Source organism: Kitasatospora sp. NPDC092948, assembly GCF_044754805.1.
In the GTDB taxonomy this organism is placed as follows: domain Bacteria; phylum Actinomycetota; class Actinomycetes; order Streptomycetales; family Streptomycetaceae; genus Kitasatospora.
Genome location: NZ_JBIVPU010000003.1, coordinates 448,652 through 676,702, shown reverse-complemented (window position 1 = coordinate 676,702; position 228,051 = coordinate 448,652). Strand labels below are relative to the sequence as shown.

The following is a 228,051-nucleotide window of genomic DNA, read 5'->3' as shown; positions in this document are numbered from 1 at the left end:
CGCCGAGCATCCGGGCGGCTTCCAGGCCGAGTTGCAGGGCCCGCTCCCAGGCGCCCCAGCGCAGTGACAGGGCGAGCGCGGGCGCGGCGGCCCGGGCCAGCAGCAGCACCTGCTCGGGGCGGTCGGCGTTCCGCTCGGCGAGCAGCACCGCGAGGATCACCTCGGCCTCGGCCGCCACCTGGCGGGTGGTCACCGACGCGTGCCCGACCCACCAGGACAGGTGCTCGGCCGCCCCGTGCGCGACCCCGCCCGGGGCGAACGGGGCGGGCTGCCCCTGTCCGTCGGACTCCAGTTCGGGCAGCAGCGCGGCGAGCACGCCCTCGGTGAGCCGGTGGTGGCCGCCCACCGACACCGCCAGGCCGTGGTCCACCAGCTCCTGCAGCGCGCTCTCGCCGAGGCCGACGTCGATCAGCGCGGGCAGGTGCGGCGCGGTCGGGCACTCCCCGTTCAGCGCCAGCGCCAGCCGCAGCACCCGCCGGGCCGGTTCGCTCAGCCCCTGCACCAGCATTCGGGCCGGCGCAGCGCTCTCGCCGACCGACGGCAGCGGCACCCCGGCCCGCAGCTCGGCCTCCAACTCGGCCGGGTCGCCGGGGAGTTCGTACTCCTGCGCGAAGCCGAAGACGGACCGCCGGTCCTCCTGCGCGGCGACCAGCGCGTCCACCGCGACGTCCCGCTGGCGCAGCAGCGCCGCCGCCCGGACGAAGCGCAGCGGCAGGCCCTCGGACTCGAACCACAGGTCCACCGCCCAGGCCCGCTCGACCTCGTCCAGCTGACGGCCCGCCAGTCGCGCCGCGAGCGTGAGGCACGCCGGCCGGGACAGGCCTGCCACCAGGTGCTCCCGCAGCCGCGAACCGGGCTGGCCCGGCGGCGCGTCCGGCGCGGTGCTGATCAGGAACGCGCACTCGGGGGCCGTCGCCAGCAGCTCCTCCAGCGCCTCGCCGGACGGCTCCACGTCGTCGATCACCACCACCGCGGCCACCCCGCCCAGCAGTTCGACCACCTGCTCCCGGTCGGGCCGGAAGTCCGGCGCGTGGTGGGTCGCCGCGAACAGCTCCTGCAGCAGATCGGCGGACGTCCGGCGGTAGCCGCTCAGCCGCACCACGCCGTCCGGCGCCAACTCCCCCGCCGCCTCGGCGACCGCGGCGAGCAGCGCGGAGCGGCCCGAACCGGCCTGTCCGACCAGCCGCACCGAACGGCCCTCGCGGAGCTGCCCGAGCACCAGCGCGATGTCGCCGTCACGGTCCAGCAGCGGCAGGTCCCCCGGTCCGGCCCCCAGTGCGAGCGGCCCGACCGCGACCGTCGTCCCCAACTCCGGCCGCGCCTGCACCAGCCCGCGGATCCGCCGCGGCTGCGGCAGCCACTCGTCCGGGCAGTGCCGCGCCTCCGACCCTTCCGGACCGCCGACCACCACCAGCCGCTCACCGCTGACCAGCTCACCACTCCGGGGGCGTATCCCACTCGGCTGTCCCACGTCACTGCTCCCCGCCACTCGGACACCTGACCGGAGACTTTCCCACATGACCGAACCGGGTCAACACACCGGGTAGTTCAGGGAGAAGGCCGCGGACACGACGTGCGCCGGTCCCGCGGATCTCCCCCGGCCCCGACGGGCCGGGAGGTGCCCCCACGCGCCCCTGGCGGTGCTCAGCCGAGCGCCGGGAGCGTCGTCCCCACCGGGTCCTGGACCGCCCCCTCGACCGCCAGGATCCGGTGCAGGCGGGTCGCCACCAGCAGCCGCTGGAGCTGCACCGGCACGTCCCGCAGGACCAGTCGCCGCCCGACCCGTCCGGCGCGGCGGTGGGTGCCCATGATGACGCCGAGTCCGGTCGCGTCCCAGGATTCGAGCCGGCCGAGGTCCAGGACGAGGTCGCCCTCGCCGCCGTCGACCGCGGCGTGCAGCAGCGCCCTGGCGTCGGCGGCGCTGCGCACATCGAGCCGCCCTTCGATGGCCAGTCCGGTGTGGTCGCCGGTGATGCGCACGTTGTCCTCCTCCTCGGCCGTGTGCCGTTGTCCGTCCGCCGCGCTGCGCCTGCCGCCCGTCCCGTACCCCAGGGACCGACCGCGCCATGTTCGGGGCCGGTTGTGCACCGACCCTTTCCTGAATCTGACGGTCAACCAGTTCCGCAGGTTGCTGTCACCCGGCGGACTGTCCCTCAACTTCACCCGTCCGAGGGAATATACGCAGGTACGCCTGGTACCTACGCTCGATTACCGCCCAAATCACCCGTCTGCGGGGTGCTCCGTGAGCAAACTCACCCGGAGGGTGCGCGGGCTTCATCGTGCGGTCATCTGGTCCTCCCGGGGGCACGCCGACGGCCCGCCCGTACCGGGGCAGCACCGACCGCCCGACGGGGAGCCACATCGCTCTGCGCCGGACTCTAGTAGGAGCACGCGCTCCGTGGTGCGTTCCGGCAGTGTGATCTGCACCGGAACGGGTGTGATCTGCGCCCCTCCCCGACGGGTGCCTCACCGCTCCCCCGAAAGGCGCTGTCGTCCCTCCCCCGTCGAACGGACCCTCACCGCTCGCCGGGAACGGCCACTCCCCACTCCTGCGCGAGGATCGCCGCCTGCACCCGGCTGCGCAGCCCGAGCTTCGCGAGGATCCGGGTGACGTGCGTCTTGGTGGTGGCCTCCGCCGTCCCGAGCCGCTGTGCGATCTCCGCGTTGGACAGGCCCGCCCCGAGACAGCCGAACACCTCGCGCTCCTTGGGCGTCAGCCCGTTCAGCGCGGCCGGCTCCACCGCCGGCGCCGCGGGCCGGGCGAACGAGGCGATCAGCCGCCGGGTGACGGACGGCGCGAGCATGCCGTCGCCGCGGGCGACCGTGCGGATGCCCTCGACCAGGGTGTCCGCCTCCAGGTCCTTGAGCAGGAAGCCGGCGGCGCCGGCCCGCAGCGCGCCCCACACGTACTCGTCCAGGTCGAAGGTGGTGAGCACCAGCACCTGCGCCGCCCCGGCCTCCACCACCCGGCGGGTCGCGGCGACGCCGTCGAGCCGGGGCATCTGGACGTCCATCAGGACGACGTCGGGCCGCAGTTCCAGGGCCATCCGCACGGCCTGTTCGCCGTCGGCGGCCTCGCCGACCACCTGCAGGTCGTCCTCGGCCCGCAGGATCATCACCAGCGCGGCCCGGACGGCCGCCTGGTCCTCCGCCACCAGTACCCGGATCATTCCCGCTCCCCGCTCGCCGTCCGCGGCAGCACCGCCCGGACCCGCCACGTCTGCCCGCGCGGCCCGGCCCCGAACTCGCCGCCGAGCAGCTGGGCCCGCTCCCCCATGCCGACCAGCCCGGCCTTCGCCCCAGGCACCGCCCGGCCCTCGCCCTCCCGGTAGGGGGACTCCACGGTGATCTCCAACTCCCGCTCCCCGTAACGGATGCACAGCCGCACCGGGCCCGGCGCGGCATGCTTCACGGCGTTGGTCAGCGACTCCTGGACGATCCGGTACGCGGCCAGCTCGACCGGCGCGGGCAGCTCGCCCGGCTCGCCCTGCTGCTCCGCCTCGAACCGCAGCCCGGCCGCCCGCCCGGCCGCCCCGGCCTGCTCCAGCAGCACGTCCACCGCCGCCAACCGCGGTGCGGCGTAAGGCTCTTCGGGGACGACCTCGCGCAGCAGGCCGATCATCCGACGCATCTCGGCGAGGCCCTGCACGCTGTTCTCCCGGATCACCGCGAGCGCCTCCACCAACGGCTCGTCCGCCGCCCGCTCCTGACGGCGCGCCACCGCCTGCGCGCCGGTGGCGTGGATGGCGATCGCCGACAGGTGGTTGGCGATCACGTCGTGCAGTTCGCGGGCCATCCGGGACCGTTCGGCGACCACCGCGCCGCGCCGGTCCAGCTCGGCGAGCAGCGCGGTCTGCCCGGCGCGCAGCCGCTCCGTCTCGGCGACGTCCCGGTGCCGGCGCAGCAGGTCGGCCGTCCACACCGGGGAGAGGAAGACCAGCCCGCAGAACACGGCGACCAGCAGCGCCTCGGAGAGCGACAGGTAGCGCCAGGACAGGCCGGACAGCACCAGGGTGGTCGCCACGCCCGTCAGCGACAGCACCTTGCTCATCCGCGGCGGGCCGTACAGCACGGCCGCGTACAGCAGGTCGGTGTACAGCAGCGGCGTCGCCAGCACCGAGCCGAGGTACAGGCCGGCGCCGAGCACCACCCCGCCGACGCTGACCGTCAGCACGGTGCGCCGGCGCCGCAGCAGCGTCAGCCCGGCCATCGCCGCCAGCGGCAGCACCGACACCCATGCCGACAGCTCGGGCCGCCGGTCGTACGCGCCGACCGCGATCAGCAGCAGGCCGCCGAGCAGCCCGGCCACCGCGATGGCCAGGTCCTGCATGCGCTCGGAGAGTCTCACCCGACCCATCCCAGCACTCCTCCCACCCCGCCGGAACGACCGATCGGACGACCCGCCGTCCGACGAACGTCTGACCCGCCGGTCCACTGGCCGGACGATGACGACGCGCCGGTGCGCGAGGAGGATCGAAGCATGGTTTCCCTGATCGTGGCCGGCGAGGTCGGCTTCTGGGTGGTGCTGGCGGCGGGGCTGCTGGCCCGCTACGTGCTGCACCGGCGCCGGGCCGGCCTGGTGCTGCTGGCGCTGCTTCCGGTGATCGATCTGGTGATCCTCGGCGCGACCGTCGCCGACCTGCGCGGCGGCGCCACCGCCGACTGGACGCACGGCCTGGCCGCCGCCTACGTCGGCTTCTCGGCCGCCTACGGCCACCGCCTGGTCCGCTGGGCCGACGCCCACGCCGCGCACCGGCTGGCCGGCGGCCCCAAGCCCCCCGGCGCGCCCAAGTACGGCGCGCCGCGGGCCCGTTACGAGTGGGGCATATTCCTGCTGACGCTGCTGGCCTCGGCCGTCACGGTGGCGCTGGTCGCCGCCGTCCAGTGGCTGGTCGGCGACGCCGCGCGCACCGCGGCGCTGGATTCCTGGTACCCGCGGATGGCGCTGGTGGTCGGTGTCAACCTGGTCGTCGCCGCCAGCTACACGGTCTTCCCCAAGCGGGAGAAGCCGTAGGGCGTCAGCGGTCCCCGCCGGGCACCCAGAGCACGTCGCCGCGCTCCTTGTTCGCGGTGCGGGCCAGGATGAACAGCAGGTCGGACAGCCGGTTCAGGTACTTCGCGGTCAGCGGGTTGACGCTGTCCCCGTGCACGTCGATCGCCGCCCAGGTGGCCCGCTCGGCCCGCCGCACCACGGTGCACGCCAGGTGCAGGTACGCGGCGCCCGGGGTGCCACCGGGCAGGATGAAGCTGCGCAGCTTCTCCAGCTCCTCCAGGAACCGGTCGCAGTCGCCCTCCAGCCGGTCGATGTAGGACTGCTCGACCCGCAGCGGCGGGTACTTGGGGTCCTCGACGATCGGCGTCGCCAGGTCCGCGCCCACGTCGAACAGGTCGTTCTGGATCCGGGTCAGCACCGTCACCAGTTCGCCGTCCAGCGCCCCGGCGGCCAGCGCCACGCCGATCGCCGCGTTGGCCTCGTTGGTGTCGGCGTACGCGATCAGCCGCGGGTCGGTCTTGGTGGTCCGGCTCATGTCGCCGAGGGCGGTCGTGCCGTCGTCCCCGGTGCGGGTGTAGATACGCGTCAGGTTCACCATGCCCGCAGCCTAGCGCGCACGTCCCGAACGGTGGACGCGAGCCGCGTCACGCTCCCTGACGACGGCTCAGGATCCCGTCGCTACGCGACGTTGACCCTCTGCCCGGGCGGGGCGGCCTCCAGCCAGGCCAGGAAACCGGTCAGCGCGTCGTCGCTCATCGCGAGCTCCAGCGGCGAGCCCCGGTGCAGGCAGCGCAGCACCACCGAGCCGGAGAGCAGGGCGAGTTCCTCCTGCCCCTGCGGGTAGCGGCGGCCCAGCACCTCGATCTCGGTGCGCGGCAGGACCCGTCGCGGCCGGGGCGCGTAGGAGAACACCCGGAACCATTCGATGGAGTCGCCGCTGTACCGGCCGATACCAAAAACCCACCCCTTGCCGTCGGTCTGTGGGACCGGGGCCGAGGTGGGTTGGCCGTTCTCGTCGAGATCCGGCTGCGTGGAGGCGTCCGCCGGCATTTTCAAACGGTAGGAGCAGTCGAAGGTGCCGCCCACCCGCTGAATGAGGCGGCGGCGTACCGCGAAGCCGACCAGGCCCGCGATGGCGAGGACCACTACCGACGCGCACACCACAAGGGCGAGGACCACGCTCACCTACCTCCTCGCTGCCTTCATCCCCGTTGGCGGCCGACACGGCCGCCCATTCCTACCAACTGATGCGACAGTCCCGAGGACACGCTCCAGGCGTCCCCGGGACCGTCGCCGAGACCAGGCTCAGTGGTGCGTCTTCAGGCCGCCGGCGGCAACCAGTCGGACCTCGGCGCGACGCTCGGCGTGCGAGTCGGCGTCGGCCTTGGCGTTCTCCAGCGCGCGCTCGGCACGGGCGACATCGATCTCGTCGGCCAGCTCGGCGATCTCGGCGAGGATCGACAGCTTGTTGTCGGCGAACGAGATGAAGCCACCGTGCACCGCGGCGACGATGGTGCCCTCGGAGACGGTGCGGATGGTGACCGGGCCGGTCTCCAGCACGCTCAGCACCGGGGTGTGACCCGGCATGATGCCGGTGTCGCCGGAGGCCGTACGGGCAACAACGATGGTGGCCGCACCGGACCACACCTTGCGGTCGGCTGCGACCAGCTCGACGTGCAGCTCAGCCAACGTGGGCTCCTTGGCTCTTGCCGGGCCTCGGCCACCCGGGCGAACGGGCGGCTGAGATCTCGGCAGTTTCGGTAAGAATAACGGTCACGCGCCCCCGGAACGAAACCAAGGGCGGGTAAATGACCGGGATCACAGCAGGATCCAGCGTTGAGGGGTGGCCCCCGACGAGAGCCGGGAACCACCCCTCAACGGTTGGGTCTGCTGTGCGACCGGTCTGCGATTACTTCTTCAGCAGCTCGGCGGCGTTGCGCTCGAGGTCGTCGATGCCACCGCACATGAAGAAGGCCTGCTCCGGGACGTGGTCGTACTTGCCGTCCGCGATCGCGTTGAAGGCCTCAATGGTCTCCGACAGCGGAACGGTCGAGCCCTCGACACCGGTGAACTGCTTCGCCACGTAGGTGTTCTGCGAGAGGAAGCGCTCGATGCGGCGGGCACGCTGCACCGTGATCTTGTCTTCCTCGGACAGCTCGTCGATACCGAGGATCGCGATGATGTCCTGCAGGTCCTTGTACTTCTGCAGGATCCCCTTGATACGGATGGCCGTGTCGTAGTGGGTCTGCGCGATGTACCGCGGGTCGAGGATGCGGGACGTGGAGTCCAGCGGGTCGACGGCCGGGTAGATGCCCTTCTCCGAGATCGGGCGCGACAGAACGGTGGTCGCGTCCAGGTGGGCGAAGGTGGTGGCCGGCGCCGGGTCGGTCAGGTCGTCCGCGGGGACGTAGATCGCCTGCATCGAGGTGATCGAGTGACCGCGGGTCGAGGTGATGCGCTCCTGCAGGAGGCCCATCTCGTCGGCCAGGTTCGGCTGGTAGCCCACCGCGGAGGGCATACGGCCGAGCAGGGTCGACACCTCGGAACCGGCCTGGGTGAACCGGAAGATGTTGTCGATGAAGAGGAGCACGTCCTGCTTCTCGACGTCACGGAAGTACTCCGCCATGGTCAGCGCGGAGAGCGCGACGCGCAGGCGGGTGCCCGGCGGCTCGTCCATCTGGCCGAAGACCAGCGCGGTCTTGTCCAGAACGCCCGAGTCGACCATCTCGTCGATGAGGTCGTTGCCCTCACGGGTGCGCTCACCGACACCGGCGAACACCGACACACCACCGAAGTTCTCGGCGACGCGGTAGATCATCTCCTGGATCAGAACGGTCTTGCCGACACCGGCACCACCGAACAGACCGATCTTGCCACCCTGGACGTACGGGGTGAGCAGGTCGATGACCTTGATGCCGGTCTCGAACATCTCGGTCTTCGACTCGAGCTCGGAGAAGTTCGGCGCCTTGCGGTGGATCGGCCACTTGACCTCGACGGAGGCCTCGAACTCGGCCTTGTCGACGTTCAGCACCTCACCGAGGGCGTTGAAGACCTTGCCCTTGGTGATCTGGCCGACCGGGACGGAGATCGCCGCACCGGTGTCGGTGACCTGCGAACCACGGACCAGGCCGTCGGTCGGCTGCATCGAGATGCCGCGGACCAGGCCGTCGCCGAGGTGCTGGGCGACCTCGAGGGTCAGGGTCTTCTTGCCCGAGCCGTCGGGGTTGTCCACCTCGACGTGCAGGGCGTTGAACATGTCCGGAATGGCGTCGACGGGGAACTCCACGTCGACGACCGGGCCGATGACCCGCGCGACGCGGCCCGTCGCCGTGGTCGGCTCAACAGTGGTGGTCATACTCATTCGCTCCCGCGGCTAGCGTCGGCGAGGGCGTTGGCACCGCCGACGATCTCGCTGATTTCCTGGGTGATCTCGGCCTGACGGGCCGAGTTGGCAAGCCGCGTGAGCGACTTGATGAGCTCGCCGGCGTTGTCCGTCGCGCTCTTCATCGCGCGGCGGCGGGCGGCGTGCTCGGAGGCGGCCGACTGAAGCAGCGCGTTGTAGATCCGGCTCTCGACGTACCGCGGCAGCAGTGCGTCGAGGACGCCTTCCGCCGACGGCTCGAAGTCGTACAGCGGGAAGATCTCGTTCTTCGCCGGCGACTTGTCGCTGAGCTCGACCTCGTCGAGCTTCAGCGGCAGCAGTCGGGCGTCCACGGCGGTCTGCGTCAGCATCGACACGAACTCGGTCGACACCAGGTGCAGCTCGTCCACGCCACCGGTCTCCGCGGTGAAGGCCTCGATGAGGTCCGCCGCGACGACCTTCGCGTCCCCGTAGGTCGGCTTGTCCGAGAAGCCCGTCCACGAGTTCGCAACCTCCAGGTTGCGGAACCCGTAGTACCCGACGCCCTTGCGGCCGACGATGTACGTGACCACTTCCTTGCCCTCTTCGCGGAGGCGGGCGGCGAGCGCCAGCGACTGCTTGATGGCGTTGGTCGAGTAGCCGCCCGCCAGACCGCGGTCTGCCGTGATCAGCAGCACCGCGGCGCGCGAGGCGTTCGGGTTCTCGGTGGTCAGCGGGTGCTTCGCGTTGGACCGGGTGGCCACCGCGGTCACCGCACGGGTGAGCTCATCGGCGTACGGAGTGGAGGCGGCCACCGCGCGCTGCGCCTTGACGATGCGCGACGCGGAGATCATCTCCATCGCCTTGGTGATCTTCTTCGTCGCGGTGACGGAGCGGATGCGGCGCTTGTAGACCCGAAGCTGTGCTCCCATGGGTCGTTACGTCCTTTCCCTCGCTACCGGACTCAGGCCTGCTCGGAGAGCAGCTTGCCGTCCGCCGTGGTGTAACCCTGCTTGAACGAGGTGATCGCCGCAGTCAGCGCGTCGATGGTGCCGTCCTCGAGCTTCTGGGTCTCGGCGATGCCGGTCAGGATGCCCTTGTGCTCCAGGCGCAGGTGGTCCAGGAACTCACGCTCGAAGCGGCGGATCTCGGCGACCGGGACGTCGTCCAGCTTGCCGGTGGTGCCGGCCCAGATCGAGACGACCTGGTCCTCGACCGCGAACGGCTGGTACTGGCCCTGCTTCAGCAGCTCGACCATGCGCGCACCGCGCTCCAGCTGGGCCTTGGAGGCCGCGTCCAGGTCGGAACCGAAGGCGGCGAACGCCTCCAGCTCGCGGTACTGGGCCAGGTCCAGGCGCAGGCGGCCGGCGACCGACTTCATGGCCTTGATCTGGGCGGAGCCACCGACGCGGGAGACCGAGATACCGACGTTCACGGCCGGGCGGATGCCGGCGTTGAACAGGTCGGACTCCAGGAAGCACTGGCCGTCGGTGATCGAGATGACGTTGGTCGGGATGTACGCCGAGACGTCGTTGGCCTTGGTCTCGATGATCGGCAGACCGGTCATCGAGCCGCCGCCGAGGGCGTCGTTCAGCTTGGCGCAGCGCTCCAGCAGGCGGGAGTGCAGGTAGAAGACGTCACCCGGGTACGCCTCGCGGCCCGGCGGGCGGCGCAGCAGCAGGGAGACGGAGCGGTAGGCCTCGGCCTGCTTCGACAGGTCGTCGAAGACGATGAGGACGTGCTTGCCGTCGTACATCCACTCCTGGCCGATGGCCGAACCGGTGTACGGGGCGAGGTACTTGAAGCCGGCCGGGTCGGAGGCGGGAGCAGCCACGATGGTGGTGTACTCCAGCGCGCCGGCCTCCTCCAGGGCGCCGCGGACGGACGCGATGGTGGAGCCCTTCTGGCCCACGGCGACGTAGATGCAGCGGACCTGCTTCTCCGGGTCGCCCGAACGCCAGTTGTCACGCTGGTTGATGATGGTGTCGACGGCGACGGCGGTCTTGCCGGTCTGGCGGTCACCAATGATCAGCTGGCGCTGGCCGCGGCCGATCGGGGTCATCGCGTCGATGGCCTTGATGCCGGTCTGCAGCGGCTGCTTGACCGACTTGCGGGCCATGACGCCGGGGGCCTGCAGCTCCAGGGCACGACGGCCGGTGGAGGCGATGTCGCCCAGGCCGTCGATCGGGTTGCCCAGCGGGTCCACGACACGGCCGAGGTAGCCGTCGCCGACCGGAACCGAGAGGACCTCGCCGGTGCGGCGCACGGTCTGACCCTCTTCGATGCCGCCGAACTCACCGAGGACGACGACACCGATCTCGCGGGTGTCGAGGTTCAGCGCGAGGCCGAGCGTGCCGTCCTCGAACTTCAGCAGCTCGTTCGCCATGACCGAGGGCAGACCCTCGACATGCGCGATGCCGTCCGCCGCGTCAGTGACCTTGCCGACCTCTTCCACAGAAGCGGCGTCCGGCTGGTACGACTGGACAAAGTCGGCCAGCGCGTCCCGGATCTCCTCCGGACGGATCGTAAGCTCCGCCATCAGGCTTCCCTGCTCTCCTAGTTTGCGATCCTCGGCCCGCCATTGAGGGCCGCAAGTGCTCGACTCTCGGCCGGGTCGGGTGAACCGGCCGTACGTTTTGCCGGCCCACCTGGTGTGGACCGACGCCCGACCGAGGGTCGGATAGTGCTGGTGCTCAGCCTTCGAGGCCCTGACGAGCGCCTTCGAGGCGGCTCGCGACCGTGCCGTCGATGACCTCGTCGCCGATCTGCACCCGGACACCGCCCTGGACCTCGGGGTCCACGTCGATGTTCAGGTGGACCGGGCGGCCGTGCAGGCCGGCCAGGGCAGCGGCGAGCCGCTCCTTCTGGCGGTCCGACAGCGGCACGGCGCTGGTGACCTGGGCCACCACGCGGCCACGCCGGGAGGCGGCGAGCTTGGAGTAGGACTCCAGGCCACCCTCCAAGCTACGACCCCGGGGGGCGGTGACCAGGCTGGTGACCAGGCGGACGGTGCCCGCGTTGGCCTTGCCGCCGAGGAGCTTGCGGATCAGCTCCTTCTTGGCGGCCGTGTCGGCCTTGGGCTCGGTCAGCGCGGCGCGCAGCTCGTGCGAGCCCGCCACCACCCGGCCGAACCGGAACAGCTCGTCCTCGACGTCGTCCAGCGCGCCCGCCTTGTCGGCGGCGATGACCTCGGCGTACGCGGTCAGCTGCTCGGCCGCGTCGGCCAGGTCACGCGAACCGGACCAGCGCGAGCGGACCAGGCCGGAGACCAGGTCGACGGTCTCGCCGGAGACCTGACCGGCCAGCAGCGAGGTGACCAGCTGGGCCTTGTCCTGGCCGGACCGCGAGGGGTCGGTCAGCACGCGGCGCAGCGAGACCTCTCGGTCCAGCAGCACGGTGACGGCGGCGAGTTCCTCGGCGAGCTTGGCCGCGTCCACCGAAGTGTTGTCGGTCAGGCTCTCGAGGTTCGCGCGACCGGCGGCGAGTGCCTCGCGGCTCGCGCCGATCACTTGGACGCACCCTGGGCAGCGGCGGCCTTGGACTCCAGCTCGTCCAGGAAGCGGTCGATGACACCGCTCTGGCGGGCGTGGTCCTCCAGGGACTCACCGACGATGCGGGAGGCCAGCTGGGAGGCCAGCGAGCCCACGTCCTGGCGCAGGGCGGCGGTCGCCTGCTTCTTGTCGGCCTCGATCTGCGCGTGGCCGGCGGCGACGATGGCCTCGCGCTGACGCTGGCCCTCCTCGCGCATCTCGGCGATCAGGACAGCGCCCTGCTCACGCGAGTGCTCGGTGATCCGAGCTGCCTCGTGACGCGCCTCGGCCAGCTCGGCGCGGTACTGCTCGAGCAGGGCCTGGGCCTCGGCCTGAGCGGTCTCCGCGCGCTTCATGCCGCCTTCGATGGCGTCACGGCGCTCCTCCAGCACCTTCTCGATGCTGGGGAGGAGCTTCTTGCCGAGAAGACCGAAGACGATGAAGAAGCAGAGCAGGCCGATGATGACCTCGGGCCACGCGGGGAGAAGAGGGTTCATCTTCTCTTCAGCCGCGAGGAGAACCTCGGGGGTCATATCAGAACCTTTCGTCGGAATTGACTACCGGTGCGCCTGGCTCACTGGCCGTAGACGAACGGCATGACGATGCCGATCAGGGCGAGGGCCTCGGTCAGGGCGAAGCCGATGAACATGTTGGAGCGGATCAGGCCGGCAGCCTCGGGCTGACGGGCCATCGCCTGCACGCCGTTACCGAAGATCAGACCGACACCGATGCCGGGGCCGATCGCAGCGAGGCCGTAGCCGATGGAAGCAACGGAACCGGACACACCAGCGGCGAGAGCGGACATCTCAGCTAATCCTTTGCGGGGATGGGATACCGGTGGGTGTTGGCCACCGGGAGTTCAGGGGCGCGGCCGGGGCCGCGGGGCTCAGTGCGCCTCTTCCAGGGCACCGGCGATGTAGCTGCTGGCGAGCATCACGAAGATGTACGCCTGCAGGAACTGCACCAGCAGCTCGAAGGCGGTCAGACCCACGGCCACCACGAAGGACACGGAGCCGTACAGGGCGCCGATGGTGGGGCTCAGCAGGTACCACGAGGCCACCGAGAAGACGACGATCAGCAGGTGACCGGCGAACATGTTCGCGAAGGCTCGGACCGCGAGGGTGAAGGGGCGCACGAAGATGTTCGAGAAGAACTCGATCGGCACCAGGATGAACATGACCCAGCCGGGGATGCCCGACGGCCAGCAGAGGTTCTTCATACCGCCGACGAAGCCGTGCTTCTTGAACGTCAGCGTCATGTAGGTGATCCACACCACGATCGCGAGTCCGGCCGGGAACGCGATGCGCGACATCACCGGGAACTGCGCGAACGGGATGATGGACATGATGTTCATGATCCACACGAAGAAGAACATCGAGACCAGCATCGGGACGTACTTCTCGCCCTTTTTGCCGATCGTCTCGAGCACGATGCTCCGCTTGACGAAGTCGTACCCGATCTCACCGACCAGCTGGAGCTTGCCCGGGAGCAGCTTCGGCTTGGCGAACGCGGCCCAGAAGAAGCCCACCACCAGCAGCGCACAGATGATCGACAGCAGCATCGGCTTGGTGAAGTCGACGCCGGCGACCGTGAAGATCGGCTTGAAGTCGAACTCGCCCAGGCCGGGGGCGGGGAAGCCGCAGCCGGAATCCGAGCCGAAGTGGCAATTGGCCTCGGAGGCAAGCTGGACGACGTCAGCACCCACCACAGACTCCTTCGTTCTGACGCATGGTTACGGCAACCTCGGTGTGTCGGCGTGGCCTGCGGCCACGGTGCGGCACTGGGACTAGTTGGATTTCTCGCTGACCCGACGCGGCGCATATCCCCGCCGCGGGATCTTCGAAAGCTTCGTGGAGCTGGGGGGCGATCCGTCCGATTCTCGGAGAGACCTGGCCGCATCCCGTACTCCGCCGTTGGGACGGACGATAGCAGCCCGTCAGGAGGGCATAAACACCGCCCCCCTCGCGAGGGGGACAGTGAGCCCCACTCACGGTTGACGCCCGGATTTCGGCTTGCCGTCGGGTTCCACGTAGAAGGTCTTCGCCCGGAGCCAGCCGCGGACCTGGAACGCCGTCCAGATGATCGCGAGCCCCAGCAGCGAGAAACCGAAGACCTTGTGGTCGAAGAACGAGAGGTGCTTGGCGACTGCCAGCAGAATGCCGATCAGCAGGATCTGCGTGGTGTAGACCATCAGCGCGGCCGGCATCAGCATCTGCGGATTGTTCCGGGTCAGCCGGTCGAGTGCGACCTGGCCGAAGCCGAAGAAACCGATCACCACCACGATCGCCAGCAGGGCGCCGAGCAGGCCCTTCCCCTGGGCGACGGCGAAGGAGATCGCCATGGCGATCACTCCGGCGGCCGCAGTGGGGATTGCGGCGCCACGGAGGATCCGGGCGTCGTGGGACGGCATGTCGGCAGCTCCGGGCGGCATGTCGGTGACAAGGGGCAGAGGTACAAGGGCGAGAGCCACGCCGCGGACCACCGTTGAGGGCAAGCCCGTCGAGGGAGACCGACCAGGGACGGAAGTCCTCCATGTCAGGTCTTTCGGCGTGTTCTCGGTACTCGTGAACGGTATCACAAACTATTTGATGAGAGCTTTACCATGAACGTGTGGCACCTGTCACACCGGCAGCCGATGGATGCCGCCGGACGGGTGCCACCGAACGGGTGAGCGAGAGTTGACGACGCGTCAGGCTTCCCGGTCGCCCCGCCGGCCGGACGCCGTCGCGCCCGTGCCGATCCGCCCCAGCAGCGCCTTGTCCTCGGCCGACAGCTCGGCCATCGCGGCCGCCTCGACACCGTCCTCGACATCCTCGACGCCGGCCTCCGCCGCGTCCTGCCCGGCGGCCCGCTCGCCGTTGCGGTAGCGGGGCGGCACGAACGGCTGGACGGCTTTCGGGGCGCGCGGCCGGAAGCGCGGCATCAGCAGCACCGCGAGGCCCACCAGGCACAGGCCCGCGACGGTGAGGACCACCGTGCGACCGGTGTTGGTGACCGAGACCGCCACGGTGCCGAAGGCGATCAGCGCGGCCCAGAAGTACATGATCAGCACGGCCCGGCTGTGCGAGTGCCCGACCTCCAGCAGCCGGTGGTGCAGGTGCTGCTTGTCCGCCGCGAACGGCGACTTGCCCGCCCAGGTACGGCGCACCACGGCCAGCAGCAGGTCGGCCAGCGGCAGCGCGATCACCGTCAGCGGCAGGATCAGCGGGATGTAGATCGGCACCATGGCGTGCACGGCGAGGGTCTGCGAGCCGGTCTGGGCGGAGATCAGGTCGGGGTCGACGCGGCCGGTGATGGAGATCGCGGCGACCGCCAGCATCAGGCCCAGCATCATCGAGCCGGAGTCGCCCATGAAGATCCGCGCGGGGTGCAGGTTGTGCGGCAGGAAGCCCAGGCACATGCCGATCAGCACGGCGGTGAACAGCGCGGCCGGCGCGGCGTCGTTGACCCCGTAGCCGAGCCAGAGCCGGTACGAGTACAGGAAGAAGGCGATCGCGGCGATGCACACCATGCCCGCCGCCAGGCCGTCCAGGCCGTCGATGAAGTTCACCGCGTTGACCATGACGACCACCAGGGTGACCGAGATCAGCATGCCCTGGGTGGGGGTCACCGCGACCGGGCCGTAGCCGGGCACCGGGATGGAGATCACCGTGACGCCCTGCCACACCATCACACCGGCGGCGATCATCTGACCGCCGAGCTTCACCAGCGCGTCCACGCCCCACTTGTCGTCCAGGACGCCCAGCACGAACATGATGCCGGCCCCGGACAGCAGCGCCTTGACGTCCGCGCTCTGCACGAACAGCCGCCCCAGGTTGGTGAGTTGGGACGCCGCCAGCAGACCCGCCAGCAGACCGCCGAACATCGCGATGCCGCCGAGCCGCGGGGTCGGTTCGCGGTGCACGTCACGCGCCCGCACCGCGGGCATCGCGCCGGCGGCGATCGCGAACTTCCGCACCGGGGCCACCAGCAGGTAGGTCACCGCCGCGGAGACGAACAGGACCAGCAGATACTCACGCACCACTGGCCTCCAGGGTCGCGGTCCGACGGACGAGTACGCAGGGTACTCCCGCGCAGGTTCGGGGTTCGAGGTGCGTCGCCACGTTGCACACCTTATTGACTCCGACGCCCGGGCCCCGCATCGCGGTTCGCCTCCGCGGTCGGCGGATGCTCAGCACCGCCCGGCGAAGGCCTGCGCCAGCTCCCGGACCCGGGCCCGCACCGAGGCCGGATCGGCCCCGGCCAGCACCCGTCCGAGCAGCTCGCCGACCTCGCCGAGCTCGGACTCCCCCATCCCCTGGGCGGCGCACGTCCCGGTGCCCAGCCGGATCCCGGAGGTCTCGGTGGGCGGCGCCGGGTCGTACGGGACGGCGCACCGTCCGAGCATCAACCCGGCTGCGGCGCACCGGCGTTCGGCCTCCACGCCGGTCAGGCCGAGACCACCGACCTCGGCGGTCACCAGGTGGGTGTCGGTGCCGCCGGTGAGCGGCGCGGCCCCGGCGACGGCCAGCGCGGCGGCCAGCGCCCGCGCCCCGTCCACCGCCCGGCGGGCGTAGTCGGCGAAGCCGGGGGTGGCGGCCTGGGCCAGCGCCACCGCCTTGGCGGCCACCTCGTTCATCGCCGCCCCGCCCTGGCAGAACGGGAACACCGCCCGGTCGATCCGGTCGGCCAGGTCGCGGGTGCACAGCAGCAGGCCGCCGCGCGGGCCGCGCAGCAGCTTGTGGGTGGCCACCACCGTGACGTCCGCGTACGGCACCGGGGAGGGCGCCAGGCCGGCCGCGACCAGGCCGGCGCTCTGCCCGGCGGTGGCGATCAGGTAGGCGTCCACCTCGTCGGCGATCTCCCGGAAGGCCGCCCAGTCGAGGTGCCGGGGGTAGGAGATGCCGCCCGCGACGATCGCCTTGGGGCGGTGCTCGTGGGCCAGCCGGCGGACCTGCTCCAGGTCGATCAGGCCGTCGTCCTCGCGCACCCCGTAGCCGTGGAACTGGAACCAGCGGCCGGAGAAGTTGGCCCGCGAGCCGGCGCTCAGGTGGCCGCCGTGCTCCAGCGACATCGCCAGCACCGCGTCGCCCGGCCGCAGCAGCGCCGCGTAGGCCGCCAGGACGGCCGAAGTCGCGGACCGGGGCTGGACGTTGACGTGCGGGGCGGCGAACAGTTCGCGGGCCCGGTCGATCGCCAGCAGTTCGACGGTGTCGGCGGGCGCGCAGCCGGTGTGGTGGCGGCGGCCGGGGTAGCCCTCGGCGTACTTGTCGACCAGTGGGCCGGCCAGCGCGGCCAGCACGGCGGGGGTGGCCAGGTTCTCGCCGGCCAGCAGTTGCAGGGAGTCGGCCCGACGCTCGTCCTCGGCGGTGAGCAGGTCGGCGATCAGCGGGTCCGCCGCGCGCAGGGCCTCGGTGGCCTGCCAGTGGACCTGTCGGGCATCGGCGACCGTCATGCTGCGGCTCCCGGGCTGCGGTGCGGGCGGAGATTTCTCCAGCCTAGGTCGGCCCCAGTCGCCGGGCCCGCCCCCACGCGCGGGACTGGGCCTTTCGGCCGCGCCCGGTCACCTTCATCACCCGAGCACGCGGCCTTCACAAATCCTCCACCGAAACTTTAGTGGAGGGCGCTCAACTCACCGGTCCACACCGGTCAGTGCGGTCACCACCGGGTCCAGCGCGTCGAATATCTCCTCGCCGCAGTTGCGGAACATGCCGATCGGCGCCCCGTACGGGTCCCTCAGCTCGTCCGATTCCGGTGAGGCGGCCAGCAGCCAGCCGCGCAGGGCGGCGGCCGAGCGGACCAGTGCGCGGGCGCGTTCGGTCAGTCGCGCGCCGTCCCTGGGGTCCGGCAGGGTCCGCGGATCGACCCTTTGCACCAACCGGGTGAACTCCTTCAGCGTGAAGGTGCGCAGACCCGCCGCGTGGCCCATGGAGATCACCTGCGCGCGGTGGTCCAGGGTCGCGGTCAGCACCAGGTCGGCGTCGATCACGTGCTCGTCGAGCAGCTCCCGCCCGGCGAAACCACCGCTGTCCGCGCCGTACTCGCCGAGCACGGTGGCCGCGTGCGCCTCCATCGGGGCGCCCTCGTGGCCCCAGGTGCCGGCGCTCTCCACCACGATCCGGCGGCCCACCGGGGTGCCCAGTCGGGAGTCCAGCTCGAGTCGGGCCAGCCGCTCGGCGATCGGCGAGCGGCAGATGTTGCCGGTGCAGACGAAGAGGATCTTGAAGGTGTCCAGCGGGAGCGGCCCGGACGCCGGGAACGGCGCCAGGGCACTCCCCGCTCCGTACAACGGGGCGGCGGTCAACTGCCGGCCTCGACGTCCGGAGCGACCTCCCTCAGCTGCTCGACGCTGATCGCGCCCGCCCGCAGCACCACCGGCACCTTGCCGGTGACGTCGACGATGGTGGAGGCCGTCGCATGGTCGGCCGTCCCGCCGTCGAGGTAGATCGACACCGCGTCGCCGAGCTGCGCCTCGGCCGCGTCGCAGGTGGACGGCGACGGGCCGCCGGTCTTGTTCGCGGAGGACACCGCGAGCGGGCCGGTGGCGTTCAGCAGCTCCAGCGCGACCGGGTGCAGCGGCATCCGGACCGCGACGGTGCCCCGGGTCTCGCCCAGGTCCCAGCGCAGCGACGGTTGGTGCCGGGCCACCAGGGTCAGGCCACCGGGCCAGAACGCGTCCACCAGCTCCCAGGCCTGCTCGGAGAAGTCGGTGACCAGCCCGTGCAGGGTGGTCGGCGAGCCGACCAGCACCGGCGAGGGCATGTTCCGCCCGCGCCCCTTGGCCGCCAGCAGCGCACCCACCGCCTCCGGCGAGAACGCGTCCGCCGCGATCCCGTACAGCGTGTCGGTCGGTACCACCACCAGCTCCCCGCGGCGGATCGCCGTGGCGGCCTCACGCAGCCCGCTGGCACGATCCTGGGCGTCGGAGCAGTCGTATCGGCGGCTCATCGGAGCAATCCCCTTCCGGTGATTTCAGTGGTGGTCTACAACGAGACGGTCGCCGCGGTCGGCGACAGCCTCTGGGCCGGCGGGCCCGCACGGTACCGCGCGCCCGGCACGCGCCTTCACAGCGCGGCCCCTTCGGGCCGCCGGGCCACGTCGGGCGTGCCCAACGCCGCCCTCCGGGCCGCAGCCCGGCGCGCGCGTGCTCGTGGCGGAGCCGTTCCGGTCGCCGTCGGGCGCCCAGGCGTTCACGACGAAGCCCTTCGGACCGTCGCACCGTGCCCGATGTTCACGACGAAGCCCTCCGGGCCGTCGTACTGTGCCCGCGTATTCACAGCGAGGCCCTCCGGGCCGTGGTGAAGCGCGGCCGGTTGTTCAGGTCCCGGTGGTCGGCGGCGTCCGTCCAGCCGCCCTCCTCGCGGAAGATCCACGGGACCTGGCCGCCCTGGGTGTCCGCGTGTTCGATCACCACCGCGCCGCCGGGCCGCAGCAGCCGGGCGGCGACCCGCTCGATGCCGCGGATGGTGTCCAGGCCGTCCTCGCCGGAGAACAGCGACATCTGCGGGTCGTGGTCGCGGGCCTCGGGGGCGACGTACTCCCACTCGGTGAGCGGGATGTACGGCGGGTTGCTGATCACCAGGTCGAACCGGCCGTCCCAGGCCCGGTCGTCGGCGAACGCCTTGGTGGCGTCGCCCTGGTGCAGGTGGACCCGGGCCCGGTCGGGGCTGGCCTCGACGTTGCGGCGGGTGTACGCGATCGCGCCCTCGTCGAGCTCGAACGCGTGCACGGTCGAACGCGGCAGCTCCTGCGCGAGCGCCAGCGCGATCGCCCCGGAGCCGGTGCACAGGTCGACCACCAGCGGCTCGGCGACGTCCATCGCGCGGACCGCTTCTATCGCCCACTCGACCACCGTCTCGGTCTCCGGCCGGGGCACGAACACCCCGGGGCCGACCTCCAGTTCGAGGTAGCGGAAGAACGCCCGCCCGGTGATGTGCTGCAACGGCTCGCGCTGCTCGCGGCGGGAGATCGCCTCCCAGTAGCGGACGTCGAAGTCCCCGTCCGGCACGGTGTGCAGCTGGCTGCGCTTCACCCCGTGGATGTGCGCGGCCAGCTCCTCCGCGTCGAAGCGCGGCGAGGGCACGCCGGCCGCGGCCAGGCGCTGGGTGGCCTGGGCCACCTCGGCGAGCAGCAGGTTCATCCCTCGGGCCCCTTAGGCTCAGTTCTCCTGGGCGGCGGCCAGCTTGGCCGCGGCGTCGGCGTCCACACAGGACTGGATCACCGCGTTCAGCTCCCCGTCCAGCACCTGGTCCAGGTTGTACGACTTGAAGCCGGTGCGGTGGTCGGAGATGCGGTTCTCCGGGAAGTTGTACGTCCGGATCCGTTCGGAGCGGTCGACCGTGCGGACCTGGCTGCGGCGGGCGTCGGACGCCTCCCGCTCGGCCTCCTCCTGCGCGGCGGCCAGCAGCCGCGAACGCAGGATGCGCATCGCCTGCTCCTTGTTCTGGAGCTGGCTCTTCTCGTTCTGGCAGGACGCCACGATACCGGTCGGCAGGTGGGTGATCCGGACCGCGGAGTCGGTGGTGTTGACCGACTGTCCGCCCGGGCCGGAGGACCGGTAGACGTCGATCCGCAGGTCGTTGGCGTGGATCTCCACCTCGACCTCCTCGGCCTCCGGGGTGACCAGCACGCCCGCGGCGGAGGTGTGGATGCGGCCCTGCGACTCGGTCGCCGGCACCCGCTGCACCCGGTGCACGCCGCCCTCGTACTTCAGCTGCGCCCAGACGCCGTGGCCGGGCTCCGCGTTCCCCTTGGTCTTCACGGCCACCGAGACGTCCTTGTAGCCGCCGAGGTCGGACTCGTTGGCGTCGATGATCTCGGTCTTCCAGCCGACCCGCTCCGCGTACCGCAGGTACATCCGCAGCAGGTCGCCGGCGAACAGCGCGGACTCCTCGCCGCCCTCGCCCGCCTTGACCTCCAGGATGACGTCCTTGTCGTCGTTCGGGTCGCGCGGCACCAGCAGCAGCCGCAGCTCCTCGGTGAGCTCCGCCTGGTGCGCCTCGGACGCCTTCGCCTCGGCGATGAAGTCGGGGTCCTCGGCGGCGAGTTCGCGCGCGGCGACGATGTCCTCGCCGGCCTGCTTCCAGGCCAGGTAGGTCCGGGTGATCGGGGTCAGCTCGGCGTACCGCTTGGCCAGCTTGCGCGCGTTCGCCTGGTCCGCGTGCACAGACGGGTCGGCCAGCCTCTTTTCGAGGTCGGCGTGCTCGACGAGGAGCTCTTCGACTGCCTCGAACATCGGGTGGTCCTACTTCCGTGAGTGCCGAACAGGGGGTGCCCGCCATGGGTGAGGGGCAGGAGAGACGCGAACGGCGCCGGCCCGGACGCCCCCGTGAGTACACGAGGACGCCCGAGACCGGCGCCGTGGAAGCGCTAGGCCGACTTGTTGCCGGAGAGCTTCTTGCCGAAGCGCGCCTCGAAGCGGGCCACGCGGCCACCGGTGTCCAGAATCTTCTGCTTGCCGGTGTAGAACGGGTGGCAGTTCGAGCAGACCTCGGCGCGGATCTCGCCGCTGGTCTCGGTCGAGCGAGTGGTGAACTCGTTGCCGCAGGTGCAGGTCACCTTGGTGACCACGTACTCCGGGTGAACGTTGGACTTCAACGGATTCTCCTAGCTGATCGGGAGGGCACCGGGTCGGCGGACTTGGACATCCGCACGTGAACCGGGACCGACGGACCAGTGTGCCAGCACTGCCCGCTTCTTCCCAAACCGGGAGGCGGATCGTACTATTCCGTGCCGCCGAACAGGGCCGCCTCGCCCGCGTTCACCGAGGCCGTGGGCGACGGGGAGCTGTCCGCCGGGTTGCTGGGCTGAGCGGTGACCACCGCCTCCGGCACCGGCCGGTCGGCCCGCAGCGCCGCCCAGAGCTGCTGGGCGTCCGGGTTCTTCGGAACCACCCGGTTCGGGTCGCTCAGGGCGTACCCGACCGGCAGCGTGACCATGGTCAGCTGGTCGGGGCCGATGTGCTTCAGTGTCTGCGCCAGGCCCACCAGCGAGTTCACCGAGGCCAGGTCGGAGTCGGTGGTGAGCGACTTGGTGAGCTTGTCGCCGAGGGTCCACATCGCCACCGGGTCGGTGGCCAGGCCCAGCGTGCCGATCCGGCCGAGTATGGCCTTCACCATCTGCTTCTGGAGCTCTATCCGGCCCAGGTCGCTGCCGTCCCCGACGCCGTGCCGGGTGCGGACGAACGCCAGCGCCTGCTGCCCGCCCAGGTGGTGGGTGCCGGCCGGCAGCTGCAGTCCGCTGTCCTGGTCGCTTATCGGCACGGTGGTGGTGACGTCCACCCCGCCGATCGCGTCGATCAGCGAGGCGAAGCCGGCGAAGTCGAGCTCGACGAAGTGGTCCATCCGCATCCCGGTGAGCTGCTCGGTGGTCTTCACCGCGCAGGCCGGGCCGCCGACCTCGAACGCCGAGTTGTACATCGCGCTGCGGACCGCCGGCACGGGCTTGCCGTCGAGGCCGGTGCAGGCGGGCCGGGCGACCAGGGTGTCGCGCGGTATGGAGACCACCGAGGCGGCCGTGTGCGTCTGGTTGACGTGCACCACCATGGCGGTGTCGGAGCGGGCGGTGCCCCCGGTGTCGCCGCCGGCCAGGCTCGCGTTGGCGCCCGCCCGCGAGTCGGAGCCGAGCACCAGCAGGTTGAACGAGCCGTCGGTGGCGGCGGGCGGACGGGCGCTGCCGAGCTGCCCGGAGATGTCGACGCCGTGCAGGTTCCGGTTCAGCTTCCAGTAGGCGAGCCCGCCCAGCCCTGCGGCCACCAGGACCACGGCGGCCAGCACGAACAGCGTGATCCGCAGCCCGCGGCGACCCGTGGGGCGTTCCTTCCGGTGTTCGGCCATATCGCCTCATTTCGGATGGAGTGCGACCTTTCGAGCATAAGTGACGCGCCGGTAGTGCGACCCGGTTCTGGACCCGGCCTGAGAAAAGCCTGAGACCCCGCACCGCGGGAGCGGTACGGGGTCTCGGTGGGCCTTGCTGCGATCAGTCGCCGGAACCGGGGGTGTTCTTGGCGATCTGCATCAGGAACTCGGCGTTCGTCTTGGTCTGCTTCATCTTGTCCAGCAGCAGCTCGATCGCCTGCTGCGAGTCCAGGGCGTGCAGCACCCGGCGGAGCTTCCAGACGATGGAGAGCTCCTCGTGGCCGAGCAGGATCTCCTCCTTGCGGGTGCCGGAGGCATCCACGTCGACGGAGGGGAAGATGCGCTTGTCGGAGAGCTTCCGGTCGAGCTTGAGCTCCATGTTGCCGGTGCCCTTGAACTCCTCGAAGATCACCTCGTCCATCCGCGAGCCGGTCTCGACCAGCGCGGTGGCCAGGATGGTCAGCGAGCCGCCGTTCTCGATGTTGCGCGCGGCGCCGAAGAACTTCTTCGGCGGGTACAGCGCGGTCGAGTCGACACCGCCGGACAGGATGCGGCCGGAGGCGGGCGCGGCCAGGTTGTAGGCGCGGCCCAGGCGGGTGATGGAGTCCAGCAGGATCACCACGTCGTGGCCCAGCTCCACCAGGCGCTTGGCACGCTCGATGGCGAGCTCGGCGACGGTGGTGTGGTCCTCGGCCGGGCGGTCGAAGGTCGAGGAGATGACCTCGCCCTTCACCGACCGCTGCATGTCGGTGACCTCTTCCGGACGCTCGTCGACCAGGACGACCATCAGGTGGCACTCGGGGTTGTTGTGGGTGATCGCGTTGGCGATCGCCTGCATGATCATGGTCTTACCGGTCTTCGGCGGGGCCACGATCAGACCGCGCTGGCCCTTGCCGATCGGCGACACCAGGTCGATGATCCGGGTGGTCAGCACGCCCGGGTCGGTCTCCAGGCGCAGCCGCTCCTGCGGGTACAGCGGGGTCAGCTTGCCGAACTCGGGGCGGCCGCGGCCGCTGTCCGGGTCCATGCCGTTGACGGAGTCCAGGCGGACCAGCGCGTTGAACTTCTCGCGGCGCTCGCCGTCCTTCGGCTGCCGGACGGCGCCGGTGATGGCGTCGCCCTTGCGCAGGCCGTGCTTGCGGACCTGGGCCAGCGAGACGTAGACGTCGTTCTGGCCGGGCAGGTAGCCGGAGGTCCGGACGAAGGCGTAGTTGTCGAGGATGTCCAGGATGCCCGCGACCGGGATCAGGACGTCGTCGTCGCTCAGCGGGACCTCGGGGCCGCCGGCGCCCTCGAAGCCGTCGCGACGACGGCCCCGGCGGTCGCGGTAGCGGCCGCGGCGGCCGCGCCGGCCGTCGCCGAACTCGTCGTCGTCGTAGCCGCCCTGCTGCTGGGCGCCGCCGGCCTGCTGCTGGCCGCCGCCCTGCTGCTGGCTCTGCTGCTGGCGTTGCTGGCCGCCGTCCTGCTGCTGGCTGCCGCCCTGCTGGCGGTCGGCGCGGTCGCGCTCGCGGCGGTTGCGGCGGTCCCGGCGGGACTCCCGGATCTCGCTGTCGCCCTCGGCCGCGGCGGCCTCGGTGCGCTCGGCACGCTCGGTGCGCTCGCCGCCCTCGCGGCGGTCGCGGCGGTCCCGGCGCTCGCGGCGCTCGGTGCGGCCCTCGCCGTCGGCGGCCTGGCGCTGGCCCTCGGCCTTGGCCTCGGCGGCCGGCCGGTCCTGCTCGGCGGTGGCGGCGGCCGCGGCTTCGGCGGTCGGCGCACCGGCGGCGGCGGTGGCGCGGCGGCGCGGGCGCTCGGTCCGGGTGGTGGCGGCCGCGCTGTCGGCGGCGGCCTGCACCGGGATCTCGATCTGCGCCTGCGGCTGCGGCTCGGTGGCGGCGGCGGTGCGGGCACGGCGGGCCGCCCGCGGCGGAGCCGCCGATTCGCCCTGCTCCTCGGCGGCCGGAGCGGCCTCGGCGGGAGCAGCGGACTTGGCGGCCTTCTTGGCGGCCGGAGCGGCGGGGGCGGAGCCGCCCGCGAGCAGCGGGTCTCCGCCGCTCTTCTCCTTGATGGCCTCGATCAGCTGGCTCTTGCGCATCCGCCCGGTACCGCTGATCCCGAGGGTCGAGGCGAGCTTCTGCAGCTCGGCCAGGACCAGGCCGTCCAGGCCGGCGGCAGCGGTACGACGGCGTCGCGCCGGAGCCGCGGGGGCGGCGGCAGCGTCCGACGCCTCGGCGTCCGGGCGCGCGCCCATCAGATCGGTGGTGTCGCTCACTAAGGGTCCTTCCCTGGAGCGGACGTCGGCCTGTCTGGCACGGCGACCGGTTGTGCTGTCCTGTCCAGCGGCTCTGTGTGCTGGTCAGGGGCTGGATTCCCGTGGAAGGCTGGTCCTTCCGGGGAGCTGCGAAGTGCGGTGCACTGTGGTGCGAAGGTGGCGCGGACGGCCGGTGACGACCTCGCTGCGCCTGTTTGTTGATGCCCGGGCCCCCGTCGCGCGGCGGCAGTTCGGGCCCCGCCCGGCCAGGCCTCAGTGCAGAGGCTGCGGGTGGGAGTCTGGTGCCGTCACGGCTTCGGGATGGGCCGCAGTCGCGGAGGCAGGCTGCGTACGCGGTGTGGCGGGCTCCCGGAGAATCGTGCTCCCGAGCTTCCGGCCCCCGTGCGGACGGGGGAACGGGATCGGGATGCGTCGCACCCGGCCCCGGAGGGCATCTGGTGCAGCAATGAGGTTAACACTACCGACCCCCTGACACATTCCCCAGCCCTTTGTTTGTCAATCGTGTCCGTCTCACATGTCGAGCGGCAGCACGGTCGCGCCGGCGCGGTCGAGCTCCAGCCGGTGCGCCGCGAACTGCGGTCCGGCGAAGTTGAGGAGTTTCTGCGCGCCGGACTCGTCGGTGAGCGCGAGCACCGTCGGTCCGGCACCCGAGATGACGGCGGGTACGCCCTCGGCGCGCAGGGCGGCGACCAGGGCGGCGCTGTCGGGCATGGCGGAGGCCCGGTAGTCCTGGTGCAGGCGGTCCTCGGTGGCGGTGAGCAGCAGTTCGGGGCGGCGGGTGAGCGCCTCGACCAGGAGCGCGGCGCGGCCGGCGTTGACCGCGGCGTCGGCGAGCGGGACGGTCTTGGGGAGGAGACCGCGGGCCGTCTCGGTGAGCACCTCGGTGGAGGGCACGAACACCACCGGAACCACCCGGTCGGAGGGGTCGAGCGCGATGGTGCGGGCGGTGCCGTCCTCGGTCCAGGCCACGGTGAAGTTGCCGCGCAGGCAGGCCGCGACGTTGTCGGGGTGGCCCTCCAGCTCGGAGGCGAGGGCGAGCAGCGCGTCGTCGTCGAGGGCGGAGGCGCCGCCGATGGTGACGGCGCGGGCGGCGACGATGCCGGCGCAGATCGCGGCGGACGAGGAGCCCAGGCCGCGGCCGTGCGGTATGCGGTTGGCGCAGACCACTTCGAGGCCGCGGGGCTGCCCGCCGAGCCGGTCGAAGGCGGCGCGCAGCGAGCGGACCAGCAGGTGGCGCTCGTCGCGGGGCAGGGTCTCGGCGCCCTCGCCGGCGATGTCCACGCTCAGACCGGAGTCGGCGACCCGGACCACCACGTCGTCGTAGAGCCCCAGGGCGAGGCCGAATGCGTCGAAGCCGGGGCCGAGGTTGGCGCTGGTCGCGGGAACGCGGACCCGGACGGCGGCGGCGCGGAACGCGGGACCGGCCATGCGGTGGACACTCCTGAAAAGTGGGGGAGGCCCGGACGACGGGGCCTGCGGTGGTACGACGGCGGGAGGTCGAAGGGAGCGCGCAGCATGGCGCGGCCCGCCGGGGTCAAGCGTATCGAAGAGAGGTTCCAGAGCGGTACACCCTGCTCGGCTCGGATCTTCCGTGTTGCCGCAAGAAGCGGAAAAGTGCCGGTCGGATGACCTGAAAGCGGCGTAAAAGCCGTTGAGCGGCGAGCCTGGTCGGGCTTGCCGCTCAACGGGGTTGAGGCCGGATCAGTCCAGCAGGCCGAGGCTGCGGGCCGCGGTCTCGGGGTCGATCGGGACGATCTGCGGCTGGGGGGCGCCGGCCACGGCCCAGTCCGGGTCCTTGAGGCCGTTGCCGGTGACGGTGCAGACGATCCGCTGGCCGGGGTCGACCAGTCCGGCCTCGGCCTTGGCCAGCAGGCCGGCCACCGAGGCGGCCGAGGCGGGCTCCACGAAGACGCCCTCCTGCGCGGCCAACAGGCGGTAGGCGGACAGGATCTGGCGGTCCGTCACCTTGTCGATCAGGCCGCCGGACTCGTCCCGGGCGGCCAGCGCGTAGTCCCAGGAGGCCGGGTTGCCGATCCGGATCGCGGTGGCGATGGTCTGCGGCTTGAGCACCGGGGCGCCGTCCACGATGGGCGCGGAGCCGGACGCCTGGAAGCCCCACATCCGGGGGGTCTTGGAGGAGAGGCCGTCCGCCGCGTACTCGCGGTAGCCCTTCCAGTAGGCGGTGATGTTGCCGGCGTTGCCGACCGGGAGGACGTGGATGTCGGGGGCGTCGCCGAGCATGTCGACGATCTCGAAGGCGGCGGTCTTCTGGCCCTCGATGCGCACCGGGTTGACCGAGTTGACCAGGGCGACCGGGTACTTCTCGGAGAGTTCGCGGGCGAGCGTGAGGCAGTCGTCGAAGTTGCCGTCCACCTGGAGGATCTTCGCGCCGTGCACCAGCGCCTGGCCCATCTTGCCGAGGGCGATCTTGCCCTGCGGGACGAGCACGGCGGACACCATGCCGGCCCGCACCGCGTAGGCGGCGGCGGAGGCGGAGGTGTTGCCGGTGGAGGCGCAGATGACGGCCTGGGCGCCGTCCTCCTTGGCCTTGGAGATGGCCATGGTCATCCCGCGGTCCTTGAAGGAGCCGGTCGGGTTGGCGCCTTCGACCTTGAGGTAGACCTCGCAGCCGGTGCGCTCGGAGAGCACCTGGGCGGGGACGAGGGGCGTGCCGCCTTCGAGCAGGGTGACCACGGGGGTGGAGTCGGTGACCGGGAGGCGGTCGCGGTACTCCTCGATGAGGCCGCGCCACTGGTGGGTGTGGGCGCCTCGGGAAGCGTTTCCGGCAAGGGCGTTCATGGTTCTTCCTACTCCCCTTCGACCCGCATGATGCTGGCCACGTCGCGCACGCTGTCCAGCGCGCGGAGCTTGTCGACCGTCGCCGACAGGGCGGCGTCGGTGGCGCGGTGGGTGACCACGACGAGCGCGGCGTCGCCGTCGCGGCCCTGCTGGCGCACGGTGTCGATGGAGACGCCGTGCTCGGCGAAGACCGAGGCGACCTGGGCCAGCACGCCGGCCCGGTCGTCCACGTCGAGGCTGACGTGGTAGCGGGTGACCACCTCGTCCATCGGCTTGGCGGGCAGCTGGGCGTAGACCGAGTCGCCGGGGCCGGTGGTGCCGTTGACCTTGTTGCGGCAGACCGCGACCAGGTCGCCGAGGACCGCGGAGGCGGTCGGCGAGCCGCCCGCGCCGGGGCCGTAGAACATCAGCCGGCCGGCCGCCTCGGCCTCGACGAACACCGCGTTGTAGGCCTCGCGGACGGAGGCCAGCGGGTGGCTGAGCGGGATCATCGCCGGGTGCACCCGGGCGGTGACCGAGCTGCCGTCGGCGGAGCGCTCGCAGATCGCCAGCAGCTTGACCACGCAGCCCATCTGCTTGGCGGAGGCGATGTCGGCGGCGGTGACCTCGGTGATGCCCTCGCGGTAGACGTCGGCGGCGGTCACCTTGGTGTGGAAGGCGATCCCGGCCAGGATGGCGGCCTTCGCGGCGGCGTCGAAGCCCTCCACGTCGGCGGTCGGGTCGGCCTCGGCGTAGCCCAGCGCGGTGGCCTCCTCCAGCGCCTCGGAGTACCCGGCGCCGGTGGAGTCCATCTTGTCGAGGATGAAGTTGGTGGTGCCGTTGACGATGCCCAGCACCCGGTTCACCTTGTCGCCGGCCAGCGACTCGCGCAGCGGGCGCAGCAGCGGGATGGCGCCGGCCACGGCGGCCTCGTAGTAGAGGTCGGCGCCGGCCGCGGCGGCCGCGGCGTGCAGTTCGGCGCCGTCCTTGGCGAGCAGCGCCTTGTTGGCGGAGACCACCGAGGCGCCGCCCTCGAAGGCTTTGAGGATCAGCGATTTGGACGGCTCGATGCCGCCCACGACCTCGATCACCACGTCGATGTCGTCGCGGCCGACCAGGGCCTCGGCATCGGTGGTGAGCAGGTGCTCGGGCACCCCGGGGCGGGGGCGGCCGGCCCGCCGGACCGCGATGCCCGCGAGCTCGACCGGGGCGCCGATGCGCGCGGCGAGGTCGTCGGCTGTCGTCGTCATGATGCGCGCCACCTCGGAGCCCACCACACCACAGCCCAGCAACGCCACCTTCAGCGGGCGCGTACGCATCATCCGACTCCGCTCTGCCTTCTTCGTCCCCGCCGGGGTGATTCGGTGTCCCCCGGGGGCTTTCCTGTCCGTACCAGTCTCCGGGACTTTCCGCACGGATCTACGGCCGGTCCACGTAATGAGACGAAAATTTCGTCAGCCGATATCGAGACGCAGGAGATCCTCTTCCGTCTCCCGGCGGACGATCACCCGGGCCGCACCGTCGGCGACGGCCAGCACGGGGGGCTTGAGGGCGTGGTTGTAGTTGCTCGCCATCGACCGGCAGTAGGCGCCGGTGGCGGGCACCGCGATCAGGTCGCCGGGGGCCAGGTCGGCGGGCAGGAAGGCGTCCCGGACGACGATGTCGCCGGACTCGCAGTGCTTGCCGACCACCCGGACCAGCATCGGTTCGGCCTCGCTGGTGCGGGAGACCAGCGCCACCGAGTACTCGGCGTCGTACAGCGCGGTGCGGATGTTGTCGGACATGCCGCCGTCCACGCTGACGTAGGTGCGCAGGCCCTCCAGCGGCTTGACGGTGCCGACCTCGTACAGCGTGAACGCGGTCGGGCCGACGATCGCCCGGCCGGGCTCCACCGAGATCCGAGGGGCCGTCAACTGTGCCGCGGCGCACTCGCGTCGGACGATCTCGCCGAGCGAGGCGGCGATCTCGGCGGGCTCGCGCGGGTCGTCGTCGGGGGTGTAGGCGATGCCGAGGCCGCCGCCCAGGTCGATCTCCGGCAGTTCGACGCCGTGCTCGTCGCGGACCTCGGCGAGCAGGCCGACCACCCGGCGGGCGGCCACCTCGAAGCCGGCGAAGTCGAAGATCTGCGAGCCGATGTGCGAGTGGATGCCGCGCAGCTCCAGGGAGGGCTTGGCCAGCACCCGGCGGACCGCCTCGGCGGCCAGGCCGCCGGAGAGCGACAGGCCGAACTTCTGGTCCTCGTGCGCGGTGGCGATGAACTCGTGGGTGTGCGCCTCGACGCCGACGGTGATCCGGATCAGCACCGGCTGCCGGACGCCCTGCGCCTCGGCGATCTCCGCGAGGCGGTCGATCTCCTGGAAGGAGTCGACCACGATGTGTCCGACGCCGGCCTTCACGGCCTGCTCCAGCTCGCGCACCGACTTGTTGTTGCCGTGCAGCGCGATCCGCTCCCCCGGCATGCCGGCCGCCAGCGCCACCTGCAGCTCGCCGGAGGAGCACACGTCGACGTTGAGGCCCTCCTCGTGCAGCCAGCGCACCACGGCCTTGGACAGGAACGCCTTGCCCGCGTAGTACACGTCCGCCTCGGTGCCGAACGCGTCCCGCCAGGCCCGGGCGCGGGCCCGGAAGTCGGCCTCGTCCAGCACGTACGCGGGGGTGCCGAACTCGGCGGCCAGGGTGCGGACGTCGACGCCGCCGACGGTGGCGACGCCGTCCGCGTCACGGGTGACGGTGCGCGACCAGACCTTCGGGTCGAGGGCGTTCAGGTCGGCGGGCGGGGCCTGGTAGTGGCCCTCGGGCAGCACGTCGCCGTGCCGGGGGCCTGCGGGGTGTGCGGAGCGAGACATGTGAGAACTTCCTCGACCTATGGCAAGGGGCGGCGACCGGTCTCCGTCGACCGGTCGGCCGCCCCATCGCTGTGCTGCGCTTGGGGGTTGTGCTGCGTTACATCCGCTCGGGCGCGGATACGCCCAGCAGACCGAGGCCGTTGGCGAGCGTCGTTCGCGTGGCGTCGGCGAGCCAGAGGCGGGCGTGCGTGAGGTCGGTGACCTCCTCGTCGCCCTTCGGCAGGATCTGGCAGTTGTCGTAGAACCGGTGGTAGGCCCGGGCCAGCTTCTCCAGGTACGTGGCGACGTGGTGCGGCTCGCGCAGCTCGCCGGCCTTGGCCAGGACGCGCGGGAACTCGCCGAGCTGGCCGAGCAGGTCGTTCTCCCACTCGGTGTTCAGCAGCTCCGGTTTGAAGTCCGCGCTGCGGGTGATGCCCTTCTCCACGGCGTTGCGCTGCACGGAGCACATCCGGGCGTGCGCGTACTGCACGTAGAAGACCGGGTTCTCGGCGGTCTGGCTGGTGACCACGTCGATGTCGATGGTGATGGTGGAGTCGGTGGACTGGCGGACCAGCATGTAGCGGGCCGCGTCGACGCCGATCCAGTCGACCACGTCGTCGATCGTGATGATGTTGCCCGCGCGCTTGGAGAGCCGGACCTCCTGGCCGTCGCGCAGCATCTTCACGAACTGACCGATCATCACCTCGATGTTGCGGTCCATGTCGTCGCCCGCGCAGGCCGCGATGGCCTTGAGGCGGTTGACGTAGCCGTGGTGGTCGGCGCCGAGCATGTAGACCGAGACCTCCGCGCCGCGGTCCCGCTTGCTCAGGTAGTAGGCGGCGTCGGCGGCGAAGTAGGTGGTCTCGCCGTCGGCCTTGATCAGGACGCGGTCCTTGTCGTCGCCGAAGTCGGTGGTGCGCAGCCAGATCGCGCCGTCCCGGTCGAAGACGTGGCCCTGCTCGCGCAGCCGCTCGATGGCCTGGCCGACGGCGCCCGAGTCGTGCAGCGTCTGCTCGGAGAACCAGGTGTCGAAGTGCACCCCGAACTCGTTCATGGAGCGCTGGATCTCGGCGACCATCAGCTTCAGGCCCTCGGCCCGGAAGGCCGCCAGCTGCTCGTCCTCGGACAGGTCCAGGATGCCGGGCACACCGTCGGTGACGGCCTTGGCGATGTCGGTGATGTACTCGCCGACGTAGCCGTCCTCGGGGGCGGGCTGCCCGTTGGCGGCGGCCTTCAGCGACTTGGCGAACTTGGTGATCTGCACGCCGGCGTCGTTGAGGTAGTACTCGGTGGACACCTCGGCGCCGGAGGCCTTCAGGACGCGGGCCAGCGAGTCGCCGACGGCGGCCCAGCGGACGCCGCCGATGTGGATCGGGCCGGTCGGGTTCGCCGAGACGAACTCCAGGTTGATCTTCAGGCCGCCGAGCGCGTCGTTGCGGCCGTACGCCTCGCCCGCCTCGACGATGGTGCGCGCCAGCTCGCCCTGGGTGGCGGCGTCCAGCGTGATGTTCAGGAAGCCCGGACCGGCGATGTCGACCTTCGCGACGCCGGTGATCTCTCGCAGGCGCGCGGCCAGGATCTCCGCGACGGCTCGCGGCGGCTTGCCGGCCGGCTTCGCGAGCTGGAGGGCCACGTTGGTGGCGTAGTCGCCGTGGTCCCTGTTCTTGGGCCGCTCGACCGTCACGTGCGCGGGCACGTCGACGGTCAGCTCGCCCGCCTCGATGGCGGTGCTGACGGCGGCCTGGACTGCCTGGGAGAGTTCTGCGGGTGTCACGGCCCCAAGCCTAGGCGAGAGGGGGTGGTCGCCCGCCACTCGGTTTGCCCAACGGGGCGCGCGTCGCGCCGCAGGGTGTGCTTCGTCTCGTCGGAGAGCGCCGCGGACCGGCACATCTCACGGGCGTGACTCGTCCGGCGGAACAAGTTCCTGCGCCTGTTCGCCCAGGGCGAAATCCTGCAGGTTTCGATCGGGCGGCCAGGATATGGCGGACATCGCGCCGCCGAAGTCGTACGCGAAACGGCGTCCGGCCCCCGGCGCGGCCGGACGGTCCATCGCCCGCAGCCGCAGCACCAGCTCGATCAGGTCCGCGGGGTCGAAGGGCTTCGCCAGATAGCCGTCCACCCCCACCGACTCGCCGCGCTCCAGATCCGCCGGGGTGCAGGCGCTCACGATCGCGATCGGCAGGTGCGCGGTCTCCCGGGCGGCGCGCAGCCGGGCCGCCGTGCGCAGGCCGTCCAGCCGGGGCATCACCACGTCCAGCGTCACCACGTCCGGCGCGACCCGGCGGACCACCTCCAGGCACTCGGCACCGTCGGCGGCGGTCACCACCTCGAAGCCCTCCAGCTCCAGGTTGACCCTGATCAGTCGACGGATCGCCTCGCTGTCGTCCACCACGAGAACCCGCCCCGACGTCGCCGCCACCTCACCGAGGGTAGCCGCGCCCCGCCCCGCCCGTCCGGCCTTTCCCGCACTTGCCGATCCACCCCCTGACGGCCCGTCCGGCCCCGCCGCCGGAAACCCGTGCACGGAGCACGGAGTTTCCCTGGTAGTGTTTTCCCCGCAAGGCCGGGTGATCGCAGATCATCCTGGCCCCCGTAGCTCAGGGGATAGAGCACCGCCCTCCGGAGGCGGGTGCGTAGGTTCGAATCCTACCGGGGGCACTTCGCAGCAAGTGCGTGAACGAGGCTCAAGTCCAAGGGACTTGGGCCTTTTTCGTCTGCCGGTGCGATGATCGTCGCATGAGGAGCCGACGCTGCTACGCCCTGATCGCCCTGGCCTGCCTGGTCCTCGCGATCGGCTCCGCGACGGTCGGCGCGGCCACCGCGGAACGGAACATCGGCTGGCTGCACACCGTCTGCGTGCTCGGCTGCGGCGGCGGTCTCGGCATCGGCCTGGTGATGTTCGCCCGGGCCGTGCTCCCGGACCGCCTGCGACGGCACGCCTTCCCGCAGGGGCGACTCCCGGACGACCGCGACTGACCTGCCGGTGTGCCCGGCGAAGTCCCGGCCCACTTCGCGGTGGAGGTCGAACGGCGGGTGGCCGAGCGTCGCCGGCGTCGTTGGCGGGGTGTCAGTGCGGCGGGTGCCGGTGGTGGTCGCCGCGCAGGACGCGGGCCGGGGTGGCGGGGTCGTAGGCGCCGCAGGCGGTGGTGGACCAGGGGGACCACTGGCGGGGGACGGCGAAGTACGGGACCAGGACGGGGCCCTTGCGGCCGGGGGCGGCCTTGGCGGGGAGCAGTGCGGGCAGCACGTCGGGGGTCTGGCCGGCCAGGATCGCGGTGCGGCAGGCGCGGCAGGCGGGCCGCCGGTCGGCGGCGGCCTCCCGGGTGGTGGTGCGCGCCCGTTGGCGGGTCCTGCGGTTCTTCGGTTCTTCGGCGGCGGTCTCGGCCGGGCCGTGCAGCGGGTTGTAGTAGCAGCGGACGGCGAGCGGGCCGGGCCGCTGCCCGGCGTGCAACAGGTGTGCGGCGGCGAGGCGTTCGACGGCCTGTTCGGCGAGCACCACGGCGGCGGCCAGGTCGGGCAGGTCGGTGTCGCGGTGGTCGGCGCGGTCGAGCAGCCGGCCGGCCGCCTCGTACGCCTCCAGCGCCCACTGGTAGGCCCGGCGGGCGGCGGACTCCTCGGTGGGGAGCCGGAGTTCGGCCGCCCGGAAGACCGCGCCGGCGGCGGTGACCCGTTCGGCGGCGAGCTCGCGCAGCCTCTCCCGGAGGGCTTCCCACTCCCCCAGCACCAGGGCGTTGTGCTCGCGGACCTCGCGGCGGCTCGGATGGTGGTCGGTTGTCGGGGCGGGCCCCGCGGCCTTCAGGAACCACCAGCGGCGGAACACCGCGCCTCCCCCTCGTGTGCGACGCCCCGGTACGACGTCGCCACCATTGTGGGTGACGCGGGGCGCGGCGCGGGAGGGGATTTCGGACGGTGCGTCAGCTCGCGCGGGCGACCAGGTCGGCCACGGTGTGGTCGAAGTAGGCGCTGTAGGAGGTGTCGTCGGTGTCGCCGCCCTGCTGGTAGCCGCCGATGACGCCGATCACCTCGCCGGTGGCGGAGTCGATGAACGGGCCGCCGCTGGTGCCGTTGGGGAAGGACGGGCAGTCGATGCGCCGCTGGTAGGTGTCCTGGCGGCTGGTGACGTTGGTGCACAGGATGGGCTTCTCGGCGGCGTCCGGCGAGCCGTACAGGCGGGCCTGCGCGGTCCAGGCGGCGTTGATGCCGAGCGGGTTGCCGCCGACCAGGTCCTCGATCTTCACGCCGTTGTTGGGGGCGACGGACAGTACGGCGAAGTCCTCGTCGGGGTCGTTGCCGTTCTGCCAGCCGTCGGCGGTGTACACCTTGGTGACCTGCCAACTGCCGAACGGGGCCTGGCCGTCGCGGTAGCCGGGGACGAAGGTGACGCCGCCGCCGGACACGCAGTGGGCGGCGGTGAGGATCAGGTTCCGCCCGGGGCTGTCGATGACGCTGGCGGTGCAGAAGTGGTTGCCCGGTCCGACGTCGCCGGTGAACAGGGCGCCGATCCGCACCGACTCGGTGTTGAGCGGGGCGTTGCCGGTGACGCCGAGCTTGACGTCCGGCGGTGCGAACGGCGGGACCTGCCGGAGGCCGGCGGTCGGGTCGTTGGACTGGGTGACGGCGACGGTGCCGGGCGGCTCGGCCGCGCCCGCACTGGCGCTCGGACTCGGGCTCGCGCTCGGACTCGGGCTCGCGCTCGGGGTGGCGCCGGTGACGGGGGCCGAACCGATCGCTGCGACGGTGTCGGCGCTGGTCCGCTGCTGCAGGTCGCGCAGGTGGACGGAGAACACCCCCGCGGCAGCTATCGCGCCGACCACGCCGACGGCGAGGACCGAGCTGAGGACGACCGGCCGCAGCGAGCGGCGCCTGCGCTGCTTGGAGTGCCGTCCCATGGTGCCCCGTTCCTCCCGACCGGAGGGTCGCGCCGGTGTCCACGCCGTTGCGGACGTGGACACCGGTCGACCCGAGCTTTCTCGAATATGCGTGGCCGAGCTGGAAATGCCGTGATTCCTGGCTGGGAGACTCGTGAGATTTCCGGTGGCGGACAGCAGGTTCTCATGCCGGGGGCCGGAGGCGGGGACGGCGGCACCGCGCCGATCGGGTCACGCCACGGCGCCCGCTTCGGACCGGGCGGTTCTGCCCTCGGCCTCGCCCGGGGCGGGACGGTGGGTGATCATCACGAACGCGACCACGGCGGCCAGCAGCAGGATGCCCATCGCGAAGGCGGTGGCGACCGCGTAGCCGTGCACCGCGCCCTGGGCCTGGACCAGTGGATCGGTCGGGTTGCGGGTGGCCAGGTAGGTGGCGGTGACGCTGGCGGCGATGGTGTTGAGCAGCGCGGTGCCGATCGAACCGCCGACCTGCTGGGCGCTGTTGATGATGGCGGAGGCCGCGCCGGTCTCCTTCGTGGCGACGCCGAGGGTGGACAGGTTGATGGCCGGCATGAAGACCAGGCCGAGGCCGATGCCGAGCATGAGCTCCGCGGGCAGCACCAGGCCGACGTACGAGCTGTCCACCTTCAGCTGGGTGAGCCAGGCCATGCCGCCCGCGCCGATCAGCAGGCCGGGGACCATCAGGGCGCGGGTGGGGATGCGGGTCATCAGCCGGGAGGCGATGCCGGCCGAGCTGACGATGATCGCGGCGGTCATCGGCAGGAAGGAGACGCCCGCCCGGATCGGCGAGTACCCCTTGACCACCTGCATGTAGTACGTGAGGAACAGGAAGAGGCCGTACATGGCGATCACGGCCAGGCCGACCGAGAGCGCGCTGCCGGCCCGGTTGCGGCTGCGGATCAGATGCATCGGCAGCAGGGCGTGCGGGGTGCGCCGCTCGACCAGGGCGAACACGACGAGCAGGGCGACGCCGGTGCACAGCGCGGTGAGCACCAGCCAGTCGCCCCAGCCGCGGTCGACGGCCTCGGAGGTGCCGTAGACGATCAGCAGCAGGCCGCCGCAGCCGAGCACCGCGCCGGGCAGGTCGAGCCGGACCCGGTGCGAGCGGTCGATGTGGTCGCGGTGCAGCAGGTAGAAGGCGCCGAGCGCGGTGACGGCGGCGATCGGGCCGTTGACGTACAGGCACCAGCGCCAGCTGAGGTACTCGGTGAGCAGGCCGCCGGTGATCAGGCCGATCGCCGCGCCGCCGCCGGCCAGTGCGCCGAAGACGCCGAACGCGGTGGCCCGTTCACGCGGGTCGCGGAAGGTGATCGACAGCAGCGACAGCGCGGACGGGGCGAGCAGCGCGCCGAAGCTGCCCTGGAGCGCGCGGGCGGCGAACAGCATGCCTCCGCTGACGGCGAAGCCGCCCAGGCAGGACGCCGCGGCGAAGCCGAGCAGGCCCACGATGAAGGTGCGCTTGCGCCCGAAGAGGTCGCCGATCCGGCCGCCGAGCAGCAGCAGGCCGCCGAAGGCCAGCGTGTAGGCGGTGATCACCCACTGCCGGTTGGCGTTGGAGATGCCCAGGTCGTGCTGGGCGGACGGCAGGGCGATGTTCACGATCGTCGCGTCCAGGACGATCATCAGCTGGGCGATGGCGATGACCGCCAGGGCCCACCAGCGGCGCGGATCGGCCGGCTGGGTGTCGGGGGCGTGCTGGGAGGTCACCGGAGGACCGCCTTCCGCCGAATCGGGAATGGGCCTGGGCGCGCGCACGGCGCTCTCTCCAGCCAAACGCCCGATCCGGTCACCAGCAAGGCGGCTTGTCCGATTTTGTCAGCATTTGGGACGAGGTACCCGGGTGCCCGGCCGCTCGGCCACCCGGGACACTCCTGCGACTACAGCGAGCTGAGCTCCGTCACCAGGTCGTCCAGGCCCAGCGAGCCCTGCGACAGCGCCGCCATGTGCCAGGCCTTGAGGTCGAACTCCTCGCCGCGCGCCGCGGCCGCCGCCCGGGCCGCCGCCCGGCCGCTCAGCCAGGCCCGCTCGCCGAGCTTGTAGCCGATCGCCTGGCCGGGCAGGCCGAGGTAGCGGACCAGCTCGCTGTCCAGGAACTCGGCGGACAGGCCGCAGTACGCGCCGAAGAACTCCCGCGCGCGCTCCGGCAGCATCGGCTCGCCGGCGGCGAACGGCGAGTCCGCCGGGAACTCCAGCTCGGCGTGCATGCCGATGTCCACGATCACCCGCAGCGCCCGCATCATCTGCGCGTTCAGGTAGCCGAGGCGGTGGCCCGGGTCGGTGAGGTAGCCCAGTTCGTCCATCAGGCGCTCGGCGTACAGCGCCCAGCCCTCCATGTTGGCGCTGACGCCGCCCAGGGTGACCTGGTAGGTGGACAGCCGGTCCGCCATGTACGTCCACTGCGCGAGCTGCAGGTGGTGGCCGGGGACGCCCTCGTGGTACCAGGTGGAGACCAGGTCCCACTCCGGGAACGCCTCCCGGCCCAGGGTGGGCAGCCAGGTCCGGCCGGGACGGGAGAAGTCCAGCGACGGCTGGGTGTAGTAGGGGGCGGCGGCGCTGCCGGGCGGGGCGATCCGCGACTCCACCTTCAGCAGCGGGTCGGCCAGGTCGAAGTGCACGCCCTGCAGGTCGTTGATCGCCCGGTCCATCAGGCCCTGCAGGTACTCCTGCACCTCCTGCTCGCCGCGGATCGCCGGGCCCTCGGTCTCCAGCCACTTCATCGCCTGCATCGGGGTGGCGCCGGGCCGCACCTTCTCCGCCTCGACGCGCATCTGCGCGTCCAGGTCGTGGAACTGCTCCCACGCCCAGCGGTACGCCTCGTCCAGGTCCAGGTCGGCGCCCGTCCAGTACCGCACCCAGCGGGCGTAGCGCTCGCGGCCGACCGCGTCGGGGGTGCCCTGGGCGGCCGGGCCGTAGACGTCGCGCAGCCAGTCGCGCAGTTCGGCGAGGGACGCGGTGGCCGCGACCGCGGTGGCGGTCAGCTGCTCCCGCAGGTGCTCGGGCGCGGGGGAGACCAGGTCGCCGAACCAGCCGCCGGGCCGCTCGGACTCGATCCACTCGCCCAACTGGCCGACCACGGTGTCCACCTGGCGCGGCGCCGAGAACAGGCCGCGGCGGACGCCCTCCTCCAGGGTCTGCCGGTACTGCGCCATCGCCTCGGGGAAGCGGGCCAGCCGGCGGTCCAGCCGCTGCCAGTCCTGGTCGGTGTCGGTGGGCAGCAGGGTGAACATCTCACGGGTGTTGTGCACCGGCGAGCCCAGGTTGCGGACCGTGCGGAACTCCTCGTCCGCGTCGTGCACCGCGAGTTCGGCGGTCAGCCGCTCGCGCAGCAGTCGGGCGCAGCGGCGCTCCGCCTCGTCCTCGATCGGGCCGGACGCCTCCAGCGCGTCCAGTTCGGCGAGGGTGCGACGGGCCAGCTCGTCGAGGGCGGCGAGGCCGGCCGGAGACAGGTCGGTCAGCCGGTCGTCCTCCGGGTTGAGGCCGAGATAGACCGCGGTCAGCGGGTCCAGGTCGGCGAGGGCGTGGACATAGGAGTCGGCGATGCGGCGCGGGGTGGGGCCGCCCGTGTGACGATCGTTCAGTTCATGAGCCATCCGGCCATCCTGTCGCAGCGCCGGGCGAATTCAACCCCCATCCGGGAGTGAGCGCGTCAACTGCGTCCCGCCCGAAGCCGTTTCACCGCCTGCCACGGATCCCGGACCGGCCGGCCGCGGGTGATCGGACGGAACGCCAGTCCGATCAGGGCCGCACAGAAGTGCCCCAGATCGGTGAAGGTGCGGGAGGTCAGCAGCGGGACCAGGTAGAACACCACCAGCCCGCACCCGTACACCCACCGCCAGACGCCCGCGAGCCCCCAGGTCAGCACGCCCTCCACGCCGGCCAGCGCGTACGACACCCCGACGTCGACGGTGCGCGCCATCCGCATCGGCAGCACCTGGTGGTGGACGCCCCAGGCCACCACGCCCTGGCTGATGTACGTGGCCAGCACGTGCGCGGTCAGCGCCACCGTCAGCCAGCGCCCGGTGCCGAGCCAGCGTTCGGCGGGGACGTGGAAGAGGTGGAACATCACGAAGTAGAACAGGAAGTTCGCCTGCTCGGTCCAGATCAGGCTGGCCAGCAGCGCGTGCACCGGGTGCGCGTTCAGCTGGTCGATGTTGGTGGAGCGCTTCTGCAGGAAGAAGTGCAGCGCGGCCGGGTCCTTCTGCGCCACCACGAAACTGGTGATCGCGAGCAGCAGCAGCCACACGTACGTTCCCGGCGCCCTGCCGATCCACTGCCCGACCGCCCGCAACCACCGCACCGGCCGCTCCTCGTCACGCTCCGCCCATCCGTGATCACAGTCTGCGGCCGACGGCGGTGGACGCCCGGCAAGGACCCGCCGGTCCCGGCCGCACGGTGCGGGCCCGCCCGGCGATTACCCTGGCACCCATGGCAGCGACCCCCTCCCCCGTCGAGGCAGCCGTCGACGACCCCGCCCCCCGGCGCACCGGCTACCGCCGACTGCCCGTCCAGCAGCGGCGCGAGCAGCTGATCGCCGTCGCCCTCGAACTGTTCGCCGCCCGCCCGCCCGAGGACGTCTCGCTCGACGACGTCGCGGAGGCCGCCGGCGCGTCCCGCCCGCTCGTCTACCGCTACTTCGCCGGCGGCAAGCAGCAGTTGTACGAGGCCGCGCTGCGCAGCGCCGCCTCCGAGCTCACCTCCCGCTTCACCGTCGCCGCCTTCACCGGCACCCCCACCGAGCAGCTCGGCGCCGTCCTGCACCGCTACTTCGCCTTCGTCGACGAGCACGCCGCCGGCTACGGCGCGCTGCTGCGCGGCGGCTCGGTGGTGGAGACCGCCCGCACCTCGGCGATCGTCGACGACGTCCGCCGCGCGGCGATTCGGCGCACCCTGCGCCACCTGGGCGTACGGGAGGCCGGACCGCGGCTCACCCTGCTGGTGCGCTCCTGGATCTCCGTGGTGGAGGCCTCCGCGATCAGCTGGCTGGACGAAGGCCGCCAGATCCCGGTCGACTCCCTCTGCGCCTGGCTGGTCGACCAGTTCGTGGTGATGGCCGCCGCGACGGCCGTCCACGACGGGCAGACGGCCGAAGTCATGGGCCAGTGGCTCCGGTTGGAGACGGAGGACAGCCCGGCGGGGGTGTTGCTGGCCCGCCTCCGGGACATAGGCAGGGGATGAGCGGACCGGGGCGCGTGGGGGCGCCTCAGGTCTCCCGCTGGGGGCGGTACTCCTTCTCCTCGACGCCGAACGTCCAGGCCACGCCCGCTCGCGCGGTGCGGATGTGCGGGGGGACGCGGAGGTAGTAGGTGCGGAAGGTGCCGTCGGGTTCGGCGGTGGAGTTGACCACCTCGACCATCACCACCGGTTCGTCGTCCGGGAGTTGGATCCGCCAGAGGATGCCCGTCCCGTCCCGGTGCAGCGGCTGGGCGCCGCTCTCCGCGAGGTACCGGTCGTAGCCGAAGTGCTCAAGCATGACGCGTCGCAGTTCGGCGTTCTCCTCGGTGCGGATGCGCTCCACGGTGAGGCCGGTGAGCTGCTCCAGGAAGTCCGCGGGGACGGGCATGCCGCGCCACGCGTACAGCGCGAAGCCGTCGGCGTAGGCGAGGGCCGGGCCGTCGGCGCGGTCGAGTCGGCCGGCCTCGTCGCGGTGCAGGGCGACGGGGCGTTCGCTGAGCAGCACGGTGTTCGCGAACGGCCACCACCAGCCGGTCTGGCGGGCCACGCCGGCCAGCGCGGCGAGGGCGTCGTCGCCGGTGCCGGCGGTGTCGAAGGCGGCGAACCAGGCGGCGTCGTGCTGGCCGGCCACCGCGTCCAGCACGGCGAGGCGGACCTTGGCGCGGGTCTCGCCGGCCACCCGGCGGAGTTCCTTGTTCTGCGGCAGGCGGGACTCCTCCCAGCCGAACGGCCCGGGCTCGGGGGCGAAGTGGTCGAGCAGCGCGGCCCGGACCCGCTCGGCGGGCAGCGCGGTGGTGGCGGCGAGCTCGGCGCCGGTCAGGCCCCACAGCTCGGACCAGCCGGCCGGGCCGAGCGCGGCGAACGCGGCGGCGCGGGCCCGTTCCCAGGCGGCGGTGCGCACCCGTTCGCGCACGTTGGCACCGAACTCCTCGCGGTGGTCGAGCAGTTCGGTGACGGCGGCGAGCGGCGAGGGGTACCAGCGGAACTCGGTCGGTTCGGCCAGCCCGGCGGCCCGGTAGGCGGCCCGGACGGCCTGTTCGGCGGTGGCCCGGTCGGCGGGGCCGGTGGCGGCGGCGACCGCCCGCCAGTGCGCCACCGAGGCGTCGGCCGGACGGCCGGTCAGCTGCGTGGTCATCGGTTCTGTCCTCGATCTCGTAGGGGCGGGTTCAGTCGGCGACCATGCGGACCGCGCCGGGCGCGTACTCGCGCTGCCGGACCACCCGGAACCAGCCGGTGGGCAGCGGGATCACCGCGTGCTCCTCGTGCACGACCCGGCCGCCCTCCGGCAGGTGCAGCCAGGCGCGGCCGAACGGGCCGGACTCGCGCCGCAGTTCGCCCGGTCCGACCACCGCGTGGGCGTGGCCGGTGACTTCGCCGAGGGCCAGCACCAGCCGGCCTCGGCCGTCCCGCGGCTGGCGCGGCAGGCGGGCCACCGCGGCCGGGACCGCGCTCTGTTCGACCGGCACGATCAGTACGTCACCCTGGCGGTACACGGCGGTCCTCCCGCGGTCGGGTCCGGCCGGGCGCCGGACGTCCCGGGCAGAAAACTAGGCGGCCCCACCGACAACACCACGCCCGAAGAATTCCCCGTGCGGGTGAACGTCACGGGCGGCTGGTAGACAGGGTCAGGCCCCACGACGAGCAGCGAGGAGCGGCGCATGACCATCAATCAGCACATCGAGGAGTTCCACGGCCTTCCGGTCACCGACTTCCTCGAAGCCTCCAAGGACGGCACGTTGCCCGCGGCGGCGGCCACCGCCTGGAAGATCTGGGTGGACTGGGACGACGAGGCCACCTTCGCCGAGCACTGGGCGAAGTTCCTGGAGACCGTCGCGGTGGAGGAGGTCACCGCGGTGGTGATCGGCCGCTGGTTCTCCGAGGAGCCGGAGTCGCTGTCCGAGGCGCTGCCGGTGGTGCTCGCCTCCGCCGCCCGCTTCCCGGCGCTGCGGGCGCTGTTCATCGGCGACATCACCTTCGAGGAGTGCGAGATCTCCTGGATCCAGACCTGCGACATCACGCCGGTCCTGGAGACCTTCCCGCAGTTGGAGGAGCTGGTGATGCGCGGCGCCGGCGAGGACTACGACGGCAACGACCGGCTCGACCTGAAGCCGGTGCGGCACGAGAAGCTCAAGGCGCTGCGCTTCGAGGCCGGCGGTCTGCCGGGCACGGTGGTCCGCTCGATCGCCGCCTGCGACTTCCCGGCGCTGGAGAAGCTGGAGCTGTGGCTCGGCGTCGACAACTACGGCGGCGACTGGACGACGAGGGACCTCGGCCCGTTCCTGTCCGGCGCCGAACTGCCCTCGCTGAAGCACCTCGGCCTGCAGAACGCCGAACAGCAGGACCGGATCGCCGCGCTGGTCGCCCAGGCCCCGGTGGTCCCCCGGCTCACCGGGCTGGCGCTGTCCATGGGCGCGCTCACCAACGAGGGCGCGGCGGCGCTGCTGGAGGGCCAGCCGCTCACCCACCTGAAGACGCTCGACCTGCACCACCACTACCTCACCGAGGGCATGCAGAAGCGCCTGCGGGACGCCCTGCCCGGCGTCGAGATCGACCTCTCCGGGGCCGAGGACCCGAACGACAACTGGCGCTACGTCGCCGTCTCCGAGTAGGCGGGGTCCTGCGTTGACGCCGCCACAGCTGGTCGTCCTGGGCTGCCCGGGGCACCGCCGAGTCACCCTGTTCGCCGCCGCGGCCCGCGCCGCGGGGCTGCCGGAGCCCACCGTGCTGCCGTGGTCCGCGGTCCTGCGCGGACGGTACGAGCTGCCGCCCGGCGCGGTGGTCCGGATCGACTCGCCCGGTGAGGACCCGGAGGCCGACCGGCTGCTGCGCGGCGCCGCACTGGGCGCCGGCTACGCCGCCACCCGGGTCGAGGGCGGCCCGGCCTGGTACGCGGGCGTCACCGCCGCCCTGCGCGAGCTGGCCTCCCGGCCCGGGGTGCGGCTGCTCGGCGATCCGGAGGAGATCGCGGTGATGTTCGACAAGCGCCGCACCCACGCCGCGCTGGCCGCCGCCGGGGTGCCGGTGCCTCCCGCGCTGCCCGGCGAACTCCCGCTCTCCTTCGAGGACTTGCGCTCACGCATGGCCTCCGCCGGGATGCGCCGGGTGTTCCTCAAGCCCGTCCACGGCTCCTCCGCGTCGGGCGTGGTGGCCCTGGAGTTCGGCCCGCGCGGCCGGGTCCAGGCCACCACCTCGGTGGAGGTCGCCCCGGACGGGCTGCACAACTCGCTCACCGTCCGCCGCTACCGCGAACCGGCCGAGGTCGCCGCCCTGGTCGACCGCCTCGCCCCGGAAGGCCTGCACGTCGAACAGTGGATCCCCAAGTCCGGCCAGGCCGGCCGCACCGCGGACCTGCGGGTCCTGGTGGTCGACGGCCGAGCCACCCACCTGGTGGTCCGCACCAGCCGCCACCCCATGACCAACCTCCACCTCGGCGGCGCCCGCGGCGAATCGGCGGCCGTCCGGGCCGCCGCCGGCGACACCTGGCCCACCCTCCTCGCCACCGCCGAAGCCGCCGCGAGGTGCTTCCCGCACGCCCCCATGGTCGGCGTCGATCTCCTCCCCACCTCCCACTGGCGCCGCACCCTGGTCGGCGAACTCAACGCCTTCGGCGACCTCCTCCCGGGCCTCCCGGGCCTCCCCGACGGCCCGGCCCCGGGCCTCGACACCTACGCAGCCCAACTGGCTTCGCCGAGGTACCGAACCGAAGAAACGCAGGCGGGTGCGAAATCAGGGGCGCGGGGAACTGCGCGAGACGGAAGAGCAGGCGTGGCCAGATCCGCTCGCACCACGGCCAGTTGACGCCCCGACGGCCAACACCCGTGCGTCCCGCCACCCCTGCGGAAGCGCCCACATCCAGCTGCCGTCACGGCGGCCGACCCCGAGGAAAGACGTTGCACCACGACATACCCGACATGAACGAGATCGTCGGCACCCACGACCTCCTCCTCGTCACCCTCGACACCCTCCGCTTCGACGTCGCCGAGGAGCTCCTCACCGCCGGCCGCCTCCCCCACCTCGCCCGGGTGATCCCGAACGGCGAGTGGGAGCGCCGCCACTCCCCCGGCAGTTTCACGTACGCCTCGCACCAGGCGATCCTGGCCGGTTTCCTCCCGACCCCCGCGTCCCCGAACGGGCCGCACCCCCGTCTCTTCGCGGCGCGGTTCGCCGGTTCGGAGTCGACCGAGTCCCGGACGTGGGTGTTCGACGCGCCGGATCTGCCGACGGCTCTCGCCGCGGCCGGTTACCGCACGGTCTGTATCGGTGGCGTCGGGTTCTTCAACAAGCAGGGCCCGCTCGGTTCCGTCCTCCCGGGGCTGTTCCAGGAGAGCCACTGGGCACCGGAGTTGGGCGTCCCGTCCCCGACGTCGTTCGAGTCGCAGGTGGCGGTGGCCGAACGAGTGGCGGCCGAGCAGCCCGCCGAGCAGCCGCTGTTCCTGTTCATCAACGTCTCCGCGCTGCATCAGCCGAACTGGTTCCACCTGCCGGGCGCGACCCGCGAGGACGGCGACTCCCGGGCCAGTCACGCCGCCGCGCTGGAGTACGTGGACGCGCATCTCGGGCGGCTGTTCGCCGCCATGTCGGCGCGCCGGCCGTGCTTCGCGATCGTCTGTTCGGACCACGGCACGGCGTACGGCGAGGACGGCTACACCGGGCACCGGATCGGCCACGAGGTGGTCTGGACGGTGCCGTACGCGCATTTCACCCTCCCGGCCACCCCTCAGGAATCCGCATGACGCCCGACTCCCCGTACCAGTCCTACGTGTACGCGTACCCGCACAAGACGGCGTACCGCCCGCTGCCGGACCGCCCGGCGCTGGCCGAGCTGTGGCGGGGTGAGAAGCAGGACGCCCTCTCCCTCTACTTGCACATCCCGTTCTGCGAGGTGCGCTGCGGCTTCTGCAACCTGTTCACCCGGATCGGCAGCCCGCAGGGCCTGACCACGGCGTACCTGGACGCGCTGGAGCGGCAGGCCGTCCAGGTCCGGGACGCGCTCGCCGACACCGCCGGGTTCGCACTCGCGGCGTTCGGCGGCGGCACCCCCACCTACCTGACCGCGGCCGAACTGGAGCGCCTCTGCGACATCGCCGAGCACCGGATGGGCGCGGATCTCCGGGCCGTTCCGCTCTCCGTCGAGGCGTCCCCCGACACCGCCACCGCTGACCGGCTGAAGGTGCTGGCGGAGCGCGGCACCACCCGGTTGAGCCTGGGCGTGCAGTCGTTCCTGGACGAGGAGGCGAAGTCCGCGGTCCGGCCGCAGAAGCGGGCGGCGGTGGAGGCCGCACTCGGCCGGGTCCGGGACGCCGGCTTCCCGGTGCTGAACATCGACCTGATCTACGGCATCGACGGCCAGACCCCGGCCAGCTGGATCAAGTCCCTGGACGCGGCGCTGAGTTGGCAGCCCGAGGAGCTGTACCTGTACCCGCTGTACGTCCGCCCGCTGACCGGTCTCGGCCGGCACGCCGCCCCGGTGGGCACCGCGGAGTGGGACGCGCAGCGCCTGTCGCTGTACCGGGCCGGCCGGGACCACCTGCTGGCGCACGGGTACGAGCAGGTGTCGATGCGGATGTTCCGCCGGGCCGGCGCGGCGAGCGCGAGCCCCGGCGAGTACGCCTGCCAGACCGACGGCATGGTGGGCCTGGGCTGCGGGGCGCGCTCCTACACGTCGAAGCTGCACTACTCCTTCGACTACGCGGTGGACGCCCGCGAGGTGCGCCGGATCATCGACGACTACGTCGCCGCCCCGGACTTCTCGCGCGCCGAGCTGGGCTGGGAGATGACGGACGAGGAGACCCGGCGACGCCACCTGGTGCAGTCGCTGCTCCAGGGCGAGGGCGTCGACCAGGCGGCCTACCGGGAGCGGTTCGGCAGCACCCCGGAGCGGGACTTCCCGGCCGAGCTGGCCGAGTTCGCCGCCCGCGGCTGGCTGGCCGGCGCCGAGGATCGGCTGCTGCTCAGCCCGGAGGGGCTGGCCTGGTCGGACGCCGTCGGCCCGCGGCTGTTCTCCGCCGGGGTGCGCGCGCGGATGACGGAGTACTCGCCGAAGTGAGCGCGCTGACGATCCTCTACCGGGGCCCGCTGTCCTCCTGCGACTACGACTGCCCGTACTGCCCGTTCGCCAAGCGGCGGGACAGCCCGGAGCTGCTGCGAACCGACCGGGCCGCGCTGGAGCGGTTCACCGCCTGGGCGTCCGGATACGAGCACGGCCGCCTCTCGGTCCTGTTCACGCCGTGGGGCGAGGGCCTGGTGCGGTCCTGGTACCGGCGGGCGATGGTGGAGCTGAGCCGGCTGCCGCACCTGGAGCGGGTGGCGATCCAGACCAACGCGAGCTGCCGGACCGACTGGCTGGCCGAGGCGGACCTGTCGAAGCTGGCGCTCTGGGTGACGTACCACCCGGGCCAGGTGACGGAGCAGCGCTTCCTCGCCAAGTGCGCCGAACTGGCCGCGCTGGGCGTGCGGTTCAGCGTCGGCGTGGTCGGACAGCCGGAGCACCTGGCGGCCGCCCGCCGCCTCCGGGCCGCCCTGCCGCCGTCCGTCTACCTGTGGGTGAACGCGGCGGACGGACACACCTACACCGACGCGGAGGCGGCCGAGTGGACTGAGCTGGACCCGCTGTTCGGCTACAGCCGCCACCCGCACCGCAGCGCGGGCCTGCCGTGCCGCACCGGGGAGAGCGTGGTGTCGGTGGACGGCGACGGCACGGTGCGCCGCTGCCACTTCGTCCGGCCGCCGCTGGGCAACCTGTACGACGACTCCTACCTGGCCCAACTGCGGCCGCGCGCATGCCCGTTGGGCGAGTGCGACTGCCACATCGGCTATGTGCACCTGGAGTCGCTGCCGCTGTACGACGTGTTCGCGGGCGGGGTGCTGGAACGCATTCCGCACGGCTGGTGAGGCCCGCGGGCGGTGCTGCCTGCGCCGGTGCGGCCTGCGGAGGTCGGAGGCGCAGCACCCCGCCGTCCGGTCAGTCGGTCTTCGGCAGGCCGGGCGGGTTGATCTCCGAGCTCTGCACGGCCTCGTTGTCCAGCCCCCAGCGCTTCAGCACCTCGGTGTAGCTGCCGTCCCTGATCAGCTCGTCGATGGCCGCGCCGAGTGCCTTGACCAGGCCGTTGTCCTTCTTGGTGGTGGCGGCGATCTTGCCGAGGACCTGGTCGCCGGCGCCGGAGTAGGTGCCGATGATCTCGGTCTCGCCGGTCTGCGCGGCGTGGAACGCGCCGGACGGGTTGGGGCCGAGCCAGGCGTCGATCCGGCCGGAGCCGAGGGCCAGGTAGTAGTCGGAGGCGTTCTGGTAGTACTTCACGTCCACCGGCTTGAGCCCGGCCTTGAGGTTCTGCTCGTTCCAGGCGAGCAGCAGCTTCTCCTGGTTGGTGCCGGAGGCGACGCCGATGGTGTGCCCGGCGACGTCGGCCGCGCCCTTGACCTTCCAGCTGCCGCCCTTCTTGGCCTCGAAGCCGAGGATGTCGAGCCGGTAGGTGGCGAAGTCGTACTTCTCCTTGCGGGCCTCGGTGACGGTGATGTTGGTGATGCCGACGTCGTACTTGCCGCTGTCCAGGCCGACGAAGACGTTCTCCCAGGAGACCGGCGTGAGTTCGACCTTCAGGCCCAGGACGTTGCCGATCAGGTAGGCCAGGTCGGGTTCGGCGCCGATGATGGTCCGGTCGTCGGTGGCGTGGAAGTCCAGCGGTGGGACGGTGCCCAGGTTGTCCACCACCTGGAGGGTGCCTCTTCGGCGGATCTCGTCGGGCACCAGCGCGGCGATCGCCTCGACCTTGGCCGCAGTGACGCGGTTCTGGTCGGGCGTCAGGTTGACCTTGACGCCGTTGGGCGCGATGCCCGCGTTCGCCCCGCCCAGGTCGGCTGCGGCGTTCCCGCCGGAGCCGCAGCCGGTGAGCAGCAGCGCGGCGGCGAGCGCCAGGGCGGCCGGGGCGGCGGCGCGACGGAGGACACTGGACATGGGGCAACTCCCTTACGAAGAAACGGTTTTCGGAGGATTCGACTCGAATCGCCTCGGCTCGGAGCGCCTCGGCTCAGAGCACCTTGGCGAGGAAGGCGCGGGTGCGCTCGTGCTGCGGGTCGTCCAGCACCTGTGCGGGCGGGCCCTGTTCGACGACCACGCCGCCGTCCATGAACACCACCGTGTCCGCGACCTCGCGGGCGAAGCCGATCTCGTGGGTGACCACGATCATCGTGGTGCCGGTGCGGGCCAGGTCCTTGATGACGTCGAGGACCTCGCCGACGAGTTCGGGGTCGAGCGCCGAGGTCGGTTCGTCGAACAGCAGCACCTTGGGTTCCAGGGCGAGCGCCCGGGCGATGGCCACCCGCTGCTGCTGGCCGCCGGAGAGCCGGCGCGGGTACTCGTCCGCCTTCTCGGCGAGGCCGACCCGGGCGAGCAGCTCGCGGGCCCGGGCCCGGGCCTGTTCGCGGGGGACGCCGAGGGCGCCGACGGGTGCCTCGACCAGGTTCTCCAGCACGGTCAGGTGCGGGAACAGGTGGAAGTTCTGGAACACGAAGCCGAGCCGGGTGCGCTGCTTGAGCACCTCCCGTTCGGGCAGTTCGCGCAGCTTGTCGCCGACCTGCCGGTAGCCGATCAGTTCGCCGTCGACCCGGACGTACCCCCGGTCCAGCTTCTCCAGGTGGTTGACCGCCCGCAGCAGGGTGGACTTCCCGGAGCCGGACGGGCCGAGCACCACCGTGACGGTGCCGGGCCGGACGTCGAGGTCGATGCCGCGCAGCACCTCCAGCCGTCCGAACCGCTTGTGGACGCCGCGCACTTCCACCATCGCCGTGCCGCTGCTCATGCCTGCTTCTCCCGGATCTCGGTGGCGGCGGCGCGCAGGCGCTGCCAGGGGGTGGGGGGCGGGGTGCGTTCGCTGCCGCGGGCGAAGTAGCGCTCGACCCGGTACTGGACGAGGGACAGCACGGTGGTCAGCAGCACGTACCAGACGGTGGCGACCATCAGCAGCGGCACCACCCGGCCGGTGCGGCCGTAGATCACCTGCGCCTGGTAGAAGAGTTCGCCGATCGCCATCACGTAGACGATCGAGGTGCCCTTGAACAGCGAGATCACCTCGTTGGCGGCGTTCGGCAGGATGCCGCGCATGGCCTGCGGCAGCACGATCCGCCAGGCCTGCCGGAACCGCGGGATGCCGAGCGCGGCTGCCGCTTCGAGCTGCCCGGCGTCCACCGCCAGCACCCCGCCGCGGATGATCTCGGCGGCGTACGCGGCCTGGTGCAGGGCGAGGCCGAGGACGGACGCGCCGAGTGCGCCGAGCAGGTCCATGGTGCCGAAGGAGACGAAGCTCGGGCCGAACGGGATGCCGAAGCCGATCCGCTTGTACAGGTAGGCGAGGTTGAACCAGAACACCAGCTGGACGATCAGCGGGATCGAGCGGAACGCCCACACGTACGTCCAGGCGATGGTGCGCAGGATCGGGCTGCCGGACAGCCGCAGCGCGGCGATCACCGCGCCCAGGGCGAAGCCCAGCACCGTTCCGTAGGCGGTGAGTTGGAGGGTGACGCCGACGGCGCGCAGGATGCTGTCGGAGAAGAAGAAGGTGCGGAAGGTCGGCCAGTCCCAGCCGGGGTTGACGGCCAGCCCGTGCAGGAACTGGGCGACCAGCACCAGCGCGGCCAGGCCGGCCACCAGCCGCCACGGGCGGCGGTGCGGGACGATGGTCAACTCCGGTCTGTCGTCGGCCTGTTGTCGCAGCGTTTCCAGAGTGGTCGTGGTCATCGCGGGGGCTCCGTGGTCAGGGGTGCTCGGGCGGGTTGATCAGGGACTCGGTGATCGCCGAGTCGGCGGTGCCCCACTTGTCGAGGATCTTCCGGTAACTGCCGTCCTGGATCAGCCGGTTGACGGCGGCCTGGAAGGCGGGGGCGAGCGGCGAGCCCTTCTTGAACGCGAAGCCCACGTCGAGGCGGTGGTACTCGCCGAGGAAGCGGATGTGCGAGGTGGGCTGGGCGGCCTGGTAGCGCAGGCCGTTGATGGTGGACATCGCCACGTCGAGCCGGCCCTGCTGGAGGCCGGTGGTGACGGCGCCGTTCTCGGAGAACGCCTTCACCTCGTAGGGCTTCTTGCCGGCCTGCGCGCAGACGTCCTTCTTGGCGTTCAGGGTGGCCTCGAAGGTGGTGCCCGCGCCGGTGCCGACGGTCAGTCCGCACAGCTGGGTCAGGTCGCTGACGCCGGTCAGCGCGGTGTTGTCGGCGCGCACCGCGAAGCCCTGGCCGTCGTCGATGTAGGTGACGAAGTCGACGGTCTTCAGCCGGGCCTCGGTGACGCCGAAGTTGCCGGTGCCGACGTCGTACTTGCCGCTGCCGAGCGCCGGCAGGATGGTCTCGAACGCGGCGTCCTCGCGCTGCACCGTCAGCCCGAGCACCTTGGCCACGCCGTCGACGATGTCCACGTCCAGCCCGACCGGCCGGTGCTGCGCCGGGTCGGGGTAGTACGCGCCGGGCGGGGTGCCGATCGCCCCGCCGAGCTTGATGGCGCCGGCGGCGCGCACCTCGGCGGGCAGCAGGGCGGCGGCCGCCTCGTCCTTCTGCACCTGCCCCAGCACGTCCTGATCGGGCCTGACGCCGACCGGCGCGGCCGCCGGGCCGGACGTCGGGTCGGCGCCGCAGCCGGACAGCACCAGGACGGCGACGACGGCGGGCACCAGGGCGAGTGGGCGGCTCGGGCTGTTCGGGCGGCTCGGGCGGTTCGGGCGGTTCATCGGAGCGGGGCCTTTCCGGCCGCCGGGGCGGCCAGGTGTTTCTCGAACGGCAGCGGGCGGAACTCCGCCGGCTGCTCGGTGACGTCGAACAGGGGTGTGTAGCCGGTCGCCAGGTAGAGGCCCTTGGCCTCGGGCTGGAGCGGACCGGTGGTGAGGAAGATCCGCCGGTAGCCGGCCTCCCGGGCGGCGGACTCCAGTTCGGCCAGCACCCGGCGGCCGAGGCCCTGGCGGCGGTGCCCGGCGGCGGTCCACATCCGCTTCAGCTCGGCGGTGTGCGCGTCGTAGCGGCGGTAGGCGCCGCCTGCGACGGGCTCGCCGTCGCGCAGCAGCAGCAGGAGCAGGCCGTGCGGCGGGGCGAACTCCTCGGCCGGGTGGCGGGCCATCTCCTCGTGGCCGCCCGGGCCGTAGCGGGTGACGTACTCGTGGGTGAGCTCGCGGATCAGCGGCTCGGTGAGGGGGTCGCCGAGGGCGGCCTGCTCGACGGTCAGCGCGCTCATTCGGCCAGGGCCGCCTTGGCGGCGTCGCGCTTGGCGACCTCCTCGCGGACCAGCGGGATGACGTACCGGCCGAAGTCGATGGCGTCGTCGATGTGGTCGTAGCCGCGGGCCGAGAGGATCTCCACGCCGAGGTCGTAGTAGTCGAGCAGCGCCTGGGCGACCGTCTCGGGGGTGCCGACCAGCGCGTTGGAGTTGCCCGCACCGCCGGTGGCGGCCGCGGTCGGCGTCCACAGCGCGCGGTCGTAGCGCTCGCCGGCCTCGGCGATCTCCAGCAGCCGCTGCGAGCCGGTGTTCTCGGGCTGCCGATCGCCCGTCAGCCGGCGGCGCACCAGGTCGTTGCTCTCCCGCCGGGCCCTGATCGCGCCGACCGTGCGGTGCGCCTTCTCCCAGGCGAGTTCCTCGGTGGGCGCGATGATCGGCCGGAACGCCGCCTGGATGCGCGGGACGTCGGTGCGCCCGGCGGCCCTCGCGGCGGCCTTCACCAGCTCGATCTGCTCGGCGGTGCGGGCCAGCGGCTCGCCCCACAGGCAGTAGATGTCGGCCTCGGCGCCGCCGGCGGCGTAGGCGGCGGGCGAGGAGCCGCCGAAGGAGACGTTCGGGCGGGGCAGCTGGACCGGGAAGACGTCCGAGACGAAGTCGTTGAAGCGGTAGAACTCGCCGTCGTGGTCGAAGGGTTCGCGGCTGGTCCAGGCCTGCTTGACGATCCGGATGTACTCCCGGGTGCGGTCGTAGCGGCGGTCCTTGGGCAGGAAGTCGCCTTCGCGCTGCTGCTCGTGGTCGTTGCCGCCGGTGATGAAGTGCACGGTCAGCCGGCCGTCGCTGATCCGGTCCAGGGTGGCGAAGGTCTTGGCGGCGAAGGTCGGGTAGGAGACGTTCGGACGGTGCGCCAGCAGGATCTGCAGGGTGTCCAGCTTGGCGGCCAGGTACGCGGCGGAGGCGGCGGGCTCCGGGGAGCCGGCGCCGTAGGCGAACAGCACCCGGTCCCAGCCGTGGTCCTCGTGGGCGCGGGCCAGCCGCAGCGTGTAGTCGCGGTCGAAGGCGTGGGTGGTGCGGGCGGTGGTCTCCGAACCGTCGCCGGTGGCGGCGATTCCGAGGAACTCGACGGGCATGGCAGGCCTCTTCGGGTCGGCGCGGCTCCGCGTCCGGGCATGCCGGGGGTACGCCTCGGCGGGCGGGACGGGGAACGGCGGAAGTCAGCGGGACGTCGGCAGGACGGGGAACGGCGGAAGTCAGCGGGGCATCAGCAGGACGTCGGCGGGAGGTCGGGATCGACGGACGGGGCGGCGCGTGACGGGGCGCCGGCGGCTCTCGGAGCGAGCGGGAACGCGAAAAGGGCGGCAGCGTACGCCTGTTGATCCGTCCGGACGGACGGCTTCCCGGCCCGCGACGGGGCGACCGAGGGAGGACTCCCGGAGGAGAGAAGGGCCGGTCAGGCGGCCCGCTGCCGGGTCAGCCGCAACACGCCGCGGACCACACCCGACCGAAGTCGATGTGGCCTCGCGTCACCAGGTTGGGCTGCTCGGCTGTCATGTCGAACAGTTGACCAGCGTCGCCGATGGTCCGTCAACCATCGTTCACGGGGCGAAACCTGTCCGCCCTTGACACCGCCGCGCCGTCCGCCCGTACCATCGGGGCGGAGCGAGTACTGCCCGGGCCCGGCCGAACTGCCGCCAGGCCCAGCCGCGTTGAGGGACGCGGCGCGCGTGAGTGACGGCATGCGGAGACCGCCTGCCCCCGCCGCCCGATGGAGCCCTCATGGCCTCGCCCGCCGCCCCACCCCTGATACCGGCCTCGACCACCCCGCCCGCCCCGCCCGCCGAGCTGCCGATCGCGCCCCGCCGCCGCCCCTGGCGGTACGTCAGCGGCGGTCTGGCACTGCTCGCCGCCGTGCTGCTGGTGCGGTCGATGGCCGGCAATCCGGCCTTCGAGTGGCCGGTGGTGGGCTCCTACCTGACCTCGGCCGCGATCCTGCGCGGCCTGTGGCTGACGCTCTGGCTGACCGCCGTCGTGATGGTCCTCGGCTTCGCCCTCGGCACCGGCCTGGCGGTGGCCCGGCTGTCCGGCAACCCGGTGCTGCAGACCCTGAGTTGGGGATTCGTCTGGATCTTCCGGGCCACTCCGCTGCTGGTCCAGCTGCTGTTCTGGTTCAACATCGGCGCGCTGTACCCGAGGCTCGCGCTGAGCGTCCCGTTCGGCGGCGAGCTGTTCGCGGTACGGACCGTCGACCTGCTCGGCCCGGTGCTCACCGCCGCGATCGGACTCACCCTGCACGAGGCCGCGTTCGCCGCCGAGGTGGTGCGTTCCGGCGTCCTCTCGGTCGACCAGGGCCAGCTGGAGGCCGCCGCCTCGCTCGGCCTCGGGCGCGGCCGGGTGCTGCGCCGGATCGTGCTGCCGCAGGCGATGCGGGCGATCCTGCCGCCCGCCGGGAACATGCTGATCGGCACCCTCAAGGGCACCTCGGTGATCTCCGTGCTGGCCGTCCACGACCTGCTGTTCTCCGCCCAGTTGATCTACAACCGGACGTACCAGGTGATCCCGCTGCTGGTGGTCGCGACGCTCTGGTACGTGGCGGTGACCAGCCTGCTCTCGGTCGGCCAGTACTACCTGGAGCGGCGCTTCGCCCGCGGCTCCACCCGCGCCGAGCTGCCGCCCACCCCGTGGCAGCGGGCCCGGGCGGCGCTGCGCCGGGCCGGCGGGCGGTGAGCCGGGTGCCCGTCCTGGTCGTCGTCGGCGCCGGCCCGCGGGGCACCGGCCTGCTGGAGCGGATCGCCGCCAACGCTCCCGAACTGCTGTCCCCCGACACCGCGTTGCACATCCACCTGGTCGACCCGCACCCGCCCGGCGGCGGCCGGATCTGGCGGCACGCCCAGTCGCCGCTGCTGCGGATGAACTCGATGGCCGAGGACGTCACCATGTTCACCGACGAGCGCTCCACGCTGATCGGCCCGGTCCGTCCCGGCCCGTCGCTCGCCGAGTGGGCCGCCGAGCCCGCCGCCCACCGGCCCTACCGTCCGGTCACGGACCCGGACGTGGCCGACGAACTGCGCAGTCTCGCCCCGACCGACTTCCCCACCCGGCGCGCCCAGAGCGCCTACCTGGACTGGGTGCTGCGCCGGGCCACCGCCGAACTCCCGGAGAACATCCGGCTGTTCCTCCACCGGGACACCGCCTGGCGGCTCACCGGCGACGCGGAGGGACCGCAGCGCGTCCACCTCACCCGCACCGTGCTGCCCGCCGACCGGGTGGTGCTCGCGCTCGGCCACCTCGACTCCGCGCCCGGCCCGGAGACCGCCGCCGCCCGCGCCTTCGCCGCCCGCCACGGCCGCAGCTACCTGCCGCCCGCGTTCACCGCCGACGCCGACCTGGACGGCCTCGCCCCCGGCGAGCCGGTGGTGGTCCGCGGCCTCGGGCTGGCCTTCGTCGACCTGGTCGCGCTGCTCACCGAGGGCCGCGGCGGCCGGTTCGTCGCCCGGCCCTGCGGCGGCCTGCGCTACCTGCCGTCCGGCCGCGAACCGGTGCTGTACGCGGGCTCCCGGCGCGGCGTCCCGTACCACGCCAAGACCGGCTACCGGCTCCAGGGCCCGCCCCCGCCGCTGCCCCGCTACTTCGGGCCGGACACCGAACTCCCGGACGGGCCACTGGAGTTCCGCCGCGACCTGTGGCCCGCGATGGCCAAGGAGATCGGCTTCGGCTACTACCACGAGCTGTTCCACGGCCACCCCGGACGCACCGCCCTGCCGTGGGACGAGTTCCTCGCCGCCTACCACCCGCTCGACTGGTACAGCCCGCAGCGCGAGGCCCTGGTCGCCGCCGCCGTCCCCGACCCGGACGACCGGCTCGACCTCGAACGGCTCGACCGCCCGCTGACCGGCCTGCGCGTCACCGACCCCGCCGCCCTCCAGCGCCACCTGCACGCCCACCTGCGCGCCGACCTGGCCCGCCGCTCCGACCCGCGGCACAGCGCCGACCTCGGCGCGTTCCACGCCCTGCTGTCGCTCTACGGCCAGCTGGTCCGACTGCTGCCGCACCACCCGCTGACCGCCCGCTCCACCGCCGCCGAGCTGGACGGCTGGTGGAACGGCTTCTTCTCGTTCTACGCCTCCGGCCCGCCCGGCTTCCGCCTCGACCAGCTGCTCGCCCTCGCCGACGCCGGACTGCTGCACTTCCTCGGCCCCGACCTGCACGTCGACCTCGACGAGCAGCACGGCACCTTCCGCGCCTCCTCCCCCGCGCTGCCCGGCCACCACGTCCACGGCACCGCCCTGGTCGACGCCTACCTGCCGCGGCACGCCCCCGACCGGACCGCCGATCCGCTGCTGCGCCGGCTGCTGCACGAGGGCCGGATCGGCGAGGAGCACCTCACCGACCCCGACGGCCACACCTACCGCTCCGGCCTGATCCGCACCGACCCCGACGCCCGGCTGCTCGACCCCGCCCTCGGCGACCGTCCCCACCCCCGCCGCACCGCCCTCGGCGCGCCCACCACCACCCGCGCGCCCGCCGCCTTCGCCCGTCCCCGCACCGACGCCCCGGCCTTCCGGCAGAACGACGCGGTCGCCCGCCGGCTGCTCGCGGAGCTGCAGAAGGAGGAGTGACCGAAGCCCGCAGAACAGGAGCGACCGCCACCGCACGACACCCGCGCAGCCACCGGATACGCTCCAGGCACCCCCGAGCCCTCCGGAGAGTCCGCCATGGCCAAGCAGCCCCCGCACCGCGACCCCGCCCAGGACGCACCGCACGTCGGACCCCCGGCCCACGCCGCCGCCGGCCTGCCCGCGATCGGGCACACCCTGCGGATGGCCGCCGACCAGATGTCGCCCGGCCGGGTGCTGTCCACCCTGCGCAAGGTCAACCAGCCCGACGGCTTCGACTGTCCCGGCTGCGCCTGGCCCGAGCCGGACAAGCCGCACCTGGCGGAGTTCTGCGAGAACGGCGCGAAGGCGGTCGCCGAGGAGGCCACCGAACGCCGCATCACCCCCGAGTTCTTCGCCGCCCACCCGGTCGCCGAACTCGCCGAGCGCTCCGGCTACTGGCTCGGCCAGCAGGGCCGCCTCACCACCCCGATGCTGCTCGACGAGGGCGCCGCCCACTACACCCCGATCGGCTGGGACGAGGCGTTCGCGCTGATCGGCGCCGAACTCGCCGCGCTGGACTCCCCGGACGAGGCCGCGTTCTACACCTCCGGCCGGACCTCCAACGAGGCCGCCTTCGCCTACCAGCTGTTCGCCCGCCGGCTGGGCACCAACAACCTGCCCGACTGCTCCAACATGTGCCACGAGTCCTCGGGCTCCGCGCTCACCGAGACCCTCGGCGTCGGCAAGGGCAGCGTCTCGCTCAAGGACCTGTACCAGGCCGACCTGATCATCGTGGCCGGCCAGAACCCGGGCACCAATCACCCCCGGATGCTCTCCGCGCTGGAGCGCGCCAAGCGGGCCGGCGCGAAGATCGTCAGCGTCAACCCGCTGCCCGAGGCCGGCCTGGAGCGCTTCAAGAACCCGCAGACCCCGCGCGGCCTGGTCGGTGGCGGCACCAAGCTGACCGACCTGTTCCTGCAGATCCGGCTCGGCGGCGACCTGGCGCTGTTCCGGGCCCTGAACCACCTGCTGCTCACCACCCCGGGCGCGGTCGACGAGGCCTTCGTCGCCGAACACTGCGCCGGCTACGACGAGTTCGCCGCCGAGGCCGCCGACCTCGACCGCCCGGCCACGCTGGCCGCCACCGGCCTGCCCTGGGAACAGATCGAGGAGCTGCACCGCCTGGTGCTCTCCTCGCCGAAGATCATCGTCTGCTGGGCGATGGGCCTGACCCAGCACAAGCACTCGGTGCCGACCATCCGCGAGGTGGTCAACTTCCTGCTGCTGCGCGGCAACGTCGGCCGCCCCGGCGCGGGCGTCTGCCCGGTCCGCGGGCACAGCAACGTGCAGGGCGACCGCACCATGGGCATCTTCGAGCGCCCGAGCACCGCGTTCCTGGACGCCCTGGGCAAGGAGTTCGCGTTCGAGCCGCCGCGCGCCCACGGCTACGACACCGTCGACACCATCCGGGCGATGCGCGACGGCCGAATACGGGTCTTCTTCGCGATGGGCGGCAACTTCGTCTCCGCGAGCCCCGACACGGACACCACCGAGGCCGCGATGCGCCGCTGCCGGCTGACCGTGCACGTCTCCACCAAGCTCAACCGCTCGCACGTGGTCACCGGCGCCCGCGCGCTGATCCTGCCCACCCTGGGCCGCACCGACCGGGACGTCAGCACGCTCGGCCCGCAGTTCGTCAGCGTCGAGGACTCCATGGGCATCGTCCACTCCTCGCGCGGCGGCCTCCGCCCGCCCGCGCCCGACCTGCTCTCCGAGGTCGCCATCGTCAGCCGGCTGGCCCGCGCCGCCCTCGGCCCGCAGGACCCCACGCCGTGGGAGGACTTCGCCCGCGACTACGACCTGATCCGGGACCGGATCGCCCGCGTCGTCCCCGGCTTCGACGACTTCAACGCCAAGGTCCGCCGCCCCGGCGGCTTCACCCTGCCGCACGCCCCGCGCGACAGCCGCACCTTCCCCACCGCCACCGGCAAGGCCAACTTCACCGTCAACCCGCTCACCGCCCCCGACGTCCCGCCGGGCCGGCTGCTGCTCCAGACGCTGCGCTCGCACGACCAGTACAACACCACCGTGTACGGCCTGGACGACCGCTACCGGGGCATCACCGGCGGCCGCCGGGTGGTCCTGGTCAACCCCGCCGACGCCACCGAACTCGGCGTCACCGACGGTCAGTTCGTCGACCTGGTGAGCGAGTGGAAGGACGGCGTGGAGCGCCGCGCCGCACACTTCCGGGTGGTGCACTACCCGGTGGCACGCGGCGGCGCCGCGGCCTACTACCCGGAGACCAACGTGCTGGTGCCGCTGGACTCCACCGCGGACATCAGCAACACCCCGACCTCCAAGGCCGTGGTGGTCCGCCTGGAGCCCACCGCCTGACCGGCCCCGGGCCCTCCGCCCGGCCGCCCCGGAGTCTGCCGTCCGGCAGGCCCGGGGCGCGCCGCGCCGTCAGTGACCCGACGGCGTGGCCGAGCCGGAGCCGTCGGCGCCCGCCGAGAGCGACGCCGAGCCCGTCCCGGACGCCGACGCGGAGCCGGAGCCCGAGCCGGACGGCGATCCGGTGGCCGAACCGCTGGGCGACCCGCCCGTGCTCGGCGAACCGGTGCCGCCGGGCTCCGGCGGGGCGGTGGCGCCGGGCGTGCCGGGCTGCGGGTCCGGCGAGGCCGAGCCGCCGGGCGCCGGGGTGCCCGGGGCCGGGGTGGCCGGAGTGGTCGGAACCGGCGGGGGCGGCAGCGTGGACGGCTTGGCGGGCGCGATCCGCGACCCGCCGACCGGCACGTCCGGCACCTTCCAGGCGCCGCCCGCGTCGTCCGCCGAGCCGTCCGGGTCGGGCCGGACCGCGCCCAGGATCGGCATCGCGCCGACCTGCGACACCTTCACCACGTCGCCGGTGCGCGGGGCCTGCACGATCAGGCCGCCGCCGATGTACATCCCGATGTGGGTGGCGCCGCCGTAGTAGACCACCAGGTCGCCGGGGCGGATCTGGTTCAGCGGCACGTGCTGGAGCTGCGCCCACTGCTCCTGGCTGGTGCGCGGAATGGTTCGCCCCGCGTGCAGCCAGGCCTGCGAGGTGAGGCCCGAGCAGTCGAACACGTCCGGTCCGGCGCCGCCCCACACGTAGTCCTTGCCGAGCTGCTGGAGCGCCCAGGCCACCGCCTTGCGGCCCATCGCGGACGGCGTGCGCTCGCCCTTGCCGAGCGCGCCGGACGCCAGGAAGGCCAGCTGCGCCTGGTCGGCCTGCTGCTTCTCGATCGCCTCCAGCTCACTGCGCTCCGCGCCGGTGAGCGAGCCGACCAGGGTCTCCACGTCCGCCAGGCTCCTGGCCACGTCGTTCTTCTGCTGCTCCTGCTGGGTGGCCAGCGTCTGCGCGTCGGCCAGCGCCTGCTGCGCGGCCAGCTGCGCGGCGGCCAGCGTGTCCCGGTCGGCCTTCAGCCGTTCCAGGAACGCCTTCTGCGAGCGCCCGGCGGAGTCCAGCAACTGGGCCATCACCACCGCCTCGTACGGGTCCTTGGCCAGCAGCATTTCGGCGTACCCGGATATCTGGCTGTTGCGGTACTGCGCGGACGCCAGCTGGGCGGCCAGGTCGCTGCCGGCGTCCACCGCGTCCTGCTGGCGCGCCACCCGGGCGTTCAGGTCCTGGACGAGGGCCTGCTGCTCGGCGAGCCGGGCCACCGTGCCGTTGTACTGCTCGGTGGCGGCCTCGGCCTGCTGGTAGAGGGTGTGCAGCTGCTCCAGCAGCGGGCCCAGGGTCCGCTTGGCGTCGGCCAGCGGGTCGTTCCCGGCGGAGACCGTCGGCACGGCGACCGGGTCCGGCGCGGCGTACGCGGCGGAGGCGAACGGCAGGGCCAGTGCGGCGACGGCGAGCACCGCCCCGCACCGCAGCGCGGCCCGCACCCACGGCCGCATTCCGGACGATTCCGCGCGCTGCCCTGCCCCCATCGGCCGGCCCTCCCCTGATTCTCCGTCGGCGATCGGAGCGATCCTGTCATGCGGAAGGGGGGTTCCGGCAGGTGTCCCGGGGGGCGCGAAGTGAATTCTCATCGGCGCGGAAGTGTGACAACACTCTCAACAACTCCCGCGATCTCCATGGAAAACCGACGGTCCGGCAACTCGCACGCCACTCTGGGAACCGCAACTCCGTGCCGAGTTAACCTCCCGTTCACCATGGCTTCCTACGGTCGCCCAGGACAGCAACGTCAGTCCGACCACTTCGACGATTGTTTGGGTATGGAACACATCACGTTCCTGGTGGCCGTTGTGATCATCACGGCGCTCGCCTTCGACTTCACGAACGGCTTCCACGACACCGCCAACGCGATGGCCACCTCCATCGCCACCGGCGCCCTCAAGCCCAAGGTCGCCGTGGCCATCGCCGCGGTGCTGAACTTCGCCGGCGCCTTCCTCTCGGTGAAGGTGGCGACCACCATCTCCGGTGGCATCGTCAACGAGAAGGCCGGACTGCAACCCTCGATCATCTTCGCCGCCCTGGTCGGCGCGATCCTGTGGAACCTGCTGACCTGGCTGAAGGGCCTGCCCTCGTCCTCCTCCCACGCCCTGTACGGCGGCCTGATCGGCGCGACCGTGGTCGGCGCGGGCATCGGCGGCGTCAACTTCAGCGTCGTGGTCTCCAAGATCCTGATCCCGGCGGTGGCCTCCCCGATCATCGCCGGCGTGGCCTCCTGGGGCGCCACCAAGATCGCCTACCTGATCGCCGGCAGCAGCCCGAAGAAGAGCACCGAGAAGGGCTTCCGCCGGGGACAGATCTTCTCCTCCTCGCTGATCTCGCTGGCGCACGGCACCAACGACGCGCAGAAGACCATGGGCATCATCACGCTGACCCTGATCTCGGCCGGCCAGCTGCACAAGGGCGACGGCCCGCCGACCTGGGTGATCATCAGCGCCGGTCTGGCGATCGCGCTCGGCACCTACATGGGCGGCTGGCGGATCATCCGCTCGATGGGCTCCGGCCTGGCGGACATCCGGCCGCCGCAGGGCTTCGCCTCGGAGACCGCCGCCGCCACCGTGATCCTGACCTCCTCGCACATGGGCTACGGCCTGTCCACCACCCAGGTCTGCTCCGGCGGCATCATGGGCGCGGGCCTCGGCGGCCCGTCGGGCAAGCTGCGCTGGGGCATGGTCCGCCGCATGGTCTACACCTGGGGCCTGACCCTGCCGGCCGCCGCCGTGGTGTCCGGCCTGGCCGCACTGATCGCCGACCAGGGCGACTGGGGCGTGGCCGTGGTCGGCGTGGCGCTGGTGCTCGGCGCCGGCTCGATGTGGCTGATCTCCCGCCGCCAGCCGGTGCACGCCGGCAACGTGAACCACGGCGACAGCGCCACGGTCGACCTGCCGCTCACCGGCGGCACCACCGGCCAGACCACCATCGCGGCCTGAGAGGACACCGAGCATGCACATCAAGTGGGCCGCACTGGCCGAGACCGCGGGCGTCAGCCTGGCCGTCACCCTCGCCGTCGTCACCGTCTTCGCCCTGGGCAACCTGGCGCTCTCCCGCCGCGAGGCGGCCGTCGAGGCCGGCACCGGCAAGGGCGTCCCGGCCCTGGTGGCCGCAGGCGTGTGCTTCGCCGCCTGCGCGGCGGCGGTGGCCTTCGGCATCTCACTGATCGCCGCCAAGTAGCACCGACACCACAAAGGGCCCCCGCCACCCCGGCGGGGGCCCTTCCGCACACCCGGGCCCGCCGCCGAAACACCCGCCCCTCACGGCCACCCGCACCACCGCCCCGCACAGCCTTCGCGGCCAACGCCCGCCCCGGCAACGACAAAGGGCTCCGCCAACCCGGCCCGGAGCCCTTCCCCACACCCCCGACGCCCCCGAGCCACACGGCACGCTCCGCCCCCGAGCCCCCACCCCTCACGGCCGCCCGCACCACCGCCTCCGACAAACGGCCCCACGCCCCGGCAGGGGCCCTCCCGCCCACCGGCCCCGGCAACGACACCGGATCCCCGCCAGCCCCGGCCAGCAGCCCTTCCGCACACCCGCGCCCGCGCCCGCGAACACCCTCCGCCTCCCGCAGACCGCCGCCCACCACCCACCACAGCCTTCGCGCCCCGGCAACGACAAAGGACCCGTCGACCCCGGGCGGGAGCCTTTCCGCACACCCCGACGGCCCGAGCCACACGGCACGCTCCGCCCCCGAGCCCCCCACCCCTCACGGCCGCCCGCACCACCACCTCCGACAAACGGCCCCACGCCCCGGCAGGCCGCGGCAACGGCGAAGGGCCCCCGCCAACCCCTGGCGGGAGCCCTTCTCGCATGTCGACGGCCGGTCGTCAGTCCGCGACCAGCGCCTCCACCGGCTTCGGGGCCGTGGCGTCCTCCGTGGCAGTGCGCAGCGGCACCTCGCGGATGAACAGCACCAGCAGGAAGCCGACCACGGCGAACGGGGCGGCGACCAGGAACACGGTGCCGACGCCGTGCCCGAACGCGTCGGTGACCAGCGGGACGATCCGCGCGGGCAGCTTGTGCAGGTCGGGGATGCCGTCGCCGCCGCCCGCCGCGGCCGGGAGGCCGGCCTTGGCGAAGTTCTCCGCCGTGTAGGAGGCGACCTTGTGGCCGAGCAGCGCGCCGAGCGCGGAGACGCCCATCGCGCCGCCCATGGTGCGGAAGAAGGTGACCACCGAGCTGGCCGCGCCGAGCTCGTGGCGCGGGACGGTGTTCTGCACCGCGAGGACCAGGTTCTGGCTGGTCAGGCCGAGGCCGACGCCGGCCACCGCCATGTAGAGGGCGAGCAGCGCGTACGAGGTGTCGGCCCGGGCGGTGCCCATCAGGCCGAGGCCGACGGCCAGCATGACGGTGCCGCCGACCAGGTAGCCCTTCCACTTGCCGTACTTGGTGATGAGCTTGCCGGCCACGGTGGAGGAGACCGCCAGGCCGAGGATCATCGGCAGGGTGAGCAGGCCGGCCTGGGTGGGGGTCTTCTCCTTGGCGAGCTGGAAGTACTGGCCGAGGAAGGTGGTGGTGCCGTACATGCCGACGCCGACGAACGCGGAGGCCAGCGAGGCGAGCGCGACGGTGCGGTGGCGGAACAGGCCGAGCGGGATCAGCGGTTCGGCGGCGCGCTGCTCGACGGCGACGAACAGCCCGGCCAGTGCCAGGCCGCCGAGCACCATCACCGCGGTCTGCCAGGACACCCAGTCGTAGTTCTTGCCGGCCAGCGAGATCCAGATCATCAGCAGGCTGACGGCGGCGGTGATCAGCACCGCGCCCAGGTAGTCGATCTTCGGCTTGCGGGCGGGCTGCTCGGGGAGCTTGAGGGTGCGCTGAAGCACCAGGATGGCGAGCACCGCGAACGGGATGCCGACGTAGAAGCACCAGCGCCAGCCGAGCCACGAGGTGTCCACGATGACGCCGCCGATCAGCGGGCCGCCGATGGTGGCGAGCGCGAAGACCGCGCCGAAGTAGCCGCTGTAGCGGCCGCGCTCGCGCGGGGAGACCATCGCGGCCAGGCAGATCTGGCCGAGCGCGATCACGCCGCCGGCGCCGATGCCCTGCAGCACGCGGCAGAAGATCAGCATGCCGATGCTCTGCGAGAGACCGGCCAGCGCCGAGGAGAGGACGTAGATCACCATGGCGATCTGGACCAGCAGCTTCTTGCTGACCAGGTCGGAGAGCTTGCCCCAGAGCGGGGTGGCGGCGGTGATCGACAGCAGGGCCGCGGTGACCACCCAGGTGTAGGCGGACTCACCGCCGTGCAGGTCGGAGAGGATCCGCGGAAGCGCGTTGGAGACGACCGTGGAGGACAGCACGGCCACGAACAGGCCGAGCAGCAGGCCCGAGAGGGCTTCGAGCACTTGACGGTGGGACATCTGGGTCTGAGGGGTGGTCGGGTGGGTCGTCGACATGCGCTTCCTTCGACTGAAGATTCGTTGCCTCAAGCAACTATACGTGGATAGTTGACTAAGACAACTTTCTTCAAGCCCAAGTAAAGAAACCCTCCCGACGCCCGGCTCAGACCCCCTCGGTCAGCTCGTTGAACCGCTCCAGCAGCCGCGCGAACTGCTCCAGCTCACCCAGCTCCCACGCCGACAGCGAGGCCCGGAAGCGCGCCATCCGCACCTCCCGGGCGGCCGCGAACCGCCGCTCGCCCTCCTCGGTCAGCGACACCAGCGAGGCCCGCCGGTCCAGCGGGTCGGTCTCCCGGCACAGCAGGCCCAGCTCCTCGATCGCCCGGATCTGCCGGCTCACCGTGGCCTTGCCCACACCGAAGTGCAGCCCGATGTCGGTCACCCGGGCCTGCCCGGACTCCCGGATGAAGGAGAGCAGCACGTACGCCCCGGCCTCCAGCTCGGGGTGCACCAGCCGGGAGACCTCGGAGGCCCGCGCCCGGCTGCGCCGGAACAGCGTCGCCACCTCGCGCTCGACCGCGAGAAATGCCAGTTCGGCGGCGTCCGGGTCCGCTACGGGGTCGTTCATGGCGCTCAGTATCGCGCAGGCGGCGCATCCACCGGCGCGCAACTGTTTCATGATATTAAGTATCCGATTTGCGTACTGATACCGGATTGATAGGGAGATGCCCCGCATGGCAGAGCCTGCAAAGGGATTCGTCAACGAGCTCAAGGACGCGGTGACCCCACGCGCGTTCCTCCTGGTCGTCGCCGTCCTGCTGCTCCAGCTCGGCTTCATCACCTCGTACGTGGGCGCGCTCCACCAGCCGAAGCCGCACCAGCTGTCCATCGCCGTGGTCGCCCCGCCGGAGATCGCCCCGAAGCTGACGGCGGCCCTGGAGTCCGTCCCGAACGACGCGGTGCGTGCCTCCGTCGAACCCGACGCGGAGACCGCGAAGGCCCGGATCAAGGACCAGAAGATCTACGCGGCCTGGGTGTTCGACCCGGCCGGCACCCAGGACACCCTGCTGGTCGCGGACGCCCGCGGCCCGGCCGCGTCCGGCGCCGCCGAGCTGATCGTCACCAAGGTGGCGGCCGCCCAGCACCGCACCGTCGAGGTGCAGGACACCATTCCGCTGGCCGCCGGCGACGGCAAGGGCCTGTCCAGCTTCTACCTGGTGGTCGGCTGGTGCGTCGGCGGCTACCTGGTCGCCTCGATCCTCGGCGTCAGCGCCGGCGCGCGCCCCGCCAACACCAGCCGGGCCACTCTGCGTCTCGGCACCCTGGCGCTGTACTCGGTGGCCGCGGGCCTCGGCGGCACGCTGATCACCGGCCCGATCCTGAACGCGCTGCCCGGCTCGATCCTGGCACTGAGCGCGATCGGCGCACTGGTGGTGTTCTCGGTCGGCGCGGTCACCATGGCGATGCAGTGCCTGTTCGACATCATCGGCATCGGCCTGGCCGTGCTGGTCTTCGTGGTGCTGGGCAACCCCAGCGCGGGCGGCGTCTACCCGCCGCCGCTGCTGCCGGCGTTCTGGCGGGCGATCGGCGAGTGGATCCCGAACGGCGCCGGCACCTCGGCCACCCGCTCCATCGCCTACCTCGGCTCGTCCGCCATGGCGATGCCGCTGACGGTGCTGGCGGTCTGGGCCGCCCTCGGCGTCGCGGTGACCTTCGTCGCAGCGGCCCGCCGGCCGCTCTTCGGCCGCCCCGCCCCGACGGAGGCGTGAGCGGCCGGCACGGACGGGGCGGGGGTCAGACCCGCTCGGGCTCCCGCCCCTGTTCGTCGCTGTCCGTACGGTCGGACAACCGGGTGAACACGAAGCGATTCATCGCCCAGTAGCGGAACACCATCGCCACCAGGGTGCCGATGATCATGCCGCTGGTGAAGTCCGCGACTTCCTGGGTGAACCGGCTGACGTCCGGGAAACGCAGGTCGAACACGTAGCGCGAGACCGCCAGCGGGATGTCGTTCACACCCACCGCGATGGCGCTGACCACCATGAACAGCGCCGCCTCGCGCTGCTTGCCGGCCGCCCGGAACGACCACTGCCGGTTCCACACGTACGACACCACGGTGGCCAGGGCGGTCGCGACCGTCAGGGCGATGACCGGCTTGGACTCCAGCACGGTCGTCTTCAGGGCGAAGTTGATCACCATAGTGATCAGGAAGCAGGTTCCTCCGACCACGAGGAACTTCACCAGCTTGCGGTGTTTGACCAGGAACGGACGGATCGGCTCCGGGACAGCTGTCAACACGCGCTGCGTAGGGGACGGCATGCGGGAAGTCTGCCACGGGCCCGGATCGGCAACCACCAGAAGCCCTCGGAGTTGACACGCCGAGGGCTTCCGGCCCGGTCAAGCCGCCGCGACCAGCACCTCTGCCGGTTCGAGCGCCAACCGCAGCACCTCCCGGACGTCGGCGACGGCGTACACCGTGAGCCGCTCCAGCACCTCGGCGGGGACGTCGTCCAGGTCCGCCTCGTTGCGCTTCGGAATGATCACCGTGGTGACCCCGGCCCGGTCCGCGGCCAGCAGCTTCTGCTTGACCCCGCCGATCGGGAGCACCCGGCCGGTCAGCGACACCTCGCCGGTCATCGCCACATCGGTGCGCACCTTGCGCCCCGACAGCAGCGAGGCCAGTGCCGTGGTCATCGTGATGCCCGCGCTCGGACCGTCCTTCGGCACCGCGCCGGCCGGCACGTGCAGGTGGATGCCCCGCTCGCGCAGGCCCGTCACCGGCAGCTCCAGCTCGGCGCCGCGCGAGCGCAGGTAGGAGAGCGCGATGTGCGCCGACTCCTTCATCACGTCGCCCAGCTGCCCGGTCAGCGTCAGCCCGGTCGAGCCGGTCTCCGCGTCCGCCAGCGACGCCTCGATGTAGAGGACGTCACCGCCGGCCCCGGTCACCGCCAGGCCGGTCGCCACCCCGGGCACCGCGGTGCGGCGCTCGGCCGGCTCCTGCGCCGACTCCGGCACGTGGTGCGGCCGGCCCAGCAGCGCCCGCAGGTCGTCCCCGCCGATCGCGGCCGGCAGCTCGCGCTCGCCCAGCTCGGTCTGCGCCGCGACCTTGCGCAGGATCCGCGCGATCGCCCGCTCCAGGTTCCGGACGCCCGCCTCCCGGGTGTACTCGGCGGCGAGCCGGCGCAGCGCCTGCTCGTCCACCGTCAGCTGCTCCGCGGCCAGGCCCGCCTTGGCGAGCTGCCGGGGCAGCAGGTGGTCCCGGGCGATGGCGACCTTCTCGTCCTCGGTGTAGCCGTCCAGCCGGACCACGTCCATCCGGTCCAGCAGCGGCTCCGGGATCGCCTCCATGACGTTGGCGGTGGCCAGGAACACCACGTCGGACAGGTCGAGCTCGACCTCCAGGTAGTGGTCCCGGAAGGTGTGGTTCTGCGCCGGGTCCAGCACCTCCAGCAGCGCCGCCGCCGGGTCGCCCCGGTAGTCCGAGCCGACCTTGTCGATCTCGTCCAGCAGCACCACCGGGTTCATCGTCCCGGCCTCCTTGATCGCCCGGACGATCCGGCCGGGGATCGACCCCACGTACGTCCGCCGGTGGCCGCGGATCTCCGCCTCGTCCCGGACGCCGCCGAGCGCCACCCGGACGAACGACCGGCCCATCGCCCTCGCCACCGACTCGCCCAGCGAGGTCTTGCCGACGCCGGGCGGCCCGACCAGCGCCAGCACCGCGCCGCCCCGGCGGCCGCCGATCTGCCCGAGCCCCTGGTCGGCCCGGCGCTTGCGCACCGCCAGGTACTCGACGATGCGGTCCTTCACGTCCGCCAGCCCGTTGTGGTCGGCGTCCAGCACCGCCCGGGCACCGGCCAGGTCGTACGCGTCCTCGGAGCGCTCGTTCCAGGGCAGTTCGAGCACGGTGTCCAGCCAGGTGCGGATCCACGAGCCCTCGGGCGACTGGTCGCTGGAGTGCTCCAGCTTGTCGACCTCCTTGAGCGCCGCCTCCCGGACCTTCTCCGGCAGATCGGCCGCCTCCACCCGGGCCCGGTAGTCGTCCTCCTCGGAGCCCGCCTCGCCGTTCAGCTCGGCCAGCTCCTTGCGGACGGCCTCCAGCTGGCGGCGCAGCAGGAACTCCTTCTGCTGCTTGGCGACGCCCTCCTCGACGTCCTTGCGGATGGAGTCGTTGACCTCCTCCTCCGCGAGGTGGTCGCGCAGCAGGCCCAGCGCGTACTCCAGCCGGGCCGGGCGGTCGGCCTCCAGCAGCACCTTCAGCTTCTGTTCGGCGGTGGCGAACGGCGCGTACCCGATGTTGTCCGCGAGGTCGCCGATGTCCTCGATCGCGGCCATCCGGTCGACGATCTGCCACGCCCCTCGTCGGCGCAGCCAGGTCGTCGACAGGGCCTTGTACTCCTTGACCAGCTCGGCCGCCCGGCCGGCCACCGGCAGCCCCGGGTCGGACTCCTGGAACGGCGTGGTCTCCACCCACAGCGCCGCCCCCGGGCCGGTCGTCCCCCGGCCGATCCGCACCCGTCGTACGGCCCGCACCAGCGCCGCCGGGTCTCCGTCGGCCAGCCGCCCCACCTGTTCGACCGTCGCCAGCGCACCCACCGCCGCGTACGAGCCGTCCAGCCGCGGCACCAGCAGCACCTGCGGCTTCCCCCCGCTGCTCCCCGCCCTGGCCGCCTCCACGGCGGCCCTCACCTCCGGATCCGAGAGTTCCAGCGGGACCACCATGCCGGGAAGCACCACTTCGTCGTCGAGCGGCAGCACAGGCAGAGTGAGCGGAACGGACGTCGATGCCATGATCTCTCCCCAGTCAGTGAAGTTGAGTCGACCTGACTAAGGCCTGGGCGCCGACGATTGTTCCCCGCATCACGTTCACCCTGAGCGAAGGGGCTGCCACCAGGGGCGCGCCGCTACGAGGAGGCCGCCACCGTCTCCCACACCCGCACCCGCTCCGGCCCCCGCGGCCCGCGCCCGCGTCGCAGCCACGGCCACATCCCGACGCCGAGCAGCAGCGCCGCCGGATGCCCGACCGAGGTCACCAGATCCGGGTCGGTGAGCAGCTGGTGCCCGATCAGCGCCAGCCCGGCGCCGAGCGCGACGGCCCGCCCGGGCCACCGCAGCAGCCCGGCCAGCCCGCCGAGCGAGGCCAGCACCCCGTAGCTGACGCCGATGTCCATCGCGTCCAGCACATCGGGCGCAGCCGCCCCACCCGCCACGGAGGCCACCGCCACCCCCTGCGAGAGCAGCGTCGCGCCGATGTGCCCGGCCCCGAAGACGCCGAGGGCACGAAGTCCGCCGGCCCGCCGTTCCAGGGGTGCGACGGTGAGGAGGAAGGCCCAGAAGTAGGGCATCCACACCGACCCGGCGCCCCACAGCCCGCTGCCGACCAGCGCGACCAGGGGGTGCATCACCAGGTTGTGCGCGTCGGTGGAGGACAGTTCCTGGAGCCGGTGGACCGTCTCCGGGTCGCCGAAGTGGGCGTAGGTCGTGGTGCCGAGCAGCAGGGCGAGGTAACCGAGTGCGAACGGGTTGGTCCGGGGGGTGGGGACGGCACGCAGGCCTGGCCGGATGAGTCGTCGTCGCAGTTCCGCGCTGGTCATGGTGCCTCCCGAACGCTTCGTCGGGGCCACGATACGGGTGGCAGGTGAGAGGTGTCTGCGGAAGTCCTGTGAAGACCGTTGGCCGTGCATATGCCGCTCGCACACGTACCGTTACAGGTCGCAAGTGCTGCGGGTAAGGTACTGGCCTGCCCGTCCGAACGGGGACCTGCCAAACATGACAGTCCGCGGCCGGAAACCTCCGGTCCGCCCTCCGGGGCGGGGACGGCGTCCGTACGCTGCCAGGAGCAGCACCGGCGGGCGGGGCAGCAGCCCACGACGGAACAAGACGACTACGAAGCGGAGCCCGCCGTCCCCACAGGCGGCCGGCCCGCAGCCCTGGGGGCGGTGGCGTGACCGTGACAGAGATTCAGCAAGAGACGATCAGCAGTGGCCCGGTGGGCACCCAGCGACGGGTGCTCGTGGTGGAGGACGAGCCGACCATCGCGGAGTCGATCGCGGCCCGCCTGGGGGCCGAGGGCTTCAAGGTGGCGGTGGCCCACGACGGTCCGGGCGCGGTGGACGGGTTCCACACCTGGCAGCCCGACCTGGTGGTGCTCGACATCATGCTGCCGGGCTTCGACGGCCTCGAGGTGTGCCGCCGGATCCAGGCCCAGCGCCCGGTGCCGGTGCTGATGCTGACCGCGCGGGACGACGAGACGGACCTGCTGGTGGGTCTGGGCGTCGGCGCGGACGACTACATGACCAAGCCGTTCTCGATGCGCGAGCTGGCGGCCCGGGTGAACGTGCTGCTGCGCCGGGTGGAGCGCGCCCAGCAGGCGGCCCGCACACCGGCGCTCGGCAGCCTGCGCTTCGGCGAACTGGAGATCGACCACGTCCAGCGCCGGGTCCGGCTGGGTTCGGGCGACGTCCACCTGACGCCGACCGAGTTCGACCTGCTGGCATGCCTGGCGGCGCAGCCGCGCGCGGTGCTGACCCGCGAGCAGCTGCTGGCCGAGGTGTGGGACTGGACCGACGCGTCCGGCACCCGCACGGTCGACAGCCACGTGAAGGCGCTGCGCCGGAAGATCGGTGCGAGCTGGATCCGCACGGTGCACGGCGTGGGGTACGCGTTGGAGGCCCCGCTGTCCTGACCGGACGCCGCCGGCCGGGCCTCCGGGGGGCCCGCGGGCATCCGAGCAGACAACGGGGACGAGTCCTTGGGGACGTCATGACCTTTCCGCAGCAACGCAACGGGGAAGCCGCACCGGCCCCGCGGCCCCCGCTGGCGGTGCGCGCCGCGCGCCGGGTGTGGGCCGACATCCGCCCGTTCGACCCGGTGCGCTCGGTCAAGGGCAAGCTGGCGATGCTGGTGGTCGTCTCGGTGGTGCTGGCCACCGGCATGGTGGTGGTGGCGATCCGGTCGGAGACCCAGATCCGGATCATCATGATCTTCTCGCTGATCGCCTCGCTGCTGTTCATGCAGTTCCTGGCGAACGGCCTGACCGCGCCGCTCAGGGACATGACGGCGGCGGCCCGGTCGATGGCCGAGGGCGACTACAGCGCCCGGGTGCACGTGTCCTCCCGGGACGAGATCGGCGAACTGGCCGACACCTTCAACCGGATGGCGGGCGATCTGGAGGCCGCCGACCGACACCGCCGCGAGCTGATCGCCAACGTCTCGCACGAGCTGCGCACGCCGATCGCGGCGCTGCGCGGCCTGCTGGAGAACGTGGTGGACGGCGTGGTGAAGCCGGATCCGAAGAACCTGGGCACCGCGCTGGAGCAGACCGAGCGCCTGGGCCGGCTGGTCACCCACCTGCTGGACCTGTCGAAGCTGGACGACGGCGTGGTCCCGCTGGACTGCCGCCCGTTCCAGGTGCGGGAGTTCCTGGACGGCGTGCTGCGGGGCGTGACGGTGGACGGCGCGACGGCGGGCGGTGCGTACGCCCGGCGCGAGGACGTTCGACTGGCGCTCGACGTGCAGCCGTCCGACCTGTCGGCGGTGGCCGACGCGGAGCGGCTGCACCAGGTGGTGGCCAATCTGGTGGACAACGCCTGCAAGCACTCGCCGGCCGGCGGCACCGTGACGGTGCGGGCCCGGGCGGCGGAGGGCAGCGGGCTGCTGCTGGAGGTGGAGGACCAGGGCCCAGGCATTCCGCTCGCCGACCGGGAACGGGTGTTCGAGCGGTTCGGCCGGAGCGGTTCGCCGACCGCGCTCGGCCCGGGCAGTGACGGCGGGACCGGCCTCGGGCTGGCCATCGCCCGCTGGGCCGTCGACCTGCACGGCGGCCGGATCCGGGTGGCGGAGGCCCCCGCGGGCTGCCTGATCGAGGTCACTCTGCCGAGTGAGAGCGTCGTCGCCGCCTAGTTTGTGGCGGAACCGGTACAAACCGCGTTCGAGGCCTGGCCGGGACGGTCAACGAACCGTCCCGGCCCGCCCGTTCGTCCGATTTTCACTCGGTATGGCAGCGATCGACCCGCCCGGGAGTTCCCTGATTTCCGGCATCTCTAACGCACAGTTCCAGCCAAAATCCGGTCCGACGATGTGATCTGGGCGACGCCTGCCCATCGGGGACTGCGCGATCACTGGTCGGAGGCGTAGCCTTAATCCCCGCTGTCCACCATCCCAAAAGGAAGCGGAAGAGGGCGGTTGCCCCGTGTCGCCACACCAAGAAACCCCCAGCTCGGCAAGCTCCACTGGCTTCGGCCCCAATGAGTGGCTCGTCGACGAGATCTACCAGCAGTACCTCCAGGACCCGGCCTCGGTCGACCGTGCCTGGTGGGACTTTTTCGCCGACTACAAGCCCGGTACCGAGGTGACTCCAGTGACCCAGGCCGCAACTCCGGTCGGCGCCCCGCCGGCCCCCGTTGCCGCTCCCGCTGCCGCTGCTCCGGCCGCGGCCGCCCCCGCCGCTCCGGCCGCCGCTCCGGCGCCCGCGCAGCCGGTGGCTGCCCCGGCGCCGCTGGCCGCCGCTCCCGCCGCCCCGCCCGCGCCGAAGGTCGCGGCGCCGGCCGCCGCCCCGGCGCCGGCCGCCGCGGAGGGCCCGCAGCTGGTGCAGCTGCGCGGCCCGTCCAAGGCCGTGGCGTCGAACATGGATGCTTCGCTGGAGGTTCCGACCGCCACCTCGGTGCGCGCGGTGCCCGCCAAGCTGCTGATCGACAACCGCATCGTCATCAACAACCACCTGCAGCGCGCCCGCGGCGGCAAGGTCTCCTTCACCCACCTGATCGGCTACGCGCTGGTCCAGGCCGTGAAGGCCAACCCGGGCATGAACTACAGCTACAAGGTGGAGGACGGCAAGTCCTACCTGGTGAAGCCCGAGCACGTGAACCTGGGCCTCGCCATCGACCTGGTCAAGCCGAACGGCGACCGCCAGCTGGTCGTCGCGGCCATCAAGAAGGCCGAGACGCTCGACTTCTTCGGCTTCTGGCAGGCCTACGAGGACATCGTCCGCCGGGCCCGCGCCAACAAGCTGACCATGGACGACTTCACCGGCGTCACGGTCTCGCTGACCAACCCGGGCGGCATCGGCACCGTGCACTCCGTGCCGCGCCTGATGCAGAACCAGGGCACCATCGTCGGCGTCGGCGCGATGGAGTACCCGGCCGAGTTCCAGGGCTCCTCCCCGGAGACCCTGGCCCGCCTGGGCGTCTCCAAGATCATGACGCTCACCTCGACCTACGACCACCGGGTCATCCAGGGCGCGGCCTCGGGCGAGTTCCTGCGCTCGATCCACCAGCTGCTGCTGGGCGCGAACAACTTCTACGACGAGGTGTTCGAGGCCCTGCGGATCCCGTACGAGCCCGTGCGCTGGGCCACCGACGTGGCGACCACGCACGACGACGAGGTCAACAAGACCGCGCGCGTCATGGAGCTCATCCACTCCTACCGGGTCCGCGGCCACCTGATGGCCGACACCGACCCGCTGGAGTACATGCAGCGCAAGCACCCCGACCTGGACGTCACCACGCACGGCCTCACCCTGTGGGACCTGGAGCGCGAGTTCGCGGTCGGCGGCTTCGGCGGCCAGAAGATGATGAAGCTCCGCGACATCCTCGGCCTGCTGCGCAACACGTACTGCCGCACCGTCGGCATCGAGTACATGCACATCCAGGACCCGGCGCAGCGCAAGTGGCTGCAGGAGCGCCTGGAGAAGCCGTACACCAAGCCGGAGCGCGAGGAGCAGCTGCGCGTCCTGCGCCGGCTGAACTCGGCCGAGGCGTTCGAGACCTTCCTGCAGACCAAGTACGTCGGGCAGAAGCGTTTCTCGCTGGAGGGCGGCGAGTCGCTCATCCCGCTGCTGGACGCCACCATCGACGCCGCCGCCGAGCACCGCCTCGACGAGGCCGTCATCGGCATGGCGCACCGCGGCCGCCTGAACGTGCTGGCGAACATCGTCGGCAAGCCGTTCGGCAAGATCTTCGGCGAGTTCGAGGGCAACCTCGACCCGAAGTCGATGCACGGCTCGGGCGACGTGAAGTACCACCTGGGCTCGGAGGGCACCTTCACCGGCCTGGACGGCGAGACCATCAAGGTGTCGCTGGCCGCGAACCCGTCCCACCTGGAGACGGTCGACCCGGTCGTCGAGGGCATCGCCCGCGCCAAGCAGGACATCCTGGACTTCGGCGGCACGACCTTCCCGGTGCTGCCGATCCAGATCCACGGCGACGCGGCCTTCGCGGGCCAGGGCGTGGTCGCGGAGACCCTGAACATGTCGCAGCTGCGCGGCTACCGCACCGGCGGCACCGTGCACATCGTGGTCAACAACCAGGTCGGCTTCACCGCCGCCCCGACCTCCTCGCGCTCGTCGATGTACTGCACCGACGTGGCCCGGATGATCGAGGCGCCGATCTTCCACGTGAACGGCGACGACCCGGAGGCCGTGGTCCGCGTCGCGCGGCTCGCCTTCGAGTTCCGCCAGGCGTTCCACAAGGACGTCGTGATCGACCTCATCTGCTACCGCCGCCGCGGTCACAACGAGGCCGACAACCCGTCGTTCACCCAGCCGCTGATGTACGACCTGATCGACAAGAAGCGTTCGGTGCGCAAGCTGTACACCGAGGCGCTGATCGGTCGCGGCGACATCACCATGGAAGAGGCGGAGCAGGCGCTCCAGGACTTCCAGGGCCAACTGGAGAAGGTCTTCGCGGAGGTCCGCGAGGCCACCGCCGCCCCGGCCCCGGCCGAGACCGGCCGTCCGGTCGCGAACTTCCCGGTGGCCATCCAGACCGGCATCTCCGCCGAGATGATCAAGCGGATCGCCGCCTCGCAGGTCAACCTGCCGGACTGGCTGACCGTCCACCCGCGTCTGCTGCCGCAGTTGCAGCGCCGCGCCGCCTCGGTCGAGGACAACACCATCGACTGGGCGACCGGCGAGGCGCTCGCCATCGGCTCGCTGCTGATGGAGGGCCACCCGGTCCGCCTGGCCGGCCAGGACTCCCGCCGCGGCACCTTCGGCCAACGCCACGCGGTGCTGATCGACCGGAACACCGGCGAGGACTACACCCCGCTGATGTACCTGACCGAGGACCAGGCCCGCTTCACCGTCTACGACTCGCTGCTCAGCGAGTACGCGGCGATGGGCTTCGAGTACGGCTACTCGCTGACCCGCCCGAACGCGCTGGTCATGTGGGAGGCGCAGTTCGGCGACTTCGTCAACGGCGCGCAGACCATGGTCGACGAGTACATCGCGTCCGCCGAGCAGAAGTGGGGCCAGCACTCCGGCGTCACCCTGCTGCTGCCGCACGGCATGGAGGGCCAGGGCCCGGACCACTCGTCCGCCCGCCCGGAGCGCTTCCTGGCGCTGTGCGCGCAGGACAACATGACGGTCGCGATGCCGACCCTGCCGTCGAACTACTTCCACCTGCTGCGCTGGCAGGCGCACAACCCGCACCACAAGCCGCTGGTCGTCTTCACCCCGAAGTCGATGCTGCGTCTGAAGGCTGCGGCGTCCTCGGCGTCCGAGTTCACCAGCGGCTCGTTCCGCCCGGTGATCGGCGACAGCACGGTGGACCCGGCGCAGGTCCGCAAGGTGGTCATCACCTCCGGCAAGTTCTACTACGACCTGGAGGCGGCCCGGACCGACCGCGGCGTCACCGACACCGCGATCGTCCGCGTCGAGCGCCTGTACCCGCTGCCGATCGCGGAGCTCCAGGAGGAGCTGGCCCGCTACGGCGAGGGCGTCCAGTTCGTCTGGGCGCAGGAGGAGCCGGCCAACCAGGGCGCCTGGCCGTTCATCGCGATGAACCTGGTCGACCACCTGCAGGTCGTCATCGGCCGCTCCGCCAACAGCGGCGCCCGGCTGCGCCGCGTCGCCCGCACGGCCTCCTCGGCCCCCGCGGTCGGCTCGGCCAAGCGGCACACCGCCGAGCAGCAGGCCCTGGTCGACGAGGTGTTCGCGCTCTGACGCGCTGACGCCCGCCCGGCCCTGTCGGCCCCCGTCCCCGATCTCCGGGGGCGGGGGCCGCACCCGTTCCCGGGCGGCGCACTATCCTGAACGACGGCGTAGCAGAACCACCACCGGAGCGAGTAACCGTGTACTTCACCGACCGCGGCATCGAGGAGCTGGAGAGCCGGCGAGGCGAGGAGGAGGTCACTTTCGAGTGGCTGGCCGAACGCCTGCGGGAGTTCGTGGACCTGAACCCGGACTTCGAGGTGCCGGTGGAGCGGCTGGCCACCTGGCTGGCCCGGCTGGACGACGAGGACGAGGACTGACGGACTGACGGACCGTCGGCCGTGCGGCCCGGGAGGCGATTTCGGCCTCCCGGGCCGTCGGTGTTCCGGGGCGCCCCTCGGGGTGGGGTCGGGGTCGACCGGGGGTCCGCTCCGGGTCCGGATCGGGGTCGGGCCGCCTTGACTTCCGCTCGACGCGATATATCGTAAATAGCAACGACGACGCGATACATCGCGTATGGGAGGACGGGGAGTCGGACATGTTCCAGCGGACGGTAGACAGCACCGAGACCATCACTTTCGACGAGGCCGTGCACATCCTGCACGTCCGGGCCGTCGACGGCGCAGTGAACGTGGTCCCCACCGAGGGACCGGCCCGCCTCGAAGTGGCCGCCCTGGAGGGCGAGCCGATCGAGGTCACCCTGCTCGACGGCGTGCTCACCGTCACCTACAAGGACCTCAGCTGGGCCCAGTTCGGCGAGGCCGCGAAGTCCGTGCAGACCGTGAAGTCGTACTTCTCCGGCCTGCGCCGCAAGCGCCGGGTCGAACTGACGGTGGCCGTCCCGGCCGCCGCCGCGATCAAGGTCGGCACGGTCTCCGCGCACGCCACCGTCTCCGGCATCTCCGGCGAGGTCGGCGTGCACGGCGCCAGCGGCGACACCACGCTGGTCGGGCTGACCGGCCAGGTCGCCGCCAACACCGTCTCCGGCGACGTGGACGCCGAGGGCCTGTCCGGCCGGCTGAAGGTCAACACGGTGTCCGGCGCGGTCACCCTGGTGGCCGGCAGCGCCACCCGGATCCGCGCCAACTCGGTGTCCGGCGCGGTCACCCTCGACCTGGACGCCGCCACCCCCACCGACATCGGCGTCACCACCGTGTCCGGCCCGGTCGGCGTCCGGCTGCCCTCGTTCGCCGACGCCAAGGTCGAGGCCGGCACCACCAGCGGCACCCTCTCCAGCGCGTTCGCCGAGCTCAGCGTCGGCGGCGGCTGGGGCTCCAAGAAGCTCTCCGGCCAGCTCGGCTCCGGCGCCGGCCGCCTCCAGGTGACCACCGTCACCGGCGCGGTCACCGTCCAGCGCCGTCCCGACGCCGAGGAGGACCGGCCGGCCAAGGAACTGACCTCCGGCCCGCTCGACCTGACCAAGGAGGCCTGAGATGACCCCGGTGTTCGGCCACGGGCGGCTCCGCCTGTACCTGCTGAAGCTGCTCGACGAGAGTCCCCGGCACGGGTACGAGGTGATCCGTCTGCTGGAGGAGCGCTTCCACGGCCTGTACGCGCCCTCCGCGGGCACCGTCTACCCGCGGCTCGCCAAGCTGGAGGCCGAGGGCCTGGTCAGCCACACCACCGAGGGCGGCCGCAAGGTCTACCGGCTCACCGACGCCGGGCGCGCCGAACTCGCCTCCCGCCAGGCCGAACTGACGGCCCTGGAGGCGGAGATCCACGACTCGGTCGGCCAGCTGGCCGGCGCCATCCGGCAGGACGTCCGGGACAGCGCCAAGGACCTGCGCGCCGAGCTGTGGCAGCAGGCCAAGGACACCCCGGCCGCCGCCGGCGACCCGTTCGCCACGCCCTGGCAGAACAAGGAGTCCTGGCAGCGCGCCAAGGAGCAGTTCACCCAGCTCAAGGCCGAGGCCAAGGAGCAGGCCCGGCGCGCCAAGGAGCAGGAGAAGGCCGCCCGGCAGCAGGCCCGGGCCGCCGAGGCGGAGGCCAAGCGGCTGCGCGAGCAGTCCAAGGCCGCCCGCACCGCCGCCCAGCAGGAGGCGCTGCGGCTCAAGCGCCGGATCGAGGAGCAGGTCCGCGAGCACACCTCGCACGGCGACTGGTCCACCGGCTTGGCCGAGGGTCTGGCCGAACTCACCCGGGGCCTCGGCTCGCTCGCCGACGCCGCCCGCTGGGGCCACCCCGAGACGGCGCCGGCCGCCGAGGAGCCCGTGCGGATCGACCTCGACAAGTCCGACACCGAGCTGCCGGGCTGGGCCCGCACCGACCCGGCCGGCGACCCGGCCCGCGAGCTGGAGCGCCTGCTCGACCGGTTCCGCGACCATGTCCGCGACACCGCCCGCGACCGCGGCGTGGACGCCGTCGGCCTGGCCCGCGCCCAGCAGGCGCTGTCCGCCGCCGTCCGCGCCCTGTACGGCCGCTGAGACCCGAAGAGCCCCTGATCCCCGCCCGGCCCCGGGCGGGGACCAGGGGCTCTTCGCCTGCTCAGGGAGTCAGCACCAGCTTGCCGAAGACCTGGCCGCGCTCCAGCTGCTCGAACGCCGCCCGGGCCTCCGCCAGCGGTCGCACCGAGTCGATCACCGGACGCACCCCGGAGTTCGCGCACAGCGCCAGCAGGCCGGCCAGCTCCTCCTTGGAACCCATGGTCGAACCGACCACCTTCAACTCCAGGAAGAAGATCCGGTTCAGCTCGGCGGCCTTCGGGCTCGGCCCGCTGGTCGCCCCCGAGATCACGATGGTCCCGCCCGGCCGGAGCGACTTCACCGAGTGCGACCACGTCGCCGCGCCCACCGTCTCCATCACCGCGTCCACCCGCTCCGGCAGCCGGGCGCCGCTCTCGAACGCGGCGTCCGCGCCCAGCTCGACCGCACGGGCCCGCTTGGCCTCGTCCCGGCCCGTCACCCACACCCGCAGCCCGGCCGCCTTCGCCAGCACCACCAGCGCCGTCGACACCCCGCCACCGGCGCCCTGCACCAGCACCGTGTCGCCCGGCTTCACGCCCGCGTTGGTGAACAGCATCCGGTACGCCGTCAGCCACGCCGTCGGCAGGCACGCCGCCTGCTCGAAGCTCAGCTCCTTCGGCTTCGGCAGCAGGTTCCACGTCGGCACCGCGACGCGCTGCGCGAACGTTCCCCGGTACCGCTCGGTGAGGATCGACCGCGGCTCGCCCGGGCCCACCCCGTGACCGCTCTGCCCGATCACCGAGTGGATCACCACCTCGTTGCCGTGCTCGTCGACGCCCGAGGCGTCGCACCCCAGCACCATCGGCAACCGCTCCGCCGGCAGCCCCACCCCCCGCAACGACCACAGATCATGGTGGTTCAACGTGGCGGCCTTCACCGTCACCACGCTCCACCCCGGCCGCACCTCGGGCTCGGGCACCTCGCCCAGCTCCAGCGCGCTCAACGGATCGTCAGGACTGATACGGGCGGCATAGGCAGCAAACATGCCCGGACCATAGCCCTGCCGCCGCCCGGCTGTTAACCACGACTCACTGTGACGGGGCGCACAGCCCGCGCGGGGGCGCCTCCCGGCCCGCGGGGAGAACTGCGCGAAGCGGAAGGCACCACGTCCGCAGGGTCGCGGCGCAGGACAGTGACCTGCACTCGACCGCGACCCTGCGGACGTGATGTGCGCCTTCGCGCCTACAGCCGCGCGAGCCCCTCCGCCTTCGCCGCGTCCGCGACCGCCCGGGTGACCGCCGGGGCGACCCGCTCGTCGAAGGGCGACGGGATGACCTTCTGCGGGGTCAGCTCGTCCGCGACGACGCCCGCCAGGGCCTTCGCGGCGGCGAGCTTCATGCCCTCCGAGATCCGGCTGGACCGGACGGAGAGGGCGCCGGCGAAGATGCCCGGGAAGGCCAGCACGTTGTTGATCTGGTTGGGGAAGTCGGAGCGGCCGGTGGCGACGACGGCCGCGTAGCGGTGCGCGACCTCGGGGTGGATCTCCGGGGTGGGGTTGGCCATCGCGAAGATGAAGCAGCCGGGCGCCATGGTGGCGACGGCCTCCTCGGGGACGGTGCCGCCGGAGACGCCGATGAAGACGTCCGCGCCGTTCAGGGCGTCCGCGAGGCTTCCCTTCAGACCGGTCCGGTTGGTCAGCGCGGCGATCTCCGCCTTGACGTCGGTCAGGTCGCCCCGGCCTTCGTACACCACGCCGCGGCGGTCGCAGACGGCGACGTCGCCGATGCCGGCGGCGAGCAGCATCTTGGCGATCGCGATGCCGGCCGCGCCGGCGCCGGAGATGACCGCCCGCAGGTCGCCGATCTCGCGGTTCGTCACCTTGGCGGCGTTCCACAGGGCGGCGGTGGTGACGATCGCGGTGCCGTGCTGGTCGTCGTGGAAGACCGGGATGTCGAGCCGCTCCTGGAGCTGCTTCTCGATCTCGAAGCAGCGGGGGGCGGAGATGTCCTCCAGGTTGACGCCGCCGAAGGACGGGGCCAGCCGGACCACGGTCTCGACGATCTCGTCGACCTCGGTGCAGGCCAGCGCGATCGGCACCGCGTCGACGCCGCCGAACTGCTTGAACAGGATCGCCTTGCCCTCCATGACGGGCAGCGAGGCCTCGGGGCCGATGTCACCGAGGCCGAGCACCGCGGTGCCGTCGGTGACGACGGCGACGGTGTTGGCCTTCCAGGTGTAGTCGTTGACCAGCTCGGGCTTCTCGGCGATGGCGGTGCAGACCCGGGCGACGCCGGGGGTGTAGGCGAGGGACAGGTCGTCCGCGTCGCGCACCGGAACGGTGGCCCGGACTTCCATCTTGCCGCCGCGGTGCAGCGCGAAGACGGCGTCGACCGGGTCGTCCGTGCTCTGGGTGTCGGTGATGATCTCCGCTGCCACAATGACCTCTTCGTCATATCGGCGAAGGCGCGCTTCCGACGGACTTCGACCCGCTCGCACGCCGATGCGCGAAGGACGGGCACGCCGTCGCTGGCGTACCCGTGGCCGGGTCGGGACGCTGCCGTCGGGCGGGCGCCCTCGGGTGAGGGTTTTCGGTGTTCTGCGCTGTTTCGTCGGGACGCCGGCTTCGCACCGTCCGCCGGTGTCCGTCTTGTTCCGCGTGGCCCCCGATAGCGAGGGGTCCGCAGGCACTCGCAGGAGTGAACGCAGACACGTAGGGAAGCCGGTGCCTCGGATACGGAGCCGGTGACGGCTTCCGTTCCTGCGCACCCCCGGCCCTGTGGCGAACCGGCGGTCTGAGTTCTGCGTCGGGGGTCACCCGATAGCAGATTCTGACACACCCGCCACCGGAGTCGTCCGGCCGGGATGGCAGTATCCGGAGTTCGACCACCGTTGTCCGGACGTTCCCCCGCCTTTCGGCCGGCGTCCGGACCCCTACCGCGCCCGGCCGCGCACCCCGCGCACGGCGACGGAGGACCGCACCGCCTCTCCCACAGGAGCACCGTCATGTCGTTGGCCACTCACCCCTCCGACTCCCCCGCAAGACAGCGGCTCGGCATCGCTGCGGCGGCCGGTTCACTGCTGCTGCTGACCGCCTGCAGCAGTTCCTCCTCGGCGGGTCCGGCGCCCGCCGACCTGCACGGGCAGCTGCCCGATCCGGTGCGCAGCTCGGGCGTGCTGCGGGTCGGCACCGACCTGAAGTACGCGCCGATCGGGTTCAAGACCGCGGACGGCAAGCCGGACGGCCTGGACGTGGACCTGGCGAACGCGCTGGGCCAGGTCCTGGGGGTGAAGGTGCAGTTCGCGGAGGTGCCGTTCGAGCGGCTGTTCCTGGGTCTGCAGGGCCGGGAGTTCGACGTGGTGATGTCGGGGATGACGGACAACCTCCAGCGCCGGGACGGCACCGACGCCAAGGGCATGAAGATGAACTCCGGCGTGGACTTCGTGGACTACTTCGTGACCGGCACCTCGATCGTGGTGGCCAAGGGCAATCCGCAGAAGATCAGCACGCTGGACGACCTGTGCGGGCGGACGGTGGCCCTGCAGCGCGACACCGTGCAGGCGGTGCTGGCGGAGCGTCAGGCGGTGGTGTGCGAGAAGGCGCACAAGAAGCTGACACTGCAGCAGACGGACACCGACGACCAGGCGCTGGCGCTGGTGGCGCAGGGCAAGGCGGCCGCGGACCTGAGTGACACGCCCGCCGCGGCGTACGCGGCGCAGCAGGGGCGCGGTGGGGCGCAGTTCCAGGTGACGGGCGAGCAGATGCAGGCGGGGCCGTACGGGATCGTGGTGTCCAAGGAGGACACCGTGCTGCGGGACACCCTGGTGAAGGCACTCGACCGGGTGATCCGCAGTGGTGACTACGACAAGATCCTGGCGAAGTGGGGCCTGTCCGCGGGGGCGGCGCAGAACGCCGTGGTGAACGGCGGCTTCTAGCCGGACGCGGGCGGCGGGGCCCGGGCCGGTGGCGGTCCCGGGCCTCGGCCGCTCTTGCATGCATACTTATGCACAATGTGACATGGCCAGGCGAATGGTCCGAATAGCGGACACATGGTGGTCCTGTTATCCGATTTTGATCTGAGCCGGGGCCTGATCAGGCCTTCACGGTGGCAGGATTCCCACACATCGGATCCACGTGTCACCTCGGCGGAGGGTGGCGAGCACCGAACCCGCTGTACCCGCACCGCATCCCCCCAGGCGGCGCGGACCCCGTCCGACTCCCCAGGAGGATCCCCTCATGACCCGCACCCCGCGCACCCGGCTGATCGCCGCCGCCGCTGTCCTCGCGACCGGTTCCCTGCTGCTCACCGCCTGCGGGAGCTCCACCAGCAGCTCCGGTTCCGCCGGCGCCGCGGGCGCCGCGGCCATACCGACCCAGGCCATCCCGGCCGCCTCCGCCGACCCTGCGGCGGCCGCCCTGCTCCCGGCCGACATCAAGGCGTCCGGCAAGCTCGTGGTCGCCGCCGACGCGTCCTACGCGCCCAACGAGTTCAAGGACGAGAAGGGCAAGATCGTCGGCATGGACGTCGACCTCGCGGTGGCCATCGCCCAGAAGCTGGGCCTGACCGCGGACGTCCAGGACGCCGAGTTCACCTCGATCATCCCGGGCATCGCGTCGAACAAGTACCAGATGGGCATGAGCTCCTTCACCGACACGAAGGAGCGCGAGAAGACCGTCGACATGATCACCTACTTCACCGCGGGCTCGGCCGCGGCGGTGAAGAAGGGCAACCCGGCGAAGATCGACCCGAACGACCTGTGCGGCAAGAAGGTCGCGGTGCAGACCGGCACCACCCAGGCCGACGAGGTCAAGGACGTCCGCAACCCCGACTGCGTCAAGGCCGGCAAGCCGACCATCCCGAACGACGGCGACAAGTTCGTCCTCCAGACGGACGTCACCCAGTCCCTGATGGCCGGTCGCGAACAGGTGATGCTGGCCGACTCGCCGGTGATCGACTACGCGCTGAAGCAGACCGGTGGCCAGCTGGAGAAGATCGGCGACACCTACGACTCCGCCCCGTACGGCGTGATCGTCAACAAGGGCAGCGACCTGACCAAGGCCGTCCAGGCCGCGATCACCGCGCTGATCGCGGACGGCACCTACAAGGCCGTCCTCGACAAGTGGGGCGTCGCCGCCGGCGCCGTCACCGCCCCCGAGATCAACGCCGCCAAGAGCTGACCCCCTGCCGCCCGAGCCCCTGACGAGGTAATCACGTGAACAAGACCGACCAGGGGTCGGTGACATCGGGACGGTCTGAGGCCATCAAGGCCGTCCCGGTCCGCCACCCCGGACGCTGGGCCGGAGTGGCGGTCATCGCCGTCCTCGCGGCGATGCTGTTGCACGCCCTGATCTACAACCCCGCCTTCATGTGGGACGTGGTCTGGCAGACCATGCAGGACCAGACCGTGCTGCACGGCATCTGGGTCACCATCGAGCTGACCGTGCTGTCGATGGTCATCGGCGTGGTCGGCGGTGTGCTGCTGGCCGTGATGCGGCTGTCCGGCAACCCGGTGCTGTCCGGCACCGCCTGGTTCTACATCTGGATCTTCCGCGGCACCCCGCTGCTGGTGCAGCTGGTGTTCTGGAACAACATCGGCTTCCTGTGGCCGAAGCTGTCGATCGGCATCCCGTTCGGCCCGTCGTTCTTCTCCGAGGACGCCAACGTGCTGGTGCCGGTGTTCACCGCCGCGCTGCTCGGCCTGGCGCTGAACGAGGCCGCCTACATGGCGGAGATCGTCCGGGCCGGCATCCAGTCGGTGGACGAGGGGCAGGCCGAGGCCGCGCACGCGCTCGGCATGTCGAAGGCCGCCACCATGCGCCGGATCGTGCTGCCGCAGGCGATGCGGGTGATCATCCCGCCGACCGGCAACGAGACCATCTCGATGCTGAAGAACACCTCGCTGGTCCAGGTGATCGCGCTGGTCGAGCTGTTCACCGCCGGTCACGACATCTACGCCCGCACCTTCCAGACCGTGCCGGTGCTGATCGCGGTCTCGATCTACTACCTGCTGATGACGTCCGTCATGACGGTCGGCCAGTACTACATCGAGCGGCACTACGCCCGGGGCGCCAACCGGACGCTGCCGCCCACCCCGATCCAGCGGGTCCGCGCCCTGTTCGCGGGCAAGCCCACCCCGAAGGCCGCCCCGGCGCCGGACGAAGGGACGCAGGCATGACCGACCTGACCAAGCCGCCGGTGACCGCCGGCGACCGTCCGATGGTCAAGGCCGAGGGCGTGCACAAGTCGTACGGCCAGGTCGAGGTGCTCAAGGGCATCGACCTGGAGGTGAAGCAGAGCGAGGTGTTCTGCCTGGTCGGCCCGTCCGGCTCCGGCAAGTCGACCTTCCTGCGCTGCATCAACCACCTGGAGAAGATCAACTCCGGCCGGCTGTACGTCGACGGCGACCTGGTCGGCTACCAGCAGCGCGGCGACCGGCTGTACGAGCTGAAGGACCGCGAGGTCGCGCTGAAGCGCCAGGACATCGGCATGGTGTTCCAGCGGTTCAACCTGTTCCCGCACATGACCGCGCTGGAGAACGTCATCGAGGCGCCGGTGCAGGTCAAGAAGGAGAACAAGGCGGCCGCCAAGGAGCGGGCGATGGCCCTGCTGGACCGGGTCGGGCTGGCCGACAAGGCCGGCAACTACCCGACCCAGCTCTCCGGCGGCCAGCAGCAGCGGGTGGCGATCGCCCGGGCGCTGGCCATGCAGCCCAAGCTGATGCTGTTCGACGAGCCCACCTCGGCGCTCGACCCCGAGCTGGTCGGCGAGGTGCTGGACGTCATGCGCGGCCTGGCCGACGAGGGCATGACGATGATCGTGGTCACCCACGAGATGGGCTTCGCCCGCGAGGTCGGCGACGCCCTGGTGTTCATGGACGGCGGCGTGGTGGTCGAGTCCGGCCACCCGCGCGAGGTGCTCACCAACCCGCAGCACGAGCGCACCCGGGCGTTCCTGTCCAAGGTGCTCTGACCCCGCTCCACGCCCCCGGCGGCCTCCAGGGGCTCCCCGGTGCCCGTCGCACGCCCCCGCGCGCGGCGGGCACCCGCGCATCCCCACCCACGTGTAATACCCTGGAGCCTCCGGACCCGTTACACCCCGCCTCGGAAGGACCCCCGTGGAGCTCGCTTCGTACGCCGACTTCGCCGTTCGGCTGGTCAACAGCGAGGAGCCGGACCGCGGCACCGACACCCTCAACTCGGTGGACGCCGTCCGGGCCCTGTTCGGCGCCACCTCCGCCCGGGCCTGCGCGCTCGCCGACGAGTCCGACCTGCCCCGGCTGCGCGCCGTGCGCACCCGGCTGCGCGGCGTCTTCGAGGCCGCCGCCGACGGCGAGGACGTCCGCGCCGTCGACCTGCTGAACAGCCTGATGGTGGAGTACCCCGTCAGCCCACTGGTCTCCGGCCACGACGACCTGGACGACACCGGCCGCCCCAACTGGCACCTGCACCTGGCCGACAACGCGCCCACCGCGGCCGCCAACTACGCCGCCGTCGCCTGCATGGGGCTGGCCATCCACCTCACCGAACTCGGCGTCGACCGGCTCGGCATCTGCCAGGCCTCGCCCTGCCGCAACGCCTACCTGGACACCTCCACCAACCGCTCCCGCCGCTACTGCTCGGACCGCTGCGCCACCCGCGCCAACGTGGCCGCCTACCGGGCCCGCAAGCGCCAGGAGGCGCAGCGCGCCCTGGCCGCCGCCCAGGGCTGAGCCCCCGTCAGAGCTCCGGATCCACCGGCGCGGTGACGCCCAGCCGCTCGGCCAGCCACGCCGGGCGGCCCTCCAGCGCGCGCTCCAGGCCGCGCCCCGGGGCCAGCCAGGCCGGCCGGGGCGCCAGCCGGAGCAGCACCCGGCCGAGCACCAACTCGTCCGGCACCGCGCCGTATTCGCGGCTGTCGGTGCGTACCAGCGGATTGTCGGACAGCATCCACCAGCCGCCCGGCCGGCGGCCCACCGCCCGTTTCACCACCAGCAGGTCCTGCTGCAACGGGTGCCGGAACAGCGCGATCGCACCCGGCCGCAGCGGCGCGCCGTAGCGCACCAGCACCCGGTCGCCGTCGGACAGCAGCCTGCGCATCGACGGTCCGGCGATGTCGGCCACGCCGAGCGGTGCCCCATATCGCACGATTCCCACTCCTTCTTTTACCCTAGGCCCCCGGGCCGACGGCGAATTCGGCCCGTCGTGAGGGTAATGTCGGGCCCGGGAAGACGATCTAAGGAAGGACCCCCATGTTCTCTCGTCTGTTTGCTCCGCGGGTCACCGCCCACGCGCACTGCGACCTGCCCTGCGGCGTGTACGACCCGGCTCAGGCCCGCATCGAGGCCGAGTCCGTGAAGGCCACTCAGGAGAAGTACCAGGCCAACGAGGACGCCGAGTTCCGCGCTCGCGCGATCGTCATCAAGGAGGAGCGCGCCGAGCTGGTCAAGCACCACCTCTCGGTGCTGCACACCGACTACTTCAAGGCCCCGCACTTCGAGGCGTACCCGGGCCTGCACGACCTGTTCAACCGTGCCGGCAAGGCCGCCTCGGCCACCAAGGCGTCCACCGACCCGGCCACCGGCCAGGCCCTGCTGGACCTGATCGCCGAGATCGACGCGATCTTCTGGGAGACCAAGAAGGCCTGACGCCTCGTCAGCTCTTCGCTCCTGCCGGAACCCGGCCGCCACCGCCCCGCCCCGGGGCCCGGCGGTCGGGTTCCGCGTTTCCGCGCCCCGGCCCGGCCCCGTCCGGTCCGGGGTTTTCCCAGGTTCCTCCCGGGCATACAGCAATTTCCCGGGCGGCAGGGCTTTCCGGTAGGAGGGGGAAGATGAGTACGCTCGATCGTATGATCCGCACCGCGACTCCCGCCGACGTCCCCGTCATCCACGCCATGATCCGCGAGCTCGCCGACTACGAGAAGGCCCTGCACGAGGCCCGGGCCACCGAGGAGCAGCTGCACGACGCGCTGTTCGGCGAGCACCCGGCGCTGTTCGGCCTGATCGCCGAGGACGAGTCGGGCGAGCCGGCCGGTTTCGCGCTGTGGTTCCGCAACTTCTCGACCTGGCGCGGCACTCATGGCATCTATCTGGAAGACCTGTACGTCTCCCCCGACAAGCGCGGCGGCGGCCACGGCAAGGCGCTGCTCACCGAACTGGCCCGGATCTGCGTGGAGCGCGGCTACCACCGGCTGGAGTGGTCGGTGCTGGACTGGAACGAGCCGTCGATCGGTTTCTACAAGTCGCTGGGCGCGGTCCCGATGGACGAGTGGACGGTCTTCCGGCTCACCGACGGCGCGCTCGCCGAGCTGGGTTCCACGCCCCGCTGAGCGCAGTCCTGTTCGAACTCTGATCCCTCGTTCCCGTGACGGTGGACGGAGATCACGACAGACCGACCCCGGGCGCGGTAACGTCTCGGGGCACAAGGCAGTTGAACCGATGCCAGTGAAGGTGTCGGGGTCCGCGGACCCCCAAGCACCGAGCGTCACCCAGGAGGTGAGGGTGTCCCAGATCGACAGCGAGCCCGGAGTGAAGGACTTCGTCGAGGTCCGCCTGCCCGCGGCGGGCGCCTACCTCTCGGTGCTGCGGACGGCCACGGCCGGCCTCGCGGCCCGGCTGGACTTCACCCTGGACGAGATCGAGGATCTCCGCATCGCGGTGGACGAGGCGTGCGCGATCCTGCTCCAACAGGCCGTTCCGGGCTCGATCCTGAGCTGCGAGTTCCGCCTGGTCGGCGACGCGCTGCGGGTCACCGTGTCCGCACCGACCACCGACGGCCGGGCCCCGGAACGGGACACCTTCGCCTGGACGGTGCTCTCCGCGCTGGCCGGGGAGGTGGACTCCGCGGTGGCCGCGGACAACACCGTCTCCATCAGCCTGCACAAGAAGCGCGGCGGGTCGCCGGGCCAGCCGTAGGTAGTGACGTGTTCTCGGAACGGAACGGGTGATCGCCGTGAGTGATCTGGACCGCACAGCCGTCGTACCTCCGCAGGCCAGCGTTGCCCGCACCGCCACCCCTGACGAAGCCCTCCCGAAGGACCCCAGCCGGATGAGCCAGCCGACCGACCCGAAGCCCGAGCGGCCCGCGGCCGAGCCCGAGCGCAAGGAGGGGGACGGCCCGGCGGCCGCCGCCGAGGCCGTCCGCTCGACCGTCCCGGCCCAGGGGCACCGCAGCGGCGCGCCCGACCGCGAGGCGGCCCGGGCCCTGTTCGTGCGGCTGTCCGAACTGCCGGAGGGATCTCCGGAGCGGGTGGAGATCCGCAACCAGCTGGTCCGGATGCACATCCCGCTGGTCGAGCACCTGGCCCGCCGGTTCCGCAACCGCGGCGAGCCGCTGGACGACCTGACCCAGGTCGCCACCATCGGCCTGATCAAGTCGGTCGACCGCTTCGACCACGAGCGGGGCGTGGAGTTCTCCACCTACGCGACGCCGACCATCGTCGGCGAGATCAAGCGGCACTTCCGCGACAAGGGCTGGGCGGTGCGGGTGCCGCGCCGGCTGCAGGAGCTGCGGCTGTCGCTGACCACGGCGACCAGCGAGCTGTCCCAGCGGCACGGCCGCTCCCCCACGGTGCACGAGCTGGCCGAGCACCTGGGCATCTCCGAGGAGGACGTGCTGGAGGGCCTGGAGTCCGCCAACGCGTACTCCACGCTGTCCCTGGACGTACCGGACAGCGACGACGAGTCGCCGGCCGTGGCGGACACCCTGGGCGCCACCGACGAGGCACTGGAGGGCGTCGAGTACCGCGAGTCGCTGAAGCCGCTGCTGGCCCAACTCCCGCCCCGGGAGCAGAAGATCCTGGTGCTGCGGTTCTTCCGGAACATGACGCAGTCGCAGATCGCGGCCGAGGTCGGCATCTCCCAGATGCACGTCTCCCGGCTGCTGGCCCGCACCCTGGCGCAGCTCCGCGAGAAGCTGCTGGTCGAGGAGTAACCGCCGTACCGCAGCAGGGCCCGCCCCGACACCCGGGGCGGGCCCTGCGCGCGTTCAGGGGCCGGTCACTGCTCGCCGTAGAGCACCGCGGTGACCTTCGGGTTGAGCAGCGAGACGATGCCGGCCAGGCCGAGCACCGCGATCGCGGCGCCGACGGCGATCATGCCGCCGCCGGACTGCCACATGTAGTACGCGACCGGCAGGCAGATGGAGTTGGTGAGCACGGCGGGGCTGCGGCCCCACTTCTGCCCGCGCAGCAGGGCGCGGCCGGCCATCAGCGGCAGCAGGCCCATCAGCAGCAGCACGATGCCGCCCGTCTCGGTGCGGCCGAAGGCGGCGTCCGAGCCGAGGAAGCCGGAGATCAGGTCGTAGACCCCCCAGCCCGCCATCGCCGCGCCCTCCAGCGCGGTGATGCCCGCGCCGACGAGCAGCGGGACGGGCCGGTCGGGCGCGGTGGCAGTGGCGGGAGCGGATTCAGCGGTCACCGGGCCAGGGTAACGGTCGTCCTGCGTCGGACGGGTCGTAGGCTGATCGCCATGCGCGCTCTCCTGGTCGTGAACCCGAAGGCGACCACCACCAGTGGCCGGACCCGGGACGTGCTGATCCATGCCCTGCGCAGCGACCTGAAGCTGGACGTCGCGGAGACCCAGTACCGGGGCCACGCGGGCGACCTGGCCCGTCAGGCGGCCGAGGACGGCACGGTGGACCTGGTGGTGGCACTGGGCGGCGACGGCACCGTGAACGAGACCGTGAACGGCCTGCTGGCGCACGGGCCGGGCGAGCGGGTGCCGCGGCTGGCGGTGGTGCCGGGCGGGTCGACCAACGTGTTCGCCCGCGCGCTGGGGCTCCCGAACGATCCGGTGGAGGCCACCGGCGCACTCCTGGACGCGTTGGAGCACCACCGGGAGCGCGCGATCGGGCTGGGCAAGGCGCTGACCGACGGCGAGCCGGACCGCTGGTTCACCTTCACCGCCGGACTGGGGTTCGACGCGGGCGTGGTCGGCCGGGTGGAGCGCCAGCGCAGGGCGGGGCGCAAATCCACTCACGCGCTCTATGTCGTGGAGGCGCTGCGGCACTACGTCACCGAGCGTGAACACCGCCGTTCGGGCCCGATCACGCTGGAGATCAACGGCCAGGAGCCGGTGCCGGGCATGGTGATGGCCATAGTCTCCAACACCGCACCCTGGACCTTTCTCGGCTCCCGCCCGGTCTTTCCGTCCCCCTCGGCGTCGTTCGAAACCGATCTGGACGTCTTCGGCATCACCCGAATGACCGCGTTGCGCACCGCCCGAACGGTCCGTCAGATCCTGCGCCCACAGCCCCCGGCAGAGGACGGCACACGCCCTGCCGGCCCGACCGGGAAGCATCTCGTCTCCTATCACGACGTCCGGCACTTCACCTTGGTTTCACAGGAACCGGTGCCGTTTCAGGTCGACGGGGACCACCTTGGAGACAGGAGTCGCGTCAGTTTCACAGGCGTACGGCGGGCACTGCGTGTGATTGTGTGACCAGAAGGGGGTCTTCACCTTGCACTCGAACGTGCGAGCCCCTTCACTCCATAGAAGTACCGCCTGTGAGGTAGGCGACACCGAAGAATCAAAAATTTCTTGCCGAAGGGGGTTGTATCCGGCTTCGAGGTTTGCGAACCTCTACATGGCGATCGGGACACACCGCAGACGACATCGCGGCAGAGTCCCTCGAATCGCCGAACCCCTCTCAGCAAAGACCTCCCGGGCCCGGTGGGCCTTTGGTCCCTTTTGCTGTTGCGGGATTCGTGAAAGCGTTCACATTCACAAGCCATTCGAGTGAGTCGCGGGCCACCGCCTGTCGACCGGAGGAGTTGGACGACCATGGACTGGCGCCACCGCGCTGTCTGCCGCGAAGAGGACCCGGAGCTGTTCTTCCCGATCGGGAACACCGGTCCTGCTCTGCTGCAGATCGAGGAAGCCAAGGCCGTGTGCCGCCGTTGCCCCGTCATGGAGCAGTGCCTGCAGTGGGCGCTCGAGACCGGCCAGGACGCCGGCGTCTGGGGCGGCATGAGCGAGGACGAGCGTCGCGCGATGAAGCGCCGCGCCGCCCGCAACCGGGCCCGCACCGCCTGACGCACCATCAGCAGTAGTACGGATCAACCCACGATCACGGGTTCGGCCGCATTCGGTCGGCCGAGCCTTCCCGAACGGGCCCCGCTCCAGTTGCGGGGTCGACGACGCGAGCCGCCCAGGCACTTGATACTGTTCACTTAGAGCAATATTGTGGACCTGTGGCGCTCACCGTGTGCAACACACGAGGCGGGCGTCGCGCCACACCAGAGCCCCCGTTCCGGCCGACTCCCCCCGACGGCCGGACCGGGTTGAGAGGCCCTGCCGACCCACCCCCCCCCGGTCGGCAGGGCCTCGTTTCTGTTCCCCGTCGGCTCTCCGCTACCGGACGGGGATCTCCAGCACCACCTTGGTGCCGCCGCCCGGCGCCGCCACCATGTCGAAGGTGCCGCCGAGTTCACCGGTGGCCAGGGTGCGGACGATCTGCAGGCCGAGGTTGCCGGCCTGCTGCGGGTCGAAGCCCTCGGGCATGCCGCGGCCGTCGTCCTGCACGGTGATCAGCAGGTACTCCTCGGGCCGGGCCCCGCCGTTCCAGCTGTCCGACCAGCCCTTGCCGCCGGCCGGGGCGCGCCCGCGCAGCGCGCTCACCTCCAGGTTGCCGGAGGCGGACGGGCCGAACGCGTGCTCCAGCGCGTTCTGGGTCAGCTCGGTGAGGATCATCGCCAGCGGGGTCGCCACCTCGGCCGACAGGATGCCGAACGAGCCGCTGCGGCGGGTCGCCACCCGGCCGTCCTGGGACAGCTCCATCACCATCGCCAGCACCCGGTCGGCGATCTCGTCGAACGCCACCTGCTCGTCCAGTGCCTGCGAGAGCGTCTCGTGCACGATCGCGATCGAGCCGACCCGGCGCACCGCCTCGTCCAGCGCGGCCCGGCCGGCGTCGGAGTCCATCCGGCGGGACTGCAGCCGGAGCAGCGCCGCGACCGTCTGCAGATTGTTCTTCACCCGGTGGTGGATCTCCCGGATGGTGGCGTCCTTGGTCATCAACTCGCGGTCACGCCGCCGCAGTTCGGTGACGTCGCGGCAGAGCACCAGCGAACCGGTGGGCGTCCCCTTCGGCTTCAGCGGAATGGTCCGCAGGGTCACCACGCCGCCCTGCGCCTCCACCTCGGTCTGCCGGGGCGCCCAGCCGCTGGCCATCTTCACCATCGACTCGTGCACCTTGCCGCGGTTCGGCGGCACCAACTCCGAGGTGGCCCGGCCGAGATGACTGCCCACCAGGTCGGTGGTCAGCCCGAGCCGGTGGTACGCCGACAGCGCGTTCGGGCTGGCGTACGTCACCACGCCCTCCGCGTCCAGCCGGATCAGCCCGTCGCCGACCCGCGGCGCCGCGTCCATGTCGGTCTGCTCGGCGCCCGGGAACGGGAAGGTGCCGGCGGCGATCATCTGCGCCAGGTCGGAGGCGCTCTGCAGGTAGGTCAGCTCGAGCCGGCTCGGGGTCCGCACCGTCAGCAGGTTGGTGTTCCGGGCGATCACGCCCAGCACCTTGCCGTCCCGTCGCACCGGGATGGACTCCACCCGCACCGGCACCTCCTCCCGCCACTCCGGGTCGCCCTCCCGGACGATCCGCCCCTCGTCGTACGCGGCGTCCAGCAGCGGCCGCCGGCCCCGGGGCACCAGGTGGCCGACCATGTCGTCCTGGTACGAGGTCGGGCCGGTGTTGGGCCGCATCTGGGCCACCGAGACGTACCGGATGCCGTCCCAGGTGGGGATCCACAGCACCAGGTCGGCGAAGGACAGGTCGGAGAGCAGCTGCCACTCCGAGACCAGCAGATGCAGCCACTCCACATCGGCACCGGTGAGGGTGGTGTGGCGGCGGACGAGTTCGTTCAGCGAGGGCACACCGTGAGCGTATCGCCGACCACTCCGGGGCACGTTGTCCAGACCAATCGGGGCGGCCCTCTGGACAACGCGGATTGGTCTAGTCCACAATAAAAGTGCACCAAGGAGAGGCCCCCCGCGCAACTGCCCTGACCGCGCGAGGCCGCTCCGAGGTCGGAGGCGTCGTTCGAGAGTCCCGCACAACTCTCGGCCGGTCCCCGCCTCCGACATACAGCTCCGGGCTGCGGTGCCGCACAGGTTGAGGGTCCTGTGTCGGCGCCGTGGCCCGTAGTGCTTTCCGAAGGACTGTGCGGGTGCCGAACCGGGGGCGCACGGGGGCACACCTCCCGGCGCCCGGTCCGCCACCCGCCCCCAACGAAAGGCCGCCCCCACCGAACGTCCGGTGGGGGCGGCCTTTCGCGTCGGGCGACGTCAGTGCGTCTCGGTGACCTTCGCGAGGGCTCGCGGCGCGTCCGGGTCCTGGCCGCGGGCGATGGTGACCTCGTAGGCGAGGAGCTGGAGCGGGAGGATCTCCAGGATCGGCTGGACCTCCTCGGGCACGCCGGCGGGCAGGGCGAAGCCCGCGCTCGCGGCGTCGACCTGGTCCTGCTGGCCGACCACGACCAGGTCCGCGCCCCGGCCGCGCAGGCGGTCCAGAACCGGCTGCAGGGCCTCGCCGCCACGGCCGTCCGGGACGATCGCGATGACCGGCGAGACGTTGTCGACCATGGCCAGCGGACCGTGCAGCAGGTCCGCGCCGGAGAACGGGGAGGCCGGGATGTAGGTGGTCTCCATCAGCTTCAGCGCCGCCTCGCGGGCGGTCGGGTAGCCGTAGCCGCGCGAGGTGATGACCAGGCGCTGGGCGAACCGGTAGCGCTCGGCGAGGGCCTTGACCTCGCCCTGGCGGGCCAGGATCCCGGCGGCCAGCTCCGGCAGCACCTTCGCCGCGGAGCCGTCGTTGCCGCGCAGGCCTTCGACGAGCAGGTACAGCGCCAGCAGCTCGGCGGTGTAGGTCTTGGTGGCGGGCAGCGCCTTCTCCGGGCCGGCCAGCACGTCGATGTGGAACTCGGAGACCTCGGCCAGCGGCGAGCCGGCGTTGTTGGTGACCGCCAGGGTGATCGCGCCGGCCTCGCGGGCCGCCTTGGTGGAGGCGACCAGGTCGGGCGAGCCTCCGGACTGGCTGACGGTGATGACCAGGCAGTCGGTGAGGTCCGGCTTGGCGCCGTACGCGGTGGTGGTGGACATCGAGGTGAGGCCGGCGGGCTTGCCGAGCAGGACCTCGATCAGGTACTTGGCGTAGAGCGCGGCGTTGTCGGAGGTGCCGCGGGCGGTGAGCAGGACGAACCGCGGGTTGCGGGCGGCGATCTGCGTGGCGATCTCACGGATCGCGGGCGCGCCCTCGTCGAGGATGCGCTGCAGGACGGCCGGCTGCTCGGCCATCTCCGCCGACATGATCCTGCCGGGTACGGAAACAGTCTGCTGGTCGGACATCGGGGTGTGCCTCCGTGGAGAGATGGTTCTACCCCGCGGGGCGGGATGCCCGACGGGGACCTCTTGAACGGCGGCGAGTCCGCACCCTCGCTGCGTGGAACTGTGCTGTGCCGATCCTACGTGGACCGGACGCCGCCGCACACGTCGTGACGGTGCGTCGGCGCCCGGTCCACCGGAATCAGGACGGGTTGTTGATCAGCTGGTCGATCTGGGCGTCGGCGTCCTTGGTGGCGTCCTCGACGCTCTTGCCCTTGAAGATCGCGTCCAGCATGTTCACCAGGACGTTCTGCTTCTCGACCGCGCCCCAGCCGGGGGCGGCCGGGGTGAACCAGGCGTCCTGGACGGCGTTGGCGGCAGCGGCGGTGGCGGGCTTGTTCTTCAGCGGCGCCAGCTGGGTCAGGTTGTTGGGGAGGGTGTCCTTGTCGGCGAGCACCTGCTCGGACGAGGTGCTGGTGAACATCCGGATCCAGTCAGCGGCGACCGCGGCGTTCTGCGACTTCGCGGTGACGGCGAGGTCGGAGCCGCCGATGAAGGAGGGCAGCGGCTTGCCGTTCGGGCCGGGCATGGTGACGATCTTCAGCGAGTCCTTGAGCGCCGGGGTGCCGGTGATCGGGGCGATCGCGTCGCTCAGCTCCCAGCCGTTGGCGTAGATCAGCGCGGCCTTCTCGTGGCCGAGCACGCCGGACTGCTTGGCCTCGTTGACCTTCAGGTCGCCCTTGTTGTACGTCCGCACCAGGTTGACGAAGTGCTGGAGGCCGGCCTGCGACTTGGGGTCGTGCAGGGTGCCGTGCCAGATGCCGCTGGAGTCGAACTTGGCGATCGAGCCGCCGTACGCGGTGACGTAGGACATCGCGGCGTACCAGTACGGTCCGGGCAGGTAGAGCGCGGAGAAGCCGGGGGTGCTCTTGTAGCGCTGGGCCACCTTGTCGAGGGCGGCGATGAGCTCGTCCTCGGTCTGCGGCAGGGCCGCGGAGCCGGTGGCGTCCTGGAACATCTTCGCGTTGTAGACGCCAACCCGGGCGCCCGCGTAATAGGGAACGCAGTAGAGCTTCTGGTTGTACGTACAGGTGTCCGCGAGGCCCTTGATCCAGTTGTCGGAGTTGTCGAAAGAACTCCGGTCGAGACCGGCCAGCGCCCCGCTCACCATGTACTTGGTGGGCTCGGTGTTGCCGAGTTCCACGACGTCGGGCGCCTGGTTGGCGGCGATCGCGGCGTCCAGCTCGGCGATCTTGTCCTTCCAGGTGTGGTAGCTGAGCTTCAGCTCCACCTTGGGGTACTTCGCGGCGAACTGGTCGTTGACCTGCTGCACCAGCTCCGGCCAGCTCTTCTGGGCGTCGTCCATCAGCCACACGGTGACGGTGCCGGTCACGGTCTTCGGGTCGACGGCGGCCGCCGGCGCGGCCGATCCCCCGCCGGACGAACAGCCGGCGACGCCGGCCAGCAGGGCCGCGGTACTGAGCGTGGCCAGAACCTGACGCTTCACGCAATTCCTCCGAATTGGATGCGGGGAGGTCTGCGAGGGTGGTACAGACCAGCTTTTCGGATCCTGGCCTAGACCATTTGCAGCGTCAACGCACGTAATGATTACAAGTCCCGCTTGTTGTCGATCCGTTGCTCGTTCTGCCCCGGTCACGTCAATACCGGGGCGGGTATGCCGCTTAAGGCTCACTTAAGGTGGCCTTCAGGCCACGTTGAGCAACCGGAGGAACTCGTTCCGCAGGGGTCGATTCGTCCCGCCATATCCGGATCCGCCCCCGACTTGGTCCAGTCCAACACGGCGGAGTCAAGCGTTGATAACGGCTTGTGCAGACGCTCTTCGATCCCTTGACGCTCGTCATTGGTCCATGCCAATCTCCAGGCGTTGGTCTAAACCAATGGTCTACTCCACCTCACGGATCGACCCGCCTGCCCCGGCAGTTCGCATCCGTGTCATCCGGTGACGTTCCCCCAACGGCACGACGCAGCTTCAGGGCCCATGGCCCGGCGGCCCGGTGCCCTACCTTGCTCATCCCTCTGGAGGATGGTTTGAACCGCAAGATCGCAGCCGTGGCCGCTATCGCCACCGTGCTCGTCGCCTCGGCTTGCTCCTCGTCGTCGTCCAGCTCCGGCGGTGACAAGGCCACCCTGAGCAAGGACGGCAAGGGCAAGAAGATCACCGTCTGGCTGATGCAGGACGCCGACAAGGGCTGGCCCGAGGTCGTCGAGGCGGCGAAGAAGGAGTTCACCGCCCAGACCGGCGCCGAGGTCGACATCCAGTGGCAGACCTGGACCAACTACACCACCAAGCTCGACACCGCCCTGCTCTCCGGCAACGCCCCCGACGCGCTGGAGGTCGGCAACACCCAGGCCGCCAAGTACATCGAGGCCGGCTCCTTCGTCGACCTGACCTCGGTCAAGAGCCAGTTCGACAACTCGGACAAGTGGCTGGACTCGGTCGCCGCCTCCGGCCAGTCGGCCGACGGCACCAAGACCTACGCCGTCCCGTACTACGCCGGCGCCCGCGTCCTGATCTACCGCAAGGACCTGTTCGACGCCGCCGGTGTCACTCAGGCCCCGACCACCGTGGCCGAGCTGAAGGACGCGCTGACCAAGGTCAAGGCCGCCAACGCCAGCGTCCCGGGCTTCTCCGCGCTGTACATGCCGGGCCAGAACTGGTACTCCGCCGTCTCCTTCGGCGCCGACCAGTTCGGTGTCAAGGGTGTCATCGCCAAGAAGGACGGCGACAAGTGGACCGGCAACCTGACCGACCCGAAGTTCATCGAGGGCGTCAAGACCTGGAACGACCTCCAGAAGGAGTTCTCGACCGGCGGCACCACCAGTGACGAGGCCACCCAGGACGCGCTGATGGCCAAGGGCAACATCGCCGCCATCATCGGCAACGGCTGGGAGGTCAGCAGCGTCGCGGACCCGAAGATCGGTGACCCGGCGCTGAAGGACAAGCTCGCCACCATCGCCCTCCCGGGCACCGCGGCCGGCTCCCCGACCCCGGCGTTCCTCGGCGGCTCCGACCTGGCCGTCCCGTCCAAGGCCGCCAACCCGGGCCTGGGCGCGACCTTCCTGCAGATCTACACCAACACCGCGCAGGAGACGGCGCTGGCCAAGCACGCCATCCCGAACGCCAAGAACCTGGTCGCCGCCTACAAGCAGGCCGACCCGGCGAACAAGGCGGCCGGTGAGGCGGCCGAGGGCCAGACCTGGTTCATCCCGAACTCGCCGCTGTGGTCCGGTGCCGACGAGACCGCGCTGAAGACCGCCTTCGCGGCGATCGCCGGCGGCGGCGACCCGGCCACCGAGCTCAAGAAGGCCCAGGACACCATCATCAAGGACCTGAACGGCTGACCCAGCTGATCCGCGGTCGGCCGGGCAGTCCGCTTCCCGGCCGACCACCGCACTGAGCGCCAGTAAAGGGGGGCAGTCCGCAATCGCGCGGACTGCCCGCCCGTGCGCCAGGACCGACCAGAATCGCGGGCCCGGGAAGGACCCTGATGAGTGTGACCACCAACGAGACCGTGACCCGGTCCGAAAAGTCGGGGCCTGCCCCGGCGGGGAAGCCGCAGCGCCGCGGGTTCTTCGCAGCCGGCCAGTACATCCCCTACACCCTCCTGCTGCCCGCCGTCGTCGTACTGGTGGGCGTTCTGGCGTATCCGCTGTTCAGACTGTTCGACCTGTCGTTCCAGAACATCAACCGGTACTCGTACCTGGTGAACCCGGCGCTGTCGAAGTACATCGGTTTCAAGGGCTACAGCGCGATCCTCGGGGACAGCCAGTTCTGGGAGGTCGTGCTCCGCTCGATCTACTTCACCGCCGAGCTGGTCATCCTCTCGATAGTGCTGAGCATGCTGATCGCGCTGCTCCTCAACCGGGTGTCCAACTGGGCCCGGGTCACCGTCATCACCGTGATGATGTTCGTCTGGGCGATCCCGGCGCTGGTCAACGGCCAGGTCTTCCGCTGGCTGTTCTCCTCCAACGGCGGCGTGGTCGACTACCTGGCCTTCCTGATCACCGGAGACGAGTCGTGGAAGCACTACGACTGGTTCGCCGACCCGACCGTCGGTCTCTACGTGGTCGCCGCCGCCGTCGTCATCTGGGGCGCGCTGCCTTTCCTGGTCCTCGGCCTGTACGCCGCGCTGACCCAGGTTCCGGCCGAGCTGACCGAGGCCGCCAAGCTGGACGGCGCCAACCACTTCCAGGTCTTCCGGCACGTGACCCTGCCGATCATCCGACCGTTCCTGATGATCTCCACCGCGCTCAGCTTCATCTGGGACTTCCAGGTCTTCGCCCAGGTCTTCGCGCTGCGCAACACCTCGCCGGAGCCCGGCTACTGGACCATCGGCACCTACCTGTACATGAACGGCATCGTCCGCTCCCGGTACAGCGAGAGCTCGGTGATCTCGATCGTCATGATCCTCATGATGCTGGCGGTCCTGGTGTTCTACATCCGCCAGATGCTCAAGATCGGAGCCAACGAGCGATGACCGCGACGACCACGCACCCGTCCGGGCCGCCGGTGGCACCCGAGGCCCCCAAGCGCGCGAAGAAGGCCAAGGTCCGCACCGTCGGCCGCAGCCCCGCGATGACCTGGTTCTGGAACGCCCTCGCGATCGGCGTCGCCGTGGTGATGGCGTTCCCGATCTACTGGATGATCCTCACCACGTTCAAGACGAACAAGGACCTGATCGCCCAGGACCCGACCTTCTGGCCCTCGACCTTCTCGTTCGAGAGCTACAAGACGATCTTCAACGACGCGGAGTTCCTGCCGTCGCTGCAGAACACCCTGATACTCACCCTCGGCGCGGTGGCGCTCGGTGTGGTGGTGGGCTTCCTCGCCGCCGTCGGCGTGGCCCGGTTCAACTTCCGCGGCCGCAGCTTCTTCATCGTCACCATGCTGGTGGTCCAGATGGTGCCGCTGCTGGCGATCATCATTCCGCTGTTCGTGGTGATGAACAACGCCGGCATGACCAACTCGCTGATCGGCGTGGTCCTCGCGTACCTGGTCTTCACCGTGCCGTACGTGATCTGGACGCTGCGTTCCTTCATCGTGAACATCCCGGCGGAGCTGGACGAGGCCGCCATGGTCGACGGCTGCACCCAGTGGGGCGCGTTCTTCCGCGTCATCCTGCCGCTCACCCTGCCCGGCCTGATCACCACCGGCGTCTACAGCTGGATCCAGGCGTGGAACGAGTTCATCGTCGCCAATGTCCTGCTCGGCAGCAGCAACACCCACACCTCGATGATGTGGCTGACCTTCTACTCCACCACCCCCACCCGGGGTGCGGACTACGGCTCGCAGATGGCCGGCGGTCTGCTGGTCTCGCTGCCCGTGATCATCCTGTTCGTGTTCTTCCAGAAGAAGGTGTCGGCGGGTCTCACCGCCGGTGCGGTCAAGGGCTGAGCCCGTTTCCACACCCCAATCGCACCTGAAGCACCTCCACCCCCAGGGAAGGAACCATGGCGATGCCCGGTACGGAAAGCGCTGAACTCCTGCGCGACGCCGGAGCGGTCCTGCAGCCCGGCTTCGCCGGTCTGACCGCACCCGAGTGGCTGCGCCGCAGACTGGGCGACGGCGAACTCGGCGGCGTCGCCCTGTTCGGCCGCAACATCCGCACCCCGCAGCAGGTCGCCGCGCTGACCGGGGAGATGTACGCGCTCAACGGCGACCTGCTGATCGCCGTCGACGAGGAGGGCGGCGACGTCACCCGCCTCGAAGTGACCAGCGGGTCCTCCTACCCGGGGAACCTGGCGCTCGGTGAGGTCGACGACACCGACCTCACCGAGCGGGTCGCCCGCTCGATCGGGCTCGACCTGGCCGCCGTCGGCGTGAACCTGAACTACGCGCCGGACGCGGACGTCAACTCCAACCCTGACAACCCGGTGATCGGCGTCCGGTCCTTCGGCGGCGACGGCGACCTGGCGGCCCGGCACACCGCCGCGTACGTCCGCGGCCTGCAGTCCGCCGGCGTCGCGGCCTGCGCCAAGCACTTCCCCGGCCATGGCGACACGGCCGGCGACTCGCACCTCGGACTGCCCCGGATCGACCTGGCCGCCGAGCAGTTCGGCGCGCACCTGCTGCCCTTCAAGGCCGCCATCGCGGCCGGCGCGAAGAGCATCATGACGGCGCACATCCTGTTCGACGCCTACGACGCCCAGCTGCCCGCGACCATGTCGCAGCGCATCCTGACCGGCCTGCTCCGCGAGGAGTTGGGCTTCGACGGGCTGATCGTCACCGACGGCATCGAGATGGGCGCCATCTCCGGCACCCACGGCGTCGCGGCCGGCTCGGTCCGGGCCGTGGCGGCCGGCGCCGACACCATCTGCGTCGGCGGCGGCCTGCACGACGAGGACGCCTTCGTGTACCTGCGCGACGCGCTGGTGTGGGCGGTCCGCGAGGGCCGGCTGTCGGCCGAGCGGCTGCACGAGGCCGCCGAGCGCAACCGGGCGGTGGCCCACTGGTCCGCCGCCGTGCGGGCCTCCCAGGTCGGCCGGCAGGGCGACGTCGGCGTCGGCCTGACCGCCGCCCGCCGGGCGCTGCGGATCACCGGCGAGCTGCGCCCGCTGGCCGGGGTGCCGCACGTGGTGGAGTTCTCCCCCGGCGCGAACATCGCGGCCGGCGAGGACACCCCGTGGGGCGTGGCCGGTCCGCTGGCCGAGCTGGTCCCCGGCACCACCTCCAGCCGCGTCTCCCCGCCCGCCACCGTCACCGAGGGCTCCGGCCTGCTGTCGGTGGTGGTCGCCGCCGACGACGCGCGGATCGACACCGCCCCGCTGCTCGGCGCGGCGGTGGGCCGTCCGCTGGTGCTGGTGGTGCGCGACGTGCACCGGCACGCCTGGATGCGCCGGGCCGCGCTCGCCCTGGTGGAGCACCGCCCGGACGCCGTGGTGGTGGAGATCGGCACCGCCCACGGGCTGACCGAACTCTTCGCCCCGCTGGGCGTCACCACCCTTGCCACGTACGGTGGTTCACGGGTCGGCGGAATCGCCGCGGCGGAGGCGCTGGCCGGCCTCGCGGTGACCGCGGCCGCCGCCGGCTGAGACACTCGGGTACGGGCCCGGAACGGGCGCCAGGCGCTCCGTTCCGGGCCCGTCGCATGCCGGTTTGCCCGCAGGTGCTCCCGCTTGCTCACCCGTGCATGCAAACATGTGCTGTTACATAGGACTTAGGGGTCCCTTAAGGGCCCGTCTCCAACGAGGAGTGAGAGCTGCCATGAGTGGCGACAGGGATTCGGTGCTCGCCGAGGGCTCCACGGTGCCGACCCAGACCGGCCCTGCCACCACCACGGCCCGGGTACCGAAGTACTACGGCCTGAAGCGGCACCTGCTGCAGCTGACCGAGACCCAGCCGGCCGGCACCCCGGTGCCCCCGGAGCGGGCACTGGCCGCGCAGTTCGACACCTCCCGGACCACCGTCCGGCAGGCGCTGCAGGAGCTGGTGGTCGAGGGCCGGCTGGAGCGCATCCAGGGCAAGGGCACCTTCGTCGCCAAGCCGAAGGTCGCCCAGGCGCTGCAACTGACCTCGTACACCGAGGACATGCGCGCCCAGGGCCTGGAGCCGACCTCCCGGCTGGTCGAGGTCGCGTACATCTCCGCGGACGAGCGGCTCGCCCCGCTGCTGGACATCAAGCCCGGCGGGCGCGTCCTGCGGATCGAGCGCCTGCGGCTCGCGAACGGCGACCCGATGGCGATCGAGGTGGCGCACCTGTCGGCCAAGCGCTTCCCCGCGCTCCGCCGCAACCTCGCCAAGCACAACTCGCTGTACACCGCGCTGCGCGAGGTCTACGGCGTGACGGTCGCGGAGGCCGAGGAGACCATCGAGACCACCCTGGCCAACCCGCGCGAGGCCGGCCTGCTCGGCTCCGACCTGGGCCTGCCGATGCTCCAGCTGTCCCGGCACTCCTTCGACGCGGACGGCGCACCGGTGGAGTGGGTGCGGTCGATCTACCGCGGGGACCGGTACAAGTTCACCACCAGGTTGCAGCGGCCCGAATAGCCGTCAGCCGGGGTTCCCGGACAAGCACAGCACGACCAGGTTGCAGCGGCCCGAACAGCCGTCAGCCGGGGTTCCCGGACAAGCACAGCACGACCAGGTTGCAGCGGCCCGAACAGCCGTCAGCCGGGGTTCCCGGACAAGCACAGCACCACCAGGTTGCAGCGGCCCGGACAGGCCCGGCTTCAGCGGCCCGAGTAACGCGTAGTTGACAGGGTAGTGACACAACTCACTCCCCTGCCCTACTCTCGCGGGGACCTTTCGATCACCGAAGGTGCTGCTCGGCGGACGCACAGCGATGTGCGGTGCGGCGCCAGTGAGGTGACTCCTCGTCATCCGGGAGCCGCTTGTGTCGTCTCAATCGCCGTCCGCGGGCGCACTGCCCGCGGTCTCCCCCGCCCGGGTGCTGGCCGGCCTGTGCCTGCTGGTGCCGATCGTGGTGGTGCTGTGGGTGCCGTCGTACACCAAGTCCGATCCGGTGCTCGGCGGCATGCCGTTCTTCTACTGGTACCAACTGATGTGGGTGCCGCTGTCGGCGGTGTTCACCACGTCTGCGTACCTGCTGCTGCGCCGCGACGAGGCCGCCCGCCGGGCCGCCTCGGCCGCGTCGCTGCCGGTGCCGTCCCAGCCGGACGGGGGTGAGCAGTCGTGAAGCACGTGGACTGGACCGCGATGACGGTCTTCCTGCTGTTCTTCGCCGCGGTCACCGTGATGGGCTTCCTGGCCTCGCGCTGGCGCCGGGCCGGCGACGCCCAGCACCTGCACGAGTGGGGTCTGGGCGGCCGCAGCTTCGGCACCTGGATCACCTGGTTCCTGCTGGGCGGCGACCTGTACACGGCGTACACGTTCATCGCGGTGCCGGCCGCGGTCTACGCGACGGGTGCGGCGGGCTTCTTCGCGGTGCCGTACACGATCATCGCGTACCCGCTGGTGTTCCTGATCCTGCCGCGGCTGTGGTCGGTGTCGCGGGTGCACGGGTACGTGACGCCGGCGGACTTCGTGCGCGGGCGGTACGGCTCGCGCGGGCTGTCGGTGGCGGTGGCGCTGACCGGCATCCTGGCGACCATGCCGTACGTGGCGCTGCAACTGGTGGGCATTCAGGCGGTGCTGTCCGTGCTGGGCGTGGGCAGCAGCGGGAACTGGTTCCTGCAGGACCTGCCGCTGTTCGTGGCGTTCGGCGTGCTGGCCGCGTACACGTACTCGTCGGGTCTGCGGGCGCCGGCGCTGATCGCGTTCGTCAAGGACGCCCTGGTGTACGTGGTGATCCTGGTCGCGGTGATCTACATCCCGATGCGCCTCGGCGGCTACGGGCACATCTTCGACGCGGCGGCGCACAAGTTCTCGCCGGACCCGGTGACCGGGAAGGCCCCGGCGGGCTCGCTGATCCTCGGGCCGAAGGCGCAGTGGTCGTACGCGACGCTGGCGTTCGGGTCGGCGCTGGCGCTGTTCATGTACCCGCACTCGGTGACGGGCGTGCTGGCGGCGAAGTCCCGGAACACGGTGCGCCGCAACATGGCGATCCTGCCGACGTACTCGCTGATGCTGGGCCTGCTGGCGCTGCTGGGCTTCATGGCGATCGCCGCCGGGGTGAGCAAGGGCGACCCGCACTTCAACGCCCAGCTGGCCGTTCCGCAGCTGTTCGCGGACATGTTCCCGAGCTGGTTCGCCGGCGTGGCGTTCGCGGCGATCGGGGTGGGTGCGCTGGTGCCGGCCGCGATCATGTCGATCGCGGCGGCGAACCTGTTCACCCGCAACGTCTACAAGGAGTTCCTGAAGCCGGACGCGACGCCGGCCGACGAGACCCGGGTGGCGAAGATCGCCTCGCTGCTGGTGAAGGTCGGCGCGCTGGCGTTCGTGCTGGTGATGGACAAGCAGGCGGCGATCAACATGCAGCTGCTGGGCGGCGTGTGGATCCTGCAGACCGCGGTGGCGATGGTGGCGGGCCTGTTCACCCGCTGGTTCCACCGCTGGGCGCTGCTGGCCGGCTGGGCGGTCGGCATGGTCTACGGCACCTGGAAGGCGTACGGGATCGCGTCGCCGGCCACCAGGCACTTCGGCGGGTCGGCCGCGAAGATCCCGGTGCTCGGGGAGATCGGCTACATCGGTCTGACCGGGTTCGTGCTGAACCTGCTCGTCGCGGTGGTGCTGACGCTGGTGCTGCGGGCCCTGAAGGCCCCGGAGGGGGCCGACGAGACGTCGAAGGCCGACTACACCGCGGAGGCCGGCGACGAGGCGGTGGAGAAGGCTCCGCAGCCCACGCTGGCGCACTGACGCGTGCGGGGGCGCAACCAGCCCCCGTATGCGCCCTTGGGTCGCGCCGTTGCCTCGATCGACACTGGGGTGACGGCGCGATCATCTGTTATGACAGCGCTTTTCGGGAGAGACCGGGAGAGACGAGCACCACCGAAGCAGCACCGACAACGGGGAGCCACCGCCAATGACCGACCTCACCGCGGTACGCAACGGCCACCGCACCCACACCGACGGCGGACGGCGGCTGCCGTCGGTCCTGATCGCCACCCGGCACGGCGAGTCCACGGCCAACGTGGAGTTCCGGCACGCGGACGCCACCGGCGCCCTGACCGTCCCGATCACCTGCCGGGACGCCGACATCCCGCTCTCCATGCGCGGCCAGGCCCAGGCCGTCGACCTGGGCCGCTGGTGGGCCGCCCTGCCGCCCGCCGACCGGCCCCGTTCGGTGTGGTGCTCCCCGTACGTGCGCACCGCGGAGACCGCGAGAATCGCCCTCGCCCAGGCCTCCGGGCTGGGCGCCGTCCCGGTCGGCCTGCCGGTCCGCTACGACGAGCGGCTGCGCGACCGCGAACTGGGCGTGCTGGAGATGCTCACCAAGGCCGCCATCGAACGCGACCACCCCGCCGAGGCGGAGCGCCGCCGGCGGATGGGCGAGCTGTACTACCGGCCGCCCGGCGGCGAGTCCTGGCTGGACGTGGCGCTGCGGGTGCGCGGCCTGCTGCGCGACCTGGGCGAGGAGGAGGCGGGCCGGCCGGTGCTGCTGGTCGCGCACGACTGCACGGTGCTGATGCTGCGTCATGTGCTGGACCGGCTCGGCGAGGAGGAGCTGCTGGCGCTGCCGCCGGTCGCCAACTGCTCGACCAGCGTGTGGCGGGCCCGCGAGGGCGGGCTGCGGCCGTCCGGCTGGAACCAGACCGCGCACCTGTCCTGAGCGCCCGTCAGGCGCTCCTGAGGCGGGCCGTCCCGGCCGGGCCGCCGGGGCCGCCGAAGGCCCGCCGGTAGGCCTGCGGGGTGGTGCCGAGGCGGCGGCCGAAGTGGTGCCGCAGGGTGGCGGCGTTGCCGAAGCCGCAGCGGGCGGCGACCGCGTCCACGCTCTCGTCGGTGGACTCCAGCAGGCGCTGCGCGAACAGCACCCGCTGGCCGGTCAGCCAGCGGTGCGGGGTGGTGCCGGTCTCCTGCTGGAAGCGCCGGGCGAAGGTGCGCGGGGACATGTGGGCCTGCCGGGCGAGCTCGTCCACGCTGGTCTCCCGGTCGAGGTGGCGGCGCATCCACTCCAGCGTGCCGGCCAGCGAGTCGCCGTCGCCCTCGGGCAGCGGGCGGTTGATGAACTGGGCCTGCCCGCCGTCGCGGTGCGGGGCGACCACCATCCGGCGGGCGATCGCCCGGGCCACCTCGGCGCCCTGCACCTTGCGCACCAGGTGCAGGCAGGCGTCGATGCCGGCGGCGGTGCCGGCCGAGGTGATCACCGGGTCGTCGTCCACGTACAGCACGTCGGGTTCGACGGTGGTCAGCGGGAAGCGCTCGGCCATCACGTCGGCGTACTGCCAGTGGGTGGTGCTGCGGCGGCCGTCGAGCAGGCCCGCGGCGCCGAGCAGGAAGCTGCCGGAGCAGATCGACAGCGTGTACGCGCCGCGGGCGTGGGCGGCCCGCAGCGCCTCGCACAGCGCCTCGGGGTACTGCGCGCGGATGCCGGTGGCGGTGGCGATCACCAGGTCCGCCTCGGCGATCCGCTCCGGGCCGTACGGGACGTGGATGTCGAAGCCGGAGTGCGTGCGCATCGGGCCGGGCCGGTCGCCGACCAGGCCGAACTCGTACACCGGCAGGCCGGCGGCGCCGCGGTCGAGGCCGAACACCTCGCAGGCCACGCCCAGCTCGAACGGGTGGATCTCCTCCAGCACGATGACCGCGACGTTCTTCAGCATCGGTCCAGCATGGCAGTGGCAGGATTTCGAGGCAATGCTGCATTTCTGCCACTCGTGGCGGGGCGCGGCGGCGCGGAGAGTGGAGCCATGACCTCCGCGCTCGCCCTGCTGGGCCTCATCGGCAGCTTCGGACTCCTCGGCGTTCTGGTCGGCCGCGACCTGGACCGCAACGGCCGGACCGGCCGCGACAACGTGCACCGGCCGACCGGATACCCGTTCGACCCGGACCTGGCCGATCCGCGCCGCGCCCGGTCCGGCACACTGTCCGGATGCACTCCCCGATCGTCCGCCGCGCCCTCGACCACGACCTCGCCGGAGCCGGGGAGGTCAGCATCGAAGCCTTCGTCGGCGACGGCTTCACCGATCCCGGCTCGGGCTACGTCGGGCTCCTGAGAGACGCCGCACGGCGCAACCGGGAGGCCGAGCTGCTGGTCGCCGTCGACGGCGCGGACGGGCCGGTGCTCGGCTGTGTGACCTTCGCCGCGGGCGGCACCGAGTGGGCGGACATCGCGCTGCCGCACGAGGGCGAGATCCGGATGCTGGCGGTCGCCGCGGCGGCCCGCGGGCGCGGCATCGGCCGGCTGCTGGTGTCCGCGGCGATCGATCGCAGCCGGGAACTCGGACTGGCCGGAATGGCGTTCTCGACCCGGCCGACGATGACCGCGGCGCACCGGATCTACGATGCTCTGGGCTTCCTCCGCACCCCCGAACGGGACTGGGAGGCGGCCCCCGGCATGAACCTGATGGTCTACACGATGCGGTTCTGAGGCCCCTCGGGCGCGGTTTCCGTTGTCTACGCGCGGCACCACGACGCGACACGCGCTACTACATCTGGTGCCGCCAGCTCCAGCCGCCACAACATGTATGCTCGACCTCGCTGTCGAAGCAGGGGAACCCGGTGCGAATCCGGGACTGCCCCGCAACGGTGAGCGGGCTGTAGCGACGCCCGCGCAGTCCGAGGACCTGCTGACGGTGTGCGACACGGCATCCCCGCAGACGCCATGCAGCACTGCTTTGCCGTCCGGCCTCGCGGGCGGGCCGGGGGTGGGTCTTTCGCGCGCCGTTCGAGCGTTTTCGGCGTGCCGTCCTCCCCTGCCGCCTGCGTGCTGCCGGACACCTCGAATTACGTCCGTCGCCGCCACAGGAGAGAGTGCGCCTTGACCGTCGCCGCCTCAGTCACCCTGCCGTCCCAGGGATCCGCCGACGCCTTCACCGACCCCGGTGCGGCGCTGCTTCGGCTGCTCACCGACCGCAGCACCGACCTCCCCCAGGTGGACCCCGGCCACGTCGCCGCCGCCGCGCTGCGCGGCCGCCACGCCGGTTCGGACTTCGCCGAGCTGCGCGGGCTGGCCGTGGAGGCCGCCGCGTCGATGATCGCCGAGGACCCGCAGTACTCGAAGCTGGCCGCCCGCCTGCTGGCGATGGAGATCGCCGACGAGGCCGCCTCCCAGGGCGTCGCCTCGTTCTCCGCCTCGATCGCCGTCGGCCACGCCGAGGGCCTGATCGGCGACACCACCGCCGAGTTCGTCGCCGCGCACGCCGACCTGTTCGACTCGCTGATCGACGCCTCCGGCGACGACCGCTTCGAGTACTTCGGCCTGCGCACCGTGCAGTCCCGCTACCTGCTGCGCCACCCGATCACCCGCAAGGTGGTCGAGACCCCGCAGCACTTCCTGCTGCGTGTGGCGGCGGGCCTGGCGGTCGGTGCCTCCGAGCAGTCGGTGCTGGAGGTGGCCGAGCTGTACAAGCTGATGAGCCGCCTGGAGTACCTGACCAGCTCCCCGACGCTGTTCAACTCCGGCACCCGGCACCCGCAGATGTCCTCCTGCTACCTGCTGGACTCGCCGCTGGACAACCTGGACTCGATCTACAACCGGTACGCGCAGATCGCCCGGCTGTCCAAGCACGCCGGCGGCATCGGCCTGTCTTACTCCCGGATCCGCTCCCGCGGCTCGCTGATCCGCGGCACCAACGGCAAGTCGAACGGCATCGTCCCGTTCCTGCGCACCCTGGACTCCTCCGTGGCGGCGGTCAACCAGGGTGGCCGGCGCAAGGGCGCGGCCTGCGTGTACCTGGAGACCTGGCACGCCGACATCGAGGAGTTCCTGGAGCTCCGCGACAACACCGGCGAAGAGGCCCGGCGCACCCACAACCTGAACCTGGCGCACTGGATCCCGGACGAGTTCATGCGCCGCGTGAACGCCGACCAGGACTGGTCGCTGTTCTCCCCGGCGGACGTGCCCGAGCTGGTCGACCTGTGGGGCGAGGAGTTCGACGAGGCCTACCGCAAGGCCGAGCAGGCCGGCAAGGCCGTCCGCACCATCCCCGCGCAGACCCTGTACGCCCGGATGATGCGCACCCTGGCGCAGACCGGCAACGGCTGGATGACCTTCAAGGACGCCTCCAACCGGGCCGCCAACCAGACCGCGCTGCCGGGCCGCACGGTGCACTCCTCCAACCTGTGCACCGAGATCCTGGAGGTCACCGACGACTCCGAGACCGCGGTCTGCAACCTGGGCTCGGTCAACCTGGGCGCGCACGTCGCCCCGGGCGCCTCGGCCGACGACCTGATCAACGCGATGGACTGGGACCGCCTGGACGCCACCGTGCGCACCGCGGTGACCTTCCTCGACCGCGTGATCGACATCAACTTCTACCCGACCACCGAGGCCGGCACCTCCAACTCCCGCTGGCGCCCGGTCGGCCTGGGCGTGATGGGCCTGCAGGACGTCTTCTTCAAGCTGCGGCTGGACTTCGACTCCGCCGAGGCGAAGACGCTCTCCACCCTGATCTCCGAGCGCATCATGCTCACCGCGTACGAGCGCTCCGCCGACCTGGCCGAGCAGTTCGGCCGCCACGAGGCGTACGGCGAGACCCGCGCCGCCCGCGGCCAGCTGCACGTCGACCACTTCGGCAGCGCGACCCCGCAGTGGACCGCGCGCTGGGAGGCGCTGCGCGCCCGGATCGCCGTCACCGGCCTGCGCAACTCGCTGCTGCTGGCGATCGCCCCGACCGCGACCATCGCGTCCATCGCCGGCGTCTACGAGTGCATCGAGCCGCAGGTGTCCAACCTGTTCAAGCGCGAGACGCTGTCCGGCGAGTTCCTCCAGGTCAACCCGTACCTGGTGCGCGAGCTGAAGGAGCTCGGCGTCTGGGACCAGCAGACCCGGGACGAGCTGCGCGAGGCCAACGGCTCCGTGCAGGACTTCAAGTGGCTGCCGGAGAACGTCCGTTCGCTGTACCGCACCGCGTGGGAGCTGCCGCAGCGCGCGCTGATCGACCTGGCCGCCGCCCGGCAGCCGTACATCGACCAGAGCCAGTCGCTGAACCTGTTCATGGCGGCGCCGACCATCGGCAAGCTCTCCTCGATGTACGCGTACGCCTGGAAGGTCGGTCTGAAGACCACCTACTACCTGCGCTCCCGTCCCGCGACCCGGATCGCCCAGGCCGCGTCGGGCGCCGCCCGCACCGCCGCGCCCGTGCCGGTGCAGACCCCGACCCTCAGCCAGGCCGAGCAGGACGCCATCGCCTGCTCCCTGGAGAACCCCGAGTCCTGCGAGGCATGCCAGTAATGAGCTCCGAAGACCAGAAGAAGATGCTGCTCGACCCGGGCTTCGAGCTGACCCTGCGTCCGATGCGCTACCCGTCGTTCTACGACCGGTACCGGGACGCGATCAAGAACACCTGGACGGTCGAGGAGGTGGACCTGCACTCCGACGTCGCCGACCTCGCCAAGCTCTCCGAGGGCGAGCGGCACATGATCGGCCGGCTGGTCGCGTTCTTCGCCACCGGTGACTCGATCGTGTCGAACAACGTGGTGCTGAGCCTCTACAAGCACATCAACTCGCCGGAGGCGCGGCTCTACCTGTCGCGGCAGCTGTTCGAGGAGGCCGTGCACGTCCAGTTCTACTTGACGCTGCTGGACACCTACCTGCCCGACCCGGAGGACCGCAACGCGGCCTTCGCCGCGGTGGAGAACATCCCCTCCATCGCGCAGAAGGCGCAGTTCTGCTTCAAGTACATGAACGCGGTCGACCACATCGACTCGCTGCAGAGCAAGGAGGACCGGCGGGCCTTCCTGCTGAACCTGATCTGCTTCGCGGCGTGCGTCGAGGGCCTGTTCTTCTACGGCGCGTTCGCCTACGTGTACTGGTTCCGCAGCCGCGGCCTGCTGCACGGCCTGGCGACCGGCACCAACTGGGTGTTCCGCGACGAGTCGATGCACATGGACTTCGCGTTCTCGGTGGTCGACACCGTCCGCGAGGAGGAGCCCGACCTCTTCGACGACAAGATGGCCCAGCAGGTCACCGAGATGCTGGAGGAGGCCGTCGAGGCCGAGCTCCAGTTCGCCCGCGACCTGTGCGGCGAGGGCCTGCCCGGCATGAACACCGAGTCGATGCGCCAGTACCTGGAGGCCGTCGCCGACCAGCGCCTGGCCCGGCTCGGCCTGCCGATCCGCTACGGCTCCACCAACCCGTTCGGGTTCATGGAGCTGCAGAACGTCCAGGAGCTGACCAACTTCTTCGAGCGCCGGGTCTCCGCGTACCAGGTCGCCGTGGAGGGCTCGGTCTCCTTCGACGACGACTTCTAAAGGACGCGTTCCGGACGACGAACCGTCAACGGCCGAGGGCCGCACCCCGCTCGCCGGGGTGCGGCCCTCGGCCGTTGCTCGGAGCGGCCGTTGCTCGCGCAGGCCGTCACTCGCAGAGGCTGTCGCTCGGAGCGGCCGCCGGTCAGCGCCCGTCGTCGGCGGGCGAGGTGACGTCCAGGTAGTCGGCGTCGATGCCGAGCCTGACCCCGCCGTACTCCTCGGTGGTGTCGCCCGCGTACTGGTGGGCGCGCCGGCCGCCGGCGAAGAGGCCGGCGCCTTCGGGCAGGCCCATCCCGGCGTCGCTCACGTCGTGGTGGGAGTTCCAGGCGGCGGCCCACAGCACGTCGGGCTGCGGGTAGGAGGCGTCGTCCCAGCGGGCGGCGAGGTCCTTCACGCCGCTGGCGGCGCCGGCGTAGACGCCGGAGCGGTAGCCGTGGGCGTGCAGCTGCTGGGTCCAGCCGGCCAGGTAGCCGAGGATCCGGTCGCGGTACTGGTCGCGGTCGTAGTTCTCCATGTCGTTGTAGAGCACCGCGCCGGGCCGGAAGCCCAGGTCCTCGGCCTTGTGCACGGCGTCGTCGGCGGCGTCCGCGCCCTGCTGGCGGGCGGTTCCCGGATCGGCGTCCACCAGCAGGTTGCCGCGGGCCGCCTGCCGCCCGACGTAGATCGGCAGGAACGCCCAGCCCTCGGCGACCCGGGCGTCCACCCACTCCCGGCCGGGGGCGGCGCAGGCCTGCGAGGGGCCGCCGATGTACACCCCGACCCCCCGGTACGGGGAGGCCGCCGCCCAGGCCTGCATCGCACTGTCGGACGGTGCGGCGCACCGGTCGAAGGCCTCGCCGACCAGGTCGGTGCGCGGGGCCTCGCCGCCGCTCTCCGGTGCCCCGGGCTGCCCGTCGGTGGTCTCGGGGGCTTCCCGGACGGTGGCGACGGCGGTCTCCAGGATCCGCCGCACCCGGTCCGGTGCGGCGGCCCAACCGGCCGTCACCTCCAGTCCGGTGCCGGCCAGTCGGGCCCGCAGCTGGTGCCCGGCGGCGGCGTCCCGCAGCAGCCGGGACGGGAGCGGCCGGCCGGGCGTCACCGCCTGCGCGGCCGCCCCGCGCCCGGTGCGGGCGGGCCGGATCAGCAGCCCGTCCGCCCGGCCGGGCGCCAGGTGCACCGGGCAGTCCTGGTCCGCGCCGGGCGTTCCCAGGTAGACCGCCTCGACGTCCTGCCGCACGCAGGTGCGGGGCGCCGCGGCCAGGTCCACCACCGGCCACCGGGCGGGCACCCGCAGCCGCACGCCCCGGTAGGACACCCACTTCTCCGTGCCCGGCCCGGCGCCGGCCGGCCCGAACCCGCCGGTCGCCGCCACCACCAGTACGACCAGTCCGACGCGTGCCGCCGTCCGCCACCGCCTGTCCATCCGCCAGCCCCTCGCCCGAGTTCGGTCCCGTGCTCGCGGACACTAGTGGCCGCTCCCCCGCCGCCGGACCCGACACACCAGCCGGAGCCGGACATGCCGGAGGGGGCCACACCTTCGGGCGTGACCCCCTTCGGAAAAGCCGACGCCGCGTCAGTCGTTGGGCACGGTGGCGTACTTGGGGGTGCCGTCGGCCATCTGGCGCAGGGCGTTCTTGCGGTCGCGCTTGGAGAGCCGGTCGATGTACAGGTAGCCGTACAGGTGGTCGGTCTCGTGCTGGAGGCAGCGGGCGAAGAAGCCGGTGCCCTCGACCCGGATCGGGTTGCCGTGCTTGTCCTGGCCGGTGACGGCGGCGTAGTCGGGGCGGGCCAGCTCCTGGTAGGCGGTGGGCACCGACAGGCAGCCCTCCTGGCCGTCGTCGAGGGCGCGGCGGCCCGCGGGGAGCTCCTCCAGCACCGGGTTGACGACGTGCCCGACGTGGCGGACGCCCTCGTCGTCGGGGCAGTCGTAGACGAAGACCTTCAGGTCGACGCCGATCTGGTTGGCGGCCAGGCCGACGCCCTCGGCGGCGTACATCGACTGGAACATGTCGTCGACCAGGGCGGCGAGGTCGTCGTCGAAGGCGGTGACGGTCTGCGTCTCGCGGTGCAGCACCGGGTTGCCGACCACGGTGATCGGGCGGGCGGCGCCCTTGCCGAGGTCGGGCAGCTCGCCGACCACCCGCTGGACGTCGCCGTCCTGGTGCTCGTGGTCGTGCTCGTGCTCGTGGTCGTGCTGCTCGGCCATCGTTTGCTTCCGCTCCGTCCGCGTCCGGCTGGTGTACCGGTCCAGGGTACGGGGCGCGGCGGCGCCCGCGGCGACCTCCCGGCCCGCTCGGGACCGGAGGCGGGTCAGCACACCTCTTCGAGGTCCCGGTAGGCGCGGGTGGCCGGGGACGCGGCGGCCCACCGCTCCAGCAGGGTGCGGACCAGTCCGGCGGGCGCGGCGATGCCGCATTCGCGTTCGATCTGCCAGGGGCCGCCGGCCGAGCCCTGGCTGAGGTGGCTGAGGTGGCCGGGGTGCAGCGGGTCGCCGTCGTCGTGCGGGTCGTGGTGCGCGGTGTGGCCGTCGTCGATGGCCATCCGGGACTCCGAGCAGGTCCGGCACAGCAGCCGCACCGAGGACGTCCAGTCCTCGGCGGCGTACCCGGCGTCGGCGACGGTCTTCTCCAGCGCGTCCCGGTCGGCGGCGGTGGCGGCCTGCAGCAGCACCACCCAGGTCGGCACCGGCGAGGGCGCCCACAGTTCGATCTCGTCGAACACCGGGTAGGCGACGCCGTCGGCGACCCGCTCGCCGTGCGGCGCGCCGTCGTGCAGCACCACCTCGCCCCAGCGGCGGCCGGAGGACGGCAGCGGGATGGACAGCACCTCGATCCGCGCCGGGTCGAGCCGGCGGCCCCACACCACCTCGGACTCGCCGTCCGGGGACAGCCGCACCGGGGTGGTGCCGAGGTCGAGCTCGATCGGCCCGTCCACCCCCGGCCCGCCGGGCAGCCGCAGCCCGTACGCCTGCCAGGCGCGGCGGGCCAGCGGCCAGTCCTGCAGGGCGGTGGCGGTGATGCCGAGGTTCCACCAGTCCGGCGCGCCGTGCTGGCGGTCGAGCAGCGCGACAGCGCGCAGGCCGGCGCTGCGGGCCTGCTCCCAGTCGCGGCGGAACTTGTGCAGCAGGGCCAGGTTGAACCAGGAGTCGGACAGCCACGGCTCCAGGTCGGCCGCCATCACCAGCAGCGCCCCGGCGTCCTCGTACCGGCCGTCGCCGATCAGCGTGAACGCACGGTCGGTGGTCTGCCGCCAGGTCGCCGACGGACGGTGCCGTGCGCGGTGGAAGATCCTCACGTTGGTCCCTTGCCGTCGGTCGTCACCGGGTCACCCCGCCTCCGGGTCGCCCCGCCTCCGGGTCTTCCCGCCACGACCGCATCCAACCACGCCCGCTGCGGGCTGCGCGCCCCGCGCGGCCATTCAGTCCGCGGGCCGCACGGGGCGACGGGCGGGGCGCGCCGCTCACCGGGCCGCGAACAGGCAGCGGGCCGCACGGTGGCCGCGGCGGCCGAGCCGGGCGAGCGCGTCCAGCACCACCGGGTCGTAGCCGCGGCCGGCGTCGAGTCGCAGGTGGTCGAGCGGGTCGAGGGCGCCGGCCCGGGGGCGGTCGGCGGCGGCGGTGCGCAGGTCGTCGTGGGCGTTGGCGACCCGGATGATCCGCGAGGCCAGCGGGAGGGTCGGGTCGTGCCGGCCGTCGTCCAGCCGGCACGGGTCGGCGAGCCGGGCGACCTGCTGCCACACCTGCCTGGGCACGCCGGTGCGCCGGATCACCTCGCTGCCGAGCCGGGCGATCCGCTGCTGCTCGTCGTCGGGCAGCAGCGCAGTCGCCCCGCCGGGCACCGGTTCGACCAGCGACAGCTGGCCGATGTCGTGCATCAGCGCGGCATATTCCAGCAGCGTCAACTCCCGGCTTCCGAGGCCGAGTTCGCGCCCCAGCGCGCACGCCGTGTCGGCCACCCGACGGGCGTGCCCGGGGGTGGTGTAGCCGGCGATCTCGGTGGCCCGGGCCAGCGTCTCGATGGTCTGCCCGGTGGTGGCCCGCACCTCGACGGCCCGCCGGAACGAGGCCTGCGCGAGCAGCAGCGGCACGCAGAACACCGGCAGCGCCCACAGCCCGGCCTCGCCCGCCAGCAGGCTGAGCAGCAGCCCGGTGGCGACCTGCGCGGAGCCGATGCCGAGCAGCGCGTGCAGCTGGTCGTCGAGCGCGGCGCTGTACCGCAGCCCGGTGCGGGCCCGCTGCTGTCCGGCCGCCAGCACCGCGTCGCCGAGCGCGACCAGCGCGGCGACCGCGGCCAGCAGCGCCCCGTACGCCGGGCCGGGCAGCCGGTCGGTGGCGCCGGACTCGTACAGCGGCTGGAACAGCAGCGCGGCGAAGGTGACGGTGACCAGTCGGCGGGCGGCGGCGTCCAGCCCGCCCAGCGGGCTGCGCGGGCGGCGGCGGACGGCGGCCAGTGCGGCCCGCCCGGCCAGCTGCACGGCGAGCCCAGCGGCGGTGCCGACCGCGGTGACGGCGGTGGCCTGGAGCACCCCGTGCGCGGTGGGCAGCCCGTGCAGCGGCCCGAGCAGCGCGTACGCGAGGGCGACGGCGGTGGCCACCGGCGCGGGTTCGCGGTCGCCGGGCAGCGCCGGCCCGGCGCACTGGCCGAGTGCGATCAGGGCGGCGAACGCCAGCGCCACGCCGAGCTGGTCGGCGCCGATGGCGAGGGCGTGCACCAGTGCGCAGCCGCCGAGCAGGACGGCCGCGCCGTGCAGCAGGTCGGCCGGTCCCGGCCGCCGGACGGTCACGTCGCCCCGCCGGTGGGCTGGCCCTGCCCGGACTGCTGCTGCGGCATGCGGGCCGGCTCGGGCACGCCGAGCGGGATGTCCGGCACTTCGCCGTCCCAGCCGCCGGGCGGCGGCGGTTCGGGCTGCCAGCCGTGTTCGGCGACGGCCTCCACCAGGGCCCGCACCATCACCGGGTCGAACTGGCTGCCGGCGCACCGCTCCAGTTCGGTGACGGCCTCCTGGACGGGGCGGCCGCGCCGGTAGGAGCGGGTGGAGGTCATCGAGTCGAAGGCGTCGGCGACCGAGATGATCCGGGCGAACTCGGGGATCCGGTCGCCGGCCAGGCCGTGCGGGTAGCCGCGGCCGTCGATGCGTTCGTGGTGGTGCAGGATGCCGTCCCGTCCCTCGCCGAGGAAGTCCAGCTGCCGCACCAGCTCGTGCCCGAACACCGGGTGCACCTCGACGGCGCGCCGCTCCGCGGCCGTCAACGGCCCGTTGCGGCGCAGCAGTTCGGTGGCGACGGCGAGCTTGCCGACGTCGTGCAGGGTGCCGGCGAAGTGCAGGGTGCGGATCCGGTCCTCGGCGAGGCCCAGCTGGCGGGCGATCAGCACCGAGGCCCGGCCGACCCGTTCGCTGTGGCCGCGGGTGTAGGCGTCCTTGATCTCCACGGCCTGGACCAGCGCCTGCACGGTGGCCCGGTGCGCGGACCGCTCGCGGTGGCCCTGCGCGGACAGCCAGGCGGTGATGGTCAGCGGCAGCAGTCCGAGCACCGCCGCGAACGCCCCGTACGGGCCCTGCCACAGCACCGCGACCATCAGCCCGCCCGCGCCGTGCAGCAGTGCCGCGGGCGCCGCCCGGTGCAGCTTGCGGATCACGCCGTGGCCGGCCGAGCCGCAGGTCAGCCGCACCATGCCAGCCACCAGTACGCCGTTGACCAGGCAGAACGTCAGGATCGCGGCGAGCGCGCCGAGGGCCGCGCCGGGGAAGCGGGTGCCCAGCAGCAGCCGGGAGCCGCCGAGCAGCCGGAACACCTCGGCGGAGCACGCCGCGGCCAGCGCCAGCTGGGCGGCGTTCCACACCCGGCGCAGCGCGCGCGGCTGCTGGGCGGGGCCGAGCAGGGCGCCGGGCAGCGCGACCAGGGCGGCGACGGCGGGCGGCAGCATCAGGACGCCGGCGAACAGCACCGGGAAGAAGCCGCTGCCGCGCGGGTCCGGCGGGGTCTCCTGCGCGGGCCGGCCGCGCAGCCACCGCCACACCCGGGCGCAGGGGGTGCGCGCGCCCTGGGCGAGCGACTCCAGGCAGAGGTGGAGCAGCGAGAGCAGGGCGACCCGGGGCCAGGCGAGCCCCGGTCCGATCCGGGACAGCGGCAGCAGCGCGGCGATCGCCGCCGTCACCACGGCGGCCAGGTAGACCACGGCCCGCCCCGGCAGGGCGACGCGCTCGCGTTCGCTGGCGATCTCGGCCTCCCCAGCCCGTACCGGGCCCTCCGACGTGAGGACTCGTCAGAGAATAGGGCCCGGCCACCCGGACGGGGCGCACGATCGCGGATTGCCGCAGCCGGAGCAGCGACAGCTCACTCGATCGAGTGAGTAATCACTCCGCAGTGGCGACGGCGGAGCCGTGACCGGCCGTACCTTCGACCGTCATCTCCACGCCGACCGAGGACACCTCGACCGTCGGGCCCTCGCCGGGACGCTGGCCCGCGCGGATCGAGTCGATCCGGGCCAGCACCTTCGCCCGGAGGTCGGAGGGCGTGTCGTCGCAGCCGCACGAGCGCTTGATCAGCGCCTTGATCGCCTGCTCCAGGCCGTACTTCTCCAGGCACGGCGAGCACTCGTCGAAGTGCACCCGCAGCTTGTCGCAGTCGCCCTCGGGCATCTCGTTGTCGAGGAATTCGTAGAGGTGGTCGAGCACCTCTCCGCACTCGGTCTCGTGCGGATCGCCGCAGCTCATGAGCCCGCGCCCTTCGCTTCGTGCCCTGCACCGGTACCGGCCGGGACCAGCCCCCGCTCGCGGGCGTAATCCTCCAGCATGCCGCGCAACTGGCGGCGACCACGGTGCAGTCGGGACATCACCGTACCGATGGGTGTACCCATGATGTCCGCGATCTCCTTGTACGCAAAGCCCTCGACGTCCGCGAGGTACACCGCGATCCGGAATTCCTCCGGGATGGCCTGGAGCGCGTCCTTCACATCGCTGTCCGGCAGGTGGTCGAGCGCCTGCGCCTCGGCGGAGCGCAGCCCCGTCGACATGTGCGACTCGGCGCGGGCCAGCTGCCAGTCCTCGATCTCCTCGGCCGCGGTGCGCTGCGGTTCACGCTGCTTCTTGCGGTACGAGTTGATGAACGTGTTGGTGAGGATGCGGTACAGCCAGGCCTTGAGGTTGGTGCCCTCACGGAACTGGTGGAACGAGGCGTACGCCTTGGCGAACGCCTCCTGGAGCAGGTCCTCCGCGTCGGCCGGGTTGCGGGTCATCCGCAGTGCCGCCGAGTACATCGGGTCCAGGAAACCCAGCGCGTCACGCTCGAAGCGCTCGCGCCTGGCCTCCTCGCTCTCGTTCTCGGACACCCGGAAGGTGTCCTCGCCGATCGCCTCGGCCAGTTCGTCGCCGGTGAGCTGCTCGCCCTCCGGACGGCCCTGGTCGGTGCCTGAAGCACCCGACACGGCCGCGTCATCGGTCCCGACGACCGGACCCACCTCCTCGGTCAGCTGCACACGGCCCACCACGGGCCGACCCGGAAGCGAGGATATCGGGCTGACCGGCTTCTCGCCTGCGGCAACCCACTGCGACCAGTCCGGCACCAGCGACGCGGGTGCCGCTTGCTCCTCGGACCGCTCGGGGCACGCGATCGAACCCATGGACCCTGCCTTTCCACCGGGGCATGTTCTGACGCCTCGTGCAACCCCGCTCGTCGCTCGGACATTCCCGGTGGCGCTCGCAGGGGTCCCACATGCTGACCGCGCCGCGACCGCGCCGACGCGCTCCTCCCGCTCCGCGCGGTTCTCCCCCGGCCCCGGCGGGCCGGGAGGCGCCGCCACGCGTCCCTGTCGGGGCGCGGAACCCGCCCGTCAGAGCCAGCCCGCGACGGCCTCGGTGATCAGCGTCAGCGCTTCCTCCTGGCCGAGCGGCGCCTTCTTCGGCACCTTGAACGCGTGCGAGCCGTACGGCACTTCGACCAGGCGGTGGGTGTCCGGCAGGGCCGGGAACTCCTCCGGGGCGCCGAAGGTGTCCGCGCCGCCCTGCACCACCAGGGTGGGCAGGGCGGTCTCCAGCAGTTCCTCGGCGCGGCTCTTCTCCGGCCGGCCCGGCGGGTGCAGCGGGAACGCCAGCGCCAGCACGCCCGCCGCGCCGAGCCCGGCGGAGGTGCGGCAGGCCACCCGGGCCCCGGCGCTGCGGCCGCCCGCGTACACCGGCAGCCCCTCCTCGGTGGCGGCCTCGAACTGCGCGGGCCACCCGGCGTCCAGGGTCTTCGGGGCGGGCGCGAGCTTGCGGCCGGCCACCCGCCAGGGCTGCTCGGCCAGCACCACGGTGACGCCCGCCGCCGGCAGCGCCGCGGCCAGCGCCCGGAGGTCGGGCGCCTCGATGCCGCCGCCCGCGCCGTGGCCGAGCAACAGGACGGCGCGCGGGGCGTCGGCCCGGAACCAGTGCAGCCGGGCGTCGCCGGCGGGGGTGGTGATGATCCGCTGCATGGCGCGAGCGTATAGAGAGGAGCGGGTCAGAACAGCGTGGTGCGGTCGTCCTCGGTGAGTCGCCTGGTCAGGCCGGGGTGGTTGTTGCGGATCGAGCCGACCTCGTCGGGCACCGGGTGGATGCGCAGGTCGCCGGGCGGCGGCGGGGCGAGGTCGGCGCGCTCGGCACGGGGGTCGAGCCAGGCGTCCCAGCGGTCGGGGCCGAGGTACAGCGGCATCCGCTCGTGGACGGGGGCGAGCAGCGGTTCGGCGGCGGTGGTGACCACGGTGCAGGTGACCAGCCAGGCGTCCGGGTGGTCGCCGGGGACGTCCCGGTTGCGCCAGAACTCGTACAGGCCGGCCAGGGCCAGCGGCGCGCCGTCGGCGCGGGAGACGAAGTAGGGGCGGCGCGGCGGCCGGGAGACGTCGTCGGTGGGGGCGGTCTGCCACTCGTAGTACCCGTCGACGGGTATCAGGCAGCGCCGCGAGGCGAACGCCTGCCGGTAGGCGGGCTTCTCGTGGACGGTCTCCGCCCGGGCGTTGATCATCTTCACCGCGGTGTCCGGGCTGCTCGCCCAGGCCGGCACCAACCCCCAGCGCAGCACCCGCAGTTGACGCACCGGCCGGCGCTCGCCGCGCGGCGCCCGGTCCAGCACGACGTACGCGGACGCGGTCGGGGCGACGTTCCAGCTCGGGGCCAGTGTCTCGGTGGGATCCCACTGCCGGACACCGAAGTGCCGGACCAGTTCGGCGGGAGCGGTGGAGGAGGCGAAGCGGCCGCACATGCCGTTCAGCTTGCCAGAACAGAACCGCTCGCTGGTCGCCGTCCGTCCTTCCGTGAAACGCTGCCCGCGCGGACGACGGTGATCGGAGGCCCACCGAATGGACTTCGCACAACTGTGGGACCGCGTGACGGCCGCCCAGCCCGGCCCCCCGAACTGGCTGGTGTGGGCCACCGCGGCGGCGGCGCTGCTGGCGGTGGCGGTGCGCCCGGTGTGGCGGCTGAGCCGCACCGTGGTGACCATCGCGCACGAGGGCGGGCACGGCGTGATGGCGCTGCTGACCCGCCGCCGGCTCTCCGGAATCCGGCTGCACTCGGACACCTCCGGGTTGACGGTCTCCTCGGGGCGGCCGACCGGGCCGGGCATGGTGCTGACCGCCGCGGCCGGCTACCCGGCGCCGTCGCTGCTCGGCCTGGGCGGCGCGGCGCTGCTGGCCGCGGGCCGGACCACCGCGCTGCTGTGGATCGGCATCGCGCTGCTGGCGGCGATGCTGCTCACCCTGCGCAACCTGTTCGGGGTGCTGGCGGTGCTGGCCACCGGCGGCGCGTTCGTCGCGGTGTGCCGGTTCGGGACCGCCGAGTGGCAGGGCGCATTCGCCCACCTGGGCGTGTGGTTCCTCCTGTTGGCGGGGGCGCGTCCGCTGGTCGAGCTGTTCTCCACCCGGCGGCGCGGCGGCGCGCCCGGCTCGGACGCCGACCAGCTGGCCCGGCTGACGGGCGTGCCGGCGACGGCCTGGGTGGCGCTGTTCCTGGTGGTGGCGCTGGCCTGCCTGGGGCTCGGGGCGGCCTGGCTGCTGCCCCGGTAGCAGCAGCGGTCCTCATAGACTGGGCGGCATGACCGACTCCCTGTGGCCCGCTCCCGTCGCCACCGCCGCCGTGGACGCCACCGTGACGATCCCCGGCTCGAAGTCCGCGACCAACCGCGCGCTGGTGCTGGCCGCCCTCGCCGACGGCCCGGGCTGGGTGCGCCGCCCGCTGCGCAGCCGCGACTCGCAGCTGATGGCGGACGGCCTGCGGGCACTGGGCGTGACGGTCGAGGAGACGGTCAACGAGGCGTCCGGCGGCACCGGCGGCGGCGAGGCCTGGCGGGTCATCCCGGCCGAGCGGCTGCGCGGCCCGGCCCAGGTGGACGTCGGCAACGCCGGCACCGTGATGCGCTTCCTGCCCCCGCTGGCGACCCTGGCGGACGGCCCGGTGCACTTCGACGGCGACCCGCGCAGCCACGAGCGCCCGCAGCACGGCGTGATCGACGCGCTGCGCGCCCTCGGCGCCCGGATCGACGACGGCGGCCGCGGCGGCTTCCCGCTGACCGTGCACGGCGCCGGCGCGCTGGACGGCGGCCCGGTGGAGGTGGACGCCTCGTCCTCCTCGCAGTTCATCTCGGCGCTGCTGCTGTCCGGCGCCCGCTTCAACAACGGCGTGGAGATCCGCAACGTGGGCGCGACGGTGCCCTCGCTGCCGCACATCCGGATGACCGTCGACATGATCCGCAAGGCCGGCGGCCAGGTCGACGCGCCCGAGGACGGCGGCGAGAAGGACGTCTGGCGGGTCACCCCGGGCGCGCTGATCGGCCGCGACCTGGTGGTCGAGCCGGACCTGTCCAACGCCGCGCCGTTCTTCGCCGCGGCGCTCGCCACCGGCGGCCGGGTCGTCGTCCGGGACTGGCCCAAGCACACCTACCAGCCCGGCGACCAGCTCCGCGAGATCTACACCGCGATGGGCGGCAGATGCCAATTCACCGACGAGGGGCTGGAGTTCACCGGCACCGGCAAGATCCACGGCATCGAGGTGGACCTGCACGACGTGGGCGAGCTGACCCCGGTGATCGCCGCGGTCGCGGCCCTCGCCGACTCCGAGTCCCACCTGTACGGCATCTCCCACCTGCGGCTGCACGAGACCGACCGGCTCGCCGCGCTCGCCAAGGAGATCAACGACCTGGGCGGCGACGTCTCGGAGACCGAGGACGGCCTGCGGATCCGCCCCCGACCGCTGCACGGCGGTGTCTTCCACACCTACGAGGACCACCGGCTGGCCACCGCCGCCGCCGTTCTCGGCCTGGTGGTGGACGGCGTCCTGGTGGAGAACGTGGCGACCACCGCCAAGACCCTGCCGGACTTCCCGCAGATGTGGGCCGACCTCCTCGGCCAGGGCTGACGGGGGATCACGAGCATGCGCCGCTACGGCAAGGACGCCGACGAGGACGACATCCGCAGCCGCCCGGGCCGCCGGGGCTCCCGCCCCCGCACCCGCATCCGGCCCAAGCACGAGGACGCCGCCGAGGCGATGATCCTCACGGTGGACCGGGGCCGGATGACCTGCCTGATCGACTCGGGCACCAAGGACGAACGCCTGGTCACCGCGATGAAGGCCCGCGAACTCGGCCGCAAGGGCGTGGTCGTCGGCGACGTCGTCAACCTGGTCGGCGACCTCTCCGGGGCCCCCGACACGCTGGCCCGGATCGTCCGGGTCGAGGAACGCACCTCGGTGCTGCGCCGCACCGCGGACGACGACGACCCGTACGAGCGGATCGTGGTCGCCAACGCCGAGCAGCTGGCCATCGTCACCGCGCTCGCCAACCCGGAGCCCCGCCCCCGGCTGATCGACCGCTGCCTGGTCGCCGCGTACGACGCCGGGATGGAGCCGCTGCTGGTGCTCACCAAGTCCGACCTGGCGTCGGCCGACGAGCTGCTGGAGTCGTACGCGCCGCTCGGCATCGACTACGTGGTGACCCGGCACGACGAGCTGGCCACCGTCGGCGCGGAGGCCGTCCGGGAGCACCTGCGCGGGAAGACCACCGTGTTCATCGGGCACTCCGGCGTCGGCAAGACCACCCTGGTCAACGCCCTCGTCCCGGAGCAGCAGCGGACCACCGGCCACGTCAACGCCGTCACCGGCCGCGGCCGGCACACCACCGTCTCCGCGCTCGCCCTGCGGCTGCCCCCGCCGCCCGGCGTGAAGCCCGGCTCCAAGAAGGCCCTCGACCCGGGCTGGGTGATCGACACCCCCGGCTTCCGCTCCTTCGGCCTGTCCCACATCGACCCGTCCCGGGTCATCCACGCCTTCCCCGACCTGGAGCCCGGCACCGAGGACTGCCCGCGGGCCTGCTCGCACGACGAACCGGACTGCGCCCTGGACGCCTGGGTCGCCGACGGCCACGCCGAACCGGCCCGGCTGTACTCGTTGCGCCGCCTGCTCGCCACCAAGGAGGCCCACGAGGGGGACTGAGAGTTCACGCAGTCGACGAGTCGCCCGGCCCTGCCCACTGGGTAACGATAGGAAGGTCACACCGTCCTATCTGACAGGGAGTCAACCCGATGGCATGGGCCATGGTGATCCTCGCCGGTCTGTTGGAAACGGGATTCGCGGTCAACCTCAAGCTCAGCAACGGCTTCACCAAGCTCTGGCCCACCGTCAGCTTCTGCCTGTTCGCCCTCGGCTCCTTCGGCCTGCTCACCCTCTCCCTGAAGACCCTCCCGGTGGGCAGCGCCTACGCCGTGTGGACCGGCATCGGCGCCGCCGGCACCGCGCTGTACGGAATCGTCTTCCTCGGGGAGTCCTCCTCCACCCTCAAGCTGGTCTCGGTCAGCCTGGTCATCGCGGGTGTGATCGGCCTCCAGCTCAGCGGCTCGGGACACTGAGTCCGCTAGGGTTCGGGGCATGGCCGACTACCACGACGATCTCCGACTCGCCCACGTCCTCGCCGACTCGGCCGACTCGATCACCATGGAGCGCTTCAAGGCGCTCGACCTGAAGATCGAGACCAAGCCCGACCTGACGCCGGTCAGCGACGCCGACAAGGCCGCCGAGGAACTCGTCCGCTCCGTCCTGCAGCGCGCCCGGCCCCGCGACGCCGTCCTCGGCGAGGAGTACGGCCTGCAGGGCTCCGGCCCGCGCCACTGGGTGATCGACCCGATCGACGGCACCAAGAACTACGTCCGCGGCGTCCCCGTCTGGGCCACCCTGGTCGCCCTCCTCGAGGAGCAGCCCGACGGCGAGTACATCCCCGTGGTCGGCATCGTCTCCGCCCCCGCCCTCGGCCGCCGCTGGTGGGCCGCGAAGGGCCTCGGCGCGTTCGCCGGCCGCAGCCTCGCCAAGGCCCAGCGCATCCACGTCTCCAAGGTCCCCCGCCTCGCCGACGCCTCGCTCTCCTTCTCCTCGCTCAGCGGCTGGGAGGAACGCGCCCGCCTCGACGCCTTCCTCGACCTCACCCGGGTCTGCTGGCGCACCCGCGCCTTCGGCGATTTCTGGTCCTACATGATGGTCGCCGAGGGCGCCGTCGACATCGCCGCCGAACCCGAACTCTCCCTCTGGGACATGGCCGCCCCCTGCATCATCGTCCAGGAGGCCGGCGGCCGCTTCACCGGCCTCGACGGCATCGACGGCCCCTCCGGCGCGGACGCGGTCGCCACCAACGGCATCCTCCACGAAGCGGCCCTTCGCTCGCTGAGCATCTAGGACACCGGGGGCTCGCAACCACGGGCGCGGGGAACTGCGCGAAGGGGAACGCACCCAATCGCAAGATCGCGGTGCAGGACAACCACTTGCACATGATCGCGACCTTGCGGACGTGACGTGCGCCTGTCGCGCAGTTCCGCCTCCTCGGCTTCGCCCGGGAGTACCCCCCGGCCCCTGGTTGTACGCTCCCCGGCAGCTGCCCCTACGCGGACAGCTCCGCGTCGAGCGCCCCCAGCAGCCGTCCCGCCCGCTCCGCGACCTCCGCCGGGCCGTACTCCGCCGCCCGCTTGCACCAGTTCTCGGCCTGGACGGCCTCCCCCCGCCGCAGCGCGAGCAGCGCGAGTCGCAGGGCTGCCCGTCCGTGCCCCGCGTCCGCCGCGCGGGTGTACCAGAGCACCGCCTCGGCCTCGGAGTCCTGACGGGCCAGCAGCAGGCCGAGGTTGAACGCGGCGCTGCGGCTGCCGCCCTCCGCCGCCCGGCGGTACCAGCTCTCGGCGATCTGCAGCGCGCCGCGCTCCGCGGCGCGCACGCCCATCCGGACCTGCGCCCGCAGGTGCCCGGCGTCCGCGGCGACCGCGTACCAGTGTTCGACGTCGGCGTCGGTGTCGCCGCGCCGGTCGAGCAGCGAGGCGAGCCGGAAGGCTCCCTCCGCGGAGCCGCCGTCCGCGGCCTGCCGGTAGCGGTCGAGCGCGCCGGCGAGGTTGCCGCGCTGTTCCTGGACGACGGCGAGTTGGAGTGCGGCTTCGCCGTGCCCCTCGGCGGCGGCGCGGGCGTACCACTCCTGGGCCTGCCGGGTCTCGCCGCGGCCGGCGTGCAGCACCCCGAGGTTGAACGCGCCGTCGACGGAGCCGGCTTCGGCGGCCTTGGAGAACCAGGGTTCGGCGCCGGACTCGTCGCCGCGCTGGAGCAGCATGACGGCGAGCGCGTTGCACGCTTCGCGGTGGCCGGCGTACGCGGCGCGGCGGTACCACTGTTCGGCCTGGGTGTCGCGGCCGGCGCCGGCGCACAGCAGGCCGAGGTTGAAGGCGCCGTTGTGGTCGCCGGCGTCGAGCGCGGCGCGGTACCAGCGTTCGGCGATGGTGTCCTCGCCGCGGCCGGCGTGCAGTGCGCCGAGGGCGTTGGCGGCTGCGGCGTCGCCGGCGTCGGCGGCCTCCTGCCACCATTCGGCGGCGGCGGTGGGGTCGCCGGCGTCGCGGAGCAGGAAGCCGAGCGCGCACGCGGCGCGGGCCTCGCCGTTCTGCGCGGACTGCCGGTACCAGCGGGCGGCTTCGTCGAGGTCGCCGCGGGCTTCGAGGAGGACGCCGAGGCGCAGCGCGGCGCGGGCGTGGCTGCGGGCGGCGGCGGTGCGGTACCAGGTTTCGGCGGTCTCCTTGTCGCCGGCGGCTTCGCGCATCCGGGCGAGGCGGTAGGCGGCTTCGCGGTGGCCGGAGTCGGCGGCGGCCTTGAACCAGCGTTCGGCGCGGACGTCGCGGCGGTGTTCCATCAGGTCGCCGAGGGCGTACGCGCCGAGCGGGTGGCCCTGTTCGGCGGCGAAGTGCAGCCAGTACTCGGCGGCTTCCTCCTCGCCCTGGTCGCGCAGTTGCAGGCCGAGGGCGTGGGCGGCGGGGGCCGAGCCGGCGACGGCGGCCTGCCGCCACCACTGGGCGGCTTCGGCGCGGTGGCCCTGCTGGTGGAGCAGGACGCCGAGGTTGTTGGCGGCGGCGCGCAGGCCCGCGGCGGCGGCGGCGCGCAGGTAGGGTTCGGCGTCCTGGAGGTCGCCGCGGCGCAGCAGCAGGGCGCCGAGCTGGCTGGCGGCGCCGGGGTCGCCGGCGTCGGCGGAGCCGCGGTGGCGGGCTTCGAGGGCGGCCTGTTCGCGGGCGGCGAGGGCGGTCTCGAAGCTGTCGGAGCCGTCGTCGCTCTCCAGCAGGTCGCGGGCGGAGGCGGTGGCGACGACCTGGTCCGCGGTCAGGTGGACGAGACTGTCGGGGCCGTAGCCGGACGCGGCGAGGCCCCTGCCCGCGGTGTGGCGCTGTGCGGGCAGGCTGCCGCCCGCCTGGCGGGCGGGTCGGGCACCGGTGCCGGTGGTGCTGTTGGCCGCCAGTCGTTCTCCCGTCCCGTTCCTGCCGATGAGTTTCATGCCGACTCCAGCTCCCCCCGAGTGTCGCGGCATTCGCCCCCGGCCGTCGGCCCGAGACGGTTCCCCCAGGGGTCACGCCGGATCGGACGGCCCGTCAATGGCCGTGCCGCGTCCCCCTCGTGGTCCATCGTCGCATCACCCGCAACCCTCGTACACCTGCTCCGTCCGTTTTGGCGGAGCGGGGCCGAAGCCCGGCGAGATTGCTTCAGCGCTTTGTCGATTTCCCGACACTGAGCCCCACAAACCCCGGCCACGCATCGTACCGGAGTCGATCAACACTCGATGCACACAAGGACGAAGGCCCGGAGGGCGATTTCCCTCCGGGCCTTCGCTTCAGGCGTGGTGACGGCGGATCAGCTGACGGTGAAGTCGTCCGCCTGGTAGGAGCCCTGTCCGTACCAGCCGTGCACCCAGATGGTCACCGAGGTGACCGAGGCGCCGGTGGTGAACTTGGTGGACAGCTGCGTCCACGCGCTCCCGCCGGGGGTCCAGGCCGAGCTGTCCGCGCCGGAGCCGGTGACGCCCAGGTAGGTGTAGTTGCCCTTCACCCACGCGGACAGCGTGTACGCGGTGTTCGGCTTGACCGTGATGGTCTGCTGGCACTGCGCGGTGTCACCGGCGCTGGCGTTGCCCTGCAACGCGTACGAGCCGGTGTGGCCGCCGCTGATCACGCTGCCGCCGCTGCCCGCGCAGGTCCACGGGCTGAGCGCGCCGGACTCGAAGCCGGGGTTGGCGACGATCCCGCCGCTGGGCCCGGTCGGCGAGGAGGACGGGCTGCTGGACGGCGACGAGGACGGGGAGGTGCTCGGCGAGCCGGACGGCGAGCTGGACGCCGAGGTGGACGGCGACGGGCTGCCGCCGGTGGTGCTGCTCGCGCTCGGCGAGGGCGAGGTCGGCGGGGCCGGGCAGCTGGCGGCCGAACCGTTGGTCGCCGTCACCAGCGGGTTCAGCAGCGCGGCGTTCGGGTCGTCGTAGAGCGAGAACACGAACGAGCCGCCGAGGCCGTTGCAGTGCGCGTAGTCCATCTTGGCCTGGATGGACTTGGCGGTCTCGCCGGACCAGAAGTTGGTGCCGTCGTAGAAGTAGGAGGCCTGCGACGCCGGGTCCCAGAAGGTGTCGCTGGCGTTGTCGACGACGCCCGCCAGCTCCTTGTACATCCGCACGCCGGCGACGTTGCCGGAGTTCGGCGCGCCCTGCGCGGGCCCGCTGGCCGGCTGGAACAGCCCGTGGTTGGCGCCCGCCGCCACGCCCGTCCAGCCGCGGTAGTACAGCGGGACGCCCATGTTCAGCTTGTTGGCCGGGAAGCCGCCGGGGATGTTGTACGAGGAGTCGCCGACCGTGTACGCCTTGATCGCCTCGTCGATGGAGTACTTGGCGTTGCCCGGCGGGATGTTGTTCGACGGGTCGTTCGGGTTCTGGTAGATCGGCGTCTGGTGGTTGGTCGGGCCCTGCGCCTCCCAGCCGCCGTGCATGTCGTACGTCATCGGGTCGCCGAAGGTCAGGTACTGGGCGATCTTGTCGGTCTCGACGTACTGGATCTTGTCCTGGCCGGCCGGCAGCGCGGCGCTCAGCGCGTAGGTCTTGCCGTCGGAGGCGCCCTGGGCGTTGAGCTCGTTGCGGAACTCGGCGAGCAGCGCGGTGAAGTTCTGCTTGTCGTTGGGCGAGGAGTGGTTGCCGGTGTGGCCGCCGCCGCCCGGGTACTCCCAGTCGATGTCGAAGCCGTCGAAGATCCCCGCGCCGGTGCCGGGGCCGCCGTAGCCGCCCTGGGCGGGCAGGTTGCCCTTGATGAACATGTCGACGCAGGAGGAGACCAGCTTCTTGCGGGAGGCGTCGGTGGCGGCCGCGTCCGAGAAGTACTTGGAGTACGTCCAGCCGCCGATCGACAGCAGCACCTTCAGCTTCGGGTACTTGGCCTTCAGCTCCTGGAGCTGGTGGAAGTTGCCGGCCAGCGGCTGGTTCCAGGTGTCGGTGGAGTTGTCGACGCTGTTGCCGTTGGCGAAGGTCTTCGCGTAGTCGGCGTAGTAGTCGCCCGCGCCGTCGCCGGCGTTCGGGTTGTTCTCGTCCTGGGAGGCCGCCGAGTTGGCCTCGAAACAGGTCAGGTTGGTGGGGTCGATGTTGGCGAAGTCGTACAGCAGGTAGTCGAGCTTCCCGGCCATGCCGTTGGTGTCGACGTTCTTCAGGTAGTAGGCGTTCTGGTAGATCGACCACTGGTCGAAGTAGGCGATCTTCAGACCGCCGCTGGTGGCGGGGGCGCCGGTGGTGTTGGCCGGTCCGGCGGTCGCGTTGGGGGCTCCCAACAGCGACATCGCCCCGGCGAGCAGGGTGGCGGCCGCGGCCGTGACGGCCCAGACCCTTCGGTTGTTGCGATGCATGCGGATGTGCCTCTCCTGTCACGTGGGGATGCAGGAACACCGTCCGACACCCGGTCGGGGGAGCGGCAGACGGGAGCAGAACACGATCAATTGCCTTTGCGGGCAAGCGCGTTGCAGTACCGCGAGACGAGCGGTGGGGGCCGCTCGTCATGGGCACGACTCAGATTGGACTGGACCACTTGGGGTGTCAATGGGGCCGTACTCAAGCAATGGCAAAGGCCCGGAGGCTGATGCCTCCGGGCCTTCTGCTACTGAGTAGCGGGGACAGGATTTGAACCTGCGACCTCTGGGTTATGAGCCCAGCGAGCTACCGAGCTGCTCCACCCCGCGTCGGTGAGACAACCTTAGCACGATCACGGGGGCATCCATCGCAGCCGCCCGCCGGAGAGCGGCGGGGAACCGCCGCGGGAGAACGGCGAAGGCCCGGAGGCTGATGCCTCCGGGCCTTCTGCTACTGAGTAGCGGGGACAGGATTTGAACCTGCGACCTCTGGGTTATGAGCCCAGCGAGCTACCGAGCTGCTCCACCCCGCGTCGGTGAAACCACCGTAGCACGGTCACGGGGTGGAACATCAAATCGGTTCTGCCCAGGTCAGCCGGTGGGCGACGCGGACGGCGATGCCGACGGCCGGTCCGACGCGGCCGGCGGGGCGCTGCCCGTGCCGCCCTTCGACTCGGCCGCCATCGCGGCGTCCAGCGCCTTCTGCAGCGCCTGCTGGGCCTGCCCGTACGCCGCCCAGTCGCCGTTCTTCAGCGCGGCCTGGCCGTCGGTGAACGCCTTCTGGGCGTCCGCCAGCGCCTTGTCCAGCGCCGGGTTCTCGCCCGGCACGGGCGTGGTCGGGGCGGGCGGCGTGGCGTTGCCGCCCGGGTCGGCGGGGCCGGTCGGGGTGCTGGACCCGCCGGCCTCCGGCCCGAGCACCTTTGCCAGCGCCTTGTCCAGGGTGTCCTCCAGCGCCACGTTGCGGTCGCCGTACACCGCCAGCACCTTCTTCAGCACCGGCACCTTCGCTCCGCGCGCCACCAGGTACACCGGCTCCACGTTGAGGATGCCGCCGCCGACCGGCAGGGTCAGCAGGTTGCCGTACACCAGGTCCGAGTCACTGCCGCTGCGCAGCAGCGTCAGCTGGCGGGCGACCTCGGTGTCGGAGTTGAACTTCGCCTGGGTCAGCGCCGGGCCGAGCGCACCCGACTCGGACACCATCCGCAGGATCCGCAGCTTGCCGTAGTCCTCGCCCGGATCGGCGTCCGCGGTCATGAACGCGGCCAGGTTCTTGCGGCCCGAGGGAACGAACGAGGTGGTCAGCGAGAAGTTGGCCTTCTTCGCGTCCGGCATCCGCACCGTCAGGTAGTACGGCGGCTGCACCTCGTCGGCGTTGACGGTCGGGTCGACCGGCACCTCCCAGATGTCGGTGCCGTTGAAGAACGCCGTGGCGTCCGTCATGTGGTACATCCCGAGCAGGTCGCGCTGCACCTTGAACATGTCCTGCGGGTAGCGCAGGTGCGGCAGCAGCGTGTCCGGGATGTCCGACTTCGGCTGGACCGTGCCCGGGAACGCCTTCATCCAGGTCTTCAGCACCGGGTCGGCCTCGTCCCACTGGTAGAGCGTCACCTCGCCGGTGTACGCGTCGACCGTGGCCTTCACCGAGTTGCGGATGTAGTTGACCTCGTTGACGGCGCTCAGGGTGCGGCCGCGCTGGTCGGTCAGCGAGTCCTTGGTGGCGTCACCGAGCACCGTCTTGGACGAGAACGGGTAGCCGTCGGAGGTGGTGTAGCCGTCCAGCACCCACACCAGCCGGCCGTTCTGCACCACCGGGTACGGGTCGGCGTCGATCGACAGCCACGGCGCGACCTTCTCCACCCGCTCCTTCGGGGTGCGGTCGTAGAGGATCTTCGCGCCGTCCTTGATCGCCCCCGAGTAGAGGATCTGCGGCTCGGCGAACTTCACCGCGTACGCGGCCCGGGTCAGCGGGTTGTCCAGCGAGACGCCGCTGCCGCCGGTGTACTGGTACATCCGGTCCGGGTCGGAGTCGCGGGTGTAGTCGATCTCGTCCATGCCGGGGCCGACGATCGAGTACGTGGTGGACTTCTCGCCGTAGTACACCCGCTCCTCGTAGTCGCCGAGCAGGCCGGTGGTCGGCAGCGACTGCTGGGTGTAGACCGGGTTGCCGTTGGCGTCCACCTGGTTGCCCTTGGCGGCGACCACGCCGTACCCGTGGGTGTACTTGAAGTGGTCGTTGATGAAGTTGCGCTGCTGAACGCCCGTCAGGTCCAGCTCGCGGACGCCCAGCACGGTGTCCTGGTCGCCGTAGCGGTCCACGTCCAGGGTCTTCGGGAACGCGTAGTACTGGCGCAGCGCCTGGTTCTGCTGGAAGGTCGGCGCCACCACGTTCGGGTCCAGCAGCCGGATGTCGGCCACCGTCTGCGCGTCCGCCTTCATCTTGTCCGGGTCCGGCGTGTCGGTCGGCGAGTACTGGTCGACCTTGACGTCGGCGATGCCGTAGGCCTGCCGGGTCGCGTCGATGTTCTTCTGGATGTACGCCGTCTCCTTGGCCTGCTCGTTCGGCTTGACCTGGAACTGCTGCACGATCGCCGGGTACAGCCCGCCGACCAGCACCGCCGACAGCGCCATCAGCCCGAAGCCGATCAGCGCCGGCGCCCAGGTCCGCCGCACCGGCGTCAGGAAGAACAGCAGCGCGCAGATGATCGCCACGAAGAACAGGATCGTCTTGGCCGGCAGGAACGCGTTCGCGTCCACGTACCGCAGACCCGTCCAGCCGTCGACGCCCTTGTACGACTCGCTCTTCACCGCGAGCGCGTACCGGTCCAGCCAGTACGCCGCCGCCTTCAGCAGCACGAACACGCCCAGCAGCACGGCCAGATGACCCTGTGCACCGGCGCTCGCCCGACGGCCCGGGCCCTGCAGCCGCAGCCCGCCGTACAGGTAGTGCACGACGGCCGCCGCCAGCAGCGACACGATCACCGCGCTGAACGCGAAGCCCAGCAGGAACTCGTACCAGGGCAGGTCGAACGCGTAGAACGAGACGTCCAGGTGGAACTGGCTGTCCTGCTGCCCGAACGGCGTGCCGTTGACCCACAGCATCCAGGTCCGCCACTGCGCGCCCGCGGCCGCGCCGGCCGCCAGGCCGACCAGCACCGACAGGCCGATCAGCAGCCACTTGCGGAACGGCGCCACGCCCATCCGGTAGCGGTCCAGGCTCTGCTGCTCCACCGACATCGCCGCCAGCGGCGGCCGCAGCCGGTACGCCAGCCACAGGTTGAACCCGACGACCAGCGCCATCAGCAGCCCGAACACCGCGAACAGGCCGACCTTCACGGCCAGTTGCGAGCTGAACACGGAGCCGTACTTCACCGACCGGAACCACAGCCAGTCGGTCCACAGCCCGGCGAACATGACGAACAGCAGGAACAGCACCGCCAGCACGCCGGCCGTCAGCAGCAACACCTTCGTCCGGCGCGGGGGCGGCCCGACTCTCGCTCGGAAACCCGGACCGGAACGATCCGGCATCTGGAAGGTCAAGACGCCACCTCAGCTGTTGTTCGTCGTTGGGGATGACGGTGTCGAGCCGTGGACGGGCGAAGACACCGGACTCCAGTGCAACTTAAACAGTCTTTACCGGAGTTCCCGGACACTGCGTCGGAGTTGGAGACGGCCCCCCCGGACATGTGAGGATGACCCCATGTCCGACTCCCCTGACCTGACCAACGCCGCCTCCGGCCTGCCGGCCGCCACTCCCCTCACCCGGGCCGCGCTGGAGATCGACGAGCACGCCGCCACGCTCGGCTGGGACAACCCGGCCCGCCTGTTCGCCCTGGTCGACAACGCCCAGATGCGCAAGGCCAACCCGCGGCTGGCCACGCAGCTCGGCCTGGACGAGAACCCGACCGGCCTCACCCCGGTCGAACAGGAGGAGATCCCCCCGGGCACCGAACTCGACCGCTTCCTCGGCACCATCGCCTGGCCCGACGGCGTGGTCGGCTGCGCCCTGGTCGTCGAGCGCCTGATGCTCCCGCCCGGCGCCGAGTCCTCCCGCCCGAAGAACGCCACCGAGCAGGAGATCAACGACTGGGTGGCGACCCACCCGCAGCGCCAGGAGGTCCGGATCACCGCCGCCGTCCTGCGTGACGGCGCCCGCGAGATCGCCCTGCGCCTGCGCGAGAAGGACAGCCCCCGCGAGGTCCTCACCGGCCCCGACCTGGTCCCCAACCTCACCCAGGCGCTGCTCTCCACGTTCCAGTAGCAGCGGCGGGCAGAACGCCGACAAGGTCGCGACGAGGGCACCGACCTGCCCCTCGTCGCGACCTTGTCGCAGCAGCCGCTGCTTGTCGCCGCAGCCGTTACTTGTTGCAGCTGGGCAGCGCCGCCTTGTCCCCGCTCCGGATGGAGTCCAGCGCCTTCACCGCGCCCGCCAGGTTGTCGACCTTGACCAGCGTCAGCCCCGACGGAGTCCCCCGGGTCGCCTCGGAGCAGTTGTCCGCGGGCGTGAAGAAGTACTCGGCGCCCTTGTCACGGGCGGCGATCAGCTTCATCTGGATGCCGCCGATCGGTCCGACCGTGCCGTCGTCGTCGATGGTGCCGGTGCCCGCCACGAACTTGCCGCCGGTGAGGTCGGTCGGGGTCAGCTTGTCGACGATGCCGAGCGCGAACATCAGGCCGGCGCTCGGGCCGCCGACGTCCTGCAGGCCGATGTCGATCTTGAACGGGTAGACGTGGTCGACGCCGGGCGTGATGCCGACGATCGCCCGGTCCTCGTCCGGCGCCTTGCCGGTGGCGATGGAGATCTGCTCCTGGTCCGCCGGGTTCGCCGTCGCGCCGGCCTTGGCGTGCGGGACCACGGTGAACACGGTGGTCTCGCCGGGCTTGTGCTTCGTCACCTGCTCGGCGACCTGGGTGCGGCTGGTGATCGGCACCCCGTCCACCGCGACGATCTGGTCACCGGCGTGCAGCTTGCCCTCGGAGGGGCCGCCGGAGGTCACCGAGGAGACGATGATCTGCGTGGTGACCGGGATGTCCAGCTGCTTCAGCGCGGCGGTCTTCGCGCTGTCCTCGGAGGAGGCGAACTCCTCCGCGTTCTGCTGCTGGGCCTCCTGGTCGGTCTGGCCCTTCGGGTACACGTTGTCGTGCGGCACCACCAGGACGTCGCCCCGCATCCAGCCGACGATCGCCGAGATCAGGCTGGGCTGGTAGTTCGCCCCGGTGACCTGGACCGTGGTCATGTTGAGGTGACCACTGGTCGGGTAGGTGTCACGCCCGGAGATGGTGATCACCGGGGTGCCGGTCTTGTCCTGCACGCCGAGGGTGTTGTACGTCGGCCCCGGGCTCATCTCGGTGAACGGCACCTTCATCAGGACCGAGGCACAGAGCAGGCCTATCAGCAGCAGGGTGGCGGCGAGCATGGTCGCCGATCGGCGTGGCATGGCACGACAGTACGGGAAGTGCGGGGCGCAATGTAGCCGCCGGTGCGGCCCTCCCGTACCGTCGGCCGCCTACTTGCCGCCGCTGCGCCCGTTCCCGGTGCTGCGTTCCATCGCGGCACGGAAGCGTTCGTGTTCGGCGAGCGAGGACGGGTCGGTGATGGAGCGAGGCGGTCGTGCCGCCCATCCCGCCCACACCGTTGCCAGCAGTCCGGCCACCACAGGAATGATCAACCAGGCAAGCGCAGCCATCTTCGAACTCCCCACAGGCTCGTCATGCGTATCAGCAGATTAGCCGCCTACCGGGGGAACGGCGCGTGCGGTGTCCGAGTTACGGGACGGCGTGGCGTTTCCGCCGTTCCGGCGTACCCCCGAACGGGGAACGAGCGGGGCACGGAGCGGACACGGGCGGTCAGCAGGCGCCCGCGCCGACCCATTCCTCCTCGCCGTCGGCGAAAACCTGGTGTTTCCAGATCGGCACCTCGTGCTTGAGGTCGTCGATCAGCCGCCGCGAGGCCGCGAACGCCTCGCCGCGGTGCGGACAGGAGACCGCGACGATCACCGCGACGTCCCCGATCTCCAGCCGGCCGGTGCGGTGCACCGCCGCCAGCGCCCGGACCGGGAAGTCCGCGCAGATCTTCTCCGCGATCCGGCGCAGCTCCCGCACGGCGGTCGGATGGGCGCTGTACTCCAGCGCCGTGACCGCCTTCCCGCCGTCGTGGTCGCGCACCGTGCCGACGAACAGCGTGGTGCCGCCCGCCGCGTCGTCGCCGACCGCCGCGTGCACCTCGTCCAGGGAGAGCGGCGTCTCGCGGACGTCCAGCAGCCGGATCGGGTCGTGGTTCTCGGACATGGCCCCCATCATTGCGCACCCGGGCGGGGCGTCGGCGCAGACTTTTCGCACCGCGGAACCATCGTCCCGCGGTGCGGAAGGGCGCGCGTCAGATCCGGCGGTGCTTGCGGGCCCGGCGGACCAGCGCCGCCGTGCCGATCAGCGCCACCGTGGCACCGGCCGCGCCCAGGCTGGTGGCGGCCTCCTTGCCGCCCAGCCGGCGGCCGGCCACCGCGTGCTTGCCGGACACCTGGGCGAGCAGCTCGGCCAGCACCTCCTCGTTGGTATGCGCGGGCCGCCAGCCCGCCTCGTGCAGCCGGCTGCCGGACACCACCCACGGATACATCGTGTAGGCGAGGTCACCGGCCGGGGCCGGGGTCAGGCCGAGGCGGTGCAGCCGGGCGGCGGTGCCCAGGGCCAGCGAGGCGGGCAGTTCCATCCGGCGGATCCCGGACAGCTCCTCCACGTCCTCCTGCTCCAGCCAGCCGTCGCAGCCGACCGTCACCTCGCCCTCGACCAGGCCGAGCGCCGCGTACTCCAGCGCCGAGGCCAGGTCGTCCAGATGACAGAACTGCCAGCACGGACGGGAGCCGGCCACCACCAGCAGGCGCGGGGCCTCGAAGTGGCGGGTCAGCACGGTGTCGATGCCCGGGCCCACCACCACGGCCGGGCGCAGCACGGTGATCTGCAGCCCTGGGTGGGCGCGCGGGGCGCGGCGGGCCAGGCGCTCGATCTCCAGCAGGTCGCCGACCAGCGAGGCCTCCTCGGTGGCCCGCAGCTCGGAGTCCTCGGCGAGCGGGACCTCGTTGTCGGGCAGCGCCCCGTAGACCATCGCGGAGGTGCACAGCACCACCCGGTGCACGCCGGCGGCCGCGGCGGCGGTCAGCACGGTCTGCGCGCCGCGCACGTTGTAGGCGCTGCGGGTGCGCGGGTCGGACTCCATGCCGAGGTCCATCGCCAGGTGCACCACCACGTCCACGCCGGCCAGCCGTTCGGCCACCGCCGGATCGCGGACGTCCAGTACCCGCCAGTGCACGCCGGGGACCTCGCCGCGGCGGTCGTCCACCGCCAGCACCCGGCGGACGTGCGGGGACGCCACCAGGCGCTCGGCCACGCGCTCGCCGAGCACGCCCGCCGCGCCGGTGACGGCCACAGTGAGCGGTTTGCCGCCGTAGGCTGGAGACGGCAGACCGGCGTCGGTCGGCGCGTCCTCGCCCTCGGTCAGCCCAGAGCGAACGTCCGCAGGCGGGGAACTCACCGGCCATCCTCCACGGTTAGCTTAAGTGCGTAGGTACGAGTGTCACGCACTGTCCATCCTGCCCGAGGCTCGGCCCCAGCGGTGCACCCGGCGCGGTCGGCCGCGAGACCATTGGCCGCGAGACTATTGAAACGGCCCGGAGCCTCCGGGCGGCAGAATTTCCCGCCACACCACCCGCGTGACGGCCGACCAGATCGAGGACCCCGTGAGCGACCTCCCCTTCGGATTCGGCGTTCCCCCCGAGGAGCCCGAGGACGGCAAGAACAAGGGCAAGAAGGACGGCGAGCAGGGCGACTCGACCCCGCAGTCGTTCGGCTTCGGCACCGGAAACCCCTTCGGGGCGCTGTTCGGCATGGGCGGCGCCGGCGGGGCGGGTGGCGACAATCCGTTCGCCGCGATGATGGGCGGCTTCAACCCCAACGACCTGGGCGCCGCGTTCCAGCAGCTCGGGCAGATGCTCTCGTTCGAGGGCGGCCCGGTGAACTGGGAGCTGGCCAAGAACATCGCCCGGCAGACCGTGGTCGCCGAGCAGCCCGAGGGGAAGAGCAAGGACCGCTCGGTGGGCGCCGCCGAGCGCACCGCCGTCGTCGAGTCGGTCCGGCTGGCCGACCTGTGGCTGGACTCCGCGACCGAATTCCCGTCCACCTCCTCCACGGCCGTGGCGTGGAGCCGCGCCGAGTGGATCGAAGCCACCCTGCCAGTGTGGAAGGACCTGGTCGACCCGGTCGCCGAGCGGGTCGGCAACGCCATGGGCGGCGTGCTGCCCGAGGAGATGCAGGCCGTGGCCGGGCCGCTGATGGGCATGATGCGCTCCATGGGCGGCGCCATGTTCGGCACCCAGATCGGGCAGGCGCTCGGCGCGCTGGCCGCCGAGGTGCTCGGCTCCACCGACGTCGGCCTGCCGCTCGCGCCCGCCGGGAAGGCCGCGCTGCTGCCGCAGAACATCGCCGAGTTCGGCGACGGGCTGAACGTGCCCGCCGAGGAGGTCCGGCTCTACCTGGCCCTGCGCGAGGCCGCCCACCAGCGGCTGTTCGCCCACGTGCCGTGGCTGCGGGCGCACCTGTTCGGCGCCGTCGAGGCGTACGCCCGCGGCATCAAGGTCGACACCTCGCGGATGGAGGAGCTGGTCGGCCAGCTCGACCCCGCCAACCCGGAGGCCCTGCAGGACGCGCTGGCCGGCGGCCTGCTGCAGCCCGAGGACACCCCCGAGCAGAAGGCCGCGCTGGCCCGGCTGGAGACCGCGCTCGCCCTGGTCGAGGGCTGGGTCGACGCCGTGGTGCACGCCGCCGCCACCCCGCACCTGCCGCACGCCGCCGCGCTGCGCGAGACGCTCCGCCGCCGCCGCGCCACCGGCGGCCCCGCCGAGCAGACCTTCGCCACCCTGGTCGGCCTGGAGCTGCGCCCGCGCCGCCTGCGCGACGCCTCCCGGCTGTGGGCCTCGCTCGCCGATGCCCGCGGCGTCGAGGGCCGCGACGCGCTGTGGAGCCACCCCGACATGCTGCCCACCGCCGCCGACCTGGACGACCCGGACGGCTTCGTGCACCGCGACACCAGCGCCGAGGTCGAGGGCGGCTTCGACTTCGACGCGCTGAACAAGCTGCTCGGCGAGGCCGCCGGCGGCGGCAGCGGCGCCGGGAAGCCCGACCTGACCAAGGGCGACGCCGACGCCTCCGCCGCCGAGTCCGGCTCCTCCGCCGAGGACAAGGGCAAGGGCGAGGACGAGGGCGGTCGGGAGGGCGACGCCAAGTGACGTCGCTGCACGCCGACGCCGTCCGCGCGCTGACCGACTGGGCGCCCGACGAGGACGGTCAGCAGGAGCTGCGCCACGACTACCTGGCGCACCTCGCCGCCCACCCCGACGGCCTGTGGCGGGCCTGCCTGCCCGGCCACATCACCGCCAGCGCGCTGGTGGTCGACCCGGCCGCGGGACGGGTGCTGCTGACGCTGCACCCCAAGGTCGGCAGGTGGCTGCAGATGGGCGGCCACTGCGAGCCCGGCGACGGGACGCTGGCCGCGGCGGCGCTGCGCGAGGCCGTCGAGGAGTCCGGCATCGCCGAACTGGAGCTGCTGGCGGTCGACGGCCGCACCGCCCCGGTGAAGCTGGACCGCCACCAGGTGCGCTGCCTGGGCAAGGACAAGCCGGAGAACACCCACCTGGACGTCCAGTACGTCGCCCTCGCCCCGGTCGGGGCGCGCGAGCTGATCAGCGAGGAGTCGCTGGACCTGCGCTGGTTCGGCTGGGAGGAGCTGCCGGCCGACACCGACCGCTCGGTGCGCGACCTGGTGGCCCTGGCCCGGGCGCTGGTCTGACGCCACCCGCTCTCGACCCCCGCAGGCCCTGACGGGCTCGCGGGGGTTCGGCCTTTCCGGGGTTCGGTCCTGGAGGGCTCGGATCAGTCGGGCTCGGGTCTGCCGGGCCCGTCAGGTGTTCCGGGCGCCGGGAATGTGCGGCAGGCGGGCGGCGGAGGCGACGCCCTCCAGGTAGCCGCGGGCCCGCTCGGTGCGCGGGTAGGCGTCCAGCAGCGCCCAGAACCGGGGGCCGTGGTCGGGGACCAGCAGGTGGGCGAGTTCGTGCAACAGCACGTAGTCCACGACGTACTCGGGCATCCCCTGCAGGCGGTGGGAGAGCCGGATGGTGCGCTCGCTGGGGGTGCACGAGCCCCAGCGGGAGTTCTGGTTGGTGACCCAGCGGACCTGCTCGGGCTCGGCGCGACCGCCCAGGTACAGCCGGGACAGTTCGGCGGCCCGGGCCTGCAGGGCCTCGTCGCCGAGCACCCGGCGCTTCTCCTGCGCGGCCAGCTTGTCGAGCATCTGCGCCACCCAGCGCTGCTCCTCGGCGTGCGACATCCGGGCCGGGATCAGCACCACGGTGCGGTCGCCCTCGCGGTAGGCGGAGACGGTGCGGCTGCGGCGGGCGCTGCGGCGGACCTCGACCTTGCTGCGGTCGATGCCCCGCTCGGGGCCGCGGGCCCGTTCGGCCTCGGTGCTGGCATGCGCACCGGGCGCCGCGACCGTGGATCCGGAGGCTGCCCGGGCACGCCGACGCGACGCCGACCGATGGGAGTCCCGTTCGGCTGCCATGGCACAGGACGTTACCCCGTCGCCGCGACAGAAGTCCGGCACCGGGACGGCGCGGCCCCCGGTACCACCCGGGTGCGTTATCCACAGGCTGTGCACAGCGATGACCCGATAGTCGGCACGGGCCTGTGGACAACGCGCTTCCGTGTTCGGGATCCCGCGGGCAAGCTGCGGTCACCAGTTGATCCGACGCCTCGACCGGGACGCCGGACACCGACGCTTGGAGGACCGACATGCGCCCCGTGATCAAGCCCGCCCTGTCCCGGCTCTGGCGGGAGAAGCAGACCCTGCAGTTCGGCACCGTCCGTCGGCACGCCCGGCTGATCGAGGGCGTCGACCGCAGGCTCGCCCTGTTCCTGGAGTTGATCGACGGCTCCCGGGACGGGCCTTCGGTGGTCGCCGCCGGGCAGCGGCTCGGCCTGAGCGCCGAGTACTGCCAGGGCATGCTCGACTCGCTCGCCCAGAGCGAGCTGCTGGACGACGCCGGCGCCCTGCACAAGGTGCTGGAGCTGTACCCGCCCGCCCGCGGCGAGCTGCTCGGCCCCGACCTGTCCTCGCTCTCCCTGGTGCACCCCGCGCCCGGCGAGGCCGCCGCCGTGCTGCACGGCCGGGCCCGGGCCCGGGTCGAGGTGCGCGGCGGCGGGCGGGTCGGCGCGGCCGTCGGCACCGCGCTGGCCGCCGGCGGCATCGGCGAGGTCGCGGTGCTCGACCGCGGCCGGGTCGCCGCACGGGACTGCGCACCCGGCGGCTTCCCGCCGAGCGATGTCGGGCGGCTGCGCGCCACCGCCGCCCGCGAGTTGGTGCACCGCGCCACCGGGGCCCCGGTCGGCGAGCGCTACCGCCGCCCGCCCGCCACTCCCCCACCGCCCACCCTGGTGGTGCTCGCCCCGCGGGACGGCTCCGCCGCGTACACCGGCGCGGCCGTCGACGCCCAGGAGTTGATGCGCGCCGGCATCCCGCACCTGTACACCGGGGTGCTCGAACACCTCGGCGTGGTCGGCCCGTTGGTCGTCCCCGGGGCCTCCGCCTGCGGCAGCTGCGCCACCCTGGCCCGGCGGGACCAGGACGAGGCCTGGCCCCGGCTGCTCGCCCAGCTGATCGACGAGGGCCCCGGCCGGCCCCGCGCCCCGGCCTGCGACGGCGCGGTCGCCGCCTCCGTCGCAGGGCTCGCCGCGCTGCACGTCCAGCTCTACCTGGACGGGGTGCTGCCGCCGAGTGTGGACGGCTGGTGCGAACTGTCCGCAGCCGACGGCATGGTGCGTCGACTGCGGCTGCGCAGCCACCCCGACTGCGGTTGCCTGTGGCAGTCCGGCACGCCCCGCCAAACGGGCACAATGGCCTAGGACATGCCTTCGGGTCCGTCCGGCGAGACCCCGCCGATCCACCGCACGCCCTGCCCGGTGCACCGCCGCCGGGCGCGCGGGCCCGGCGCGGGCTCCCGGGCGGCCCCCGGGAGTCCGCGCACCACCGCCGGCGGGGCCGCCGGTCGGTCCGGCTGATCTGGAGGTCCGGTGAGCGATCTACCGCGCAAGGCAGTGACCGGCACGGCGCGACCGGTCGCCCACCCGCGCCCGGCGACGGCCTCGCGGCGTGCGACGGCGGCCGGTCGGGCGACGACGGCGGCTGCCACCGGCGGCCCCGCCCGGACGGAGGCAGCCGATGTCTGAGATGCCGCGCAAGGCCGTCTCCCGGACAGCCCGGTTGGCCGCGCTGCCGCTGAGCTTCGCCGGTCGCGCCACGCTGGGCCTGGGCAAGCGGCTCGGCGGGCGCCCGGCGGAGGAGGTCGCGGCCGAGCTCCAGGCCCAGACCGCCGAGCAACTCTTCGCCACCTTGGGCAAGTTGAAGGGAGGGGCGATGAAGTTCGGGCAGGCCATGTCGGTCTTCGAGTCGGCCCTCCCGGAAGACGTGGCGGGCCCCTACCGGGCCGCGCTGACCAAGCTCCAGGACTCCGCCCCGGCGATGCCGACGCGCACCGTGCACTCCGTGCTGGCGGCCGATCTGGGCGAGGACTGGGCGGACAGCTTCCGCTCGTTCTCCGACCAGCCGTCCGCCGCCGCCTCCATCGGCCAGGTACACCGGGCCGTCTGGCAGGACGGCCGGGACGTCGCGGTCAAGATCCAGTACCCGGGCGCGGGCGACGCCCTGCTCAGCGACCTCGGCCAACTCGCCCGGCTGGCCAGGATGCTGGGCCCGCTGATCCCGGGGATGGACATCAAGCCGCTGATCGCCGAGCTGCGCGAGCGAGTCACCGAGGAGCTCGACTACCGCCTGGAGGCCGAGTCGCAGCAGCTGCACGCCCAGGAGTTCGCCGACGACGCCGACATCCGGGTGCCCCGGGTGGTCGCCCAGTCCGGGCGGGTGCTGGTCACCGAGTGGCTGGACGGCAAGCCGCTCTCCCAGGTCATCTCCGACGGCACCCGGACGGAACGCGACCGGGCCGGGCAGCTGCTCGCCCGCTTCCTGTTCGCCGGCCCGGCCCGCACCGGCCTGCTGCACGCCGACCCGCACCCGGGCAACTTCCGGCTGGTCAAGACCGGCCGGTCTGCGTCCAGTTGGCAGCTCGGCGTGCTCGATTTCGGCACCGTCGACCGCCTCCCCGGCGGCCTGCCCAGCCCGATCGGCACCTCCCTGCGGCTCGCCCTGGCGGGCGATGCCGGCGCCGTCTACGACCTGCTCAAGCAGGAGGGCTTCGTCCGCCCCACCATCTCCCTCGACCCGGACGCGGTGCTCGACTACCTGGTGCCGATCATCGAACCCACCCGTGCCGAGCAGTTCACCTTCAGCCGCGAGTGGATGCGCACCCAGGCCGCCCGGATCGCCGACCCCCGCTCCCCCGCCTACAACCTGGGCAAACAGCTCAACCTCCCGCCGTCCTACCTGCTGATCCACCGGGTCACGCTCTCCACCATCGGCGTGCTCTGCCAGCTCGGCGCCACCGTCCGTCTGCACGAGGAGCTCCTCCGCTGGCTCCCCGGCTTCGCCGAACCCGAGTAGCCGCCCGCCGGACGCACGAGCGTACGAACGCACGGACGAAAGGCGCGGAGATGCAGGTGGCGGACCGGGCACGGTGGGAACAGCCGTTCCCGGCGCGGTTCCTGATCGTCGGTGAGCACGAGGCCGGGAACAGGACGGACGTGGACCTGCTGCTCGGCCGGTGCGCCGCCGTCGAGGGGCTGTTCGCCGACCCGCCGCCGCCACCGCGCGAGATCCTGGTGCTGCGCGGCTGCACGCCGGGCGTCACGGCGGGGTGGCTCGGGTCGGCCGCGATCACGGGGCGGTCGGACGCCGGACGCGAGTACGGGTGGGAGCTGCTGGACGCCGAGGTCCTCGTGGTCGGGCCGCACGCCGACGATCCGGCGCTGGTCGACCTGGTGGTGGCGACGGCGGTCGGCGAGGTGGCGGACTTCCGCTTCGCGCAGGACCCGTGCGAGCGCTTCGCGTTGGCGGACAGCCGTAACGAGCCGCTGACCACGTGCGCGCGGGTGACGGGACTGCTGGTGGAGCGCCCCCGGTCCGCGCCGCTGCCGGTGCGGCTGATCGGCTTCGAGCCCACCGAGCCGCTGCGGGCGAAGCTGGACGGCGGACACCCGGGCTGGCCCCTGTACACCGAGCTGTGGGCGCTGGACGACGACGGCCGGGTGCTGGACCGGATCTCCACCGGGCTGCACATCGACCGCACCTCGCCCTCGGTGCTCCGCGGCGGCCTGCTGGACGTGCAGCTGTCGGTCTCCCCCGACCGGCTGCCCGGCCCGGCCGCCCGCGAGGTCTGGCGCCGGTGGCAGCCGGGGCCGCCGGAACAGCCGGGCGGCTGGCGCGGGTTGGGCGCCGCCGCCAAGCAGGCCTGGCAGACGCTGGCGCTGCACCGGCTCGACCCGGGCCCCGACCGCCCCGGCGGCGAGTACCACCTGGCGGGCGCGGGCGTCGAGGACGTGACCGGCCTGCACTGCGCCCTGGGCGAGGCGATCAACGGCCCGGGCGGCTACTACGGGCGTGAGTGGAACGGTCTCAAGGACTGCCTCGGCGGCGGGTTCGGGCCGGTCTCGCCGTTCACCCTGGTCTGGCACGACTTTGCCGTGACGGAGCGGGAGTTGGCGAGCGAGGAGGACCTGGCGGGCGAGCCGAGCTACCCGGAAGACCTGGCCCGGCTGCTGGAGGGGCGCCGAGTCCGGGTGGTCCGGGCCTGACGACCGCACAGGCCCCGCCGGGGCCGGTTCCGGGGGCGGCCCGGGGACGGCCCAGGGGCTGGCCCGGAGACCGGCTCGGGGCGGGCCCGGGGCCGGTCCCGGCGGGGTGTCAGCCGCGCTCGGCGGGCAGCGGGCCCACCGTCGGCCAGGCCCTGCGGACGCGGGTGGTGAGGGTGGCACAGAAGCGGCCGAAGACCGGGAGGGCGGTGTCCGCGTCGGCCAGGGCGGCGACGGCCTGGAGCCGGTGCAGGAGGCGGCGGCGGGCGGTCGCGTTGCCCCAGGTCCAGTCCGCGTGCGACAGGCGGGCGAGCTGGTCGGCGATGCCGCGGTCGGCCTTGGGGACGAGGGCGTCGCCGCGCAGCAGCCAGCCGGCACAGGCGTCGGCGAGCTCGGCGGCGGTGGGGCCCTCGGTGCCGGTGGCGGCGCGCCAGGTGGTGCGGTAGGCCGCCTCGGCCTCGTCCAGGACGGCGGGCGGCGGGGCGGTCGAGCACCAGCAGGTGGGGAAGCCGATGCGCAGGTAGGCGAGTTCGACCGCGCCCGGGCCGAGCGAGGACTGCTCGAAGTCGACGAACCGGACGCCGTCGGCGGTGTGCAGGTCGTTGCCGGGGCAGGGGTCTCCGTGCAGCAGCGAGTGCCGGGCGGGGGCGGCGGACAGCCGGGCGAGCAGCGCCTCGGCCTCGGTGCGGACGCCTGGCGGGGCGGGGACGTCGAGGGTGCGGGCCAGCGCCAGGAAGCAGCCGAGGTCACGCCCGGTCGGGCCGGTCCAGGCGGGCAGTGCGGTGCCGGGAGCCGTCCCGGCGAGGTCGTCCAGGTCGGCGGGGGCGCTCGCGTGCAGCCCGGCCAGCGCGGTGGCGTAGTCGACCTGCCAGCCCGGGCCGGGGGTGCGGTCCTCCAGGCGTTCCAGCACCACGATGCGGGCCGCCGGGTCGGTGCCGAGCAGCGCGGGCACCACCGGGCGGCCGGTGCGGCCGGCCCGGCGGGAGGCGAGCGACAGTGCGGCCGCCTCCCGGGCGAAGCGGTCGTCGGCGCCGGGCGAGTCGACCAGTTGCTTCACCACCACGGGGGTGCCGGAGAGTTCGGCCCGCCAGACCCGGGAGCGCGGACTGCTGACCAGGCGGCGAACCTTGCGCGGCGCGCCGAGTTCGGCTCGCAGCCGCTCGCCGAACGGAAGGGAGGACCACATGCGGCACATCCTTCCATGACGTGTTCGAACAACGAACGACAGTACGACCCATCGCAGTTGGGCCACCTCCGGCCACCGAGACATCCGCGCGTCCGGGCACCCCGGCACCCCGGCATCCGACCGTCCGGGCGGGCATGGCTGCGGCGCCGGCGGGCAGACGACGCCCGGCCGGTGGTGCAGGCCCGGTCCGGCGGCGGCCGGGCCGGAACGCGCCGATGGCCGGCTCCCCGGCGGGGAGTCGGCCATCGGCGTTCAGGGGTTGGTCACCGGCATGGGCGCGAGCCGGCCGGCGGGGGTGGAGCGTCCGTCACATCAGGGCGACGGCAAGGGCCTTGCGGGCGCGCAGGGAGGCCTGCTCGGCCTTGCGACGCAGTCGCGTCGCGCGCATCACCCGCAGGCCGAGGCGTTGCTCCTCGGCCTCGTGGTGTCGTTCCTGCATATGCGCACGCGCCAGGGATTCTTGGAGGAGATTCATCTCGAGTGTCCTGTTCTGGATCTGAAGTTCGGTGGTCTGCTCGGAGCGGACGGTCGGATCGATGCCGGCGGGGTTCATGTGGTGGTCCTGCTCGTGGTGCGTGGTCGGGAAGGGGCGGGTGAGTTCGGCGTCCGCCTTGGCGGCCGCGAGGCGTACCGAGTCGCGCAGTGCGGTGTCCAGCGGGGGCTGCTCTCCCCTGCGGACGGCTGCGGATTCGGAGCTGGTCCTGGCTGCGGGGTTCACGCCATGACCTCGGTCTTGCGCGGGCGGCCACGGGGGCGCTTGCGGGCGACGACGACGCCCTGGACGAAGAGCTCGCCACCCCAGACGCCCCAGGGCTCGCGGCGCTCCAGCGCACCGGTGAGACAGGCGGCCTTGACGGGGCAGGTGCCACACAGCGACTTGGCGTACTCGACGTCGGCGGGCGTCTCCGCGAAGAAGACCTCCGGGTCGAAGGCCCGGCACGGAATGGGAAGCCCGAGCGAGTCAGCCTCGTCGATGGCGGTGAGCTGCATGAGTGTTACCTCCGGGGGGTCGGCCTGGTCGGCCTTGACGGTCTTGTCGGGTACGGACGGGAGGGGCGGCGGTGTGATGACCGTGGACACTGTGGGCGTCTTCCTCGTCTTCTTGGTGGATCCGGCCGGGCTCGTTGTGGGAGTTCGGCCGGAGGCCCCGTGGGGCCTGGGTGGGTCGTGCGTACCGGACAAAACAGAAGGGCCGCGGAACCCGGTTACTGGGTTTCCGCGGCCCTGGAGGCACCGCCCTGACGGGTTGCGTCAGGGTCGTTCGCTCCAGGGTCCAGGCCCGCGGAAAGCCTGCTTCCGGACGGCTGCGGCGCCGTCAACGGCGGCCGCGGCCAGAATGATCTGCTGCTGCTCCTGCTTGACTCCGGCACCGATGACGGCCGCATAGCGCCCATGGGCTGCTTCTGCTGCTACTGCCTTCGGTGCCTTGGTCGGTCGCTCATCGGACAGCGAGCCGCCGTCGACGAACATCGACCAGTCACGGGACGTGCCCGCCTCGACACGGGTGCCCTCAGCATTGCCACGACCACTGACAAGGCAGTGCTCGGCAACCAGCAGGACTCCGGCGTTGCCGCCGGCCACGTCGAGACCCAGACCCGGCACGAGGACGCGCGCGGGCATGGCGAGGGTGGACATCGGGTCGGTCATTTTGGTGATCGTCTTCGTCGACACTGAACTCGCCTCCTCACGGCGTCTCGCGGTGCCCAGTCCCCCGGGCTCCGATATCTGGTTGATGGTCTGCGCACGCAGAAACAAGCCCTCTGCGAGCGTTGCGGTCTCGTCCCCTTGACCGCTCCGGCAGGCTATTGCGCCTTACATGCGGCGCGCAAACTATTTTTCCGGCGAGTTCTCCGGTGAGTTCTCGGCCTGCTCGGCGGCCTCGTCCCCGGGTGAGTCCTGCACCTGCTCCCCGTCGGGCTCCCCCACGAGCTCCGGACTCTCCCCAGCACACAACAAGAGCACGTCGGAGCCGTACTTGTCCAGCTTCATGGCCCCCACTCCGGAGATCCGGGAGAGCTCCGCGAGGCTGCTCGGCACGTCCTCCGCGATCGCCGTCAGGGTGGCGTCGGTGAACACCACGTAGGCCGGGGCGCCCTGCTCCTTGGCGCGGGCCGAGCGCCACTCGCGCAGCCGCTCGAACAGCGCCTCGTCCATGGTCGACGGGCAGCCCTCGCAGCGGCGGAGCTTGCGCTCGACGGCGTCGGTCAGGGTGCGGTCGCAGACCCGGCACTTGACCGGGCCGCGCACCCGGCGGGCCGCCGAGCGCTCCGTGCCGGGCTCGACGCCGCCGCGCCCGCCGCGGGTGCGGGCACCGGGGCCGGACGAGCCGGGCCGCAGGCCGTCCAGGAAGCGGGTGGGCTTGCGGGAGGCCCGGCCGCCCGGCGAGCGGGACAGCGACCAGGAGAGGGTGAGGAAGCGGCGGGCCCGGGTGACGCCGACGTACAGCAGGCGGCGCTCCTCCTCGACCTGCTCGTCGGTCTTCGCGTAGATGATCGGCAGCGTGCCCTCGCTCAGGCCGACCAGGAACACCGCGTCCCACTCCAGGCCCTTGGCGGCGTGCAGCGAGGCCAGCGTGACGCCCTCGACGGCGGGGGCGTGCTGGGCGGCGGCCCGGGCGTCGAGCTCGGCGACGTACGCCGCGAGGTCGGCGCGCTCGCCGACGGCCCGGCGGGCGGCCTCGAACTCCTCGGCGAGGCGCACCAGCGCGTTCAGCGACTCCCAGCGCTCGCGGACCGCGCCGGAGCCGGCCGGGGCGGTGGCGGAGAAGCCGCGGGTGGCGAGCACCGCCCGGACCTGGGCGGCGAGGTCGGGCGCGCCGGCCGTGAGCGGGTCGTCGGCGGCCCGGGCGGCGCCCTTGAGCAGCACCCCGGCCTCCCGGACCTCGGGCCGCTCGAAGAACCGCTCGGCACCCTTGAGCTGGTAGGAGATGCCGAGGTCGGCGAGCGCCTGCTCGTACACCTCGGACTGGCTGTTGGTGCGGAACAGCACGGCGATCTCGCTGGCCCGCACGCCGGTGCCGAGCAGGTCGCGGATCAGCCGGGCGGTGGACTCGGCCTCGGTGGGCTCGTCCTGGTACTCGCGGTAGACCGGCTCGGGGCCGGCCTCGCGCTGCGAGATCAGCTCCAGCCGGTGCCGGGCGGCCTCGCCGCGGGCCTGCGAGAGCAGGCCGTTGGCGAGGTGCACCACCTGCGGGGTGGAGCGGTAGTCGCGCACCAGCTTGACCAGCGTCGCCTCGGGGTGGCGCTGCCGGAAGTTCAGCAGGTAGTCCGGGGTGGCGCCGGTGAAGGAGTAGATGGTCTGGCTGGCGTCGCCGACCACGCAGAGGCTGGCGCCGCCGTCGCTGCCCGTCCACTGCTCCAGCAGGCGCTGCTGGAGCGGGGAGACGTCCTGGTACTCGTCGACGGTGAAGTGCCGGTACTGGGAGCGGACCTGGGCGGCGATCTCCGGGCGGTCCTCCAGGATGGCGGCGGTGAGCAGCAGCACGTCCTCGAAGTCGATCAGGCCGCGGTCGCGCTTGATCTGCTCGTAGGCGGCGTAGACCCGGGAGATCTCGGCCGGGTCGCGCGGGGCCTCGCGGGCGGACTTGGCGACGGCGGCCGGGTAGTCGTCGGGGACGACCTGGGTGACCTTGGCCCACTCGACCTCGGCGGTCAGGTCGCGCAGTTCGGTGCGCTGGACGCGCAGGCCGCTGCGACCGGCCGCCTCGGCGACCAGCTGGACCTTGCGCTCCAGCAGCCGGGGGACGTCGCCGCCGATGGCGCGCGGCCAGAAGTACTGGAGCTGGCGCAGCGCGGCGGAGTGGAAGGTGCGGGCCTGGACGCCCTCGGCGCCGAGCTGGCGCAGTCGGCCGCGCATCTCGCCGGCGGCGCGGGCGGTGAAGGTGACGGCGAGGACCTGGGCGGGGTGGTAGACGCCGCTGCGCACGCCGTAGGCGATCCGGTGGGTGATGGCCCGGGTCTTGCCGGTGCCGGCGCCTGCCAGCACGCAGACGGGGCCGTGCAGGGCGGTGGCCACGGCACGCTGTTCGGGGTCGAGTCCGGCCAGCACGGCGTCCGCTCCGAGGGGGGCGAAGTCGCCGGAGCCGTGGTGCTGCCGGCTGGGGCCGCCGAGGCCGGGAAGGTCATCCTGCATGCCTTCCATCCTCGCAGGCGCGCCGGACAGTCCGGTCGGTGTTGTCCACAGCCCGGCCCGGATGATCGGATCGTCCCACTGTCACCCGTCGTGTCCGTCCCGGAATGGGGGCGGCCCGCCGGGCGTTCCATCCGTGGGCTGCCCGCCCAGTCCGTCGACCGAAGGAGTCCCTCACCATGTCCGGCACCGTCACGATGTACAGCACGACCTGGTGCGGCTACTGCAACCGCCTCAAGAGCCAGCTGGATCGCGAGGGCATCGCCTACACCGAGATCAACATCGAGCAGGACCCGGCCTCGGCGTCCTACGTGGAGTCGGTGAACGACGGCAACCAGACGGTTCCGACGGTCGTGGTGGTCGGCGCCTCCGGCGAGCAGAGCGTGATGACCAACCCGAGCCTGCGCCAGGTCCAGGCCGCGCTGGTCTGATCCGCGGCCTCACCCGACCGGGCCCCGCAGCGCGGACGGACCGGGCCCCGCGCCGGCTCAGTCGGCCGGGGCCCGGTCGCCGAGTTCGTAGAGCAGCCGGGCCCGGTCGGCGGCGTAGCGGGTCTCCACCACCCGGATCGGGCCGCGCCGGTCGCGGGTGACGCGGGTGTTGACCAGCAGCGGCACGCCGGGGCCGAGCCCGAACCAGGCGGCCTCGGTGGGGTCGGGCATCCGGGCGGTGAGGTGGTCGGTGGCGGCGGTCTCGGTGCGGCCGAGGTCGGCCAGCGTCCGTTCGTCGCCGCCGGGGGCGGGGAGGTCCTCCATCAGCGGGGTGCCGGCGGCCAGTCCGGGCCGGTAGTGGCTGTCCTCGATGGCGTAGGGCTCGCGGGACAGGCGGCAGAGCTGACGTCGCATCATGACGCTGTCCTCGGGCTGGAGTCCGAGCCAGTCGGCGATGTCGCGGCGGGCCCGGACGGCCCACACCTCGTACTCGAAGCTGAGGTCGAACCCGGCCGCGCGGGCCTCGGCGGCGTACGCGGCGTCGCCCGTCGGCAGGGCGCCGTGGCGGTGCTGCCGGGTGTAGACCCGGTGGTCGTGCCGGGCCCGCCGGCGCAGGTAGGTGCCCTTGCCCTGGACGCGCACCACCCGGCCTTCGTTGACCAGGACGTCGACGGCGAGGCGGACGGTGTTGCGGGCGACGTCGTACTGCTCCTCCAGTTCGCTCTCGACGGGGAGTCGGCCGTCGGCCTCCCATTCGCCGGAGTCGATGCGGCGGCGCAGGTCGGCGGCGAGGCGCTGGTACTTGGGCGGGTTCGCGGCGGCGCGGGGGATCCTCACGCGAGCGAATGTAGTGAGGCCATTCGTGGCATTTCAGCGGAACCCGGCAACAGTGGTCGGGCGGCCTGTTCGGGCGACCCCGGCGGTTCCGCGGCACCGGATTCGAACAGTTCCGGTCGGCGGAGCGGGACCCGGCCCGTCCGGGGGGTCGGTCGGAGGCGATGCGGGGGCGTGCGGAAGTGCTCCGCACGCCCCCGCATCGGTCCGCTCACCAGCGGGCGGCCGCCGGCAGCGGTTCGCCGTACCAGAGTTCGACCAGGTGGCGGGCGATCGAGATGCCGGACGGCGGCAGGATCTCGCCGGCCTCCATGCCCGCCCGCAGTTCCTCCCGGCTGAACCAGCGGGCCTCGGACAGCTCCTCGCCGTCCACGGTGATCCCGGTGCCGTCCGGGTGGGCCCGGCCGAGGAAGCCCAGCATCAGGCTGGACGGGAACGGCCAGGGCTGGCTGGCCACGTACTCGACCTCGGCGACCCGGACCCCGGCCTCCTCGAGCACCTCGCGGCCGACCGCCTGCTCGATCGACTCGCCGGGCTCGACGAACCCGGCCAGGGTGGACCAGCGGCCCTCCGGCCAGAGCGCCTGACGGCCCAGCAGGCAGCGGTCCTCGCCGTCGGTGATCAGCATGATCACCGCCGGGTCGGTGCGCGGGTAGTGCTCGGCGGCGCAGGAGGTGCAGCGGCGCAGGTGGCCGGCGCCGGCCTTCTCGGTGCGGTGGCCGCACCGCGAGCAGAAGGTGTGCAGCCGGTGCCAGTGCTCCAGGGCGACGGCGTGCACCAGCAGTCCGGAGTCCCGGTCGGAGAGCGAGTTGCCGACCTCGCGCAGCCCGGCCGGGCGGGCGTCGCCGTCCAGCCGGCCGGGCAGCGACTCGCAGTCCAGTGCGAAGTAGTGGACGCCGTCGTCGTCGGTGCCCAGGAAGTAGCGGTCGCCGCTCTCCGGGGCCTCGAAGGAGGGCAGCAGCACCAGTTCGGTGCCGCTGCCGGTGTCCACCACGAACGCCTCGCCGCCGGCGATCGGCAGCACCTTGGTGGTGGGGTGGCTCCAGGCCGCGGCCAGCCACGGCTCGTCCAGTCGGCGGTGCGCCGCCCGGTCCACCCCGGCTCGGGCCAGCGCGAGGTGCTTGGTGTCAGGGGCGCTGCTCAACTCGTCCATCCCCGTTCGCTTCGGTACGCCAGGTGCGGCAGGTGCGGTGTCGCTTCGGGACGCGCGCTCACGGGCGGAAGTTCTCCGCGAGGTCGCCCCACAGGTAGGCGGAGGTCTCGACGCCCTTGCGGAGCAGGTCGAGTTCCACCTTCTCGTTGATCGAGTGCCAGCCGTCCGACGGCACCGAGATGCCGAGGAACAGCACCGGCGCGCCCAGCACGTCCTGCAGGTCGGCGGCCGGGCCGGAACCCCCCTCGCGGGTGAACAGGATCTTCTGCTCGAAGGCCCGGCCCATCGCCCGGACGGTGGACTGCAGGGCGGGGTGGTCCAGCGGCGTCAGGCACGGGCGGGTCGCTCCGGGGAAGACGATCTCGTACCGGATGCCCGCCGGGATCTGCGCGGAAACCCAGGCGGCGACGGCCTCCCGGACCTTCTCCACCTCCTGCCCGGCGACCAGCCGGAAGGACAGCTTGAGGTGCGCCTCGGCGGGGACGATGGTCTTGCCGCCGGGGCCGGTGTAGCCGCCCCAGATGCCGTTGACCTCGGCGGTCGGCCGGGCCCAGACCCGCTCCAGGGTGGTGTAGCCGGCCTCGCCCAGGGTGCCGGACGACTTGGCGACCTTCAGCCACTGCGCCTCGTCGAAGGGCAGTTCGGCGAACAGCGCCCGTTCCTGGTCGGTGAGTTCGACGATGCCCTCGTAGAAGCCGGGCACCGCGACCCTGCGGTCCGCGTCGTGCAGGCCGGCGGCGAGCGCGGCGGCCACGTCGGCCGGGTTGGGGACGGCGCCGCCGAACGAGCCGGAGTGGATGTCGCTGTCCGGGCCGTACAGGTCGATCTGGCAGTCCGCCAGGCCGCGCATGCCGGTGCACACGGTCGGGGTGGTCTCGGACCACATGCCGGTGTCGGAGATGATCACGACGTCGGAGGCGAGCCGCTCGGCCTCGCGGCGCACCAGGGCGGCGAAGTTCGGCGAGCCGGACTCCTCCTCGCCCTCGATCAGCAGCTTGAGGTTGACGGCCGGCGCGGTGCGGCCGGTGGCGGCGAGGTGGGCGCGCACGCCGAGGGTGTGGAAGAACACCTGGCCCTTGTCGTCGGCGGCGCCGCGCGCGTACAGCCGGCGGCCGATCACGGTGGGGGTGAACGGCTCGGTGTCCCAGCCGTCCTCCTTGGCGGCGGGCTGCACGTCGTGGTGGCCGTAGACCAGCACGGTCGGTGCGCCCTCGTCGCCGGACGGCCACTCGGCGAACACCGCGGGCAGCCCGTCCGTCTCCCACACCTCGGCGACCGGGAACCCGGTCGCGCGCAGCTTCTCGGCCAGCCACTCGGCGGAGCGGCGGACCTCTCCGGCCCGGCCGGGGTCGGCGGAGACGGAGGGGATGCGCAGCCAGTCGGCGAGGTCGGCCAGGAAGGCGTCCTCGTGCTGGTCGATGAAGGAGCGGACGGCGCTGTCCGGGGTTTTCGTCATACGGACGACTTTAGTTCGCCCGGGTGGGTCCGTGCCCACGGCCTCCCCCGGCCGTGAGCACGGTCACCCTCCCCCTGCCGGGTCTCAGGCGACCCGGCGGCTCAGCGCGATCTTCGAGCGGGTGAGCAGCGCCGCGAGCAGCACCGCCAGCACCGGCAGGCCGACCACCATGGCCGCCAGTTCGCCCCACGGGATCGCGATCACCGCCTTGGGGACCTCCGCGCCGGGCATCGCCCCCTGCGCCTGGTCCTGCGCCTCGAAGATCCGCAGCGCGATGGACGGGACGGCGCCGCAGAACAGGCCGAGCACCGCGCCCATCGCGGCGATCACGCCGCACTGGAAGCCGGACAGCCGGCGCCGGATGCCGCCGCTCGCGCCGACCGCGGCCAGCGTGGCGAGGTCCTGCTGGGAGTCCGCCGCGGCCAGGCCGGTGGCGATGCCGGCCGCGCCGAGCGCCACCAGGGCGGCGAACGCGGTCAGGCCGATGGTGATCAGGCCGGTGGTCGGCCGGAAGCCGCGCTCGACCCGCAGGCTCGCACTGTCGTCGAGCTTCGAGAGCGAGCCGTTCGCCTTCTGGTACGCCTTGTCGGACGGCTCCGTGGCGGGCAGCCAGAGCGAACCGGCCTCCCGGGTGCCCAGACCGGCCTTCTCGATGGTCTGCCGGGTCATCAGGGTGGTGCCGAACGCCGTCGGGGAGTTCACCTCGACCGCGTCCACCAGCACGTGGTGCTCGGCCGGCCGGTAGTCGGGGTCGGCGGTCATCTTCTTCGGGTCGAAGGCGTCGGTGGCCAGCAGCTCGACCTTGCCGTTCTCCACGTAGTCGGGCCGGAACACCAGCGCCTTGCCGGCGGCGAGGGCCTGTTCGGCGGCCTGGTCGTGCGTCCCGAACAGGGTGTGCAGCAGGGCGGCGTCGCCGACCACGGTCTCGCCGAACAGGCTGCTCTGCTGCACCCGCCGGTCCTGGTTCTTGCACCGGGGGTCGTTGTGCAGGCGCTCGTACTCCTGGGGGGTGCGGGCCCCGTCGGCCGGGCAGCGCTTGGCCTCCGGCAGCACGGTCTGGACCCAGCCGCAGGGCGCGCCGGGCTTGCAGGCGCCGGCCGGCGTCGCGTCCCACACGTCGGCGCGCTCGCCGAGGCCGGGCATGTTGGCCTCGACCACCTCGCGCATCATCGGCAGCCGGCTCTGGTCGGCGGTCGGGCCCCAGCCGGCGAACAGCGCGACGGTGTTGGCGGGTGCCGTCGGCGTGTACTCGCGGCGCTGCTGCTCGACGCCGCTGGTGGTGTAGATGCCCACGGCGACCGCGCCGGCCACGGCGGCCATCACGGCGGCCACCGCCGGGGCGGTGCGGCCGCGGTGGCGCACCGAGTCGCGCAGCGCCAGGCGCGGGCTGAGCGGCAGGTGGCGGCCGAGCCGGCCGAACAGGCCGATCAGCATCGGGGTGCACAGCAGCATGCCGAGTTCGGCGATCACCGAGCCGCCGAGCAGGCCGTAGACCACGGCCGTGCCGGTGGTCGCGCAGGCCAGGGCCAGGGCGGCGCCGCCGCCGATCATGATCAGGCCGAGCACGGCGACGATCCGGCTGGCGGGCTTGGTGCCGCCGCGTCCGGTGAGCGCCGCCACCACGTCCTGCCGGGCGGCCTGGACGGCGGGCACCACGGCCGCGAGCAGGCCGGTGATCAGACCGACCGCGGCGATGGCCAGCAGGTCGAGCGGCTTCAGGTCGAAGTGGCCGAAGCGGCGGCCGGCGAACTGTTCGGCGCTGTCGCGGAACACCGCGACCAGTGCGATCGCGAGCACCAGGCCGACCACGGCGCCGGTCACGCCCAGCACCGCTCCGCCGCCGAGCACCACGGCGCGCACGTGCCCCCGGTCGCCGCCGCCGGCGGCGAGCAGGCCGAGCTGGCGACGCGAGCGGCGGGCGCCGACCGCGAAGGCCGGGCCGGCCAGCAGCACGATCTCCAGCAGGGCCATGCCGACCACGGTGGCGAGGATCGCGATGGTCACCTTGTTGAGCCCCGGCCCGTACTGCGACTGCTGGTACATCGGTACCTCGGAGCGCGCGGGCGGGTGCAGGAAGACCGCCTTGGAGGCGACCGTGAAGCCGTACTTGTTGAGATCCAGCACCTTCGGCCAGTCCAGCGCGGCGCCGGCGGGCAGTCGGACCAGCCAGGCGTCGCGCGCCCACGGGCTGGTGGTCGCCCGGTCCGGGTCGGCCTCCGCCAGCGGCGCGGTGACGCTGCCGGGGCGGGCGAACAGCTCGGTGCGCTTGAGCTGGGAGGGGATCTCGACGACGGCCGTGATGGTGAACGGCTTGGCCTCCAGGCCGCGGAGCGCGGTGGCGTCGCCGAGCCGCAGTCCGGACTGGTTCAGGAACTCCTGGGTGGCGGCGATCTCGTTCGGCTTGGCCGGGGCGGTGCCCCGGACCACGTTCTTCATGCCGCGCCACACGGGGTCGGTCAGGTCGGTCTCGGAGACCTCCACCGACATCCGGCCCTCTTTGGTGGTGGTCGTGGTGCGCGTGCTGTCGGGCATCGCCACCAGCGTGCTGCCGGCCGGCAGCAGTTGCTTGATCAGGTCGGCGGGCTCGGTGTCCGCGCTGCGCTTCTCCTCGGCGGTCTTCGCCGGCGGCGCTCCGTCGGGGCCGCCGGGCGCGCCGGTCTGGCTCATCTCGTCGGGGTCGGGCGCCTGCATGACGAGGGTGCCGCGCGACTGCATCGCGATCAGGGCGTCGGCGGCGCCCATCGACCGGGCGACCTTCTCGTTCGGTTCGAGCTGGGCGCTGCGGGCGACCACGTCGACACCGGCCACGCCGAGGATGGGCAGGGCGATCATCGCCACCACCAGGGCGCTGCGGCCCTTGGCGCGCATCGCGTCGCGGCGGGCGATGCGCAGGGCCGCCCGCCAGGCGGTCAGCCTCACTGGTCCTCGCCCTTCAGCGCGTTGGCGGCGGCGGTGACCAGCAGGGCGCCGGCGTCCTGCCGGGCGGTCTCGTCGACCAGTCGGCCGTCGCGCAGGAACACCACCCGGTCCGCCCAGGCGGCGTGCCGGGCCTCGTGGGTGACCATCATGGCGGCGGCGCCGGCGTCGCAGCGGGCGCGCAGCACGGCGAGCACGGATTCGCCGGTGGTGGAGTCGAGGGCGCCGGTGGGCTCGTCGGCGAGCACCAGGCGGCGGTCGCCGATCAGGGCGCGGGCGATGGCGACGCGCTGCTGCTGGCCGCCCGACATGTCGTCGGGGAAGCGGTCGGCGAGTTCGGCGATGCCGAGCTCCTCCAGGGCGGCGAGCGCCTCCTTGCGGGCGGCGCGGGCGGATATGCCGTCGAGTTCGCGGGGCAGCGCGATGTTCTCGGCGGCGGTGAGCGCCGGGATCAGGTTGTAGTCCTGGAAGACGTAGCCGACGGAGCGGCGGCGGACCGCGGCGAGCTTCTTGCGGTCGAGGCCGCCGAGCACCGTCCCCTCGACCAGCACCTGGCCGTCGCTCGGGCTGTCGAGGCCGCCGGCCAGGGTCAGCAGGGTGGACTTGCCGGAGCCGGAGGGGCCCATCACGGCCACCAGTTCGCCCGGGTACACCTTCAGGTCGACGGCGCGCAGCGCGTGCACCTCGGCCGCACCGTGGCCGTGCACCCGGCTGACCCGGTCCAGGTGCAGTACCGGCTGAGCCGGCTTGAGTTGTTCGGTCATCGCTCCCCCAGGAGTTTCAGAGGCGGCCGCGAGCGCGGCTCTTGACGGTGCGGCGCGCGGGCGGCGCGGCGGCGGGTTCGGCCGTGGCAGCGGCCTGCCGCTCGGCGTGCTGGCCGAGCCGGGATTCGCAGTGGTCCAGCCAGCGGATCTCCGCCTCGGTCTGGAAGATCAACTGCTCCAGCACCAGCAGCCAGGCCAGGTCTCCGCCGGAGCCGGTGTCGGCGGCCAGCGCCCGGCCCTTGAGCCGGGTGTAGTCCTGCAGTGCCTTCATGCTGTGCCGGCGCTGGCCCTGGACGACGGCGGCGACGTCCACTCCGGGAATGGTCACCGCCATCGCCAGCTTGATCGCCAGCTCGTCGCGCGGCGGGTTGGTGCGCGGCACCGGGGTGTCGAACCAGCGGCGCAGTTCCGTGCGTCCTTCGTCGGTGACGGCGTAGAACTGGTGGCCCTCGTCGTCCTCGCCCGCGGACTCGACCAGGCCGTCGCGCTCCAGTCGGCCCAGGGTGGTGTAGACCTGGCCGACGTTGAGCGGCCAGGTCGCCCCGGTGCGGGCCTCGAACTCGGATCGCAGCTGGTAGCCGTAGCGCGGGCCCTGGTCGAGCAGGGCGAGCAGGCCGTGACGGATCGACATACCGAGTATGTATACCCGGTATGGCCGGGTGTCTCAAGCCGCCACCGGCCCGAACCGGAACCCGTTCGCCCGCCTCTCCCGTCACCCCCACCCGGTACGGTCGGCTGCGTGACCACTCTGCGGATCGCCACGTACAACCTGCTGCACGGCCAGCCGCTCGCCCCCGACGGCAGCCCCGCGCCCTACCCGGTCGAGCCGGGCGCCCCGCTGGCCGACGCCGTCGCCTCGCTGGACGCCGACGTGCTCGCCCTCCAGGAGGTCGACCGCGGCCAGCGGCGCTCCGGCCGCACCGACCAGGCGGCGGTCGCCGCCAAGGCGATGGGCGCCGCCGACTGGCGCTTCGCCGCGGCCCTGCACGGCACGCCCGCCCCGTCGGCCGGCTGGGTCACCGACCCGGCCGTCCAGGGCCTGCAGGTGTACGGGCCGACCGACCTGGCCGACGACGCCGACCGACCCGCGTACGGCACGGCGCTGCTGACCCGGCTGCCGGTGCTGCACTGGCGGGCCCGCCGGTTCGCCCCCGCCCCGTTCGGGCTGCCGCTGCGGGTGGCCGGGCGGCGCGGGCTGACCGCGGTGCCGGACGAGCCGCGGGCCGCGCTGGCGGCGGTGCTGGCCGGGCCGGCCGGGGAGTTCACCGCGGTCGCCGCGCACCTGTCGTTCGTGCCGGGCTGGAACGTCGCGCAGCTGGCCGCGATCCGGCGCTGGATCGCCGACCTGCCGCAGCCGTACCTGGTGCTCGGCGACTTCAACCTGATCGGCGCGGTGCCGCGTACCGTGCTCGGCTCGGCGCACGCGATCCAGCGCACCGCGGCCCGCGACCGGGTCCGCACCGCCCGCCGCACCCGCCTGCAGGGCTGGTACGACCTGGCCCGCACCCCCACCTACCCGTCGCACCGGCCGACCGTGCAGTTCGACCACATCCTGGGCATCGGAGTGCCGCGCAGCACGGTCGGCTCGGTGTCGGCGCCGCGCACCGGGGTGTCCGACCACCGGCCGCTGGTGGTGGAGATCGACGTCTGACGACCCGCTAGAGCGTGCGCCCGACCGGGGCCCCGGCCTGCTGCTGGGCGGGCAGCACCACCGGGTCGAACTGGAGCATCAGCATGGCCGCGTCGTCGCCGAGCTTGTGCCCCACGTGCCGGACCACGTCGTCGTGCAGGCGGTGCAGGACCTCGACGGGGCCGCTGTCGGCGAGCAGCGGCAGCCGGTCGGTGAGCGGGTAGAAGGCGCCGCGGTGGTCGCGGGCCTCGATGACGCCGTCGGTGTACAGCAGGATCCGGTCGCCGGGTTCGGTGGTGAGCCGCTGCAGCGGCGGGCAGACGTCGACGGGGTCGAGCACCCCGAGCGGCGGGACGGTCTCGTCGGCGGTCAGCAGCCGGGGCGCGTCCTCGCCGCGGAGCAGGACGGGCGCGGGGTGGCCGCAGTTGGCGATCTCCAGGGCGCCGTCGGGGCGGACCCCGAGCAGCACCAGGGTGACGAACTCCTCCTCCACGCCGGGGTGGTCGTTCTCGTGCAGGGCGCGGTCCAGGCTGACGGCGAGCCAGCCCGCCACCCGGTCCAGCGCGGGTTCCTGGTGGGCGGCCTCGCGGAACGCGCCGAGCACGGCGGCGGCGGTCTCCACCGCGGCCAGGCCCTTGCCGCGGACGTCGCCCATCACGGCGCGCACCCCGTGCCGGGTGTTGACCACCTCGTACAGGTCGCCGCCGATCGAGGCGTGCGCGGCGGCGGCGGCGTAGCGGACCGCGGCGCGCACCGGCCCGACCCGTTCGGGCACCGGGCGCAGCAGCACCCGGCGGGCGATCTCGGCGACCAACTGGGCTTCGGCGAGGGCGAGTTCCTGGCGCAGTCGGAGGGTGGCGCTGAGGTGGCCGATGCCGGCGATCAGCACGATCGCGGCGACGGTGGCGGTGTGCACGGACTGGCCGAGCACCTCGTTGTACCAGGCCATGCCGAAGGCGCACACTTCGGCGAGCGCGCCGGTCAGCAGCGGGTACCAGGTCCGCCGGGAGACCACGGCGGCGAGGGCGGGGACGGCGGTCAGTGCGGGTTCGACGGTGACCTGGCTGTTCGTCAGCAGGTCGAGGGAGACGATCAGTGCCATGCCGATCAGCGGCAGGGCGTGCGAGGTCTTGGGCCATGTGCCGGTGACGGTGTTGGGTACCGGCCCTGGGGTGGGGCCGTGGAGGACGTCCCTGATCCATCCGGTCGCGCTCAACGTCGGTCTCTCCAGCGGAAGGTGCGGGTGCTGCTCGGCACCTGCGGGTCTGACGGGAGGTCAGGGGGTCGGGGCCCTGACGGCGGCCGGAGTACGGGAGGATGACCGGTTACCGACCCCACAATAGGCACGAAACGTGCAGGGCGCACAGGTTTCGCTTGATCTCGTGACGAGTTGAATGCTCTGAGTGACTCTTTTCTACCTATTCCCGATCAGAAGATCGCTCAACTCTTTTCGGCCGGGAAGTCCTGACGGTGTTTCGATCCGGCCGCTGCGCACGTAGCAGAACGAGGCCGTGACCTGCTCCACCGGAACGCCCGCCTGCTCGGCCCAGGCGAGGCGGTAGACGGCGAGCTGGAGCGGGTCGCCGCTGTCCTCCCGGCCGGTCTTCCAGTCCACCACCTCGTAGCGCGGTGACCCTGCGCCACCGTCCGCGTCCCGGTAGACCGCATCGATCCGGCCGCGCACCACCCGTCCCGCCAGCACCAGTTGGAACGGCGACTCGACCCGGTACGGGGTGCGGCCGGCGTACGGGCCGCGCAGGAACGCCTCCTTGAGCCGCTCCAGGTCGCGCTCGTCCTCGATCTCCTCGACGTCCAGGCCGGGCAGCGCGTCCGGGCCGAGCAGCAGCGGCTGGTCGAAGCGGGCCTGCACCCAGGCGTGGAAGCGGGTGCCGCGGCGGGCGGCGGGCGCGGGCGGACGGGGCATCGGGCGGGCGAGTTCGCGGGCGAAGCCGTCCGGGTCGGCGGCCAGCCGCATCAGCTCGGTGGCGGACAGCGAGGCCGGCAGCTCGACCTCCCGGACGGTGCGCCGGGAGCGCTCCAACTCGCCGAGCAGCGCGGTCAGGTCGCGGTCCCAGGAGGCCACCAGCCGCTGGTCCTCGACCCCCATCGCCTCCGGCTCGGCGGCGGGCGCGCCGGCCAGCCGGCGGCGGACCACGTCCGCGACCCGGCGGCGGGCGTGCTGCGCGGACGGGTCGAGCGGCAGCGGCCAGGGGGTCTCCACGGACACGTCGAACGCCGGATTCTGCGCGTCGTCCGCGGGCGCCTCGGCCCAGCGCTCGACCTCGCCGTTGCCGGGCCGCTCGGCGTGCGCGCGCAGCTTCAGCAGGAACTCCGACGGCCCGCGCCGGCGCTTCTGCGAGGGCCCCCACCAGTGTCCGGAGGCCAGCAGCAGCGACCGCGGGCGGGTGAACGCGACGTAGCCGAGCCGCAGCTCCTCCACCTCGGCGTGGTGCGCCATCTCCTTCTTGAACAGGCCCATGCCCTTGGCGTTCCACGCCGGGTCGGCGGGCAGCGTGGCGGCGTCGCCGCGCAGCGCGTGCGGCAGCACCTTGCGGGTGGAGGTCCAGCGCTCCCGGCCCTGCCCGGACGGGAAGGCGCCCTTGACCAGGCCGGGGACGGCGACCACGTCCCACTCCAGGCCCTTGGACTTGTGCGCGGTGAGCACCTTGACGGTGTCCTCGCCGCCGGGCAGCCCGGCGTCCAGGCCGCGCTCGTACTCCTGGGCGGCCCGCAGGAAGGCCAGGAAGGCGGCCAGGCCCGGGTCGCCGTCCAGGTCGGCGAAGGACGCGGCGATGTCCAGGAAGGAGTGCAGGGTCTCCCGGCGGCGGGCGGCCAGCGCCAGCGGGGAGGCGGAGAGTTCGACCTCCAGGCCGGTGACGGTCAGCACCCGGTGCAGCACGTCCATCAGCGGCTCGGCCAGCGCCCGGCGCAGGTCGCGGATCTCCCGCGCGAAGCGGGCGAAACGCACCCGGGCCTCCGGGGAGAACGGCAGCTCGTCGGGCTGCTCGGCGTCCACGAAGGTCTCCAGCGCGTCGGCCAGCGAGACCACCTCGGTGGGGTCGGTCTCGGCGACGGCGGCGGCCAGCGCGTCCTGGTCGCCGACCCGGGCGGTGCGCACCAGGTCGGCGGCGCGGCGGCCGAGCAGCGCCAGGTCGCGCGGGCCGATCCGCCAGCGCGGGCCGATCAGCAGGCGCACCAGGGCGGCGTTCGCGGTCGGGTCCTGGAGCACCTCGCAGACCGCCACCAGATCGGCGACCTCCGGCAGTTGCAGCAGCCCGCCGAGGCCGACCACCTCGACCGGGACGCTCCGCGCCACCAGCGCGGCGTGGATGTCCGGGAAGGCGGTGCCGGCCCGGCAGAGCACGGCGATCCGGCCGGGCGCGGTGCCGGTGCGCACCAGGTGGGCGATCGAGTCGGCCAGCCAGTCCACCTCCTCGGCGTGGGTGGGCAGCAGCGCGGCCCGCACGAACCCGTCGAGTTCGGCGCCGGGCGCGGGCCGCAGCGCCTCCACGCCCTCGTGCATCTCCCGCAGCGGGGCGGCGAGTTCGTTGGCGAAGGCGAGCAGCCGGCCGCCGCTGCGGCGGTTCTCGCTGAGCGCGAAGCGGTGCGCCGGGCTGCCGTCGGCCTGCGGGAAGTGCTGCGGGAAGTCGTCCAGGTTGGCGACCGAGGCGCCGCGCCAGCCGTAGATCGCCTGGCAGGGGTCGCCGACGGCCGTCACCGGGTGCCCGGCGGCGTCGGAGCCGCCGAACAGGCCGGCCAGCATCAGGCGCTGGGCGACCGAGGTGTCCTGGTACTCGTCGAGCAGCACCACCCGGTACTGCTCGCGCAGCAGCCGGCCGACCTCGGGGCGCTGCTGGGCGAGCCGGGCGGAGGCGGCGATCTGGTCGCCGAAGTCGAGCAGGCCGAGCTTCTGCTTGCGGGCCCGGTAGTCCTCGACCAGGTGCAGCAGTTCCTGCCGGCCGCGGGCGGCCTTCGGGACGGCCCGCAGGTCGTCGTTGGAGAGTCTCACCGCGGCCAGTTCGTCGAGCAGCTCGGCGTCCCAGTCCCGCAACCGCGCCGGTTCGACCAGGTGTTCGGCAAGTTCGGAGTCGAGCGCGATCAGTTCGGCGACCAGCGCGGAGAACGTGCCGGTGAGCGCCGGGTAGGGGCCGCGGGCCTGCCGCAGCACCCGGGCGGCGAGCTGGAATCGGGTGGCGTCGGCGAGCAGCCGGACGTCCGGTTCGATGCCCAGGCGCAGACCGTGCTCCTTGAGCAGGGTGCCCGCGAAGGCGTGGTAGGTGGAGATCTGCGGGTCGCCGAGCGCGTCGTCCTCGCGCACCCCGGCCCGCACCAGCGAGGCGCGGACACGCTCGGCGAGCTCCCCCGCGGCCTTGTTGGTGAACGTCAGGCCGAGCACCTGTTCGGGCCGGACCGCGCCGGAGCCGACCAGCCAGACCACCCGGGCGGCCATCACGGTGGTCTTGCCGGAGCCCGCGCCGGCCACGATCACGCCGGGGGCCATGGGCGCGCCGATCGCTGCCAACTGCTCGGCGTTGAACGGGATGCCGAGGAGTTCGCGGAGCTGGGCCGGGTGTTCGAGCTGCTCAGTCGACGACATGCCGGCCGTCCCGCTGCACGGAGCAGCTGCCGCGGAACGCGCAGCGGCCGCAGCGCTCGCCCGCGGTGGGGGTGAACCGCTCGGCGAGCACCCGGCCGGCGGTGTCGGCCAGCAGGTTCTCGATCCACGGGTCGCCGGGCGGCAGCTGCTGCTGCACCTTCGGGGCCTCCGGGTCGCCCTTGGCGGGCTCCCGCAGGTGGACGAGCTCGGCGCCGCCGACGGTGGCGCCCTGTTCGAAGCCGGGCAGGCCGTCGAGCGCGCCGCCGCGCACCGCCAGCTGGTAGACGGCGAGCTGGCGGTGCTCGGGCAGCGACTTGTCGGTGGGGATCTGCTTGCCGGTCTTGAAGTCGACCACGTAGGCGCGGCCCACGGCGTCGGCCTCGACCCGGTCCATCGAGCCGCGGATGCGCACCGCGACGCCGCCGACGTCCAGGGTGAGGTCGAAGCCGTGCTCGGTGGCGACGGTGGTGCGGTCGCGTTCCAGCACGTGCCAGCGCAGGAAGCGCTCCAGGGCGGCGCGGGCCTCGGTCTTCTCCTGCTGGGACTTCCACGGCGCGTCGAACGCCAGGGCGTCCCACACGGTGTCCAGGCGCTCCATCAGCACGGCCAGGTCGGCGGGGGTGCGGCCGGAGCCGACCTCGTCGGCGAGGGCGTGCACCACGTTGCCGAAGCCCTGGGCGGCGGAGGCGCTCTGCCCCGCCTTCACGTCCTTCTCCAGGAACCACTGCAGCGAACAGGACTCCAGCTGCTCCAGGCCGCTGCCGGACAGCCGCACCGGCAGCCCGGGCTCGCGCAGCGGCTCCGGCGCGGCGGTGGCGTCCACCAGGCCCCACCACTGGTCGGGATGGGCGGCCGGGACCAGCGGGCGGCCCTCCTCGTCGAGCGCGGCGGCCAGCGTGGCGAGGCGTTCGGCGGCGGCCCGGCGCAGCTGCGGGGAGCGGGCCGGGTCGACGGTGACCGCCCTCAGCTCGGCGACCAGCGCGGACACCGCGAGCGGGCGGCGCGGGCGGGCGGTGACGTCGGCCACCTTCACCTGCGGGACGCGCTCCAGCACCCGGCCGGTGCGCGGGTCGACGGTCTCCCGGTACAGCTCGCGCAGGAACCGGGAGGGCTCGTCGCCGTCCTCGGCGGGAGCCTTGACGGCGGTGACCACCAGGCGTTCCTCGGCGCGGGTCGCGGCGACGTAGAACAGCCGGCGCTCCTCGGCGAGCAGCGCGGCGGGCGACAGCGGCTCCGCCAGGCCGTCGCGGCCGATCCGGTCGGCCTCCAGCAGCGAGCCGCGGCGGCGCAGGTCCGGCCAGAGGCCCTCCTGGACGCCGGTGACCACGACGAGGCGCCACTCCAGGCCCTTGGAGCGGTGCGCGGTCATCAGCCGGACCGCGTCGGGGCGGTGGGCCCGCACGCGCAGGGTGTCGGCGGCGATGTCCTGGGCCTCGACCTCGGCGAGCAGGTCGAGCGCGCCGCGGTGGCCGGAGACCCGCTCCTCGGCGCGGGCCGCGGTCTCGAACAGGGCGCACAGCGCGTCCAGGTCGCGGTCGGCGTTGCGGCCCACCGCGCCGCCGCGCAGCGCGGCCCGCTCCAGCCGTTCGCGCCAGCGCCGGGAGCCGTCCCACAGCTCCCACAGCGCGTCCTCGCCGGACGCGCCGCCCGCGAGCAGTTCGCGGACCTTGCGCAGCAGCACGCCGAACTCGTAGGCGCGCCGGGCGTACGGGGCGTCCAGCAGGGCGAGCAGTTCGGGCTGCTCCAGCGCCTCGCGGACCAGCTCCTCGGCGGGGCGGACCACGCCCGCGACGCCGTCCTCGGCCAGCGCCCGGCGTTCCTCCTCGCGCAGGGTGCGGCCGAGCCGGCGCAGGTCGGAGCCGTCCAGCGCGGCGAGCGGGCCGGTGAGCAGGGTGTGCGCGAGGTCGGCGGTGAGCGCGCCCTCGCCCTCGGCGCACACCCGCAGGGCCAGCAGCAGCGGGGTGACGGCGGGCTCCTCGCGCAGCGGCAGGTCGTCGCCGTCGATCTCCAGCGGCACGCCGGCGGCGGCCAGCGCGCGGCGCACGCCCGGTATCGACCGGGAGCCGGCCCGCACCAGCACCGCCATCTCGCCCCAGGGGACGCCGTCCTCCAGGTGGGCGCGGCGCAGCAGGTCGGCGACCGAGTCGAGCTCGGCGCCGGGCGTCGGGTAGGTGTACACCTCGACGGCGCCGCCCTCCCGGGAGGGCAGCAGGGCGCGGTGCGCGGCGAGCTTGTCGGCGGGCAGCCGGCCCATCGGCATCCGGCGGGCGAGTTCCCGGGACGCGGCCAGCAGCACCGCGCCGGAGCGCCGGGACACCCGCAGCACCTTGACCTCGGCGGGCCGGCCGTCGGCCTGCCGGAAGGCGTCGGGGAACTCCAGGATGCCGTTCACGTCGGCGCCGCGGAACGCGTAGATCGACTGGTCGGGGTCGCCGACCGCGACCAGGTCCCGGCCGCCGCCGGCCAGCCGCTGGAGCAGCCGCACCTGGGCCGGGTCGGTGTCCTGGTACTCGTCGACGAACACCACGTCGTAGCGGCCGCGCAGCTGCCCGGCGACGTCCTCGCGTTCGGCGAGCAGCACCGCGCGGTGCACGAGCTCGGCGTAGTCGAGGACGCCGCGCAGGTCGAGCACGTCCAGGTACTCGGCGAGGAAGTGCGCGGCGGCGGCCCAGTCGGGGCGCCGGACGCCCTCCGCGAAGCGCAGCAGCTCCTGCTCGCCGAGGCCGAGCTCTCGGCTGCGGGCGAGCACCGCGCGGACCTCGTCGGCGAAGCCGCGGGTGGTCAGGCAGGCCCGCAGGTCGAGCGGCCAGCGGATGGTGGCGGTGCCGGCCTTCGCGTCCTCGGCGCCGCCGGCGAGCAGCTCGCGGACCATCACGTCCTGCTCGGGGCCGGACAGCAGCCGCAGCGGCTCGGCGTACTCCTCGGGCGGCTGGTGGGCGCGCAGCAGGGCGTAGCAGAACGAGTGGAAGGTGGTGGCCTGCGGGACGGTGGCGCCGATCCGGGCGGTCATCCGGTCGCGCAGTTCCATCGCGGCCCTGCGGCTGAAGGTGAGCACCAGCACACGGTCGGGCGCGGTGCCCTCGGCGATCCGCCGGGCGACCGCCTCGACCAGCGTGGTGGTCTTGCCGGTGCCGGGCCCGGCGAGCACCAGCAGCGGCCCCGACGCGTGCTCGACCACCGCCTGCTGGAAGGCGTCCAGCACGGGCGGGTCGGGCTGCGCGAGGGGGCTGCGCACCAGGCGGAACGGTGAGGTCACTGCGGTCCAGGGTCGTACGGCGGTTCAGTGGCGGGCTGAGCGGCGAAAGGAGCCGTCCGGAAATCGCGCCCGCCGCATCGAGCCTACGATCCTGCACCCACAGACCCCTCCGGCGCACGTTCCCCGGTCAGGCCGGTCGGGCCGGCGCCGTGCCGTCCCAGCGGGCCGCCCGCAGGTCGACCCGGGGCTCGCCGGCCACCGTGCGCAGCGGGGTGCCCTCGGCGCGGTACTCGGGCAGCGCCCGGTGCTCGTGGCCGGGCAGCGGCCGCCCGTCCGCACGGATCACCCGCCACCAGGGCACCGCGCCGCCGTACAGCGCCATCACCCGGCCGACCTGGCGGGGGCCGCCGCGGCCCAGGTATTCGGCGACGTCGCCGTAGGTCATCACCCGGCCCGGCGGGATCCGTTCGGCCAGGTCGAGCACCGCCTCCGCGTACGGCGGGATCTCGGGCACCTCGTCCGGCTCGGTCATCCGCCGCATTCTTCCTCATCCGGTCGATTTCCAGCACCCCGTGCGAGCGATGCGGCGCGCGGGATACTGCCCCTGGACCGCACCGGGGTTCCGGGCATGGCAGCATCTTCGGGGCAGTGCGACACGCGAGGAATCAAGACCAGATGACCGGGACGGCTGAATTGAACGTGGACAAGGGCTCCGAGGAGTCCGCCACCGACGGTTCCGCCCCGCGGGGCCAGGACGCCCCGCCGGTCGACCTGCGCCACCGGGCGCGGGACGCGCATCACACGGGGGAGGACGCGGTGGCCGCTCAGCTGCCGCCGGACGACGGGTCGGACCGTCCGGACACACCGGACCGTCCGCCGGAGCGACCGGACCAGCACCAGCACGGGCAACCCGGCGGACACCCCGCCGAGGAGGGGGCCGACGCGGAGGAGCCGGCCGGCGACTTCCTGGCCGTCGACGAACCGCTGCTGCCGCCGCGCGCCCACCGGCCCTCGGACCTGCTGCGCTTCCTCGCCGGACTGCTCGGCATCGTCGCCGTGTTCGTGCTCGCCCAGGTGGCGGTCTCCACCACCAGCGGCATCGAGAACGACATCACGGTCAACGCCAAGCGCATCCCCGACCTGCTGTCCACCATCTCCGCGCTGGTCTCCTCGGTGGCCGTGCTGGCGGTGCCGCTGGCGTTCGCGGTGGAGCGGCTGATCAAACGCGACGGCCTGCGGGTCGCCGACGGCGTGCTCGCCTCGGTGCTCGCCTACGGCGTCTCGCTGGGCGTCGACTGGTGGGTGGCGGCCAGCGCCCCCGAGGAGATCCGCAACGCGCTGACCCAGTTCCCGCCGGGCCACGAGGAGACCCTCACCGACCCGGTGCACGGCTACCTCGCCCCGGTGATCGCCTACATGACGGCCGTCGGCATGTCGAGCCGACCACGCTGGCGGGTCGCGCTGTGGATCGTGGTGATCCTCTCCGGCGCGACCGAACTCGTCAACGGCTACACCACCCCGCTGTCGCTGCTGCTCACCGTGCTGATCGGCTGGTCGGTCGCGTACGGCACGCTGTACGCGATCGGCTCGCCGAACATCCGGCCGACCGGGCAGCACCTGATGATCGGCCTGCGCAAGGTCGGCTTCACCCCGTTCGCCGCGCACATCGCCCCCGACGGCCCCGGCGGCACCCGCCGCTACCTGGTCGTCCAACACCAGGGGCCGCTGCTGGACGTGCACATCATCGACCGCGAACAACAGGCCTCCGGCTTCTTCTACCGGGCCTGGCGTCGGCTGCGGCTGCGCTCGGTCGCGGTCCGCCGCAGCCCGCAGTCGCTGCGCCAGGCGCTCGAACAGGAGGCGCTGATCGCCTACGCGGCCGCCGCCTCCGGGGCCCGCGCCCCGCAACTGGTGGCCACCTCCGAGCTCGGCCCGGACGCCGCGGTCCTGGTGTACGAGAACGTGGCCGGCCGCACCCTGGACGAGCTCGACGACGACGAGGTCACCGACGCGGTGATGACCTCGTTCTGGACGTCGGTGGCCACCCTGCACGAACGCCGGATCGCGCACCGCCGCCTCACCGGCGAGTCCCTGCTGGTGGTCGACGACCGCACCGGCTGTCTGATCAACCTGTCCGGCGGCGACATCGCGGCCGGCGACCTGACGCTGCGCATCGACGTCGCCCAGCTGCTCACCACCTTCGCGCTGCGCACCGGCCCGGAACGGGCGGTGGCCGCCGCCACCGAGGCGCTCGGCCCGGCCCGGGTCGCCGAGGCGCTGCCGCTGCTGCAGCCGGTGGGCCTGAGCCGGCAGACCCGCGGCGACCTGCAACGGATGAACAAGGAGCGGAAGGCCGCCGCGAAGGCGCTGGCGCTCAAGCAGGTCGCGGCGGGCGAGCGCACCCAGCAGCAGGCCGAGGAGGACATCGCGCAGGCCAACGAGGACCTGCTGTCCAAGATCCGCGGGCAGATCCTCCAGGTCGCCCCCGAGGCGCCGATGGCCCCGGCCAAGCTGGAGCGGCTCAAGCCGAAGTCGCTGATCATGCTGGTGGCGCTGACCTTCGCCGCCTACCTGGCGCTGACCACGATCCGGCCGGACCAGTTCAAGGTCTCCCAGATGAACTGGGCCTGGGCGGCGGCCGCGCTGGCCGCCGCGGCCGCCTCGTACGTGGCGGCGGCGATGAGCCTGACCGGTTTCGTCCCGGAGAAGCTGCCGTTCGGCCGGACGGTCGCGGCGCAGGTCGCCGGGTCGTTCGTGAAGCTGGTCGCCCCGGCCGCGGTCGGCGGCATCGCGCTGAACACCCGCTACCTGCAGAAGGCCGGGATCCGGCCGGTACAGGCCGCCGCCTCGGTGGGCGCCTCCCAGCTGGCCGGGCTCGGCGGCCACCTGCTGCTGCTGTTCGCCTTCGGCCTGATCACCGGCACCCAGACCAACGGCGACCTGGGCGCGTCCCGGGCGGTGATCATCGGGGTGCTGTCCGCCGCGGTGCTCGCCCTGGTGGTGGCCGCGGTCGCCCCGCTGCGCCGGTTCGTGGTGACCCGGGTCCGCTCGCTGCTCTTCGGCGTGATCCCGCGGATGCTCGACCTGATGCAGACCCCGCGCAAGCTGATCACCGGCTTCGGCGGCATCCTGCTGCTGACGCTGTCCTTCACCGCCTGCCTGGACGCCTCGGTGCACGCGTTCGACGGCGGCGGGCACATCACCTACTCGGCCGTCGCCGTGGTCTTCCTGACCGCGAACGCGGCCGGTTCGGCGATCCCCACCCCCGGCGGCATCGGCCCGGTCGAGATCGCCCTGATCGGCGCCCTGACCGCCGCCGGCGTCCCGCTCACCGCCGCCACCCCGGCGGTCTTCCTGTACCGCCTGCTGACCTTCTGGCTCCCCGTCCTGCCGGGCTGGGTCGCCTACAACATCCTCCAGCGCAAGAGCGCGCTCTAGGCCCTCTCTTCCGGGTACGCGGCGACCACCTGGGCGAGCATCTCCGCCCAGGGTGTCGGCGTCAGGCCGAAGGTCTCGCGGGTGGCGGTGTCGTCGAGCACGAACGGGCGCTCGAACTGGTAGGCGGTCTCCCGGGCGGCGCGGATCGCCGGGTCGGCCAGGCCGAGCAGGGCGAGCACCGGGCGCGGGATGCCGGTGACCCTCGGGGCGGGCCGCCCGGCGGCCTCGCACAGCTCGGCGATCACCTGCCGCTGGCTGCGCGGCGGGTTGCTCGGCACGTGCCAGGCCCGGCCCCAGGCGCGTTCGTCGGCGCCGACGGCGGCCAGCAGGCGGGCGACGTCCTGCGGGGCCGTCCAGCTGTGCGGCGCGGCGGGGTCGCCGAGGACCTGCACGGTGCGGCCGGCCAGGGCGCGGGAGAACACCCGGTCGTCCAGCATGCCGGCGGCGTTCGGCGCCAGGTAGTCGGAGCCGCGCACCTCGGTGGCCCGGACCCGCCCCGCGGCGTGCGCGGCGAGCGCGTCGCGCCACATCGCGGCCCGCACCTCGCCCTTGGCGGAGACCGGCCGCAGCGGCGTGTCGGGGCTCATCGGCCCGTCCACCGCGCCGTAGCCGTACAGGTTGGAGACGGTGGCCAGCACCGCGCCGCTGCGTTCGGCGGCGGCGAGCAGCGAGGCGGCCAGCGGCGGCCACACCTCGGGCCAGCGGTGGTACGGAGGGTTGGCGCAGTTGTAGAGCACCGCGGCGCCCTCGGCGGCCTCGGCGAGGGCCTGCGGGTCCGACGCGTCCAGCCGCAGGCGCGGCACGCCCTCCAGCGGGGCGGCGGCGGAGGCGGTGCGGGTGACCACCACGACCTCCTCGCCGCGGTCGGCGAGCAGCAGGGCGGTGGCCGAGCCGACCGGCCCGGCCCCGACCACCAGGTGCCTTCCCATGGGGCCCCCTCGTCTCTCGAACGTGCGCGCCCGTACGACGCAGGTGTGCTGTTCCGCGCCCATGGTCACGCAAAACCGCCCGACCGGGGGAATTCCCCTGGTCGGGCGGTTCATTGAGCTTCCGTCAGCAGACGGTCAGTAGACGGGCTTCTCCGGCTCGATCTGGTTGACCCAGCCGATCACGCCGCCGCCCAGGTGCACCGCGTCCGCGAAGCCCGCGGCCTTCAGCACGGCCAGCACCTCGGCCGAGCGGACACCGGTCTTGCAGTGCAGCACGATCCGCTTGTCCTGCGGCAGGTCCTGCAGGGCGTTGCCCATCAGGAACTCGTTCTTCGGGATCAGCCGGGCGCCCGGGATGTTGACGATCTCGTACTCGTTGATCTCGCGGACATCGATGATGTCGATGTCCTCGCCGTTGTCGATCCACTCCTTGAGCTGCTTGGAGGTGATCGTGGAGCCGACGGCGGCGGCCGAGGCCTCCTCCGAGACGACACCGCAGAACGACTCGTAGTCGATCAGCTCGGTGACGGTCGGGTTCTCGCCGCACAGCGCGCAGTTCGGGTCCTTGCGGACCTTCACCGAGCGGTACTGCATCTCCAGGGCGTCGTAGATCATCAGTCGGCCGACCAGCGGCTCGCCGATGCCGGCCAGCAGCTTGATCGCCTCGTTGACCTGGATCGAGCCGATCGAGGCGCACAGCACGCCGAGCACGCCGCCCTCGGCGCAGGACGGGACCATGCCCGGCGGCGGGGCCTCCGGGTACAGGCAGCGGTAGCACGGGCCGTGCTCGGCCCAGAACACGCTGGCCTGGCCGTCGAAGCGGTAGATGGAGCCCCACACGTACGGCTTGCCGAGCAGCACCGCGGCGTCGTTCACCAGGTACCGGGTGGCGAAGTTGTCGGTGCCGTCGACGATCAGGTCGTAGCCGGAGAAGATCTCCATCACGTTGTCGTTGTCGAGGCGCTCCTCGTGCAGCACCACGTTCACCAGCGGGTTGATCTCCTTGACGGAGTCCCGCGCGGACTCGGCCTTGGAGCGGCCGATGTCGGACTGGCCGTGGATGATCTGGCGCTGCAGGTTCGACTCGTCGACGGTGTCGAACTCGACGATGCCGAGCGTGCCGACACCGGCAGCGGCCATGTACATCAGGGCCGGCGAGCCGAGGCCGCCGGCGCCGACACAGAGCACCTTGGCGTTCTTGAGCCGCTTCTGCCCGTCCATGCCCACATCGGGGATGATCAGGTGGCGGGAGTACCGGCGGACCTCTTCGACGGTGAGCTCGGCGGCCGGCTCGACCAGGGGTGGCAGCGACACGGGGACTCCGATGGTCGTCAGTTTCTCGTTCGACTACGCCAACAGTGTCACGTGCCGGGGGTATTCCAAGACAGCAGGTCCACTTGGTGAGATGCGCCACGCCGGATGGCGAGACCTCACCCGCTGTGCCGAAGCCCCTGGTCAGGCCGGGCTCCACCGGATCACACCCGGCAGGCGGTCTCCAGCCAGACGTCCCCGAGCGACTCCTCCAGCGGCACCTGTGTCCGCCATCCGAGACGGTCACGGGCGGTCCGGACGTCCGCCTGCCGCCACTGCACCGGCTCGGCGGCGGCCCGCGGCTCGACCGCCCGGGTGCCCTCCGCGACCGACTGCTGGGCGGGCAGCACCACCTGGCGGGCGTCCTCGCTGATCGTCCCCTCGAAGCCGGACGCCCGGACCAGCAGGTGCGCCGCCTCCCGGGCCCGCACCGCGTGGCCGCTGCCGATGTTGATCACGCCGGTGGCCGCGGACACCGCCGCCGCCTGGATCGCCCGCGCCACGTCCCGGACGTCCACGAAGTCCCGGTAGCCGGACAGGTCCGGCATCCGCACCTGGGCCTCGTCCTGCTCCAGCGCCCGCCGCAGGCCCTCCGCCAGCCGCCCGAACAGCGAGGCCGTCGGCGAGCCCGGGCCGACCACGTCGAACACCCGCAGCACCAGCGCGTCCAGCCCCGAACTCAGCACCAGCTCGGTGCCCGCCAGCTTCGACACCCCGTACGGCCCGACCGGACGCGGCTCCGCGCTCTCCGGGATCGGCCCGCCCGGCTGGCCCGGCCCGTACTCCGCGGCCGACCCGACGTGCACCAGCCGGGCCGGCTCCCGGCTGCGCCGGATCGCCTCGCAGACCGTCGCCACCGCCAGCGTGTTCGCCCGGATCAGCGCCCGCGACGTCCCATAGGTGGCCCCCGCGCAGTTGATCACCACCTGCGGGGCGACCGCGTCCAGGAACCGGGCCAGCGCGCCCGGACTGCCCGTGGCCAGATCGAACCTGATGTCGGCGGAATCGCCCCGGCCCAGCACGGTCACCTGGAGCCCCTCCTCCGCCAGCAGCCGGTCGGCGACCCGCCGGCCGATGAACCCGTCGGCTCCCAGCAACAGCACCCTCATCGGGCCAAAGTCCTTCCATCAGGCCCGGCACCGGCCGGGCAACGAGTTCCGATCGACACATCCGAGTAGGCGCCGGCCCTGGTGCTCAGCGGCCAGGCGTACCCGACCAGCAGGACGGCCGGGCCGAGCGCGGCGGCCGTCAGCGGGCCCGGCGGCGGCACGCCGAGCCAGTGCGCCGGGCCGGGCAGCGACAGCAGCGCCGCACCGGCCGCGGCGGTCAGCACCGCGAGCGCGGCGGTGCCGGGACGCCCCGCGCCGCGCAGCACGCCGGCCGGCAGCGGCAGCACGCCGAGCACCAGCAGCGCGGCCCACCCGGCGCCGTCGCCGCCCCCGACGACCACCCGGCCGAGCACGGCGAGCACCGCCAGCTGTGCCAGCACGGCCAGCGGCAGCGCGAGTCGCAGCCGGGCGCGGAACTCGCCCAGCGTGGCGACCGCCGTCCGCCGCCGCCCGAACCGGCACAGCCGGGCCGCGCCCCACCCGGCGCTCACCGCGCCGAGCGCCACCACCAGCGCCGCACCGGGGGCGGCCGCGCAGACCAGTGCGAACAGCAGCCCGCTGCCGGCCCCCTCGCCGAGCGCGGCCCACCGGCCGGGCCACCACCGGGACGGCCCGTGCCCGGCCGGCGGCGGACCGCCCAGCAGCCCGTCGTCCGGCTGCCGCCCGACGACCGCCACCGGCGGCGGGCCCGGCGCGGCGGCGGCCAGCGCGTGCGCGCCCGCCCCCGCCAGCACGGCCAGCGCCCCGCCGGCCGTCCCGCCGAGGGCGGCGGCCGGCAGCAGCGGCAGCAGTTGGACGAGCGGGCCGAACAGCGCGACGGCGGGCGACCGCCGCGCGGCGGCAGCGGCGGGCGGCGGCGGTTCGGGGTCGGGCGGGCGGCGCGGCACCCGGGCGAACAGCTCCTCGGCGAGGCCGAAGACGTCGGCGTGCCGGTAGCGGGCGGCGCCGTCGGCGGCCAGGCCGGAGTCCTCCAGGGCGGCGGCGATCTCCAGCGGGTCGACGGCGTGCTCGCACAGCTCGCGGTGGGCGTCGAGGAGCTCACGGACCGGGTCGGCGGGCGGCGGCTGGCTCACACCGCCTCCGCGAGCTCGGGGGCGGCGGCCGTCACCCAGTACTCGGCGGGGCGGGCGAACGGCCGGGCGGGGGCGCCGGGCCGGGCCGGGAACGCCGGGTAGCGGGAGACCAGTTCGAGGTAGATCTCGCGGAACGCGCCCACCACGGGCTCGACGCCGAAGCGTTCCTGCGCCCGCAGCCGACCGGCCAGTCCCAGCCGGGAGCGGCGGTCGCGGTCGCGCAGCAGCGCCAGGCAGGCCCCGGCGAGGGCGCGCGGGCTGCGCGGCGGCACCAGCAGCCCGGCCGGGCCGAGCACCTCGCGGGCCACCCCGACCTCGGTGGCGACCACGGCGCGCCCGCTGAGCATGGCGTCGGCGAGCAGCCGGGGGCTGCGCTGGGCGAGCGCGCTGAACACCACGGCGCTGCCGGCCGCCCAGGCCGCGGCCAGGCTCTCCGGGCGGCCGGCGAACTCGACGGCCCCGGCGATGCCGAGCCGCTCGGCGATCGCCCCGCAGTGCGCGCGGTAGCCGGGCGCGCCCTCCTCGCCGTACATGGCGAGCCGGGCGTCCGGCAGTTCGGCGCGGACCTGCGCGAAGGCGTGCAGCATCAGTTCGGGGTCGCGGCCGGGTTCCAGCGCGCCGGCCCAGACCAGGGTGGGCGCCACGGGTTCGGCCCCGGCGGCGGCCCGCCCGGTGGCGGGGGTGCCCTCGTGGACGATCCGGGTGCGGGCCGGGTCGCCGCCGCACCGCTGCTGCCACTGCCGGTCGTAGGCGCTGCCGGGGGTGAGCACGGCGGCCTGCCGGTAGGTCTCCTCGGTGAGCTGCCGGAAGAACGACAGCAGCAGGGCGCGCACCGGCCAGCGGTAGGGGGCGGAGCGGTAGCCGCGGTACTGCTCGCGCAGGTGCAGGCCGTGCTCGGTGACCACGAACGGGACGCCGTGCAGTTCGCGGGCGACCAGCGCGGGCAGCGCGGCCGGCCCGCCGCCGACCACGTGGCACAGGTCGGCGCCGCCGAGCCCGGCCGGGCCGGTGCCGTACCAGGGCGCGGACAGCGGCCGCAGGCACTGCTCCAGCAGGTCGGCCGCGACCAGCACGTCGCAGACCAGCGGCTTCCCGGCGGCGGTGTCGGCGCCGGGCAGCCGCCAGACCTGCTCCAGCACGCGGTGCGCGTGCCCGGAGGCGAGGAACGCGGGCAGTGCGTCGTCCTCCCGCCCGAGTGCGGCCAGCCGGTACAGCGCGGGCCCGAACCCGGCCCGCTCGCCGGGCATCACCAGGGCGCGCACCAGCTCCTCGTACGCCCGGGCGTACCCGCGGCGGCGCAGGGCGGTGGGCCCGCGCCCGGCCGGACGGCGGCCCCACATCGGCAGTTCGTGGACGCCGTGCAGGCCGCGCACCCCGGTGGGCGGGGCGGGCCGGTCGGCGGGGAGCAGCCGGTAGAGCCGGAACTCGTGCTCGGGCAGGCCGTCGACCAGGCGGCCGCACCAGCCTCCTTCACCACGCTGTGCGATGGTGTGGCTGCCCTCGGTGAGCAGAGCTATGCGCACGACGCCTCCTGAGCAAGAGCGTTTCGACGGGGTTCCGGCCCTACGACACAGGGAGTGCGTCCGTGCTCGACGGCCGTCCGGCCGGTGTCCGCTCCCCCGCGTCCGCCGCCTTCGCCGTCTCGCCCCCCACACCTGTTCGGTCCGACAACACGACGGTAGAGCGCCGGGCCGGAGCCCCTGGAGGCCCGGCCCGGCTTGCCACCTGATCGAGTGAACGGCCGTGACCTCGTGCGTCTCCGTCGCGTTCTCGGCGCTCGCGCCCGGTGCGTCAGCGTGCGGCGTCGGCCTCCGCGAGCAGTTCGCGCACCGCACGGGCCACCGGCTCGGGGTGCTCCAGCATCGCCACGTGGCCGGACTCGGGGAGCACCAGCAGCCGGGCGTCCCGGAACGCGGCGCAGGCCCGCCGGGCGGAGCGGTAGGAGACCAGCTTGTCCTTCAGGCCGTAGACCAGCAGCACCGGCACCTCGATCTGCCGGGCCTGCCGCCACAGCGACTGCTCGCCGCGCTCGGTGTAGGCGCTGACGATGCCGCGGGCGGACCCGGCCATCGCCTGGAGCGCGTACGGCAGCGCGGTGCGGCGCCGGTACTCGGCGACGGCGCGGGCCCGGCGGTGCGCGGGGATGCCGTCGGGGTCGGCGTAGACCAGCCGCAGCAGTTCGGCGGTGGCGTTCTCCGGGGAGCTGCCGGCGTTGCGGCGGCGGAGCAGCTCGGCCACGCCGGGGACGGCCAGCAGCCCGGTGGGCCAGGCGGTGCGCTGCGGGGGCAGCTCGGGCAGCGCCGGGGAGATCAGGGTGAGGCTGCGCACCAGGTCGGGCCGGAGCGCGGCGAGCCGGACCGACACCGCGCCGCCGAGCGAGTTGCCGAACAGGTGGACCGGTCCGCGGCCGGTCTCCTCCAGATAGCCGATGACGGCCCGGACGTGGCCGGAGACGGTCAGGTTGCCGTCCAGCGGCGGCGCGGACCAGCCGAACCCGGGCAGATCGACCGCTTCGCCGTCGACGTCGTCGGAGAGCTGGTCGAGCAGCTCCAGCCAGTTGTCGCCGGAGCCGCCGAGCCCGTGCACGAACAGGGCCGGCGGCAGTCCTTCGCGGGGTTCGCAGTGGCGGCTGACGGCCACGGCCGCGCCGGGCACCTCGACGGTGCGGTACGGCTCCAGGGCGGCGAGAGGGTGCTGGGCGGCGCTCATGGAGCACGATGGTAGTGAGGACGGCCCGCCACCGGTGCGATTCGGCCCGTCCGGACCCGGTCCCGGGTCGGTCTCGACCTGTGGACACCCCTGGTCCGGGCCGTATTGTGGGCTCCCGACAAGGGCGGTGGTGCGCTTTACTCGGCTTCATCCGCGCACGCGCGGGTTACCGAAAAGTAGAATCAACACCTTGCCAGCCATCGCAGACCGTGAAGTGAGGAGCGCCGTGACGGCCATCCAGGAGGCGCAGGAGCGTCCGCGCGGTGCCCGCCTGCCGCGAAGCGCCCGCCGTGAACAACTGCTCGGAGCCGCTCAGGAGGTGTTCGTCGCCCAGGGCTACCACGCGGCCGCCATGGACGACATCGCCGAACGGGCCGGCGTCAGCAAGCCGGTGCTGTACCAGCACTTCCCGGGGAAGCTGGAGCTCTACCTCGCACTGCTGGACAAGCACTGCGACGCCCTGGTGGACGGCACCCGGGCGGCACTCGAGGCGACCAACGACAACAAGCAGCGGGTCGCCGCGACCATGGAGGCGTACTTCCACTACGTCTCCAGCAAGTCCGGCGCGTTCCGCCTGGTCTTCGAGTCGGACCTGACCAACGAGCCGGCCGTGCGCGACCGGGTCGAGCGGGCCACCGACCTGAGCGCCACCCTGGTCTCCAAGGTGATCGCCGAGGACACCGACCTGCCGGAGGCGGAGGCCAAGCTGCTCGCGGTCGGCGTCTGCGGCATGGCCCAGATCACCGCCCGGTACTGGCTGTCGCAGGAGTCCGAGGTCCCACGCGACGAGGCGGTCCGGCTGGTCGCCAGCCTGGCCTGGCGCGGCCTGAAGGGCTTCCCGATGCACCCGGTCCAGGAGGGCTCCGGCGCCGCCGGCGAGTGACCGCCGATTCGGCCCTGAGCGGACCGACCCGGGACCTTCGCCTCCCAGCCGCTCCGCTGCCTTAAGGTGAAGCCCGTACGGCGCGCCGCCCGCGAAATGGCGGTTCGAGCGCGCGCGGCCAGCTACCGGAGGGACGGAAGCCGTGGAGGTCAAGATCGGCGTGCAGAACGCGAACCGGGAGATCGTCCTGGAGAGCGCGCAATCTGCCGAAGAGGTCGCGGACGCGGTCGCCAAGGCCCTGGACGGCAGCGCCAAGCTGCTCACCCTGTCCGACGAGCACGGCCGCAAGGTGATCATTCCGGCGGACCGCCTGGCCTACGTCGAGATCGGCGAGCCGTCCGTCCGCAAGGTCGGCTTCGGCACGCTCTGACAGCGCGTCACCGGCGCCCCGTTCCCCCACCCGGGGGGACGGGGCGCCGTGCTGTGCGTACCGGCCGGTCCGAACGGGTAGGCGGTGGGTGCCGCAGCGCCGTACAGCCCCGGGAGGCAGCCGTGTGGGAGACGACCGTGTTCGTCGTGATCGGCCTCGCCGTCGGGTTCGGCGCCGTGCTGGCCCGGCCCGGGCTGTTCCCCGGGCCGCGCGCCCTGCCGGTCGGCACCGCCCTGGTGTCCGCCGTGCTGGCCGGCCGGCTCACCCACTACGTGCTGGACGGTCACGCCCCGGCGGTGCAGCTGGCGATGTCCGTCGTGGTGGCGGCGCTGCTGGTCTCGGTGCCGGCCCGGCCGGACCTCGCACCCCGCCGTCGCGGGCGCCACCGCCACGCCTGACGGCGGATCAGGACGCCAGGCCGAGCGCAGCCATCCGCTTGGTGTGGGTCTCGGTGATCCGGTTGAACATCTTGCCGACCTCGACCAGGTCGAAGCCGCGCACGTGCGCACCGCCGACCAGCAGGTTGGACAGCGCGTCGCGCTCGGCGACCACCCGCTGCGCCTGGCTGAGCGCCTCGCCCATCAGCCGCCGTCCCCACAGCGCGAGCCGGCCGCCGACCCGCGGGTCCTCCTCGATCGCCTGCCGCACCCGCTCCACCGCGAACTCGGCGTGCCCGGTGTCGGCCATCACCCGCAGCACCAGGTCCCGGGTGTCGTCGTCCAGCCGGACCGCCACCTCGCGGTAGAAGTCGGTCGCGATGGCGTCGCCGACGTACGCCTTGACCAGGCCCTCCAGCCAGTCGGACGGGGCGGTCATCCGGTGGAAGGCCTCCAGCGGCTCGACGAACGGCTCCATCACCGCGACCGGGTCGGCGCCCACCTCGGCCAGCCGGTCGTGCAGCAGCTGGTAGTGCTGGAACTCGGCGGAGGCCATCCGGGCCAGCGCGGCCTTCTCCGCGATGCCGGGCGCGAACTTGGCGTCCTCGGCCAGCCGCTCGAAGGCGCTCAGCTCGCCGTACGCGAGCGCGCCCAGCAGGTCGAGCACCGCCGCACGGTACTGCGGGTCGGCGGCCCGGGCCGTCCAGGGCCCGATCGAGTCGGTGATCCCGTCACCGGGTTCCTGAGTCTCCATGGCACCTGACCTTAGTGGTCCCGGCGGCCGCGACGACCGCCCGCAGCCGTCCCGCCACCCCGGCGCGGCCGGTCGGAGTATTCGCCGTCACGTGTTCGAGTCGTCGCTTGACTGTATGGTAGGTAACGAGGCCAGGTGTGAACCCGCGCGGCCCGTCCGTTCATCGGCAGGCCGCGCAGTCGTGCCCGGCGGCGTTTCCGCCGCCCGGGACACCGCATCCGGCGCTCACGTACGCGGATGCCCGGTCGGAGAGCCGATCGGCTCCGACCTGGCCCGAGCCTCGGGCCCAGGCACCGCATCAGGCCGAGCGAGGGCCGCCGCGGACCGCGCCACGACGCGCCGGGCCGCACGACCCCGTCAACCGGGACGCCCTCCCCCGCGCCGCCCGCCCGACGCGCCCCTCACCGGGCAGCGCGGGCACGGCAGGACGCGCTCGAACTCGGCCCTCCACATGGAAGAGGCAGCACCCTGTCCACCACCGGCGAACCCACCAAGACGACGTTCCGAGAACTCGGCATCCTTTCGGAGACCGCCGAGGCCCTGGAGGCCGTCGGCATCGTCCACCCCTTCCCGATCCAGGAAATGACCCTGCCGGTCGCGCTGACCGGCCACGACGTCATCGGCCAGGCCAAGACCGGCACCGGAAAGACCCTGGGCTTCGGCCTCCCGCTGATCGAGCGCGTCGTGGTCAAGGCCGACGTCGCCGCCGGCCGGGCCACCGCCGAGCAGCTCACCGAGAGCCCGCAGGCGCTCATCGTGGTGCCCACCCGCGAGCTGTGCACCCAGGTCACCAACGACCTGCAGACCGCCGGCAAGGTCCGCAACGTCCGCGTCCTCGCGGTGTACGGCGGACGCGCCTACGAACCGCAGGTCGAGGCCCTGAAGAAGGGCGTCGACATCGTCGTCGGCACCCCCGGCCGCCTGCTCGACCTGGCCGGCCAGCGCAAGCTCGACCTGTCGCAGGTCCGCGCGCTGGTGCTGGACGAGGCCGACGAGATGCTCGACCTCGGCTTCCTGCCCGACGTCGAGAAGATCATCACCATGCTGCCGGCCAAGCGGCAGACCCTGCTCTTCTCCGCCACCATGCCCGGCCAGGTCATCTCGCTGGCCCGCCGGTACATGAGCCAGCCCACCCACATCCGGGCCGCCGCGCCGGACGACACCGGCACCACCGTCGCCAACATCGAGCAGCACATCTTCCGTGCCCACTCGCTCGACAAGGTCGAGATGGTCTCCCGGATCCTGCAGGCCGACGGCCGCGGCCTGGCGATGATCTTCTGCCGCACCAAGCGCACCGCCGCCGACGTCGCCGACCAGCTCACCAAGCGCGGCTTCGCGGCCGGCGCGGTCCACGGCGACCTCGGCCAGGGCGCCCGCGAGCAGGCGCTGCGCGCCTTCCGCAACGGCAAGGTCGACGTCCTGGTCTGCACCGACGTCGCCGCCCGCGGCATCGACGTCGAGGGCGTCACGCACGTCATCAACTACCAGTGCACCGACGACGAGAAGACCTACCTGCACCGGATCGGCCGCACCGGCCGGGCCGGCGCCTCCGGCACCGCCGTCACCCTGGTCGACTGGGACGACATCCCGCGCTGGCAGCTCATCAACAAGGCGCTGGACCTGCCGTTCAACGACCCGGAGGAGACCTACTCCACCTCCCCGCACCTGTACGAGCTGCTCCGCATCGCCCCCGGCACCAAGGGCATCCTGCCCCGCTCCGAGCGCACCCGGGCCGGCCTGGCCGCCGAAGAGGTCGAGGACCTCGGCGAGACCGGCGGCCGTGGCCAGCGCCCCGGCCGCAGTGGCGGACGCGGCGGACGGGGCGCCGCCGCCCCCGAGACCCCGGCTCCGGCCGAGCGTCCGGCCCGCCGCAACCGCGAGCGTCGCCGCACCCGCGGCGGCAGCTCCGTCGCCACCGGCACCGCGACGCCGGCGCTGCCGACCACCGAGCAGCCCGCCGCCGCTCCGGCCGCACCCGGCGAGGGCCGCAGCTCGCGCCGCCGTAACCGCAACCGCCGCAACGCGGCTGCCGCCGCCCCGGCCGTGGTCGAGACCTCCGTGGTCGAGACCGCTCCGGCGCCCGTGATCGACACCGCCCCGGCGGTCGTGGAGCCGGTCGCCGACGAGGCCCCGGCCGCCCGTACCCCGCGCAAGCGCACCCGCAAGGCTGCCGCGCCGGTCGTCGAGGTCGCCGTCGAGACCGTCCCCGCCGAGCCGGTCGCCGACGAGGCCCCCGCCGCCCGCACCCCGCGCAAGCGCACCCGCAAGGCCGCCGCCCCGGCGGTCGAGACGGTCGCCGAGATCGTCGTCGAGACGGCCGCCCCGGCGGTCGTGGAGCCGGTCACCGAGGCCCCGCGCAAGCGCACCCGCAAGGCCGCCGCCGCGCCGGCCGTCGAGGTCGCCGTGGAGGCCGTGGAGACCGCCGAGGCTCCGGCGCCGCGCAAGCGGACCGCCAAGAAGGCTGCTGCGGCTATCGAGGTCGTCGCCGAGGAAGCCGCTCCGGCTCCCCGCAAGCGCGCCACCAAGAAGGCCGCGGCTGCCGAGGTCGTCGCCGACGAGGCCGCTCCCGCGCCGCGCAAGCGGGCGACGAAGAAGGCCGCTGCCGCCGAGGTCGTCGCCGAGGAAGCCGCTCCGGCTCCCCGTAAGCGCGCCACGAAGAAGGCCGTCGCCGCCGTCGTCGAGACCCCGGCGGAGGAGATCCCGGCTCCGCGCAAGCGCGCCACGAAGAAGGCCGCCGCGGCTGCCGAGGTCGTCGCCGACGAGGCCGCTCCCGCGCCGCGCAAGCGGGCGACGAAGAAGGCCGCTGCCGCCGAGGTCGTCGCCGAGGAAGCCGCTCCGGCTCCCCGCAAGCGCGCCACCAAGAAGGCCGCCGCCGCCGAGGTCGTCGCCGACGAGGCCGCCCCCGCTCCCCGCAAGCGCGCCACCAAGAAGGCCGCCGCCGAGGAGATCCCGGCCCCGCGCCGGACCCGCAAGACCGTGGAGCAGTAACCGCACCACCCACCCGACGGGGAGGGCCCGACCACCACCAGGTCGCGCCCTCCCCGTCGGCGTTCCCGCCTGCTCCGCGCCGCCGGCCCGGGTGCACAGGCGGTCGTCCGTCCGGTCGCTCGGCGTTTCCCCTGCCCTGCCGCCGGCGGGCGGCGGTGTCTGCGTAGGGTGGCCACGGGTTGTCGGGTGATCTGGTCGGAGGGCACGGAGACATGAGTACGCCGCCGTTCTTGAAGCTGCCGGGGTGTGCGCGGGCAGTACGGCTTGGTGGGTTGGCGGCGTTGCGGGGGGAGCCGTCGGGTCCGGTGCGGGGGACGGCCCTCCTGGTGCCGGGGTTCGGCGGGAGCAAGGAGGACTTCATCGCGCTGCTGGAGCCGCTGGCCGAGGCCGGGTTCCGGACGGTCGCGGTGGATCAGCGCGGCCAGTACGAGTCGGGCGGCCCGGACGACCCGGAGGCGTACACGGTGCAGGCGTTGGGGGCGGACGTCCGGGCGCTCTCCGCGGAGCTGAGGGCCGAGGGCGGGCCGCTGCACCTGTTGGGGCACTCGTTCGGCGGTCAGGTGGTGCGGGAGGCGATCCTGTCCGCGCCCGACGAGCTGCTGTGGGAGACGTTGACCCTGATGTCGACGGGGCCGGCCACGATCGATTCGGCGGAGGCGGCGCGGACGAGGCTGCTGCTGGACGCGCTGGAGTCGATGGACCTGGAGTCGATCTGGCAGGTGAAGCAGCAGATGGAGGGCGAGCGGGTGCCGCCGCTGGACCCGGAGATCGCGGAGTTCCTGCACCGCCGCTGGCTGGCGAACCGTCCGGACGCCATGAAGGCGGCGGCCGCGCACCTGGTCTCGGCGCCGGACCGGGTGGACGAGCTGGCGGCGGTCCGGCTGCCGAAGCTGGTGCTGTCCGGCGAGCAGGACTACGCGTGGCCGGTCGAGGAGCAGTCACGGATGGCGGACCGGCTGTCCGCCTACCGGCTCACGGTGCGCGGCGCGAAGCACTCCCCGAACGCGGAACGCCCGATCGAGACGGCGTCGGAGCTGGCCGCGTTCTGGTCCTGAGGACCTGCCCCCTCGACGGCTTCGGCCCCGTCGAGGGCCCGGCACTGCGGCCGCCCGCCCGGCAGCGCGCGCGGCGGACGGCCGCCCCGGCCTCGCGTGCGCGCAGCGTCGCGGGCGCCGCGCGTGGCGTCCGAGTTCCAGGGACTGCCGTGACTTCCCGGCATCCCGCCCGGCTGTGACGCCAACCACACCCGCCGCGCCGCCGATCCCGCCCGTCCGACCGGCGGCCCGTCCGCGACCTGCGGCGGGTGCACCGTTTTTCCGGCGAACCCCGGCCACCGGCACGCCCCCTGACCGTCCATCAGAAGACGGCTCCCGTTTTCGCGCGACAAGGATCGTTAGCTCGGGTAATATTTGACTCAGTCCGGAATCAGAACCACACGACGGCCGCACCCTCCTCCGGCCGTCGAAGTGACGGATGCGCCCGCGGGCAACCGCCGGGCAGCAGCGTCGCGGCATCGTGAGTCGTCGGGGCATCGTCGCCGCGCGCCGAAGTGCCGCAAGGTAAGTGCCGCTGAAGAAGTCCTGCTTGAGAGTGGGGGGAGCGACAGGTGACTGCACCTGCCGGACGTCCGACCCAGCCAGTGCCGGCGGGCCATCGCGCGATGGCCTACCGCCGGCCGAGTCCGCCTCGGAGCCCGAGGACGGGAAGGGAGAGGCCCATGCGTTTCGAGATCCTCCGTCTGGATCACGCGGGAGCGGAGACCGACCGACTGATCGCCGATGCGGCGACCGTCTCCGAGTACCTGAAGACCGCCGCGCAAACCGGCGAACGTCTGTACATCCGGCCGTGCAAGGCCGTGTGACCGGACGCGGACGAGCCGCCGAGCCGTCCGACGTTCCGATACCCGGCTGACGCCCCGTCACCGCAGGAGACCCCTGAGGCGACGGGGCGTCAGTGTGTTCGGGGGCGGCGACCTGCGGGGGTTTGGCGGTGCGTGGCCCGGGACATCACCCTGCCGGACCCGGGCCGTTGCCGGGGGCGGCTCGCGACGGACTCCTTACGGGTGATCGTCCTTGACGCAGCAGTCCGGAGGGAGGACCGTTGTCGGTTATGAGGGGCGAGCCAAGCTGTCCGCGGTGTGCCGGTCGGGTCCGCGCCCCCGGTCTCTTCTCCGACACCTGGCAGTGCGACCGGCACGGAGCGGTGCACCCGATGCAGCCGGTGCTGCCCCCCAGTGTCGAGGCCCTGAACGTCGCCGTGAACCGCTCGCAGGTCCCCGTCTGGATGCCCTGGCCGCTGCCGGTCGGCTGGCTGTTCACCGGCATCGCGCACGCGGGTGACGACCTGTCGGGCGCCCGCGCCACCGCCGTCGCCTGCTCGGGGCCGGCCCCGCTCGGCGGGTTCGGCGAACTGGTGCTGGTGGCCGAGGAGCTCGGCATCGGCCTGGGCGCCCGCTACGCCGGGCTGGACGGGCCGGACCCGGGCGAGTCGGTGGGGCTGTACAAGCCCGCGGACGCCAAGCTGATGGCGGCCGGCCGACCGACCCCGATGTTCCATGTCCCGGGTGCCCCGGACGACCGCGCGGTGTACGTCGGCGAGGCGCGCGGGCTGTGGCTGTGGGCGATCGCCTGGCCCGAGCAGTCCGCGCTGCTGATGCACGACGAGCTGGTGCTGACGGACCTGCGCGACGCGGGCGCCGAACTGGGCCTGCTGCCCTGCGGAGCGCTCTCCCCCCGCCTGCTCGGCTGACCGCTCCCCCGCCCCGCAGAGCGCTGTTCGGGCCGCTGCCGCCGCCCCCCGGCCGCTCCCTATCCTGGGCGGCATGCGTATCGATCTGCACGCCCACAGCAATGCCTCGGACGGCACAGACTCCCCGGCCGAACTGGTCGCCAACGCGGTGGCCGCGGGCCTGGACGTGGTGGCGCTGACCGACCACGACACGGTGGCCGGGCACCCCGGGGCGGCGGCCGCGCTCGCCGGGACGGGGCTGACCCTGGTGCCGGGCGCCGAACTCTCCTGCCAGGTGGGCGGGATCAGCATGCACCTGCTGGCGTACCTCTTCGACCCGGCGGAGCCGGCGTTCGCGGCGGAGCGGGAGCTGGTGCGCACCGACCGGTTCCGCCGCGCGCGGGCGATCGTGGAGCGCTGCCGGGAGCTGGGCGCGCCGATCAGCTGGGAGCAGGTGCAGCGGATCGCCGGGGACGGCTCGGTGGGCCGTCCGCACATCGCGTCCGCGCTGGTGGAGGCCGGCGTGGTGGCGAGCGTCTCGGACGCGTTCACGCCCGAGTGGCTCGCCAACGAGGGGAGGGCGGACGTTCGCAAGCACGAGACCGACCCGGCGCTCGCGGTGCGGCTCGTGCGGGAGGCGGGGGGCGTACCGGTTTTCGCTCACCCCGGAGCGGTCAAGCGCGGCCGGACGGTGTCGGACCAGGTGATCGCCGATCTTGCGGCGGCCGGGCTGGCCGGGCTGGAGGTCGACCACATCGACCACGACGAACCGACCCGGTCCCGACTGCGCGGCCTGGCACGGGAGTTGGGACTGCTGGTGACGGGCTCCAGCGACTACCACGGCAGCCGCAAGACCGTCCGGCTGGGTGAGTGCACCACCGACCCGGCGGTGTACGAAGCACTGGTGGCACAGGCGACCGGAGCCAAGCCCATCACCGCGTGAAAACCCCCGGCGCGTCCCATCGCACCCGAACGACCCGAGCGCCCACAATCCCGCCATGAACGACGCCATCGACGGCAAGGTCTTCGGCTCACTGTTCGTCACACTTTTCGTGATCATGGATCCCCCCGGCATCATGCCGATCTTCCTGGCGCTCACCTCCGGGCGGACGCACAAGGCACAGCGCCGGATGGCCTGGCAGGCCACCGTCGTTGCGCTCGGGGTGATCACCTGCTTCGGACTCTTCGGGCACCAGATCCTCGGCTACCTGCACGTGTCGATCCCGGCACTCCAGGTCTCCGGCGGGGTCCTGCTGCTGCTGATCGCTCTCGACCTGCTGACCGGCCGGATCGAGGAGCCCACCCAGACCAAGGACGTCAACGTCGCCCTGGTCCCCCTGGGCACCCCGCTGCTGGCCGGGCCGGGAGCGATCGTCGCGGTCATCCTGGCCGTGCAGCAGGCCAGGACCGCGACGCAGCACCTGGCCCTCTGGTCCGCCATCGCGGTCATGCACCTGCTGCTCTGGCTGACCATGCGGTTCTCACTGTCGATCATCCGGGTGATCAAGGACGGCGGCGTGGTCCTGATCACCCGGCTGTCCGGCCTGCTGCTGTCGGCGATCGCCGCACAGCTGGTGGCCAACGGGGTGTTCGGCTTCATCGAGGCCCATCCGAAATAGCGGGCCGACCGGAAGTCAGTCCAGGGATACGCCTCGGCGGTTCGGGTCGCGCAGGTCGGTGCCGTGCTTCAGCCACCGCTCCTCCAGCGCGCCCGCACCCTGGACCCGCTTGAACGCGGCCTCGTTGGGCGTCATCGGAAGCAACGGCAGGAAGCGCACCGGCTCGGCGGGGGCCGGGAGTTCGAGGTCCTCGACCAGGCCGCCGGGCTCGGCGGCCAGCACCGAGGTGAACGGGGCGCCGGTCCACAGCGGGGAGCCCAGGTCGAGCGAACCGCCGGGGGCCACCACCAGGCCCTCCACCTGGGGGCTGGCGGCGAACACCACCAGCGCCCGGTGCACCTCGTCCTGGCCGCCGCGCACGGTCAGCACCAGCTCGGCGCGCGGTCCGCGCACCGGGTCGGCGACCGGCGCGGCCGGGTCGGCCATCGGCGCGGCGGACATGCCGAGCGTCGCGTAGCGGACCAGGCCGTCGGCGTCCGGGCCGAAGCGCAGCACCTCGATCCGGTCCGCGCCGACGAAGGTGATCGCGGCGCGGCCGGAGGGTTCGCCGAAGGTACTGATCAGCCGGGCCTCCACGGCGGCCAGGACGGCCTGCCGGGTCGGGCCGGCGGCGTGGCCTGCGTCGGGGTCGGAGAAGTCGCCGAAGAGCGGGAAGTCGTGCGCCATGCCGCGACCTTAGCGCGCGCGGCGGCCGGAAGCTTTGGCCCGACCTTTACCCGGGCTACGCCGAACTGCGGGTCTCCGCACGGGAAAGAGCTGTTAATGTGAGCGGTCGGCCTTGTGAATACGAACCATGGCCGCGACGGCCCCCGCGCGGGCCCCGGCGTGGAGGAGGTGGTCACGGTGGACAGCAGTCGACCATGCAGTACCGGCAGCTCTCTCCGGCCCACCCTGGCCCGCCGCCTGCACGGCTGACCTGGGCTCGCACGCAGCGTGGCGTCCGGCCGGGAGAGCACCTTCCCCGGGGCCGAGCCGTCGAAACCCGCCCAGCAACGGCTTTCTGACGCACCATCGGCTCCGGCGTGTCCACCGGTGTTTCCCGCCGTCGTGTTCGCCCTGCCATGCCCGGGCGCGCGCCGGTCCGGCCCAAGGAGTCCGCGCCATGTCGATGATCAACAACCTGCGCGCCGCAGTCGTCCGTCCGACCCGCCGCCGCACCGGTGACGACCTCGAACTGCCCATCGGCGAAGCCCCGTCCGCGGTGGTGGACTGCGCCGTCTACCAGCACGGCAAGCGCATCGGCGAGACCTGCAGCCCGCGCGAGGCCGCCCGCCAGGTGAAGGCGGCCCACCAGAGCGGGCCCGGGTCGTTCAGCTGGATCGGACTGCACGAGCCCACCGAGGCCGAGTTCGAGGGCATCGCGCAGCGCTTCGGCCTGCACCCGCTGGCCGTCGAGGACGCGGTGCACGCGCACCAGCGCCCCAAGGTCGAGCGATACGACAACATGCTCTTCGCGGTGTTCAAGACCGTCCGCTACATCGAGCACGAGCAGCTCACCCCGACCAGCGAGGTGGTCGAGACCGGCGAGCTGATGGTGTTCGCCGGTCCGGACTTCGTGATCACCGTCCGGCACGGCGCGCACTCCTCGCTGCGCACGCTGCGGCACCGCCTGGAGGCCGACGCGGAGGGCACCGGCCTGCTCGCCAACGGCCCGGCCGCGGTGCTGCACGCGATCGCCGACCACGTCGTGGACAACTACCTGCTGGTCGCCGAGCGGCTGCAGAACGACGTGGACGAGATCGAGTACGGCGTGTTCGCCAACCGCGGCGGCAGCGGCGCCGACGTCGGCCGGGTCTACCAGCTCAAGCGCGAGGTACTGGAGTTCAAGCGCGCCGTCACCCCGCTGCTGCGCCCGATGCTCCAGCTCGCCGAGCCGGTCGCCCGACTGGTCGACCCGGAGATGCAGAAGTACTTCCGGGACGTCGCCGACCACCTGGCCCGGGTCAGCGAGCAGGTGCAGGGCTTCGACGAACTGCTCAACTCGCTGCTCCAGGCCAACCTGGCACAGGTCTCGGTCGCCCAGAACGAGGACATGCGCAAGATCACCGCCTGGGCGGCGATCTTCGCCGTCCCGACCATGATCACCGGCGTGTACGGCATGAACTTCGAACACATGCCGGAACTCCAGTGGACGTACGGCTACCCGACCGTGCTCGGGGTGATCGCACTGATCTGCGTCGGCATGTACCGGGGCTTCCGCCGCAACGGCTGGCTGTAGCGCGGCGGGCGGGGCGTCAACGGCGCTCCGCCCGGGCCACCAGCACCAGGCCCAGCAGGATCAGGCCGACCGCCGGGTAGGCGGCGACCGGCGGCCACTGGCCCAGCCACACCGCCGCGATCAGCGCCGCGCCCGGGGTCTCCAGCAGGATCGCCGTCGAGGTGATCGACGGGCCCAGCGTGCGCACCACCCGGTTGCTCAAGGAGTGTCCGAGCAGCTGCGCCGTCACCATCAGCAGGAAGATCTGCCACCACGCGCCGGCCGGCCAGCCCGCCAGCCGAGTGCCCGTCAGCAGACACGCCGCCAGCAGCGCCACCGCGCACGTCGCGTAGCAGACCAGGGTGTACGCGGTGGTCGACACGGTGCGCCGCACCTCCGCGCCCAGCAGCATGTACCCGGCCGCCGCCGCGCCCGCGCCCAGCGCCAGCCCGTCCCCGAGCAGCGCCCGCGACGAGACCGACAGGTCCACGCCGGTGAGCACCAGCACGCCCGCGAACGCCAGCCCCACGCCCAGCCACACCAGCCGCGGCGCGCGCACCCCGAACACCCGCATCAGCACGATCGTCCACAGCGGAGTGGTCGTCACCAGCGCCGTCGCAGACGCCACCGACGTCATCCGCAGGCTCGGCATCCACAGCGCGAAGTGCAGCGCCAGCAGCACGCCCGCCGCCATCGCCAGCACCAGCGCCCGCCGCGGGATGCGGCGCAGCTCGGCCCGGTGCCGCCACAGCGCGTACGGGCCCAGCACCGCCACCGACATGCCGTTGCGCCAGAACGCGATGGCCAGCGCCGGTGCGGCCGTCGCGCTGATCAGCGGGGCGGACAGCGAGATGCCCGCGATCGACACCGCCAGCAGCAGGAGATCGGTGCGCGGCAGTTGCCGGGGCTGATCGACCGCCGCGGAGGTGGCGGGGGCGGTCGTAGTGGCGGCGGGCACGGTTCTCCTTGCGGCGGGCGGGTGGTGGGCGGATACACGGTAAGGGCTGTTCCGCCGTCATGGCACTGTCGTCCCGGGGGATGGGACCGTCCGCCCGACGGCCAGGCCGTACGCTGTGCGGCATGGAGCGTACGACGACCGCGAGCGCGGCAGACTTCCTCGACCGGGCCATGGTGGAGGAAGCCGCCAAGAAGTCCGGCCTGCTCTGGGTCCAGCCCGCCGGACAGCCGCACGCCCGCCCGCTCTGGCACGCCTGGCACGACGGCGCCGTGATCGTCGTCGGCGACGGCGGCGAGCAGCCCCTGCACGGGCTCGCCGCCGGCACCGCCGCCACCCTCACCCTGCGCAGCAAGGACAAGGGCGGCCGCCTCGTCGCCTTCGCCGCCACCGTCACCGCCGTCGCCCCCGGCACCCCCGCCTGGGACGGCGCCGTCGAGGAACTCAAGGGCAAGCGCCTCAACGCCCCCGACACCGAGACCATCGGCGACCGCTGGGCCCGCGAGTCCCGGATCCTCCGCCTGGAGCCCACCGGCCCGCTCGCCCCCCACCCCGACACCGCCCTCACCGCCGCCCCCGTGCCCACCCCGGCCACCACCCGCAAGCCCGTCCCGGCGGGCCTGCCCAAGCTCCTCTTCAAGAAGAAGCGCAAGGGCTGAACGCCGGCGGACGCGACCTCAGCGGCACGGGAAGCTGCGAGGGTGCGACCCCAGGGGCGCGGGAAGCTGCGAGGGTGCGACCCCAGGGGCGCGGGGAACTGCGAGGGTGCGACCCCAGGGGCGCGGGGAACTGCGCGAAGCGGAAGGCACCCGTCGGAAAGATCGCGGCACCGCAATGACCTGCCGCCCCGGCGCGCCCCGGCAGCGCGTCCCTGTCGCCCCCGGGCACGCAGCTGTCACCACTCCGACGCGCCCCAGCAGTGCGTTCATCACCCTTTCCTACCGCCCGCCCCGCTAAGTTTGGGTCGTTATATCCGCTTCCCCGGAGAGGGAGTCGCTTTGGCGGGCCCCGGCAGCCGCGTGTTCATCTCCCACCTCTCCGGCGTCGCCGTGTTCGACCCGAACGGCGACCAGGTGGGCCGGGTCCGCGACGTCGTGGTCTCGCTCCGCCTCAGTGGCAGCCCGCCCCGGGTGCTCGGTCTGGTGGTGGAGGTGATCGGCCGCCGCCGGATCTTCCTCCCGATGACCCGGGTGACCAGCCTGGAGTCCGGACAGGTGCTCTCCACCGGCCTGCTGAACATGCGTCGGTTCGAACAGCGCCCGTCGGAGACCCTGGTCCTGGCCGAGCTGCTCGACCGCACCGTCACCCGCACCAAGACCGCCGACGAGGTGACGGTGCTGGACGTCGCGATGGTGCAGACCCGGCTGCGCGAGTGGGAGATCGACAAGGTCTTCGTCCAGGTCGGCCGCCCCAGCAGGCTGCGCAAGGCCAAGGGCGAGCAGCTGCTGCTCGACTGGTCCGCCGTCACCGGCTTCTCGCTCGCCGAGGAGGGCCAGGGCGCGGCCAACCTGCTCGCCACCTTCGAGCAGCTGCGCCCCGCCGACCTGGCGAACGTCATGCACCACCTGTCCGCGAAGCGCCGGGCCGAGGTCGCGGCGGCCCTCGACGACGACCGGCTCGCGGACGTCCTGGAGGAGCTGCCCGAGGACGACCAGGTGGAGATCATCGGCAAGCTCAAGGAGGAACGGGCCGCCGACATCCTGGAGACCATGGACCCGGACGACGCGGCCGACCTGCTGTCCGAACTGCCCGCCGAGGACGCCGAACGGCTGCTGCGGCTGATGGAGCCCGCCGAGGCGGCGGAGATGCGCCGGCTGCTGTCGTACGAGGAGGACACCGCGGGTGGCCTGATGACCACCGAGCCGATCGTGCTGGAGCCCGACGCGTCGGTCGCCGAGGCGCTCGCCCGGGTCCGGGTCTCCGACACCAAGCCGGCGCTGGCCGCGCAGGTGTACGTCTGCCGCCCGCCGAACGAGACCCCGACCGGCACCTACCTGGGCACCGTGCACTTCCAGCGGCTGCTGCGCGAACCCCCGTACACGCTGGTCGGCTCGATGGTGGACGACGACCTCGACCCGCTGCCGCCGGACACCCCGCTGCCGCTGATCACCTCCTACCTGGCCACCTACAACCTGGTCGCGGCGCCGGTCGTGGACGAGGACGACCACCTGCTGGGCGCGGTCACCGTCGACGACGTGCTGGACCACCTGCTGCCGGACGACTGGCGCGAGGGCTCGGCGCACGGCATCTCCACCGAGGAGGCAGCCGATGGACAGTGACCGCAAGCGTCAGCACGAATCGCCCCGCCAGCGGATCCAGGGCGAGCTGCGGGAGCTGCGCCAACTGCGCGAACTGCGGGCCCGCGAGCAGCACGTCCGCCGCGAGGAGCGCCGCATCGAGCCGCCGGGCCAGCGCTCCCGGCTCGACCAGCCGCGCACCGGCCCCTCCGGGCTGATCCGGCTGCCCGAGTGGGACCCGGAGGCGTTCGGCAAGCTCTCCGAGCGGATCGCCCGCTTCCTGGGCACCGGACGGTTCATCGTCTGGATGACGGTGGTGATCGTCGCCTGGGTGGCCTGGAACACCCTGCTCCCGCCGTCGGTGCGGTTCGACAGCTACCCGTTCATCTTCCTCACCCTGGTGCTGTCGTTGCAGGCCTCGTACGCGGCCCCGCTGATCCTGCTCGCGCAGAACCGCCAGGACGACCGCGACCGCGTCAACATGGAGCAGGACCGGGCCCGCAGCGACCGCAACATCGCCGACACCGAGTACCTGACCCGGGAGGTCGCGGCGTTGCGGCAGGGCCTCGGCGAGGTCGCCACTCGCGACTTCATCCGCTCGGAACTCCAGTCGCTGCTCCGGGAGATCGAGGAACGGCGGGAACCTGCCGACCCGTTGTGACCTGCGGCACGCTACCGGCGAGTCGGGGGCCGGGCTCAGCGCCGTACCATCAACACATGGCCAACGAGACTGAGGTGGCGGCCGGGGCGACGGAGCAGTCCGTCCGGGATGCCCTGGCGACCGTCCACGACCCGGAGATCAACCGTCCGATCACCGAGATCGGCATGGTGAAGTCCGTCGAGATCGGCGACGGCGGCGCGGTGAAGGTCGCGGTGTACCTCACCGTCTCGGGCTGTCCGATGCGCGAGACGATCACCCAGCGGGTCACCGACGCGGTGTCCGCCGTTCCCGGCGTCACCGCCGTCTCCGTCGAACTCGACGTGATGAGCGAGGAGCAGCGCCGCGAGCTCTCGCAGCTGCTGCGCGGCGGCGCCCCGGAGCGGGAGATCCCGTTCGCCAAGCCGGGCACCCTGACCCGGGTGTACGCGGTGGCGTCCGGCAAGGGCGGCGTCGGCAAGTCCTCGGTGACGGTCAACCTGGCGGCGGCGCTGGCCGCGGACGGCCTGAAGGTCGCCGTGGTGGACGCCGACATCTACGGTCACAGCGTGCCCCGGATGCTGGGCGTCGAGGGCCGGCCCACCCAGGTGCAGGACATGATCATGCCGCCGGCCGCGCACGGCGTGAAGGTCATCTCGATCGGCATGTTCACCCCGGGCAACGCCCCGGTGGTGTGGCGCGGCCCGATGCTGCACCGCGCGCTGCAGCAGTTCCTGGCCGACGTGTACTGGGGCGACCTGGACGTCCTGCTGCTCGACCTGCCGCCCGGCACCGGCGACATCGCGATCTCGGTCGCGCAGCTCGTCCCGAACGCCGAGATCCTGATCGTCACCACCCCGCAGATGGCCGCCGCCGAGGTCGCCGAGCGGGCCGGCACCATCGCGCTGCAGACCCACCAGAAGATCGTCGGCGTCATCGAGAACATGTCGGGCATGCCCTGCCCGCACTGCGACGAGATGATCGACGTCTTCGGCACCGGCGGCGGCCGGACCGTCGCCGACGCCCTCACCCGGACCGTCGGCGCGACCGTCCCGGTGCTCGGCTCGATCCCGATCGACGTCCGCCTCCGCGAGGGCGGCGACGACGGCCGACCGGTCGTCCTCTCCAACCCCGACTCCCCCGCCGGCGCCGCCCTGCGCACCATCGCCGGCAAGCTCTCCGGCCGCCAGCGCGGCCTCTCCGGCCTGTCGCTGGGCCTGACCCCGAAGAACAAGTTCTGACGGACCATCAGCAGCACGAACGGCCCCGGGCATCCTGCCCGGGGCCGTTCGCGTGGAGAGCCCTACCGCCCGTCGTACGTCTCCAGGTCCGGGACGGTGGTGAAGCCGATGCCGTACGCAGACACCGAGCGGCCGTAGGCGCCGATCAGGACGCCGGGGGCCTCGCCGGCCAGGACCCAGCCGTATTCGGACTCCCGGTAGCGGAAGGGCTGCGGGACGCCGTTGACGGGGAGGGTGAGGGAGGACCAGGCGGGGCCTTCGAGGTCGTCGGCCAAGTCCCAGGCGAGGGTGGACTGCTGGTCGAGCCAGTGCTGGCGCAGGGTGCGGTCGAGGTTGCCGGGCCAGGTGGCGGCGAGCAGGCCGGCGCCGGCCAGCCAGGCCGCGGAGGAGGCGGAGGTGGCCTCCAGGGTGCCGGTGTTGTCGGCGCTGCGGCGGACCTCTCGGCGGGCCACGGTGACGACCACCGCGAAGCGCCGGGTGTCGCGCGGTTCGGGTCCGCGGGCGGGTTCGTCGCCGTGGCCGAGGGTGCCGTAGTCGGGGGTGTCGGACTGCGCGGCACGTGGGTTCTGGCCGTTGCCGACCTGGCCGAGCCAGCGGCGGCCGGTCCAGCCCTCGTCCAGGCCGTACCAGGGGAAGTCGGCGGCGCGGTAGGGGTCGAGGGGGTCGGCGGCGGGCCGACGCGCGGCGGCGGGGTCGGCGGTCGTTTGCGTGGCGTCCACTGGGGGCCTCCTCGGCTGTGCTCCTGCCACGGGCGGGCTCCATGGTGGCGCACCGCGGTCCCTCCGGCCGAGAGAACCGGGCCGGACACGGCCGGCCGTGACGGACCGCACAGTGCCCGCCCTCCGGGGAGGTAGAGGACACGATAGCGGCGCGGACGACGACGCCCCGCCTTGTCGGGCGGGGCGTCGTGGTCGGTCGGTGCCGGTCGGTGCCGGTCGATCAGGTGGCGTCCGGGTCGAACGGCGGGCGCTCGCCGGCCGCGAGGGCCGGGCCGCTGTTCGCCGGGGCGGCCGGCTTGGAGAAGTCCACCGAGGCGTTCGAGCTGCGGCTCGGCTCGCCGTTCAGCGCGGACTTGAGGTCGACGCTGTCCTTGAGGTCCTTCAGCCCGAGCGGGTCGTCGCCGTCGCCGAGCAGCTGCTTGCGGACGAAGGTCTTCGGGTTGAGGTCCTCGAAGTCGAAGTTCTGGAACTCCGGGCCGAGCTCGCTGCGAATGTCTTCCTTCGCGTTGTCCGCGAAGGCGCGGATCTTGCGAATGAAGCCCATGGTGTCCTGGATCAGCTTGGGGAGCTTGTCCGGACCGAAGATCACGATGGCCATGATCGCGATGGTCAGGACCTCGAGTCCGCCTATGTCTCCGAACACCTGAACTCCCAGCACCCGACAACGCTGAACCAAGGGTAAACGCGGGCGGCCGTTCCCCGGTCACCCTCAGGTGAATCCGTGGTAAAGACCACCCGGGCGACCGACATCGACGGCGTGCCGGTGAAGGCAGGCTAGCGCAGGACCTGCCGCAGGTCATCGGTGGGCGACGGCCCGGGGCTGGCGGGGAGCTTGGCGCGCATCGGATAGTCGGGGGCGTCCATCTGCTGCTGCGCGTTGACGGGGACGATCGCCCCGCCGATGGGGGTGACGCTGGCGGGCTGCCGGTTGGGGCCGCTCTGGCCCGCGGTGAGGCCGCCGACGCCGCCCAGGGTGACCGCGGCGACCGAGAACGCCCCGGCGGCGGCGAACACCAGCCGGCGCCCGCGCGCCGGAGTCTGGCGGGGCGTGGGCAGTTCGGCGAGCGCGGCCAGCGGACGCGGCGCGGCCGACGGGCGGGAGCCGAACAGCGCGGCCCGCGGGTCGATCCCGGGTATCGGGGTGTCCGCCCCCAGCGCGCCGCCGCCGAAGCCCGCGCCCCGGCCGAAGGAGCCGCCGGTCAGCCGGCTGCCGCCGAACACGGCGCCCGACGGCCCATCAGGGCCCGACTCGTCCTCCGGCAGCGCGGCCACGGCCATCAGCCGGGCCATCAGCGCCGCGGACGGGCCGGGCATCGCGGCGCTGCTGAGCGCCCGCTTGACTGCGCGGGCGCCCTCCGCCTCGGCCAGGCACTCCGGGCAGGTCGCCAGGTGGGCCTGCACCCGCTCGCGGGCGTCGTGGCCGAGTTCGCCGTCCAGGTAGGCCGTGAGGCGGTCGCCGAGGTGGTGGTGCTCCTCGGCGGCCGGCTCGACCGGGCGGACCGTGACGGGACGCAGCTCGGCCGCCGCCGGGGCCTGCTCGGCACGGCGCAGCGACGCCCAGCGCGAGCGGCCGGTGGCGTCCGCGCGCTCGGGGGCGTGGTCGCTCATGACCCCCTCCGGTCGCTTCGGCCCAATTCGGCGCCGACCGGCACGGGTTCGGCGGAGCCGCCCCGGCGCGAACGGCCCGCGGCGGCGTTCGGCGCCCGGTGCTTGAGAGCGGCGCGCAGGTGCGAGCGGCCGCGGTGGATCCGGCTGCGGACGGTGCCGAGCTTCACCCCGAGGGTGGCGGCGATCTCCTCGTAGGAGAGGCCCTCGATGTCGCACAGCACCACGGCGGCACGGAACTCCGGGGCGAGGGTGTCCAGCGCCTGCTGCACGTCCGCGTCGAAGTGGGTGTCGCTGAAGTGCTGGGCGGGGCTGGGCTCGCGGCTGGCCAGGCGCTCCGCCGCGTCCTCGGCGAGGGCGTCGAAGCGGATCCGCTGGCGGCGGCGCACCATGTCCAGGAACAGGTTGGTGGTGATCCGGTGCAGCCAGCCCTCGAAGGTGCCGGGGGTGTACGTGGACAGCGAGCGGAACACCCGGACGAAGACCTCCTGCGTGAGGTCCTCGGCGTCGTGCTGGTTGCCCGTCAGCCGGTAGGCGAGGCGGTAGACCCGGGCACTGTGCGCCTCGACGATCTCCTCCCAGCTGGGAGGCGTCCAGTTCTGCGCGTCGGGCCCCTCCGCGAAGGACGCGAGCGTGCCGGGGGCCTCGGCCACCGAGTCGTCGGCTGCGGTCGGCTTGTCCTTGTCCAGGGGGGAGTGCACAGACTGGTTCATCACGGGCTTCGGCGTACGGGCCGACGTGGTGCCGCGGGAGTGCCGCTGCACAGGGACGTCGCCCTCGGCCACACCTCCTCGGTCGGCTCTTCTGCCCAGCAGAGCCACCACCATATCCACCTCACACGTCAAGCCCGGATAAGAGCGGTCGAACAGCGGCCGCCGCAGGTGGTCCGGCCACCCACGACAAGTCAACGGCCAGCCGTCGAACGCGGTTCCCGGACGGCCAGTAGTCTGTCGCTGGAATTTGTCGACTTGCATCGACACCGGCGCTCCGGAAGAGGCAGCCATCACCGAGTTCGGGCCCCAGCGAGTGGCCCTCGCCGACACCTACGTCGGCGAGGACGCAGTGCTGACCTACGCCCGGGCCCAGTCGGCCCGCACCGGCATACCTGCGATCGGCCCCAGCGGCGGCGCGGCCCTGCGCCTGCTGGCCGCCGCGCTGGACGCCAAGGCGGTGGTCGAGATCGGCACCGGCACCGGAGTGTCCGGCGTCTACCTGCTGCGCGGCATGCGGGCCGACGGCGTGCTCACCACCGTCGACTCCGAACCCGTCCGCCAGCAGTACGCCCGCGAGGCGTACCTGGCCGCCGGATTCGCCGCCAACCGGGCCCGCTTCATCCCCGGCCGGGCCCGCGACGTCCTGCCGCGACTCGCCGACGGCCAGTACGACCTGGTGTTCTGCGACGGCGACCCGGCCGACTCCGGCTTCCACCTCACCGAGGCGATGCGGCTGCTCCGGCCGCGCGGCGTGGTCTGCTTCGAGGGCGTCTTCCAGGAGGGCCGACTCGCCGAACCCGACGTCGACGACCCGCAGACCCGCGCCGTGCGCGACCTGGTCGCCGACATCCGGGAGAGCGACACCCTGCTGCCCGCCCTGCTCCCGGTCAGCGACGGCCTGCTCTGCGCGGTCAAGCGCTGAGCCGCCCGCGAACAGCGGAACGGGCCCGCTCCCCGCAACCGGGGGACCGGGCCCGTCGAACACCTCCCGGGGCATCCGGGACGTGCGAGTGGCAGTACCTGCTCAGGTCAGCCGCAGGCCTTCTTCAGAGCCTCGCCGAGAGCGTCCGCCTCGTCCGGCGTCAGCTCCACCACCAGGCGGCCGCCCCCTTCGAGCGGAACTCGCATGATGATGCCCCGCCCCTCCTTGGTTACCTCCAGCGGGCCGTCACCCGTCCGCGGCTTCATGGCCGCCATGCTCGTTCCCCTTCCTGCAACCGTTCAGGTACGCACCGGCAGTCCGTCCACCGCCGGTATCGAACGCATTGATCGGAAGCCATTATCCCGCATGCGACCGCTCGATGACCAACATCACTCTCTGCGCCAAGCCTCCCGAACCCGCACCAAGGCATTGATTACCAGCCGAAAGCCGCATCCCGTCGCACTCCGACACGCCCGCCGGAGGTGCGCCACCTCACACTCCCCCACCCGGCCGCACTCCGGCATGCTGTGCCACGACAGCCCACCGCGACCCGGGAGCCCTCACCGATGTCCGACACCGTGCGCTACCACCGCGACGGCGCCCTCGCCGTCCTCACCATCGACCGCGCCGACGCCATGAACGCCCTCGACGTCGACACCAAGGTCGCCCTCCGGGACGCCGTCATCACCGCCGCGACCGACCCCGACGTCCGGGCCGTGCTGCTCACCGGCGCCGGCGAGAAGGCCTTCTGCGTCGGCCAGGACCTCAAGGAGCACCTCGGCCTGCTGCGCCACCAGCAGGACACCGGCGAGAGCGCGCTGCGCACCGTCGCCGAGCACTACAACCCGCTGGTCCGCGCCCTCGCCGGAATGCGCAAGCCCACCGTCGCCGCCGTCAACGGCATCGCGGCCGGCGCCGGCGCCTCGCTCGCCTTCGCCTGCGACTTCCGGATCGTCGCCGACACCGCCGGCTTCAACACCTCCTTCGCCGGCGTCGCCCTCACCACCGACTCCGGCGCCTCCTGGACCCTCCCCCGCCTGGTCGGCCACGCCCGCGCCACCGAACTCCTGATGCTCCCCCGCACCGTCCGCGCCGAAGAAGCGCTGGCACTGGGCCTCGCCACCCGCGTCGTCCCCGCCGCCGAACTCGCCGCCACCGCCCACGAGTTCGCCCTCACCCTGGCAACCGGCCCGACCTTCGCCTACGGCGCGATCAAGGAGTCCCTGGCGTACGCCGCCTCCCACTCCCTGGACGAACTCCTCGACAAGGAAGAAGAGTTGCAGACCGCCGCCGGCAACAGCGAGGACCACCGAATCGCCGTGACCGCCTTCGTCGCCAAGGAGAAGCCCACCTTCGTGGGCAAGTAGCCCCGACGAACGGGGGGTGGGGATCACCGCGCCCCGCCAAGACACTGAGGGCACCTCAGGGGCCAGCACCACGCGGAACGGAAGAGCACGGGCGGGCCGGGCCGTGGACGGCCGCCTGCGGCCACCCTGACGCCAACCCGGCCCGGCCGACGAACGGGCGAAGCCTGCTTCCTCCCGCCTGCACCCCCGCGCCCCGCCAGGGGCGCGGGGACCTGCCGCGAAGCGCGAAGCGGGAAGGCGCGAAGCGGGAAGGTCCGCGGGCAGCCGACTGCGGCCGCCCGGACGGCCAACCCGGCACGGCCGGCGAACGGAACGAGCACAACACCGAAGCCGCAGCCAGCTTCGCCCCGGCTCCAATCCCGCGCCCCGACAGGGGCGCGGGGAACTGCGCGACGCGGGAGAGCACGGGCGGGAAGGTCCGTGGACGGTGGGGCGTGGATACTCGGACGGCAAACCAGCCCGGCCGACAAACGGGCGAAGCCCTCTTCCTCCCGCCTGCACCCCCGCGCCCCGACAGGGGCGCGGGGACCTGCCGCGAAGCGCGAAGCGGGAAGGCGCGAAGCGGGAAGGCGCGAAGCGGGAAGGCGCGAAGCGGGAAGGCGCGAAGCGGGAAGGCGCGAAGCGGGAAGGCGCGAAGCGGGAAGGTCCGCGGGCAGCCGACTGCGGCCGCCCGGACGGCCAACCCGGCACGGCCGGCGAACGGAACGAGCACAACACCGAAGCCGCAGCCAGCTTCGCCCCGGCTCCAATCCCGCGCCCCGACAGGGGCGCGGGGAACTGCGCGAAGTGGGAGAGCACGGGCGGGAAGGTCCGTGGACGGTGGGGCGTGGATACTCGGACGGCAAACCAGCCCGGCCGACAAACGGGCGAAGCCCTCTTCCTCCCGCCTGCACCCCCGCGCCCCGACAGGGGCGCGGGGAACTGCGCGGAGCGGGAGGGCACGGGTGGGAAGGTCCGTGGACGGTGGGGCGTGGGTGCTCGGGCGGACCTAGCGGGCCTAGCGCGCGTGGCAGTCGGCCAGGTGGTCGTTGACGAGGCCGCACGCCTGCATCAGCGCGTAGGCCGTGGTCGGGCCCACGAATCGGAAGCCGTTCTTCTTCAGCGTCTTGGCCAGCGCCGTCGACTCCGGCGTCACCGCCGGGACGTCTGCCAGGGTCTTCGGCGCGGGTCGCGCCGGGTCTCCCGCGTGGCTCCAGATCAGCGTGTCCAGTTCGCCGTCGCCGAGTTCGCGCGCCGCCCGGGCGTTCGCCACGGTGGCGACGATCTTGGCCCGGTTCCGGATGATCCCGGTGTCGGTCATCAGCCGTTCCACGTCGGCGTCCCCGAACTCCGCGACCTGCTCGATCGAGAAGTCCCGGAAGGCCGTCCGGAAGCCTTCGCGGCGCCGCAGGATGGTGATCCAGGACAGTCCGGACTGGAAGGCTTCCAGCGAGATCCGTTCGAACAGCGCCTGGTCGCCGTGGACCGGCCGGCCCCACTCGGTGTCGTGGTAGGCCCGGTAGTCGTCGGACGAGTCGCCCCATCCGCACCGCAGCAGTCCGTCCGCGCCGAGCACCGCACCGGTCACGAGTGGTCGCTCTTCTCGGGGTCGGACTCCGGGGCGGGCTTCTTCTCCAGTACGGCTGTGAACGACTCCAGGCCGGGCAGCGGCTCCCCGGCCGCGCCGCCCGACGCCTCCACCGAGCCGCGCACCGCGCCGACCGCCTCCAGTTCGGCGATCTTCGCGTCCCGGAGGGCGAGTTCCGCGCCGAGCCGGTCGAGGACGTCGTCGACCTCGTCCATCCGGTAGCCGCGCACCGCCATCGGCAGGCGCAGTTCGTCGACGTCGGTCCGACTGAGCGGACGGTCCTGCGGGAGGCGTGCGGTGAGGCGGTCGCGTTCCGCCTCGGGGAGGGATCCGCCGCCGCCCAGTGCCACCAGTGCGGCACCGCCGACGACCACCGCCATCGCAACCACGATCACCCAGAACACGAGCTGTCCTCCGTCAGTCCCCGGTAGTTCCCGGTACTTCCTGGCAGTTCCGTTTTCACGGCAGTTCCCGTCGGCTCGGCCCTCTGACGGGATCAGGTGGGATCATGGTCCCGTACAGGCCGGGGCCCATCATTGCACCCGGGAGCGCTGAGGAGGAGACACCGGTGGCACTACGCCTCGGCACGCGGGAGTTCGGCCCGGACGAGCTGGTCGTGATGGCGATCGTCAACCGCACCCCGGACTCGTTCTTCGACCGGGGGGCGACCTTCGCCGACGAGGCCGCGTTCGCCGCCGCGGACCGGGCGATGGCCGAGGGCGCGGCGATCCTGGACATCGGCGGGGTGAAGGCCGGGCCGGGCGAAGAGGTCACCGTCGAGGAGGAGTTGCGGCGCACGGTGCCGTTCGTCGCGGAGCTGCGCAAGCGCCACCCGGACGCGGTGATCAGCGTGGACACCTGGCGGCACGAGGTCGGCGAGGCGGTCTGCGAGGTCGGCGCGGATCTGCTGAACGACGCCTGGGGCGGTTTCGACCCGAAGCTCGCCGAGGTCGCGGCCCGGCACGGCGCGGGCCTGGTGTGCACGCACGCGGGCGGCGCGGAGCCGCGCACCCGTCCGCACCGGGTGGGGTACGAGGACGTGATGGCGGACATCCTGCGGGTGACCGTGGGGCTGGCCGAGCGGGCGCTCGAACTCGGGGTGCGCCGCGACGGGTTGATCATCGACCCGGGCCACGACTTCGGGAAGAACACCCGGCACTCGCTGGAGGCGACCCGCCGGCTGCCGGAGATGACGGCGACCGGGTTCCCGGTGCTGGTCTCGCTGTCGAACAAGGACTTCGTCGGCGAGACGCTCGACAAGCCGGTGGACGAGCGTCTGCTCGGCACGCTGGCCACCACCGCCGTCTCCGCCTGGCTGGGCGCGCAGGTCTACCGGGTGCACCAGGTCGCGGAGACCCGTCAGGTGCTGGACATGGTGGCGTCGATCCGCGGCACCCGTCCCCCGGCGGTCGCCCGCCGGGGGCTCGCCTGAGGGTCCGTCACCGCGGTTACGCGGGCGTCCCCTGCGGCTTGCGGGCCTCTTCCAGGATCTTCAGCACGTCGGCGACGTCGTCGGTGACGTGGAACAGGTCGAGGTCCTCCGGGCTGGCCTTGCCCTGGGCGACCAGGGTGGACTTCAGCCACTCCACCAGCCCGCCCCAGTAGGCGCTGCCGAACAGGATCACCGGGAACCGGGTGACCTTCCGGGTCTGCACCAGGGTGAGCGCCTCGAACAGCTCGTCCAGGGTGCCGAGTCCGCCGGGGAGCACCACGAAGCCCTGGGAGTACTTCACGAACATCGTCTTGCGGACGAAGAAGTACCGGAAGTTCAGGCCCAGGTCGACGTACTCGTTCAGGCCCTGTTCGAACGGCAGCTCGATGCCGAGGCCGACGCTCAGGCCGTCGGCCTCGACGGCGCCCTTGTTGGCGGCCTCCATCGCCCCGGGGCCGCCTCCGGTGATCACCGCGTAGCCGGCCTCGGCGAGCGCCCGGCCGATGTCCACGCCCGCCTGGTACTCGGGCGAGTCGACCTTCGTCCGGGCGGAGCCGAACACGCTGATGGCGGTGGGCAGTTTGGCGAGTGCCCCGAATCCCTCGACGAACTCCGAGGTGATCCGCAGCACCCGCCACGGGTCGGTGTGCAACCAGTCGGTGGGGCCGGTGGTGTCCAGCAGCCGCTGGTCCGTCGTCTCCGTCTCGACCTGGTCCCGCCGGAGCAGCACCGGGCCCTTGCGCTTCTCGGGCCACGGCTTCTTGGTCCTGCGGACGTGTCCTTCTCCGTTGGCTGTCATGACGAAACCCTACGCCTGACAAGGCAACTTTCCGAGGAACAACGGAAATCCACCGGGCGACCTGCAACGGCCGCGGAGGCTACCGGGTGAGCCAGGCCCGCAGCCGCTGTTCGACGTCGGCGATCGCGCTCAGCGAGCAGTGCTCCTCGCGCTTGTGCGCCAGGTTCGGGTCGCCGGGGCCGTAGTTGACCGCGGGGACGCCGTGCGCGGAGAAGCGGGCGACGTCGGTCCAGCCGAACTTGGCGCGGGGCTCGCCGCCGACGGCGGCCAGGAAGTCCTGGGCGGCGGGCTGGGAGAGGCCGGGGAGCGCGGCGGGCGAGGCGTCCACGATGTCCAGCTGGTAGCCGTCGAAGACGTCCCGCAGGTGGGCCTCGGCCTCCTCCAGGCTGCGGTCGGGGGCGAACCGGAAGGCGACGTGGATCTTGCACTCGTCGGGGATGACGTTGCCGGCGACGCCGCCGTCGATCCGGGTGGCGTTCAGTCCCTCGCGGTACTCCAGGCCGTCGATGACGACCCGTCGGGGCGTGTAGTCGACGAGTCGGCGCAGCACCTCGGCGGCCTTGTGGATGGCGTTGTCGCCGAGCCAGCTGCGGGCGGCGTGCGCGCGGACGCCGGTGAGCGTGATGTCGGCGCGCAGGCTGCCCTGGCAGCCGCCCTCGACGACGGCGCCGCTGGGCTCCATCAGGACGGCGAAGTCGCCGGCCAGCCAGTCGGGGTGGGTGGCGAACAGGTGGCCGAGGCCGTTGCGCTCGGCCTCCACCTCCTCGCAGTCGTAGAAGACGTAGGTGACGTCGTGGTTCGGCTCCACCACCGTGGCGGCGAGCCGGAGTTGGACGGCCACGCCGGACTTCATGTCGGACGTGCCGCAGCCGTAGAGCAGGTCGCCCTCGACGTGCGAGGGCACGTTGTCGGCGATCGGGACGGTGTCCAGGTGCCCGGCGAGCACCACCCGCTGGGCCCGGCCGAGGTGGGTGCGGGCGACCACGTTGTTGCCGAACCGGTCGACGGTGAGGTGCGGGTAGGCCCGGAGCGCGGCCTCGACCGCGTCGGCGAGGGCGGTCTCCTCGCCGCTGACGGACGGGAAGTCGACGAGGCGGGCGGTCAGCGTGCCGCCGTCGACGGTCAGGTCGAGGGGCTGGTTCGGGCTGCTCATGGCGGCAACCCTACCGAGCGGCCGGGCGGCCCGGTGAGCGGCCGCGCAACCGCGCGGACCCGTACGGCCGTCCGAGCGGTTACGGTGTCCGCGAACGGCGTGGCCCCGGAACGGCCCGCCGCAACCGGACGACGGACGACGAGGAGAGGGGCATCGTGGCCTCAGACGCCGAGTACTCGGGGGGTGGCGAGTCGGAGCGCCGTCGGCGGCCGTGGCGGCGGGTCCTGGTGGGCGTGCTGGCGCTGGCGGTGGTCGGCGGCCTGGTGGTGTGGCTGAACCGGGACAAGATCACCGTCCCGGACGAGGGCTGCACGGTCACCACCGCGACGGGCTCCGGAAAGCTGGAGCTGGGGGCGGCGGCGAACGCGGCGACCATCACGGCGGTGGCGATGTCCCGCGGCCTGCCCGAGCGGGCGGTGACGATCGCGCTGGCGACCGCCATACAGGAGTCCAAGCTGCGCAACCTGGAGGGCGGCGACCGGGACTCGGTGGGCCTGTTCCAGCAGCGCCCGTCGATGGGCTGGGGCACCGTCGAGCAGATCATGGACCCGGTGTACGCGACCAACAAGTTCCTGGACGCGCTGGTGAAGGTGAACGGCTACGCCCAGATGCCGCTGACCGACGCCGCCCAGCAGGTGCAGCGCAGCGGCTACCCGCAGGCGTACGCCAAGCACGAGAACAACGCGACGCTGCTGGCCACCGTGCTGATGGGCCGTGAGTCGGCGGCGCTGAACTGCGTGGTGCACCAGCTGCCGGAGCCGGACCCGGCGAACCCGGCGGCCACCGGGGTGTCGGACCGGGTGCGCCGGGAGTTCGGCAAGGCGGTGACGGTGGCGGCGGCCGAGAAGGCGGCCAAGGACCCGCGCGAGGTGCTGGCGTTCACCCCGCAGCCGACCGCGAGCACCGCGGGCGCGGGCGGCTCGAAGCAGACCGGCTGGGCGCTGGCGCAGTGGTCGGTGGCGCGGGCGGCGGACCTGGGCATCGGACAGGTCGCCTACGACGGCCAGGTGTGGCGGGTGGACCGCCCCAACGACGGCTGGAAGCCGCTGGCGGACGCCCCGGCGGACCGGGTGCTGGTGACGCTGGGCGCCCCGGCGAAGAAGAAGTGACGGCGCCGACGGTGCGTTGACGCACAGATGCGCGGGTGACGGCCCACCGGGTGATTCGCGTCAACTCCCGCTGACGGCAGGACAGTCGGCGGGAGGGCGACACGCCGGTGGGCCGGGCGGGTGACGGATTCCGCCCCCGCCAAGGGAAGTGACGATTCTTCAGCGGTCCGGTCGTGGACGATCCGCACGGTTTGCCGGAAAGCGGATCGTCCGATCTTTACCAACCCTTGACCTTGACCGGCCGAAACCTTCCCGGTGCTCTTGCGGTCATACACGTCGCCCGCGGGGCGAGTCCGGACAGCCGTTCCGGCCGTCCGCCCGGCGGACCGTAGACCTCACCTCTTAGGAGCACCATGTCCCTCCCCCTCACGCGCCGGATCGCCCAGGCCGCGCTGCTCGTCGCCGCCACCGCGGCGCCGCTCGCGGCCGCGGGTGCCGCCTCCGCCACCGAGGTGGTCCCGCAGACCGACCTGGGAGCCGGCGTGACCAAGCTGGCCGACGTCCCCAACTCGGGTGACACGGTGCAGGGGGCGACCCACGAGCTCGGCCAGATGGTCGGCACCACCGGCAGCGCGGCCCTCGCCGCGGGCGGCCCGGCCGCCGGCGACGCGGCCGGCAACACCGTCGCGCACACCCTGCCCTCCACCGACCAGGCGCTCGGCCACCTCGGCCCGGCCGCCCACGCCGACCAGCTGACCGGCGCGCTCGGCACGCTCTCCGACCGGGTCGTCCCCGCCGTCGAGCAGAAGGTCGGCCCGGCCGTCACCGACAAGGTCCTCCCGGCCGCCCGCAAGGCCACCGCCACCCCGCTGCAGACCGTCGCCAAGGGCCTGCCGGTCGACCGCCTGGCGCAGGGCCTGCCGGCCGCCCAGAAGCTCGCCCCGGTGCTCGAAGCCGCCCAGTCGCTGCCGCTCACCAGCACCGTCACCGGCCTGGCCGAGCACGAGTCCGCCAACCGCCTCGGCGGGACGCCGTCGCTGGGCGGCGGCAACAGCCCGCTGGGCTCGCTGCTGGCCGGCACCCCGCTGGGCGGCCTGCTCGGCGGCGGCCTGCCGGTCGGCTGACCCACCGCGCCGCGCACACGCGGAAGGGGCGGAGCCGACCGGCTCCGCCCCTTCCGCACGTCCGACCCGGAGTCAGCGCCCCAGCCGCTCCACGGCGGCGGCCACCCGCTCGTCGGTGGCGGTGAACGCCACCCGCACGAACCGGTCGCCCGCCGGGCCGTAGAAGTCGCCGGGCGCCACCAGGATGCCCAGCCCGGCCAGTTCGGCCACGGTCTCCCAGCACGGCTTGTCCTGGGTCGCCCACAGGTAGAGGCTCGCCTCGGAGTGCTCGATCCGGAACCCGTACGCCTCCAGCGCGGCCCGCAGCGCACCGCGCCGCTTCGCGTACCGCTCCCGCTGCTCGGCGACGTGCGCGTCGTCGGCGAGCGCCACCGCGGTGGCCGCCTGCACCGGCGCCGGCACGATCATGCCGCCGTGCTTGCGGATCTCCAGCAGCTCCCGGACCACCACCGGGTCACCGGCCACGAACGAGGCCCGGTAGCCGGCCAGGTTGGACCGCTTGGAGAGCGAGTGGACGGCGAGCAGCCCCTCGTGCGTGCCGCCGCACACCGACGGGTGCAGCACCGACACCGGCTCGGCCTCCCAGCCGAGTTCGAGGTAGCACTCGTCGCTGACCAGCAGCACCCGGTGCGCCCGGGTCCACTCGACGGCGCGGCGCAGCTCGTCCGCGCCGAGCACCCGTCCGGTCGGGTTGGACGGCGAGTTCAGCCAGAGCAGCCGGACCTTGCTGCCGTCCAGCTCGTCCAGGTCCCCGTAGGCGACCGGCTCGGCGCCGCAGAGCAGCGCGCCGACCTCGTAGGTGGGGTAGGCGAGCTTCGGGTAGGCGACCTGGTCGCCGGGGCCGAGGCCGAGCTGACCGGGCAGCCAGGCCACCAGCTCCTTGGAGCCGACGGTCGGCAGCACCGCCTCGGGGCCGATCTCGGCGCCCATCCGGCGGTGCAGCCAGCCGGCGATCGACTCGCGCAGGGCCACCGGGCCCCACACGGTCGGGTAGCCGGGCGTGTCGGTGTGCGCGGCCAGCGCCTGCTGGATCAGCTCCGGCACCGGATCGACGGGGGTGCCGACGGAGAAGTCGCACAGCCCGTCCGGGTGGCTCTCGGCCGTGCGCTTGTACGGTTCGAGCTTGTCCCACGGGAAGACCGGCAGGCGGTCGGATACGCGGCGCGCCGCCCCCGGGTGGCCCGGGAACGGCGCGTGCGTGCTGTCGTTGGTACTCACAGCGTGGATGCCACCGATCAGTGGTCGGCGTTCTGCGGAGGCAGGGCCGCGATGAACGGGTGGTCACGCTCGATCAGGCCGAGCTTCGAGGCGCCGCCGGGCGAGCCCAGGTCGTCGAAGAACTCGACGTTCGCCTTGTAGTAGTCCTTCCACTCCTCCGGAGTGTCGTCCTCGTAGAAGATCGCCTCGACCGGGCACACCGGCTCGCACGCACCGCAGTCCACGCACTCGTCCGGGTGGATGTAAAGGGAGCGCTGGCCCTCGTAGATGCAGTCGACGGGGCACTCCTCGATGCACGCCTTGTCCTTCACGTCGACACAAGGCTGCGCGATGACGTAGGTCACGCTGTCGTTCCTCCTCGGAAGGGCTGCCGCCCTACTGTTTACTCGGTCGCGCGGTGCGCGCGGCGTCGTCGATGCCCGCCCCTAGTATCGCGGGTCGGGGGACGCAAATGCACAGGAGGTGCGATTGATGGCTGGCGGAGTACCCCTCCAGGCCCGTCCGCAGGTCCGGATAGAGCCTTCTGACGTGGGAAGACGCGTCTCCTTGCGGCGTGTTGACGGCGTGGCGGACGGACGACCGGTGTTCCGCGATGTGATCGGCGTGCTCACTTCGTGGGACGACGAAGGATTGACGGTCGAGTCCCGGGGCGGCGTGTCGGTGCGTTTCGCCACAGATCTGCTGGTCGCGGGCAAGCCGGTGCCGCCGTTCCCGGCCCGGCACGCCTCGATGCCGGAGATCAGCCCGGCCGAACTCCAGCGCACCGCGGCCCGCGGCTGGCCCGCCGTCGAGCAGGAACCGCTCGGCGAGTGGGTGCTGCGCGCCTCGTCCGGCTTCACCCGGCGCGGCAACTCGGTGCAGGCGCTCGGCGACCCCGGCCTGCCCCTGGCCGAGGCGCTGGACCGGATCCGCGACTGGTACGCGGCCCGCGGCCTGCCCGCGCACATCGAGGTGGTCGACGGCGCCTCACCGCCCGAACTGACCGCCGAACTCGACCGGCTCGGCGCCCAGTTGGCCCCCACCGTGGTCCGCAAGGCCCGGCTCGGCGGACTGACCCGGGCCGCCGCGCCGGACAGCTGGCGGCAGGTCCGGCTCTCCCGCACCGCCGACCGCGGCTGGCTGTCGCTGTACCGCCGGGTGGGCGACGACCCGGCCCTGGAGGCCGCCGCGCACGCCGTGCTGCACGGCGGACCGTCGGTCTGGTTCGCCCATGTGCCCGGCCCGGACGGCACGCCGCTGGCCATCGGCCGGACGGCCGTGGACGGCGCCTGGGCCGGCCTCTCCGCGATCGAGGTCGCCCCGGCCGCCCGCCGCCGCGGCCTGGCCACCACCGTGATGGCCGTGCTCGCCGCGCGCGCCGCCGAGGAGGGCGCCACCGCCGCCTACCTGCAGGTCGAGGCCGACAACCACGGCGCGCAGGCGCTCTACGACCGACGGGGCTTCACGACCAGTCACACTTACCACTACGCCCGCCTCCCGCAGCGGTAGCGTGCACCACCTGGACCACGCCACGACCCGCTGCTGAACCGAAGGCCGCAGTGACCGAGCAGAGCAGAAACCGCTTCCGAGCCGAGGCCCGGGCCGAGAACCCCGACCCGGTGCTGCTGTGCCTGCTCGCCGCCGCCGAGCACACCCTCGGCGACCCCGGCGACAGCGCCGAACCACCCGACCTGGACGCCGTCCTGAGCGCCTGTCGGACCGCCCTGGACCGCCACGCCGCGGCCATCCGGCAGGCCGTCGCCGAGCGCCGCCCGCGCGGCCCCGAGGAGACCGCCGCGCTCCTCGCGGCCGTCCTCGGCGGCCGGGAGCGCTTCCACGGCCGCCAGTCCGACTACCGGCGGCTGGAGTCCTCCCTCCTCCCGGAGGTCCTCCGCCGCCGCCGCGGGCTGCCGATCATGCTCTCCCTGGTCTGGACGGCGGTCGCCGCCCGGGCCGGCCTCACCGTCCACGGCATCGCCCTGCCCGGCCACTTCATCGTCGCGGTCGGCAGCCCCGAGAGCGGCGACGACTACGTCCTCGCCGACCCCTTCCACGGCGGCCGCCTGCTCGACGTCCCCGACATCGAACGCCTGCTGGCCGCCGCCGGCCACCGCTACACCCCCGACCTGCTCACCCCCGCCCAGCCGCTCGACACCGTGCTGCGCGTCCTCGGCAACATCCGCCACTGGGCCGCCGAACGCCCCGAACACGCCCGCACCCAGCTCTGGGCCACCGAACTCGCCCTCCTCCTCCCCCGCCACCCCGCACAACTCCGCCTGGAACGCGCGGAGTTGCTGGTCAAAACCGGAGACTTCCTGGGCGGCGCGGCCGAGATGGACGCGTACGCGGAGATTCTGGACGCGTTCGATCCGGACAGCGCGAGGCGCGTGCGCGCCGAAGCGAGATCGGCGCGGCACCGTTTGAACTGAGCGAGCTGGGGCTGCACAACCAGGGGCGCGGGGAACTGCGCGAAGCGGAAGGCGCCCAACCGCAAAATCGCGACGCAGGAGAATGACCTGCACGTGATCGCGACCTTGCGGACGTGACGTGCGCTTGTCGCGCAGTTCCCCGCGCCCCTGTTTTCGCACCCACCCGCTCTCGCGCGAGTCTCCCCACCCCTGTCAGTGCGCTCCTCTACAGCCAGCCCTTTTCGCGGGCGACCCGCACCGCTTCCGTGCGGTTCCTCGCCGCCGTCTTCTGGATCGCCATCGACAGGTAGTTCCGGACCGTGCCCTCGGAGAGGTGCAGGCGGGCGGCGATGTCGGCGTTGACGGAGCCGTCCGCCGCTGCGGCCAGCACGTCGCGTTCGCGGCCGGTGAGCGGGTTCGCGCCCTCCGAGAGGGCCGCGGCAGCCAGTTTCGGGTCGATGACCTTCTCGCCGCGCAGGACGCGCCTGATCGCGTCGGCGAGCTCCGCGGCCGGCGCGTCCTTGACCAGGAACGCGTCCGCGCCGGACTCCATGGCCCGGCGCAGGTAGCCGGGCCGGCCGAAGGTGGTGGCGATGACGACCTTGGTCTGCGGGCGGACGCGGCGGATCTCCGCGCAGGCGTCGATGCCGGTCATGCCGGGCATCTCGATGTCGAGCACCGCCACGTCGATCCGGAACTCCGTCACCGCCGCGGCGACGGCGTCCCCGCGGGCGACCTGGGCGACGACGTCGAGGTCGTCCTCCAGCGAGAGCAGTGCGGCGAGCGCCTCCCGCACCATTCCCTGGTCCTCGGCAAGAAGTACGCGTACCTGTCCGTCTGTCACGGGGCGCAGCCTATTCCCCGGTGGGGCCGGGCCGCAGCGGGACGAGGGCCCGCAGGCGGAAGCCCTTGCCGCGGTTGGCGGGGCCGGCGTCGAGGCGGCCGCCGACCTGTTGGAGGCGTTCGCGCAGGCCGGAGAGGCCGTTGCCGGGGAGGGCCTTTCCGGGGCCGGGGCCGTTGTCGACGATCTCCAGCACGGCGTAGCGGCCGTCCTCCTCCCAGGCCTCGTCGAGGTGGACGGTGCAGCGGGTGGCGCCGGCGCCGTGCCGGACCACGTTGGTGACGGCTTCGCGCAGTGCCCAGGCGAGGGCGCCGGCCTCGTCGGCGCCGAGGCCGGGGCGTTCCTCGGTGAGCCGGGGGTCGGCGTCGAGTTCGATCTGACTCGCGCTCAGGGCGGTGCGGGCGGCGGCGAGTTCGACGGCCAGGGTGGGGCGGCGGAAGCCGCTGACGGCTTCGCGAACGTCGGTGAGCGACTGCCGGGCGACGTGTTCGATGTCGGCGACCTGGGCGCGGGCCTCGGTGGCTTTCCCGGCGTCCATGAGGCGGCCGGTGAGTTCGCTCTTGATGGCGATCAGCGAGAGCGAGTGGCCGAGCAGGTCGTGCAGGTCGCGGGCGAGGCGCAGCCGTTCCTCGGAGGCGGCGAGGTGGGCGACGGCGGTCCGGGCCTCGCGCAGTTCTCGCATGGTGGCGACGAGTCGTTGCATGCCGAGCATGGCGAGTCCGGCCAGCAGGCAGGGCAGGCCGATGCTGACCAGGGTCCCGAGGTCGGCGTGGCTGGTGATCCCGACCACGGTGAACAGGCCGGTGGTGGCGAAGACGCCGATGGGGCCGAGCCGTCCGGGCAGCAGGACCGCGACGCACACCGAGGTGTACGTGAACAGGGTCAGCCAGGCCTCGTCGAGGCCGTACGAGGTGCCGACGGCGATCGCGGCCATCAGGCCGAGCGGCAGGTAGCGCTTGGCCTGCCGGATGTCCGGGTGGTGGCGGATCACCACCAGGGACATGTAGGCGGCGAGGAAGACGGCCAGCAGGACGGCGCCGACGGCGGTCGCCGTCGGGGAGTGCCGGCCGGCCGCCAGGTCCTGGACGGGATAGGCCAGGTAGACCGCCCAGACGGAGGTCCAGGCGAGCTTGGCGAGCAGTTGCCGGCGGGTCTCGACGGGCGCGCCCGGGTACGTGGTCCAACGGCCGTCCGGCCCGTCCTCCCCGTGCTGGTCGGGGCGGCGGGCCGGGCCGGTGGTCTGCATGCGGGCCATCATGCCTGCTGCGCGTCCTTGCGGTACAGGTAGGCCGCGACGGCGGTGAAGAGGGCCAGGAAGGCGGCCAGGGCGGCGATCGCGGAGCCGGCGATGCTCTGGCCGTGGATGAACGAGGCCAGTTGGTTGTAGTCGTAGACGGGGTTGAAGCGGGCGAAGGTCTTCAGCGAGTCGCTGACGGGGAACCAGGTGCCGCCGAACAGGGCCATCAGCATGTAGACGATCATCACGACGGGCTGGACGGCGTCCGGCTGGGCGGCGTAGCCGAGGGCGACGCCGAGCGCGGCGAACACGAAGCTGCCGAGCCACAGGGCGGCGGCCAGGCCGAGCCACTGGACGGCGGTGAGGTCGACGCCCTCGATCGCGCCGATCGCGAAGACCACGCCGATGGCGGGCAGGGTGGTGACCGCGCAGGCGGCGATCTTGCCGAGGGTGTAGGCCCGGCCGGGCAGTGCGGTGAGCCGCAGTTGGCGGGTCCAGCCGCTCTTGCGTTCCAGCGAGATCCGCTGCGCGGAGCCGGTGAGGACGGCGCCGACCGCGCCGAAGGTGGCCATCGAGACCATGAAGTAGGACTTCACGGGGACGCCGCCGGCCACCGTGCCGCCGCTGCCGTAGGCGCTGATGAAGAACACGTACAGCAGCGCCGGGTAGAGGACGGTGAACATCAGGTACCGCTTGTTGCGCAGGGTGCGCAGGATCTCCAGCTTGATCAGGGTGGTCATCGCGCGCTCTCCTCGTCGTTCTCGTCCTGCGCTCCGGTGATGGTCAGGAAGGCCTGTTCCAGGCCGAGGCTGGTGACTTCCAGCCCGCGCGGGTACAGGCCGGCCTTGTAGAGGGCGGCGACGCCCGCGTCGGCGTCGGCGGAGCGGATCCGGACGGTGTGCACGCCGTCGGTGCGGGTGCTGACGTCCAGTCCGACGGTGCCGGGCAGGCCGCGCAGCACGGCTTCGTCGAGCGTGCCGCCGTCGGAGGGGTGGAGTTCGAAGCCGATCCGGCGGGCGCCGGCCTTGGCCTTGATCTCGGCGGAGGAGCCGTCGGCGATCAGTCGGCCCTTGTGCAGGACGAGGACCCGGTCGGCGATGGAGTCGGCCTCTTCCAGGTAGTGGGTGGCGAACAGCACGGTGCGTCCGGCGTCGGCCTGGGCGCGCATCGCGGCCCAGAACTGCCGGCGGACCGAGACGTCCATGCCGGTGGTGGGCTCGTCCAGCACGATCAGGTCGTTGGCGCCGGCCACCGCGAGGGCGAACCGGACGCGCTGTTCCTGGCCGCCGGAGAGCTTGTCGACCCGGCGGTCGGCGATCTCGGTGATCCCGGCGGTGGTCAGCACCTCGTCGGGCGTGTGCCCCTTGGGGTGCACCTTGCAGGCCAGGGTGACCAGTTCGCGGACCTTGACGTCGCTCATCAGGCCGCCGCTCTGCAACATCGCGCCGACCCGGCCGGCGGTGATCGCCTGGCGCGGGGTGCCGCCGAACAGTTCGACGGTGCCGCTGTCGGGTTCGCGCAGGCCCAGCAGCAGGTCGAGACTGCTGGACTTGCCCGCCCCGTTCGGGCCGAGCAGGGCGACCGTCTCGCCCGGCCGCAGGACCAGGTCGAGTCCGTTCACCGCCTTCACCCGGCCGTAGCTCTTGCTGACGTTCCGGAAGGCCGCGACCTCCCCCGTTCCCGTGCGCATGTGTCTCTCAGTCCCTTCGAAGCCGTTTCTCTGCGACTCCTCAAGACTCCTCGGAACGGGGGTGCCGTCGGCAGTGTGCACCGTCGTGACGTCCGCATGACGGATGTCACGGGTGCGGCCGTTACGCGATGCCCAGGGCGTCCTTCAGGAAGGCCACCTGGAGCAGCAGCAGGTTCTCGGCGACCTCCTCCTGCGAGGTCATGTGGGTGACCCCGGACAGCGGCAGCACGGTGTGCGGGCGGCCGGCGGCGAGCAGCGCGGTGGACAGCCGCAGGCTGTGCGCGACCACCACGTTGTCGTCGGCCAGGCCGTGCACGATCATCAGCGGCCGGCGCAGCGAAGGAGCCAGCGCCACCACCGAGTTGGCCTCGTACGCCTCGGGTTCCACCGCCGGGTCGCCGTAGTAGCGCTCGGTGTAGTGGGTGTCGTACAGGTCGTGCTCGGTGACGGGCGCGCCGGCCACCGCCGCGTGGAACACGTCGGGTTCGCGGAGCACCGCGGCGGCGGCCAGGTAGCCGCCGTAGGACCAGCCGCGGACGGCGACCCGGCCGAGGTCGAGCGGGAACTCCTCGGCCAGCGCGTGCAGGGCGTCGACCTGGTCGGCGACGGTGATCTCGGCGGTGCGCCGGTTGATGGACTTCTCCCAGGCGGGGCTGTGCCCGGGGGTGCCGCGCCCGTCGGCGACGATCACCGCGAAGCCCTGGTCGGCGAACCACTGCGAGGTCAGGTGCGGGTTGTGCGCCTGCACCACGCGTTGCCCGTGCGGGCCGCCGTACGGGTCCATCAGCACCGGCAACTGCCCGTCGGTGTCCGGGTCGTAGCCGGTGGGCAGCAGCACCGCGCAGGGGATCCGGCGCTCGCCGGCGAACCGGAACACCGGGCGGGCGGTCAGCAGCGGGGTGTCCGCGTGGGAGGCGATCACCAGCGGCTCGGCGCCGTCCCTCAGCACGCTGACGGTGGTGCCGGGCCGGTGCGGGTCGGCGGTGGTGAGCACGGTGGTGCCGCCGCCGTGCACCGCCGCGAGCGCGCCGTCGCCGAGCTCCCGCACGCCCTCCGGGCCGTACGCGAAGACGCCGAGCCAGCCGGGCGGGCGGCGCTCGAACTCGGCGGCGCCGCAGGAGGCCGAGAACAGCACCCGCTCGCCGTCCACCCCGAGCACCGAGCGGACGTGCAACGCGGCGTCGGTGACGGCCTGTTCACCGACCATCAGGACCCGGGCGCCGTCGTGGTCGGCGATCCGCACCAGCTGCCCGTCGGCGCGCCGCACCGGGACGCCGCCGAACAGCTCCAGCCAGTCCGGGTCCTGCTCGGTGAGCAGCACGGTGGTCGCGCCGGTGTCGGGGTCGACTTCCAGCACCAGCTGTTCGCGCTGGTCGCGGGCCTGCACCTGGAGCAGCGGCGGGCCGCCGGCCGACCAGTGCACCCGGGCCAGGTAGGGGTACGCGGCGCGGTCCCAGCGGATCTCGGTGCGGGTGCCGTCCAGGCCGAGCAGCCAGAGGCCGACCTCGGCGTTGGGGGTGCCGGCGGCCGGGTAGGCGATCTCGACCGGCGGGCGGCCGGGGTTGGCGGGGTCGGCGATCCACCAGCGGCGCACGGGCGTGTCGTCGACCCGGGCGGCGAGCAGCGCGCTGCCGTCGGGGGCCCACCAGTGACCGCGGTCGCGGCCCATCTCCTCCTGCGCGACGAACTCGGCCTGCCCCCAGCAGACGCCCGCGCCGTCGGGCCCGGCGAGCAGCCGGTCGCCGCTGCCGTCGACGGCGGTGACCCGCAGCTCGCCGCCGGGGGTGGCGTAGGCGACGTGCGTGCCGTCGGGGCTCGGCCGCGGGTCCAACAGCGGTGCGGCGGCGGGCAGTTCACGGGCCTCACCGGTCTCCACCGAGACCGCGAACAGTCGGCCGGAGAGCGCGAAGACGGCAGTGCGCCCGGCGGCGTCCAGCGCGTGACCGACGATTCCGGCGGAGGTCTCCCGGCTGCGTTCGCGGCGGGCCCGCTCGGCGTCGGACAGCTCCTCGGCGCCGCCGCCGAGCAGCACCGCCGGGTCGGCGAGCACGCTCTCGGCGCCGGTCGCCACGTCCAGGCTCCACAGCAGGTTGGCGGGCGCCCCGGCGCCCCGGGAGCGCAGGAACAGCACCCGGGCGCCGTCCGGGGTGACGGCGAACGACCGGGGCGCGCCGGCGGTGAACCGGTTGGTGCGCGCGTACTGCCTGGGGAAGGTGTCGTGCGGCTTCTCGGTGGTCATGCCGCAGACCCTAACGGCCCCTCACTCGTACGGCGCAGCCCTTCGCCACGGCGGCGTACGGCCGTTCGGACCGCCCCTGACCGGCGGCGCTGTACCCGGACGAGGCCGCCGCGACACCCCGGAAGGGTTCACGGAACGTCACTCGACGGTCACGGATCGGGTATCAGTTGACCCATCGTTCCGCCCGTCGCCCCGCTCCCCCGGGGCGGCGCACCCGAGGAAGGGTGTGAGCCGTCATGGCTTTGTCCGTCTCCGCCGCCGTTCTGATGCTGTTCGTCGTGTGGCTGCTGATCCGCCGGTCCGGCCTGAAACTGGGCCATGCGCTGGTGTGCGCACTGCTCGGCTTCTATCTGGCGTCCAGCTCGATCGCGCCGTCGATCCATGACGTGACGGCCAACCTGGCCGGAATGATCAACAGCCTGCGACTCTGACCGCCGCCCGCGCGCCGCCACGGCCTGTCCGGGGGTCCTCTCCGGGCAGGCCGTAAGCTGCCGGACATGACCTCCGTACCCCCGGCCGACGCGCGCGGGCTGCTGCTGGTGCACGCCCACCCCGACGACGAGTCGATCAACAACGGCTCCACCATGGCGCGGTACGCCGCCGAGGGCGTCCGGGTCACCCTGGTGACCTGCACGCTGGGCGAGGGCGGCGAGGTGATCCCGCCGGAGCTGGCCCACCTGGCGCAGGACCGGGACAACACGCTGGGCGCCCACCGGATCAGCGAACTGACGGCCGCGATGCGGGAGTTGGGGGTCGACGACCACCGCTTCCTGGGCGGCGCGGGCCGCTACAGGGACTCCGGGATGATGGGCGTCCGGGACAACGACGACCCGTCCTGCTTCTGGCAGGCCGACCTGGACGACGCGGCCGGCCACCTGGTCGCGGTGATCCGCGAGGTCCGCCCGCAGGTGCTGGTGACGTACGACGAGAACGGCGGCTACGGCCACCCCGACCACATCCAGGCGCACCGGGTGGCGCTGCGCGGCTACGAACTGGCCGCCGACCCGGCGTTCCGCCCGGAGCTGGGCGAGCCCTGGCAGGTCGCCAAGGTCTACTACAACCGGATGCCGCGCTCGGTGATCGAGGCCGGGCTGCGCCGCACCGCCGCCGAAGCCCCGTTCAAGGGCGTCGCGCCGGTCGACCAGATCCCCGGCGTGGTGGACGACGCGGTGGTCACCACGGCGCTCGACAACGCGGCGCACGCCGGGGCGAAGGCCGCCGCGATGCGGGCGCACGCCACCCAGATCGTGGTGGACGGGGAGCACTTCGCGCTCAGCAACGACCTCGGCCAGCCGCTGCTGGCCACCGAGTACTACGAACTGGTCCGCGGCCCGCTCGGCCCCGGCGGCCCGGAGCGCGACCTGTTCGCCGGGGTGGCCCGATGAAGTTCCTCCACCCCTTCTTCGGCAGCCGCGACGACCGCCTGGCCGAGCCGCTTCCCCCGACCCGCGCCCGGATCGCCGTCTACATCGCGCTGTTCCTGCTGGGCGCGGCGGTCTCGGTGTGCGGAGCTTTCGTGCAGGCCCTGTGGCCGCCGGTGGGCGTGCTGCTCGCCCTGCTGGCCTGCGCCGGCCTGTTCTACGGCGGGCTGCGGGCGACCGGCACCAAGCTGGGCGCGGCCGTGCCGCTGGCCGGCTGGTTCCTGGTGCTGGCGGTGCTGCTGGCGCCCCGTCCGGAGGGTGACCTGGTGCTCTCCGCGACGGCGACCGCGTACGCCTACCTGTTCGGCGGCTCACTGCTCGGCGTGGTGTGCGCGACCCTGCCGACCCGCTCCGGGTTCCTGTTCGGCGTACCGGCGCCGGAACCCCGACGCCCCGTCAAGGACGCCGACCGGTAGCCCCATACCGGGGGGATTCGGACCAATGGGATCCACCGGTCGTCCGACGGGGTGGAACCGCAGTCGGTATGGTGGTGCCTCGGCGGGCCACCCCCACCGTCCGGCCCACCTGGGCAGGACGGTACCTTCGGCACCACGCGCGTGACGGGGCGTCGCCGCAGCCGACATGTGAACAAGCTGATGTCCCCCGGGCCGTCCGGCCCCCGGCACGCAGCACGCCGCCGTACGGCGGCCCGACCCGCCCCATACGCAGCGGACGGCCCAGCCGGCCCGGCCGCGAACCCGGAGCAGAGCAGCATTGAGCAGCCGCGAATCTGACAACGCCCACCCGCAGCCCCGCCGCGGCGGCCCCGACGCGTACCCGTCGGGCACCCCGCCGTACGGCACCGGCCTGCCCGGTGGGCTTCCGGACCCGGCCGCCGCACGGACCGCTCCCGGCCCGGGCGCCGACGCGGCCGACGTGCCGAAGACGGAGACCACGCTGACCACCCGGGTGCGGATCAACATCCCCGGCTCCCGTCCGATCCCGCCGGTCGTGGTGCAGAGCAAGGTCAAGGACGAGAAGCCGGCCGAACCGGCCGGCCCGCGCCACCGCGGCGGGGGCGGCGACCCGGTGCTCGGCGTCATGGACACCGGCGCGAGCCGCACCAAGGCCGCCCCGCCGAACCTGCCGCCGGAGTGGCAGGAGCCGGCCGCGCCGAAGGCCTCCGAGTCGGAGTCCACCGGCGAGTGGTTCAAGCCCCGCCAGAAGTCCCGCCAGGAGGCCGCGCCCGCACCCGCACCCGCCGCCCCGATGGCGGGCGGCCCGGCCGGCGCCCCGCAGCCCGCGCCGCGCCCGTCCGGCGCCGCGGCCTCGCCGTTCGCCCCGGCCTCGCCGTACGCCGCGGAGCAGCCCCCGCAGCAGGCGGCCCAGCAGGCGCCGCAGCAGGCGTCGCTGCCCGGGCAGCAGCAGCCGATGGCCGCTCAGGACCCGTACGCCGCCGAGCGGGAGTACGAGCAGTACCAGCAGCAGCCGGCGGCCGCCCAGGACCCGTACGCGACCGGACAGCAGCCGATCCCCGGCCAGGACCCCTACGCGGCGGCACCGCAGCCGGCCCAGGGTCAGGACCCGTATTCCACGGGGCAGCAGCCGATGCCGGGCCAGGACCCGTATTCCACGGGGCAGCAGCCGATGCCGGGGCAGGACCCGTACGCAACCGGGCAGCAGCCGATGCCGGGGCAGGACCCGTACGCGGCGGCGGCACCGCAGCCGGCCCAGGGTCAGGACCCGTACGCAACCGGGCAGCAGCCGATCCCCGGCCAGGACCCCTACGCGGCGGCGGCACAGCAGCCGGCCCAGGGTCAGGACCCGTTCGGGACCGAGCCGCAGCACAACCAGCACGAGCAGTACCGGAACCCCGCGCAGCCGGCGGCCGGTCAGGCCCCCTGGGCGGCCGAGGCCCCCGACGCGGCCCGGGCGGCGGCGCAGCAGGGCGGCCAGGACCCGTTCGCGGCCGAGCCCCCGGCGGACCGGGGCGGCGCCGCGGACGCGGAGCCGGAGGACACCCAGATCGGCGGCTTCGACCCGATCACCGGCGAGGAGGCCGTCCCGGGCGGCGCGATAGCCGCTGACCCGCCGACCACCCAACTGTTCCTGAACGGCCCGAAGTCCCAGTCCCCGTCCCGCCCCGCTGCCGCCGACCCGTTCGCCACCTCCCGGCCCGGGCCGGACGGCGGCAACGGCAATGGCAGCGGAACCGGCAGCGCAAACGGCAGCGGCAAGGGCGGCGGCCGGTTCGCCGACATGCCCGAGGCGCAGCCGTTCCCCGGCGGCCCGCGGGCGGCGACACCGAAGCGCGAGGTCCCGAGCGACCCGCCGCCGGCCGAGGCGGAGGAGCGGGCCGACAAGCCTGCCCCGAAGCCGGCCAAGAGCGGCGGCGGCAAGCTCAAGAAGCTGCTGGTGACGGGTGTCGGCGGCGTGCTGTTCCTGGGCGCGGCGGCGTACGGCGCGGGCCTGATGATGAATCAGTCCGACATCCCGAAGGGCACCACGGTGCTCGGCACCGACATCGGCGGCGACTCCCGCGACCAGGCGGTGACGGCGCTGGACGGCTCGGTCGGCAAGGCCGGGCAGCTGCCGCTGCGGCTGAAGATCGGCGGCCAGTCGGTGACCATGGACCCGGCCAGTGCCGGTCTGAGCTTCGACACCACGGCGACCGTGGACACGCTGACCAAGCACAGCTACAACCCGGTCGACGTGTTCTCCTCGCTGACCGGCGGCGGCAAGGCCGTCGAGCCGCAGGTGCGGGTGGACAAGGCGAAGCTGAAGGCGGCGCTGGACGACCTGGCCGCGAAGTCCGGGCAGGGTCTGCAGGAGGGCTACGTCCGGTTCACCGAGTCGGGCGGCATCGAGGTGGTGCCGGGCAAGGCCGGGGAGGGGCTGGACTCGACGTCGGCCGCCGACAAGGTCGAGCAGGCCTACCGGGACCGGGCGGCCGGCAAGCCGGACGCCGAGGTGGCGCTGCCGCTGACCGACGCCCAGCCTAAGGTCGGCCAGGACGCCCTGCAGGCCGCCGCGGACACCCTCGGCAAGCAGGTGCAGGCCGGTCAAATCAGCCTGACCGCGGGCGGCAAGCAGTTCAACTTCGGCAAGAGCACCGCGGCGAAGGCCCTGGTGCTGGCCCCGGACGCGTCCGGCCAGATCGTCCTGAAGTGGAACCTGGACCAGCTGTCGGCGGCCATCGGCACCATCTTCGACAAGGTGAAGACCACCAAGGGCGGCCAGTCCTCGGCGATCACCGCGCAGGACGTGGCGGACGCGATCGGCCAGACCATCGCCAAGACGGGCAAGGACCGGGTGTACAAGTTCCCGTCCTGATCGACCGTCACCATCCTGTCGGACTGACCGTCCTACCGGTCCGACCGACCGTCAGAACTCCGCCGGGCCGGGGCTCCGAAACCGGAGCCCCGGCCTTCGGCATGCTGGCGAATCCTCGCCAGTGGCGTCGCAGAACGGGACGAACCGGGCGGTGCCACGGCCTGCCGCGTCGCGTTATCAAGACTTGATCGGCAGCTGGTCGACAACTTGTCGCGCCGGTCCCCAATATGTGCCGCGTGCCGAGACGCCCCACCCCGAGAAGTCGCCGCCCGCTCGCCCTGATCGCGTCGGTGGCAGCGCTGTCGTTCGCGCTGTGCTCCTGCGCCTCCGCAGGCAGCTCGGACGGCGGTTCGACGGCGGCGGCGAACGGCGAGGCCCCGCGGATGACGCAGCAGTCGCTGAACCCGGCGCCGCGCACCGCGCTGCGCCAGGGCGGCACGCTGAACTGGGCGATCGACCAGTACTCGAGCCAGTGGAACCCGCTCCAGGCGGACGGTTCCGAGGCGTCCACCATCGACGTGGTCAAGGCGCTGCTGCCGACCTTCTGGCGCTCCGACGCCGGCGGCATGCAGACCCCGAACCCTGCTTACCTGACCGAGGTGAAGAGCGAGCTGCGGCAGGGCAAACAGACCGTGGTGTGGACGCTCAACCCGAAGGCCCACTGGTCCGACGGCACCCCGATCACCTGGCGCGACCTGCAGGCCGAGTGGCAGGCGCTGAGCGGCCAGGACCCGGCGTACCGGACGGCCTCCAGCAACGGCTTCGACCAGGTGGAGAGCGTGGTCCGCGGCCAGGACGACCACCAGGCCGTGATGACCTTCCGGGAGCCGTACTCGGAGTGGCAGGCGATGTTCAACAACGCCGGCAACGCCCCGCTGCTGCCGGCGAAGTACATCACCACCCCGGAGCTGTTCAACACCTCCTTCAAGGGACGCTTCCCGGTGACCGCCGGACCGTTCAAGGTGGAGCGGATGGACCCGGCGGCGCGCACCGTCACGGTGGTCGCCGACCCGGACTGGTGGGGCGACAGGCCGCTGCTGGACCGGATCGTCTTCAAGGCGTACGACACCGGGAAGATGCCGCAGGCGTTCGCCGCCGGCGAGGTCGACTACTACAACAACGGGCCCAACACCGAGGGCTACCGGCTCATCGAGTCGACCAAGGACGGGGAGGCCCGCCGGGCCGGCGGGCCGAACCTGCGGCACCTGGTGCTGAACGGGCGCAGCCCGGTGCTCGGCGATCCGAAGGTCCGTCAGGCGCTGGTCCAGGCGATCGACCGGGCGGAGATCACCCGGACCGACCTGGCCGGCCTGGACTGGCCGTACGTGCCGATGAACAACCACTTCCTGGTGCCGTCGCAGCACGGCTACCAGGACAACTCGAACGGCCTGAGCCGTTTCGACCCCGACGCCGCGAAGGCGTCCCTCGACTCGCTGGGCTGGAAGCTGGGGCCCTCGGGCGTCCGCACCAAGGACGGCACGGAGCTGGCGCTGCGGTTCGTGGCGCCGGCCGGCAACAACCTGGCCGCCAACGAGAGCGCGCTGGTCACCCGGATGCTGGGGCAGATCGGGGTGAAGGTCACGGTGCAGACCGTGCCGGCCGGCGACTTCTTCGACGGCTTCGTGTACAAGCACGACTTCGACCTGACCGCGTTCGCACTGATGGGCACCCCCTTCCCGGTCTCCAACTCGATCAGCACCTTCCAGCAGGACTCCGGCTCCAACTGGTCACAGGTCGGCAGCAAGGCGTTGGACAAGGCCATGGCGGACGCCGCCAGGGCCGACACCGTGGACGACGAGACGGCGGCGCTCAACCGGGCCGACGCGGCGGCGTGGGAGGTGGCCGGGCTGGTTCCGCTGTACCAGCGCCCGGCCATTTACGGCGTCCGCAAGAACGTCGCCAACCTCGGCGCACCGGGGCTCGGCGACCTCGTCTACGAGAACATCGGGCTGCTGAAGTAACACCCGGGCGGCGAAGTCTCGCCATTGGCGGGAAATTGCCAGGCGGCCGACGGCGCGCCTGCCGCCCGAATTGGGTGACCCCTACCCATGAATTCGCTCCGCCATGCCCGAAAACGGAGGTGTCCGATTATCGGACACTCAATTGCCGCACTCAATTCCACCGAAGAGCACCAAAACGGACACCGGGTCTACGCGCGTCGTCCGGCCGGCCCGCCGAACTGGCCGTCCAGATAGCGGACCTGACAGTGCATCGTTACGGACATGTGAACGAGCCTTGGTCGCCTTTGTCCGGTTTTGACCGTCTCGACTGGAGGCTGTCAAGAGTTCATGAACTACAAAGTGGTTGACATTCCAGCACGAAGCAGGAAATGGGCCATCGACAACTGAGGAACTCTTGACGTTCGATAAACGACTTGCAAGAGTCCATTCATCCAAGTTCTTACTCCTTGCTTCTGCACGGACCACGGTCGGGAGCTTTAGCACCATGACGACGCCTACTGGGGCCACGACGGACGGGGACACCCCCGGGTCCACGTCGGACCTCCCGGACAACGCCTCGGCCGACGCGCCCGCCGATTCCGGCTTCCGCGGCCTCTCTCCCGGCAAGCTGATGTGGCGCCGCTTCATGCGCGACCGCACCGGTGTGGTGAGCGCCTGCGTGGTGCTGTTCTTCATCCTGATCGCGATCCTCGCGCCGCTCATCTCGATGGTGTACGGCAAGGACCCGACGACCCACTACGGCCAGGAGGACGTCAGCCTGCTGACCGACTCCGGTCTGCCGACCGGCCCCAACGGCGGTATGAGTGGCGACTTCTGGTTCGGCCTGGAGCCCGGCCTCGGCCGTGACGTGTTCACCCTGCTGATCTACGGCATCCGCACCTCGCTGATCATCGCCGTCGCCACCTCGGTGCTGACCACCGTGATCGGCGTCGCGCTCGGCATCGCGGCCGGCTACCTCGGCGGCAAGGCCGACTACTTCATCGGTCGCGTGATCGACGTCCTGATGTCGTTCCCGTCGCAGATCTTCCTGATCGCCACCATGCCCGTGGTCACCAGCCTGCTGGTCAGCCCGACCGAGAAGAACCCCGACTGGCTGCCGTTCGTCGCGGTGACCCTGGTGCTCTCGCTGCTCGGCTGGATGGGCCTGGCCCGCATCCTGCGCGGCGTCGCGCTGTCGCTGCGCGAGCGCGAGTTCATCGAGGCCGCGAAGGTCACCGGCGCCTCCCCCGCGCGGATCATCTTCAAGGAGATCCTGCCCAACCTGTGGACCCCGATCCTGGTGCAGTCCACGCTCTCGCTGCCTGCGTTCGTCACCGCCGAGGCCGGTCTCTCCTACCTCGGCGTGGGTGTCGGCGAGCCGACCCCGGACTGGGGCCGCATGATCGCCGACGCCGCGAACTACCTCCGGACCGACGTCACCTTCCTGCTCTTCCCGGGCATCGCCATGGTGGTGTTCGTTCTGGCCTTCAACCTGCTCGGCGACTCGGTCCGGGACGCGTTCGACCCGAAGACCAACCGCTGACAGGCCCTCAAGACTCCGGGGGGACGGAACCGCCAGGCCCCGGGCACACCACGAAGATTTCCGAACGACTATTCCAGGCAGGATGAAGATGAGCTCTCGCAAGACGCGGCTCGCCGCCGCCATTCTGGTGGCCGGGGCCCTGACCGTCACCACCGCTTGCTCCAGCGGCCACAGCAACAGCGACGGCAGCAAGGCCGGCGCCTCGAAGGCCCCGGTCAAGACCACCACGATCTCCGTCGGCACCGCCGAGGACTCGAAGGGTCCGGCCGCCCCCGTGGAGGGTTCGAAGAAGGGCGGCACGGTCACCATGATCGACCGCGACGACTTCTCGCACCTCGACCCGGCGCAGATCTACATGAACTACAACGCCGAGGTCTCGCTGCTGTTCACCCGTCAGCTGACCGGTTACAAGACCGCCCCCGACGGCTCGCAGAAGCTGGTCGGCGACCTTGCCACCGACACCGGCACCACCACCGACGGTGGCAAGACCTGGAAGTTCACGCTGAAGGACGGCGTGAAGTGGCAGGACGGCTCGCCGGTCACCTCGGCCGACGTCAAGTGGTCGATCGAGCGCACCTACGCCTCGTTCATCAAGTCCGGCCCGACCTACGTCCAGACCTGGATCTCGGGCGACAAGTACCGCGACGCCTACGAGGGCCCCTACGGCGGCAAGGAGCTGGACGCCGTCCAGACCCCGGACGACAAGACCGTCGTCATCTCCTTCCCCGAGGCCCACACCGACGCCAACTTCACCCTGGCGATGACCGGTTACGGCATCGTGCCGAAGGCCCACGACACCAAGGAGGAGTACGACAAGAAGCCGTTCTCCTCGGGCCCGTACCAGATCACCGAGCACGTCACCGACCGCTCGCTGGACCTGGAGCGCAACCCCAACTGGGACGCCGCCACCGACCCGATCCGCAACGCCTTCCCGGACAAGTGGCACATGGCCTTCGGTGTCCAGTCGCAGGCGTCCACCGAGCGCTTCATGGCGGACAACGGCGACGACAAGACCAGCTTCTCGTTCCACAACCAGGTCTACACGACCTACATCGACCAGGTGAAGTCCGACGAGAAGCTGAAGTCCCGCACGCTCGAGGGCCTGACCCCGTACGTGGACTACTACTACATCAACAACAGCCGCATCAAGGACGTGAAGGTCCGGCAGGCGCTGATCAAGGCGTTCCCGCACCAGCAGACCCGTCAGCTGCAGGGCGGCACCTCCTACGGTGACTACGCCACCGCGTACATGAGCCCGACCGTCCTCGGCTACGAGTCCTACGACCCGTACGGCATCCTGGCCAAGCCGCAGGGCGACCCGGACGCCGCCAAGGCGCTGCTGACCGAGGCGAACGCGGTGGGCACCACCATCGTCTACGCGTACAACAACACCCCGGTCCAGCAGAAGGTCACCGAGGCCATCCGCGACGCGCTGGAGAAGGCCGGCTTCAAGTTCGTCCCGAAGCCGATCGACGCGAAGACCTACTACGACGTCATCGGCAAGGTCGACAACGAGTACGACCTGTACTGGGGCGGCTGGGGCGCCGACTGGCCGACCGGCTACACCTCGCTGCAGCCGGTCTGGGACGGCCGCGCCATCGCGGACAGCGCCTCCAACTACGCCCACCTGAACGACCCCGAGGTCAACGCGGCCATCGACGCCGCCCAGAAGATCGCGGACCCGGTCGAGCAGGGCAAGGCGTGGGCCGCGCTCGACAAGATGCTGCAGGACAAGGCCGTCTCGATCCCGGACGTGTACCAGCGCTCGCTGAGCCTCTACGGCTCGGGCCTCGGCGGCGTCACGTTCGACACCCTGGCCGGCCTGCAGTCCCCGCTCAACATCTACGTGAAGTAGTAGTCATCACCGAGCAGTAGCTCACGGCGGGGCACCGGCACGATCTGCCGGTGTCCCGCCCCGATCAGGAGAGCCCGTCCCGATGCTCCGATTCCTCGTCCGCCGAATCCTCGGCGCTCTCGTCATTCTGGTGATCGTCTCGCTGGTCACCTATGCGCTGTTCTTCGCGATCCCGGCGGACCCGGCGCGGCTCTACTGCGGCAAGACCTGCTCGCCCGAGAACCTCGCCCTGATCAGGCACGAAATGGGCTTCGACCGGGCCTGGCCGATCCAGTACTGGGACTGGCTGAGCACGATCTTCACCGGTGGCACGTACAACGGCGTGCACTGCGGCGCCCCGTGCTTCGGCTACTCCTTCGACAAGAAGGAGCTGGTCGGCGGCCTGCTCGCGGACCGCTTCCCGACCACCCTGTCGCTGACCATCGGCTCCGCCGTCATCTTCCTGATCTTCGGCATCGGCACCGGCATGCTGGCCGCCCACAAGCAGGGCAAGACCGCCGACAAGGTCGCCAGCTCGCTCTCCCTGCTGGCCTCCTCGATGCAGATCTACGTGGCCGGCCCGCTCGCCCTGTGGGCGCTGTGCTACAGCACCAACCTGATGGAACTGCCGAAGTACGTCCCGTTCACCAAGGACCCGCTCGGCTGGGCCAGTGGCCTGCTGGTGCCGTGGATCGTGCTGTCGCTGATCTGGACCGCCAACTACACCCGTATGACCCGCTCCTCGATGGTCGAGCAGCTGTCCGAGGACTTCGTGCGGACCGCGCGGGCCAAGGGCATGTCCGGCACCTCGGTCTTCATGCGCTATGCCTGGCGCGGCGCGATGGGCACCATCGTCACCGTCTTCGGCATCGACCTGGGCGTGCTGCTCGGCGGCGCCATCATCACCGAGACGACCTTCAGCCTGCACGGCCTGGGCCAGCTGGCGATCCAGTCGTTCTACGACTCCGACCTGTCGCTGCTGGTCGGCGTCACCGTGGTGGCCGCAACCCTGATCGTGTTCTTCAACATCATCGTCGACGCCGCCTACGCCCTGATCGACCCGCGCATCCGCCTGGCCTGACCGGCCGCACCCCAGGCCGACCCAGCAGTCCCGACCTCACGTACCGCACCGAGGAGCCCAGTCCATGACCACCCAGGCCAAGCCCGAGGAGGCCTCGCCCGCCGGCAGCGGCGGCGACACGCCGTTCCTCTCAGTCCGCGACCTCTCGGTCCGCTTCAGCACCGAGGACGGCGTGGTCCGGGCCGTGGACAACCTCTCCTTCGACGTGTCCCCGGGCAGCACGCTCGGCATCGTCGGTGAGTCCGGTTCGGGCAAGTCGGTGACCAACCTGGCCGTGCTGGGTCTGCACAACCCGGACCGCACCGACATCTCCGGCTCGATCAAGCTGGACGGCAAGGAACTGGTCGGCGCGTCCAACCGCGAGCTGGAGAAGCTCCGCGGCAAGACCATGTCGATGATCTTCCAGGACCCGCTGACCGCGCTGTCGCCGTACCACACCATCGGCAAGCAGATCGGCGAGACCTTCCGCAAGCACACCGGCGCCTCCAAGTCGGAGGCCCGGGACCGGGCCATCGAGATGCTGATCAAGGTCGGCA

The 228,051-nt window shown here is 72.6% G+C and carries 200 protein-coding genes, 3 tRNA genes and 1 riboswitch (2 of these 204 only partly in view); of the genes, 87 read left to right on the top strand and 116 right to left on the bottom strand.

The window, feature by feature from the left end:
- The 4 genes from ACIQF6_RS12580 to ACIQF6_RS12565 all read right to left on the bottom strand — a co-directional run.
- Positions 1-1,471 carry the 5' portion of an ATP-binding protein gene (locus tag ACIQF6_RS12580; RefSeq protein ID WP_400893520.1) on the bottom strand. The gene continues 728 nt to the left of window position 1, outside the view, so only the first 1,471 of its 2,199 coding nucleotides appear in the window; its start codon is at positions 1,469-1,471; its stop codon lies beyond the left edge, outside the window.
- Positions 1,472-1,644: 173 nt separating this feature from the next.
- Positions 1,645-1,980 (bottom strand): STAS domain-containing protein, encoded by a 336-nt coding sequence (locus ACIQF6_RS12575; RefSeq protein ID WP_400893518.1) that lies wholly within the window; start codon positions 1,978-1,980, stop codon positions 1,645-1,647.
- Positions 1,981-2,516: 536 nt separating this feature from the next.
- The gene (locus tag ACIQF6_RS12570; protein WP_400893516.1) at positions 2,517-3,170 is read right to left on the bottom strand and encodes a response regulator; all 654 of its coding nucleotides are present in this window, start codon (positions 3,168-3,170) and stop codon (positions 2,517-2,519) included.
- Complete coding sequence (locus ACIQF6_RS12565) at positions 3,167-4,357, bottom strand: sensor histidine kinase (RefSeq protein ID WP_400893514.1); 1,191 nt, start codon at positions 4,355-4,357, stop codon at positions 3,167-3,169. The genes ACIQF6_RS12570 and ACIQF6_RS12565 overlap by 4 nt, the downstream gene beginning before the upstream one ends.
- A gap of 123 nt (positions 4,358-4,480) precedes the next feature.
- Here ACIQF6_RS12565 and ACIQF6_RS12560 point away from each other — a divergent pair, with 123 nt between their 5' ends.
- Positions 4,481-5,014, top strand: a complete 534-nt coding sequence (locus tag ACIQF6_RS12560; RefSeq protein WP_400893512.1) for a hypothetical protein — start codon at positions 4,481-4,483, stop codon at positions 5,012-5,014.
- Between the two features lie 4 nt (positions 5,015-5,018).
- Here ACIQF6_RS12560 and ACIQF6_RS12555 read toward each other — a convergent pair whose 3' ends face one another.
- From ACIQF6_RS12555 to ACIQF6_RS12430, 26 genes are all read right to left on the bottom strand, one after another.
- Positions 5,019-5,591 (bottom strand): cob(I)yrinic acid a,c-diamide adenosyltransferase, encoded by a 573-nt coding sequence (locus tag ACIQF6_RS12555; RefSeq protein ID WP_400893510.1) that lies wholly within the window; start codon positions 5,589-5,591, stop codon positions 5,019-5,021.
- Between the two features lie 80 nt (positions 5,592-5,671).
- Positions 5,672-6,172 carry a DUF2550 domain-containing protein gene (locus ACIQF6_RS12550; RefSeq protein ID WP_400893508.1) on the bottom strand — a complete coding sequence of 167 codons (501 nt, stop codon included), beginning with the start codon at positions 6,170-6,172 and terminating at the stop codon, positions 5,672-5,674.
- Between the two features lie 126 nt (positions 6,173-6,298).
- On the bottom strand, positions 6,299-6,682 hold the full coding sequence (locus tag ACIQF6_RS12545) for a F0F1 ATP synthase subunit epsilon (protein ID WP_400893506.1): 384 nt from the start codon (positions 6,680-6,682) through the stop codon (positions 6,299-6,301).
- Between the two features lie 220 nt (positions 6,683-6,902).
- Positions 6,903-8,348, bottom strand: coding sequence for a F0F1 ATP synthase subunit beta (atpD, locus tag ACIQF6_RS12540; protein ID WP_400893504.1), 1,446 nt, complete (start codon positions 8,346-8,348; stop codon positions 6,903-6,905).
- 2 nt (positions 8,349-8,350) lie between these two features.
- Positions 8,351-9,265 carry a F0F1 ATP synthase subunit gamma gene (locus tag ACIQF6_RS12535; protein ID WP_400893502.1) on the bottom strand — a complete coding sequence of 305 codons (915 nt, stop codon included), beginning with the start codon at positions 9,263-9,265 and terminating at the stop codon, positions 8,351-8,353.
- Between the two features lie 32 nt (positions 9,266-9,297).
- A complete protein-coding gene (atpA, locus tag ACIQF6_RS12530; RefSeq protein WP_400893500.1) occupies positions 9,298-10,872 on the bottom strand; it encodes a F0F1 ATP synthase subunit alpha in 1,575 nt (524 codons plus the stop codon).
- A 154-nt stretch (positions 10,873-11,026) separates the two neighbouring features.
- The gene (locus ACIQF6_RS12525; RefSeq protein WP_400893498.1) at positions 11,027-11,842 is read right to left on the bottom strand and encodes a F0F1 ATP synthase subunit delta; all 816 of its coding nucleotides are present in this window, start codon (positions 11,840-11,842) and stop codon (positions 11,027-11,029) included.
- Complete coding sequence (locus ACIQF6_RS12520; RefSeq protein WP_400893496.1) at positions 11,839-12,396, bottom strand: F0F1 ATP synthase subunit B; 558 nt, start codon at positions 12,394-12,396, stop codon at positions 11,839-11,841. The genes ACIQF6_RS12525 and ACIQF6_RS12520 overlap by 4 nt, the downstream gene beginning before the upstream one ends.
- Before the next feature lie 41 nt (positions 12,397-12,437).
- On the bottom strand, positions 12,438-12,668 hold the full coding sequence (gene atpE, locus ACIQF6_RS12515) for an ATP synthase F0 subunit C (protein ID WP_100588007.1): 231 nt from the start codon (positions 12,666-12,668) through the stop codon (positions 12,438-12,440).
- 81 nt (positions 12,669-12,749) lie between these two features.
- Positions 12,750-13,571, bottom strand: coding sequence for a F0F1 ATP synthase subunit A (gene atpB / locus ACIQF6_RS12510; RefSeq protein WP_400893493.1), 822 nt, complete (start codon positions 13,569-13,571; stop codon positions 12,750-12,752).
- A 279-nt stretch (positions 13,572-13,850) separates the two neighbouring features.
- Positions 13,851-14,273: a hypothetical protein gene (locus tag ACIQF6_RS12505; RefSeq protein ID WP_400893491.1), complete on the bottom strand. Its 423-nt coding sequence runs from the start codon at positions 14,271-14,273 to the stop codon at positions 13,851-13,853.
- A 279-nt stretch (positions 14,274-14,552) separates the two neighbouring features.
- Positions 14,553-15,884: a glycosyltransferase family 4 protein gene (locus tag ACIQF6_RS12500; RefSeq protein WP_400893489.1), complete on the bottom strand. Its 1,332-nt coding sequence runs from the start codon at positions 15,882-15,884 to the stop codon at positions 14,553-14,555.
- Positions 15,885-16,034: 150 nt separating this feature from the next.
- Positions 16,035-17,297: a serine hydroxymethyltransferase gene (glyA, locus tag ACIQF6_RS12495; RefSeq protein WP_400893487.1), complete on the bottom strand. Its 1,263-nt coding sequence runs from the start codon at positions 17,295-17,297 to the stop codon at positions 16,035-16,037.
- A 177-nt stretch (positions 17,298-17,474) separates the two neighbouring features.
- Positions 17,475-18,110: a protein-tyrosine-phosphatase gene (locus tag ACIQF6_RS12490; RefSeq protein WP_400893914.1), complete on the bottom strand. Its 636-nt coding sequence runs from the start codon at positions 18,108-18,110 to the stop codon at positions 17,475-17,477.
- 32 nt (positions 18,111-18,142) lie between these two features.
- On the bottom strand, positions 18,143-18,790 hold the full coding sequence (locus ACIQF6_RS12485) for an L-threonylcarbamoyladenylate synthase (RefSeq protein WP_073814244.1): 648 nt from the start codon (positions 18,788-18,790) through the stop codon (positions 18,143-18,145).
- Positions 18,791-19,115: 325 nt separating this feature from the next.
- Positions 19,116-19,982 (bottom strand): peptide chain release factor N(5)-glutamine methyltransferase, encoded by an 867-nt coding sequence (gene prmC / locus ACIQF6_RS12480; protein WP_400893484.1) that lies wholly within the window; start codon positions 19,980-19,982, stop codon positions 19,116-19,118.
- 18 nt (positions 19,983-20,000) lie between these two features.
- Positions 20,001-21,077, bottom strand: a complete 1,077-nt coding sequence (prfA, locus tag ACIQF6_RS12475; RefSeq protein WP_400893482.1) for a peptide chain release factor 1 — start codon at positions 21,075-21,077, stop codon at positions 20,001-20,003.
- Positions 21,078-21,211: 134 nt separating this feature from the next.
- Positions 21,212-21,439 carry a 50S ribosomal protein L31 gene (gene rpmE / locus ACIQF6_RS12470; RefSeq protein ID WP_035866123.1) on the bottom strand — a complete coding sequence of 76 codons (228 nt, stop codon included), beginning with the start codon at positions 21,437-21,439 and terminating at the stop codon, positions 21,212-21,214.
- 125 nt (positions 21,440-21,564) lie between these two features.
- Positions 21,565-22,677, bottom strand: a complete 1,113-nt coding sequence (locus tag ACIQF6_RS12465; RefSeq protein ID WP_400893481.1) for an LCP family protein — start codon at positions 22,675-22,677, stop codon at positions 21,565-21,567.
- A gap of 142 nt (positions 22,678-22,819) precedes the next feature.
- Complete coding sequence (gene rho, locus ACIQF6_RS12460) at positions 22,820-24,946, bottom strand: transcription termination factor Rho (protein WP_400893480.1); 2,127 nt, start codon at positions 24,944-24,946, stop codon at positions 22,820-22,822.
- A 510-nt stretch (positions 24,947-25,456) separates the two neighbouring features.
- Positions 25,457-26,374, bottom strand: coding sequence for a homoserine kinase (gene thrB, locus ACIQF6_RS12455; RefSeq protein ID WP_400893479.1), 918 nt, complete (start codon positions 26,372-26,374; stop codon positions 25,457-25,459).
- A gap of 273 nt (positions 26,375-26,647) precedes the next feature.
- Positions 26,648-27,745, bottom strand: coding sequence for a threonine synthase (gene thrC, locus ACIQF6_RS12450; protein ID WP_400893478.1), 1,098 nt, complete (start codon positions 27,743-27,745; stop codon positions 26,648-26,650).
- Between the two features lie 8 nt (positions 27,746-27,753).
- On the bottom strand, positions 27,754-29,046 hold the full coding sequence (locus ACIQF6_RS12445; protein WP_400893477.1) for a homoserine dehydrogenase: 1,293 nt from the start codon (positions 29,044-29,046) through the stop codon (positions 27,754-27,756).
- Between the two features lie 132 nt (positions 29,047-29,178).
- Positions 29,179-30,570, bottom strand: coding sequence for a diaminopimelate decarboxylase (gene lysA, locus ACIQF6_RS12440; protein ID WP_400893476.1), 1,392 nt, complete (start codon positions 30,568-30,570; stop codon positions 29,179-29,181).
- A 97-nt stretch (positions 30,571-30,667) separates the two neighbouring features.
- On the bottom strand, positions 30,668-32,323 hold the full coding sequence (gene argS, locus ACIQF6_RS12435) for an arginine--tRNA ligase (RefSeq protein ID WP_400893475.1): 1,656 nt from the start codon (positions 32,321-32,323) through the stop codon (positions 30,668-30,670).
- Between the two features lie 117 nt (positions 32,324-32,440).
- The gene (locus ACIQF6_RS12430; RefSeq protein WP_400893474.1) at positions 32,441-32,968 is read right to left on the bottom strand and encodes a response regulator; all 528 of its coding nucleotides are present in this window, start codon (positions 32,966-32,968) and stop codon (positions 32,441-32,443) included.
- Positions 32,969-33,135: 167 nt separating this feature from the next.
- Between ACIQF6_RS12430 and ACIQF6_RS12425 the strand changes: the two genes are divergently transcribed.
- Both ACIQF6_RS12425 and ACIQF6_RS12420 read left to right on the top strand, forming a co-directional pair.
- Positions 33,136-33,207: transfer RNA gene (locus ACIQF6_RS12425), tRNA-Arg, on the top strand.
- A 78-nt stretch (positions 33,208-33,285) separates the two neighbouring features.
- Positions 33,286-33,525 carry a hypothetical protein gene (locus ACIQF6_RS12420; RefSeq protein ID WP_400893473.1) on the top strand — a complete coding sequence of 80 codons (240 nt, stop codon included), beginning with the start codon at positions 33,286-33,288 and terminating at the stop codon, positions 33,523-33,525.
- 91 nt (positions 33,526-33,616) lie between these two features.
- Here the strand turns inward: ACIQF6_RS12420 and ACIQF6_RS12415 are convergent, their stop codons facing one another.
- From ACIQF6_RS12415 to ACIQF6_RS12395, 5 genes are all read right to left on the bottom strand, one after another.
- The gene (locus ACIQF6_RS12415; RefSeq protein WP_400893472.1) at positions 33,617-34,369 is read right to left on the bottom strand and encodes a hypothetical protein; all 753 of its coding nucleotides are present in this window, start codon (positions 34,367-34,369) and stop codon (positions 33,617-33,619) included.
- A 94-nt stretch (positions 34,370-34,463) separates the two neighbouring features.
- A complete protein-coding gene (locus ACIQF6_RS12410; RefSeq protein WP_400893471.1) occupies positions 34,464-35,438 on the bottom strand; it encodes a trypsin-like serine peptidase in 975 nt (324 codons plus the stop codon).
- Positions 35,439-35,648: 210 nt separating this feature from the next.
- Positions 35,649-37,061: an MFS transporter gene (locus tag ACIQF6_RS12405; RefSeq protein ID WP_400893912.1), complete on the bottom strand. Its 1,413-nt coding sequence runs from the start codon at positions 37,059-37,061 to the stop codon at positions 35,649-35,651.
- A gap of 254 nt (positions 37,062-37,315) precedes the next feature.
- A complete protein-coding gene (locus tag ACIQF6_RS12400) occupies positions 37,316-39,028 on the bottom strand; it encodes a DUF885 domain-containing protein (RefSeq protein WP_400893470.1) in 1,713 nt (570 codons plus the stop codon).
- A 56-nt stretch (positions 39,029-39,084) separates the two neighbouring features.
- Positions 39,085-39,735, bottom strand: coding sequence for a rhomboid-like protein (locus tag ACIQF6_RS12395; RefSeq protein ID WP_400893469.1), 651 nt, complete (start codon positions 39,733-39,735; stop codon positions 39,085-39,087).
- Positions 39,736-39,863: 128 nt separating this feature from the next.
- On the opposite strand from ACIQF6_RS12395, the gene ACIQF6_RS12390 reads away from it, so the two are divergent.
- Positions 39,864-40,613, top strand: a complete 750-nt coding sequence (locus tag ACIQF6_RS12390; RefSeq protein WP_400893468.1) for a TetR/AcrR family transcriptional regulator — start codon at positions 39,864-39,866, stop codon at positions 40,611-40,613.
- 25 nt (positions 40,614-40,638) lie between these two features.
- Here ACIQF6_RS12390 and ACIQF6_RS12385 read toward each other — a convergent pair whose 3' ends face one another.
- Together ACIQF6_RS12385 and ACIQF6_RS12380 are read right to left on the bottom strand one after the other, a co-directional pair.
- Entirely contained in the window at positions 40,639-41,745 is a 1,107-nt protein-coding gene (locus ACIQF6_RS12385; RefSeq protein ID WP_400893467.1) for a DUF6745 domain-containing protein, read from the bottom strand.
- 31 nt (positions 41,746-41,776) lie between these two features.
- Positions 41,777-42,103, bottom strand: a complete 327-nt coding sequence (locus ACIQF6_RS12380) for a hypothetical protein (protein ID WP_400893466.1) — start codon at positions 42,101-42,103, stop codon at positions 41,777-41,779.
- Positions 42,104-42,268: 165 nt separating this feature from the next.
- Between ACIQF6_RS12380 and ACIQF6_RS12375 the strand changes: the two genes are divergently transcribed.
- The 5 genes from ACIQF6_RS12375 to ACIQF6_RS12355 all read left to right on the top strand — a co-directional run bounded on the left by ACIQF6_RS12375 (position 42,269) and on the right by ACIQF6_RS12355 (position 47,501).
- Positions 42,269-43,219 carry an STM4015 family protein gene (locus tag ACIQF6_RS12375; protein ID WP_400893465.1) on the top strand — a complete coding sequence of 317 codons (951 nt, stop codon included), beginning with the start codon at positions 42,269-42,271 and terminating at the stop codon, positions 43,217-43,219.
- 13 nt (positions 43,220-43,232) lie between these two features.
- Positions 43,233-44,408 (top strand): STM4014 family protein, encoded by a 1,176-nt coding sequence (locus ACIQF6_RS12370; RefSeq protein ID WP_400893464.1) that lies wholly within the window; start codon positions 43,233-43,235, stop codon positions 44,406-44,408.
- A 113-nt stretch (positions 44,409-44,521) separates the two neighbouring features.
- Complete coding sequence (locus ACIQF6_RS12365; protein ID WP_400893910.1) at positions 44,522-45,343, top strand: STM4013/SEN3800 family hydrolase; 822 nt, start codon at positions 44,522-44,524, stop codon at positions 45,341-45,343.
- Positions 45,340-46,656, top strand: a complete 1,317-nt coding sequence (locus tag ACIQF6_RS12360; RefSeq protein ID WP_400893463.1) for an STM4012 family radical SAM protein — start codon at positions 45,340-45,342, stop codon at positions 46,654-46,656. The genes ACIQF6_RS12365 and ACIQF6_RS12360 overlap by 4 nt, the downstream gene beginning before the upstream one ends.
- On the top strand, positions 46,653-47,501 hold the full coding sequence (locus tag ACIQF6_RS12355; protein WP_400893462.1) for an STM4011 family radical SAM protein: 849 nt from the start codon (positions 46,653-46,655) through the stop codon (positions 47,499-47,501). The genes ACIQF6_RS12360 and ACIQF6_RS12355 overlap by 4 nt, the downstream gene beginning before the upstream one ends.
- 70 nt (positions 47,502-47,571) lie before the next feature.
- Here ACIQF6_RS12355 and ACIQF6_RS12350 read toward each other — a convergent pair whose 3' ends face one another.
- The 6 genes from ACIQF6_RS12350 to ACIQF6_RS12325 all read right to left on the bottom strand — a co-directional run bounded on the left by ACIQF6_RS12350 (position 47,572) and on the right by ACIQF6_RS12325 (position 52,925).
- Positions 47,572-48,561 carry an ABC transporter substrate-binding protein gene (locus ACIQF6_RS12350; RefSeq protein WP_400893461.1) on the bottom strand — a complete coding sequence of 330 codons (990 nt, stop codon included), beginning with the start codon at positions 48,559-48,561 and terminating at the stop codon, positions 47,572-47,574.
- Positions 48,562-48,634: 73 nt separating this feature from the next.
- On the bottom strand, positions 48,635-49,405 hold the full coding sequence (locus tag ACIQF6_RS12345) for an amino acid ABC transporter ATP-binding protein (protein WP_400893460.1): 771 nt from the start codon (positions 49,403-49,405) through the stop codon (positions 48,635-48,637).
- On the bottom strand, positions 49,402-50,340 hold the full coding sequence (locus ACIQF6_RS12340; protein ID WP_400893459.1) for an amino acid ABC transporter permease: 939 nt from the start codon (positions 50,338-50,340) through the stop codon (positions 49,402-49,404). The genes ACIQF6_RS12345 and ACIQF6_RS12340 overlap by 4 nt, the downstream gene beginning before the upstream one ends.
- A gap of 16 nt (positions 50,341-50,356) precedes the next feature.
- On the bottom strand, positions 50,357-51,319 hold the full coding sequence (locus ACIQF6_RS12335; RefSeq protein WP_400893458.1) for an ABC transporter substrate-binding protein: 963 nt from the start codon (positions 51,317-51,319) through the stop codon (positions 50,357-50,359).
- Complete coding sequence (locus tag ACIQF6_RS12330) at positions 51,316-51,816, bottom strand: GNAT family N-acetyltransferase (protein WP_400893457.1); 501 nt, start codon at positions 51,814-51,816, stop codon at positions 51,316-51,318. The genes ACIQF6_RS12335 and ACIQF6_RS12330 overlap by 4 nt, the downstream gene beginning before the upstream one ends.
- On the bottom strand, positions 51,813-52,925 hold the full coding sequence (locus tag ACIQF6_RS12325; RefSeq protein ID WP_400893456.1) for an LLM class flavin-dependent oxidoreductase: 1,113 nt from the start codon (positions 52,923-52,925) through the stop codon (positions 51,813-51,815). The genes ACIQF6_RS12330 and ACIQF6_RS12325 overlap by 4 nt, the downstream gene beginning before the upstream one ends.
- A 646-nt stretch (positions 52,926-53,571) precedes the next feature.
- On the opposite strand from ACIQF6_RS12325, the gene ACIQF6_RS12320 reads away from it, so the two are divergent.
- The 3 genes from ACIQF6_RS12320 to ACIQF6_RS12310 all read left to right on the top strand — a co-directional run bounded on the left by ACIQF6_RS12320 (position 53,572) and on the right by ACIQF6_RS12310 (position 58,784).
- Positions 53,572-54,519: an amino acid ABC transporter permease gene (locus ACIQF6_RS12320; protein WP_400893455.1), complete on the top strand. Its 948-nt coding sequence runs from the start codon at positions 53,572-53,574 to the stop codon at positions 54,517-54,519.
- The gene (locus tag ACIQF6_RS12315; protein WP_400893454.1) at positions 54,516-56,411 is read left to right on the top strand and encodes an FAD/NAD(P)-binding protein; all 1,896 of its coding nucleotides are present in this window, start codon (positions 54,516-54,518) and stop codon (positions 56,409-56,411) included. Before ACIQF6_RS12320 ends, ACIQF6_RS12315 begins: the two co-directional genes overlap by 4 nt.
- Positions 56,412-56,507: 96 nt before the next feature.
- On the top strand, positions 56,508-58,784 hold the full coding sequence (locus ACIQF6_RS12310) for an FdhF/YdeP family oxidoreductase (protein ID WP_400893452.1): 2,277 nt from the start codon (positions 56,508-56,510) through the stop codon (positions 58,782-58,784).
- A gap of 69 nt (positions 58,785-58,853) precedes the next feature.
- On the opposite strand, the gene ACIQF6_RS12305 is transcribed toward ACIQF6_RS12310, so the two are convergent.
- On the bottom strand, positions 58,854-60,311 hold the full coding sequence (locus tag ACIQF6_RS12305; RefSeq protein WP_400893450.1) for an NlpC/P60 family protein: 1,458 nt from the start codon (positions 60,309-60,311) through the stop codon (positions 58,854-58,856).
- Between the two features lie 321 nt (positions 60,312-60,632).
- On the opposite strand from ACIQF6_RS12305, the gene ACIQF6_RS12300 reads away from it, so the two are divergent.
- On the top strand, positions 60,633-61,799 hold the full coding sequence (locus ACIQF6_RS12300; RefSeq protein WP_400893448.1) for an anion permease: 1,167 nt from the start codon (positions 60,633-60,635) through the stop codon (positions 61,797-61,799).
- 13 nt (positions 61,800-61,812) lie between these two features.
- Complete coding sequence (locus ACIQF6_RS12295; RefSeq protein WP_400893446.1) at positions 61,813-62,040, top strand: hypothetical protein; 228 nt, start codon at positions 61,813-61,815, stop codon at positions 62,038-62,040.
- Between the two features lie 653 nt (positions 62,041-62,693).
- On the opposite strand, the gene ACIQF6_RS12290 is transcribed toward ACIQF6_RS12295, so the two are convergent.
- Both ACIQF6_RS12290 and ACIQF6_RS12285 read right to left on the bottom strand, forming a co-directional pair.
- Positions 62,694-64,265 (bottom strand): MDR family MFS transporter, encoded by a 1,572-nt coding sequence (locus ACIQF6_RS12290; RefSeq protein ID WP_400893444.1) that lies wholly within the window; start codon positions 64,263-64,265, stop codon positions 62,694-62,696.
- 106 nt (positions 64,266-64,371) lie between these two features.
- A complete protein-coding gene (locus tag ACIQF6_RS12285; RefSeq protein WP_400893441.1) occupies positions 64,372-64,836 on the bottom strand; it encodes a MarR family winged helix-turn-helix transcriptional regulator in 465 nt (154 codons plus the stop codon).
- Between the two features lie 106 nt (positions 64,837-64,942).
- On the opposite strand from ACIQF6_RS12285, the gene ACIQF6_RS12280 reads away from it, so the two are divergent.
- Positions 64,943-65,977, top strand: a complete 1,035-nt coding sequence (locus tag ACIQF6_RS12280) for a DUF3533 domain-containing protein (RefSeq protein WP_400893439.1) — start codon at positions 64,943-64,945, stop codon at positions 65,975-65,977.
- A gap of 25 nt (positions 65,978-66,002) precedes the next feature.
- Here the strand turns inward: ACIQF6_RS12280 and ACIQF6_RS12275 are convergent, their stop codons facing one another.
- The 3 genes from ACIQF6_RS12275 to ACIQF6_RS12265 form a co-directional block, all read right to left on the bottom strand.
- Positions 66,003-66,506, bottom strand: coding sequence for a GtrA family protein (locus ACIQF6_RS12275; protein ID WP_400893908.1), 504 nt, complete (start codon positions 66,504-66,506; stop codon positions 66,003-66,005).
- A 99-nt stretch (positions 66,507-66,605) separates the two neighbouring features.
- The gene (lon, locus tag ACIQF6_RS12270) at positions 66,606-68,999 is read right to left on the bottom strand and encodes an endopeptidase La (RefSeq protein WP_400893437.1); all 2,394 of its coding nucleotides are present in this window, start codon (positions 68,997-68,999) and stop codon (positions 66,606-66,608) included.
- A 113-nt stretch (positions 69,000-69,112) separates the two neighbouring features.
- Entirely contained in the window at positions 69,113-69,802 is a 690-nt protein-coding gene (locus tag ACIQF6_RS12265) for a rhomboid-like protein (protein ID WP_400893435.1), read from the bottom strand.
- Positions 69,803-70,158: 356 nt separating this feature from the next.
- Between ACIQF6_RS12265 and ACIQF6_RS12260 the strand changes: the two genes are divergently transcribed.
- The 6 genes from ACIQF6_RS12260 (at position 70,159) to ACIQF6_RS12235 (ending at position 78,560) form a co-directional block, all read left to right on the top strand.
- A complete protein-coding gene (locus ACIQF6_RS12260; RefSeq protein WP_014138042.1) occupies positions 70,159-70,893 on the top strand; it encodes a response regulator transcription factor in 735 nt (244 codons plus the stop codon).
- Between the two features lie 77 nt (positions 70,894-70,970).
- The gene (locus tag ACIQF6_RS12255; RefSeq protein ID WP_400893433.1) at positions 70,971-72,110 is read left to right on the top strand and encodes an ATP-binding protein; all 1,140 of its coding nucleotides are present in this window, start codon (positions 70,971-70,973) and stop codon (positions 72,108-72,110) included.
- Between the two features lie 289 nt (positions 72,111-72,399).
- The gene (locus ACIQF6_RS12250) at positions 72,400-76,149 is read left to right on the top strand and encodes a multifunctional oxoglutarate decarboxylase/oxoglutarate dehydrogenase thiamine pyrophosphate-binding subunit/dihydrolipoyllysine-residue succinyltransferase subunit (RefSeq protein ID WP_400893431.1); all 3,750 of its coding nucleotides are present in this window, start codon (positions 72,400-72,402) and stop codon (positions 76,147-76,149) included.
- Positions 76,150-76,277: 128 nt separating this feature from the next.
- Positions 76,278-76,457, top strand: a complete 180-nt coding sequence (locus ACIQF6_RS12245) for a DUF6104 family protein (RefSeq protein WP_035866044.1) — start codon at positions 76,278-76,280, stop codon at positions 76,455-76,457.
- Between the two features lie 218 nt (positions 76,458-76,675).
- The gene (locus tag ACIQF6_RS12240) at positions 76,676-77,569 is read left to right on the top strand and encodes a DUF4097 family beta strand repeat-containing protein (RefSeq protein ID WP_400893429.1); all 894 of its coding nucleotides are present in this window, start codon (positions 76,676-76,678) and stop codon (positions 77,567-77,569) included.
- A gap of 1 nt (position 77,570) precedes the next feature.
- Positions 77,571-78,560 (top strand): helix-turn-helix transcriptional regulator, encoded by a 990-nt coding sequence (locus tag ACIQF6_RS12235; protein ID WP_400893427.1) that lies wholly within the window; start codon positions 77,571-77,573, stop codon positions 78,558-78,560.
- 61 nt (positions 78,561-78,621) lie between these two features.
- On the opposite strand, the gene ACIQF6_RS12230 is transcribed toward ACIQF6_RS12235, so the two are convergent.
- Positions 78,622-79,584, bottom strand: coding sequence for a zinc-binding dehydrogenase (locus ACIQF6_RS12230; protein ID WP_400893425.1), 963 nt, complete (start codon positions 79,582-79,584; stop codon positions 78,622-78,624).
- A gap of 197 nt (positions 79,585-79,781) precedes the next feature.
- On the bottom strand, positions 79,782-80,975 hold the full coding sequence (locus ACIQF6_RS12225) for an NADP-dependent malic enzyme (RefSeq protein ID WP_400893422.1): 1,194 nt from the start codon (positions 80,973-80,975) through the stop codon (positions 79,782-79,784).
- A 567-nt stretch (positions 80,976-81,542) separates the two neighbouring features.
- Between ACIQF6_RS12225 and ACIQF6_RS12220 the strand changes: the two genes are divergently transcribed.
- From ACIQF6_RS12220 to ACIQF6_RS12200, 5 genes are all read left to right on the top strand, one after another.
- The gene (locus tag ACIQF6_RS12220) at positions 81,543-82,472 is read left to right on the top strand and encodes an ABC transporter substrate-binding protein (RefSeq protein WP_400893420.1); all 930 of its coding nucleotides are present in this window, start codon (positions 81,543-81,545) and stop codon (positions 82,470-82,472) included.
- Positions 82,473-82,773: 301 nt separating this feature from the next.
- Complete coding sequence (locus tag ACIQF6_RS12215; protein ID WP_400893418.1) at positions 82,774-83,715, top strand: ABC transporter substrate-binding protein; 942 nt, start codon at positions 82,774-82,776, stop codon at positions 83,713-83,715.
- 35 nt (positions 83,716-83,750) lie between these two features.
- A complete protein-coding gene (locus ACIQF6_RS12210; protein WP_400893416.1) occupies positions 83,751-84,713 on the top strand; it encodes an amino acid ABC transporter permease in 963 nt (320 codons plus the stop codon).
- Positions 84,714-84,754: 41 nt separating this feature from the next.
- Positions 84,755-85,507, top strand: a complete 753-nt coding sequence (locus ACIQF6_RS12205; protein ID WP_400893906.1) for an amino acid ABC transporter ATP-binding protein — start codon at positions 84,755-84,757, stop codon at positions 85,505-85,507.
- A 145-nt stretch (positions 85,508-85,652) separates the two neighbouring features.
- Entirely contained in the window at positions 85,653-86,246 is a 594-nt protein-coding gene (locus ACIQF6_RS12200; protein WP_400893414.1) for a CGNR zinc finger domain-containing protein, read from the top strand.
- A gap of 7 nt (positions 86,247-86,253) precedes the next feature.
- Here the strand turns inward: ACIQF6_RS12200 and sodX are convergent, their stop codons facing one another.
- Positions 86,254-86,661 carry a nickel-type superoxide dismutase maturation protease gene (gene sodX, locus ACIQF6_RS12195; RefSeq protein ID WP_400893412.1) on the bottom strand — a complete coding sequence of 136 codons (408 nt, stop codon included), beginning with the start codon at positions 86,659-86,661 and terminating at the stop codon, positions 86,254-86,256.
- 104 nt (positions 86,662-86,765) lie between these two features.
- Here sodX and sodN point away from each other — a divergent pair, with 104 nt between their 5' ends.
- The 4 genes from sodN (at position 86,766) to ACIQF6_RS12175 (ending at position 89,445) form a co-directional block, all read left to right on the top strand.
- On the top strand, positions 86,766-87,161 hold the full coding sequence (gene sodN, locus ACIQF6_RS12190; RefSeq protein ID WP_400893410.1) for a superoxide dismutase, Ni: 396 nt from the start codon (positions 86,766-86,768) through the stop codon (positions 87,159-87,161).
- Positions 87,162-87,361: 200 nt separating this feature from the next.
- Positions 87,362-87,841 (top strand): GNAT family N-acetyltransferase, encoded by a 480-nt coding sequence (locus tag ACIQF6_RS12185; RefSeq protein WP_400893407.1) that lies wholly within the window; start codon positions 87,362-87,364, stop codon positions 87,839-87,841.
- 172 nt (positions 87,842-88,013) lie between these two features.
- Entirely contained in the window at positions 88,014-88,427 is a 414-nt protein-coding gene (locus ACIQF6_RS12180) for an anti-sigma regulatory factor (RefSeq protein WP_400893405.1), read from the top strand.
- Positions 88,428-88,464: 37 nt separating this feature from the next.
- On the top strand, positions 88,465-89,445 hold the full coding sequence (locus tag ACIQF6_RS12175) for a SigB/SigF/SigG family RNA polymerase sigma factor (protein WP_400893403.1): 981 nt from the start codon (positions 88,465-88,467) through the stop codon (positions 89,443-89,445).
- Between the two features lie 65 nt (positions 89,446-89,510).
- Here the strand turns inward: ACIQF6_RS12175 and ACIQF6_RS12170 are convergent, their stop codons facing one another.
- Complete coding sequence (locus tag ACIQF6_RS12170) at positions 89,511-89,930, bottom strand: hypothetical protein (RefSeq protein WP_400893401.1); 420 nt, start codon at positions 89,928-89,930, stop codon at positions 89,511-89,513.
- A gap of 51 nt (positions 89,931-89,981) precedes the next feature.
- Here ACIQF6_RS12170 and ACIQF6_RS12165 point away from each other — a divergent pair, with 51 nt between their 5' ends.
- Both ACIQF6_RS12165 and ACIQF6_RS12160 read left to right on the top strand, forming a co-directional pair.
- Positions 89,982-90,953 carry a diacylglycerol/lipid kinase family protein gene (locus ACIQF6_RS12165; protein ID WP_400893399.1) on the top strand — a complete coding sequence of 324 codons (972 nt, stop codon included), beginning with the start codon at positions 89,982-89,984 and terminating at the stop codon, positions 90,951-90,953.
- A gap of 342 nt (positions 90,954-91,295) precedes the next feature.
- The gene (locus ACIQF6_RS12160) at positions 91,296-91,547 is read left to right on the top strand and encodes a WhiB family transcriptional regulator (protein WP_014138019.1); all 252 of its coding nucleotides are present in this window, start codon (positions 91,296-91,298) and stop codon (positions 91,545-91,547) included.
- Between the two features lie 318 nt (positions 91,548-91,865).
- Here the strand turns inward: ACIQF6_RS12160 and ACIQF6_RS12155 are convergent, their stop codons facing one another.
- From ACIQF6_RS12155 to ACIQF6_RS12145, 3 genes are all read right to left on the bottom strand, one after another.
- Positions 91,866-93,386: a sensor histidine kinase gene (locus ACIQF6_RS12155; protein ID WP_400893396.1), complete on the bottom strand. Its 1,521-nt coding sequence runs from the start codon at positions 93,384-93,386 to the stop codon at positions 91,866-91,868.
- Positions 93,387-93,797: 411 nt separating this feature from the next.
- Positions 93,798-94,856, bottom strand: coding sequence for an SIS domain-containing protein (locus tag ACIQF6_RS12150; protein ID WP_400893394.1), 1,059 nt, complete (start codon positions 94,854-94,856; stop codon positions 93,798-93,800).
- 178 nt (positions 94,857-95,034) lie between these two features.
- Positions 95,035-96,339 (bottom strand): sugar transporter, encoded by a 1,305-nt coding sequence (locus ACIQF6_RS12145; protein ID WP_400893392.1) that lies wholly within the window; start codon positions 96,337-96,339, stop codon positions 95,035-95,037.
- Positions 96,340-96,881: 542 nt separating this feature from the next.
- Here ACIQF6_RS12145 and ACIQF6_RS12140 point away from each other — a divergent pair.
- The 8 genes from ACIQF6_RS12140 to ACIQF6_RS12105 all read left to right on the top strand — a co-directional run bounded on the left by ACIQF6_RS12140 (position 96,882) and on the right by ACIQF6_RS12105 (position 106,021).
- Positions 96,882-98,195, top strand: a complete 1,314-nt coding sequence (locus ACIQF6_RS12140; protein ID WP_400893390.1) for an extracellular solute-binding protein — start codon at positions 96,882-96,884, stop codon at positions 98,193-98,195.
- Between the two features lie 146 nt (positions 98,196-98,341).
- A complete protein-coding gene (locus tag ACIQF6_RS12135; RefSeq protein WP_400893388.1) occupies positions 98,342-99,331 on the top strand; it encodes a carbohydrate ABC transporter permease in 990 nt (329 codons plus the stop codon).
- Complete coding sequence (locus tag ACIQF6_RS12130) at positions 99,328-100,248, top strand: carbohydrate ABC transporter permease (RefSeq protein ID WP_400893386.1); 921 nt, start codon at positions 99,328-99,330, stop codon at positions 100,246-100,248. The genes ACIQF6_RS12135 and ACIQF6_RS12130 overlap by 4 nt, the downstream gene beginning before the upstream one ends.
- A gap of 62 nt (positions 100,249-100,310) precedes the next feature.
- A complete protein-coding gene (locus ACIQF6_RS12125; RefSeq protein WP_400893383.1) occupies positions 100,311-101,885 on the top strand; it encodes a glycoside hydrolase family 3 protein in 1,575 nt (524 codons plus the stop codon).
- 172 nt (positions 101,886-102,057) lie between these two features.
- Positions 102,058-102,840, top strand: coding sequence for a GntR family transcriptional regulator (locus ACIQF6_RS12120; protein WP_400893381.1), 783 nt, complete (start codon positions 102,058-102,060; stop codon positions 102,838-102,840).
- A 346-nt stretch (positions 102,841-103,186) separates the two neighbouring features.
- The gene (locus ACIQF6_RS12115; RefSeq protein ID WP_400893379.1) at positions 103,187-103,489 is read left to right on the top strand and encodes a DUF3311 domain-containing protein; all 303 of its coding nucleotides are present in this window, start codon (positions 103,187-103,189) and stop codon (positions 103,487-103,489) included.
- A gap of 20 nt (positions 103,490-103,509) precedes the next feature.
- Positions 103,510-105,108 carry a monocarboxylate uptake permease MctP gene (mctP, locus tag ACIQF6_RS12110; protein ID WP_400893904.1) on the top strand — a complete coding sequence of 533 codons (1,599 nt, stop codon included), beginning with the start codon at positions 103,510-103,512 and terminating at the stop codon, positions 105,106-105,108.
- A gap of 166 nt (positions 105,109-105,274) precedes the next feature.
- Entirely contained in the window at positions 105,275-106,021 is a 747-nt protein-coding gene (locus tag ACIQF6_RS12105; protein ID WP_400893377.1) for a histidine phosphatase family protein, read from the top strand.
- Between the two features lie 7 nt (positions 106,022-106,028).
- On the opposite strand, the gene ACIQF6_RS12100 is transcribed toward ACIQF6_RS12105, so the two are convergent.
- Positions 106,029-107,012, bottom strand: coding sequence for a helix-turn-helix domain-containing protein (locus ACIQF6_RS12100; protein WP_400893375.1), 984 nt, complete (start codon positions 107,010-107,012; stop codon positions 106,029-106,031).
- Positions 107,013-107,281: 269 nt separating this feature from the next.
- On the opposite strand from ACIQF6_RS12100, the gene ACIQF6_RS12095 reads away from it, so the two are divergent.
- The 3 genes from ACIQF6_RS12095 (at position 107,282) to ACIQF6_RS12085 (ending at position 111,603) form a co-directional block, all read left to right on the top strand.
- Positions 107,282-107,779 carry a GNAT family N-acetyltransferase gene (locus ACIQF6_RS12095; RefSeq protein ID WP_400893373.1) on the top strand — a complete coding sequence of 166 codons (498 nt, stop codon included), beginning with the start codon at positions 107,282-107,284 and terminating at the stop codon, positions 107,777-107,779.
- An 80-nt stretch (positions 107,780-107,859) separates the two neighbouring features.
- A riboswitch (cobalamin riboswitch) is annotated at positions 107,860-107,998 on the top strand.
- A gap of 171 nt (positions 107,999-108,169) precedes the next feature.
- Positions 108,170-110,584: a ribonucleoside-diphosphate reductase subunit alpha gene (locus ACIQF6_RS12090; RefSeq protein WP_400893371.1), complete on the top strand. Its 2,415-nt coding sequence runs from the start codon at positions 108,170-108,172 to the stop codon at positions 110,582-110,584.
- A complete protein-coding gene (locus ACIQF6_RS12085) occupies positions 110,584-111,603 on the top strand; it encodes a ribonucleotide-diphosphate reductase subunit beta (protein WP_043915963.1) in 1,020 nt (339 codons plus the stop codon). The genes ACIQF6_RS12090 and ACIQF6_RS12085 overlap by 1 nt, the downstream gene beginning before the upstream one ends.
- 142 nt (positions 111,604-111,745) lie before the next feature.
- Here the strand turns inward: ACIQF6_RS12085 and ACIQF6_RS12080 are convergent, their stop codons facing one another.
- The 9 genes from ACIQF6_RS12080 to ACIQF6_RS12040 form a co-directional block, all read right to left on the bottom strand.
- Positions 111,746-113,005: a DUF1906 domain-containing protein gene (locus tag ACIQF6_RS12080; protein WP_400893369.1), complete on the bottom strand. Its 1,260-nt coding sequence runs from the start codon at positions 113,003-113,005 to the stop codon at positions 111,746-111,748.
- A 150-nt stretch (positions 113,006-113,155) separates the two neighbouring features.
- The gene (def, locus tag ACIQF6_RS12075; protein ID WP_400893367.1) at positions 113,156-113,788 is read right to left on the bottom strand and encodes a peptide deformylase; all 633 of its coding nucleotides are present in this window, start codon (positions 113,786-113,788) and stop codon (positions 113,156-113,158) included.
- Between the two features lie 104 nt (positions 113,789-113,892).
- The gene (locus ACIQF6_RS12070) at positions 113,893-114,876 is read right to left on the bottom strand and encodes a tetratricopeptide repeat protein (protein WP_400893365.1); all 984 of its coding nucleotides are present in this window, start codon (positions 114,874-114,876) and stop codon (positions 113,893-113,895) included.
- 165 nt (positions 114,877-115,041) lie between these two features.
- Positions 115,042-116,364, bottom strand: coding sequence for an HD-GYP domain-containing protein (locus ACIQF6_RS12065; RefSeq protein WP_400893363.1), 1,323 nt, complete (start codon positions 116,362-116,364; stop codon positions 115,042-115,044).
- The gene (locus ACIQF6_RS12060; RefSeq protein WP_400893361.1) at positions 116,361-117,758 is read right to left on the bottom strand and encodes an HD-GYP domain-containing protein; all 1,398 of its coding nucleotides are present in this window, start codon (positions 117,756-117,758) and stop codon (positions 116,361-116,363) included. The genes ACIQF6_RS12065 and ACIQF6_RS12060 overlap by 4 nt, the downstream gene beginning before the upstream one ends.
- 178 nt (positions 117,759-117,936) lie before the next feature.
- The gene (rsrA, locus tag ACIQF6_RS12055) at positions 117,937-118,296 is read right to left on the bottom strand and encodes a mycothiol system anti-sigma-R factor (protein WP_400893359.1); all 360 of its coding nucleotides are present in this window, start codon (positions 118,294-118,296) and stop codon (positions 117,937-117,939) included.
- A complete protein-coding gene (locus ACIQF6_RS12050) occupies positions 118,293-118,943 on the bottom strand; it encodes a sigma-70 family RNA polymerase sigma factor (protein WP_400893902.1) in 651 nt (216 codons plus the stop codon). Before ACIQF6_RS12050 ends, rsrA begins: the two co-directional genes overlap by 4 nt.
- A gap of 468 nt (positions 118,944-119,411) precedes the next feature.
- Entirely contained in the window at positions 119,412-120,032 is a 621-nt protein-coding gene (locus tag ACIQF6_RS12045; RefSeq protein ID WP_400893357.1) for an alpha/beta family hydrolase, read from the bottom strand.
- Between the two features lie 26 nt (positions 120,033-120,058).
- A complete protein-coding gene (locus tag ACIQF6_RS12040; RefSeq protein WP_400893355.1) occupies positions 120,059-120,796 on the bottom strand; it encodes an SOS response-associated peptidase in 738 nt (245 codons plus the stop codon).
- A 97-nt stretch (positions 120,797-120,893) separates the two neighbouring features.
- Here ACIQF6_RS12040 and ACIQF6_RS12035 point away from each other — a divergent pair, with 97 nt between their 5' ends.
- The 5 genes from ACIQF6_RS12035 to hisN all read left to right on the top strand — a co-directional run bounded on the left by ACIQF6_RS12035 (position 120,894) and on the right by hisN (position 125,247).
- Entirely contained in the window at positions 120,894-121,598 is a 705-nt protein-coding gene (locus ACIQF6_RS12035; RefSeq protein WP_400893353.1) for a M50 family metallopeptidase, read from the top strand.
- Positions 121,599-121,626: 28 nt separating this feature from the next.
- Complete coding sequence (gene aroA / locus ACIQF6_RS12030; RefSeq protein ID WP_400893351.1) at positions 121,627-122,946, top strand: 3-phosphoshikimate 1-carboxyvinyltransferase; 1,320 nt, start codon at positions 121,627-121,629, stop codon at positions 122,944-122,946.
- Positions 122,947-122,961: 15 nt separating this feature from the next.
- Positions 122,962-124,017, top strand: coding sequence for a ribosome small subunit-dependent GTPase A (rsgA, locus tag ACIQF6_RS12025; RefSeq protein WP_400893349.1), 1,056 nt, complete (start codon positions 122,962-122,964; stop codon positions 124,015-124,017).
- A gap of 89 nt (positions 124,018-124,106) precedes the next feature.
- Complete coding sequence (locus ACIQF6_RS12020; RefSeq protein ID WP_400893347.1) at positions 124,107-124,430, top strand: DMT family transporter; 324 nt, start codon at positions 124,107-124,109, stop codon at positions 124,428-124,430.
- Between the two features lie 19 nt (positions 124,431-124,449).
- Positions 124,450-125,247, top strand: coding sequence for a histidinol-phosphatase (hisN, locus tag ACIQF6_RS12015; protein ID WP_400893345.1), 798 nt, complete (start codon positions 124,450-124,452; stop codon positions 125,245-125,247).
- Positions 125,248-125,449: 202 nt separating this feature from the next.
- Here the strand turns inward: hisN and ACIQF6_RS12010 are convergent, their stop codons facing one another.
- The 5 genes from ACIQF6_RS12010 to ACIQF6_RS11990 all read right to left on the bottom strand — a co-directional run bounded on the left by ACIQF6_RS12010 (position 125,450) and on the right by ACIQF6_RS11990 (position 133,260).
- Positions 125,450-127,363 carry a tetratricopeptide repeat protein gene (locus tag ACIQF6_RS12010; RefSeq protein ID WP_400893343.1) on the bottom strand — a complete coding sequence of 638 codons (1,914 nt, stop codon included), beginning with the start codon at positions 127,361-127,363 and terminating at the stop codon, positions 125,450-125,452.
- A gap of 353 nt (positions 127,364-127,716) precedes the next feature.
- Complete coding sequence (locus tag ACIQF6_RS12005) at positions 127,717-129,735, bottom strand: glycosyl hydrolase family 18 protein (protein ID WP_400893341.1); 2,019 nt, start codon at positions 129,733-129,735, stop codon at positions 127,717-127,719.
- A gap of 256 nt (positions 129,736-129,991) precedes the next feature.
- A tRNA-Met gene (locus ACIQF6_RS12000) sits at positions 129,992-130,065 on the bottom strand.
- Positions 130,066-130,194: 129 nt separating this feature from the next.
- Positions 130,195-130,268 (bottom strand) — tRNA-Met (locus tag ACIQF6_RS11995).
- A gap of 58 nt (positions 130,269-130,326) precedes the next feature.
- Positions 130,327-133,260 (bottom strand): UPF0182 family protein, encoded by a 2,934-nt coding sequence (locus tag ACIQF6_RS11990; RefSeq protein ID WP_400893900.1) that lies wholly within the window; start codon positions 133,258-133,260, stop codon positions 130,327-130,329.
- Positions 133,261-133,432: 172 nt separating this feature from the next.
- Here ACIQF6_RS11990 and ACIQF6_RS11985 point away from each other — a divergent pair, with 172 nt between their 5' ends.
- Positions 133,433-133,993, top strand: coding sequence for a PPA1309 family protein (locus tag ACIQF6_RS11985; RefSeq protein ID WP_400893339.1), 561 nt, complete (start codon positions 133,433-133,435; stop codon positions 133,991-133,993).
- A 97-nt stretch (positions 133,994-134,090) separates the two neighbouring features.
- Here the strand turns inward: ACIQF6_RS11985 and ACIQF6_RS11980 are convergent, their stop codons facing one another.
- The 4 genes from ACIQF6_RS11980 to ACIQF6_RS11965 all read right to left on the bottom strand — a co-directional run bounded on the left by ACIQF6_RS11980 (position 134,091) and on the right by ACIQF6_RS11965 (position 137,257).
- The gene (locus ACIQF6_RS11980; RefSeq protein ID WP_400893337.1) at positions 134,091-135,170 is read right to left on the bottom strand and encodes a PDZ domain-containing protein; all 1,080 of its coding nucleotides are present in this window, start codon (positions 135,168-135,170) and stop codon (positions 134,091-134,093) included.
- Between the two features lie 69 nt (positions 135,171-135,239).
- Positions 135,240-135,419 carry a hypothetical protein gene (locus ACIQF6_RS11975; protein ID WP_400893335.1) on the bottom strand — a complete coding sequence of 60 codons (180 nt, stop codon included), beginning with the start codon at positions 135,417-135,419 and terminating at the stop codon, positions 135,240-135,242.
- A gap of 160 nt (positions 135,420-135,579) precedes the next feature.
- Positions 135,580-136,020, bottom strand: a complete 441-nt coding sequence (locus ACIQF6_RS11970; protein WP_400893333.1) for a molybdenum cofactor biosynthesis protein MoaE — start codon at positions 136,018-136,020, stop codon at positions 135,580-135,582.
- Positions 136,021-136,108: 88 nt separating this feature from the next.
- A complete protein-coding gene (locus tag ACIQF6_RS11965; protein WP_400893331.1) occupies positions 136,109-137,257 on the bottom strand; it encodes an NAD-dependent epimerase/dehydratase family protein in 1,149 nt (382 codons plus the stop codon).
- A gap of 205 nt (positions 137,258-137,462) precedes the next feature.
- Between ACIQF6_RS11965 and ACIQF6_RS11960 the strand changes: the two genes are divergently transcribed.
- Positions 137,463-139,007: a zinc-dependent metalloprotease gene (locus tag ACIQF6_RS11960; protein WP_400893898.1), complete on the top strand. Its 1,545-nt coding sequence runs from the start codon at positions 137,463-137,465 to the stop codon at positions 139,005-139,007.
- Complete coding sequence (locus tag ACIQF6_RS11955; RefSeq protein ID WP_400893329.1) at positions 139,004-139,567, top strand: NUDIX hydrolase; 564 nt, start codon at positions 139,004-139,006, stop codon at positions 139,565-139,567. Before ACIQF6_RS11960 ends, ACIQF6_RS11955 begins: the two co-directional genes overlap by 4 nt.
- Positions 139,568-139,678: 111 nt before the next feature.
- Here the strand turns inward: ACIQF6_RS11955 and ACIQF6_RS11950 are convergent, their stop codons facing one another.
- The gene (locus ACIQF6_RS11950; RefSeq protein WP_152645276.1) at positions 139,679-140,338 is read right to left on the bottom strand and encodes a M48 family metallopeptidase; all 660 of its coding nucleotides are present in this window, start codon (positions 140,336-140,338) and stop codon (positions 139,679-139,681) included.
- 230 nt (positions 140,339-140,568) lie between these two features.
- On the opposite strand from ACIQF6_RS11950, the gene ACIQF6_RS11945 reads away from it, so the two are divergent.
- From ACIQF6_RS11945 to ACIQF6_RS11935, 3 genes are all read left to right on the top strand, one after another.
- Entirely contained in the window at positions 140,569-141,678 is a 1,110-nt protein-coding gene (locus ACIQF6_RS11945; RefSeq protein WP_400893325.1) for a ThiF family adenylyltransferase, read from the top strand.
- A gap of 316 nt (positions 141,679-141,994) precedes the next feature.
- Positions 141,995-143,329, top strand: a complete 1,335-nt coding sequence (locus ACIQF6_RS11940) for an ABC1 kinase family protein (RefSeq protein ID WP_400893322.1) — start codon at positions 141,995-141,997, stop codon at positions 143,327-143,329.
- A gap of 56 nt (positions 143,330-143,385) precedes the next feature.
- Positions 143,386-144,519: a barstar family protein gene (locus ACIQF6_RS11935; protein ID WP_400893319.1), complete on the top strand. Its 1,134-nt coding sequence runs from the start codon at positions 143,386-143,388 to the stop codon at positions 144,517-144,519.
- A 109-nt stretch (positions 144,520-144,628) separates the two neighbouring features.
- Here the strand turns inward: ACIQF6_RS11935 and ACIQF6_RS11930 are convergent, their stop codons facing one another.
- From ACIQF6_RS11930 to ACIQF6_RS11910, 5 genes are all read right to left on the bottom strand, one after another.
- Positions 144,629-145,702, bottom strand: a complete 1,074-nt coding sequence (locus tag ACIQF6_RS11930) for a phosphotransferase (RefSeq protein ID WP_400893317.1) — start codon at positions 145,700-145,702, stop codon at positions 144,629-144,631.
- Positions 145,703-146,009: 307 nt separating this feature from the next.
- Positions 146,010-146,420: a hypothetical protein gene (locus tag ACIQF6_RS11925; protein WP_400893314.1), complete on the bottom strand. Its 411-nt coding sequence runs from the start codon at positions 146,418-146,420 to the stop codon at positions 146,010-146,012.
- Positions 146,417-146,782, bottom strand: coding sequence for a WhiB family transcriptional regulator (locus tag ACIQF6_RS11920; protein ID WP_143200328.1), 366 nt, complete (start codon positions 146,780-146,782; stop codon positions 146,417-146,419). The genes ACIQF6_RS11925 and ACIQF6_RS11920 overlap by 4 nt, the downstream gene beginning before the upstream one ends.
- Positions 146,783-146,953: 171 nt before the next feature.
- Positions 146,954-147,373, bottom strand: a complete 420-nt coding sequence (locus ACIQF6_RS11915) for a hypothetical protein (protein ID WP_400893310.1) — start codon at positions 147,371-147,373, stop codon at positions 146,954-146,956.
- A 159-nt stretch (positions 147,374-147,532) separates the two neighbouring features.
- Entirely contained in the window at positions 147,533-149,842 is a 2,310-nt protein-coding gene (locus ACIQF6_RS11910) for an ATP-dependent DNA helicase UvrD2 (protein ID WP_400893308.1), read from the bottom strand.
- A 167-nt stretch (positions 149,843-150,009) separates the two neighbouring features.
- Here ACIQF6_RS11910 and ACIQF6_RS11905 point away from each other — a divergent pair, with 167 nt between their 5' ends.
- A complete protein-coding gene (locus ACIQF6_RS11905; protein WP_035865750.1) occupies positions 150,010-150,261 on the top strand; it encodes a mycoredoxin in 252 nt (83 codons plus the stop codon).
- Positions 150,262-150,318: 57 nt separating this feature from the next.
- Here the strand turns inward: ACIQF6_RS11905 and ACIQF6_RS11900 are convergent, their stop codons facing one another.
- The 6 genes from ACIQF6_RS11900 to ACIQF6_RS11875 form a co-directional block, all read right to left on the bottom strand.
- Positions 150,319-151,098: a GntR family transcriptional regulator gene (locus ACIQF6_RS11900; protein WP_400893305.1), complete on the bottom strand. Its 780-nt coding sequence runs from the start codon at positions 151,096-151,098 to the stop codon at positions 150,319-150,321.
- A 208-nt stretch (positions 151,099-151,306) separates the two neighbouring features.
- Complete coding sequence (nudC, locus tag ACIQF6_RS11895) at positions 151,307-152,248, bottom strand: NAD(+) diphosphatase (protein ID WP_400893302.1); 942 nt, start codon at positions 152,246-152,248, stop codon at positions 151,307-151,309.
- 58 nt (positions 152,249-152,306) lie between these two features.
- Positions 152,307-153,704 carry a dipeptidase gene (locus ACIQF6_RS11890; RefSeq protein ID WP_400893299.1) on the bottom strand — a complete coding sequence of 466 codons (1,398 nt, stop codon included), beginning with the start codon at positions 153,702-153,704 and terminating at the stop codon, positions 152,307-152,309.
- An 84-nt stretch (positions 153,705-153,788) separates the two neighbouring features.
- Positions 153,789-156,623 carry an FtsX-like permease family protein gene (locus tag ACIQF6_RS11885; protein WP_400893297.1) on the bottom strand — a complete coding sequence of 945 codons (2,835 nt, stop codon included), beginning with the start codon at positions 156,621-156,623 and terminating at the stop codon, positions 153,789-153,791.
- The gene (locus tag ACIQF6_RS11880; protein ID WP_400893295.1) at positions 156,620-157,384 is read right to left on the bottom strand and encodes an ABC transporter ATP-binding protein; all 765 of its coding nucleotides are present in this window, start codon (positions 157,382-157,384) and stop codon (positions 156,620-156,622) included. The genes ACIQF6_RS11885 and ACIQF6_RS11880 overlap by 4 nt, the downstream gene beginning before the upstream one ends.
- A gap of 16 nt (positions 157,385-157,400) precedes the next feature.
- The gene (locus tag ACIQF6_RS11875; RefSeq protein WP_400893292.1) at positions 157,401-158,015 is read right to left on the bottom strand and encodes a PadR family transcriptional regulator; all 615 of its coding nucleotides are present in this window, start codon (positions 158,013-158,015) and stop codon (positions 157,401-157,403) included.
- Positions 158,016-158,123: 108 nt separating this feature from the next.
- Between ACIQF6_RS11875 and ACIQF6_RS11870 the strand changes: the two genes are divergently transcribed.
- Complete coding sequence (locus tag ACIQF6_RS11870) at positions 158,124-159,035, top strand: endonuclease/exonuclease/phosphatase family protein (RefSeq protein WP_400893290.1); 912 nt, start codon at positions 158,124-158,126, stop codon at positions 159,033-159,035.
- Positions 159,036-159,042: 7 nt separating this feature from the next.
- Here the strand turns inward: ACIQF6_RS11870 and ACIQF6_RS11865 are convergent, their stop codons facing one another.
- The 4 genes from ACIQF6_RS11865 to ACIQF6_RS11850 all read right to left on the bottom strand — a co-directional run bounded on the left by ACIQF6_RS11865 (position 159,043) and on the right by ACIQF6_RS11850 (position 167,348).
- Positions 159,043-160,230 carry a PP2C family protein-serine/threonine phosphatase gene (locus ACIQF6_RS11865; protein ID WP_400893287.1) on the bottom strand — a complete coding sequence of 396 codons (1,188 nt, stop codon included), beginning with the start codon at positions 160,228-160,230 and terminating at the stop codon, positions 159,043-159,045.
- Positions 160,231-160,428: 198 nt separating this feature from the next.
- Positions 160,429-163,611, bottom strand: a complete 3,183-nt coding sequence (locus tag ACIQF6_RS11860; protein ID WP_400893284.1) for a UvrD-helicase domain-containing protein — start codon at positions 163,609-163,611, stop codon at positions 160,429-160,431.
- Positions 163,598-166,867 (bottom strand): ATP-dependent helicase, encoded by a 3,270-nt coding sequence (locus ACIQF6_RS11855; protein WP_400893281.1) that lies wholly within the window; start codon positions 166,865-166,867, stop codon positions 163,598-163,600. The genes ACIQF6_RS11860 and ACIQF6_RS11855 overlap by 14 nt, the downstream gene beginning before the upstream one ends.
- A 127-nt stretch (positions 166,868-166,994) precedes the next feature.
- Positions 166,995-167,348: an MGMT family protein gene (locus ACIQF6_RS11850; RefSeq protein WP_400893278.1), complete on the bottom strand. Its 354-nt coding sequence runs from the start codon at positions 167,346-167,348 to the stop codon at positions 166,995-166,997.
- 134 nt (positions 167,349-167,482) lie between these two features.
- On the opposite strand from ACIQF6_RS11850, the gene ACIQF6_RS11845 reads away from it, so the two are divergent.
- Positions 167,483-170,245: a lysylphosphatidylglycerol synthase domain-containing protein gene (locus tag ACIQF6_RS11845; RefSeq protein WP_400893275.1), complete on the top strand. Its 2,763-nt coding sequence runs from the start codon at positions 167,483-167,485 to the stop codon at positions 170,243-170,245.
- On the opposite strand, the gene ACIQF6_RS11840 is transcribed toward ACIQF6_RS11845, so the two are convergent.
- From ACIQF6_RS11840 to ACIQF6_RS11815, 6 genes are all read right to left on the bottom strand, one after another.
- Positions 170,242-171,174, bottom strand: a complete 933-nt coding sequence (locus tag ACIQF6_RS11840; protein WP_400893272.1) for an NAD-dependent epimerase/dehydratase family protein — start codon at positions 171,172-171,174, stop codon at positions 170,242-170,244. The genes ACIQF6_RS11845 and ACIQF6_RS11840 overlap by 4 nt on opposite strands.
- Positions 171,175-171,309: 135 nt before the next feature.
- Positions 171,310-172,488, bottom strand: a complete 1,179-nt coding sequence (gene moeZ, locus ACIQF6_RS11835) for an adenylyltransferase/sulfurtransferase MoeZ (protein ID WP_400893269.1) — start codon at positions 172,486-172,488, stop codon at positions 171,310-171,312.
- A gap of 161 nt (positions 172,489-172,649) precedes the next feature.
- On the bottom strand, positions 172,650-173,594 hold the full coding sequence (locus ACIQF6_RS11830; RefSeq protein WP_400893266.1) for an NAD-dependent epimerase/dehydratase family protein: 945 nt from the start codon (positions 173,592-173,594) through the stop codon (positions 172,650-172,652).
- On the bottom strand, positions 173,591-174,667 hold the full coding sequence (locus ACIQF6_RS11825; protein ID WP_400893263.1) for a hypothetical protein: 1,077 nt from the start codon (positions 174,665-174,667) through the stop codon (positions 173,591-173,593). The genes ACIQF6_RS11830 and ACIQF6_RS11825 overlap by 4 nt, the downstream gene beginning before the upstream one ends.
- Positions 174,664-176,190, bottom strand: a complete 1,527-nt coding sequence (locus ACIQF6_RS11820; RefSeq protein ID WP_400893260.1) for a DUF3492 domain-containing protein — start codon at positions 176,188-176,190, stop codon at positions 174,664-174,666. The genes ACIQF6_RS11825 and ACIQF6_RS11820 overlap by 4 nt, the downstream gene beginning before the upstream one ends.
- Positions 176,191-176,458: 268 nt before the next feature.
- Complete coding sequence (locus ACIQF6_RS11815) at positions 176,459-177,376, bottom strand: alpha/beta fold hydrolase (RefSeq protein WP_400893258.1); 918 nt, start codon at positions 177,374-177,376, stop codon at positions 176,459-176,461.
- 226 nt (positions 177,377-177,602) lie between these two features.
- Between ACIQF6_RS11815 and ACIQF6_RS11810 the strand changes: the two genes are divergently transcribed.
- From ACIQF6_RS11810 to ACIQF6_RS11800, 3 genes are all read left to right on the top strand, one after another.
- On the top strand, positions 177,603-178,259 hold the full coding sequence (locus ACIQF6_RS11810; protein ID WP_400893255.1) for a TetR/AcrR family transcriptional regulator: 657 nt from the start codon (positions 177,603-177,605) through the stop codon (positions 178,257-178,259).
- 142 nt (positions 178,260-178,401) lie between these two features.
- The gene (locus ACIQF6_RS11805) at positions 178,402-178,629 is read left to right on the top strand and encodes a DUF3107 domain-containing protein (protein WP_400893253.1); all 228 of its coding nucleotides are present in this window, start codon (positions 178,402-178,404) and stop codon (positions 178,627-178,629) included.
- A 122-nt stretch (positions 178,630-178,751) separates the two neighbouring features.
- Positions 178,752-179,027, top strand: coding sequence for a hypothetical protein (locus tag ACIQF6_RS11800; protein WP_400893251.1), 276 nt, complete (start codon positions 178,752-178,754; stop codon positions 179,025-179,027).
- Between the two features lie 7 nt (positions 179,028-179,034).
- Here the strand turns inward: ACIQF6_RS11800 and ACIQF6_RS11795 are convergent, their stop codons facing one another.
- Positions 179,035-179,760, bottom strand: coding sequence for a ferritin-like fold-containing protein (locus ACIQF6_RS11795; RefSeq protein ID WP_400893249.1), 726 nt, complete (start codon positions 179,758-179,760; stop codon positions 179,035-179,037).
- 582 nt (positions 179,761-180,342) lie between these two features.
- Between ACIQF6_RS11795 and ACIQF6_RS11790 the strand changes: the two genes are divergently transcribed.
- The 6 genes from ACIQF6_RS11790 to ACIQF6_RS11765 all read left to right on the top strand — a co-directional run bounded on the left by ACIQF6_RS11790 (position 180,343) and on the right by ACIQF6_RS11765 (position 187,094).
- Positions 180,343-182,748: a DEAD/DEAH box helicase gene (locus ACIQF6_RS11790; RefSeq protein WP_400893246.1), complete on the top strand. Its 2,406-nt coding sequence runs from the start codon at positions 180,343-180,345 to the stop codon at positions 182,746-182,748.
- 212 nt (positions 182,749-182,960) lie between these two features.
- The gene (locus ACIQF6_RS11785) at positions 182,961-183,803 is read left to right on the top strand and encodes an alpha/beta fold hydrolase (protein WP_400893243.1); all 843 of its coding nucleotides are present in this window, start codon (positions 182,961-182,963) and stop codon (positions 183,801-183,803) included.
- Positions 183,804-184,465: 662 nt separating this feature from the next.
- Entirely contained in the window at positions 184,466-184,609 is a 144-nt protein-coding gene (locus ACIQF6_RS11780; RefSeq protein WP_167349416.1) for a hypothetical protein, read from the top strand.
- 248 nt (positions 184,610-184,857) lie between these two features.
- Positions 184,858-185,496 carry a DUF6758 family protein gene (locus ACIQF6_RS11775; RefSeq protein WP_400893240.1) on the top strand — a complete coding sequence of 213 codons (639 nt, stop codon included), beginning with the start codon at positions 184,858-184,860 and terminating at the stop codon, positions 185,494-185,496.
- A 73-nt stretch (positions 185,497-185,569) separates the two neighbouring features.
- Positions 185,570-186,418 (top strand): PHP domain-containing protein, encoded by an 849-nt coding sequence (locus tag ACIQF6_RS11770; protein WP_400893237.1) that lies wholly within the window; start codon positions 185,570-185,572, stop codon positions 186,416-186,418.
- A gap of 55 nt (positions 186,419-186,473) precedes the next feature.
- Positions 186,474-187,094 (top strand): MarC family protein, encoded by a 621-nt coding sequence (locus tag ACIQF6_RS11765; RefSeq protein ID WP_400893233.1) that lies wholly within the window; start codon positions 186,474-186,476, stop codon positions 187,092-187,094.
- 15 nt (positions 187,095-187,109) lie between these two features.
- On the opposite strand, the gene ACIQF6_RS11760 is transcribed toward ACIQF6_RS11765, so the two are convergent.
- Positions 187,110-187,760 carry a suppressor of fused domain protein gene (locus ACIQF6_RS11760; protein WP_400893231.1) on the bottom strand — a complete coding sequence of 217 codons (651 nt, stop codon included), beginning with the start codon at positions 187,758-187,760 and terminating at the stop codon, positions 187,110-187,112.
- Between the two features lie 436 nt (positions 187,761-188,196).
- Here ACIQF6_RS11760 and corA point away from each other — a divergent pair, with 436 nt between their 5' ends.
- Entirely contained in the window at positions 188,197-189,312 is a 1,116-nt protein-coding gene (gene corA, locus ACIQF6_RS11755; protein ID WP_400893229.1) for a magnesium/cobalt transporter CorA, read from the top strand.
- 16 nt (positions 189,313-189,328) lie between these two features.
- Here the strand turns inward: corA and ACIQF6_RS11750 are convergent, their stop codons facing one another.
- Complete coding sequence (locus tag ACIQF6_RS11750) at positions 189,329-190,249, bottom strand: DMT family transporter (protein ID WP_400893227.1); 921 nt, start codon at positions 190,247-190,249, stop codon at positions 189,329-189,331.
- A gap of 122 nt (positions 190,250-190,371) precedes the next feature.
- On the opposite strand from ACIQF6_RS11750, the gene ACIQF6_RS11745 reads away from it, so the two are divergent.
- The 4 genes from ACIQF6_RS11745 (at position 190,372) to ACIQF6_RS11730 (ending at position 194,361) form a co-directional block, all read left to right on the top strand.
- Positions 190,372-190,905: a pyridoxamine 5'-phosphate oxidase family protein gene (locus ACIQF6_RS11745; protein WP_400893225.1), complete on the top strand. Its 534-nt coding sequence runs from the start codon at positions 190,372-190,374 to the stop codon at positions 190,903-190,905.
- A gap of 339 nt (positions 190,906-191,244) precedes the next feature.
- Positions 191,245-192,525 carry a magnesium transporter MgtE N-terminal domain-containing protein gene (locus ACIQF6_RS11740; protein ID WP_400893222.1) on the top strand — a complete coding sequence of 427 codons (1,281 nt, stop codon included), beginning with the start codon at positions 191,245-191,247 and terminating at the stop codon, positions 192,523-192,525.
- On the top strand, positions 192,515-193,144 hold the full coding sequence (locus ACIQF6_RS11735) for a DUF1003 domain-containing protein (protein WP_400893220.1): 630 nt from the start codon (positions 192,515-192,517) through the stop codon (positions 193,142-193,144). The genes ACIQF6_RS11740 and ACIQF6_RS11735 overlap by 11 nt, the downstream gene beginning before the upstream one ends.
- Before the next feature lie 56 nt (positions 193,145-193,200).
- Positions 193,201-194,361, top strand: a complete 1,161-nt coding sequence (locus tag ACIQF6_RS11730; RefSeq protein WP_400893218.1) for an Mrp/NBP35 family ATP-binding protein — start codon at positions 193,201-193,203, stop codon at positions 194,359-194,361.
- A 62-nt stretch (positions 194,362-194,423) separates the two neighbouring features.
- Here ACIQF6_RS11730 and ACIQF6_RS11725 read toward each other — a convergent pair whose 3' ends face one another.
- From ACIQF6_RS11725 to sigE, 4 genes are all read right to left on the bottom strand, one after another.
- Positions 194,424-195,080, bottom strand: a complete 657-nt coding sequence (locus ACIQF6_RS11725; RefSeq protein WP_400893216.1) for a hypothetical protein — start codon at positions 195,078-195,080, stop codon at positions 194,424-194,426.
- Positions 195,081-195,300: 220 nt separating this feature from the next.
- The gene (locus ACIQF6_RS11720; protein ID WP_400893213.1) at positions 195,301-195,723 is read right to left on the bottom strand and encodes a sec-independent translocase; all 423 of its coding nucleotides are present in this window, start codon (positions 195,721-195,723) and stop codon (positions 195,301-195,303) included.
- A 131-nt stretch (positions 195,724-195,854) separates the two neighbouring features.
- Positions 195,855-196,688, bottom strand: coding sequence for an anti-sigma factor family protein (locus ACIQF6_RS11715; protein ID WP_400893210.1), 834 nt, complete (start codon positions 196,686-196,688; stop codon positions 195,855-195,857).
- Entirely contained in the window at positions 196,685-197,398 is a 714-nt protein-coding gene (gene sigE / locus ACIQF6_RS11710) for an RNA polymerase sigma factor SigE (RefSeq protein ID WP_400893896.1), read from the bottom strand. Before sigE ends, ACIQF6_RS11715 begins: the two co-directional genes overlap by 4 nt.
- Before the next feature lie 247 nt (positions 197,399-197,645).
- Here sigE and ACIQF6_RS11705 point away from each other — a divergent pair, with 247 nt between their 5' ends.
- Complete coding sequence (locus ACIQF6_RS11705) at positions 197,646-198,320, top strand: O-methyltransferase (protein ID WP_400893208.1); 675 nt, start codon at positions 197,646-197,648, stop codon at positions 198,318-198,320.
- A 107-nt stretch (positions 198,321-198,427) separates the two neighbouring features.
- On the opposite strand, the gene ACIQF6_RS11700 is transcribed toward ACIQF6_RS11705, so the two are convergent.
- Complete coding sequence (locus ACIQF6_RS11700) at positions 198,428-198,595, bottom strand: DUF3117 domain-containing protein (RefSeq protein WP_014137929.1); 168 nt, start codon at positions 198,593-198,595, stop codon at positions 198,428-198,430.
- A gap of 291 nt (positions 198,596-198,886) precedes the next feature.
- Here ACIQF6_RS11700 and ACIQF6_RS11695 point away from each other — a divergent pair, with 291 nt between their 5' ends.
- Positions 198,887-199,687 (top strand): enoyl-CoA hydratase-related protein, encoded by an 801-nt coding sequence (locus ACIQF6_RS11695; protein ID WP_400893205.1) that lies wholly within the window; start codon positions 198,887-198,889, stop codon positions 199,685-199,687.
- A 997-nt stretch (positions 199,688-200,684) separates the two neighbouring features.
- Here ACIQF6_RS11695 and ACIQF6_RS11690 read toward each other — a convergent pair.
- A complete protein-coding gene (locus tag ACIQF6_RS11690; RefSeq protein ID WP_400893203.1) occupies positions 200,685-201,254 on the bottom strand; it encodes a DNA-3-methyladenine glycosylase I in 570 nt (189 codons plus the stop codon).
- Positions 201,251-201,658: a DivIVA domain-containing protein gene (locus ACIQF6_RS11685; RefSeq protein ID WP_400893201.1), complete on the bottom strand. Its 408-nt coding sequence runs from the start codon at positions 201,656-201,658 to the stop codon at positions 201,251-201,253. Before ACIQF6_RS11685 ends, ACIQF6_RS11690 begins: the two co-directional genes overlap by 4 nt.
- A gap of 215 nt (positions 201,659-201,873) precedes the next feature.
- Between ACIQF6_RS11685 and folP the strand changes: the two genes are divergently transcribed.
- Positions 201,874-202,686 carry a dihydropteroate synthase gene (gene folP, locus ACIQF6_RS11680; protein ID WP_400893894.1) on the top strand — a complete coding sequence of 271 codons (813 nt, stop codon included), beginning with the start codon at positions 201,874-201,876 and terminating at the stop codon, positions 202,684-202,686.
- 16 nt (positions 202,687-202,702) lie between these two features.
- Here folP and ACIQF6_RS11675 read toward each other — a convergent pair whose 3' ends face one another.
- On the bottom strand, positions 202,703-203,485 hold the full coding sequence (locus ACIQF6_RS11675) for a TIGR00730 family Rossman fold protein (RefSeq protein WP_400893199.1): 783 nt from the start codon (positions 203,483-203,485) through the stop codon (positions 202,703-202,705).
- A gap of 79 nt (positions 203,486-203,564) precedes the next feature.
- Positions 203,565-204,638 carry a succinyl-diaminopimelate desuccinylase gene (gene dapE / locus ACIQF6_RS11670; protein WP_400893196.1) on the bottom strand — a complete coding sequence of 358 codons (1,074 nt, stop codon included), beginning with the start codon at positions 204,636-204,638 and terminating at the stop codon, positions 203,565-203,567.
- Positions 204,639-204,793: 155 nt separating this feature from the next.
- Here dapE and ACIQF6_RS11665 point away from each other — a divergent pair, with 155 nt between their 5' ends.
- Positions 204,794-205,747 (top strand): hypothetical protein, encoded by a 954-nt coding sequence (locus ACIQF6_RS11665; protein WP_400893194.1) that lies wholly within the window; start codon positions 204,794-204,796, stop codon positions 205,745-205,747.
- Positions 205,748-206,100: 353 nt separating this feature from the next.
- Positions 206,101-206,811 (top strand): hypothetical protein, encoded by a 711-nt coding sequence (locus ACIQF6_RS11660; protein ID WP_400893191.1) that lies wholly within the window; start codon positions 206,101-206,103, stop codon positions 206,809-206,811.
- A 72-nt stretch (positions 206,812-206,883) separates the two neighbouring features.
- Here ACIQF6_RS11660 and dapC read toward each other — a convergent pair whose 3' ends face one another.
- Both dapC and fdxA read right to left on the bottom strand, forming a co-directional pair.
- A complete protein-coding gene (gene dapC / locus ACIQF6_RS11655; RefSeq protein WP_400893188.1) occupies positions 206,884-208,029 on the bottom strand; it encodes a succinyldiaminopimelate transaminase in 1,146 nt (381 codons plus the stop codon).
- A 17-nt stretch (positions 208,030-208,046) separates the two neighbouring features.
- Positions 208,047-208,373, bottom strand: a complete 327-nt coding sequence (fdxA, locus tag ACIQF6_RS11650; RefSeq protein ID WP_030287402.1) for a ferredoxin — start codon at positions 208,371-208,373, stop codon at positions 208,047-208,049.
- Positions 208,374-208,593: 220 nt separating this feature from the next.
- On the opposite strand from fdxA, the gene ACIQF6_RS11645 reads away from it, so the two are divergent.
- Positions 208,594-209,517, top strand: coding sequence for a GNAT family N-acetyltransferase (locus tag ACIQF6_RS11645; RefSeq protein WP_400893184.1), 924 nt, complete (start codon positions 208,594-208,596; stop codon positions 209,515-209,517).
- A 50-nt stretch (positions 209,518-209,567) separates the two neighbouring features.
- Positions 209,568-210,437, top strand: a complete 870-nt coding sequence (locus ACIQF6_RS11640) for a transglutaminase family protein (protein WP_400893182.1) — start codon at positions 209,568-209,570, stop codon at positions 210,435-210,437.
- A 205-nt stretch (positions 210,438-210,642) separates the two neighbouring features.
- Here the strand turns inward: ACIQF6_RS11640 and ACIQF6_RS11635 are convergent, their stop codons facing one another.
- The 5 genes from ACIQF6_RS11635 to ACIQF6_RS11615 all read right to left on the bottom strand — a co-directional run bounded on the left by ACIQF6_RS11635 (position 210,643) and on the right by ACIQF6_RS11615 (position 216,423).
- Entirely contained in the window at positions 210,643-211,260 is a 618-nt protein-coding gene (locus ACIQF6_RS11635) for a response regulator (RefSeq protein ID WP_400893178.1), read from the bottom strand.
- A gap of 10 nt (positions 211,261-211,270) precedes the next feature.
- Complete coding sequence (locus tag ACIQF6_RS11630; RefSeq protein ID WP_400893176.1) at positions 211,271-212,503, bottom strand: sensor histidine kinase; 1,233 nt, start codon at positions 212,501-212,503, stop codon at positions 211,271-211,273.
- 8 nt (positions 212,504-212,511) lie between these two features.
- Positions 212,512-213,234, bottom strand: coding sequence for an ABC transporter permease (locus tag ACIQF6_RS11625; RefSeq protein WP_400893174.1), 723 nt, complete (start codon positions 213,232-213,234; stop codon positions 212,512-212,514).
- Positions 213,231-214,184, bottom strand: coding sequence for an ABC transporter ATP-binding protein (locus ACIQF6_RS11620; protein WP_400893171.1), 954 nt, complete (start codon positions 214,182-214,184; stop codon positions 213,231-213,233). Before ACIQF6_RS11620 ends, ACIQF6_RS11625 begins: the two co-directional genes overlap by 4 nt.
- A 121-nt stretch (positions 214,185-214,305) precedes the next feature.
- Positions 214,306-216,423, bottom strand: a complete 2,118-nt coding sequence (locus ACIQF6_RS11615) for an alpha/beta fold hydrolase (protein ID WP_400893169.1) — start codon at positions 216,421-216,423, stop codon at positions 214,306-214,308.
- 236 nt (positions 216,424-216,659) lie between these two features.
- Between ACIQF6_RS11615 and ACIQF6_RS11610 the strand changes: the two genes are divergently transcribed.
- The 9 genes from ACIQF6_RS11610 to ACIQF6_RS11570 all read left to right on the top strand — a co-directional run.
- The gene (locus ACIQF6_RS11610; RefSeq protein ID WP_400893167.1) at positions 216,660-216,854 is read left to right on the top strand and encodes a DUF2304 domain-containing protein; all 195 of its coding nucleotides are present in this window, start codon (positions 216,660-216,662) and stop codon (positions 216,852-216,854) included.
- Between the two features lie 66 nt (positions 216,855-216,920).
- Entirely contained in the window at positions 216,921-217,808 is an 888-nt protein-coding gene (gene mshB, locus ACIQF6_RS11605) for an N-acetyl-1-D-myo-inositol-2-amino-2-deoxy-alpha-D-glucopyranoside deacetylase (RefSeq protein ID WP_400893165.1), read from the top strand.
- Positions 217,805-218,260 carry a DUF6113 family protein gene (locus ACIQF6_RS11600; protein WP_400893162.1) on the top strand — a complete coding sequence of 152 codons (456 nt, stop codon included), beginning with the start codon at positions 217,805-217,807 and terminating at the stop codon, positions 218,258-218,260. Before mshB ends, ACIQF6_RS11600 begins: the two co-directional genes overlap by 4 nt.
- A gap of 298 nt (positions 218,261-218,558) precedes the next feature.
- Positions 218,559-221,117 (top strand): peptidoglycan binding domain-containing protein, encoded by a 2,559-nt coding sequence (locus ACIQF6_RS11595; protein ID WP_400893160.1) that lies wholly within the window; start codon positions 218,559-218,561, stop codon positions 221,115-221,117.
- 236 nt (positions 221,118-221,353) lie between these two features.
- Positions 221,354-223,078 (top strand): ABC transporter family substrate-binding protein, encoded by a 1,725-nt coding sequence (locus ACIQF6_RS11590; RefSeq protein ID WP_400893157.1) that lies wholly within the window; start codon positions 221,354-221,356, stop codon positions 223,076-223,078.
- A 484-nt stretch (positions 223,079-223,562) separates the two neighbouring features.
- A complete protein-coding gene (locus ACIQF6_RS11585; RefSeq protein ID WP_400893155.1) occupies positions 223,563-224,600 on the top strand; it encodes an ABC transporter permease in 1,038 nt (345 codons plus the stop codon).
- Between the two features lie 88 nt (positions 224,601-224,688).
- On the top strand, positions 224,689-226,455 hold the full coding sequence (locus ACIQF6_RS11580) for an ABC transporter substrate-binding protein (protein ID WP_400893153.1): 1,767 nt from the start codon (positions 224,689-224,691) through the stop codon (positions 226,453-226,455).
- An 82-nt stretch (positions 226,456-226,537) separates the two neighbouring features.
- The gene (locus ACIQF6_RS11575) at positions 226,538-227,515 is read left to right on the top strand and encodes an ABC transporter permease (protein WP_400893151.1); all 978 of its coding nucleotides are present in this window, start codon (positions 226,538-226,540) and stop codon (positions 227,513-227,515) included.
- A 64-nt stretch (positions 227,516-227,579) separates the two neighbouring features.
- Positions 227,580-228,051 carry the beginning of an ABC transporter ATP-binding protein gene (locus tag ACIQF6_RS11570; protein ID WP_400893149.1) on the top strand. 602 nt of this gene lie beyond the right edge of the window, so the window shows 472 of its 1,074 coding nt (coding positions 1-472); the start codon lies at positions 227,580-227,582; its stop codon lies beyond the right edge, outside the window.

What these genes read in the sequence shown, in the direction of transcription:
- aroA (WP_400893351.1), top strand. Translation starts at nt 121,627, where the DNA reads ATGACCGACTCCCTGTGGCCCGCTCCCGTCGCCACCGCCGCCGTGGAC.
- ACIQF6_RS11585 (WP_400893155.1), top strand. Translation starts at nt 223,563, where the DNA reads ATGACGACGCCTACTGGGGCCACGACGGACGGGGACACCCCCGGGTCC.
- ACIQF6_RS12310 (WP_400893452.1), top strand. Translation starts at nt 56,508, where the DNA reads ATGGCCAAGCAGCCCCCGCACCGCGACCCCGCCCAGGACGCACCGCAC.
- ACIQF6_RS12220 (WP_400893420.1), top strand. Translation starts at nt 81,543, where the DNA reads ATGTCGTTGGCCACTCACCCCTCCGACTCCCCCGCAAGACAGCGGCTC.
- ACIQF6_RS12215 (WP_400893418.1), top strand. Translation starts at nt 82,774, where the DNA reads ATGACCCGCACCCCGCGCACCCGGCTGATCGCCGCCGCCGCTGTCCTC.
- ACIQF6_RS11630 (WP_400893176.1), bottom strand. Translation starts at nt 212,503, where the DNA reads ATGCAGACCACCGGCCCGGCCCGCCGCCCCGACCAGCACGGGGAGGAC.
- ACIQF6_RS11760 (WP_400893231.1), bottom strand. Translation starts at nt 187,760, where the DNA reads ATGGCGCACGACTTCCCGCTCTTCGGCGACTTCTCCGACCCCGACGCA.
- ACIQF6_RS11790 (WP_400893246.1), top strand. Translation starts at nt 180,343, where the DNA reads ATGACCCTGCCGGTCGCGCTGACCGGCCACGACGTCATCGGCCAGGCC.
- ACIQF6_RS12560 (WP_400893512.1), top strand. Translation starts at nt 4,481, where the DNA reads ATGGTTTCCCTGATCGTGGCCGGCGAGGTCGGCTTCTGGGTGGTGCTG.
- thrB (WP_400893479.1), bottom strand. Translation starts at nt 26,374, where the DNA reads ATGGCCGGTCCCGCGTTCCGCGCCGCCGCCGTCCGGGTCCGCGTTCCC.
- ACIQF6_RS11620 (WP_400893171.1), bottom strand. Translation starts at nt 214,184, where the DNA reads ATGCGCACGGGAACGGGGGAGGTCGCGGCCTTCCGGAACGTCAGCAAG.
- ACIQF6_RS11765 (WP_400893233.1), top strand. Translation starts at nt 186,474, where the DNA reads ATGAACGACGCCATCGACGGCAAGGTCTTCGGCTCACTGTTCGTCACA.
- ACIQF6_RS12080 (WP_400893369.1), bottom strand. Translation starts at nt 113,005, where the DNA reads ATGGACAGGCGGTGGCGGACGGCGGCACGCGTCGGACTGGTCGTACTG.
- ACIQF6_RS12100 (WP_400893375.1), bottom strand. Translation starts at nt 107,012, where the DNA reads ATGCTGAAGAACGTCGCGGTCATCGTGCTGGAGGAGATCCACCCGTTC.
- atpD (WP_400893504.1), bottom strand. Translation starts at nt 8,348, where the DNA reads ATGACCACCACTGTTGAGCCGACCACGGCGACGGGCCGCGTCGCGCGG.
- rsgA (WP_400893349.1), top strand. Translation starts at nt 122,962, where the DNA reads ATGCGCCGCTACGGCAAGGACGCCGACGAGGACGACATCCGCAGCCGC.
- ACIQF6_RS11945 (WP_400893325.1), top strand. Translation starts at nt 140,569, where the DNA reads ATGCGCCCCGTGATCAAGCCCGCCCTGTCCCGGCTCTGGCGGGAGAAG.
- ACIQF6_RS12485 (WP_073814244.1), bottom strand. Translation starts at nt 18,790, where the DNA reads ATGAGCCGCCGATACGACTGCTCCGACGCCCAGGATCGTGCCAGCGGG.
- ACIQF6_RS12135 (WP_400893388.1), top strand. Translation starts at nt 98,342, where the DNA reads ATGAGTGTGACCACCAACGAGACCGTGACCCGGTCCGAAAAGTCGGGG.
- ACIQF6_RS11660 (WP_400893191.1), top strand. Translation starts at nt 206,101, where the DNA reads ATGTCCCTCCCCCTCACGCGCCGGATCGCCCAGGCCGCGCTGCTCGTC.
- ACIQF6_RS11625 (WP_400893174.1), bottom strand. Translation starts at nt 213,234, where the DNA reads ATGACCACCCTGATCAAGCTGGAGATCCTGCGCACCCTGCGCAACAAG.
- ACIQF6_RS12385 (WP_400893467.1), bottom strand. Translation starts at nt 41,745, where the DNA reads ATGACCACGCAGCTGACCGGCCGTCCGGCCGACGCCTCGGTGGCGCAC.
- ACIQF6_RS11975 (WP_400893335.1), bottom strand. Translation starts at nt 135,419, where the DNA reads ATGGCTGCGCTTGCCTGGTTGATCATTCCTGTGGTGGCCGGACTGCTG.
- ACIQF6_RS12265 (WP_400893435.1), bottom strand. Translation starts at nt 69,802, where the DNA reads ATGACCAGCGCGGAACTGCGACGACGACTCATCCGGCCAGGCCTGCGT.
- ACIQF6_RS12160 (WP_014138019.1), top strand. Translation starts at nt 91,296, where the DNA reads ATGGACTGGCGCCACCGCGCTGTCTGCCGCGAAGAGGACCCGGAGCTG.
- ACIQF6_RS12040 (WP_400893355.1), bottom strand. Translation starts at nt 120,796, where the DNA reads ATGTGCGGCCGCTTCGCCTCCTCCACCGCTCCCGCCGAACTGGTCCGG.
- ACIQF6_RS12185 (WP_400893407.1), top strand. Translation starts at nt 87,362, where the DNA reads ATGATCCGCACCGCGACTCCCGCCGACGTCCCCGTCATCCACGCCATG.
- thrC (WP_400893478.1), bottom strand. Translation starts at nt 27,745, where the DNA reads ATGAACGCCCTTGCCGGAAACGCTTCCCGAGGCGCCCACACCCACCAG.
- ACIQF6_RS12005 (WP_400893341.1), bottom strand. Translation starts at nt 129,735, where the DNA reads ATGCATCGCAACAACCGAAGGGTCTGGGCCGTCACGGCCGCGGCCGCC.
- ACIQF6_RS12205 (WP_400893906.1), top strand. Translation starts at nt 84,755, where the DNA reads ATGGTCAAGGCCGAGGGCGTGCACAAGTCGTACGGCCAGGTCGAGGTG.
- ACIQF6_RS12120 (WP_400893381.1), top strand. Translation starts at nt 102,058, where the DNA reads ATGAGTGGCGACAGGGATTCGGTGCTCGCCGAGGGCTCCACGGTGCCG.
- ACIQF6_RS12565 (WP_400893514.1), bottom strand. Translation starts at nt 4,357, where the DNA reads ATGGGTCGGGTGAGACTCTCCGAGCGCATGCAGGACCTGGCCATCGCG.
- atpA (WP_400893500.1), bottom strand. Translation starts at nt 10,872, where the DNA reads ATGGCGGAGCTTACGATCCGTCCGGAGGAGATCCGGGACGCGCTGGCC.
- ACIQF6_RS11950 (WP_152645276.1), bottom strand. Translation starts at nt 140,338, where the DNA reads ATGGCAGCCGAACGGGACTCCCATCGGTCGGCGTCGCGTCGGCGTGCC.
- ACIQF6_RS11905 (WP_035865750.1), top strand. Translation starts at nt 150,010, where the DNA reads ATGTCCGGCACCGTCACGATGTACAGCACGACCTGGTGCGGCTACTGC.
- ACIQF6_RS11940 (WP_400893322.1), top strand. Translation starts at nt 141,995, where the DNA reads ATGTCTGAGATGCCGCGCAAGGCCGTCTCCCGGACAGCCCGGTTGGCC.
- ACIQF6_RS11575 (WP_400893151.1), top strand. Translation starts at nt 226,538, where the DNA reads ATGCTCCGATTCCTCGTCCGCCGAATCCTCGGCGCTCTCGTCATTCTG.
- prfA (WP_400893482.1), bottom strand. Translation starts at nt 21,077, where the DNA reads ATGTTCGAGGCAGTCGAAGAGCTCCTCGTCGAGCACGCCGACCTCGAA.
- atpE (WP_100588007.1), bottom strand. Translation starts at nt 12,668, where the DNA reads ATGTCCGCTCTCGCCGCTGGTGTGTCCGGTTCCGTTGCTTCCATCGGC.
- ACIQF6_RS12035 (WP_400893353.1), top strand. Translation starts at nt 120,894, where the DNA reads ATGGACTTCGCACAACTGTGGGACCGCGTGACGGCCGCCCAGCCCGGC.
- ACIQF6_RS12010 (WP_400893343.1), bottom strand. Translation starts at nt 127,363, where the DNA reads ATGAAACTCATCGGCAGGAACGGGACGGGAGAACGACTGGCGGCCAAC.
- ACIQF6_RS12230 (WP_400893425.1), bottom strand. Translation starts at nt 79,584, where the DNA reads ATGTTTGCTGCCTATGCCGCCCGTATCAGTCCTGACGATCCGTTGAGC.
- hisN (WP_400893345.1), top strand. Translation starts at nt 124,450, where the DNA reads ATGGCCGACTACCACGACGATCTCCGACTCGCCCACGTCCTCGCCGAC.
- ACIQF6_RS12330 (WP_400893457.1), bottom strand. Translation starts at nt 51,816, where the DNA reads ATGAGCGCGCTGACCGTCGAGCAGGCCGCCCTCGGCGACCCCCTCACC.
- prmC (WP_400893484.1), bottom strand. Translation starts at nt 19,982, where the DNA reads ATGAACCTGCTGCTCGCCGAGGTGGCCCAGGCCACCCAGCGCCTGGCC.
- ACIQF6_RS12390 (WP_400893468.1), top strand. Translation starts at nt 39,864, where the DNA reads ATGGCAGCGACCCCCTCCCCCGTCGAGGCAGCCGTCGACGACCCCGCC.
- ACIQF6_RS11600 (WP_400893162.1), top strand. Translation starts at nt 217,805, where the DNA reads ATGAAGTTCCTCCACCCCTTCTTCGGCAGCCGCGACGACCGCCTGGCC.
- def (WP_400893367.1), bottom strand. Translation starts at nt 113,788, where the DNA reads ATGGCCGAGCAGCACGACCACGAGCACGAGCACGACCACGAGCACCAG.
- ACIQF6_RS12255 (WP_400893433.1), top strand. Translation starts at nt 70,971, where the DNA reads ATGACCTTTCCGCAGCAACGCAACGGGGAAGCCGCACCGGCCCCGCGG.
- ACIQF6_RS12125 (WP_400893383.1), top strand. Translation starts at nt 100,311, where the DNA reads ATGCCCGGTACGGAAAGCGCTGAACTCCTGCGCGACGCCGGAGCGGTC.
- ACIQF6_RS12020 (WP_400893347.1), top strand. Translation starts at nt 124,107, where the DNA reads ATGGCATGGGCCATGGTGATCCTCGCCGGTCTGTTGGAAACGGGATTC.
- ACIQF6_RS12095 (WP_400893373.1), top strand. Translation starts at nt 107,282, where the DNA reads ATGCACTCCCCGATCGTCCGCCGCGCCCTCGACCACGACCTCGCCGGA.
- ACIQF6_RS12320 (WP_400893455.1), top strand. Translation starts at nt 53,572, where the DNA reads ATGGCCTCGCCCGCCGCCCCACCCCTGATACCGGCCTCGACCACCCCG.
- ACIQF6_RS11735 (WP_400893220.1), top strand. Translation starts at nt 192,515, where the DNA reads ATGGACAGTGACCGCAAGCGTCAGCACGAATCGCCCCGCCAGCGGATC.
- ACIQF6_RS12240 (WP_400893429.1), top strand. Translation starts at nt 76,676, where the DNA reads ATGTTCCAGCGGACGGTAGACAGCACCGAGACCATCACTTTCGACGAG.
- glyA (WP_400893487.1), bottom strand. Translation starts at nt 17,297, where the DNA reads ATGACGGTCGCCGATGCCCGACAGGTCCACTGGCAGGCCACCGAGGCC.
- ACIQF6_RS11890 (WP_400893299.1), bottom strand. Translation starts at nt 153,704, where the DNA reads ATGACGAAAACCCCGGACAGCGCCGTCCGCTCCTTCATCGACCAGCAC.
- ACIQF6_RS12045 (WP_400893357.1), bottom strand. Translation starts at nt 120,032, where the DNA reads ATGCAGCGGATCATCACCACCCCCGCCGGCGACGCCCGGCTGCACTGG.
- ACIQF6_RS11970 (WP_400893333.1), bottom strand. Translation starts at nt 136,020, where the DNA reads ATGTCCGAGAACCACGACCCGATCCGGCTGCTGGACGTCCGCGAGACG.
- ACIQF6_RS12290 (WP_400893444.1), bottom strand. Translation starts at nt 64,265, where the DNA reads ATGTCGACGACCCACCCGACCACCCCTCAGACCCAGATGTCCCACCGT.
- ACIQF6_RS12295 (WP_400893446.1), top strand. Translation starts at nt 61,813, where the DNA reads ATGCACATCAAGTGGGCCGCACTGGCCGAGACCGCGGGCGTCAGCCTG.
- ACIQF6_RS11845 (WP_400893275.1), top strand. Translation starts at nt 167,483, where the DNA reads ATGACCGGGACGGCTGAATTGAACGTGGACAAGGGCTCCGAGGAGTCC.
- ACIQF6_RS12130 (WP_400893386.1), top strand. Translation starts at nt 99,328, where the DNA reads ATGACCGCGACGACCACGCACCCGTCCGGGCCGCCGGTGGCACCCGAG.
- ACIQF6_RS12375 (WP_400893465.1), top strand. Translation starts at nt 42,269, where the DNA reads ATGACCATCAATCAGCACATCGAGGAGTTCCACGGCCTTCCGGTCACC.
- ACIQF6_RS12505 (WP_400893491.1), bottom strand. Translation starts at nt 14,273, where the DNA reads ATGCCGTCCCACGACGCCCGGATCCTCCGTGGCGCCGCAATCCCCACT.
- ACIQF6_RS11715 (WP_400893210.1), bottom strand. Translation starts at nt 196,688, where the DNA reads ATGAGCGACCACGCCCCCGAGCGCGCGGACGCCACCGGCCGCTCGCGC.
- lysA (WP_400893476.1), bottom strand. Translation starts at nt 30,570, where the DNA reads ATGTCTCGCTCCGCACACCCCGCAGGCCCCCGGCACGGCGACGTGCTG.
- ACIQF6_RS11730 (WP_400893218.1), top strand. Translation starts at nt 193,201, where the DNA reads ATGGCCAACGAGACTGAGGTGGCGGCCGGGGCGACGGAGCAGTCCGTC.
- ACIQF6_RS12365 (WP_400893910.1), top strand. Translation starts at nt 44,522, where the DNA reads ATGAACGAGATCGTCGGCACCCACGACCTCCTCCTCGTCACCCTCGAC.
- ACIQF6_RS12340 (WP_400893459.1), bottom strand. Translation starts at nt 50,340, where the DNA reads ATGACCACGACCACTCTGGAAACGCTGCGACAACAGGCCGACGACAGA.
- dapE (WP_400893196.1), bottom strand. Translation starts at nt 204,638, where the DNA reads ATGAGCAGCCCGAACCAGCCCCTCGACCTGACCGTCGACGGCGGCACG.
- ACIQF6_RS11930 (WP_400893317.1), bottom strand. Translation starts at nt 145,702, where the DNA reads ATGTGGTCCTCCCTTCCGTTCGGCGAGCGGCTGCGAGCCGAACTCGGC.
- ACIQF6_RS12345 (WP_400893460.1), bottom strand. Translation starts at nt 49,405, where the DNA reads ATGAGCAGCGGCACGGCGATGGTGGAAGTGCGCGGCGTCCACAAGCGG.
- ACIQF6_RS12280 (WP_400893439.1), top strand. Translation starts at nt 64,943, where the DNA reads ATGGCAGAGCCTGCAAAGGGATTCGTCAACGAGCTCAAGGACGCGGTG.
- ACIQF6_RS11860 (WP_400893284.1), bottom strand. Translation starts at nt 163,611, where the DNA reads ATGTCGTCGACTGAGCAGCTCGAACACCCGGCCCAGCTCCGCGAACTC.
- ACIQF6_RS12410 (WP_400893471.1), bottom strand. Translation starts at nt 35,438, where the DNA reads ATGGGACGGCACTCCAAGCAGCGCAGGCGCCGCTCGCTGCGGCCGGTC.
- ACIQF6_RS11775 (WP_400893240.1), top strand. Translation starts at nt 184,858, where the DNA reads ATGAGGGGCGAGCCAAGCTGTCCGCGGTGTGCCGGTCGGGTCCGCGCC.
- ACIQF6_RS11770 (WP_400893237.1), top strand. Translation starts at nt 185,570, where the DNA reads ATGCGTATCGATCTGCACGCCCACAGCAATGCCTCGGACGGCACAGAC.
- ACIQF6_RS12235 (WP_400893427.1), top strand. Translation starts at nt 77,571, where the DNA reads ATGACCCCGGTGTTCGGCCACGGGCGGCTCCGCCTGTACCTGCTGAAG.
- ACIQF6_RS12150 (WP_400893394.1), bottom strand. Translation starts at nt 94,856, where the DNA reads ATGTCCGACCAGCAGACTGTTTCCGTACCCGGCAGGATCATGTCGGCG.
- ACIQF6_RS12300 (WP_400893448.1), top strand. Translation starts at nt 60,633, where the DNA reads ATGGAACACATCACGTTCCTGGTGGCCGTTGTGATCATCACGGCGCTC.
- corA (WP_400893229.1), top strand. Translation starts at nt 188,197, where the DNA reads ATGTCGATGATCAACAACCTGCGCGCCGCAGTCGTCCGTCCGACCCGC.
- ACIQF6_RS11910 (WP_400893308.1), bottom strand. Translation starts at nt 149,842, where the DNA reads ATGGAAGGCATGCAGGATGACCTTCCCGGCCTCGGCGGCCCCAGCCGG.
- ACIQF6_RS12085 (WP_043915963.1), top strand. Translation starts at nt 110,584, where the DNA reads ATGAGCTCCGAAGACCAGAAGAAGATGCTGCTCGACCCGGGCTTCGAG.
- ACIQF6_RS11580 (WP_400893153.1), top strand. Translation starts at nt 224,689, where the DNA reads ATGAGCTCTCGCAAGACGCGGCTCGCCGCCGCCATTCTGGTGGCCGGG.
- ACIQF6_RS11780 (WP_167349416.1), top strand. Translation starts at nt 184,466, where the DNA reads ATGCGTTTCGAGATCCTCCGTCTGGATCACGCGGGAGCGGAGACCGAC.
- ACIQF6_RS11830 (WP_400893266.1), bottom strand. Translation starts at nt 173,594, where the DNA reads ATGAGGGTGCTGTTGCTGGGAGCCGACGGGTTCATCGGCCGGCGGGTC.
- ACIQF6_RS12305 (WP_400893450.1), bottom strand. Translation starts at nt 60,311, where the DNA reads ATGCGGCCGTGGGTGCGGGCCGCGCTGCGGTGCGGGGCGGTGCTCGCC.
- lon (WP_400893437.1), bottom strand. Translation starts at nt 68,999, where the DNA reads ATGGCATCGACGTCCGTTCCGCTCACTCTGCCTGTGCTGCCGCTCGAC.
- ACIQF6_RS12465 (WP_400893481.1), bottom strand. Translation starts at nt 22,677, where the DNA reads ATGGCCGAACACCGGAAGGAACGCCCCACGGGTCGCCGCGGGCTGCGG.
- ACIQF6_RS11850 (WP_400893278.1), bottom strand. Translation starts at nt 167,348, where the DNA reads ATGCGGCGGATGACCGAGCCGGACGAGGTGCCCGAGATCCCGCCGTAC.
- ACIQF6_RS11875 (WP_400893292.1), bottom strand. Translation starts at nt 158,015, where the DNA reads ATGTCGATCCGTCACGGCCTGCTCGCCCTGCTCGACCAGGGCCCGCGC.
- ACIQF6_RS12350 (WP_400893461.1), bottom strand. Translation starts at nt 48,561, where the DNA reads ATGTCCAGTGTCCTCCGTCGCGCCGCCGCCCCGGCCGCCCTGGCGCTC.
- ACIQF6_RS11985 (WP_400893339.1), top strand. Translation starts at nt 133,433, where the DNA reads ATGTCCGACTCCCCTGACCTGACCAACGCCGCCTCCGGCCTGCCGGCC.
- ACIQF6_RS11695 (WP_400893205.1), top strand. Translation starts at nt 198,887, where the DNA reads ATGTCCGACACCGTGCGCTACCACCGCGACGGCGCCCTCGCCGTCCTC.
- ACIQF6_RS11840 (WP_400893272.1), bottom strand. Translation starts at nt 171,174, where the DNA reads ATGGGAAGGCACCTGGTGGTCGGGGCCGGGCCGGTCGGCTCGGCCACC.
- ACIQF6_RS11815 (WP_400893258.1), bottom strand. Translation starts at nt 177,376, where the DNA reads ATGAGCGCCGCCCAGCACCCTCTCGCCGCCCTGGAGCCGTACCGCACC.
- ACIQF6_RS12285 (WP_400893441.1), bottom strand. Translation starts at nt 64,836, where the DNA reads ATGAACGACCCCGTAGCGGACCCGGACGCCGCCGAACTGGCATTTCTC.
- ACIQF6_RS11610 (WP_400893167.1), top strand. Translation starts at nt 216,660, where the DNA reads ATGGCTTTGTCCGTCTCCGCCGCCGTTCTGATGCTGTTCGTCGTGTGG.
- ACIQF6_RS12360 (WP_400893463.1), top strand. Translation starts at nt 45,340, where the DNA reads ATGACGCCCGACTCCCCGTACCAGTCCTACGTGTACGCGTACCCGCAC.
- ACIQF6_RS12400 (WP_400893470.1), bottom strand. Translation starts at nt 39,028, where the DNA reads ATGGCTCATGAACTGAACGATCGTCACACGGGCGGCCCCACCCCGCGC.
- rsrA (WP_400893359.1), bottom strand. Translation starts at nt 118,296, where the DNA reads ATGAGCTGCGGCGATCCGCACGAGACCGAGTGCGGAGAGGTGCTCGAC.
- ACIQF6_RS11795 (WP_400893249.1), bottom strand. Translation starts at nt 179,760, where the DNA reads ATGGAGACTCAGGAACCCGGTGACGGGATCACCGACTCGATCGGGCCC.
- ACIQF6_RS11745 (WP_400893225.1), top strand. Translation starts at nt 190,372, where the DNA reads ATGGAGCGTACGACGACCGCGAGCGCGGCAGACTTCCTCGACCGGGCC.
- ACIQF6_RS11700 (WP_014137929.1), bottom strand. Translation starts at nt 198,595, where the DNA reads ATGGCGGCCATGAAGCCGCGGACGGGTGACGGCCCGCTGGAGGTAACC.
- ACIQF6_RS12520 (WP_400893496.1), bottom strand. Translation starts at nt 12,396, where the DNA reads ATGACCCCCGAGGTTCTCCTCGCGGCTGAAGAGAAGATGAACCCTCTT.
- ACIQF6_RS12405 (WP_400893912.1), bottom strand. Translation starts at nt 37,061, where the DNA reads ATGATCGTCCTGGACGCGACGATCGTGAACATCGCCCTGCCGTCCGCC.
- ACIQF6_RS11990 (WP_400893900.1), bottom strand. Translation starts at nt 133,260, where the DNA reads ATGCCGGATCGTTCCGGTCCGGGTTTCCGAGCGAGAGTCGGGCCGCCC.
- ACIQF6_RS12335 (WP_400893458.1), bottom strand. Translation starts at nt 51,319, where the DNA reads ATGAACCGCCCGAACCGCCCGAGCCGCCCGAACAGCCCGAGCCGCCCA.
- ACIQF6_RS11880 (WP_400893295.1), bottom strand. Translation starts at nt 157,384, where the DNA reads ATGACCGAACAACTCAAGCCGGCTCAGCCGGTACTGCACCTGGACCGG.
- ACIQF6_RS12165 (WP_400893399.1), top strand. Translation starts at nt 89,982, where the DNA reads ATGCGCGCTCTCCTGGTCGTGAACCCGAAGGCGACCACCACCAGTGGC.
- ACIQF6_RS12535 (WP_400893502.1), bottom strand. Translation starts at nt 9,265, where the DNA reads ATGGGAGCACAGCTTCGGGTCTACAAGCGCCGCATCCGCTCCGTCACC.
- ACIQF6_RS11675 (WP_400893199.1), bottom strand. Translation starts at nt 203,485, where the DNA reads ATGACAGCCAACGGAGAAGGACACGTCCGCAGGACCAAGAAGCCGTGG.
- sodN (WP_400893410.1), top strand. Translation starts at nt 86,766, where the DNA reads ATGTTCTCTCGTCTGTTTGCTCCGCGGGTCACCGCCCACGCGCACTGC.
- nudC (WP_400893302.1), bottom strand. Translation starts at nt 152,248, where the DNA reads ATGGACGAGTTGAGCAGCGCCCCTGACACCAAGCACCTCGCGCTGGCC.
- ACIQF6_RS12555 (WP_400893510.1), bottom strand. Translation starts at nt 5,591, where the DNA reads ATGGTGAACCTGACGCGTATCTACACCCGCACCGGGGACGACGGCACG.
- ACIQF6_RS12420 (WP_400893473.1), top strand. Translation starts at nt 33,286, where the DNA reads ATGAGGAGCCGACGCTGCTACGCCCTGATCGCCCTGGCCTGCCTGGTC.
- ACIQF6_RS11615 (WP_400893169.1), bottom strand. Translation starts at nt 216,423, where the DNA reads ATGACCACCGAGAAGCCGCACGACACCTTCCCCAGGCAGTACGCGCGC.
- mshB (WP_400893165.1), top strand. Translation starts at nt 216,921, where the DNA reads ATGACCTCCGTACCCCCGGCCGACGCGCGCGGGCTGCTGCTGGTGCAC.
- ACIQF6_RS12445 (WP_400893477.1), bottom strand. Translation starts at nt 29,046, where the DNA reads ATGATGCGTACGCGCCCGCTGAAGGTGGCGTTGCTGGGCTGTGGTGTG.
- sigE (WP_400893896.1), bottom strand. Translation starts at nt 197,398, where the DNA reads ATGAACCAGTCTGTGCACTCCCCCCTGGACAAGGACAAGCCGACCGCA.
- ACIQF6_RS12325 (WP_400893456.1), bottom strand. Translation starts at nt 52,925, where the DNA reads ATGCCCGTCGAGTTCCTCGGAATCGCCGCCACCGGCGACGGTTCGGAG.
- folP (WP_400893894.1), top strand. Translation starts at nt 201,874, where the DNA reads ATGGCGATCGTCAACCGCACCCCGGACTCGTTCTTCGACCGGGGGGCG.
- ACIQF6_RS11785 (WP_400893243.1), top strand. Translation starts at nt 182,961, where the DNA reads ATGAGTACGCCGCCGTTCTTGAAGCTGCCGGGGTGTGCGCGGGCAGTA.
- mctP (WP_400893904.1), top strand. Translation starts at nt 103,510, where the DNA reads ATGACGGTCTTCCTGCTGTTCTTCGCCGCGGTCACCGTGATGGGCTTC.
- ACIQF6_RS12105 (WP_400893377.1), top strand. Translation starts at nt 105,275, where the DNA reads ATGACCGACCTCACCGCGGTACGCAACGGCCACCGCACCCACACCGAC.
- ACIQF6_RS11980 (WP_400893337.1), bottom strand. Translation starts at nt 135,170, where the DNA reads ATGCCACGCCGATCGGCGACCATGCTCGCCGCCACCCTGCTGCTGATA.
- ACIQF6_RS12570 (WP_400893516.1), bottom strand. Translation starts at nt 3,170, where the DNA reads ATGATCCGGGTACTGGTGGCGGAGGACCAGGCGGCCGTCCGGGCCGCG.